Here is a 171201-nt window from a genome sequence, read left to right as displayed (position 1 = left end):
GATAGTGAGACCAATTAAAAATAAGCTTCCGCTCTTGATGACTCAAATGACAGTATTTTTGACCCATTTTGCACCTCCAAAATAGCTAACTTGAACTATAGTGGTGCACTTCAATTTAGAACATAGCGATCCATAATAGGGTCAGGTAACGCTGGGTGTCTGTATATTTTCTTTTATGAAGCCAGTCAGCGGCCTTACATTCGCTTTGTGCCTGTGAAATCACAATCGCAGCAAGCCGTATTATTACTGCACCGGATGAGAGAAAGGTTAATTAAGGCGCGTACCGCATGTCTGAACCAGACCCGGAGTTTTTTGCTTGAATTTGGCATTGAAACACCTAAAAGCTATCGCGCTTTTTACAATCACATTCAGACCTTACTCGACCAACAACAGCAACCGGTTATTCTGTTGCTTATACATGAAACTTGCGCCGAACTGAGAGCCTTTGAACGCCAGTTAAGACAACTCGATTCTCTGTTTCGAGATGCAAACCAACGCAGTCCGGCTGCTGAAATCCTGCAATCCCTGCCAGGTGTAGGCCCTATCATCGCGTCTGCTTTTAGTGCCAGCATAGATAAAGGCCAGGCATTTAATAGTGCCAAAGAGTTAGGTGTTTGGCTAGGGCTCACACCCAGACAATATGCCTCCGCCGATAAAAGCGTTCTGAGCCATATCACCAAACGAGGGGACAGATATCTGCGCAAGCAATTAATCCACGGTGCACGTACTGTGGTCACGCATGTACACAAAAAGGACGATGATTTAAATCGCTGGGTTAGCGCTTTGCGAGAGCGTGTTGGAGTCAATAAAACCATTGTGGCCACTGCCCACCGGCTGGCCAGGTTGATGTGGATATTACTACAGAAAAATGAACCGTATCGGCCACAATATACACAATCGGGGGCGGCACAATGCATCAAAGTTTAGGTTGTCAGGTGAGCTCGGAACAGACAAGGGTCGTTGAACCCGTGTGGGTGTAGTGAGCCACTGACAACCGCTTATCTGTTTGCCAAAATACGATGAAAAAAGGTCCAACCCTGCCTGCGCAAAACCCGACGAAGGCACGGTCGTTACAGACCGAGTGGGTGTATTAACTTTAGGGTGTGCAGGCTCGGAACTCATTAGGGGCGCTGAACAATCAGTTAAGCCCGGATATATGTCAGAGCAACACATTTATAGCGGACTGGACCAAACATCAGGCATGGCAACACGGGTAACATAACGAACGGGATAACGAAAACTCGCTACCCCGCAGGCCTACTCGGCTTGACATAGCTGGAGCGTCCATATATGTCTGTATATTTTCTTTGCAGGCTTTCCTGGGTGTCCGTATATTTTGTATATATTTTTCCGTATATTTTCAGCTTCTATTTCTATGGTTTAAAAAATAAACCTGTGCACCTATGTGCACAGGTTTTTCTAGTCAGACTCTAATCACTCCCAGATCACGTCATCACCACTACCAAATCTATCTCCTTTACCATTAGTCGTACCTGTTTCTCGCATTCGGATCCCGCCAGCAACCTGTGAAGCTTCATCCTTTTTTAGTTGGCGTGAGAATGTGTGGGCTAATACTCTAGGTTTATTATTTTCTTTCATTTTCTTTTTCCTTACTTTTATAATTACTAGTGGTATTCACGACATCGACACATACCAATTTTGGTAAATCTCGCTATCGTAGAATTCATTTAGATCTATTTTATAATGGGCCTCCCCACCCAACCTTCTTAAAATGTAACTTAATAACTTATTGCATACATTAAGCTCAGGAAACTCAACATCCATCCATAGAAAATTTCCTGCTGTATTTAACTCCAAAAAAGTATAAGAACCATCAATGCTCGCAACAATATCAATACAGGCAAACTTCAGATTTAGTTTTTTTAGCAAAGCAAGGCATTTCGCACTCAATGATTCATCAAGTAAATAATGCTCATATTGTAAAGTACTTTCATGACCTCGCCAGTCAACTCTTGACTCCTCTGAACTTGATTTTATTTTCATTGCTACAAGTTCATTCCCGAATACCACTACCCGGAGTTCATAGGCTTTGTCGACAAAATTCTGAAAAATACTCGGTGTAAAAGCTAAACCCTCCGCAAATTCCTCCTGGTATTCAATTCTTGCGGTATGGTTATACTTAAGTGCATCATCAACTGCCCACGAAGTTTGCGTGTAGGCTTTAAATATAACATCTCCATGTTGTTCAAAAAGCGGGCGAGACTCTTGAAGTATACTGGTTACAACTGTCTCAGGAAGTTTGAATCCGATATCCCTGGCAGCTTCTAGTTGAACGAGCTTTCGCTCAGCAAACTCTGTCGCTTCAAAGGTATTTATCCAATTTGAGTATCGAGACGCGATAGTCAAAAAATTGCATAGGTGCTTATAGGACTCTGATTCTGAAAACGCTAAGTCATCTTCATGAACAAAATCATGTAATTTCGGCCTGCTCAGCTTTCTTAGCCATACCAGTCCATACTCAGATAGCATTTTTTCAACACCATTATTTGAACGAATTTTTATTTTTGTTGTCTCTTTTGATGAAAAAACAATAGATGCGTTACAATAATTCGGGTATTTATCACAATACCAAAAATCAACATCAACTCCATTTTTATTAAGATAACTCCCGAACAAAAGTGCGTGAACGTCATTTGTATTTGTAATTATTAATATAGAATTATTTGTCATGAAAACATAACCACAGAAAACCTTTTCATTTTTTATACAGACTTTACGCCGCTATAGGCAATTACTTTCTCAATTCAAATTGTTTCCGATTATTTCACCTGAAATAACTACGCAACAAGTACCGATACAATTCAGAAAAACATTTTTTTAAATAATTTTTTAATATCCCTTCCAGTTAGCTTTTGCTATTTAATAGCAGGAGTAATGTATCTCAGAAACAAAAAATTTCAGTCTTGTAAAGGACGGGAAAGAGCAGTAATTGACGTAAAAGTTGAACACAGCCACGTGTGAAGCCAAGCTCGTATCGGCTGTTCGAGAGTGAGTCATTCATAATCAAGCAAGCAGAAATAGCGTACCTAAAAACACGCAAAATTTTCTTTGAAACACAGGGCTATCTTGCCACAGAGCTGTGTAAGCACCCCAAAAGTACGAATTAGCTGTTCCTAACCGGCAGTTGAACTGTAAAAAACTGTTTTACTTTCTCCAGTACATGCCTATAATTCGAACGAATTTAAAAATGGTGACATGGAGTCAACACAATGAAAATGAAGTTATCCGGAAAGATCCTCCCTCTGATTGCGCTAACCACTCTTGCAGGTTGTATGAGTACTGGTCCACACCTTAAAAGCTCTGTTTCTGAAGGTGTAGCCGGGATTGAAGCACGTCTCCCTTATGCCAATTACAGCAACTACTTTGGCTATGTTGATAAATCTGTTGTGCCAGAGGGTAAATATAAAGGTAAAGACACTTACTACCTGTATGTCTGGGTGCCCGCAGCAGTAGATGAAATTGGCGTTTCAATGATTTCACCTGCCGTTGCTACGCCTGGTGACAAAGACTTTGTCCACGCGAACTTTAAACCAGGTATGGCAAAGGACGCCAACAAGTTTTTCGATACCTATATCGTCTTAGATCGTATGAACATCATAGACAGCGGCAGCATTGCTGACGGCGGGAAAGTACTGCAAAACCTGGGGCGCAATGATGACAGCAGTGAATTGCCAGCAAATCCAAGTGGCGCTAGCTATAACTCATTGTTGCGTAAAACAACTTCGATGAATAACCCGACTGAAGCGCTGGTACGTGGTGTATATCGCATCGGCTTTACGTCATTCCGCTCTTCTGTTGAAGGCTCTTTTGAAGCAACCATAGGTACCAATGTACCTGGTGTGAAAATTGCGGCATCGTTGTCTGAATTAGACGCGTTGGTAAACAATAAGCTGTAATCCAGACAACTTCACAGACCAATTAAGTTATGCCAGCCTTACCCGGGCTGGCATTTTCGTTTTTATCTTGTCTCTTTGGTCATGTTATTTGTGATGATGCGTAATAAAACGGAAACCCTGAACCAAAGCCGTGATAGCAACCGCGCCAAACATCATTGCTGAAAAAGGAACCGTGTTGTTAGCGTGGAGTAAGGCAAGCAAAGGCCCTACTAAAGCCCCGCTACCAAACCTAAGCGTTCCGATCACTGCCGTCGCTGTACCCGAGTTTTTCTCAAACTCCAGCAAAATGAGCGCATCTGCGTTGGCTGCGCTGACCCCCAAGCTCATCATCAAAGGCGCAATACTCAGCACAATATAATACAAAGACAAATCCATCAGGCTAAACATTAATAATGCGGATGCACTGAGCAAACCAAGCAACAGGCCGTAATACAACATTTTACGTGAGCCCACTTTGGGCACTAGCCTTGTATTAATAAAATTTCCCAACATCAGCGCCACAACATTAAAGGCAAACAGCACCCCAAAAAGCTGTTCAGATACTCCAAAGTAATCGAGATAAACAAAGGACACAGAGGTGAGAAAACAAAAGAAGCCAAAAGATACCAGCATGGAACTCAGGATATCGGGCAACGCACTGCGTTTACCCAATACCGTTGCATAGCTATCCAGGAACAAGTGAAAACCGCGCTTGTCACTTTTATAAATAGGCACTTCCACAAGATAGAAGTAAGCGAGGAACATGACCAAAACGGCATAACTTGCCAGCGTAAGAAAAATCCACTGCCAGCTTGCCAACCCCATAATGGCCGACCCTACACTGGGGGCTATCAGGGGCGCGACCATCATGATCATAGAGACATAGGACATACCTTTTGCCGTGTTGGCCTGATAGATATGTCGTATGATCCCAGGCACCACGACAGTTGCCGCTGAGCCAGTAAACGCTTGTGCAGCACGCAAGAACCACAATTGCGAAACATCGCTGCTAAATGCAATTAAAAATGAACTAACGGCAAATCCACCCAGCCCAAACAATGCCAATTTTCGCCTGCCTAATTGATCTGCCAGTGGACCAAATACCATCATACCAATAGCATAACCAGCAAGATAAATACTGAGCGAAACCTGGACCTGAGGCATGTCTGTACCAAGGCTGTCGGCTATCACCAGCATTGCGGGCAGGTACATGTCTATCGCTAAAGGAGTAATTGCCACAATACTTGCTAACAGCGGTAGTATTACACGAATATTAAAATACTTTTCGGTGTCGTCCATTGAGTGCCAAATGAGAGTGTGAAGGGCACGAATTATATCATTTTAGGTATCAATCCGCACGCACACTCAGCCGCAGTTATCGCGCAATACAGCTCTCCCATCGAGAAACAACCGAATAACAGAGTGCTGCCGACAGTACGGCATTTAGGGGGACAATACCAGGCAACAGATGCCCAACCAACACGCCCACAAAGACAGCAACAATCGCGCTCCAACGCACAGTTTGCCATTGCATTTGCTCAAATGCGTGATAACGCTGTTTATTGATTAAATAATCGGCTACCAGTACACCACCAATTGGTGGAATGGCCGCAGACAAAAAGGTAAGCCAACTGACAAAATGATTGTAGAGCCACAGCGCACTGAGTGTGCCAATCAGTCCATTGATCACAGCCAGATTGCGACTGGACCAGCCAGTGATATTCGCAAAGCCAAGTCCTGAGGCATACAGTGCATTGTCATTAGTCGTCCAAATGTTCAGACCTAAAACCACAATGGCGGGAACAAGTAAACCTTGCAGCATCAACACTTGTGCGATGTCAGATTCTCCCATTACCGCACCACCGGCAGCGCCAAAAATGAACATTAAACTGTTACCCAGAAAAAAGGCTATCAGAGTGATCAACACCGCACTTGAGGGTCGGCGAGCAAAACGTACAAAGTCGGCAGTTAACGTACCGGCTGAAATAAACGACCCAACCACCAATGCGATTGCAGCACTCATAGGCATAGGATCTGCTGGTACCAATGACTGTAGCTCACTGATCCCGCCCACTTCTTGCACAGCAAGCCACACGGAGTACCCTCCCAGCAAAGCAATCGCTGGTACAGCAATGACAGACAACGCCATTAATGCGGAAATACCGAAATAAACCGTTGTGGTCATTGCAAGGCCAGCCAACATGATCAGCACATTGGTATCAAACCCTGTTGCCTTATGGACAGGTATGGCAAACATCGCCACCCCAACTCCAAACCAACCGACCTGAGTGCCGCCCAATAGCATGGAAGGCAACCATGATCCCTTCACACCAAATGAAAATCGTGCCAGCAAATGGGTAGACAATCCGGTGGATGCACCTATATAACCCAATGCTGATGTGTATATGCCCAGCAATAAGTTACCGACTAATACTGCCAGAAAAAAATCATCAAATGAAAGCCCCGTCCCCAGGGTGCCTCCGGTCCACATACTGGCGGAGAAAAATGTGAGTCCCAGCATCAGCAGGGATAAAGCAATGCCTCCTTTTCTGGCTGACTCTGGAACGGGCTTGAGTCCATAGTTACTGTCTTCAGTCACATTGTGGCCTTTTTGGTATAACAAAGGTAAAACCTAAGTACAGCACACAACCGTGGAAACATTATGGAGTATATTCGGCGTTTGCTCAGAGAATCGTGACTGCGCGGGGCTTAAGCCTGTACACAGTAATCGGCTTCTGTATCGCATCTGCATCAAACACTTCGCCATTTTCTTCGGCTTTGTGAGCCAGATACCTACGCGATTTTTCCAATGTCAGTTCAAACACTTCAAACCGGCCAGTTGCATAGGCGGTTTTGCCAACCGCCGACATTGGAAATACCATATCACCATCACGCACTTTTACAGTGATTTGCTCTGTGTTATCTACATTCAGTGTCATCCAGCAACCGCGCTTTTTACATACTTTGGTCACAGTGCCTTTCACCGTTACTTCGCTCTGATGATACTGAGGCGCCAGACTAAGTAATTTTGTAGCGTCAATCACATCCGCTCGGTCAGCACCACCGGCGAATTCCAATGGCTGAGCCTGAGCTGGCGATACACACAAAGAAAGCAGCAGAACCAGCGCCGTTCTTATAAACATATTCATCCTCATATTTAGCTTTGGCAATTGGTTGTTAAGGATCTGATATTAATAACAATCTTTTGCCGATTTCGAAGTCCCCAAACAGGTAGTATACAAGCAGGCTACTTAAAAGACACTCTATTTACAAAGCATTACATCCAGTGTTGCAAGTTTAACTGGTTACAATTACCTTAATTGGGTAAACACTATCACAAAGGAAAATAGTATGAATAAGATGATCAAATTTGCTTTGGCACTTACAACAATAACAATGCTGAGCGCAACCGCACAGGCTTCACCACAGCAATGGCAGGGATATTACAAAGGTCAGTGCGAAGTAATCTCCCCTGTTCGCGGAACGCTATACCAGTTTCCAATGTCACTGGAAATTGGCGAATCTGTAGACGACAAGGCTGACTGGATCGTGACCTATGGAGAGGGGGCGAGAAAAAATGTTCGCAACTATAGTTTACTGACAATCAACGAAAACCTGGGCCATTATGCTATTGATGAAAACAATGGTGTTGTGATTGACCAATATCTGCTCAACGATGAGTTCTTAAGCCTGTTTGAAGTCGGTAGCACCAAGCTACAAGTGTCATACAAGCTCGACAGCAACGGAACGATTGACGTCAACATGAATACCTTCAGCTTCGACCCAATCCGCGAGTCAAAAGTTGGACACGTGGTTGTCTCCAATTATCAGGGCAACACCCAGCAAAGGTGTAAACTGTTTAAGTGGTAAGCACACTAAACAAGCGTGCCTGAATCAGGCAGTCATATAACAGTAAAAGCGGGTTTTCACCCGCTTTTACTCATTAAGTTTAGTGATTAACCGCCACCACCACCCGTCACTGTGCCTTCAACCGTCACCATGACATCAACACCTTCCGAACGTATTCTGTACTGGATACTGGTGATCTGCATACGGTCTTGCGACAAAAACAGGTTGATCACCGGCCCATCGTCATCCTGTCCATAATTCACCTGGATACGAGGCTCTTCCAGCTCCGGTCCCGTACGATCGTCAATTCTTGTTATGTCACTTTGCGCGTAAGTGATACCTGTGTCAAAGTCGATGGCACCATCAGAGCCAATCACCACAGTGCCACGTGTATGACCTGTGCCGGTTACTCTGTACTCACCTGCTTTTGCCGTTACCAGATCCAGATTGGTAACTCCTGCAGCGATAAAGGAGCCCAGTAATTGATTTTCCATGGTGAACAGATTGATTTCCTTAATGCCTGTGGCTGTTACAGATACCTTGTACATAAACCCGCCATCGTCTTTGTAGACATATTCAGATCCCTCCATCATCACACCATCAAGCGACATTTCGTCTCCATTGTTCGCGTCCGGATCAGTGTCTATAAACATCATGCCAGAACTTGAGAAAGTAAATTTGACTTTCTGACCGTCGGCATAGCTACTGCCGTTATTCGCTAACATAAACATCAATTCAAATGCCTGGCCTTTGAGTACTTCTGGTAACATCACGTCGTTATTGTCATCACCGGTCAGCGTCCAGGTATAAGTTAAATCAGATGAAACAGTTACCCCCTGAGTGGTCACAGAATAACGCACAGATACCACAATCTCGGTTGCCGAACTGCTCACCAATTCAAAAACCAGATCATTCACTGTCAGATTTTGTTGAACAAACGAATCCTCAATCTGCTTTTTAATGGTTTCAAGATCATTGGGATCTGGCGCAGGTACGTTATTGATAGTGATTTTGGGTATTTCTGTCGTGACACCCGCCACGGTCGAAGTACCAGTAATGGTCAAAGTGTTGCCTTCACCGGTATTGTCACCGCCTGAATCACCTCCTGATCCAGAAGATAAACCGCCAGGCACAAAATCCAGCTCAAGCGAGCCAAGATCCAAGCCTGCAAAAATGTCACCTAACCCTTCAAGCGTTTTCTTGATGTTGTCCAAAGAAAAAGTTGTATTGAGGTCAGCTGTTAACCCTACCTGTTGTGCGTATGCCTGAATGGCACTGGTGTATTCACTGATAAAATTACTGGCGTTGTACAAAGGTGATTCGAACACTTTATCGCCAACCTTTCCGTCAATCGTTAAATCCAGAAAGTCAGCACGCAACGCATCTACAATCGCTAGTGCCGGTGAACTCGACGAATCACCAAGCTGCGCCAAGGCAGCAAGAGAAACAGCATATATGCCCGCCTGATCACTGCTTGCAGTCACACCGCTGTTCGCACCAATTAACTGAGGTGGAGCGGTTATATCGGTCAGAGCCGGAGCCAGAGCAACACGTACCTGCTCGTTAACCAGCTCTATGGCTGCTGTACTTGTAGCCCCTGTATTCAATATGGCTGTTGCGGCAATTTCGGTCAGCGTTGTAACCCCGACTTCAGACTGAAAAGCTCCCAAGACAGCGCGTAGTGTGGCATCTGCCGGCAAAGCCAGAAATGTACCTTTGGCTTCATCAAAATATTCAGCGCTCCCTCCGCCTATCACCTCGACGATAAAAGGTTCATCGATAGCTGATGAAAGGGCTATGGTTGCAACGCCGGACTCTCCGGTGTTACCGGTTGCCCCTTCAATTGGCGTATTATTGGCAAGTAGAACAAGCCTGACTGTAGCATTTCGGATTAGTCCCAAAGCCGGGCTCACTTTGATCTCTGTGGTTTGTGCAGTTGTATCTGGCGTTTTAGTATTGTCGTCGTCATCGTCTCCCAGGCAGGAGGCAAGAATGAAAACTGACAATATAACAAGCCAGTTGCGCAGCTTGTATATCTTCATGGGTAATTCCTGGTTTCGACGGTTACTGATTTTTGCTGTGCACAGAACCTGACAATCGAGTCTCTGTGTCACAGCAATGACAGTTTAGTTTAATGAAATAATTAACGCCTATTTTTTAACCAGAAAAAATCATTTTTTATTTGTCTCCCTCATACGGATACTGATGATGAATTTGGCTGCGACAGGTCATACCAAGGTACTCACAGGTTCTTTGGAACACCTCAACGAAGCACTCTGGCGCAGCCTGTTTAATCGAATTTGAAAGTATTGAAAACTCTTTATTACGCAGCTTTCTCAACTCTGGCTGTAATGCTTCGTCATCCATAAACTCTGTGATACGGTCAAAGAATGCCTTCATTCTGGGCGTCGTTGCATACCAGTAAACTGGTGACGCAAAAACAATATGATCATAGTTCAGTAAGTGACGAAACAAGGTGCGAAAACCATCATCACTATTAGTGTGGTTATAGCAATAGTCATTAATTTCATAATCATCGAGATAAATGCAATCTGCTTGTAATTTTGGTGCCAACTTTTGTACTGAGTGCGCAGTATTCCCGTGTTTTTTTGAACTTGAGTATAAAATGACTGATTTCATAGTGGTTCTCCAATGTATTATTTGCTGTTACTCTAAAACCTCAACCAAGATTCAGGTAAAGCGAAACAATGACGACAAACAATAAACCGGAACGAGACGAGCCGAGACTCAGTGTCGGACAAGTCGCAAAACGTGCCGACGTCGCAGTGTCTGCACTTCACTTCTATGAAAATAAAGGCTTGATCCGCAGTTGGCGTAATACCGGAAATCAAAGACGATACAAAAAAGATGTTTTACGCCGCATTGCCGTTATTAAAGCGGGACAAAAAATGGGGATCACCCTGGCTGAAATCAAAGAAACGCTGTTGGCATTGCCACATAGCGACACTCCGAGCAAACAAGACTGGGCAAATATGTCCAGACAGTGGCAGGCAAAGCTGGACGAAAAAATCGCCTACATGCAGCGTGTCCGTGACATGGTGGATGGCTGCATAGGGTGTGGCTGTTTATCCATGAGCCGCTGTCCTATGTACAACCCGGAAGATGTGATGGCTCAGGCGGGTACAGGTGCTGTGCTCATTGATAGTCCAGAGCAGGCAAAGGTCGTGAAATCTTGTTATGATAAGAAAAACCACATTAAAGGAACAAGCGAATGAAAAAAACGGTGATCAGCCTTTCTCTGGCTGCCATCTTTGCCCTTGCTGGCTGTGTTCAAACTCAAGACCAGTCACGTACACAGACAACTGCTTCAGTAACAGGCCAACAGCAACAAGATGCCGCCTTCAAAACCTTTTCAAATCAATTTATTGAGCAATATTGGCAACAATACCCCGAACTGTCAGTATATCGAGGCTACGGCAAGTACGATGACGTGATCACCATTCCCGATGCCGCTAATCGTGCAGCCAACCTGGCTTTTATTGACGCGCAACTGGCCAGTCTGCAATCATTCGATGCAGAGCAACTCAGTGACAATCTGAAAATTGACTACTATCTGATTGAAAACGAATTAAAAAGTACCCGCTGGGGCCAGGAAAAATTTAAACGCTGGCAGTGGGATCCGAGCAGTTACAACGTGTCATACGGGTTTGCAAATATCCTGAACAGCCGCTTTAAATCGGAAGAACAAAAGCTCCGCCAGGTTCTTAATCGGCTACAATACGTCCCTGACTATTATCGTGCCGCACAGGCCAACATTGATGATCCGACGCAAGAATATACTCAACTAGCGATCCAGCAAAATAAAGGGGCATTTAGCGTACTAACCGATGACTTATTAACCCGTGCTGATGCACTCTCTTCTTTTAGTGCACAGGAAAAAGCGCTGTTTAAACAGCGTTTTGCCAACGCGAAAACCGCAATTAACGGCTACATAGATTTCCTGTCAGAGCTTGAGCAGGAAATGCAGAAAACCGGTCAAGCACGCAGTTTCCGGATTGGAGAAGCGCTCTATGAAGAGAAGTTTGCTTTTGATATTCAATCGGGCTACACCGCTAAACAGATGTATGAAAAAGCACTTGCCGACAAAGCACGGGTCACTGCGGAAATGGTCACGCTGACTACACAGCTCTGGCCGAAATACTTCCCGCAAACCGCGCGCCCTGATGATGACAGTCAAGCCATTGCTACACTGATAAAGCACCTGTCTCAGCGCCATGTCGATAAATCCCAGTTTGTAGATGAAATTAAGCGCCAGATCCCGGAACTGGAACGCTTTGTCATGGAGAAGGACTTGCTAACTTTAGATCCGGAAAAACCTCTGGTTGTTCGACAGACTCCAGACTACATGCGAGGCTTTGCGCTGGCATCCATTTCGGCACCGGGCCCTTATGAGAAAAAAGAAAACACGTATTACAACGTAGAGCCACTCGACGGCCTGACTGATGAGCAAGCCGGTTCTTTATTGCGTGAATACAACCACTGGATATTGCAGATCCTCAACATTCATGAAGCAGTTCCAGGGCACTACACCCAGCTTGTTTATTCCAATACCTCTCCGTCTCTGGTCAAAAGTATCTTCGGTAACGGCGCTATGGTTGAAGGCTGGGCTGTGTATACAGAACGCATGATGCTTGAAGAGGGCTATGGTAATTTCGAGCCAGAAATGTGGCTAATGTACTATAAATGGAACCTTCGTGTGATCTGTAACACCATTTTAGATTACGGCATTCAGGTTAAAGGGATCAGCAAAGAGCAGGGATTAGATCTGCTCATGAATGGGGCTTTCCAGGAGCAGGCAGAAGCAGAAGGTAAGTGGCGACGCGCGACACTGAGTCAGGTGCAGTTAACCAGTTATTACAGTGGATTTCGTGAAATTTACGACCTGCGCGAAGAGCAAAAGACAAAACTGCAGGACGATTTCAACCTCAAAGCATTCCATGAGCAATTTCTGAGCTATGGCAGCGCCCCGGTTAAATTCATACGTCAGCTAATGAACTAAAGACGCTGATTGCACTATGCCGGGTGAATCACCCCGGCATAGCTCTCTGACATTACTCATTATATTTTCCTGTACCAGGTTGATGTGCAAGCACGGCCAATCAAATTAGTAAAATCAATTGACCAAAGGAGCAACAAAAGCTACATTTTATTTTCATTGCAGCAACATGAAAGGTCACAGGAATGAACTCACTAAACGCACTCGCGAGGGTCATCGCACCCTTGTGCATTTCAGCTTGCAGTGTCTCGGCACAGCAGCTAATTGAAGAGCACGATAATGAGGCTGAACTGAACAGTTATCACGAAATCATCGTCAATTGTCACAATAATCCACAGGCGCTCAAGCGTATACTTGATTACCTCCATTCACTATCGCTTGAGATGACCGTTGTGTTTTCGGGGCAATGTGAAGGGCCGATCCTCATTGAGCGAGACGGGTTATCACTAAGCGGCAGCTCGCCGGACAATGCAACCATCTCACTGCACAGTTCGCACCAACAACAAACAGCCATTGTCATCAGTTCGGCTGTATCGTCACTCAGAAACTTCACTATTGATACACCCGATAAGATCCGAGCGCTGCGCATTGAAGCCAATGCCACCGTCACCATTGATGGCCTGAAAACAGCCTATGTATTCAATCCAAAAGCACCGTTTTACCCTTTTGTTGCTGATGATAATAGTACCCTGTTTGCTAAGAACCAAAGCAACTTTCAGCTTCAGGTCTCGGGTAGTTCAGTAGCAAATCTAATGCAAGGAAATCAACAAATTGCGCTTAATATCCTGGATACCTCAATGGCCCGAACAACCAGCAGCAATCAGTTTGATGACGTCGAAGTTTCTGGTAACGGGTATTTTCTGGGCGACAACCAATCCAGCATCACGCTACTCAAGATCTGGAGCAAAGCCGTTGCAGAAGTTGACAATCAAAGTACCGTCAAGGAAATCATGATGGGTGGTCAGACCCTGTTTGCAGCTTACAATCAGTCTTCCATTGCTGGCCCTTACTGGCTTTGGGGCAATGTGGTTTTTGAACTTAAAAACTCCACTGCAAGCGGGTGGCAATCTGTCGATAAACCCAATTCTATTATTTCTGGTCTCAACGCCACGGTAAATGGCACATTTTACCCTGACTGGGACTGGCGCGGACAAGATGGACAGTAACACTCACATTTTGTTGAATTGTATTGTGGTGCGTTCCCAGCCGCCACAATACACCTAAAGGCATGGAGATTTTTCTTCCCACCCGCTTGCCTAAAGTTCACACTGTGTTACCATTCTCTCGCTTTAAAATTAGTCTAAGTGGCTATTTAATATACATATAAAATTGCAATCTCCACCTTCTATTGAAACGCTAAAAGGTCACACTCAGCGTTGTGATTATGCCAGCAGACAGGGACAGATATTCGGAGTAGTAGCAATTTTCGCGATATACGACGAGTAATCAGGGAATCTAATGGAAGTAAAAACGTTGACTTCACGTCAGTTTGTGGGGATCAGTACCCGCACCAATAATCATCATGAACAAACAGAGACAGATGGTAAAATAGCTCAATTATGGCAGAGTTTTTACCACAACTACGCTTCTCTGATAGAGGATAACACGACACTCTATGGTATTTATTCACATTATGAATCAGATCAACATGGTGACTACAACATCACGGTGGCCTGCGATGCACCAGGCCTATCAGAGCGAGTCGATAACGACAACGCACTGCAGATTTACCGTTTTTCTGGCGGACGTTATTTAAGCTTCGCAGCACAAGGCGAAATGCCCCAAACGGCGATTCGGCTTTGGGAGCTAGTCTGGCGTTACTTTGAACAAAGTGACTGCCCGTATCAACGTGCCTTTGGCCAGGACATAGAGATTTATCATCAGAGCAACGAAGTCGAAATCGCGATTTCTATTCTCTAATCATAACACCCAGGCTGTCGGGGACAGGCCTTGCCGCGTGTACAGATAACGCGTACATCGTTGGCAATGCCCCGCTCTATCCAGTTGATATTGAGAATCTTAGCGACACTTTGCAGCTGCTTTTTCAAATGCCACGGCACCACACTTGCCCCCCCTTGTTTAATACACAGTGCCTGTAATTCCTGCACCACTTCATTGGCATCTAACCCCTGCGCTGCAATCGCCGGATTTAAATCAATACCGGCACACAGCACATGTGGATTATCTGCTACATCGTTGACTTTAATGGATTCACAGCAATAGAGTCTGGGCTGATTATTCACATTAAGTACGGAGAGCTGCGCACTCGCCTGCATCGCCTGCTGCTGAAACTTCCTGAACACAGCCCAATGCTGGCAGGGGTCTGCAACACTGCGCATATTGCCCCAGGGCAACGGAATACCATTGCCACGATAAACAGCCTTCAGCTTGCCTGGTAAATATGCGTCAAAGTAATGCCAGTGAGGATATGGCGATGCAACCGTCATCCTGCGCATGGCAACCGAAGGCGAAATTCCAAGCGCCTGATGGATATGTGTTTCGTATCCATAGGAATCCAAAAGCTGCCGATAGGCAACTTTGGGACACAATAAAGCACCAGCAAAAAAGCTGGATTCAAAATCATGCCATGCAGATAGAATATCCTGTGCGTTAGGTGCAGATTCATCGCCATTCGTTCCACCACTGACGCCCCCGGAACCAAGTACGCATTGAAGTCCTTCTCTGTTGTGCAAAACCGCATGACCAAGGTGCACCGCCAGATCGTATTTCAGCCGGGGCTGATTGTGCTGTAACATGCGATTGACATGTACTTCGTTTGGAGGGGCAAAGTATGAGGTGATCACACGTTGAAACATATGACCACTTTCATCAATGACTTCTCTGGGCGCTTCATCAAACCAGTGCACAACGAGGCCCTGCGCCTTTAACATGGATAACAGGCTGTCAGCGTTTAGATAAAGGTCTTTGCCTCCTACCTCCTCAGCTGCTCGTTCTAAATCCGGAAAGTGATTCTGATGGTGTTCCTGGTGCGCACGGATCAATAGGTGCGCAAACTGGCGTCCACTGATCCCCGTTTGAGATAACATTTCAGGAATGGCAATCTGTAATATCTCGTTATCAAACAAAAAATTGGGTTCCAGTGCCATACCACTGATCCCGCCATGACGGCCTTTTTGCGGGGTAATCTCATTCGCTTCAGGTTCGTTATCCAAAAACCAGTCAACCGGTTTCTGAAACACCTCAGCGAGATTCTCCAGCATTTCGCTGCTGGGAGTGCGCTTTCCCCGCTCAATCATTGATAAATACGACACTGAAGGCGCTGAATGCGGATCAACTCGAATGCACCGCGTGGACAGATCCTCGAGTGTTAAGTGATTTCGCTTGCGTAAATTGCGAATTTTGGTGCCCAGAAAGTGTGACTTTCTCATGAGTTCTGAATTTTTTTTCACCGCTTCATTCCTGTTTACGTCTGTGAGGGCTCTAACCTGCGCCTCACTACTATGCCACAACACATGGTCAGACCAGTTTTTGTAAAATTTACACTGTAAAATTCTTTTTGTGAAATTTACCGGCTTTTTTTCATACACTGAATTTGTCAACAGAAGAACCTGCATGCCCACAGGACTGTGCAGGATGTTAATAATAGTAGCGATATTTAGACGTGTGACGACAACCGGTGAATTATGAGCCATTCCGCTCTCACCTCACACTGACAACAGGTATCGGGTAACAATGGTAACTGGGAATACACACATGAAAGCACAAATTCAGCATACAGAACTAGAAAACACCAGCACAGAATGCCAAAAGCTGATCGTCGCAAAGCAGTACCTGGATCAGCACTGCCCTTTGGAGTTCGGATCTCATAAAGATGTGAGCTCTTACGTTGTTTACTACAACCATCTGATGGTGTTTTTCGCCGACGGACAGCACTGTGGGTTGAAAGACTGCAAACAGTTTGTCGCTTTGTGTGGTCACCGCGAGTCGCCCAGTGCGATCTTATTGAAAAAGGCCGATGCTATGCATATTGAACTGAGTTTTGATACCGCATGTGAACCGGGCCGACACGATCGCGCTCATTTAAATGATGTGCAATATGAAACGCCTCTCAGTCCAGTCACGGGTGAAGGGGAACAGGGCAGTCGTATGTGGATGAGCTTTGTGTCTGGCGTACAGCATGCCCTGGTCACACAACAAGACCGTAAGTGCTATCGGGCAAAAAATGGTGAAGATTACAGCCTGTAACTATGTCTGCAAATGCGATACAAGTTCGGTATGAAGCTTGTGCCCGTAATGATACAGGCACAAGCAAATCAAAGGAATTGCGTGAAACCGGTACTGAAAACGTCTGTCAATCACACAACGCGACAACAACCAACTCATCGCTCTTTATGCACTCATTGAGGTGTTGTTGTGAATTGTCTCCCCTCTGACTTGCGCGTGTTTCTGCGGTTTTGGACTACTCACACATGTTAGCTATATCGAGCTTTCTTCATGTAACTTTAATACGCTAATCAGCGTTTTTTTAACAACCTCGCCCCTCGACGTTCTATTTGAGCTATTTGACGGCTCTGTCCACTCTTCGGCCAAAAGCAACCAAATAAATGCCCACTATCTATCATTCCAGCTCAGAACGCAGCCAAACTGGAACCATATACGTGTTAAACAATCCAAATACCAGGTTAAAAAACACTGTTTGCTCGTCATCAGTTGCAAAAGCGACTAGAAAAAGCGGACCGGATTATCAACTTTTCTATAATAATTTAAAACAAAGGTTGATAATTTATTTATTTCTAGTATCTTCTGTTTTGCCCACAATACGTTGGGTGCTAAAAAATCAAAGGATCTAATTATGAAGCTTGTTATCAATAAAAAGAAAATGAAAAACCTGTCTATCAATGCCTCAACTTTGGTAAATGACGCAACACCTCAGGTCGCTGGTGGCCTGCGTTACACAGCTATGGACTACTGTAACACCAGAGCATGTACAGACACTTGTACACCGAGTGTAGGCGCAACATGTGGTACATCTGCAATGTGCTAATCGCTCTACCGGCCAAATTACGAGTGATGTAATTTGGCCACTTAATTCAATCACTTTCCCCCTTCTTTACACTGCATTCAGATTAATTTCAGCTAACCTCAATATAATCTCGCTCTTTTTATTTCGCGCACTGGGATTATGAAGCTAGTTATCGATTGGTTAAAGCGCATCAATTGGATGCTGTGGGCACTGCTGTTAGGTATAGTGTGTGGCCTGGTTTTTGGTGAACGGGTTGCATTTTTAAAACCCCTTGGCGAAGGCTTTGTTAAGCTGATGCAGATCACCATTTTCCCTTATATTGTCGTAAGTCTGGTCGTTGGCCTGGGAAAATTTAATCCGGATCAGGTTAAGTCTATTCTAATTAAGGCAACCACAGTGATGATCAGCCTATGGCTCGTTGGGCTGGCTGTAATCTGGGCTTTTTCCCTTACCTTGCCCAGTCATGATGCCGGTACTTTTTTCTCGCCCGCATTAGTTGCCAGTGCACCAGAGGTCGATTTTGTCAGTCAGTATATTCCTGCCAATCCCTTTGCTTCGATGGCCGAAGGGAATGTACCCGCACTCGTTATTTTCTGTATTGCGCTGGGGCTTTCCCTGATTTCAAATGGTCAAAAGAATAACTTGCTTGATGTGCTGGAAGTAGTCGGTCAGGGTTTATCTCTGATCTCTAAGAAGATTATCAAGCTCTTCCCTATCGGGATCTTCGCCATGACTGCAAGTACCGCAGGCACCATTAGCATGGAGGAGTTAAACAACCTGCAAATTTACCTGGTGTTGGTGACATGTCTGGGCTTTTACCTGATGTTTGCGCTGCTTCCTATGCTGGTTGCAGCACTTACCCCGGTTAAATACCGAGACCTCATCATGGTCATGCGCAATGCCTGGATCACGGCATTCAGTACGGGCAATGTTTTTATCGTATTACCGGTGATAACGGAGGGAATTAAAGCCCACCTGGCAAAAATTAAGCGAAGCGATGAAGAGTCAGACCACATTGCAGAAGTGTTGGTACCCATTGCCTATACTTTCCCAAGCCTCGGAAAACTCACAACGCTGATGTTCGTTACCTTTGCAGCCTGGCTGACTGGTAGCCCGGTCTCACTGGAACAAATGCCAAATGTAACGCTGTCGGCCATGCTGAGCTACTTTGCTAACGTACATATCGCAATCCCTTACTTGCTCGATAGCCTTAAAATCCCCGCAGACAGTTACCAGCTATATCTGTCTATGTCTGTGCTGACGGCTAAAATCGTCTCGCCGACCACTGTGATTTATATTTTCTCGTTCGTGCTGCTGAGTATTTTTTACACTAAGCGCCAACTGCACCTAAAGCGGATCCGCTCGGTTTACTACCTGACTCTGCTCAGCGCCCTCCTCCCGGCTTTTATGCTACTGAGCTATTCTGCGAACAATCACTTGGCCCAGAGCACACAAGCCGCAGATGAAGTCATTGCCAATATGGTTGTATCCGATAAAGTTCCGGCGGAAGTACTCAACCATGTACCTAAAGCCTATCAGAGTGGTGAACTCTCATTGACCAATATTGAAGTGATCAAGAAGCGGGATCTACTCAGAGTTGGCTATCTGGTGGACAACGTGCCATTTAGCTATTTTAACCAAAAAGGGGAACTGGTAGGCTTTGATATCAGCCTGGCACACAAACTGGCTGCGGATCTGGACGTTAAAGTCGAGTTTATCCCGTTTAAAAAAGCGCAGCTGGCCGAGTATCTGAACAAAGGTTTTTTTGACATCGCCATGTCGGGGTTAGAAATCAATATCGCAGATCTCAGCCAGGTCAGATTCAGTGCTCCAGTGCTTGAGTTGCAATTAGCCCTAATAGCCAAAGATCATCGTCTGAAGGATTTTTCGACACGAGAGCAGGTACTGAACCAAACCAACTTGCGTTTGGCACATGTTGAATATACGCCACTGATGCAAGATCTGGCCAAAAAACATAAACATATAGATGTTTCAGCTCTATCAAGCCATCAGACATTTTTCGATGCAGATGAACAATTTGATGCCATGGTCATTAGTGCTGAGGCTGGCTTTGCCTGGAGTATGTTCCACCCAGAGTTTGGCGTTGTCGTACCGAAAGGCGCAGAACTAAAATACCCAGTTGGATTTGCTGTCGCCAAGCGCAACCTGGATATATTGAGTTTTGTCGATGCGTGGTTAACAATTCAACACAGTCAGGGGCAAATAAACAAAAGCTATGACTACTGGATCCTTGGCAAAGGCACACAAAACAAGCAGCATCGCTGGTCTTTAATCGACGAGCTTGACTACGATTTCAAACTAGATCTCAACTAGCATGTAGCGCGTCAGGCAGCAGCCTGACGCGCTACATATACAGCCGTATTAGCATACTTAGCAACCCAACAACCTGAATGAAAAAGAGCATCAGAAGCTTTAAAAGGAATGATAGTTTAGCGGTTTTATGCTTTACAATTTGCATACAGAACAGGGTTGAAATATGCAATGAGCAGGCAGATACCAAGAGTAACTGTCGCTCAGAGATCCGCTCTGTCCCTTGCTTTGATAACTTTTTATCTTTTGCGTAAACACCAAATACAATGGCACTGGCTAGCAGCAGATAAGCAACAATTGACCAGTCAGGTATTGCGGCTGCAATCAGGCACGGAAAGAGCACAAATGTAAGTAGCACGGCGGACAATACCCACAGTACATCGAGTAAAGTATTGACTAAGTATTTTTGATACTGACCTTTTACTTTCGCCATTTTTTTGTTATTTTCGATACGGCCTGTTCAGGCAATTGTAAATCACAAAGGAAATGAAAATGAAATTTACACTAAACAAGAAAAAACTAAAAACCTTATCTTCAAACCAACAGCTGAATGCCAAGGCAACGCCTAATGTAGGCGGCGGTTATGAACCTTCTTACCTTGATTGCGCACCAACTAATCGAAATGATTGTCAGACTGGTGTGATCTCATGCTACAACGGCCGCGATTGTGTTTTCACAAACCGCTGGTACAACTGTGACTAATCACATTTAGTCTTTGTCGCTCGTTTGAACCGGGCGACAAACAAAACACGCATATTGCCCCTGTTGAACTAACTGCTCACTCACATAACACCTGCTCATCGAGCCATTATTTTTGATTTTCCAGTCTGACTTCATTAATCAATATAAATAACTGTGCCGTGGCCTCTGCGTCAGCCATCGCTCTGTGGTGCTGAGTCAACATAATTCCCAGCTCTGCACAGACCTTGTTTAGTGCATAAGATTTCAAACCTGGCAACCATTTTCTGCCCAGCTGCACGGTACATAGTTTTGGCTTTTGAAAAACTTGATCAATTCGGGCAAATTCAGCTTTAACAAACCCCATATCAAAGTTGACATTATGCGCGACAAAAATGGCATCCTGCATAAAGTCTTCGACTTGCTGAGCAACGTCAGAAAAGAGGGGCGCATTCGCCACCATTTCGTTGCTAATGCCGGTTAGCTCTGTGATGTATTTAGGGATCCGCCGCATTGGGTTAATGAGGCTTTGCCAGCGTTTTACCACTTTGCCATCGACGACCCTGACCATCGCTATTTCTGTAATGCGATCAAACTCCTTTTTGCCTCCTGTGGTTTCCACATCAATTACAACATAAGCCTGTTGTGGTGCAATCTGCCAACACACTTGCTGAATGTCGACCTTAAAACCCGATTCAATCAGACGCCTTATTGTCACCAGCTGATTACGCCTAAGACTATCTCCTGGTGCTTTTATCTCAACGAATGACACATCGCTACCATGAATGCATACCAGGTCAGGATAGCCATCTTTAAGCATTTTAAAATCTTTACACATGGCGACCAGGTGTGTTTTTAGGGCCGTAATGGGAATTAATCGAGCCACCATGAATAACAGGTCCAGTGTAGGCCTGTGCCAGAAGACCAGTCGATTCGGTTTACCGAAATGTGCACTGGCCTGACGCAGTAGCCAGTCGAATAAACTTTGATTATCTGTAATTTTTCCAAGGATCTGTTCAATATGATCGCTATGTGCTTCATAAAATTGATTATATTTCAGGCTCCGTGGCGTTAAATCAAACTCATTGCTGGGTGCACCGGTTGTCGATTCGTAAAGCGCTGGCCAAAAAACCAAAACAAATAGCATGCGCCAGAACTGGTTTTCTCCATGGTAGGCTTTACTCCCGTGGCGGTGATACCAGGCAATTGCCCCCATTTCAGGATAACCAACATAGGCTTCGTCCAGTGCGATAGGAGAGCCGCTTTGACGTAGTATGTCTGTCAATACAGAGGTACGCTTGGTGGTGAATTTCAGCGCTGAGAAATCCTCGGCAAATATCAATAACTCTTCGTTTTGTGGGCAAGCCAGCACCTCTTCAAGCTGAGTCAGGCAAGCCTCATGGTCCCCAGCTGCGTACAGAGTACGAATATATTTCTCCTGTGCCTTTGGGTGGTTGCTGATCTTCAGCATCACCGTCGCAAGTGCTGGTTCTTCCCGGTCCAACTGACAAGCCAGTTTATGCGTCAAATCATCACGCTTAGTCTGTGCCATCGGTCCCTCTGCAGCTGGTACTTGTTCTTGATAGATCCGTGTTGCTAGCAACACTTTGTCGTCTAAGCTTAGATTATTCAGGAGTTTATTTTGACTAACATAAAAATAGGCACTTTGCGCCTCAGCCAACTCGGAAAAGTGTGCATTACCCGTTGATACGCCCTGACGTGTTTGCATTACACCCAGATCGCGCAACGAGAACTGCTGCAAAGTGCCGCCCAGTTTACCAAAGAATAAAAACAACCAATATTCAAAGTCTGCTTTGACTGGCGCTGACAAGTGAGCACGAAATACCGAGGTATCTGCCAGCGCAACGTGAGTGCATTGGGCGTAAACAAATTCATTCCATAGTGCTTTTTTTGCAGATTTTGTTGGGGGTGTGGAAGACACTTTGCCTGACGCTATCAGCTCAGACGCTATGGACTGTAACTGCTCCTTAGTCAACTCCCCCAATAGTACATCAGCATCCTTATCTTGCGCTGTTTGAACCAGCCCTTTACTACGCAGCTCATTCAAGGCAGCATCTGTGTCCTTAATTTCTGCGTAGTTTAGCTGTGCTCTGGTGACATACACACGTTTGCGATTGATAATACGCAACAATAAACACAGGCACTCTTCATCAAGAGAACCAAGTTCAGTGAACAGAGCCTGCTGTGATAAAGTAAGAAGATGAAAGCTGGTTTTTGAAACAAATCCCTGCAATTCATGAAAGTGGGTGAGATAATACTTCTCTGGTAACGCTTTTAACATACACACTCTACGCTGAATAATAACGGTGTGGACCCTTTACTACGTTGAGCAGTTCAAATCCAGGTAACAACTATAACAGCTCGCTGAAAACATGCTCAAACTGCTCTCCATTGTTCAACCTTTCCAGGCCGCTGTACATCTTCTTTGGGTTCATCGGTTTAACAGCTATGAACGAAGCCTGATAGTATTTGACATGAGTGTTAGGGAAGTCACGGAGATAAAATACCGACTTAATCTTAGAAACATCCTCATTTGTCACATCTATGTTTTCTAATAGAAATGGTACTCTATGGTCTACTCGGATCCCTGTTCCTTCGATGAACCAGGCTGGTATTTGAGTCAGTTCAGCCATCAAATTTGTTCGGTGCCTGACCTCGGCATGAACAAGCTCATGGGCAACAACGTCCGTATTCAGGCCCTTCGGACCTAGAAATATACATTCTCTAAAAAAACCGGACCTCTGCATGCCTGTCGGGTTGAATCCAAACTTTGCATATTTCGCATCAGCAGTGGCAATAATTCTGGGGTGTGAAGCTGGTGCACCATAGGTATCGGTAACTCTTGTTACGGCAGCCTCAACAGTATTGACGAGGTTAACTTGCTGCAGATGACTCATACTTTGATCAACATATAAGTTTGGCGACACTTCATCAAATTGAGAAGCACCGATCAGTTCGCAAACAATTGCTTCTTTTTGAAAGTAACCAAGGGGAAGCATTAAAAATGCAATCAAAGAAAAGGTATATATTTTAAATCTCTTCATTAATAGTCCAACAGTATATAGTCAACCCAATTAGCATTATGTTCTGGTTGTCGCATTTGCTTGAGCTATGTTATTTAATTATCAAGGCTTCAGCGTAGCCTTGTTTACTCTCTCAAATGCGGCAGTGGGCCGCATATTTTTATTATTCTTCGACTACGATCTGCTCATAGCTTAGGTGCTTTTTCAGGCAGCTCAGCAGCGCCTCAATGGATACTGGTTTGCTCAGATAATCATTCATACCGGCTTCAAGGCATTTTTTCTCATCGCCAACCATGGCATTGGCCGTAAGTGCCACTATGGTAATATCCATATTTGACTTACCCGCCTGCCCTTTTCGAATGGCTTTGGTCGCATGAAAACCGTCCATTTCTGGCATCTGACAATCCATCAATACCAGTGAATACCCCTCCGAATGTTGATATTCTCTCAGGTTACGTAGTGCCTCGTTACCATCACTCACAACATCAACATACTCAATGTCCAGCTTCTGCAACATGCTTACCGTTACTATCTGATTGACCTGATTATCCTCGGCCAACAAAATACGCGGTTTTGGCGCCCACTTCACCCTTGTCGTATCCTGATGGGGATCTTTCATACTCTTAAGGTAATGCGTAGTTACCAGCGGTTTGGCATTTGCCAATGCCTCTCCGTCATCTGCAACCACAGACAGGGCATTGAACAGATCTTCTGTCGTTGCAGGCTTAGGAAAGTACCCAGAGAACCCTAAGTCTGCGAAATAAGACGCATCGCCCTGATGACCGATTGAGGTCATCATAATAAGCTTGACTCCTTTAAAGCGCTTGTCCTCTTTGATGGTTTTGCCCAACTGTGCACCATCCATATTGGGCATCTGCATATCCAGCAACGCAATATCAAACATTTTACGCTGTCCGTCATGAAATCGTTTCTCGCACTCAGCCAATGCAGCTATACCAGATGAAGATTCAAAGACTTGTGCGCCCCAATGCCGCAGCTGCTGCCCAAGAACAGTGCGATTGGTCTGGTTGTCATCTACCACCAATAACTCAAGCTTGGACATATCCAGATCGGGTAGTATCTGCTTTGACTGGGCACTTTTTTCTAGCAACACCCGAAACTTAAACGTGCTCCCTTCGCCCTCAACACTCTCAACCCAGACATCGCCTCCCATTAGCTGGCACAGCTTTCTGACAATCGCAAGACCAAGGCCTGTCCCGCCATATTTGCGCGTTGTTGACGAGTCAACCTGAGAAAAAGAGTCGAATAGAGTTGCACTTTTCGCTTTTGGGATGCCAATCCCGGTATCTGTGATGGCACACTCCAGGCACAGGCCATTATTATCTAATTCGGTCAGCTTGCCCTGAATAATGACTTCACCTTGCTCTGTAAATTTAATTGCATTACCTACCAGGTTGGCGAGAATTTGCCTGATCCGGCTTGGATCACCTTTAGCCATGCTTTGTTCAATGTCAAGTGTATCCAGCACGAGCTCAAGCCCTTTACATTGTGCTTGCAAAGCTGCTGACTCGGCAAAGTCTTCAAACATACCTCGTAAATCAAAGTCGAGCATCTCAAGCTCCAGCTTTCCGGCATCGACTTTTGAAAAGTCCAGTATGTCATTGATCAGATTAAGGAGTGAGTTTGCGCTACTCATGGCCAGTTTAACCCGGTGCGTTTGTTGCTCATCCAATTCGTTGCTCAGCAATAGATTAAGCATACCAAGGACCCCATTCATTGGAGTACGTATCTCATGGCTCATTGATGCCAGGAATTCGCTTTTCGCCCGACTTGCCTGCTCAGCCTGACTTTTGGCATCTGCCAATGCTCTCTCTTGGGCAATTTCCTCAGAGATATCCTGTATAATGCCGACATAAGCAACCAACTCTCCCCGGTCATTACTTACGGGCGCAATATGTAGATTGTTCCAAAAAGATTTGCCCAGCTTCGTATAATTAAGGATCACAGTACGATGTGCTTTACGGTTGTTAATGGCCTCAACCATACTGTCCACCGCTTCCTGTGCCGTATCCTTGCCCTGCAGAAACTTACAGTTGGTCCCCAATACTTCTTCGCCATAACCCGTAACAGTTGTAAAGGCGCTGTTAATGAAGGTCAGCGGCAACCCATGTACTTTGGCATCTGAAATGATAATGCCAACATCACACGATTCTATTGCATATGCCAGCAGGTCGTTGTGTTCCTTTGCCTGGCTTAATGCTTCCTGGTACATTTTCTGATCTGTAATGTCAGTGAGAGAGCCAGACATGCGGATAGCTTTTCCTGACTCATTACGCAGGGCAAGGCCCTTTGAACGAAAATAGCGGTAATCGTTTTGTCGGGTACGCAAACGAAACTCTACGTCGAACCCACCTTTACCATTCAAATGGTCTTGTAGTGCAGAAAACGTCGCACTTCTGTCTTTTGGATGTAAATGATGTTCAAGCACTTCAAAACGGTCAGGAAACCCCTTATGATCAGATGGATTATAGCCCAGCAATTCCCTGTATCTTGGCGAGTAAAATACATCTCCGCTTTCGATATCCCAATCCCAAATACCGTCATGGCTCCCCTCGATGGCCAGCTTGAAGCGCTCTTCGCTTTTTTTAATCCTTTGCTCAGATGTTTGCAAACGTTTAAATGGATTAAGGAGCAATTGACGACCAAAAAACAGCAGCAACAAAAAGGACAATGACAGACCGATAAAAATTGCCTGGCCAAGCTCAACAATAAAAGCAAAGACACTATCATCTATGGTTGACTGACTTATCATCAGGCTGACATGAATATCCGTGCCAGGCATCTGTGTGTTGTGCAATACAACGTACTCCGCATTTGGAGCAGCATTACTGTAATCGACCCACTGTCCGGACAATTCGACCGCCAGAGCCTGATTACTCAGATCCATTGCCAGAAGGTTAGCCAAATCAGCATCAAATTCAGCAACTAACACGCCCTCAGTAAATCCGTTGTACTCTATAGGCACCGCGATAACAAAACTAAACAGCTGAGCATCACGCTGTAAAATCACTGCATGCGATAATCGCCCATCCAACAGCAATTCCAGCCAGTCGTCTTCTTCGCCAGGTACCAATAACACCTGACCACTGCGGTAAACCGGCTCGCCAAGGACATTGTACAGGGACAGTGGTTCCTTTTTCCCGAGGATCCGATATTCCCCCAGGAAATCAGACAAAGAAGCTCGGGAAATATCTGAGCCCATAACCCCATTGGCCAAAACCGGGTATTGCGCCAGATCTTTGAGCAGTACCAGACGGGTACGCAAAAACTGACCGAGGTTGCTAACGCCCAAACGCGCCTCGGTCTGACGCACTTCCGTTTGCACCTGACGAATGGCAGTATCTGCATGGTTACTCAACATCACAAGGCTCAGAGAAACAGACAATATCAGGCTACACAACAAAAATGCGTAGAATGCCTTGTCGGAGCTCATTTTAAATAGCGACTTCTCAGCGTTGTTATTCATTGATTTTTTAGCACCTTGATACTGCCATCAGCGTTATAACTGGCCATACATATGTCTTCCAGACCCAAAGCTTCATGGGCATCGGGTTGCGACTCTGACCAGGGAGAAAACGGTTGCTTGTAGACTTTGATCAACCCCTGGACTGGTTGCTTAAGGTTTTCAAGTGCACGACGCAATGCGGCTCTGTCTTGTTTTACGTTGCCGCTCAGAGAGATTTGATCGAGCGAAGCCAAAAACAGTCGACCTAAGTCATAACCATGGATAAAACCAGCCGGAGACTGTATAAATTGTCCATCAACGATTTTTTCTGGGTAAGCGGTTATTAACTGTTGCCACACCCGGGCTACAAATTCAGCATGTGGCCGTTGCTGAAATGAGAAACAACTTTGCAAAAAGTGTAAATCTATTCCTGCACGCAACTCATCAGCCACCTGAGCGAAAAAGTTACCACCCGTTATGCCCCAGTGACTGATAATAGCAGGGCGCTGAGTGTCAGGCGCCTGTCCAACCGCCTTTACCAACTGTTTGCCCTCCAGTGCATTCCCCACAAAAATCACGCAGTCATGCCCATTACTGGCAATCTCTCGTAGCATGATTTTGGCGGCATTCATTTTCATATTCCAGTTGAACCAGGTCACAGGGGCCTCAGGCTTGTCGAGTGCCTGAGTTATAGTCTGATAATTTGATTTCCCCCAGGGCGTGCGCTCCAGTAGCATATGCGGCGAACGACACTGTTTTTGTCTGGCGAATTCCACCAGCCTCAACCCGGCTTTGGTGTCATCAATAGACAACCTGAACACCCAATTGTTAGCATCCGGGTAACGTGTTATCGGTCCACCGGCTGCCCAGGGTACTAAGAGTAGAATGCCCTGTTGATTAATAAACTCGCGATGTTTTATATAAGGCGGCGAATGTAACCCACCCAACACCAGTAAAGCACGCTCGTCTTGCAAAAAGCGCCGCATGGTCAGTAAACTGCGATTACTGTTGCCTCTGTGGTCCTTTTCAAGGAGCTGCAGCCGAAATCCCTGAACCTCAAAATTACGCTCACTTAACGCGCTATTAAAGCCCATTTTCATGGCTTCGGCCGACTCGCTATGACTGCTATAATCAGAGTCGTGATATATATACAGCACAGGCCGCTCGGCGGCAGTGGCCAGCACACTGAAAGTTACAATGAAAAGAAAAACAGCAAGCAGCGTCCGTTTCATATTCATAAGCGCGTTAAGTACCTGATTATTTAAAGTTAGACTATTTCAAAAAGATTGCTTAGCGCAACACCGTGTTAATCTTTTTTAGTCAGGATAATGATACACCTCGATGGGCTGACTGCGTCCACTGAGTTCAACCATAGCAACACGCTTTAGTTGTGTCAGCTTAGACTGCTGAACGCTTTGCTCACTGACTAAGATAGGATGTTGCAACTCCTTTGTTTTGCTCTCAATGCGCGCTGCCACATTTACCGTGTCACCGATGACGGTATAGTCCATACAGCTGCTGCTTCCTACATTACCAGCGATCGCATCGCCGCTATGAATACCAATCCCAATCTTGATTTCCGGCAGACCATCAGCACTGAACTCTTGATTTAACTGCTTCAGTGCCTTTAACATTTCGCGCGCCGCTTCTATTGCATTTCGCGCATTATTCTCTTCTTTTTGAGGGGTGCCGAACACAGCCATAATGGCATCACCGATAAATTTATCTATCATCCCCTGATGAGAAAAAATAACGCTGCTCATGCGTGAAAAATAACGATTCAGCAATCGTGTTATCACTTCCGGATCATGCTGCTCGCACATTCTGGTGAACCCGCGAATATCGGCCATCAGCACCGTGACATCCCGTTTTTCGCCTCCGGGCTCAATGTCCACCTCCCCTCGTTCGACCGCTTTCACCAACTGCTCAGGCAAGTAACGCAGCAAGCGTTCTCGGTGACGCAATTTGGTATAAGTTCCCGTAATATAGCTCGACAATGACCAGGCAAGAAACCCGGAGCAAACGATAATAACTTGTTCATGGATCTCAATAGCGCGCGCTGTGTGGCTGTGTTCCAGTACCAAAGTTCCAGTTAGCAGGCAGCACAAAGTGGAAAAGTAGATAATTAATTTGCCCTGACGGAACGCACTCATGATGTTGAACAACAGTAACACACTCACCAACATGAGTTCGAATTCGGTTTTGTGAAGATCCTGCAACAGGTGTTTGACCAAATCCAGTGATTCAATTTCAAAAGAAACCGCCAGAATGATCGCATAATCAAATAGGATAGAGACGTACTTAAGCCAGGGTTTATAACTGTCTGACATTGCCCAGCGCATCACCAGCGCACACCACAAGGCAACAATCGCAAGCGTACCCAGGTCAACAGCTATCAGCGTACTATCCCACCCAATACTGTATAAACCAATAACAAGCTCTGTGACAAACAAAGCCATTAGTCCATAAAAACGGAGTTTATTGACATGGAGTTCCATCTCCATTTCACGCCTTTGATAACAATCGGTCAGTAACTTGTCAAAACTGCTATCAATGTCCTTTAACCATTTCATTGTCGCTTCACCAGATTATGGAGTTACCACCAGTTTAGCCTCAAGCTGATCGGTTATTCAGCTTTTGTAGCATTTTTTTGTACATGCCAGTGACAGCATCGGTTCCCTGTACCGGATTATCTATAATCAGATGATTGAACTTAGGCGAAGAATTCAGCTCAATCAGATAAAAACAATCGTCCTGGCCCAGGATAATGTCAAAGCCAACAAACCCAAGATTAGCTAACTCAAAGACAGGTTTAACAAACTCAAACAAGGTTTTGAGCAGGGCCTCATCCTGTTCCAGTGTCGCCACTTCATTCTTTTCCCAGTACCGTACATTAAACGTCTGAGCCATACCTCTTTTGTAGGCCAGTAATGGTTCTCCAAATCCACAAACAAGGCGGTACTCAGCTTTGTTTTTAACATAAGCCTGTGCCAGTGCCAGGTAGTCATAATGCTTCGACTGGGCGTTGAATATTTCATTATAAGCAACACTGAGCGATGCTCTATCGTCACACAAATGCACATTAATCCCCAATGCCCCGCTGTTGCTTTTCACAACCACCGGATAACCAAATTTGGCCTCTGTGGCATCAAGGATTGCATCCATGCTTTGGTATTCCAGGTAATGTCGGTATTCCTGTGGAATATTCGGGTCCAGAAAAGACAGTGTTTCAGGCATAGTCACTGCTTGATTAAAAGCCTGATAAGAGTGCATTTTATCCCTGCATATGCCGTAAATAGATTCGGAGTTAAAGGGAGTTTTGTTTAGTTCAAAATACTCAACCCCGTGATTAAAATAAACCCGCACCAGGTTCTGCTCACGATCAATGCACTCGTGTTTTAGCCCTAACTGTTGGCATGCTTCAATCAAACAGGCAACCTGTCTTTCCATTATGTTTCTCCGTACCGGTGATCTTGAGGGGGTAATACCAATTTGCTTAATTAAGTGTTCTATTTTGAGGCGAGAACATATGTTCGATAACAAGGCAAAAATTTTACTATTTAGTGGTTCTAAATGAGAAATTTTTAACACAGTTAGCTTCAAATTTGCTCCTTCAAATTGAACAGGTATTAAGTGAAATTGGTATCAATGATGGCGGCAAGTATCTATGCGAATTATTGCTTTGGCAAGCCTACGGATACCAGACACATACATTAAAAAAGGAGGCGATGCCTCCTTTGAAGTGATTTACTATTATTTTATCAGGTTGACTCACCACCAGACATCTGGCTCTGGATATAGTTTGGCAGACCCACTAACTTAATAAGCCCCAGATGCTGCTCCAGCCAATAGATGTGATCCATTTCTGTATCATCAAGCAGCGCCTCCAGCATTTCGCGAGATACATAGTCTTGCTCTTCTTCACACACTGCGATGACCTTTTTCAAATGGTCCTTAACTGTGATCTCTGCGGCCAGGTCGTTTTCCAGCATTTCCTGCACATTTTCACCTACTTTGATGGGTGCCCTGGATGCGGTATCTGGTGTGCCCTCTAAAAATAGGATGCGTTCTGTAATGCGTTTTGCATGATCCAGCTCTTCTTCGTATTCATGCGCCAATTTGTGGTGCAACCTTGATAGCCCCCAGTCTTCGTACATTTTTGAATGAGCCAGATACTGATCCATTGACGATAATTCTAAGGTCAGCTGCTTGTTGAGTAAATCGATTACTTTTTGAGAACCTTGCATGTTTTACTCCTCAATTTGCGATTGCAGATAGTTTTCTATGCCGCAGTTTTTGATGAGGAATTGCTGAGTTTCAATCCAGTCAACATACTCTTCCTCATATTCAAGGATATCCTCGAGCAACTCGCGACTGACATAGTCTTGCTCTTTTTCACACAGTTCAATCGCACCGCGTAACACTGGCAGCTGCTCCATTTCAAACGCCATATCGCAACTGAGCATTTCTTCTGTGTGTTCACCAATACGAAGCTTTTCGAGGTGTTGTAGATTTGGCAGGCCTTCCAAAAATAAGATCCGCTCGATTAAGTCATCGGCCTGTTTCATGTCTTTTATTGATTTTTTATAAGCTTTCTCGTTCAGCTCCTCAATGCCCCAGTTTTTCCACATGCGTGCATGCAGAAAATACTGGTTAATGGACGTCAGCTCGAGTGTTAATACCTGATTTAGTGCTGCTATTACTTGCTTGCTACCCTGCATAGGGCCCCCTCAATAAGGAATAGTTAGACGCTTTATAACCCTAGAACAAAATTGCAACTTAGCAAGACCGATTAAAACTAATAAATTTCTTGATATATCCTTTTAAAATAAACAACTTATAAGCTTAGTAAGAACAATTTTCATTGCGAATAACAGTCTTTATTTGAATACTTCATTTTGACAAATCCCGGCTATTGCATCGTGCTCAGGTAAATTGCGACTCTAATTGCATGAACGCAGCAATGGCACTAAATCACCAGCACCTCAGCCTGTTATAATTTAACAAGAAAAGCTGAGCGGCTTAATTGAGCGTTTTCACCGTTTTGATGCCCAAACGTTTTGCAAGGCGCACCAGGTTAGCCCGATCAACGGCTAATTCGCGTGCCGTAGCAGCCCAGTTGAGGTCATTGGCTTTTAGTCTGGCTGTGATCAGTTGCTTCTGAAATGACTCGGTCGCCGCCTTTAACGTTTGCTCTTTGGACAGCTGCAAAGATACTCGCTCATTACTAACGCTATTTGGGTCTGATGCGTCACTCTCCCGTTGTACACCATGCACGACATCAACCAGTACGATATCCTGGTCCCAGGCTGCATGCTTCGCTTTCAACGCAGCCCGGCTCAGCACATGCTCGAGTTCGCGCACATTTCCCGGCCAGTCATGCTGATTAAGTTGGTTCATAAAAGCATCAGACAAAACCAGCTGACGCACACCCAGCTTTTTGCGCAGTTGCTCAACAAAAAAGCCGGCAAGCGACACGATATCCTGCGCCCGCTCTCTTAATGAAGGTACCTGTATTGGAAACACGCTTAAGCGGTGATACAAGTCAGCACGAAAGCGCCCCATCTCAACCTCATGGCGCAAGTTTCGGTTCGTTGCGGCCACAATCCTCACATCAACATACTGCGGCTTGTCTGTACCAACCGGCTGGATTTCACCACTTTGTAACGCCCTGAGTAATTTACTTTGCATACTCAAGGGGAGTTCGCCAATTTCATCGAGAAACAAGGTGCCGCCATGGGCAACCAGAAACTTACCTTCCCGGTGTCTGTCTGCGCCGGTAAACGCCCCTTTTCGATGGCCAAAGAATTCACTCTCAGCCAGGTTTTCGCTCAAAGAGGCACAGTTAACCTGTACAAATGGCCCCTGACAACGCGACGAATGCTCATGAATACGCCGTGCAACCAGCTCCTTACCTGTGCCTGTTTCTCCCTGAATGAGTACGCTTAACTCTGAGTTAGCAACCAAATCGATGTCCTGTTTAAGTCGCTGCATAACGGCACTCTCACCCACCATAGTATAACTTTGATGGCTGATCTCTCTGAGCATTGCCATGCCATGACGAGCCCGCTCAGCTAACGTGGACAGGGTCAGGGCCGTTGCAAAATGTGCAGCCACTAAAGACTGCAACATACCCAACACAGGCACTGCGACTTGCTCAAATGCACTCGGGGTGAGGCTGTCAAAGGTGACCATACCAAGCAAGGAGTCTCCCTGATAAAGTGAAAACCCCATACAGGCATGTACAGGCAAAGTACCGGCTCTGGCCATCAGTAAACCATCATAAGGATCTGGTAGCTGACAATCCGCTGCAAAAATCTGCGGCTGGTTAGCCGCTGCGATTGCAGCCAGCCTTGGATGGTCTTCTATTACAAACCGTCTGCCCATGGCTTCGGGCGCGAGACCTGAGCACGCCAGTGGATAAGCCACGCCTTGCTCACACCGCAACACAGCTGTGGCATCTGCCGTTATGACACTCTGGAGTGCGAGGACCAGCGACTGACTAAACGCCCCCAGATCCCCTTCATCCAGCCTGGGAAGTTGATGGGTCAGTTCAGTACTGATACCGAGTAAATGTGATAGTGTTCTCTGATCCAAGTCAAAATGACCTATAAAAGTTTTTAAGACTTCAGCAGTGTAGGTCATTTTGACTTACCCATACAACGTGAAATACTTATCTTGTTGTTTTTAAATTAAATTAATATTGGCATGTTTTGTGCGCTTATAAGTATCTCTGTATCAGTTAGTTCGATTCACTGAGCTTGTAAGGGTAATTATGAAACACTATCGCCGTGCACTTCCTTATGCCAACCAATGTCTGCTATTGAGCCTGATTGGCTTTATGTTTGCCATTATGGCCAGCTATAGCTTTGACCAATACTTGTCCTTGTCGACACAAATTGCCGCACACATCAGCACCATTATTTTCGCAACAACCCTGAAAGTGAGCTATGTCGTTCGCTGTTTTTGCCAATACAACCTTGGTCAGGAGGTGCGCTGATGAGCTTGCTTAACCTTGAAGAGCCCGTGCAGCAATCAGCAAAATGGTATCAACCAAAACATGCGCCGTTACTCATGCTGGCATTCAGACCGTTATTTTTACTTGGCAGTCTGTGGGCCTGTGCGGCAATGATCGCCTGGTTTGCAATTCTGAGTGGTTATCTGAGTTGGCCAGGCACTTTCCCGGCGACGCTCTGGCACGCCCATGAGATGCTATTCGGCTTTGCCAGTGCAATCGCCATCGGCTTTTTATTTACCGCCGCCAAGAACTGGACCGGAGTCAGCACCCTAAATAGCTGGCCTTTACTTGGGCTATGCGTGGTTTGGGCCAGTGCCAGGGTAGCAGGGATCTGGTCTGCACAACCACTGTTGTGGCTGATAATCTTTCAGGGCTTATTTTGGTTGATCAGTATCTGTCACTTTACCTGGGTTGTCCTGCAGGTTCATAACAGTAAAAACTACTTGTTTGTACCCGTACTTGCACTTTTGGCGACCCTGAACATGGTGTTTATTGTGGTACTGGACCAGCACGCTTATGAACTGGCAGGCTTGCTCAGCCAGATGGCAGTACTCGGCTTTACGTTGCTGATCAGTATACTGGGCGGCCGCGTCGTGCCTTTCTTTCTTTCTCGCGGTCTGGGGCTGTCACATCAACAGCGCACTCCCCGGCTGGACAAGGCACTATTGCTTGTTTCTGTACTTGGGATGTGCGGTTTTTTTGCACACCACTTTCTTCAACAGCCCATGGTCCCCGGATACCTTTTAATACTGGCGGGTTTACTTCATGTGTTGCGGGCAAGTTTTTGGTTTCAGGCACGCATGTTTACCGTGCCCTTATTATGGTCCTTGTATCTAGCTTATCTTTTGATGGCAATGGGTCTGATTGGTTTTGGTGCGGCCTATCTGGGTAGCAGCTGGCAGGCAAAAGACGCACTACATCTGATTACCATAGGTGGTATGGGGATGATGATCCTGGCCATGATGGCACGGGTAGCACTTGGCCATACTGCTCGCCCTTTAACGCCTCATCCGCTCATTTCTGTCGCTTTTATCCTGTGCCTGATCAGCGCCCTGATCAGAAGCCTGTTACCTGCGTATATCGGACCGCATCTGGCCTGGCAAATCAGCGCACTCATTTGGTCTGTCAGCTTCGCACTGTTCGCCTTTATTTATGCGCCCATACTGGTACGAAAACGTCTGGATGGTCGTCGCGGTTAATACCTTAAATTCTCGTGCTTTTCACGCCATCTGGCGTCATTTTTACCGCTCCTGAGTGGAGCGGAACCATTAGGAGTTTTTTATGCTTTCTCAACGAACAATCACCCTGGTTAAACAATCTCTGCCACTACTGGCTGATGCCGGAGTTGAAGTCACTGAGCATTTTTATCAGCGTATGTTCGCTCATAACCCTGAATTACTTGATGTCTTTAATCTCAGTAATCAACGCTCGGGCAAACAGCAGTTCGCCCTGTTCAATGCACTGGCGGCCTACGCAACCTATATCGATCAGCCCGAAGTACTGACCAGTGCAATAGCCCGGATCAATCACAAGCATGCCAGTTTGGGGATTGCGCCACATCACTATCCCATTGTCGGAGAACACCTGCTTGCAACCTTACGAGAAAAGTTCCCTGAACAATTCAATACCGACATAGAAAAAGCCTGGGGTGAGGCCTACGCCTTCCTTGCCGATCTGTTTATTACACAAGAGGAAGGTATCTATCAACAGGCCGAGCAATTGCGGGGCGGCTGGCGGGGTACACGTCGTTTCTATATCAGCAAAATTGTAACGGAATCAGAGCTGGTAAAAAGCTTTTATCTGGCTCCGTGCGATGAGCAGGCTGTAATGCCTTATCAGGCAGGACAATACCTGGCTATTTGTTGTTCCATTCCAGCAGAGCATCATCAACAGATCCGCCAGTATTCCCTGTCTCACGCCTCAAATGGCCGCACTTATCGTATCAGTGTTAAACGAGACAATCTGGTATCAGGTTATCTTCACTCGCTGCCAGAAGGCGCTGAGCTTGACATCATGCCTGTGGCAGGAGATTTCGTCCTTAAACACACCGAGACGCCTAAAGTACTTATCAGTGCAGGGGTGGGTATCACTCCCATGATGGCCATGCTGCACACGCTGGCTGAGCGCAGTTTCTCCGGGGAGCTGCATTTCCTGCATGCTTGTCGCTCACCCTCGCAACTGAGTTTTAGCACAGAACTTACGCAGGCTGCCAGTAGTCTGCCCGCTCTGACAACCTGGACCTGGATTGAAGAAGGGGCTACCGGTGCAATCTCAGAAAAATCCAACACAGGACGCATGTTGTTAGCGCCGCTGAGTACCTCTCTGCCGCTTGGGAATGGTGAGTTCTACCTATGCGGACCGACGCCTTTTATGGCTGACATCAAGCAACAATTGCTCGCTCTGGGGGTAGACGAATCACGTATTTTGTATGAAGTATTCGGGCCTCATGAGACTCTGTAATATCGACCAAAAATCGACTTAAAAAGTCTGATAAGATGAGAGTCTCCTGAGGTTGCTTATATCAGGCAACCCTGACTTACAGCAAAAGGACCCCTCTATGAGTGACTCTCTAATTTTCAGTAAGCCTGCCAAAGTGTTAGTTGTTTGCATGGGCAACATTTGCCGCTCTCCTACCATGGAGGCAGTATTGGCACAGACTGCAGCCCAGCGAGGTCTGAGTCTGGAGGTCGACTCAGCGGGCACCATCGCCTATCATCAGGGCAATCCACCTGACAAACGCAGCGCAGCAGCCGCCCGTAAACGAGGGTATGACCTGTCATCTGTCAAAGCCAGACAGGTGCAGTCACAGGACTTTGAACACTTTGATTTGATCTTGTGCGCTGATGAGCAAAACCTGGCAGATCTTCAGTCCAGATGCCCTGAACAGTACCAGCATAAACTGGCGCTTTTTTTACGCTTTGGCGAGCAGCAACAAGACGAAGTGCCCGATCCATATTACGGCGGTACAGACGGGTTTGAACTGGTGTTAGATCTGGTTGAGCACGCCAGTGACATCATCATCGCTAAACTAAGCAAACAGAATTAAAGCGCTATCAGCAAAGTCCTGTCCTCGGGGACTTTGCTGCTGCCTTTGGCTCGTATCTGACCTAAACTCATAGATTTAAATCAATGATTAGGCACAATTGGTCAGAATCGTGTCTGTTAATACCGACTGCGATATGGGCTTTGCAACCACCCCGTCAAACCCTAACCTGATATACTGGGATATATCGCTCTCAAACACATTCGCAGTCACGGCAATCACGGGAACAACTGGCCATTGTGACCTTATCTCCTGAAATGCCTCAACGCCTCCCATCACAGGCATTTGAATATCCATCAATATTAACTGAATATCTGCGCTCATTTTATCTATTGCTTCCTGGCCGTTCACAGCCAGCGCCGTTTTAGCCCCCTGACTAACCAGCATCTTCTGCAGGATAATCTGGTTTACAGCGTTGTCTTCTACAATCAGAATGGATAAGCCTTGTAACAAAGTGGCATCGTCTGTTTTTTGTGGCTCTGACTCAACCTCTTCGTCAGCCTCCTTCGTGGTTTTTTCAGGCAATGCCAAAGGCAAGGACAGCTCGACACTGGTGCCACTTCCAGATTGACTGGTGATATTAATTGTTCCGTGCATCGCATCGACCAAAGATTTGACGATTGCCAGACCCAATCCAACACCACTGTAAAGCCGGGTTGCAGAAGCATCTCCCTGTTCAAAATGAGTAAACAACTTACTAAGCACCTCTTCTTTGATGCCCGCCCCTGTGTCACTTATAACAATGGCTAGCCACTGTGAATCTGAAGCAGCAGTAAAAGACAGCGAAATACGCCCCCGCTCTGTAAATTTAACGGCATTACTGAGTAGATTGACTAGTACTTGCTTAAGTCGCAACTCGTCGCCCAGTCTCAACGGATGTTCAACGTTAAATGCGCAATTAAACCTGAGCTTTTTCTGCTCACACTCCTGACGAAAAATATGTTCAATAGTTTTGCTCACTCTACGCAAGTCAAATTCACGCACCTCAAGTTGCAACTTACCCTTTTCTATCTGTGTAAAATCTAAAATATCATTCACCAAAGTCGACAGCATCTCGCTACACATAGTTGCCGTATCAAGTAGCGATACGCTTTCGTTCGACTGGGGTTCTTTACGTAGTAATTGCAGTGCGCCATACAGGCCATTGATCGGTGTTCTCAGTTCATGAGACATATTGGCAAGTAACTGGGATTTTGCCTTGCTGGCCTGCTCTAAATCCTTGGAGGTGGCATTCAATTTAGCGATAGAGTCATTGCGTGACTTTAGTAATTCCCCCATATATCTGTCGGCCTGCCTGTTATGGCGGAACAGGTACGCGATAAACGCCATAAATAACAGTGCCAGCCCAAGCAAAGATAAGAGCAAAACATGGGTTTTAAACTCATTTTGCCGGATCATGTTAGTTTCGCTAACTGCTCTGATGTTATCAAGCGCTTTAAACACGGTTGCCTGATACTGAGATTTGAGCGCAAAGTAGGTATCATCCAGCAGAATACGCTGCGCCAGCTCCAATTTACCAGCTCGCGCAAGCGCAAATGCTTTTGATTCAATTTCAATCAGCTTAGTGTTTACCTGAGCCGTTGCAGCGATTGCATCCGCTATGATAGGGTCCAATGCTTCAGCCTCTAACAGCGTCTGATCCAGAGTGTTAGCGATGTTAAGATACCGTCTGGACCATTTTTCTTCCTGGGTGAAGGTAAACATACGTGAAGACATGGTCAGCACTTCATCGTAGTAAATAATATCGCTGGTGATCTTCTTGATAGATTGTATGTGCGAATTTAGCGCATTACGTTCATTTAAGCTGGAAATCACAAACGGCACCAAAGCAGCCAATGCGATGAAAACAATGACTAACAATAACAGTAACTTAACTCTTAGTTGCTTTACCTGCCCCAGTGGATCGGCCATAATTAAGTCTAAAAATTGTGGATACTATAATATATTGAGTATGTGCATTTTTTTACCTGGTTCAAGCCATCCCGACAGATCCCTACTCGCAGTGGCGTGATAATCAGAGGACGATATGAAAACAATCCGGACCACAGTGAGTACCGTGCTGTTTAGCCTGCCACTGTTAAATGGGTGCTTATTTGCTCCTCAAGAGGTGCAGTATTACGATCCTAAGTGCAAAATGATTCTCAAAAAAAAGACGCTCAGCAGCGCACAGATGCAAACAGTCAGTCAGTGTCGGGGAGAGGCTTGTGCACTGATATTGGCCGGTTCAGGTCTGGTCAGTGCAGCCAGTCTGGTCGTATCCGGCACCATTGTGGTTGCCTCCAATACGGTTTCCTGGCTGGAAAGGACCCAAGGCTGCCCGACCCCTCAGTCAAACGGTCGTGAGCGGCAACCTAACCTCAACACATAGCCCTCCCTGCGGCCGATTTTTCAGGTGAATATCACCATGATGTGCTTCAACGATTTCACGGCACAGCGCAAGTCCAAGCCCGGTGCCACTGGATTTAGTGGAGTAAAATGGGATCAAGGCATTTGCCATAATATGCTCGCTCATTCCTTGTCCGGCATCGTTCACACTCAGCAAAACGTGTTTCGCCTGAAAAGTCACTTCAATTTTTATTGCAGCCACGTCACCACCCGACTCATGGGCGTTTTTAAGCAGATTGATCAGCAATTGTTCTAGTTGAGGGGCATCGGCAAGTAGCTGTTTGTGCGCCAGCAATTCACCCGATTGAGTATGGTTAAATTGCCATTGAGTCTGCAGCTGTGCAAGCAGTTCGGACAACACAACTGGCTGTAACCTGGGCGCGGGCAGTTTGGCAAACTTACCATATCCCTGTACAAATTCGGTCAAATGACGGATCCGTTCATCTATGGTCGAAAACACCCGCTCCAGCCGGGTGTCCTCAAGTTTGTTCGCCAAAATTTTACCACTGTGAAGCATAGAGGAAATCGGTCCCAATGAGTTGTTTAGCTCGTGGCTGATGATGCGAATAACTTTTTTCCATACCGCCACTTCCTGGCGGTTCAGCTCTCTGGTCAGTTGTTTGAAAATATACAAACGGTGAAACTGGTTATTGAGCAGAAGTTCCCCATTGGACAAATGCCAGGTCTGCTTGTCTTCTCCTTCACCTGGTAGTTCAAACAATCCATCCATTTCACCTGACAGTGCATTATATAAAGCAGGGCTGGCTTGCTGCGCCAGGCTGTCGAGCTTCATGCCTTCAAGATTGTGCTCACAGTTTAACAACGTTTTTGCGCTGTGATTTGAAAACACCACTATGCCCTTATCATCTGTCAGCAGCAGTGCCTGAGGCGCGCTATGCAGTACCTTATCCAGCATCAGCTCTCGCTGGTAAATCCACTGTTTCTCATCTCTGAGTTGTTGCGCTGCCTCATTATACAAACGACATAACCTGCCCAACTCGTCCTCTTTCTGATAAGCAAGTAAAGTTGAAAAATCGCTGTCTTTAAAGTTGAGTAAACCGCTCTCAAGCGCCTGTAATCCTGCAAATAATTTTCGCGTCAGCATACGCAGTACAATCACGCCGACACACAATGCAGACAGAGCAACCAGTAACCCGGTTTGCCACTGTACAAAGAAAAACACGGGCGCACTCACAGTTGCCACAGCAATAAATAGCGCTAAATGAAGCTTTTGAGCAATCGACAATCCGAGAATTTTCATTTAGTAATCAATACCGTATTTTTGCAACCTTCGATAAAGTGCCTGACGACTCATGCCAAAGTGTCGGGCTACTTTCGCTATGACGCCATGGAACTGCCGCATAGCTGCTTCCAGTTCAGCCTTCTCCGGCTCTTGTCTGTCCTGAGCGGGAGACGACTTTACACCAGACAGTGTGCCCGGTTGAAGACCAAAATCCTCCGCTTCAATCGTGCCAGAAGGATTCAGCACCGCAGCACGCTTACAGGCATTTTCTAATTCGCGCACATTCCCGGGCCAGTCATAGCCTAGTAGTGCATTTTCTGCATTCAAAGCCAGCTCTCTGCCGGGCAGAAAGTGAGAAGTCAAAGGCAAAATATCATCATTACGAGCCTTAAGTGGCGGTAAATTGAGCTCAATCACATTTAGCCGATAGTACAAATCCTGACGAAAACGACCGCACCGAATGTCTTCAGGCAAATCCGCATTGGTGGCTGAAATAACGCGGACATTTACCCGTCTTGTTTCGACTGAACCGAGCCGCTCAAACTCCCCGGTTTGCAGCACCCTCAATAGCTTCATTTGTCCGGATAAAGGTAAATTTCCTATCTCGTCGAGAAACAAAGTACCACCATGGGCTGCTTCAAAGCGTCCAATACGCTGTTTGTTTGCACCAGTATACGCCCCCGCTTCTGCACCAAATAGTTCTGCTTCAATCAGCTCCTGTGGCAATGCACCCGCATTGACCTTTATAAAAGGCGCATCTCTGAGCGGGGAATTTGCCTGAATGATCTCGGCAATTTTTTCTTTGCCACTGCCATTGTCTCCGGTTATTAGCACTGCAACATCCGACCGGGCAACCTGCACAGCCATATCCACGACCCGTTGCATCGCGCCGCTGCGATAAACCAGACCTCGCAGATCAGCGCCAGCGTTCAATGCTTCACGCTGCTGGGCAATGCGCTCATGTTGTTCATTTTGTTGTTTTGCTTGCCCCAGCGCAATCAGGTTGGCGACAGAGGTGAGCAATTTCTGATCGTCCCAGGGTTTGGCCAGATAGTCAGCGGCACCCGCTTTGACCAGCTCAATGGCCATTTCCAGCTCGGTCCAGGCAGTGATCAGGATCACCGGTAAGTGAGGGTTAAGGGTTCGTAACTCCTGGAACAAGGCTTTGCCTTCCTCTCCTGAGGTCGTATCAGCCGTAAAGTTCATGTCCTGAATCACCAACGAAATACGCTGATAACGCACGATCTGCAACGCTTCAAAAGGTGTTAAAGCCGTTTCAACCTGGTAGTCATGGAGTTCCAGCAGCAATGAAAGTGCATCCAGCACAGCCTGGTTATCATCGACAACGAGTATCTTATTCATCATTATTATTATGCTCGTGTTATATGCGGGGGTCTGTCATACCCATTACTTTCGACCTCGTACCTTTGAGTGTAACATGTTTCCCTTAATTATCAGTCGGTAATGGCCATACAAAAAGCGTAATACCTGCTTTCACACAAGTCCCGGCAACAAAATTGCCATTGCCGGGACCTTGGTTGGTCGTATGAAGGCGTGCTTTACACGCTGCGTGTCGCAATACTCGGAGATATATTGGCCGCTCGCAGCGCAGGCATCAGTACCGACAGTAAACTCATCAACAACAGTAATCCGGCAGTCGTCGCAATGAAGTGATAACTCAGTGCAGGCACGGAATACCAATTCATCAGCTTTTGTCCAAGCAGAACCGCCGCTGCCCCGCCCAATACCAATCCAACACTACATATGAGCGCGTTCTCGACTACAAAATAGCGTACAATGGCAGACTTTCTGGCGCCCAGAGCGCGACGCGTACCTATTTGTTTGGTGCGCTTACTGATATTAAAGGTGGATAACCCAAACACACCCAGTGCGGTCACGACAACCAATACCACAATCAGCGTCATCAGCATGCGCATCATCAGTACATCCTTAGCATCATAACGGGCTTTTTTCTGATCCAGGCCAGTCACATCACTAATTACCCGCTCACGGTGGCTGGCAAGCATAAGCTCCTCAATCTGACGCATCACCTGTGCCCTAGCTTGTGGCTCAGTACGAACCAGAAACTTCTGAAAATTACCGACCCTGATCATGGGGATCATCGCCGTTTTTGTACCAAAGCTGCTTTTTGGCCATTGGTTTGCCATAGTGTCAACAATCCCTATGATTGTCAGAGGATCGGCGCCCCAATAGAGCGTCTCTCCCAACCCCTTGCCTTGACCAAACAACTCATCAGATAATGCGCGACTGACAATAATAACGGACGGGCGAGCATCACTTTCGTCAATCACAACAACATCCGCTTCTGTAAAATCGCGCCCTTCAGACACTTTGACACCTAACGTGTTTAGCAAATGTTCGTCACCGGTAACATAGCCCATGTTGACTCTTTTACTTTCTTGCGGCTCAGGTTTGAGCTGCATGCCACCTGAGCTGCCGCTACCAGATAGCACAACGGAGCTCACTGCCGTCGCATCTATGACACCATTAAGGTCGCGCAATGATTGCTCATCCAGCTCAACTTGCTGAAGTAAATCAAGGTTTTTATCAAAGTTCAGCGCATTAAATTTAAAGATCTCAGCTTCCGGGTAGCCTGTGTCTTTATTCAAATAGGTTAACCTGTCCTGGATAATAGAAACGGCATTACTAACAATGGCCAGGGTAATAGCGAGCTGAAGGATCAGCAATACAGCACCCAATTTTGAACGCATCAGCGCGTTAATAGTTGGTTTTAATTCAAACATATGGCGTTCCTTCTATTGCACTTTCAAGTGTGTGGCAGGAGTAGTTCGACAAACGAGCCATGCTGGATAAAGCCCTGCCAAAATACAGGCAGAAATTGCAAGTACTGGTGCACTCAATAGCATCATCCAATCCATATTGGCTAACCCGGCGTAGTAATTGTAAGTCTGACGTACCCCAAGCAGGCCAAGTTGTGCAAACAACACACCCAAACTGCCCCCTAACAAACCCAGTACACCAACCTCGACCAGGTGCTGATAGAATACCTGTCGTTTGCTGGCCCCCAGCGCTCTTCTGACACCCACATCAGGGGCTCGGCGCATAAACTTGGCCAGTAGTAGCCCAAGAATATTGGCGACACACACTGCCAGGAACATAAAGCTCAAGCCAACCAGAATTTTATTGTCTTCACTGATCACATCGTTGTAATTCATCCAGGCGTTGACATCTTGTAGCGAGTACTGAAGTGTTTCTCGGTTAAAACGACCCGGTTTTTGTTGTTGTTGCATGTAGGCCATCAGCATATCGCCATAGACTTGACGCTGTTGTGGCGTGTCGAGCTGCACCCAGAATTGAACCCAAAGCATTTCCGAATTCATTTTATCGTTAAAGTCTCTGGTTTCCTCAAACTTCCAACCATTGGTGTTGCCCCAGGTGTCGACATCATAGGCTTTAACATGGCTAAACGGTGCAAACATTCTCTCGGCCTTGCCAAAGCTACCATTGTTCAAATCATAGAATTTTATTGTGGGGCGCCACTTTTGTGTAACACCTACTACCTCATGACGACGCTCACCAAGGAACACCGACTCCCCTACTACATCGGTCTTACCAAAGAGTTGTTTAGCCATTTCCTCATCGATCACCACAACGGGGGCAGCATCACGCTCTTGCTCTTCAGTCCAGACATTGCCATGTAAAAAAGTCAGATCGAACATAGTAAAAAAGTCACGTCCGGTTACTCGGGTGTTTTCTATAAAAGGCTTACTGGATGCCGTGTTAAGGTGAACCGAAAAGCCAGAGCGCAACATAGGTGCACGAAGGTAATCCCCGGGCAGCGCATCAAGGTTAATGGCATCTGTATAGGTCAGCTGATATGGGATATCATCTGGTGTTCGCCAGGTTTCTCCGTCATCCATCGTTTGTAGTTGTACCGCAAACAAACGTTCACTTTTGTGCGAAATAGGGTCCATAGACATCATGTGGTAAACAGACAAAGTTGTCATCGTCACCCCAATGCCGATGGCAATGGCCAGAATCATCAAAAACGTCACCAAGGGTGTCTGGCGCAGGCTACGCCAGGCTAAGTCAATATAATGTACAAACATATTAACCTCCTGCTGCTAACGGCGTTTCAGCCGAGCGACCCTGATACAAAGTAAAATCGGTAACTCTGCCATCAACAATCTGAATGTTGCGCGGAGCTCGGCGCGCCAATTCAGGATCATGGGTTACCATCACAATGGTTGCACCTTCACGGTTTATCTGCTCCAGCAACTCCATCACCTGACGTGCCATCAGACTATCCAGGTTACCAGTCGGCTCATCCGCCAGTAAAAAGCGCGGACGCCCGGCAAGCGCCCTGGCAATAGCAACGCGCTGTTGCTGGCCCCCTGACAATTGCTGAGGTAAGTGCTTTGCCCGTCCAGCCAGACCGACCAGTTCAAGGCATTCTTCAACCCGACGTTTACGCTCTGCCGACTTAATACCCCGGTAACGTAGCGGAACCTCCACATTCTCATACAAGTTTAAATCCGGAATAAGATTGAACCCCTGGAAAATAAAGCCAATTTTCTGGTTTCTCAGATCGGCTCTGGCGTTGTCGTTAAGCTTGCCAATATCAACCCCATCCAGGCAGTACTGCCCCCCGCTAAATGGCTCCAGCATACCCGCAATATTCAAAAAGGTGGTTTTACCCGAGCCGGAGGGGCCTGTTACAGCCACGAACTCTCCTTCAGCCACATGGAGGTTAAAATCCCGCAGTGCGTGAGTCTGTACCATTTCAGTCTGATAGACTTTACTGATTGCTTTCATATCTAGCATTATCGTTATCCTTTTTATCTCAGTTGCACTAGGGGTGCATTTTCAAATTGTTCATAATTAGACACGATGATCTGATCGCCAGGAGACAAACCATCCAAAATTTCGACTTCGTTGACACTGGATGCGCCCGTACGAATATCCATCCGAGTCGCAACTTCACCCTGTATTCGATAAACCACTGAACCACCGGCGTTCATAAATGAACCGCGTCGAACCTTCAATACGTTCTCTTTTTGATCCAATAAGATACGGGCAGATAAGCGTTGATTTTGTCGAATGCCATCAATATCACTGTGTTCAAAACGTACCCTCGCTGTGACCTCCCGATTGCTGACCTCAGGAGAAATCGCAGAGAGCTTACCATAAAGTTCACCGGCCCCGACCTTCAGTACAACTTGCATACCCAGACCGAGTTCATTGGCGTAACTTTCAGGTACCTGCAACTGTGCTTCATACGCCGATAAATCCACCAGTGTCATCAATGCCTGTTGAGCAACCACTGCAGCCTTAGTTTGCACCATCAGATTGCCAACCAGTCCATTCACAGGCGCATTGATCTCAAGCGCGTTCACCTTGCGCTGTAGTTCATCAACAACTAACTGCTGTCGCTCGACCAGGTTACTCGCAGCGGCCAGCTCAAACGCCAATGTATCTTTACCCAATGCAACTTCTTGCTGAGCGTGGTGATAGTTCAGTTTGGCTCGGGCCAAATCGTCTACCGCTTCTTCCAGGTCTATCTGACTGATCAGGTTTTTCTTGATGGAAAGTTGTGCCCGGCGGTTTTCCCGCTCAGCGGCATCTAGTGTCACCTTGGCCAGCTCCAGGCTGCGGTTAAGTGTCAAAGTTTCTCGTCTGACTTCAAGCTGCTCTCGGGCTAGTCCATCTTGCAAACGGGCGAGCTCAGCTTGTTGTTGCTTAAGTTCATTGGTGAGCGTCGGGCTGACAACTCTCGCAATCACGTCGCCCGCAGCCACTGTGTCTCCCGCCTTAACCAGCAGGTCAACAAACCCGGCTTCGGGGCTGTATACCTGAGGTGCATTTGCCGCAACTATCCGGCCACTGGCAAGAATATCGCGGACAAAATCGCCGCGGGATACAGTTGCAAATTGCAGTGTATCGCGTTCAAAAGAGCGGCCTGTATTGTCGGCCACTGAGAGTGCTTGTGCAGTGATCGCCAACGTGCCACATAAAGCAATCACACCAACCACTTTCTTCCAGTTCAATATCTGTGGCTTAACCTCTGAGTCCTGCTTACTGGTGTCTTTAATCATGAGTACTCCTATCTATTGGATTCCATCTCATTTCTCACTTCATATTGTTTTATCACTATCCCGGCTAACAGCATCAGACAGGGTGAAATGACAAAACCGAAAAACGTCAACATATTGAAGTGTCCTGTTATCTGTTTGACAGAATGAATACCAGACTCGTGCCAACTTTTAAGCCTTTGTTTTATATTGATTTTATTTTTTAACGATAGAGTGAAAAGTGTCCGCGGACAGAAAAAGTGTCCGCTCACCTTGTCGTGCCGGACAGGTTGCACGCGCTTGAACAGTGCTTTTTGTCTTGTGTAACTGATAGTGGTGGCGAGCTGTTGCTTCGAGATAAGTGAGCTAAGGAAATACACCCGGTATCGAGATAGCTTGAATTCCGGGCCAAGTTTAGACACACTGCCGTTTTAAATCATAATGATAACAAACAAAATGAAATCAATTACCCTGATGCTCTTAGCCCTGGTCTCTCTTTCCTCCTATGCATTACCTGAGCGTATTGTGCTGATCCGTCACGCAGAAAAAATGACCGGCCCGGACCCAGAGCTAACCGAGCAAGGACATAAAAGAGCACAACGGCTCGCCACGCTACTTATTCCTTACAAACCAACCGCTTTGTTTTCAACAGACTATAATCGTACTAAGCAGACACTGGCCCCATTGAGCAAAGCAACTTCAATGTCTGTAGAAGTATATGATCCAAGTAAGCTGGCGAGTTTTGCCCAGCAGCTTAAAGGCTATTCCGGTACCTTAGTTGTTGCAGGCCACAGTAATACAACGCCTGAGCTGGTGAAGCACTTAAGCGGGCAGGCAGTCAGCATCAGTGAGAAAGAATTTCACAAGGTGTTTATCGTAAGCTGGCAGGGTCATGGTAAGGCGTCGGTACAAGAACTGGATTCGAACTAAAGCGCACCTGTATATGGGATTTCAGAGTCAGCAGGCCTGCCATCAGGCAGGCCTCAGAGTCGCAAGTTAGTGACCCGTTTCGTATTCTGCCTGAGCAGTATTGGTTCTTTCCCAAGTGCCGTCTTTATAGAGAATTAACGCAGACGCTTTATTGTTTGGCGAGTATGCACGGATCGTCACACCACAACTTGTGCCACCGCTACAGTTGGCAATACCGCTCCAACGCACTTCCTCAACCGGCTTGGTGATATTATTAATGTAGAATCGCCCACTTGTAGAGTTACCAAATGAGAAGTCTATTGCACCGCAATAGGCAGTGCCATTACCCCAGCTTTGACCACCGCTTTTGGGGTAGATATCGCAGACCATTTGCGCAGAAAATGCAGAGCCAGCGAATAGTGTACCGGCTACCAGAGTCAGTGCTTTTAGTGTTTTCATCGTTATAATCCTTATCACTCTTTTCAGAGAAATTTTCAATAAAAGGCCGCATATTAATCTTGTTAAGGTTAAATATGCCGGTGTTTAGTACTTGGCTTTCAAAAGACTTTGACTGCTCACTAGTGACCAGTTTCGTATTCAGCATTTGCTGTGTTCGTCCTTTCCCACGTTCCGTCTTTATAAAGGATCAGCGCAGACGCAGAATTTGTTGTGTAAGCTCTGATTGTGACACTGCAGCTGGTCCCACCTGAGCAATTCGCACCACTCCAGTGAACTTCCTGGATTGGCTTGCTAACATTTTTCAGGTAGAAGCGTCCGCTCGTAGAGCGCCCGAATGAGAAGTCAAAGCCCATACAGTTGGCTGTACCGTTCCCCCAGCTAGAGCCGTTACTTTTGGGATAAACATCACATACCATCTCAGCAGAAAATGCAGATCCCGCGAAAAAAGTGCCCGCGATTAGAGCAAAAGCTTTTAATGTAGTTTTCATCGTTATTATCCTTAAACATACAAAAATGTAAAAAAACCAACAATCAAATGATGCTATCAATGCAACATTTGTTAAATAAACTACCCAGTTAAAAAGTTCAATGTCAACACTAAAGAAATAAAAAAACACAAATAAAAAACCAAAAAGTCACAAATTATTTATTTTATTAGGCATCTTCATTTCGCACAACAGACTGAAAAACATACCAAAAAAACCATAGGAAAAAGCTAACATACTGTAAGAAATAGCAATATTTCGCATCTCAGGATTTTGGATGTTTACTCGGCCTTAGACACCTAAAAAAGAACATTCAGGGTCAAAAATGGTTACAGAAGTGACATAATTATTGCCAACCCTTCGCGCATTTTTTCTTCACTTTGTCCTGCAAAGCCAAGACGAATATGTGTGTAGCGAGATTGCGGAAAACGCCAGAAAGCATCTTCAGTTTGAACGTATACGCCCTGCGCGGCGGCTTGAGCGCTAAGGTCAGATACATCCCTATGCGTGTTAACCCAAAAAGCCATCCCACCATCGGGTACGTTGAATGTCAGATGATGCCCTGCACTCCGATAATGCGCGAGCGCATCTGCCATAGCATCGCAGCGCAAATGATAGCGCTTTGTCATGCGCCTTAGGTGACGCTCAAACTCGCCGGAACCCATCCAGCCGGCCAGCGCTAGTTGCAACACAATGTCATTTTTGTAGTTTATCAGCTGTTTCAGCGCACTCAGCTGAGCAAGCACATCAGCTCTGGCGACCAGATATCCCATCCGGGCACCAGCAAACATGATTTTTGAAAAAGTAGAAACATAGATCACAATACCATGCGGATCACTGGCGGCCATTGGTTGGAGCGCAGGGCAGCGATAGTGAAACTCATGGTCATAATCGTCTTCAACAATAAACACACCATGCTCAGCACACAATTGATATATTGCCATGCGCCGTGCAACAGACAGAGTAACCGTTGTGGGGTACTGATGAAGCGGTGTTAAGTAAAGCAATTTAATATGAGTTCGCTGCAGGCGTTCACGCAGGCTGTCAATGCTCATTCCCTCTTCATCCTGGGCAATACCGTAGAGCGTTGCACCACATGCCTCAAACGCTCGGTGTGCCGGTGGATAACCCAGAGATTCAACGGCAATGCCTTCTCCTGGCCTGATAAACGCTTTGGCGATTAAAAACAATGCTTCCTGAGACCCATTGCACACCAGCAAATCATCACATTCCAGAGCACGGGCGCGGCGCAGATAGCGTTGTAGCTGTTTTTTCAGAGCTGGCTCCCCTGTGCTGTGGCTGTAGTGCAAACTTGGTATATTAACGGTACGGCAGGCCTGGCTGAGATGGCGACGAAACTCATCGTAGGGGAAATCGGACAGGTCTGCCAGTCCACCAGCAAAGCTATATTGATAACTGACAGCTCCCTTAATGTCAGGTTCCGGCAAGGTCAGAGATAACGCAAAGTCTGGCTCGATATGCATGCTATGCTGAGCAGGCAGAGCAACATGCTGACTGGACTCAATTGGCAGTGCCTGATTGACCCGATACCCCCGTCTTTGCTCTGAACATAACCACCCCTGAGCAACCAAATTCTGTAAAGCGGTCATCACTGTATGACGATTTATACCATATAGCTGAGCGAGTTTTCTGGCTGATGGCAGAGGATCATCCGGCTGCAACTGGCCCTGCCTGATGGCTACCCGGATCTGCTCAGCCAATTGTAAATACTTGGGTTTATCCTGCGTCAGAGGCTGTCCGGTCAACATAGTCATACTCCCCACCAGGTATGAGAAATCCCATCTGGTCTAATAAAAAACAACATTCTGGTTGTTTATAACCTACCAGAAAACACTACTCTGATCACACATAGTTAGCAGTGAATAAAGGAAAAGCGGATGTTGAAATTGATAACTCTGTCATCAGAAAAAGTACGTCTGGAACCACTCACACGGGCTCACCTGCCACACTTGCGTAATTTTGGCGAACAAACCGCGCTCTGGACCTGGGTGCTGGATAATTATTGTCAGTCAAATGATAAACTTACACAGTGGTTTGAACAGTCTGCTCAGTTCGATCCCGATGCTCAGTTACCTCTGGTGATTGTCGACAAAGCAACTAACAGTATAGCGGGCAGCACACGTTTATTCAGACTGCACCAGACGAACCTAAGTGCTGAAATTGGCCATACTTTTATTGGCGAACAGTGGCAGCGCAGCCACATAAATACACATACAAAGTACTTACTACTCAAGTATGCTTTTGAAACTCTGGGCCTGGTGCGCGTGCAGCTGCGTACACATGAACACAATCAAAAGTCACGGTCGGCTATCGCCCGTCTGGGTGCGCAATTTGAAGGTTTAATCATGAAGGATCAACGCATTGCAACTGATGCATTTCGCAATACCGCCCAGTTCGTTATCACCGATGACATGTGGCCTCAGGTAAAAAACAAACTGGAGGGTTGGTTATGAGTTATCCACGTACCGCATTTTCTGAACACAACACAGAGCGCCTGTGGCAACTGATAGCGGAGCATCCCCTCGCAACTTTGGTTGTTGGGGAGTCTGACACGCCTTTTGTGCATATGTCTTTAAGCCTGAACAATGAAAAAACCCACCTGCTGGGGCATGCAAACCCGGCGAACCCGCTTACCAGACTGGACAAAACACACTTGCATGTTTTGTTCAGAGGACCGGATGCTTATTTATCCCCCAGTCAGGTAACGGGGTTGCCGCTGCCAACCTGGGATTACGCCACAGTTCATGTCCACGGACAACTCTCGGAAATCACACATCCGGAGGAAAAACGTTCTGCGTTACTGCACCAGCTAAAGCAATTTGAGTCGCCCGTTAATCCCTGGGATATGTCGGTACTCAGTGAAAGTCAGATTGCTAAGCTATTCTCTCAGCTGTTCTTTTTCAAAATAGAGATAGAGTCAATTACAGGCACATTTAAACTTAGCCAGAATAAAAATAGCGACATCCGCCAAGCTATAGCGCACCTGCTTGAAGCTCAGGGCAACCCACTTAGTCGCTATTATTAGCAGCAAAATGCGCGATCAGTGTTTGAGTCAGTGCAATAATCGGTTCATCACACTCATCCTGAGCCCCACAATTGGCGATCAATCCGATCGCCACATCCTGCTCGGCCAGGTAGACACTTTGTGTAATATAGCCAAACTCATTGCCGCCATGATGATACAAGGTACCGTCATCGTGCTTTTCAACCATCACCCCTAAGCCATAATACAGCTCAGCATGCAAAAAGTTCGGCAACCAACGAGCTGTTTGTAAATGTGCATCGCCGACCATATTGTGATAAATGCGCTCATTAACAGGGGGCTTTTTAACAACGATGGCTTTGAGTAACTTTGCCATATCCCGTGCACTGGATGAAACCGGCGCATCGGCAAGTGCCGTATTCACAATCAGCTGTTTTGTGTTGTAGCGCTGACGGTAGGGTAAAACAAAATCAGGTTCCTCAATGTTGAAAAAATAGCCGGATGCCACTTCGTCTGCCGCGACGTCATACCCTTTTACAAAGGTCTCAGTCAAACCCAGCGGCTCAAGGACATGCTCGTGTATTAACTGACCAAGCGGTTGTTTTAACTTGTTTTCTATAACCATGCCCACCAATACATACCCCGAATTTGAATAGGCAAACCCACGGCCTGGTTCAAAATAAGCAGGCTGTCCCAGAACAAACTGCAATGCAAAACGGTTGCCCTTACGGTGCGCCTCGTCTGCCAGTTGTGCTCGAATAAAATCCAGCTCACCCACATCATTGTATTCAACGATCCCGGCGCTGTGATTTAGCAGCTGACGCAATGTCATGGTTTCAAGATTCTGGATGCGGCCCACCATATATTTCGGCACCCAGGGCAATACAGGCTCATCGAGACTCAGCAACTCTTTATCATCCAGTATGGCCCCCAGCAAGCCCACTAGCTTTTTGCCTGCACTGCCATTGGGGATCCGGGTCTGGCTGGTCATGGGAGCCTGAGTCTGGAGGTCGGCATATCCGGCGCTACCATAATAGCGCTCACCTGATGTTTCAATATACACGCTTACACCCGGGATAAAGTCCGATACTAAATCTACCAGTAAGGGATCTATCTGCCTGTGAAGACCGTTTTCAGGCTGCCTGACTTCACTGTATACAGCGCGTTGCGTCCCGCCACAACTGCTGACTAGCCAGATCAGCATGGCAAGCCACACACCTGGTTGCCCCGTTTTAATACCCATCAGTTGATTTCTTTGTCCATTATTGTGCCTACAAACTACTTTAATTTTAGGTACAAATACATACACTAAGCAATATATCTATTTGAATTTTATACGTTGCTGCCAATGTCCACTACTCAGTTAGCTCGTTTAACAATCGCTTTCGTCTGGCTTTATCATGGCCTAGTTCCTAAATTACTACACGTTGCGCCACTAGAGTGGCAGATATCTGCTAGTCTGGGTCTGGAAGACGCTTTAACGCACCTGCTGATACGCTTTGCGGGTATCGGGGAAATAATCTGGGCAATTGTGTTCTTTATCTGGTATCGAACAGCAGCCATTATCTATATGAATATTATTGCATTGGTTGGCTTATTACTGGCGGTAGCCGTATTGCAACCTGTGATTTTGTTTGAAGCATTTAATCCGCTCACCACCAACCTTCCCCTGATAGTGCTAAGCGCTTTATTATTGCCCAAAGTGCCGTTAAAAAAGACAACTTCTCGTGAATAAAAATAATAAACACAATTATGAGATCCGACATGCAAAAACCCAGGACTGTCAAAGCCTGGCTCTATTGGCTGCTCGGGTCTGGCTGGACACTTACGCCAGAGACCAAATTGAGCCTGAATATATCGAGTATGCGAACAACACCTTTACCCCTGATTATTTTCGATCTTTGCTCGAGCGGCCTGACTACCGGCTGCTTGTCAGTGAGCAGGCTGGCGTGTTACAAGGTTTTGTACTACTCAATCTTAGCGCTCACTATCAGACACCAGACAATGGCTATGAAGTCGAAAAACTATACGTAGACAAGCCATTTCAGGGCGCAGGGCTGGGTCGTACTTTGCTAAACCAGGTCGCGCGGCAGTTTGGCCAGCCCATGTGGCTTTACACCTGGACAGAAAATGCAGCCAATCAGTTTTATCGTCGGCTGGGCGCACAGCAAATTGGTACTCTTAGTTTCGAGGCATTCGGCAGTACAATCAATAACAACGTTTATAAAATCTCACTATAAGGAACATATAATGAAGTACATACTCCTGATTTTCTTTTTCGCGCTGCTAAGCGGCTGTCAGGCCACATCATCAGAGCCTGGTATTACAGGCGACGCCGAGTTTACCGCAAGCGACCCTGAGTATGGCTTTGTACCACACAAACCAATCAAACTGGGTGGCTTTTTGCGTGGCTCCAAGTATGAAGGCAGCCATATTGACTACTTTCAGAGCCTGACCGGCCCTAATGGCGAGCCCGTCGAGGTAAAACGACTAGGCAGCTGCTGCCCGTTTGAAGATAAATCTATGCTATTTGGCGGTGGTATGCTGGATCAGTATGAACTTAGCTATGAGGGCCAGAAAAAGCCCGTCACGATTTATGTAAATTTGTATCAATTTGAAGCACCTAAAGCACCACAAGGTTTCACTTTGTTATAGCAAAAAGGAGGGCATAAGCCCTCCTGATACTTTATCGCAAGGATAAGTTAATCCTGATGCGCCACACCGGCACGATAGAATGCAGCCAGGTGTGTTTGTAAACGCTGCATGTTTGACCCATTGCCCAAGGTACCATCCTCCGCATTGGTAAGCGCAACTATGCCCGTCTTCGTGTAGGGGTTGTAGCTCATAATGGTATGGGTGCCAGGATCTCCGCCGTCATGACCCACAAATGGGCCTTGCCAGAACCAGAACAGCCCTTGTGTGTCCATCCAGTAGGTGGGCACATCGGTTTGCACAGACAGCATAGTCGCAATACTTTGCTCACTCAATACGCTGGCATTGTCCAGTGTGCCTCCCTGACTGATGGCAATTAAGAAACGAGCCAGATCGTGCGCGGTGGAATTCAGGTCTCCGTCGAAAAACGTCGGGTAACTGAATTCAGGCACATAATGCGCAACACCTTCGTTATCTATGGTGTATTGAGGTGATTTTGGGTTTTCTTCTGACAACTGTGTATAGTCCCAGTGGGTATTATTCATTCCCAGCGGGGCAAACAGGTTCTGCTGCATATGCTCTACCAAACTGATATTGAGTAGCTTCTCAACGGCATACCCCGCCAGGCCAGCGCCCACATTGCTGTAATTATGAATACTACCTGCTGGTACACTGCCTTCACCTATATATACATCCTCACTATAATACTGACCATCAGGTAATAAATAAGCCTGATAGAACTCTGTCGAATCTGTCAGTGTAGTCTCTTCACAACTTTCATGACCTCCCTGAGCATATAAAGACAAGTTGGTACCGTGAATATAGTAGCTGCAGTTGTATTGCGACGTATCCCGGATGCCTGAGGTATGTGTCACCAAATGTCTCAGCGTGATATCGCGCTCTGAGTTTGGATGGCCTACCTCAAACGGCAAATTCATTTGAGACAGCGGAGTGTCCAAATTGAGTTGACCTTGCTCTATCAACTGCATCAAGCCAGTTCCCATTACCGCTTTACTGGTTGAACCAACATTCATTGGTGCATGGGCTGTCATGGGTTGATTGGTCTCAAGGTTCGACACACCATAACCCTTCTCGAAAATGACCTGGCCATCTTTAATCACAGCCACAGCCACACCCGGAATGTCCATCTCAGTAAGGCTCTGAGTGAAGGTCTGGTCTACGCCGGTAAAGTCAAAGCCGCGACTCGGTGCCACACCCGAGGTTTGCATTGCATAATCAAGCACGTTATCAGACATCCATTCGACTTCTTTTGTCGCATAAACGGGTACAGAGATATCAGGCGTCACACCCGTGACTTCGAGCACCTGGTTGTTAAGGTCTGAATAGGTTTGATGGCTCAATGAACCCGTCCAGCCATTGGGGAGCTTAAAGTCCAGTGCATCTGACACAGCTCCATTAGTCGCACCGCCGATCAAAGTCACATGTGGCAGGGATTTGAGGGTTTGAGTCAGCACTTCACCTGCGCTGTATGCCAGCTCGCCGGTCAGCACGTACACAGGTTTAGTATAAGCCTGGTCGGGCGCCGCTTTGAGCGTTAACGCCTGCTTATCTTGCTGATAATCGGCATTAAGGATCTGCTTGTATGCCACCGTCTGTGCTTTGTCATTAAAGAATCGCGCAATTTCCAATGACACACCATCAAATCCGCCATCATTTACTCGCAGATCAATGATGATCCCATCGCTGTCAGCCAAGTCTTTCATCACTTCGGCCATTAAAGTGCGGGTATCTTCGATATCTTGCTTTGCATGCGGAATAACCGCAAAGAACTCATCAACCTCAGTCTCTTCGTTCGCCAGCATTGCAGCCTCACGGTCTATCCGAATATAACCTAAATTGCCTTCCAGTTTGCCCCACCCCAGCGCATTACTGTCTTTGTATCGGGTCAGCTTTTTATCCAGAAGATACAAGCCAGTCATTCTGGCAAATGCACTCAGCTGTCCGTCATAAGCTTCGTCGATATGATCTTCCCACTCATCGCCATGACGTTGCTGCATAAGCCAGGCTAAATCTTCATACAACTCAGTGCCACCTTCACCTGAGATCTCAAAACGCTTGTCATCTGTGAGTGACACATGCGTGTCGTCAAAATCTTCAAGCATGGCCTCAAACACGTTCGCAAGCTGTTCTGGTGATGTGTCGGCACTGATCTGTGGCCGGTACGCCGTATAGGCTGCCTGCCAGTCAATGTCTCTGAGCTCAAAAAACGCATAATAGTCGTTGAATGTGTGCCAGAAGTACTCAAAGTTTGCCACCGGATCATCACCGCTGAGACGCTGTTTGGGTTTACATTGCTCACGCATGTCAGTTTGTTTTGTAAACACCCAGTCATTGGTCGCATGGGTGGTAAGCGTCAGCGTACTTTTATCGCTTTTAATATACTCATCGAGGTCATCCAGCGCTTTGTAGGGGTGTGTCTCAATCAGCACACATCCAAAACGGTTATACTGAAAACGCCGTAAATTGTCGCTATCAAACTGCCACAAGTTACCCGTGCCCTGTTGCACCCAGATGCCCTTGTGCTTAGTAAGCGCATGATCATCATTGCTGTTACCACACCCGGCCAACAGTAACGCCGCACTTACCAGACTCAGTGGCATCCATCCTGTCACCTTATTACCCATCAAATTAAACATACCTTCGTCCTTTACCATTTTAATTGTCTTCCAGCCCGGCTAATTCAGGCTGGTCCTAATGAGGAGACTTAAGGCTAAATGAACGAGGTGCACAATTCTGTAGAATGCTTAGCTAAGGTTGTTCAACTCTGTAGCTAACTGTCAGCAAGTGTGCCTTATTGTGGTATTTACCGTTTTAAAGTTGGTATTTGATATAAACTTTCTCGCGCTGTTCATTACGCTGTAAAAACCAGACCGATGTCTTGTCGGTGCTATTGAGTAAAACGACTTTTCGTGGTTTACCTTTGACTGGTAGCGCCAGTGGCTGGCTGCGCCGTGACAAACCATTTTTACGCTCACCCAGTGAGAGCATGAGTTTTTGGTCATCATCGAAGAAAATTAAGTCACTGAGCCCATCACCGTTGATATCGGTCACGCTGAATAACCAATCTTGTGACATTTGTTGTAAGTCCAATGCCATATGCAGTGTTTTATTGGCACGGCGCTGTCGTTTAAACTGCCCGTAATATCCTTGTAAATAAAGCGCAAAGTCTAACTCAAGCGTTCTATTGGACATCAGAGACAACACACTGCCAAGTCCCACCGATGCACTGACACTATATAGATCTGTACGCCCGTCACCATTGAAATCTCCATACCCAAAGTGAAGTAGCTCATCGTCCATCTTTAACATCGTGGAGGTTGTATCTGAGACTTGCCAAACTCGGGTTGCCGGATTAAAAAGCCCAGGCAATATCAGCATCCGGTGGGGATCTCCTTCGCCCGACTCTTTTACGAGTAAATCGATAACCCCGTCGCCGGTGGCATCCACCAGAGCGCCAAACTGACGAGATTTATCTTCATCTGCAGTAGCAAATGACCAGCTCAGTAAACTGTCCGAAAATCCGGTCTCAGTGCGCCTGAGCGCAAATATTTGTTCATCGATGGCAAACGTCAGATCCGCCAGCTTATCCTGATTGATATCCAGTAGGGCAAAATGCCCTGGCAACGAAATCGTCAGCGCGTAGTTTTCTGACTGATGTGTACTCAGGGCGTAGGTGTGATCAAGCTTCACCTGCTGCCGCTGAAAACGGCCATCCTGTTGTTGTAGTAACAAAGTTAACTGACCAAAATGCGGCAGGATAAAATCACTCAGGCCGTTTTCATCCAGATCCATACTGAAACGAATATCTCGCAGCGTACTCAGCAACCAGTGAGGACTTTGCTGATATAAATGCGGTGCTTTTACAAGCGGCGTTATGCCGTTTTTTGTATATCGATAGATGCCATCTTCTGCCAGCACCACAGGGACAGGGGCAGATTCACCGGCCAGTACCGCTAAGTCCATCGCCACAGCGCTAACATCGGATGTCCTGAGTGTTTTCACAAACTGGTAGCCTGCTTTGTCATATTGATAGGCTTCAACATCACCCGCTTCCCCTGCTACCCACAAATGCCGAGACTCTCCCTGCTGCCACTGCAACGGCAGTGCACTACCCAGCATGTGTGCCTGTGCCTGGCATGGGAACCCCAGAGCACCTGCAAGCAATAACAACAACCAGTAGAACCAAAGTGGTAAATTCATTTTCATTGTCCTTCTTTGAGTAATCCAATGGGACTGCGGCATAGTTGTTTGCGACTAAGCAAGATACCGCTGGCAGCAATGGCCAGTGCGATGGAGAGCGCTTCCACCAGCATCATCAATATACTGCCCTGATAGGACATCGCCAGATTCTGCCGATAAAATGCATCAACAAAACTGTATATCGCTGCAACAGCACACAAGGTGGGGATCAAAGTGACCGTTAGCCACTCAATCAAAAGGATCCGAAAGCCCTGGCCAGGTGTTAAGCCAAAGCTCAATAACAATCCGTTACGGGTCTTATCTTTTTCCATATGAGTCCGAATGGCCGCTACCATCAGAAGATTACTAAGTAAGGCAATAAACACGCTGTAACTCATGACCAGTGCAATCAGTGCCCTGACCTGACTGCGTATTTTACCCAGTAACGCATCCAGTGTGACAAGACGGAGCTGGGGATGTTCACGCCATAACTCCCCAATCGCCGAAGTGCCCGCAGTATTGAGCTCAATGCTACCCATATGATAAACAGGCCCACTCGACAGAGGTGCTCTGCTTTGTTGCAAGACAAACCAAAAGGTCACCGAGCTTCCACCTGGTTTAAATTGATGCACAGAGTTAATTGTGGCTGAAACCCGCTCACCAGCGACATCGAAATGGACAGTGTCATCAAGCGACAGTGCCAACTCAATGAATACCTCATGATCAACAGAAACACTCGCCTGTGAAGGGGTCGTATCCCAGCTTCCCTCTGTCAGAGTGATGTTTTCAGGCATATCTGCATGCCAGTGCAAATTGATTGGCTGTTCCAGACGGCGCTGTGTATCACTGGGCTGCACATCTCGTTCAGCCACCGCAACGTCGTTAAAGTGGGTCACCTGAGCCAGCTGAAAGGGCTGCATTTCTTTGATACTACCCTGATACCGATCAACAAACGCTTCGAGCGCTGTTTTTTGTTCCTCATTGGCACGACTGACAAACACATTGCCCTGATTCTGATAAAGGTAGAGCTCCAGCATATTGGTCACATCCCGGCCCATATTGATACACAGCAGTAATAAAGTCACACTTAGGCCTAGCGCCGTGATTTGTACCAACTTGACCGACATCCGCTTGCGTAACAGCAACATGCTAAAATGCGCCAATACCCAACGTTTTGGCATCAGATAGCCACTGAATTTCAGCACCAGCCAGGTGACAAACAAGACCAATACCACACACAAACCCAATCCACCCAACAGCATGCCACTGAGTAGCCAGTTGTCGGTATAAATCAGGATCAGTGCAACCAGCAGTCCTGCCGGGCTGCACACCGCTAACCAGCGCATATGCTTTTCCTCAGTGCACTGTTCAATCAGTGAACGAATATCACCTCTGAGCAACACCAGCCACATAGGCAGTGCTATGAAAAAGTACACGGCGGTCGCCAATGCAAGGGCACTAAGCAGATCTTGCCAATGCCAGTTCAGCGCGAACCCATCAACATAAAGTTGCGCCAGATGGCTCACACCATAGCTTGCCAGCAAGGCGAGCAAGAGTGCGGGGACCACACTGAGTATAAGAATGATTGCACCAGCACTGATTGCTAAAGCAGGCAACATACGACGCTCCATACCACAGGCCAGCAGTACAGAGACGCTTTTTTTGAGTGGCTGGATCTGTACCTGGCTGCATAGCCACAGGATCAACACGGTCAAAAGCACAATAAGCAAACTGAGTAACCCAAGAAAGTTCTGAACCCGCTCCCAGACTTTGGCAAGCGGATAATTGTTGAGAGATTTACTGATCACCTGCACGCTAGGTGCGCTAGACTGAAATTGCCTGATGGCAGCTTGCAGCCCGTTGTCATGCAGCATCAGTGCTCTGCTTAGATGCGGCGTCAGTTCGCCATCGGGCAGACTTAACTGAGACACCATAGCACGCATATCACTGCCAAGGCCCTCAAGGATCCTGTCAGGTTCAAGCAGCAGTAGAGCAGAAACACGCAGCGGCACGCCGTTTAGTTCAAGCGAATCTCCCAGCTCTACCGCCAGAGCTGCTGCTAACCTTGGCTCAAGCCAGATTTCCCCCAGTCCCGGGCCTTGCTGCATAAGCCGCGCATCAAGCCCTTTACTATCACTGATATGAATGTCTCCCTGAATCGGATAGCTGCTATCCACGGCCTTTAGAATGGCGCTCTGATGCTGAGCGTGATTGCTGAGCGTCACACGGTACTGAGACTGCATACTGTATTTAGTCGCATGTGTTGTTATCCAGTCCAGCTCCGCCTTTTGCCAAGACCGCCTTACTGTCACCTGCGTGTCTGCACCGAGCGTCGATTGCAGATTTTGCGCTAAAAACCGCTCGACGCCCTGTCCCAGTAAGCTGCTGAGTAGCAAATAAACAAATAAAACACACAGGGCAGCGAGCGTTAGCCAGTATTTACCTTGTACAATCTGCCTCCAGAGCAAGGTGTTGAACACCCTGAGCGCATGTATCGGCGACATTGCCTGGTTGCGAACAGCGGGATCAGATGTCATCGTCTGTGCTAGTGACATGGTGTCAGCCTCCCGTGGCTGAGACGATAAGCTCTGTCCATTCGCCTTGCCAGAGCCATATCATGCGTCACTAAAATTAATGACGCGCCGCTTTGCCTGGCGCCTGCCAGCATGAGCGTGATCACCTGTTCTGCGGTTGTCTCATCCAGATTGCCGGTTGGCTCGTCTGCAAATAGTATTCGCGGCTGGACACACAGAGCGCGGGCAATCGCAACCCTTTGCTGTTCTCCCCCGCTTAACTGAGTCACCCCCTGATCCTGCCGCTTTGCCAGGCCCATCTGCGTTAGCCAATGAGCGGCCTGCTTGGTGGCATCTTTATGGCCTCTTAGCTGTAGCGGTAATGCGACATTATCGAGGGCATTTAGCTCAGGCAACAAATGAAATTGCTGGAACACAAAGCCACACTGGGACAGTATCTCGGAGGCTTTAAAAGTCTGATTTTCAAAGCGGTAGCATACGTGGCCCGATTGCGTTGCTTCCAGACCGGCAAGCAAGGACAACAAAGTTGATTTGCCGCATCCGGAAGCACCAACAATAGCAATATGCTCTGCGGCTTCAACGCGCAGTGACAATGCATTGATCAGTGGTAGCTGAGTACCATTATGTAACTGTATGGTGTGGGTTAGGTCGCTGACCTCGAGTGACAGAGCCATGCCTGAATCCTTGAATCATTAATCGTGGACCCAGCATGCGCCCTCAGGTGTGAAAGGAACGTGAAATAGCAACCGCGCTTTTTTACACGCTCACAGTGCGAAGGTTCATACCCGTTTAGTAGTCACACTCTTTGGAAGACAAGCCTGCCAGTCAGCTGTTTCATCAGCATAATCAAGTGCACCTGTCCCTGTGTGACAGGCAAAATGCGTTGCACGCTTGGATCTATTATCGGTACAATACTTTATCCAACCATAAGCTGAGTGGTTAATTTTTACCTTCCAGTTTGCGATTACAGTTTAATTAAAATACGGTTAATCCTGAATTTCCTTGAGTAATGGACTGAGATCAACTTTCGCCTTGAGTCTCGAGGCTATCAAATATAAGCCAGCCAGCTTGCGATGAATAAACAGGGCATCTACCGGTGGGGTGTGCCACTGCCGGGACTGAGTGCTCAACGCTCTACCCTGTTCACTGATCTGCTTTGCCAGACCACTTGAGGCAAAATCAAAGGGTCCGCTTGCTCTGAGCGGTGAAATAGCCAGCTCAAACAAAGACAACACGGCGTTTTGGTAGTGTGGATCAATGTCATCAGAAAAATAGCCTATCTCACAAGCGGCCTCTTTTAGTTTCTGTCGGTTCTGCGCAGCGCCGGCCTGAAGGAGCTTTTTGTAACCCAGGCACAGTGAGGGAGAAATGGTCCTGGTGGCACCAAAGTCGAGCAGTACAATCTGATCTGTGTCACGGTTGTACTGGTAATTGGCCAGATTAGGGTCTGTCTGGACCATTTTTAACTCAAACAGTTCGGTGAAAAACAAGGCTATCAAGCGATAAGCTAACTGGTCGCGCTTTGCCTGCGGTAAAGACGTCATAGCTTCAAGCGGCTCACCCTGAACAAACTCCATCGTTAACAGGTGTTTTGAACTCAGCGCAGGATAGCTCTTCGGTACCTTAAAATGTGGGTTATGCGCAAGCGCCTGCTCAAATGCACTCAGCGCTTTTGCTTCCTGATGATAGTCGGTCTCCACCAACAGCTGCTGCTTTGCCTCTTCAACCAGCGGCGTTATGTTCAGGGTTTTTGGCAACAAACCTGAGAGCTTGATCAGGCTAACTACATTGTCTACATCACTGTGGATACTGTCGGCGACACCCGGATATTGTACTTTAATCGCCAGCGGCAGGCCCTGCTCAGAAGTGGCCTTATGGACCTGACCTATTGACGCGCGGGCAAAACTATTTAACTCAATATGGCTAAACTTATCCAGCCAGTCGGGGCCCAGCTCTTTTTCCAGGGTTGCAACCAATTGCTTGTGTGGCATCGGGGCCGCATCAGAGCGGAGTCGTTCAAGTAACACAGACAGCTCAGCAGGTAACAGCTCACCGGCATCCATAGACAATAACTGGCCTAATTTCATAGCCGCACCACGCAGGTGAGATAACTTCTCGGCTACCGCATGGATATTGCCTGGCTGTAGCAGTAATTCAGAGCGGCTTGCTTTTTGACCACTTAATGCCTGCTTAGCACCTGCAATCATCACGTTAGAAGCAACTTTACCCGCCAGACCGCCAAAATGTGCGAGCCTGCTTAGCCTGCCCGATGGAACGCGCCGCGATTTGTTATTCAAATTTCCACTCCTGTGTCTTGGTGTAACTCTTTTTACGTACGATACCGACATTTTGTTCAGATGGTACAGCTTAAGAATATATCACTGCAAATTTGCAAGCACTTTACCAGCAAAAGGCATCTTGAAGCCCGATGTCTTGTAAAAGATACAATTGCCACAAAGGCAACATGGCTTTTTTTAACCAATTTTAGAGCTTTTATTCACACTTGCTCTGATGAGGGTTATTATCAGATAAGTCTCTTTGCAAAAACCGCCAGAAAAAGGCCCTGTACAATGACCAATATGAGCACAGTTTCTGAACATACCTTGCTAACCATGAACTTTCAGGCGCTGCAATCTGCCTATGCCCGGGACCCTGCGCCCGACTATGCGCAACGCGTTGCTGTGCTCAAAAAGCTCAAACGTGCACTGGTCTCGCACGAACAACACATCTATCAGGCCTTGTCTCAGGATTATGGTTATCGCAGTCAATTCGATACTTTCTTTGCCGACATAATGCCCACCATTGCAGCCATTAATTATGCCATCAAACATCTGAAAAAATGGATGCAGCCCTCAAAACGCCATGCCGGGCTCATGCTTATGCCGTCGAAGGTGAAAGTACATTATCAGCCCTTAGGAGTGGTTGGCGTTGTAACCCCCTGGAATTTTCCCTTTTATCTTGCTCTGGGGCCAACTATACAGGCGCTGGCCGCCGGCAACCGGGTGATGATTAAGATGAGTGAGTTCACACCTCATGCAAATCAGGCATTAAAAAGCATTCTTGAAGATATCAGCGATCATGTACATTTGGTCGAAGGTGATGCACAAATTGGCGCGGCATTCGCGGCTTTGCCATTCGACCATCTGATTTTTACAGGCTCAACCGAGGTCGGCAAACTGGTTGCCAAATCGGCCGCCGACAACCTGACACCTATTACACTGGAATTAGGAGGTAAATCTCCCACCATCATAGATCAGGATATCGATATGGGCGTTGCAGTCGATGCTTTGATAATGGGTAAGTCTATCAATTCCGGACAAATCTGCGTTGCCCCCGATTATATCTTTGTGCCTGCTACGCGTATAGACGCTTTCATAGACACATTTATTGCACGCTATACCGAGTATCACCTTACGAGCAAAAACAGCAACAAACAGAGCCATATTATCTCCGACCGTCAGCTTACCCGGTTACTACATTTGCTGGATGATGCAAAATCAAAAGGTGCTAAAGTTCATGCCGTTAAATCGCATGACCCAAGTGACAACAAGTGTGTTTATCCGCACCTGCTCACCAACGTCAGCGAAGATATGGCAGTGTTGCAAGAAGAGATTTTTGGCTCGCTACTGCCGGTGATGACCTACGATACACTGGATGAGGTTATTTCCTATATTAACGCCCGACCTCGCCCGCTGGCGCTATATATAATGTCAAATAACCGCTCCCTGACAGAGCGCCTGATAGCCAGCACCCACAGTGGGGGGATCAGTATCAATGATACCACCATGCATGTCGTCGCGGACGATGCGCCATTTGGCGGAATTGGTCACTCTGGTATGGGGCAATACCATGGTTATGAAGGGTTTTTAACTTTTTCAAAGGCCAAAACGGTGCTGTATTCCAGTAGCTGGCTGCCAAAAAATCGATTTGTACTCAAACACCGGGATTGGGTGTTTAAGGTACTACGTAAGTGGTTGCTCAGATAATCTGAGTCACCACCTTCTTCTTTCTTCATACTCGTTGTTAGTCCTTACCTGTAACTTGTTGTAATAGCCAAACGCTCACTCGGTAACTATTCTTTTACACCTCTCTGAGCGCAAGGAAAAAACAATGAGCAAGTTAACTGCAATCGCTACGCTGAGTGCGGCCAGTCTGCTGGTCTTAGTTGGCTGTAGCACCAATCGTCATACCACTCCTGCCGACCCTATCGACATTACCAAAGAACAAGGTGACGTGCCCAAGCGGGTATGGCTGGATCAGGGCTGGAGCGAAAAAGTCCGCGAAGATTTCTGGTTCACCGGCCAGGGGTCACAGATCATTCCCTACACCTGGTTTGTATGGCTGGAACAGGCCGACAGTGAACAGTTGTTTCGCCATGCTGAGCATATGGAATTTCTGCGGTATCTGCCCAGCAAAGCCAGTGAACTGAACCCGGGCGGCTTACCCATTGGCTTTGCCCTGCACAGTAACCAAAAAACCGGCGAGAACTGGGTCGGTATGACCTGTGCTGCCTGCCATACCAGCCAGATCGATTACAACGGCACCAAAATGTTAATCGAAGGTGCTCCCACGCTGGCAAACTTTGTACTGTTTTTCGACCGCCTGGTTGCTGCACTGAACAAAACACTGAATGACGATGCCAAATTCAACCGTTTTGCGCTTAACGTATTGGGGTCAAAATACAGCGACAGTAGCCAAGCGAGCCTAAAACAGCGATTACAACAGGTTGCGTTGCAAACCGCACAACGCCAGGCCGTGAATGCACTGCCTGAGGACTACCCGCAAGACTTTACCAGTTATGCCCGGTTAGATGCGTTTGGCAATATTCAGAACGCCGGTACCGCATTTGCGCTCAATGATCTGACCAATAAAAATACCCCGACTGGACCTGTGTCTTATCCTTTCTTATGGGGAACACACCAGTCAGACGTGGTGCAATGGAATGCTTCAGCCCCGAATACACCGATTGTTGGCCCGCTGGTGCGCAACATAGGAGAAGTCGTTGGGGTGTTTGGCGAATTACAGATAGAAGAAGCGCCTTTCTGGCAACGTGTATGGGGTAAAAAATTCCGCTACAGCTCAACGGTAGACATGATTGGACTGGGTAATCTGGAGTCCTGGGTTAAAACCCTGCGCTCGCCCCAGTGGCCGCTTGAGCACCTTCCTGCCATAGATACGCAAAAAGCAGCCAAAGGGGGATTACTTTATAAACAAGCCTGCGCCAGTTGCCACCAACTGATCCCGCGGGAAAAAGAGCATCTCAATTATATCGCGAACCAAACCCTGGTTTCTGAGCTGGGCACAGATCCGGTAACAGCCAATAACGCCTCCTGTCATATGGCGAAAACACTAATTCTGGAAGGCACCAAAGAACGCATTCTGATCGGCAGTAAGTTTCAGGCCATCGACAATGCTATCGATGTGCCTGTCAATGGTGTGGTTGGCTTAGTTTTAAAAGATTTACCCACAGCCCTGAAGGCAGGCAATATTCCTGAAAGAACAGGCACAGACGGGCAGAAAATCTCGGTCGTCAAAGAGCTGGAAAACCTCATCGTGCAACACCTGAAAGCACGGGGAAAACGTGCCGATGCAGTGGAAACCGATTGTGTTGATGGTGTGCTTGATGGCGCCGTTTACAAGGGCCGTCCGCTCAACGGGATCTGGGCCACTGCGCCTTACCTGCATAATGGCTCAGTACCCAACCTATACGAATTGATGAAAAAGCCCGAAGAGCGCGTCACTGAGTTTTGGGTCGGCAGTCGTGAATTCGACCCGGTCAATGTGGGCTACGTCACCACACAAGGACTGAATAAGTTCAGGGTAAAAGCCAGCAACGGCCAGATTATGCCCGGTAACTCCAATCTGGGCCACAGTTACGGCACTGAGTTTAGTGACGAGGAAAAGTGGCAAATCATCGAGTTTATGAAAACGCTGTAGTGCGGATGGCGGCCTGCGTCGCTATGCAGCAGGCCATTTTATACAAAGTACCAACGATAAGGATCCGATATGTGTACTAACTTCAAAATTAAAACCACCTTTGACGACATCATAGTAGGGCGCAGTCAGGAATTTTCTCAGCTGCTGGGACGTTCGTTGATGTTTAGAAAAGCCGGCCACCAGTATGTTCAAAACCTATTTGATCCAGATGGCAAAGACTGCCTACCGAGCGAATGGGCAAAAGCACACTGCCAGTTTACTTGGGAAGGCGATTATGGCTTTGTAGCCATGCAGTCCCTAGACTTTGATCAGGTCGAGAAAGCGTACGATATTCACATCGCCGACTCAGTAAAAACACCCATCGCCACAGATGGTATTAACACTGAAGGCTTGTATGTGGGCTGTCTGTTACAAAATGCTGCCGATTATCCTGCTGTAACCGATCCTGCCAAAGGTTTAGCAGTCACCAATTTAATCGATTACATTCTGAGTACCTGCCAGACATGTGAGGATGTAAAGGAAAGGCTAGCCCCTGATAACCCAGAGGGCGGCTGCCAACAAAACAAACCGCAGGCACATGTGCAAGTCACAGACTCAACCAGGCATAAACTGTTTCATCAGCACTTTCCTGTCCATGACCGCTTTGGTAACAGCATTGTTGTTGAATTTATTAACGGACAGGTTCAGATCCACGAAAATAACCAGTACGGGGTATTAACCAATGACCCGGATTTTCAGTGGCATATAACGAACCTGAACAACTACGCCAATGTCACGCCGGTCTCTTCGCATCATTCAGAGCCTGGTAACTTAAAAGACATTGAAATAAAAAGCCAGGGCAACGGGTTTTCCTTATTGCCAGGTGGCCCGCTACCAACCCACCGGTTTATCAGAGCTGCAATGATGGTCAACTATGCCAAACCGGTATCCAGCACAGATGAAGCAATTAATCTGGCTGCACATATTTTAAATACCGTGGATATTCCTGTGGGCGTTATCCGAGAAATTCCGGAGGAAAAAACACTCAAGCCAGAACTCGATTACACTCAGTACATCACCTTATCGGACCTGAGCAACCAAAAGTTCTATGTGCGTTTGTATGATTCACCACAAGTGTATTCCGTTGACCTGAGCGAACTGGATCTCGATACGCTCAATGGCAAAACATTTGATATTCCCAGAAACATTCTGTCCACAGATCTGACAGAGCAGATCTCTGCAAGTAAAATCGCCAGCGCGCCGTTTCAAGCGGCCAGTTAACATCTGCCGCTACCAGAGTGGCCAACGGGCCACTCTGGTTGCTGTTTGTCTACGGACGATCCACAAATTCGCGGTTAAATGCCAGAAAATCGGTAAATGAACGAGTTCTGAGGTGTTTAAGGTAATTTTCAGACCCGTTGTTTTATTGCTGAAGGCATTCATTCTTGTTATTGGTTTTACTTTGCTCAGAAAACAAGATATTCGGGCAGGAGAAGTCATCGCCGAACATCAAGTATAGTTCGTATACATGTTCTATGGTCATCACTGAACGACCCGATTCAAAATTACTGATTGTTGACTGATCAACATTGAGCTTGGCGGCCAGCTGAGCCTGCGAGAGCTTGTTCTTATGCCTTAACTGTCGCAAATTACATTGTAACCTGAACATCAGTTTATTGATCCTTTGCTTTCTGCCAAATGCATCATTTTTCATACTCGTATCCTTATCACCTTTCCCCTGCCAGCTGACCCTGCACGGATTTACGCAGTCCAATTTCAACCATGACAACACACATTTTGTTTTGCATGCACGCCAGGCGTCAATAACCGCTTATGTGTATTGCTTGTCCAAAGTGCTGCGTGAGTACTGTCATCCCAATATTTAATTAAAAGCCGCTTAATGTAACCAATCTGTTGACCTTTTTAACGATTGGAAATATCGTGTAACGCACAGTCCCGCACGGCTGTTGCATCGGTATAGGTCGGGTACTCTAACTTAAGCCAGATTGACATGTTCCCTTTTTGTATTAACATTGCGACTTTCTTGTTAAGATTATGTTCATTAGAATGTGGAAAAGTCTCCGCATTACAATAAAAAAGGAAAATAAGGACGTGATTGATGGCGATGATTTAAAGGCAATGAGAAAAAATGCCGGCATATCACAGGAGCTGATGGCCAGAAAGTTGGAGTGCGACCGCAAAACAATCAGTAACTATGAGCAGGGCGTCAGCGACATTAAGTCTAAACAGCTGTTTCGCTGGCTGATGCTATGCAAAATAGATACACGATCTTTACTCAATGAAATCAGGCAAATTAGTGGCAGTTTAAATCGCCATGATGCGTCAAAGTTACAGGATGACGAAAAATGAAAAAGATACGCCCACTCACACTTCTAACTAAATTGGCTTCTCTGGTAAAACTAACTGGTCGGAAAACAAGTCATGATCTGAGTAATGATCGCTTAACTTGTAGACAACAGGAGCTAATAACAGGTGGTTTAGGAGCAAAGAAGCCACCCAGGCTCGCTTTTTCTGAGGCTCAAAAGTCAAACGACAATTCAGAAAAACAACAGCTTAACACTAAGATTTGTGAGCTGGTGGTGGGTGGAGTAGTTGCTAAAAAGCCCCCTAGAGTTGCTAGAGTCAGTACAGATCTAAAACCTGATAATCCTATGGATTGCGTACAAGGATAAGGAATGAAACTATCAAACTTAATCTTGCTCAGCATAGCTTGCTTAGCATTTTTTTATATACACCTTTGGGATGATCGCCTTGTAACTCCCCAGTACCTAATATTTCTTTTCGTTTGCGCATGCTATGGCAAATATAAAAAAGACTCTAATATAACTCATATTTCCGGTTATATATTTATTGTAACCGGAGTCTCATTCGTTGTTTTTGAGAATGGTATGATAAACTACGTAACCCCCTCAGAAAGCCCGCTTCTGCAAGGAACTATTATTTATGGAACACAACTAATATTAAGTCTTGCTACTGTTTTTGTACTGATTTTTAGAGTTCAGCTTTCTAAATTAATTTCAAAGTCACCTCAAATTGAACTGACGAACTTTGATGGCATTTTCCATTGGATATACATATACATGTCGTTAGTGTATTTTTTGGGTATGATCGAGAATATTGCCTGGTCTTACTTCGAATTGAAATCCTGGACATTGATATATGATAATTTTGAAGGATTAATCTATATCGCCTGGGCACTATGTTGTGGCGCATTGCTAACCATGATGATCCTATCCGCAAGAGAAGGAGATGCGCAGGCTTCCCGCGCATCTTAATTGACTTTTAAAATACTATCGTCAAATGCCAGTCAGCAAAACTGACTGGCATTTTTTATGGGCCCCTCTAACTTGCATGCACCCGTTTTATTTCTTCAATTAAAGCCTCAGCTAAGGGCGATGCCGTATTACTTTTTGACGTGATCAGCATCACCGGGATCTGATAGGCGTATATTTCTGGCTGTATGGCTCTGAACATGCCTTTGTCGACCCAGTAGCTGGCGTAATGCTCAGGCAGGTAACCTATAAACTCGCCAGACAGTATTAAGTGGGCAATGCCTTCGTCGTGATAGGCAATGGCACTATTCTGATAGTTAAGGCCATCGTTGCGCACTTCTTTATCGCGCAGGTAGTTACTGGTGATCACCTCGGCCTCGGCAAGTAATGCCTCTAACTCGGCACTGTCTCTATCGAAATTATCCTTCTCGATTTTACTCTGGTCACTTTCCACCAAATCAAACAAAGGGTGACCCTGCGCACAATATAAATAGTTGTACTCATTATGCAGCGGATAATAATCCAAACCGCGCAGCTGATGGCGGCTCACGCCCAGTCCCACCAGAGAGCGGCCATTGACCACTGAGGTTTCGACTTCGCGGGCTTCACACACATGGATATCAAACTGAATATTGCCACCGCGGGCTTTAAGCGCCGAAATGGCGCGCGCTAAACCGCAACGGGGATCGCTGACCATAGTATCTATGGTAGCAATGGTCACTCGCCCCGAGAGTTCGTTTTTAGAGCTGGCCACAGTGCTGGCAAAGGCTTCACACTGTTGCAGCAGCTCCAGCGATGCCTGATAAGTCACCCTGCCCGGCTCTGTCAGCTCAAAGCCGCTGCGCCCGCGTTTGCATAATTTCAGGCCCAGTCGTACTTCCAGATCCGATAAGTGCGAACTAATGGTCGAACGGCCGATGTTCAGGCGCGACTCCGCAGCCGACAGTCCACCACACTCCACAATAGCGACAAAGATCCGCAACAACCTTAAATCAACGTCTTGTACCTGCACGCGTATTTACCTCTTTTGGTTTATGGCTTGTAATGCTCCGGCCTACCCTATTTCTCCCGTCAGATTTAACACCCGAGTTGCCGGCTGGTAGATCCCGCATCAAGTGCGGGATGACCAGAGTGGGTGCGGGATGACCGGAGTGGGTGCGGGATGACCGGAGTTGGATGCGGGATAACAGGATGTACAGACTAATTGCATAGTATAAGTGCAGCCATTTAAATTCATTCACCATCTGAACTAAAGCGAAAGACTCACCCTTTACTTCCCTCTTCCCGGCCATTTATCCTGTCATCCCGGCCTCCTCTTACGTCATCCCGGCCTTCTCTTCCGTCATCCCGGCCCTGAGCCGGGATCTACGCCCAACTCACTCAGCAGTCTGGTTTAACACCCAAGTTGCCGGCTGGTAGATCCCGCATCAAGTGCGGGATGACCGGAGTTGGATGCTTAACAATCGGAGTTGAGCATTTAACAACCGAATTTGAGTGCCTAATAACCGGAGTTGGGTGCTGAATTACCGGAGTTGAGTTCGGGATGACCCAGGTTAAACGTACGCTGTTCAACCAAAACAACACCTCTTACTCGCCCAAACTTTTAGTTCGATACTTTTTAGTTCAGCTTTTTAGTTCGGTAAAACCGGAATGAATTACGATAATTATGCATTTATAAAACAACTACAGCAAGTTAGGATTGCGGGATAAAAGCACCATCTGCTTGTAACAAGATGATATTTAGGAGAATAAAATGACGTTTAGATATGGTATCGATCGTCTGGATCTGGACACAGTCAACGGCATTGCCGACGGCAGCATCAAAGCCGAACTGTGTCAGGAAGCGCTGGAAAAAATCAACGCCAGCCGCAGCAACGTAGACGTGATGGCCGCCTCAGACAAGGCCGTGTACGGTATTAACACTGGTTTTGGTCCGCTGTGCGACACGCAAATCTCTCCAGAAGAAACCAATCTGCTGCAAAAAAACCTGCTTATCACTCATGCTGTTGGGGTTGGCGAGCCAATCGCTAAGCCCATTTCTAAGCTGATGTTAATCACCAAAGTTCACGCGCTGAGCCAGGGCTTCTCAGGTATTCGTCTGGAAACCGTGGAGCGTATGCTGAAGTTTATTGAGCTGGATCTTATTCCTGTTGTGCCGGAGCAAGGCTCTGTGGGTGCATCGGGCGACCTGGCGCCGCTGTCTCACTTATTCCTGCCGCTGCTTGGCGAAGGTGAATTCTGGCAGGGTGACAAAATTGTACCTGCGGCCGAAGCACTAAAAGAACATGGCCTGGAGCCAATGGAGTTGCACGCCAAAGAAGGCCTGGCGCTGATTAATGGCACTCAGTTTATCCTCTCACACGCCATTACCGCGCTGACCAAAATGCGCTACCTGCTCGATTTGGCTGACGTTGCCGGTGCCATGAGTATTGAAGGTATGCAGGGCAGCCAGTCGCCGTTCCGTGAAGAGCTGCACCAAATTCGCGCCTTTGCCGGTAACCTGGAAGTGGCCAAGCGGATGCGTCGTTTATTCAAAGACTCACAAAATATGGCCGATCACGAAGAGTGCGACCGCGTACAGGACCCGTATTCACTGCGTTGTATTCCACAGGTGCATGGTGCGTCTCGTAACGCCTACAACCACCTTAAAGAGCTGGCAGAGATTGAAATGAACTCAGTCACCGACAACCCGATTGTGATCAGCAGCGAAGAAGCCATCTCAGGCGGTAGCTTCCACGGTCAGCCGTTGGCCATGGTGCTGGATTACGCATCGATTGCAGCCGCTGAGCTGGGTAACATTTCAGACCGCCGCTGTTATTTGCTACTGGAAGGTCTGCACGGCCTGCCGCGCCTGTTAACCACTTCTGGCGGTCTGAACTCGGGCATGATGATCCCGCAGTACACCACCGCAGCTTTGGTCACCGAAAACAAATCACTGTGCTTCCCGCCATCGGCTGACAGCGTACCCACCTCCATGGGCCAGGAAGACCACGTGTCTATGGGCAGTATCTCGGGTCGTAAACTGAATCAGATCCTGGGTAACCTGGAAAAAATCTTTGCCATTGAGCTGATGTATGCTGCTCAGGCCATCGAGTTCAGACGTCCTAACACCTGCTCAGACCTGATTGAAGAGAACTTTGCGCTGATCCGCAGCAAAGTCGCCAAACTTGAAGAAGACAGACTGCTTAAGCCTGACATTGATCACATGGTAGCATTGGTTAAGTCACAAGCATTTACGGTTAACTAAGGGGAAAATAACAATGACCACAACACTGAGTTTTCAGGACCAAATTAAGCAAGGGATCCCCAGCGAGTTGCCTGCGCCAAAGGCTTACCCGGCAGGTGCCAACCGCGCCCCTAAGCGTAAAGACATTTTATCAGCCGACGAAAAGCAACTGGCGCTGCGCAATGCGCTACGCTACTTCCCGAAAGAATGGCACCAGGAGCTGGCAGCTGAATTTGCCGAGGAGCTGAAAAACTTCGGCCGTATTTACATGTACCGCTTTAAGCCTAACTACGACCTTAAAGCGCGCTCTGTCAGCGATTATCCTGCTAAGTGTCAGCAAGCCGCAGCCATCATGCTGATGATCGACAATAACCTGGATCCGGCAGTTGCGCAGCACCCGGAAGAGTTGATCACTTACGGCGGTAACGGCGCGGTATTCCAGAACTGGGCGCAGTATCTGCTGGCCATGAAATACCTGAGCGAGATGGAAAACGACCAGACACTACACATTTACTCTGGTCACCCGATGGGCTTGTTCCCGTCAAGCGAAGACGCGCCGCGCGTTGTTGTCACCAATGGTATGATGATCCCGAACTACTCTAAGCCTGATGACTGGGAAAAATTCAACGCGCTGGGCGTGACTCAGTACGGTCAGATGACTGCTGGTTCTTTCATGTACATTGGCCCACAGGGCATTGTTCACGGTACCACCATCACTGTGATGAACGCATTCCGCAAAGTCCTTGAAAAAGGCGACAGCCCGAAAGGCAAAGTATTCCTGACCGCCGGTCTTGGTGGCATGAGTGGTGCACAACCTAAAGCCGGTAACATCGCTAACTGTATTACTGTCTGTGCCGAAGTGAATCCGGCTGCTGCCACTAAACGTCACCAGCAAGGCTGGGTTGATGAGCTTATCGACAACATGGACGAGCTGGTTGCGCGCGTTAAGACCGCGCAGGAGAACGAAGAAGTGGTATCGATTGCCTATATCGGTAACGTGGTTGATGTCTGGGAAACCTTCTATGAGCAGGATATTTTCATTCACCTGGGGTCAGATCAGACGTCGCTGCACAACCCCTGGTCAGGCGGTTACTACCCGGTCGATATCAGTTTTGAAGAGTCTAACCGACTGATCCGCGAAGAGCCGGAAGTCTTCAAAGAAAAAGTCCAGGCCACGCTGAAGCGTCATGCCGATGCGGTGAACAAGCACACTGCCCGTGGCACTTACTTCTTCGACTACGGCAATGCTTTCTTGCTCGAATCATCTCGTGCCGGTGGCGATGTGATGGCTGAAAATGGCATCGACTTTAAATATCCGTCTTACGTACAGGATATTCTTGGCCCAATGTGTTTTGACTACGGCTTTGGCCCATTCCGCTGGGTATGTGCTTCTGGCAATCCGGCTGATCTGGACAAAACCGATGCCATTGCAGCTGAAGTGCTGAATAAGATCATGGCGGAATCGCCGGAAGAGATCCAACAGCAGATGCAGGACAACATCACCTGGATCAAAGATGCCAAGCAAAACAAACTGGTTGTTGGCTCACAAGCTCGTATTCTGTACGCCGATGCACAAGGTCGTATGGAAATCGCCAAGGCCTTTAACGATGCAATTGCTCGTGGCGACATTGGTCCTGTGGTATTGGGCCGTGACCACCACGATGTAAGTGGTACCGATTCACCGTTCCGCGAAACGTCCAATATTTATGATGGCAGTCGCTTTACCGCAGATATGGCCATTCACAACGTGATTGGCGACAGCTTCCGTGGTGCAACCTGGGTGTCTATCCACAACGGCGGTGGTGTTGGCTGGGGTGAAGTGATCAACGGCGGTTTTGGTATGGTACTGGATGGCAGCAGCGACGCTGAGCGTCGTCTTAAGTCTATGCTGTTGTTCGATGTTAACAATGGTATTGCAAGACGCAGCTGGGCCCGTAACGAAGAAGCCAATTTTGCAATCAAACGCGAAATGGCCCGCACGCCTAAGCTGAAAGTAACCCTGCCAAATGGCGTAGACGACGAGATTCTCAATAACCTCTCGCTCTAAACGCTAACAATCGGTATGAAAAAATGGCTGCTCCTGGGTAGCCATTTTTGTCTCTGCGCTACTTTATCTGACAAAGTCGGACAGTGTCACATGACATAACAGGCTGCCCCTTTAAGTGTCTTTAATATGTCATAATTTTGAAGCTTTACTGCCATACACCAAGCGCAAAATAGACCAAGACATTATCCCATTATGTCTTGTATTATCAGACAACGAGCCAGTTTCTGGCTCTTTTTTTGTTGCTAATTTTTTGTTATAGACTAACATATCCTTGTTAAAAAATTTGACAGGGACACCATTTATGACCCGCACTGAAAAACTACTATATCGCTTAATCTTGGCAGAATTACTCAGTTGCCATCCAACCCCATTATCTTTATCAACACTTAGGCTTCAGGGCGTAACAAAGCACCGTGTCAATTGCCAAAAGGTAATAGACATTATGCTTGAGCAGCAAGTTATTGTAATGTCTCATTTGGGCGAAATAACACTGCCCCCTGAAAGTAACCTTATCAAACAGATTGAACATGCTAATGCTCCTGATTTAGCTCAGGTTGAATAGCTTACCCACAGATTTTGTGACTATCTTGTGAGTAACTCAAGGATAAAAGTGGTCCAAGAAAGCAAAGCTGTTTCAAACCGCACATCGGGTTTACCCAAACTCAATCACCGCGCCGCCGGGAATGCCCCCCGGTATCCACATGAGCAATCAGTGGCGCAATGCCGGTAATAAAGACGCGCCCGTTCCGTCGATATCAGACAATAATTCAAGGCCCAGGATCTGCGCTACCACAGGATAAATATCGAGGTTTTTCACCGGGCCAATCTTCACCCCCTGTTTAAACGCCGGGCCCACTGCAACAAAGGTCGCATGCATATCCTGTGTAACGGCAAAGCCATGCGTGCCATAGTGTTTGTCTTTGTCATCGTATGCAAAATAACGTGGTGCCTGAGTTTCAATCACAATATCAGCCGTCGTTGCATCTATCGTCACACCGCGACTTTTGAGTGTTTCTTCACTGAGGATATCATAGCGACCGCGAGCATTGCGTTTCAGCTGTGCCCGAATCTCTTGCAGGTCCATCTCCGTATTGGGTTGTTTATATAACCAGACCTGCGTACCACTGTTCTTTACTATAAAATCACTCAGATCAATGCCCAGATCAGAAAGCTGCAAACTCCGCTCAGGATCCAGCTGGGCCATACCATGGTCTGACACAATGATAAGGTTGACGTCCTGCTCTACTTCGCGCTGTATGCGCCGCGCCAGCTGACCTATCAATTTATCCACCTTTTGCACCGCCTCATAAGTCTGTTGTGCATCAGGACCAAATTCATGGCCCATGGTGTCGACGAGTGAAAAATACCCGGCAACAAAGCGGGGGCGAGTCTGCTCTGGCAACTTCAGCCATTGAATAATTTGATCAATGCGCTGCTGATAATCACTGTGCTTTGAATAGTGGTAAAAATAGCTGGGAGTCATACCATTGAAGCGGGCATCGGATTCGGGCCAGAAATAGGTTGCCGCTTTTAACCCTTGCATTTGCGCCAAATTCCAAAGCGGGATCCCTTTTAACCATGAGCTGTCATCCTGACCATGCCCCATTTTATAACACTGGTTACGGTCTTTGTCGCAAAAGTGGTTGCCCACAATACCATGATTGGACGGCAGCAAACCGGTTACAATAGACAAGTGGTTGGGAAAAGTCTTGGTAGGATATACAGGCTCCAGATACTCGGCCCTCACTCCCTGCGCTGCCAAAGAAGCCAGATTCTTTGCATTATGCTTTTCAATGTAGTCCCAGCGAAAGCCATCCAGTGAGAATATCACCACACTTTGATCAGATGCCTGACCAGGTGACGCCTTAACTGATGCTGCCTTAACAGGTAATGTAAAAGCAGCGCTAAAAACCGTGGTAATAAAAATCAGCAAAGCCGATAGTGCGCGAGTTGTCATCATGCCCATTTGTTCCTAAAACAATAAACCAACGGGCGCACTGTAAAACTAAAAGATGAATAAAATGAAGGACCTTTTGCCGAGACAGGGCCTATTTTCGACTAATCACAGATTTTCAGGACGAGTCACCCCGCCCCGTTTTCAGTTATCGTAGATGCTGAACCAGAGCCCACTGCTCACCTGTGCAACTCACTTCAGCCAGCGCGCCATTGATCATCACCAGATTGGGCGCAATATGAGACACGTCCACTCCCGTCACAACCGGAATCGTCAAATCCTCTAACGCCATTTTGACCGCAGTCTCTCCGTCAAACGCTTTTCCGGCACTCCCCGAAACGGCATTGCGACCAATAAGAATACCGGCAGCATGTTCAAACGCGCCGCGTAACTTGAGACTCTGTAAAGCCCGGTAATAGCCAGTTGGCGACTGCTCAGCATTTTCAAAATAGAAGATAAGCTTGTCATCCGGGTGCCTGTCAAGCAGTCTTTGCGGATCAAAATACTCAGAGCCAAACATCAGCATATGCGTGTCCAGGCATCCTCCCAACAAGCGCCCGCTAAACGACACTGAGCCATCAAGCTGTTCATCATGATTTATTCGCTGCCAGCCACTTTGCTCTGTCAAATTAAATACCGCTTCGCTGTCTTGCGCATAATTGCTGTAGCCTTGTTCAAAAAAAGGCGCGGGAATTTGCGTAAACGAACCGCCTGATGCCGTATACAAGTGCTTAAAAGTGTTAGCGGTCAAGGGATCCGACTGTGCAAGTGAAAGCTGCATAAGGTTAGTGCAATGACACGTAGCCCAGCCCAGTTTACTGGTAAATGCGCTCAGCACGGTGCTGATATCTGAAAACCCCATTAGCCACTTAGGCCGGGCATGTTGCAGTGCCTCCCAGTCGAGCAAGGGCAACAAGTCCATGGCAATTTCACCGCCCCAGGGGGCCATAATGGCATCAACCTGATCGTCCATTAAAAACCGCATAAGCTCTTCAACGCGCTGAGCTACCGGTGCGCTGACATGCAGTTGGTCGTCCCTTAAACACTGACCTTCGAGCACCTTAAACCCACGTAGCACCAGGTCTTGTAACACTCTGTCAAGGCGAGCGTGCAAAGGTGTTGGTACACCACTGGAAAAGGCGGTAACAGCAATAGTACTGCCAGAGGTTAAGGGAGCGGGATAGTACATAAGGCATCCTTTTTACATGCTAAAAATTTAAAACCATTTAATTCATCACGTTAGGCATGTATTAATCACATAATTTCCTCACTTTGTCACCTCGTTTCGCGCCTTTCTCACGCTTTTTGTACTTGTTCAGACAACAATGAGCTCAGCTTTTTACGAAACGGATAAAACAATGAATAAGTTGAACGCACTAAGCTTAACACTCTGTACTTTATATACGGCTTGTGGCGCGGCCCAGCAATCGTCTGAGCACATTCGCCCCTGGCAACAATTTACGCAAAGTGAAACGGCAATCCCCCGCCTGAACAATGCGCCACTCATAGATGGTGAGCTCTCTGCCACGGAGTGGCAAAATGCTCGTGTGATCACGGAGTTTGTTGAATTCCGTCCAACCGTCGGCGGGACCCCCAGATATCCGATCACGGCATATGTTGCCTACGATGAACAATACTTTTATGTTGCAGCAAAAATTACTCAACCCGCCAATACCATTATGGACAGAGTGCTTACCCAGGGTGAGCGGATCTGGAACGAAGACTATTTTGGCCTCATCATAGACACCAATCATGACAAATCAGACGGCTACCTGTTTCATGTTACTCCTTCTGGTGTGCGTGAAGACGGCCTGGTTAATGGTACCGAGTATATCGCCGAGTGGAAAACGCTGTGGTACGCCAAAACTCAGCAACAGGACGACGGCTGGACTGTTGAAATTGCAATCCCCATGCAGTCTATGTCTTTTGACCCGGATGCCAAAAACTGGGGGCTACAGCTACGCCACAAACTATCCAGCCCTTATGTCCAGTCTTTCTGGAATCTCAATAACCCTAACTCGTATGGCTGGCATGCCTCACAAACTGCGCCGATCTCCGGGCTCAACAACTTAGATCAGGGCCTGGGAATCGAAGTCAAACCTGGCCTGGCTTACAAAGAAACACAGACTGAGAGCCGCTTTGAGCCTTCACTGGATGCGACCTATCGGTTTACTCCGAGTCTGACAGGTCAGCTTACACTCAATACAGATTTTTCGGGTACAGACGTTGATGAGATTGAAATGAACATGACACGGTTTGGCCAGTACTACAGTGAAAAACGCGATTTCTTCTTGCAGGATAGTCAGATTTTTCGTTTCGGCGGCATGGACGATGACGATTACAATGGCATGCCCTTTTATTCGCGCCGCATTGGTCAGGGCCCGCAGTCAGGTATACTGGATGTAAATTGGGGGACCAAATTAACCGGCCGGATTGGCAACACAGATCTTGGCATACTGAGCGTCAATCAGGAACGTGACGGCAATCTCGAGGAAACGACCCAGCTTAGTGTAGCCAGAGCCAAGCAACATATTGGCGAGCACCACCAGCTCGGCGCTATTTTCACCCATGGCAGTGCAGATGACAGTCACAACCAGGCACTGACAGGTATTGACTATCGCTTTGATGATTTACTATTTGGTGAAGAGCAGTTTATTGCCAATGCCTTCTATCAGTCTGTGGACGTCCCCAACGAGACCACCGATAGCGATGGTAAATCCTATGGCCTGGCATTCAAATTACCCAATGATAAGTTTTATCTGGATACCAAGTATCGCTATATCGGCAAAGATTTTAATCCGGCGATGGGCTTTGTGAACCGTACCGACCTTAAATACTATCACCTCACCAGTCACTATCGGGTTCGCCCACAATCAGGCTGGCTGGGAGACAATCTCAACCTCTATCAGGTCAGAACCTATTATAAGCGCTGGGAAAATACCGAAGGCGAGAAGAAAGGTCAGCAGCTGTTCTTGCAGCCTTTAGTGGTACAAACCCGGTCTCACGACTATTTCTCCATCAGTTACGATATGTACAACAAAGTGCTCAGAAACCCCTTTGAGTTTCGCGACAATATTCAGTTTGCCGAGGGGGAATATGATTACAATCAATGGAACATTTATTATGAAACAGCCAGCGACCGGCCTGTTTTTGTTAGTGGCCGGCTCGTCAAAGGGGACTTTTTCGATGCCGACCTTGAGCGCTTTAGTCTGACCATTAACACTCGCCCAAACAAGCATTTGTACGTGCAACTTGGCCGTCATATGTACTACTACGAACGCGCCGGCGAAAAGAGCAACATGTACAACACCCGGCTAAAAGTGAATATTGCCTTTAACAGCGAGTGGTCGTGGAACTCACTGTTGCAACACAACACCCAATCCAACAGCTTCTCGCTCTTTAGTCGGTTGCGCTACGAACCTGCACCGGATGAGCTGTACCAGCTAAGTATCAACAAGGGTTATGACCTTGAGGACGGCTGGCACGATAAAAAACGCGTTTTTTCCGAAACAGCCATCAAACTAAACTACACCTATCGCTGGTGATCTAACCCTGAGTAATGGGCGTTGTCAGTTAGCAGCAACGCCCATGCAGTTACCTCGCAACGGTTTTATAGACATCACTTCTGAATGCGGCTTTTCGGCCATAGATCACCTGCGCATCATGCACATCAAACCCCATATATGAGCCGATATCTTGCCTGGATAATGGATGCAAGCCTTCATCGGTGATCTTATACCTGGCCAGCTCATGCCATTCTTTGGTCATCAGGTACACCACGCCTTTTTCCAATTCCAGGTTCGAAAAAGGCTCCAGCTCACCAATTTTTTCACCCTGAGCCTGCTCAAGGCCATTCAAGATGCTGGCGAAAGGAAAGCGATACAGCTCATAGTCCATGTTGGTCAGATAAACATAGTCAGGCGTTGAGGGATCGGTCATCGCTGACATCCAGCCATGAGGCAGCTGTGCAACCTGTTGCATCTGCCGGTTATATATCTGCACGCGCTTAAGTTCGTTTTGTTTCACCGACAAGGCAAACAAGCTATTACTCAACCAGCTCTGACGGTAGATGTAACCATCGAAAAACAACGTATTACCTTGTTGTGCTTCGTTGGTTGGGATCAGCCACATTGCATGGTTGTCGTGATTAATTAGTAGTAACTCATCATCTGGTGACAGCGCCATATCCCTGAGGCGTACATGATCGGGCAGCCTGGGAAGCGGCTTAGCCTGCTCTTGCGGACGCTGATAATACACCTGAGAACTGCCGGAACGATCAGAAATGAAATAGACGCCACTTTCGGTATGCGCCAGACGAGGTGAGCGGTCAAGCCCGCTGCTGTTATCCAGCATAAAACCGGTTTCCAGCCACTGGAGCTCTATGTCTTTATCATATGTGGTAAAGATATAATCCGCACCATTGCTATGACGCGCGAGATTGCAACAGATCTTGTCACTGAGACTACTCAGCAAAGTCTCACTCTTATCATCGAACGACTGATGAACCAACTGAGTGCGAGGGCTGGAGGATGAAAAGACAACTCCTTTGTAAGCATGGTCCCAAATTGCCCCATGCATCAATCCGGTGCGAGAAAGCTGCAAAACCTGTTTATTGGAATCAGGTTCATAGCTCAGCACCCGGCTGTTTCCGTCATTAGTGTGCACTGTCAGTAGCAGTGCCCGAGTATCAGGATGAGCATCCAGGTATGCAAGACGCCAGGATGATTCTAATTTAGTCGGCAATTTACTGATTTCGCCCGAGAAACTCAGCTTGTATAACTCGTTTTTGTGCTCGAAACGGCGCTCGTGTGCCAGCGCGTATATACGGTCTTCTGCCGGGACATAAATACTATCGTGATAAATCAGGTCACAGTTATACAGTGCCTCGGAGGGGGCCTCAAGTTGCCGTGTTGTCAGGTCGAGTCGTGCTTTAAACCAACCACATTGCTCTTTGTAATACCCTTTAAAAATCAAAAACTCACCCTGACCGCCCAGTAGCTGCTGAAGGTGGTAATCTGGTGTTGCAACAATCTGGGGCAAGGTATCATTTTGTGCACCATAACTTGCTACCCACAAACTACGTCCCAGCTCTACGGTAATATTTAAAAATGCAAGGTGTTCATACTCTGGTAATACAACGGGGTACATTTTCCCACCCTTAACCCGGCTCATCGCCTGACTTTCTCCGTACTGCCATGAAGGTTCACCGCCATCATGCCAAATCAGACCTGCCAGCAAACCAAAGAGTAAAACCAGGCCAGGCATAAGAAAACGACGTACAGAAAATTTTGGTTCTGGTTGCTGTGATGAAAAAGCCTCAGGGGCTTCTGCGCCCACCCTGATTGGTGCAATAAAGCGATAACCTTGTTTAGGGACTGTTTGAATATATTGAGGAAGTTTAGGATCGTCACAAAACGCTTTTCTCAGATTAGCGACCAGCTTATTAATGGCGTTATCGGTGACAATAGACCCCTGCCAAATCACATTCTGTAATTCGTCACGTCCAATAATACGATTGGGGTTATCGATGAAGAATTGCAGTAGCGAAAGCTGTCTTGGGTCCAGCGTGACGCTGTGATCACCGTTAATGAGTTCGTTCGTTTGGTGATAGAGGCGAAACTCGCCAATTTGAATAAAATCCATGGACTTCTCGTCAATCATGCCTCTTTTTGTTCTAATCACTATGAATAGAACGCGAATTGGGCAATATCGGGCTGCTTATTATTCTTCTGTTCCGTAACTGTTTCGCGGCAATACTATGCGCGGCACTACTTTCTGGTGCCTCTCACTTCAAGGTCAGCCAGAGCAAAACAAATCATGCCCTAGTCTATAATCATCTCCATGCATTGCAACCCACCAGTAAGATATCATTGCAAAAATCTGCTTCAGCCAATGAATAAGCAGGTGGCATCCTGCCTGTCAGAAGAAAATATGTGTGATACCCCTCTCGATAATGGCTAAGAATTGTACAGATTTTAAATTCACTTTTGCCACTTATAAACTATGCTTACCCTGCTCACAAAACAACCAAAGGAAGTGCGAGTTTATTTCGCTAAACAGAACAGGTGTGTTTATGAAAAGTTTAAAATTGTTGCTGGCAGCGTCTTGCCTGACAGCCCTCATAGCCGGGTGTGGGGGGTCATCGGACAGTGGCCCGTCTCCGAGCCCAAATCCAAACCCCAATCCAACAACTAATCAAGCTCCATCAGTCAGTATTACTGGCGACAGTGAAGCACTGGAACAGACCGCCGTTTCACTCAAGGCCGATGCCACAGACAGTGACGGCAACATTGCCAGCTATAGTTGGAGTATCACTTCCGGACCGACAGCTACACTGAATAACAGCACCACCAGTGATGTCAGTTTTACAACCCCGGAGGTCACACAAGATACCCCTATGGTGCTTTCCGTTACTGTCACTGATGACGACGGCGCCACCGCTACTGCTACAAAAAACTTTACAGTAAAGCGTTTAGTCAGATCGGTTACGCTAACCGGTGTAGTCACCGATGCTCCGATTGCAAACGCCGCATTAACTGTTTACGTGGGTGATGAATCCTTCCCGACAACTGCAGGTAATAATGGTACTTATACTATTCAGCTGGATGTTGATGATTCAGCCGTAAACAAACTCATTCGTATCAAAGCCAATGGTGGACCAGATCAAGAGAATGTCGAGTTTTACTCTCAGTTGGAAAGCTTTGCGTCGGTCACTGAGCAGGCAGGGGGCGACGGGGTCGTCAATAGCACCGAGAACTTCGGGGTTAACATTACCAATGTCACAACTGCTGAATATGCTTTGGTCACACGCGCTGTCGATGGTATTCCACAAACGACCAACGAGCTGAACAATGCACTGGTGGGCGTTGATGCCAATGAAAAGCTCACCCTGTCTGCATTGATCAAGTTGGTTGTCGACGGCAGTGGTGATAAGAAGTTTTCGCTTCCTCAAGGCGTTAGCAATACATTTCAACTGGTTTCCAGCCAGGCTGCCACTACTGAGCTGACCAACACCATCAACGACGATGACCCTACGCTAATTGACAAGACCAAAGAAGAAATCAAAAACGACGATAAGCTGGTAGACAATGGCGAAGGCTCTATCGCGGGATCCTATTTTATTGGCTCAACGCGATACTTCCGCAGCCACTTCACAGAATTGACCTTGAATGAAGATGGAACCGGGACTTTTACTGATCATACCGCCGGGACTATTACCTGGACACAAGCCACGAATGGCGCAGTCAGTGTCGTGTTTGGTGATGGTATCTTCTCGCCAAGACACAGCTGTAAAAATTCCGAAGGCATGAACTTCACCTGTTACTCGCGTTATAAAACCGCCACATTCAGTATTTATGACGACAATAGTTTTGCCAAAGCCATCAGTTTGACGGCCGTACGAGACGAAATTAAAGCCGATGATGATACCGTTCTTAATGCTGATGTCAGTGATACAGAAGATTTCACTCTGGTTGTGCGCGGCAATACGATTAGCCCCACAGCAGCCCAATTGCAGGGGGTTTGGCACTTTGACCAAATGTACTACCTGATGGGCGGTGAAACTGGTAACGAATACTATCAACCACAAACCAGTAAAATGATGTTTAATCAGGATGGAAGTGGTAAATCCACACTACCAGATGGTACTGAACGAGATTTCAGCTGGCAGATCAGTGGCAATAACCTGGTTGTGATGCTCGCCAAGACGGACGCTATGGAAGCGCAAACGCTGACCTACTGGATGTTGAAGTCACTGCAAAACGGCTTTCAGTTTTGGGCACTTACAAACGATGCGGTAGCAACCACACCGGATAAAATGGCCTCCATGACACATCGCCGCCGCACCGGGATTATGATGCCCGAGCAAAGCATCACTTTGAATGACGCCATGGCACAGGGGCGCTTTATTCCATACTTTGGAGCAAACCTGCCACAGAATTATTTCTTTGATAACTTCGTCAATGGCGTCACCTACATGCAACTGAATAAAAATACGCAGGTCTGGGAGACAAATGGCCGCACCTTGTCAATTAATAGCTACTTTGACAGCATGAATGGCAAAAATGTGCACCAATGCCCTGAAGGCGCGACGCCGGAAAGTTGTTCAGTTAACTTTAGCGACAAATATGACGTAATCTCAATGAGTAACGACAGCTGGTACGTGCGTCATAGCTATACCAGCGCCTTTGACCAGGGTCCAGGTAGCACCTACATGATCAAATACATGAAGTCTGCTCCCACATTGTCTCAGTTTGACTATATGTGGATGGACAACCGGACTTTCCACATGCTCAACGACAGTAATCAGGTAGAAAGAAAATACTACTTCCTGAACTATAATGACGATGACACCTTTACACGCGTCATTCGCGATAATAATTTCAGCGAAATCGGTACTTACTCTGTTAAATCGGGCAAGCTACATTCTGATGAATCAGGCTCGGTAACAGTCAGTGACTTCATGGGCTTTGACCGTGATTATGTCAAGGTATGTAACTATCCGCTGGACACCAACTGTGACCAGGGCATGCAAATGACCTACTATCTCAACGGCCAGGCAGCAAACAAAGCCAGCATGGTAAAACCACCCGTGCCGACTTATTCGACTGATATGCTCACGGGTGCCTGGTACGACCCCAACGAGCCTGACTTTGTCGTGGTGATCCGGGATGGCAAATGGGTGCATATGGAGTTGAAGTCGGATGATGCACCTGATGCAATGGCGGGTCTGGAAGTAGGCTATGCTAACTGGGATGAAAGCACCGGCGAGTTTACAGTCGATATGATATTTGACGCCAATGGCTCGTATGGCTTTGACTCCAAGCTCAAGCACATCATAACGATTGACGGCAATACCCTGACGATAGATGTTGAAGGCGAGCCTTCTTTCACCTTAACGCGCCTTGTTGATGCAAACAACCCCTTAGTAGGTGCGTTTGTTGAGTATCCGCTCCATCAAGGTCGGATTTGGGTCACCGCATTCATGCCTGATAACAAGTTTTTTGAAGCCGACTTTGAAAGTGAAGACCCGGCCATGGCCGGCATTAATTATGGTAGCTATAACTACAATGCCAGTACCGGAAAAACAACCCTCACCTTCGAGCTTAATCAGCTTGCCGACAGCGACACTATGTTTGCAATGTTCCTCAACGGTGATGTGATCCAGTGGAAAGATGGTAACGACCTGGGCATAGTCCAGCGTGTTAAACCTATGTCTGGTCAACCCATGTTCGATAGCCATACATTAATGTACGAGCGTTTTGCGCTGATCAACGGCGCACAAACCATGTACGTTGAGCTACATTCTACGAATTCACTGGCTGAGATAGTCACAGACGGGCAAACCCGTGCCTATACCTGGTCTGTTAATCAGGGTCAGCTTATGCTGATGGCTAATACCCCATCTGCAGGACTTAGCGCCGAAGGATATGTAATTTCACCGAGCTCTACGCTCGACGATGGCTGGAAAGTCTCTGTTCTGAAGATGATGGAGCCCGATCCTGTCATTGAGAATGACGCCGTTGACTCATATATGCGCTTTGATGCGGATATGCGCAGATAACTTGGCCTTACTGCGACCCTGTCAACGGCAGGGTCGCATTTATACCCATTTTACTTACACCTCATCCACCTGATGACGCATCAGATTCCTGATGGATCAGCTAAGTGCCCTTTGCTAACCTAGTGAGCTCCGAGATTGCCAGCTCGACATCCGCCTGCTCAGTGCGCCAGTTACTAAAAGCACAGCGGATCGCGGCCCTGCCCTGCCAAACCCCGGGTGTCATAAAGACCTGACCAGCCTCATTTAGTTGCGCCAGTAATGACTGTGTATCATGCTTATTTGAAGCACTTGCTGAAAACAGCACAACATTAAGGTTGCATGGCTTAAGTAGCTCATACTCTGACGATGCAGCAATCCAATTGGCCAACGCACTGGCTTGCGCGATATTGCGTTGGATCTGCGTTTTTATGCCTTGTTTGCCATAGGCAAGTAATGTCGCCCAGACAGGCAATGCTCGAAACCGCCTGGAATTTTCGATACCCAGAGACATAAAAGGGCGTGCTTTATCATCATTGGCCAGGTAGGGCGCATCAACATTATAAGTCTCAAACAGGGTTTGTGGGTGACGCGTAAGAAATACCCCGCAGTCGTATGGCACGTTTAACCATTTGTGGCAATCAAGCGTGATACTGTCTGCCAGTTCAATGCCCTGAGTTCTGCCAGCAGCGCCTGTTAAAAGACGCTCGAAGATGCCAAACGCCCCATCTACGTGCAACCAGGCCTGATGTTCACGGCATAGTTGCGCCACCGTGACCAAATCGTCAAAATCTGTGCCGGTGACTGTGGCTGCGCTCGCAATCACGACCTTTCCCTGGCTTTTGCATTGGCGAAGCTTTAACGCGAGATCCTGAGTATCTATAGCTTCGGTTTCACTTTGGCAAGCTACTTTTACCCAGGTATCCCGACCGAAACCAGCCAGCCCGAGCGCCTTGACCATACTGGCATGTGGCGTCGCTGAGAACACAGTGCAGTCCAAATCTTTACATCCCGCTTTTGCCACATCAATTCCCTGCCGACTTCCCGCATATTGCCGTGCTGCCATCGCCCCAAGCACATTAGCAGCGGTGGCGCCCGTGGTCATCACCCCTTCGAATGCAGCGGGTAATTCAAACAGCGATACTAACCAGTCGATGGCCTGACGTTCAACGTCGCTTGCTATCGAATCACCCCCTTTGGACACATTCTGATTGTATAGCGTGACCAGCCAGTCAGCATAAGTCGCCACAGGGTTTGCGCCTCCGGTAACAAACCCCCAGTAACGCCCTCCGTTACTGGCAGATAATTGAGGCGCGATTTCTGTGCTAAAAATTTGCCCGAACACCTCAAATCCAGCAGGCTCGTCGCTAAGTCCCCTGTGTTTCAGGCGGGCTAACGGATTACTTACCCGCCGTGTATCCAGTGACAGATTGAATGCCTGACATTCAAGCTCAAGTGCACCAAGCATCTGTGCAAATGTCGGTAATGATAGTGACTGCATAATGACTCCTTTTGACTTTACCCGTAAACCTTAACGTGATAGAAAAAAGAGAACAGATACAAAAAAGAGAACTTTTTAGATAACAGATGGGTAAGCAAGCAAAGTACAAAACCCTGGCCGGGCAGTTCATCACCGCCATAGAAGCCGGTGAATATGAGTTCGATCAGCCTCTCCCGTCTTTGCGTCAGCTGAGTGCGCTGTATCAGGTAAGCATGACCACCGCACTTGCCTGCTATCGGTACCTAGAATCTCTGGGTTATATAACGGCCGACCCAAAACGTGGTTTTTTCCCCTGCTTTAACCCACAACACACCTCTGCTATTGAATACGCCCAGTTTAATGCCAAGGCGTGCACTTTGCCCATCCCCCCACCCAGCCGGGTCAGATCAGGCTTTGCAACAGCACAACTTGACCCAACCCTGATAGACTCACAACAACTGCGTGCCTCTCTGGCGAGAACGATGCGAAGCGATCATACATTGTTCAACTATGGCGACCCGCTGGGTGAACAAGCGTTTCGGCAGGCATTATCAGAGCACCTAAAAACACAGGGGTTTATAATACATGCACAGGAGTTAGTCATCACTCAGGGCTGTCTTGATGCCGTTAAAACGGCGTTGGAACTCGTCACCAAAGAACAAGATATCGTTGCTGTGCCATCTCCTTGTTATACAGGCTTGCTTGATATACTCAGCGTAATGGGCAGACAAGTACTTGAGATCCCAAGCAATCAGGATGGTATCGATCTGGTTCAGCTGGAACATGCGATGGCCCGGCATCAGGTTGCTGCCTGCCTGATCAGTGCTAATTTCCAAAACCCAACGGGTCACAGCCTGAGTACACAGCAAAAAGCAGCATTAGCGAACATGGCCAGCCAGTATCGCATTCCCATCATTGAGGACGATGTATATCGCGAGCTGTGTCATACCGGCACCACCCCCTTACCTATCAAACACTTTGATCAGGATGGCTGGGTGATCTGGTGCAGCAGTATTTCTAAAACGCTGGCGCCGGGATTGCGCCTTGGCTGGTGTGCGCCCGGGCGTTTTCACCAGAAGTACAGTGACCTGATCCGCATTCGCTCTTTGGGGTGTAATCGTCCGCTCCAGCTGACCCTGGCCGACTACATAAGTCGGGGACACTATGCTCGGTACCTTAAAAAGCTCAATAGCAAACTTGCGTCGCAATGCAATCAGTACATACAGCTACTAACCAGGTTATTACCTGATAAGGTTAAGGTAAATCGCCCACATGGAGGGCTGGTACTTTGGTTTGAACTGCCAGGAGTCGATACCAAACAGCTGCAGAAGCGACTTAAAGAAGAACAAATATATATCCTGTGTGGTGATGCCTTTTCTACAACCACTCATTATCACAACTATATCCGCCTTAATTTTGGGCAGTGTATCCGTGCAGAGATAGAAACACAGCTTACAAAATTCGCACAAGCCGCCGCGCGTCTTCAGCGTCAGAAATCAGTCAAAAGCGAATCTAAAACTGGTACAAAACTTGTATAATTTTTAAACTACGAATTATGCGGTGGTTACTATCATGGATTTGACACAAGATGAGCTGGACTACATTCATCAGGTCGTTGAAACGTCCCAGTTTGATTTGCTTCAGGCACATTCTAATTTATGCAATGAGCTCGAAGCATTTACCAGTGACTTGTTAGAGGAGCTGGCTCAGCATGAAGCGAGCTACGCCCAAACCGAACGTCGGTTCGATACACATTTACGCGCTGCAAATATTCTTGAGTTTCCCACTCAGCCTGTGCTCCAGTCACTCAGCCGTACCCCAGGTAAATGGCACCCAGACCATCAAACACTGTTATCCATTATTGATGATTTACCCCATATCGTAGAAGGACATGGCATGCCACGCAGCTGGCGGTTTACACCCTACCCACCAGTCAAACTGATGTTAAACTTCCCGCGCGCTTCGTTCCATGTGGACTCGTTGTCTCTGACTGGCGCGTGTATCACGACTTTCCCGCTTAACGCCTCAGCCTATCAAGACTTGTTTGCTGTGCAAGGCGCAAGCCTGATGCTGCCAAATACTCAATTCATTCGTGTTGACATTGCTTCCGTTGCCAGTCGCGGTGACTACCGGCTGGCACTCAAGTTCGACCACTACACAGTCGCCAGCCCGACATTAAAGGTCTTTGTTGTCAGCAACTATGTACGACAACATGGCTGGCAATAAGGGCTAGAAAGTCTGGTAAATAACTCGGGCCGCAAGCAGTAAAAATGCGCAGCCGAGCAGCTTATCAATGATGGCTTGTTTCGCAGTCAGATCAAACCGCTCTCTGGCTGAGGCCGTAACGACAGACACGAAGAAATACCATAGCGCATCGATTACCAGAACCGTCATACACATGATAACCGCCGTCTGCAGTGTGAGTGCTTCCGGGTCGATAAATTGAGAGAACAGCGCCAGGAAAAAAATGGCCAACTTGGGGTTTAAAAAGGCGATGGCAAAGCCATCTTTTGCCGCTGCAAGGTAGCTTTTTGCATCATGCTCTTTAGCGACTTCAATCCCACTGCTTTTACTACTGAGGATCTTATACCCCATATACGCAAGATACGCCGCCCCAGCATACACCAGCCCCTGATAAACCAAGGGAAATTGTTCAATTAAACTGGCCAGGCCAAGCAAAGACAGACTGGCGTAGATCCCCACCCCGAAGCCGTGAGACAAGCTTGCCACTATCCCATGCTGGGCACTGTGATACAGACTATAACGCAACACAACCGCAAGACTTGGTCCGGGAGACATAGCCCCAACACAACATATAAACGCCAGACTTAACCAGGCTGTTAATTCCATCACACTTCCCCGCACATTAAAAAGCGCTCATTCTAACCGAGGACAAAGAGCGGGCCAACGTTTTAAAGTTTCCATGTATCAAATTCAATATCGTCCCGGTCCATCCGTTCATTATCGGTCTTTGGATGTCACTCTGTTATACACTTGCATAACCAGGTCAAAGCTCCCTACTGACACTCCCTGACACACCACCGTGTTTTACTGTCACCAACTTAAACAAGGAGACAAAAACATGAGTACTAACAGCATCGAAATCGCAACATTCAAATTGGCTAACGGCGTTACTGAAGCAGATTTTTTAAAGCAAAATGAAGAATTTATGGCATATGTGCAGAAGCAGCCAGGCCTTTTGTATCGCTCAGTGTCAAAGCATGCACCAAGCGGCACCTATACTGACATCGTATACTGGAATACGCTCGAAGATGCCAAGCGCGTGCAAGAAGCGTTCGAGCACGAGCCGGTTTGTCAGCAGTTTGCCGCACTAATTGACAAAGACAGCTTGTCATTAACTCTGACAGAGGCGGTTGCACAAACCCCTTGCAGTGAGTAACCTGACCAGGCTTTTCAATGCCGGGGCTTCGCCCCGGTTTGTCTTTGGAGATCACCTTGCACAAGTCTGAACGATTATTTCAGCTGGTTAATCTGCTTAAAAGCCGGCGTCTGGCCATCACCGCCAAGCAACTTGCCCATAGGCTCAATGTGTCAGAGCGCACCATCTACCGCGATATCCAGCACCTGCAAAGTTCTGGCGTTCCAATCGAAGGTGAAGCTGGCATTGGTTATCTGATAGCCCAGTGCGATTTGCCTCCCATGATGTTTACCGTTGCGGAGCTGCAATCCCTGCTGTTAGGTACACGTATGGCCAGTGCCTGGACTGATCCAGTCTTATCTGAACACGCCAGCAGTGCCATGGCCAAAATTGAAGCTGCACTGCCCGAACACCTCAAGCAACAGATAGACGACTTTCCCTACTTGGCAGCAAGCTTTGGCCACACAGAAGATCATCAAAGATTTAGCAGTACACTCCGTGAAGCTGTCGTCCAGAAACGCCAGGTCAGGTTACAGTATAAAGATGCAAAAGACGCTTTTAGTGAACGCGATATTGAGCCACTCGGGCTGGTGTACTGGGGTGGCAAGTGGACCATTATCGGCCATTGCCTTTTACGCAACGATTATCGTGAATTCCGACTCGACCGGGTGTGTGATATTACTCTGCTCACTCAGCCTTTTGTGCTCACTGAGCACAAAAACATGCAGCACTACATCGCGCTGGTAAAGGCGAAATATCAGGAACAAAGCGACGAAAGCAATCCTTAGAATCAGTTATTGCGTTGATGCTTATCGCCTTTATACACAGCTATCTGGCTCATCCGAGCTGTGTACTTTTTTTAGTCGATTGTTTTTATTTAATAAATTATCAATAATTCATTCTCAGTGGGTAAACCAGATCAAATAATTCGCCACACAAGCAACAATTATTAAACGCAAATGAGAGTTGTTATCATTTAAAATCACTGTTAGTATGCGCTCCCTCTGCAGTCCCGAAGCCGGGTTCCTTAGTTGTATGGAGTGTAAAATGCAATTCTCTCGCTCAAAGAATTCACCAAATCTATTGGCCAATGCCGTTAAAATCGCCCTGTTAGGTGCCGCTGTGAGCAGCACAGGTGCTGTCGCTGAAAACGCTGATGAAAACATCGAAAAAATTAGTGTATACGGTAAACACAATAAGCTGATCCTGGAATCAGGCACAGCTACCAAGTCAAACATGGCACTGATGCAAACACCTGCTGCCATTGTGGTTGTTGATAAAGAGTTGCTCAAAGCACAAAACGCCACCACGCTACAGGAGGCGCTACGTAATGTCAGTGGCCTGGGACAAGCCGGCAACAACTATGGCATAGGTGATAATCTGACAGTACGTGGTCTGGGTGTGAACTATACCTACGACGGCATGTACGGTGGTGCAGACTTAGGCAACAACTTTAACCCGACCCGCTCTATGACCAATGTCGAAAGCATTGAAGTGCTAAAAGGCCCGGCAACCGGGTTATACGGTATCGGTGCTGCAGGCGGTGTGATCAACCTGGTTGAGAAAAAGCCTCAGCAACAGGAGGCTTTTGAAATCAGCGCCAAAGCAGGTAGCTGGAACAGCTATGGCATTGGGTTTGATGCCACAGGTGGTCTGAATGATCAGTGGGCTTACCGCCTGGTAACGAATCACGAGCGCAGTGATGGTTATCGCGACCTGCAATCAGACAGAGACGAGATTTATGCCAGCCTGAGCTTTGACGTCAATGACAATCACAAGCTAATGCTTTCAACCGCATATATCAATGATGCGCTGCAAGTCGATTCAATTGGTGATCCGGTCAGAATCATGAACTGGGATAGCACCAGTGGCACGCCAGGTATGTTAACAGCAGCAGATTTGCCTAATGACCCTCAAATGGATGAAAAGGGCGAAAACTACTTAGGCGTTCAACTCACAGCGCAGCAACGCGAACAGCTTGCCGCTTCAATCCAGGCTACAGATGGCCTTAAGCCTTACAATCTGGGTGATGGCAACCTGATCTCACCTTTGTCTAAGCCAAACGAAGGTAAAGAACTGCGTATTAAACTGCGCCATGACTGGCATATCAACAATGATTCGACCCTGACGCAACAACTATTGTGGCGCAGCTATGATTCAGAGCTTGCCCGCCAGACTGGTGCATATAACTATGTTTACTGGAACCGCGCAACATCATACAACAAGCAACCAGTAAACATCATCAACCAGGATCCACGCGCCCCGCTAGTCATTGATGATGAGCTTCATCCTTTTGCCGCACGTCGTCAGGAATATCGCCGTCAGATTGCCGAGGAACAAACCTGGCAATACTTTGCCGACTTACAGCTGGGCTGGAGTCTGGGTGGCGTTATGGGTGAGCACCTGGTCAGCGTCAATTATGAAAACCGTGAAATGGCGTTAAAGAGCTGGTCTGTTTACGATGCCGACGGCGGAAATAGTGACAATGCAATCCCGTATATTCTGGATATTCGCAACCCGAACTGGGCAACCGGAGATATCATGGATTATGACCCGTCACTGCGCAGCAACTATGATAAGTCGTTAGATGCTTATGGGATCAGCTTCCAGGAAGTGTTGTATCTTACAGATCAATTAACCGTGCGTGCCGGCCTTGCCTATTCTGCGATTGAGCAGGCTTATCAGCACAAGGGAAGCGACCGTGCAGAAGCCAGTCAAGAGCAAAATTCCGACGACTCAGGCATGACCTATAATCTCGGTATTAACTATCAGGTACACCCGCAGTTGTCAGCGTTTATCAATGTTGCCAAAGGCCGTACAGCGTATAGTATTTTAGGCTCACTAACTGATGAGACAAAAGAAGCTAACCGCCCGGATTCAGAATCACAATCACTGGACTTAGGTATTCGCTTTACTGCGCTGGACGAAGATTTATTAGGTTCAATTGTGTGGTTTGAAACCAGCCGCACTAACCTGCGCTATAACAACCCGCTTTACAATGACACAAATCCAGAAAGCTCTGACTACAACATTAGCGTTCCTCAATATTTTTACGACAACGAAGATGAGTCAAAGGGTGTAGAAGTCGATCTGAACCTGGCACTGGCTGAGTCGGTTGATTTAAACCTGAACGCCACCTGGCAGGATGCTGTTGAGATCCGTAAGGAAAAAGGGACAGAGAACCAGAAAAAAGGCGTTCCAGAAAAAATGGCCAGTGCCTGGGTGAACTACCAGCTGCCAGCCACTGTAATGGACAATCTGACGCTTAGTCTGGGTATTAACTATGTCGACGAGCGTACCGTTAATTCATCCAGCTTCGGCCTTCCGACAGCGACTATTGACAGCTATACACGCTGGGATGCAGCCGCGCGCTACCAAGGTGACAAGTACCAGATCCAGCTGAACATTGAGAACCTGACAGACGAGCGTTATTACAGCAAAGCTCTGTTCCTCGGTGGCTTACCAGGTAACGAGCGTAACGTGAAATTGTCAGTGAATTATCAGTTCTAATACTCTGACCTGCAGTACAAATGCGCACTAAGACAAAAAGCGAATTGAGCCTTGCTCAGTTCGCTTTTTTGTTGCTCACACAATTGCGTAGTACAAGACTAATTTAGGTACGGTCTTTGCTTAATAATCCTGACGTACTTAAAGGAATTGTCTTATGAAAGTTATCCCCTTCACACAACAGTCTGCCACCGGGAACGCCGCACATCCGAAACACAGCCTGATACAATTTGATCAACAACGCCAGTTTACACAGCAGCTGTACAACGCCATGAATTCAGCCGGGCGAACACAATCCAGTGACGTTACGATTTCCACGGATATCGATCCTGCTAATATTTCCGGGCAGGCCAGAACTTTCCACCAGATTGCGAAAGGCAATGCCCAGAAATACGTAGATTTAAGCTTGCCAGAGAAACAACAGCACATCCAACTTTATCAGGAAACCATGCGAGAAATCATGGAGATGCCAATCCAAGTCAGCGTCGAGCCCCATGAAGTTAACGAAGCCTTGCTGTTCAATAATCTTGGCATAGACTTTATGGCTTACAAAGAACTCAAAGTCAGAATTGAAATGCTGGACCTCACAGAGCAGGAAATCAATGCTGATAAGTCTCTTCCCTCTTATGAGAAAGACAAGCTAAAAGACAACATTGATGAACGCAAAGCCAGGCTGGAAATGGCAATCGATGATCTGCTTGGAGATACACAAGACCCACAGTTGACACCCGAATCGGCCAAAACACCCGACAATCTATTCTCCTTGTCTTAAGGGTCCGCGTCTGCAAACAACTCGCAACTCCTTGCCAGCAAACAGTGCAATCGCGCTCAGCATACTATACTGACACTATATTCATTGGCTGATCTTTGCCGACTTCTGCATCGGCCCGATAATAAGGTAGATTGCAATGCACCTGTTACTAAGTTTAGTCGCCTTATATCCACTAGTCGCCTTTAGTGCGGCTTATGATACACCCAATCTGGAGTGGGTAACCGAAGACTACCCGCCTTTTAACTACCATATCAATGGCGAGGTGGAGGGCTTATCCATCCGTATTCTGAATAGCATTTATCGGGATCTGGGTTGGACATTGGACAAAAGAGACATCATGCTGGTGCCCTGGCCCAGAGCCTATCGTATGGCCATGACCTCACCTAACACCTGCATTTTTTCTATAACATACACACGCGAGCGTGCGGAGCTATTTCAATTTATCGGCCCCTCGATTGATAATCAAGTAGCCATTATTGGTCATAAAGAAAATGCTTATCAGGTCGAGGACCTGAGCGACTTAAAGAACTACAAAATTGGAGTGGTGAAGAACGACATTGGCCACCAGCTGTTACGAAAGTCGAACATCGGACAGGATAATCTGGTCTTTCTGGCGTCTGGATTCGAGCTGGTACAAATGCTGAAATTAAAACGCATTGACTTAATTGCATACGGCGATATTATCGCTCGCTTTCAGTTTAAACGGGCAGGCATAAACCCGGCACACTACCGCGTGATATTGCCGCTTTCTCGTTCATATCTGGGCTTTGCCTGTAATAAGCAGGTAGAATCCCAGTGGGTTCAGAGTATGAATCAGGCGCTGCGGCGCTTGCGAAGAAACGAGCCTGCATTGTTTTTACCACAATCCTATTAATGCTTCACAGAGGGTTCAATGGCGCGTCTTGATTCATGGGTAGTCGTAGTCTTAGTCATCACTTTACTTTCCTTTTCGGGGACAGGACAGGCAGAGACTGAAAATACGCATCCTGACCTTGCTTCAGCTCCAATATCCGTATGTTTTGAACGCTGGCGCCCTTTTAGCTTTATTGATCAGGGTGGCATCGCAAGAGGTCAGGAGGTCGACCTGATCAAAGCCGCAGCGCAAGCCTTAAACCGGACAGTTGAGTTCAGCGAATTGCCCTTTAAGCGGTGTGTTGCCAACGTTAAGTTTGGCAGTACAGACTTTTCTTTGCATGTAGACAAAACGGATGGATTAGCCATTTTTTCTGATACCACAACCTTTTGGCAACTCAGTCTCGCAGTGTCTGCTGCCAGGTTTCAAACTCTGGATGATTTTAAAACCATCAGCACGCCCAGGATCATGCTGGCAACTGAGTACCCCTATCCTAAGGCGGTATATCGAAAACTTGAAGCCCTTGACGCTAGGTTGGTCAGGCGCTCTTATTATGAAGAAAACGACGAACACGCTAAAACATTTTTTGAAATCCTGACTACCAAGCGAGTCGATGCGATGTTAGTGGATAAGCAGTGGGCACAGCATATGATCGATAAGTTCGATCTGCCTGTGAATTTGCTGGCTCAGGAGTTTCACCGTGAGCCTCAGTTTATCGGCTACCGGCACAATAATGCGCACCTGGCACAACAACTGGAAGCCGCGCTATCAGCATTACCGGAAGATGTCCGCACTACCATTAAAAACCAGTATAAATACTAGCAATGCGCTATGGTCTGGCCAGTTTAAGTAACCGCTCAACTACATCGTCTGCAACTTGCTGTAAAATTGAAGCATCGTGCTCATTAAACTCTCTGGGTTCACTGTCAATCAGGCACAAAGTCCCCATATTGCAACCGTTGGGATGACGTAAAGGACAACCGGCATAAAAGCGGATCTTGAGCCCATCGGTTACCAGTGGGTTATCAAAAAAGCGCTCGTCTTTTGTCGCATTATCAATAACAAACACGTCTTCCTGACAAATTGCATGACCACAAAACGAAATATCCCGAGAGGTCTGCTCGGCATCAAGTCCTACTCTGGACTTAAACCATTGCCTGTCACTGTCGATCAGACTAATAAGCGCAATAGGGGCATTGAAAACATGGGCTGCAAATTCAGTGAGCCTGTCTAACTCTGCGTCAGGGAGGGTATCCAGCGCTTGCAAGTCGTGTAATGTTTGCAATCGCAGTACTTCATTATCCGGTAGTGGCGGATTTTTCATCCAAATCACCAATTAACAGATGGTTTATACACTATAGTTAAAAATGCGTAAACGTCTATATTAAGGAAAGCACACGTGCGAGTGCATGTCAGAATTGTTCTATGGTTAGCCGTCGTTCTTGCCAGTTTAGTAATGATTGATAGATTCGCTCGTGCCTATTTTTCAGCACATCATCAGGTGGCGGCAGCTCAGGAAAGCTTGCAAAACGTCCTTTATATTCAACAAATAAGCCATGCTATCTTTGCGCTCCAAAAAGAACGCGGCTATACCTTTGGGCTATCGGAGCGCGCCACCGGAGACACCCTGAACCAGCTCAATCAGTACCGTAATGCCAGTAATGCCGCGCTGACCAGTATTGCAACTCAGGGTGCACAAAACCAAAACCTTATCTCGTCCCTTCCTAGTACAGCAGAGTTAATGAATCTCAGGGCGCTGTTTGACCAGCGCTTACTTACGCGGGAACAGGCCATGACTCTGTACACAGCTAAAATTAACGCGCTACTGGATTTGTTCCTGGCCATTGAGCTGAAAATTGCTGCCGATGCACCCAACAGCCATTTATATAGTTTAACGCTTGCCATTGAACAGGCAGGAAAACTCAGGGCACACACTTATGCCCTGCTTTACAACACCATCGACAGCCGGGCTAGCGCTATTTTTGAGCTGTCTACTTTGCACAACACACACCTTGCTCTGCTAAAGAACACCCCCTTTGATAATGAGATTGCGCAACAAGTGAATACCCTGCTGGCACAGCCGCTTAACCAGACACTCGACAACCTTGTGATGCAAATAGAACGCACAGGCCAGAGCCGTTTCAATGCGCAGCAGTGGTGGCAACAGAAAACCCAATTTCTTGAGCAACTGATCACAATAGTTAAAACGCAATTGACTGGCAACAAAAACCGGCTCAGCACAGAGCTGGCATTGCACAACGCAGAAAAATCGGATGCTGTCATGCTGAGCCTGCTTTCGCTTGCTGCTCTGATCGTTTCGAGCATTCTGCTTTGGCGAGCGCTCGGGCGTACAACCAGCCCAAAACGATATCAGACTCCGGTTAAGCTATCCCAGTTACTGCTACTGTTAGGCTTGATAGTCTCTTTTATCATGTCGGAGCACGATATCAGTCAGGGTGAGCTTAGTAACAGCCTCTACACCCGCTCGGCAAATGAACTCAGTAACAACCTGGCCTATTCGGTGATAGCCATCGATAACTTATGGCTAACCCCGCTGACCGAACGCTTGCAAACACTGAGCATCACCAAACAGCCTGTTTTTTCAAATGCGACGGGAACGGAGTACATCGGCAAGTTTACCGTTAAAGATAACGACCTGGTCGGTCTGTTTCCCGCGACTTTACCCGTACAACAGTTGCAACAGACGATCATTAATAGTATTGCCAGACAAGGAGAAAAGTCTCTCTCGCTTGCATTACTCACGGACAGCAAAAAGCAAGCGATTGTCTCTGCAACGTCTGTTCTTGCAAAAAAACTGTCTTTAAAGACAGTCGCAGAAGGCATAGAGCAGGTGGGTGAACTAAACTATTTACGCCAATGCGGTATTGATGTTGCACAGGTTTTTTTATTTGCCAAGCCGTTGGCCACCGAAGCATTATTGAACTGGTTGGTGCACAATCTCGATAAACCTCTATTGGAGTGGGGAGCATGAGTCAAAGCGCGATACTGATTGATGATAATGCCCTGTTTTTAAATCTGCTTAGCAATCAATTAGCGACTCTGGGCGTGAAGGTATTTCAGGCCAGAGATAAGGAAGAGTTACTGGCACACCTTGAGTACGGCTGGTTTGACTGGGCCTTTATCGATGCGCACCTTGAAGACGGTGAGTGCGGGCTGCAACTGGCAAGTATACTGCGAGAACAGCAGTCGCAGCATGAACAGCCCTGCCAGCTGATAGGCATGTCAGGGGATGAAATCTGTGCCAGCCGATACGCTACCGTAGGTATAGATACTTACTTTGTCAAACCCATATCCTTGCATCAGCTCCAGGCACTGCTTGGGGCATCATCTAAACAAAAGTGAAGTATCATACATGCGCTCAGGGAAGCGATAACTATGGTGAGAACTAATCCTGACCAAACTCAGCCCAAGGTCGTTATTGTTTGTGACAAAACAGATGAACTGACGGGGGTTATAGAAATTGTCGGCGCTCATACAAACGCATACCGCACAGTGTTTCAGTGGCAAGAAACGACGGAGCTGATTGTTGACAGCAGTCCGGCCATCGTCATCATGGCTAAGGACACTGTCACCAGCAGTATAGAAACATACACGGAGCTGGCGAAGCAAGGATTACTCAATTATCCTCACAAAAACATCCTGCTGTGTGAAAATAAAGAGTCAGGCATTGCATTTAAATGCTGTATGAAAGACATTTTCAGTGACTATTTTATTCATAAACCCATGTACGAAAACTATCGCTTCAGGATGATTTTACACAACGCACTCAATGAAGTGTCAGGCAGTAAAAAAAGCTCTGAGTTACAGGAAGTTTATTTTGGAAAAATAGACAACAACCTGCGCGCGCTTATTGACGATGTGGCGCAATACCGAACCAGAACAGAGGAAAATTTTGCAAATAATAGAAATAAGATTGCACAACAGCAATGCCATAATCAGGTACAAAAAAAGCTGTTAGAACAGCTTAACCAGCAACATATTAGTCCACTGATAGAGCAACTTGAGCATCAACTTGTTGAGAGTGTCGAGCTGCTAAAATCGCAACTCAAAAGCAAACAGGTCTCAATGGCTGAGTTGTTAGCCGTACTGAATGATAAAGGTGTCCCACGCAGCGTTGCAGCCGCTCAGGCACACCCTGCTCCCAGTCCTGCGGTCACAACGCCTACAGCGTCTGACGCGCCACCCAAAATGCATATTCTGGTCGTCGAAGACAACGAAATATATCGCGAAATGCTCCTCAAGATCCTTCATGAAGAACACCATACCACTGAGTACGCTACCACGGGTCTGGAGGCTATTAAACTATTGAAAAAGCATAAATTTGATATGGTTTTTATGGACTTATTTATGCCTGAGCTGGATGGATACAATACCACGAAAAACATTCGTACCTTTAAGCACTGCAAAAAGCTTCCCATTATTGCCCTGTCGACTAATCGCAATAAGGACCTGATCCGCAAATGGGCAACGCTTGGACTGACTGGCTATATCACCAAACCCTCAACTAAGGTCACCATCCTAAAAGCCATCGACAAAGTGCATAACAGTTACAACCCTGCCCACTGAAATAACAAATAAACAACAACCCCCTTCGCTCTTTCGCCCTACACTTATTATTATGCGTACTGATTTGAATCAGAAGAGGTCGTTATGAGCAAAAATGTCGGGTTCATGTTTCTGTTCAGCTTAGTGCTGATAGCAATCACGGGTGTGATAATGCACTTCTACCCTCACCATGATGAGGTCAGTGCCCGACAGATAGGCGCGATTGCTACACCACAGCCCAATCAGCTGTTGCGCTTTACTCCCCATATTTCAGAGGTTTCCAGACCACAGGATTCATTTAACTTTCCAATAGAGTTAGAAAAAACAGGGCCAACAACAAACCTGTATTCAGGGCCGAATCAGTATCCTTTCTTTTGCATGACCCAGGAGTCTGAGCTTGGGCAACCGCTTGTAGACAATCAACAGGGCCTGGGTATACCCGTTTTTCAGGGAACACAGGTCATCGGCTACAGCAAAGACTGCTCACTGCCCACTCGGTTATTCTACTTCACTTTGACCATGCAAGACGGTGAGTATATTGCCACCAGGCTCGATGAAAACAGCGCCCGCTCACATGACTCATCCCCCTTGTTCAGAGTAGAGCAAGGGACCATTAACCGTTTTATTTATACCCTTGTCATGCCAATTTCCAATGAAGAAGTTGGGGAGCGTAGTAGCCATTCTAAATGGAACCAAAAGCTTATTTATCAGTTTAATGGGGGATCAGGGATTGGCTACCGCCAAGGCCGACAAAAGGCCTCCCGGGTAATGACTCGCCAGGCTCAGCAACTGCTGGACGGGTATGCGGTGATAAGCTCTAGTGGCAACAAAACCAGTTATACCTACAACATGTTGCTTGCAGAAGATACAGCCAGACGTGTCAAGCAGCAGTTTATTAGCCTATATGGTGAACCTCTGTATACCGTGGGCATTGGCGGATCCGGAGGGGGACTGGCGCAGTACCTGATAGGACAAAATAGTAAAGGGATTCTGGACGGGCTTATCCCACTGTACAGCTATCCCGACATGATCACACAAACCACCTATGCACTTGATTGTGATCTGCTCAATAACTACTTCACTTTCCGAGCACAGGACCCAAAAGCCTGGCGGGATTGGGAGCGTAGGCGACAAATTGAGGGTCTCAATGCAATCAATGACTTTCCGCAAAAAGCCGGCTTTTTGCAGCCTCTGAACCAGCTCATGGCAGGGTTCGTTCCGTCATTTCCGGATGGTAACAGCGAGTGCATTAATGGCTATTTTGGCCTGTCAGCATTCATTAATAATCCTCGACAAGGTTTTTTAAGACCTTTTTTTTCTGATGAAGTGATTGCCCAAACTCGCTGGAGCTACTGGCAGGACCTGGTACATATTTTTGGCACAGATGAGCAAGGCTTTGGCAAAAGTACCTGGGATAATGTAGGCGTCCAGTATGGTCTGAACGCTCTGCGTGAGGGTCATATTAGTTTTGAGGAATTCATTCACATCAATCATCATATTGGTGGTTGGAAGCGCCAAGCAGACATGCGTCAGGAGGACATTGCACTGCCACTGGGCACCCGCATCCCTATCTGGCTAACGCTCTGGGGAAACCATAACATAACAAATGCCTCTACAGGGCCTGCACGTCGTCATGAAGGTTCATTAGAGGCCATGGAACAAGCATATCGATCAGGACAAGTATTTATTGGCAAAGTAAATTTGCCGATTATAGATGCGCGGCACTATCTGGAAAATGAGCTAGACATGCATCATATGTCTGCATCATTTTACAGCCGGGTACGCATTGCTAAACATAATGGCCACAGTCAAAACCATGTTATCTGGGTTGCGCATAAAGACCACAACCCCACCACAGCTGCTTTTGCTGCCATGGACGCATGGTTACTCGAAATGAAACGCAACCCACAGCTTGATGCTGCGTTGGCAAGACCAGCCTCTTTACAAGACGCGTGCTTCAATAAAGATGGCAGTATCTATGCAGCGGGTTCAGATGTCTTTGACGGACAGTGGAATAATAAACCACAGGGTAATTGTCAGAGTCGTTTTCCTATGTTCAGTACCAGTCGAATTCAGGCCGGTGGAGACTGGGGCGGAGATATGTTTAAGTGCCCACGGGTCAGTATTAAAACCGCCATCCAAAAAGGCTGGTATCTCCCGTTCGATGCTCGTCCCTACCAGGTATTACTGGAACAAACCTTTCCTGAAGGAGTATGTAACTACCAGAGCAAGGATATTGGGCGTCCGGCTGACCTGTAAACCCGCTTTACGAATGGTCAGGAGTCATTTAGAGTGGGCCAGAAAACAAAAGGAGCTCTAATGGAAGCTTTATTCTCTTATGGCACGTTACAACAAGCGCAAGTACAACTCGACACGTTTGGTCGCCTGCTCAACGGACAGGCTGATGCGTTAGTCGGATATCGTGTTGGCCTGGTTAAGATTACTAACCCTGACGTATTGAAAAGTAGTGGTAAAGAACATCACCCTATTCTTATCTATACTGCCGATGAAGCAGATCAAGTGGAGGGAACTGTTTTTGCCATTTCCGAACAAGAATTACTACGCGCTGACAGCTATGAAGTGGACGACTACGTCAGGCAAAAGGCCGTATTGAAATCAGGTGAATCCTGTTGGATCTATGCAGCCAGTGCAAAGGCTCACATTCTTGATGCGGTTACCATAGAATAACAGCTTGAAAAGGCTGTTATTCTATTTTCAGAAAAATGTTGAGTATCAGCAGGTTTTATTCACACGCTTTGCCACAGTTACCAATGGTGACCTGCTTTTGGCCAAGATAGCTCGGAATACCGTAAACACGGTTATAAGCGATAGCGCCTATAAACTGATTGTTATATAGCAACCCTGGTGTCCAGCTGCTGGTACGCCAGGTCCCGTTTAACGCATATTTACTGATACGGTTAGCACCTGGCGCACTGGCATTAAACTGACCACCCCATGCCGCGGTGATGGTTGGCGCTGTCTGATACACTCCGATATGCGCCTGGTGCTTGCCATAACCATGTGCATCCCGGTTGAGGCTGACGGTTAAATTCATGCCTGTTACCAGATTGCCAATGATATTATCGATGTCTATGTCCAGATAGCGCTCTGCGGCGTCGACATTGCCACGTACCCGACTATCTGACAATATCTCTTGCATACCAAACAATGCGCCAGGCTGTTCCAATGGTGCAAATTGTTGCAGGTTTGCCTTAATCAGATCATCTACCACACCTGTGGCAGCGTCAGATGCAAAGTAGTTTACAAAATGGCTGATCCCCGGAATTGAAAACACGCCACCAGAGCAACTCACATCAACATCTCGGTTGTAATATACATCAATGTCTTCCAGCGCACCTGTATAGTAATTGTATGTCACTGTTGGTCTTAAGTTTTCCAGACGAACAGAAACATTAACGCTTGGACACAATACACTGATACCATCAAATTTTACCTTGGTATACAAGCCGAGGTTCCCAACCGTTAAGCGTACTTTATAATTGTCGGTGCCACTGAAGGTTGCAGAGATATTCTTTGCATCCACATCAATAGCGTAAATCGCTTTCACTGCACTCATACTACCGATATCTCGGCGAATATCTGCCTCGGTCTCCAGTTCAAGCTGCCTCATATCAGAAAACAAATTGTCCGCCAGTGAACCCAGGCTTATCGTACGAAGCTTTTGTGGCGCGTTCGGGTTGCCGGTAGGCTTAGTCAGGTTTAGTGTGGTTGTTCCGGCATGGGCTTGCTGAACAGTCAGCCCTGCAATGGAAAAGAGTGCTAATTTATATGCTTGTTTCATCTACTTTTTCCTTGTTATTTTGGTACTTAGCGGTCGTAAAACTAGACGAATAAAACAACAAACAAGCGTCAATATGGTTAATTTTTTGTTTCAAACATACTCTCTTCTCTTCGCTTTTTAGCTTGCAAAAAGCTACCTGAATTTAACAAAGATGGTGGTTTAACGCACAATAAGTACATGTGGTCTCTAAAAGCTTTTCTAACACAATGGGTTTCGCTACAACTGGTGTAAAAAAGGAATGATAATAATGTTAAAGCACTTAGTCAGTACGCGGTTAACTTCTGCATTGCTTGTCAGTTGTACCGCTTTCACAATACCACTTGCACAGGCAAACAAGTCTCTGTCAGTGTCACAAATTCAACAGCAAGTTGAACTCAAAACCCCGCAAGCCATCGCTCGATATCGTGAACTGCTCAGCCTGCCGAACGATGCCAATTACCCCAACGATATTGAAAAACTGTCGGCCTGGTTAATGCAGGAATTTTCTCGCCGGGCGTTTAACGTACAAAAGCTTAAAATGTCTGGCAGTCCCATCGTTTATGCCGAGCGCCTGGTACCGGGCGCAAGTAAAACAGTGCTGGTTTACTTACAGGCAGATGGTCAGCCGGTCGACAACTCAGCCTGGGATCAGCCTGATCCCTACACGGCAGAGTTAAAACAACTTATTAATGGCCAGTGGGAAACGCGCCCATGGCCCGACTCAGCACAAAAGCTGGATCCTAACTGGCGTATATTTGCACGTTCGGCAGCTGACTCGAAAGGCCCAATCGCACAGTTTATTACGGCACTGGACATATTAGATGGCCAGCAAGCTTCACCCAATTACAATCTTAAGATCATCATGGATACTGAAGAGGAGCAGGGCTCCCCTAATTTACCCGCAGCCATAAAAGCCTACAAAGACAAGCTCAGCGCCGATTTATTGCTCATTTTCGATGGTCCGCCACACCAGACGAATAAACCAACGATCACTATGGGTGCACGCGGCATTGCCACGGTCCAGCTCACAACATATGGCCCCCGTAAGCCTCAGCACAGCGGGCACTATGGCAACTATGCTCCCAATCCAGCGCTTCACCTTGCTCAGATATTGGGCTCAATGAAGTCACAGCAAGGTAAAGTGCTTATTCCAGGCTTTTACGACGGGATCACCCTGTCAGATGAACTCAAAGCACAGCTTGCCACTGTTCCGGATGATGAACAGCAGATCATGAAAAAACTAGGCTTTTCGCAAGCGGATGACGTTGGTGCAAGTTTACAGGAATCTATCCAATATCCCTCGTTAAATATCAGGGGACTAAGCAGTGCCTGGGTTGGTAAACAGGCCAGAACCATAGTGCCAGCCACCGCAACTGCCGCAATGGATATTCGCCTGGTTAAAGAGTCTGACGCCGGCCGATTGATCCAGCTTGTACGTCAGCATATTGAGAAACAGGGCTATTATGTCATCGACAGAGCACCGACTGATGCTGAGCGTGCACAACATCCTTACATAGTGACTATGGCATCGCGCGAGATATATGGTGCGTTTCGCAGTGAACCTGACTCAGCGGCGGGCCAAATGGCAATCAAGGGGGTCACTAAACTGCTGGGCAAATCACCTATAGTGCTGCGCTCCGGTGGTGGTTCAATCCCCATAGCCCCGATAGTGGATACTCTGGATATTCCTGCCGCCATTGTCGCCAGTGTCAACAGCGACAATAACCAGCACAGCCCAAATGAAAATCTGAGGGTTGGGCATTTTATCGAAGGTATCGCAATCATCACTTCCGTGCTCAATGAAAAACTCTGAGCTGGATAACCGAACAGGGCGCACCTAAGTGCGCCCTGTAATTTTTTCACTCACCGCGAAGTTATTCACCTACTGAAATAGTCCGATAGATTTCGTGGTATTCGTAGTGATTATCGACAACGACAAATGTAATCGTATACTCTCCCGCTTGCTCGAAAGTATGCGTCATTTTTTCTGTGCCCAGCGCAAACGGCGCGTCACTACCAAATTGCCAATAGCGCGCGATGATCTCACCATCCGGATCGTAGGAAGCCGACGAGTCAAAATCACATGTTAACCCATTGCATTGATAATCAAACTGAGCCACGGGTGGACGCAGGCCATCGAGTTCCAGGTGCGCTGTTTTTATATCCTGATAACCATGGCTATCTTCAACTTGCAAAGTTAACCGGTAGTTCCCCGCAGAAAAGTACTCTATTTCCACCTGCTGGCCATGATAGGTACCAGAAAAACGTGCGCCTTCAAACGTCCAACGATACGTCAGCCCTTCCCTGTCATCCTGACTCACCGCACCATTAAAGCTACAAACGCCATAACCACACTGGGAGGTGAAATCAGCCACCGGCGCCGCATTGGCCGCACCCGCTGAATTGTCGATGGTAAGAAATTTTGCATATTTGGTGCCCCACTGGCCAGAACTATCCTGTGCACGTAGCGTGAGGGTATATTTTCCATTGCGCCAGCGGCTTGTATCAAGCATATAATCAACGGTCTCGCGTGCAGTGTCGAAAAGGCCATCCGCAGCAGGCAACAGAATTCGTCGCTTAAAGTGTCGACCTTTCTTCCTGATGACCAGTTCCACTTTTTTAATCGCATCGCTCGGTGGTGCCTCTCCGACCAGAGAAGGACCAAAATGATCATCCGCTATAATCGCCTTAATCTGTACAGGCGCGCCCGCTGGTATGGCTTCACGGCCTGCACCTTGTAACCTGAGATCGACAATTTGCGGCCCTCCCGGCAGTTTGTAAGGGCGATTTGCCACTTTTGCTGCATATATCAGTGCATTCAGATTATTAGGGAATATTTCCCCTTCAAAGTTGGCACAGCTTTCAAAGAAAGTGTTGCCCAGCTCAAAAGTAAAGGCAGCTACACCAAGTTGGCCATAAGCATAGCCATCTGCAGACCCGCCTGTTTTAAAGCGTTCTTTAGTCTGAAATGCCAGATAATTATTGTAGGCTGCCAGTCTGTGCCCCATCATGGACAGTTGCGGGTCATTTGGTCCTGGAGTGAGTTCACTAGACCAGGGCCACATAACATAACGGCTGAAGCTATGTAAATCGAGAAACACACCCTGGGTGTTCAGTGGCGCGGGGTCAGTGATCTGATCGCCCCGCCTGTCACGGAACAAAGAATGAAGATATGCCTGAATCGCTTGTGTTTCAGGCTCGGAAGCTGCACTGGGACCATGAAAAGTCGCCGCACATTGGTCATCTGTTGACCCACCGATAGGCGATGCCCAGGCAAAATCGAAATTACGATTAAGATCGACTCCACGCATACTCTCATCAATGGCGCAATAAGCAGAATTGGTATTTTTTCGCCAAGATAATCCTTGCTCGGCCTGAATCCGGCCGTCTGGGTTCGCTATTAACAGAATATGGATCTCTCGCTGGTTCAGTATCCAATTCACATCAGCATTCGTTTCGCGGTTCTCAAGCAAGTACTTAGCAAACTTGATTGTTGTTGCACCCGGTGTATATTCTCTGGCATGCAGAGCGCCCTGCATATATAAAGCAGGGCGTTTGCGCCACTTATTTTTCTGTTTATTTTTTAAAATCAGCACAGTCAGATCATGCCCACCCAGCCCCTGGCTTTTTTCCCAGGATGGACCTATCTGCTTTAGCTCGACAAAATCGGGGTATGTGTCTGCAAGTTGCTGAGCCATTTGATGAGTTTCTGCCAACGTGGGGTAGCAAGGAAAGTTAGGAATGCCGGATTCCTGTTCCATACTGACAGAACGCGTGAATGTGTTGGGTGAAACATGGCCCTGAGCGGCTACATCTGGACGGGAAAAAATCAATGCCCCGGCGTTACGTAACGTATCAAATTCAGTCTGACTTAACGTCAGTAGCAAATATCGCTCTCGAACTTCAACCATAGCATCGTGATATTGGGCAAGATAATCTGCTTTTTGCTCAGCGCTGGTAAACGCCAGTTGATAAATAGATTGCGATTGGTTTGATGGTAAGTATGCAGATGAATGATCAACTTCAGCTCCCTTATGAGCGGTGGCCATTGTGCTGACCGTACTCAACAGGAGCATACTTAATAAGCTTTTTTTCATAGTGTTTCCTTCTCATTAGTGAAAATTGTTCCGGTTCTTCAGCTCTATTTTGTCTAGCAGTGTCTTTTAGTTTCAAAATTAGAGACTGCGAATCAAACATAATCACATCATCCTATGAAAAAGGTCATTATTTACGCTTTTATTACTACCCTTTTTGACCACTAAAACACATTTACTCGCCATTTTCCCTGGATAACTCTTGATTAAAAGGAAAAAAATATGTGCCTGATTGGTATTTTGAACTGGGCCGTTTTGGCTTAGGCTACCCGCCAGGCAGACTCAATGTCGCCGATGATTGGCGTTATTGCTGGGTTTTAGGAAATCGTATTACGAACCTCGCACCTTGTTCTTTGTGCTCATAATGTATGCTGCCTTTTAAAACTTGCGCAACAGAGTTATAGGCAATATTAAGGCCTAAACCCAGTTTTCCTTGTCCAAGTTGACTCGTATAAAACGGGTCAAACATTTGTTGCTGGTCAACTTCACCGATCCCCACACCATTGTCTTCGTAGACCACCATCACGTTTTCCCCCTCATCCTTTACTTCAATAGTAATTTTTCCGAAGGGCTGGTCCACAAACCCATGAACACAGGAATTATTCACCAATTGAGAGATAACCTTGAGCAAAGCTTCAGGATGAGAAACAACCTGACAGGGCGAGCCGTAAACATCCAGCGTGATACTCTGATCAAGGCTTTGCCCTATCAAAGTCCCCCGTTGCTTAAGATAATCCAGTACGTCAAAATTTACTGCATCACTGGTATCTAAGGACGCTGCAACCATTTTATAGCGAGCGATAAGATCGGCTGCCCGGCTAGCGTTTTTTGCTGTCATTGAAAGCATCTCTGATGCATCTTCGAGAAACCCCTTTAACTGTTTAGCACTGAGTTTTTGATCATTAAGCAATGTGCTTATGTCTTTGAGTTTGTCTTCGAGACAAGATGCCGAAGTAACCACCAAACCAAGTGGCGTGTTTAATTATTGATGGGCCATGCCGGAAACCAGCGTGGTCATTGCTGACATTTTCTCGGATTCCAAAAGCTGCTTTTGCGTGGCTTTAAGGTTGCTCAACGTTTCTGTTAACGCCTGATTCTTTGTTCTGATCCTGCGCATAAAGTACAAACTCAGGCAGACTATGATACATGCCGAAACCAGCACTAAGATAAGCTGGTCTCTTGCTGCCTGAGTATGAAGCTGGTAGAGAGTGTTTTCTTGCGTTAACTAAGCAATATCCCGCTCTTTCATCGCCAGGTTCATTTGAGCTGCATAAAATGCCACGCCGGTTTCAGCCTGACGTTGCAAAAAGTCGAATTTACTTTGCATGTATAAATCAGATGCGCTCAGAGCATTTTTCCAGTCCTGTATCTGGTTATAGTAATCAACCAATAATTGATAGGCTTCCACTTTTTCTTGAAACCGCTCATGTTGGCTGCTTAATGAAATCACTTCGTGGATCAAAGGCTCCAGCTCGCGATGACCTTGTTGTTGAAGTTTGAGTCTAATCAACTCTATCTGAGGAGCTATACTGTCCGCTACGGCGTTACTCTGCTTGCGCAACGCCACTGCAGATACCAAATGTTGCTCTGCCAACTCAATATTGCCCAATGCCAGGTAAGTTCTGCCTAAATTATGATGTGACCAGGAACTATGATAGGTGAGCTCATTTTCCTTCCTCAAACTCAGGCTATTGGTATGGAATACCAAGGCTTTTTGGTAGTCCTTCAGACCAAAATAGACCTCGCCAAGGTTATTTAACCCAACTCCCATCTGCTGAGGCAGTTCTCTCTCCTTAGCATCCTCGTAAAACCGTTCGAAATAGACCTTAGCATCCTCATATCGACCGAGTTTTAAATAGACATTACCTATGTTATTTTCGGTTTGGCGCAGATATAGTTCAGTGTCCATTAAGCCTGCTAATCGGTGGCTTTCGAGATAGTTTTCCAGCGCTCTTTCGTACATACTCATGCGAGTTAATGCACCTGCGGTGAGACTGTAGTAACTAAATAATATCGTCGGTTCTGAGATTTCTTTGCTCATCCGTTTGCAAACTGACAGAGTCACAATAGCCCCTTCAATATCGTCCGTCTGGATCTGAAACCAGGCTTTACCGTAAAGTAGTCGGATTTTCTGTCTTGTTGATAATTTCTCACCATGCTCGGTAAGCATATCATCCGTCACACCGATTGCCTTTGACGGTGACTGAGCAGATGTGATGCGAATTTGTGCCCTTAATTGTTCAAATTCCGCTTCAGTATATGGCGTTGCCAGCACAATGCCGGATACCAATGCCCATACCCACATTGCATTACGTATATACATAAAGCCTTAATCCTCAACACCACTGTTACATGTAAAGCATAGCAACAAAACTCACCTTAACACCGGGAGCTGCTCGTGTTATTCCCCTTAATTCAGCAAGATATTCATTGTTTTAAAAACCAGTTTGTTTGTTTTAAAATGTAAAACACCATTTTTTTTTGCGCTGATTCGTGATTAGAATGGAGCCATTAATGACACAGACCTGTAAGGGACAACAATGAATAGTGTAAAACTTTCCGTTTTGGCGTTGGCTTGTTCAGCATTGCTGGCATGCTCCACCGAAACCACTGACTCCGAAAATGTAAAAACGGAGGCTATCTGGTCAAAAATCTACGTGACAACACAAGGGGAAACATCTCGTGTCATTGCTGAGTTAAACATTGATGGCCCGAATGGCAACAATATACGGCTGACTTCCAGTGACAAACTAATCGCAAAAGCAGGCAGTATCAGTCAGATTATGGTCGAAGATGAAGAGCTATTCGACGTGGACTATCGTGCAATCTTCGATGTCACGTCTGGTGGCACAGAGTTTACTGTCGACTTTACCAGAGCGTCTGAAAACCAAACCCTGACATCGACAATGCAATTGCCGAAGCCATTTAATATTATCACGCCGCAAAAAAATCAGTCATTCTCGGTCACTGACACAGTGACGCTGTCATGGACACCGGGTACAGAAGACGATACTGAACTTGAGAGTAAGTTGTCTATTGAATGTAAGAGAAATGATGGCGACCCCATCTTTATTTACGTCAGTAATGACCAGCTTTCAGACGATGGTAGCCTCACTATCGACCTGGATGCTATTGAAGGATTGAAGGATAGCGTGATCAATACCCGCCAGGCTTGCAGTGCTGATTTTTATCTTGCCCGCACTCGCCGAGGTAGTGTCGATCCCAGCTATGCCAGTGGCAGTTCAGCAAAAGCGGTTCAGGAGCGCTACTCTGATAAGTTTGAGATCCGCCTAAGAGATTAGATTATTCACACTGTCGGTACACAGAGACACGCACGCATATTCCCCTTAAAATTAAGCTTGCTCTGTTCAGGCGTCACCTAAGTGGTCTGAGGTGCTGAACTGGATTTTTATTCAGAAACACGGCACACTGCTGGTTTTAAAATGTATGCAGTGTGCCTATGCGTTTTGCGTTCTTGTTCGTCTTTTTGTGTATCCTTGTGCCATTTTTTGGTCACACTGCTGGCATCCGATTCGTTGCAGAAGATCTACCTCCCTATCATTTTCTCGATGAAAACGAAAAACCCACAGGGGCTCTGGTAGAAATAGCGCAACAACTGATGGCTGAAACTGGTTTAGACGGCAGCATAGAAATAATGCCGATGGCTCGTGCACTCCATGAGATGAGAGAACACAATAACACGCTCATGCTCTCTTGGCTCAAAACACCGGAACGAGCCACGCAGTATCGCTTTTTGGGTGTTATGTGTCACGCACAGGCATATTTAATTGGCCTCAAGGAGCGTACTTTTTCATTACACGACTTAAACAGTGCCCGACAGTATAGGGTCAGCACCATTCGCGGCTACTACAGTGAAAGGTTCTTGCGTGCCGCAGGATATTCAGAAGAGCATGAATTAGTCTTGATCTCTCATTATCAGACGCTCTGGCAAATGCTGTTTAAAGGCCGTACCGATTTGGTATTAACTAATGCACAAACCATCAACAAGGAACTCCGCGCACTGGGATTACCTGCAGAGCAGGTAGAACGCAAATTAGCTGTGCCATCATTTCCTTCGGAGCTCCACCTTGCAACCCGGCTGGATTTTGATCAAAAGCAAGCCGAGCAGTTAGAGTCAGCTCTGGTTAAGCTCAAAGACTCAGGAAAGTATCAACAGATCCTGACTCACTGGCAGCTTAAATAACGCTATGAGTATTGAAAACCAGACATTTTAGACTACTATCGTCATCAATATCTGGGAACTCAGGTGGGTTTGGCAACCGAGATTCAAAATGCATTTGCGGCGCTTCTCTTGCCATTTCATCGATCAGAAACTGAGCACTCACGTCAGGTGAGTTGACGCAGGCAAGCACAATCCCCCGAGCAGTGAGCAATTCACCCAAACGCCTCAAAATACGTTGATAATCTTTAGTCAATGCAAAGCTTCCCTTCTGAAAACTGGGTGGGTCAATCACGATCATGTCGTAGGGCCCTAGCTTCTTAACTTTACCCCAGGACTTAAAGAGCTCATGACCCAGAAAAGACACCCTGCTTAAGTCATGGCTATTCAGCTGATGATTGACTTTACCCTGCTTTAACGCGGCTTTTGACATATCGAGATTCACAACATGTTCAGCGCCTCCAGCAATGGCTGCCACAGAAAAACCGCAGGTATAGGAAAACAAATTGAGTATACGTTTACCAGCCGCATGCTTAAGCACCCACTCGCGACCCAGGCGCATATCAAGAAACAAACCCATATTTTGCTTAGCGCCCAAAGACAGACCAAATTTCAGACCATTCTCGTTAACAACAGGCATTGCTTGCAACTCACCACAGACGATATCTAGCGGTGCACCACTGGCATAACGGTGCTGCAACAATATCGCTCGTGTTTTCTGGCCCCATTCGGGGTTTTTCATCAGGTCACACAGGCCAGCTTTAAGGGCCTCAACCCATTGCGGATCATGCTCTTTAAACAAGGAAACCTGAAGCTGTCCCTGAAGCCAATCGACAGTAAGGTGCTCAAGCCCGGGGTAACATCGACCCCGTCCATGGAACAGGCGTTGAATTTCATTGGGCAATGGAAGTTGTTGAGCAAGGTGGTTTAATAAGGTAGATAGTGGCGTAGCAGTCATTTAATTTGGGCGCTTTTCAATATTGGCCTCTATTGTACTTAGGTTTTTCAGTCCGATGCAAATAAGCGGGGGAGCATTTTAGCTCCCCCGTTGCGGTGTGAAAGAAATCAGAATCTCAGGCTAAGCCCGGCTGAAATCTCGCTAATCGCATTTTCACTTAAGTTGTAGTAGCTGTAGCTGAGGTTAATTGCCGTGTTTTCAAATACATCATAGCCAAATGTAATCCCCCCATAGGCACTGGTCCCCTCTTTTTCGTATTGACGTAAATGCTTGCTATCGCGAGTACTGTCTATCTGATATTTCCAGTCAAATGCCCCTAAAAACAGCTCAGCGCTAAAGCTATCACGACGCCATAACTCATAGCCAGTTTGTAGTGTAAACCCTTCCGGAAGCACCGGCGTTGCCCGTGCTACAAGCTCATGAACAGTGTCAGGTGTCAGTGATTGGCCACTAAGCGACAGGCGCCCCTGACCGAGGTCAATAAAGCGTAAGCCAACCTGCCATTTAGGCATAAGCTCATAAAAAGCACCTGCTGACCAGGACTCACTGCTATCATCCACTGCACCAACTGTTAATCCACCAACAGATGCCGGTGCCTGATAATCAGCCTCAGCCTGGCCTACGGTTGCCTGTACCCGCCATTGCTCCGCTAATACGGGGTTAGCCAGTAAACAGCTGGTAGTTAACAGCGTATATGCCGGTAGCTTGCTGTTACGACGGCGCAAAATTAATGCCGACATCATGATCACTAATAGTCCTCCTAAACCACCCGAAGATGAATTTTCCACATTCACAGTCTGATAAGCCGATACTGTTACTTTAGCTATGCCCTGGCTTATCGCGCCTTTACTATCTCTGACCTGGTACACAATCACATCCTCACCAGAGAAACCAACTTTGGGCACATAGGTGAGTGTGCCATCGATGTTCACTGTCGCCTGACCATGTGTCGCGACAGCGCTTATCAGGAACAGTTCATCCCCTTCCGCGTCGGTGTCGTTGGCAAGAACATCAAGCACCAATGTCGTCTGGTCGTTTGTCGAGGCAACATCCAATGTCGTCTTAGGCGCACTATTTACAGTCAAATTGACAATTGCCTGACTGTTTGACGTCCCGCCCTGACCATCTGAAATACTATACTCAATGGTGGCGACACCGACGAAAGTTGCAGGTGGCATATAAACCAGCTTATTGTCCTCAATGCGAACTGTACCAAAGTCAACTGTAGCACCGGTAATCATCAATGGATTACCATCTGCATCAGTGTCATTTTCCAGTACATCTATAACTATCTGTTGCCCCGATGCTACGGTGACCTCATCAGCAACAGCCACAGGTAAGGTATTGTCCGTTCTGGGAACAGCAATACCACCAGGGTCAACGACACTGCGGTTGGCAATGCCGTCGTCGTCGTTAGGACCACCATCAACGATTTGCAACTGCACACACCAATCGCCTTCTGTGATGCCATCAGTCCACTCATTACTGCCCGGAGGTGGACAATACCCGGGTTCACCTGTGGCAGACAATATGGCATTGCCATCGACAACCACGAAATCAACCCAGTCTCCGTTTTTGAATTTACGATATACGGCATTGGCAGGAATGGGTCTGCGCTGCGGGATTACAATCGTATACGTATCGCCAGCCTGTGGTAAGCCGGTTGCAATAAAGTCAAACAGGCCACCGATATTTATCGCGTTGTCATCGCCTGGCAGTTCACTTTCGAGCAACTGCACACCGCCTGTTGAGTTTTGCGCTACCGTCGCACCTTTGCGCAAGCAAACACCAGGTTCGCCTTCAACCAGGAACTGAGCCGATTCCGCTGCTTGCTCCTGCATCACGTTACACTCAGTGATCGCATCCTGGAAGTCAGGTATACCATCGCCATCCGAGTCAACGTAACCTTCTTCATCATCTGGAATTAAGTCACCATCGGTATCAACTTGAGTTAGCGCCTGTAGTTCAGCAACCACCTCAAGATAGATATCTGTTCTGGAAGAAAGGCTAGGCTGGGCGTCATCTGTTGCAGTCACCGTCAACTGGTAAATACCCTCTGCTAGCTCAGAAGTACTAAACACAAACGTATTTTCCTCTGCGCTCTGATCGGTCAATGCATTATCAACAGCATTCCAGGCCAGCGTCACGTTATCCTGCGGATTCGCATCTCTGGCAGTAGCCGTTACCGTGACCAGTTCATCATTGATAGTCAGCAGTGAACGTACTTCACCAGCCTGCTCAACTTTGACAGAGACAGTAGGTGCCACGTTTTCTTCAACAATGGTCACTGTAGTGGACGATTTTGCCCCTCGGTTCAACGAGTCTGCCAATGTAATGACGATATTTTCGTTGCCCTCTATGACCCCATCACCAAATATATTGAAGCTGATTTGAGCTGAGGTACCAGATTCAATCACCACTTGGCCATCCACTAAATCATGGTCGGCAGCGTCAGCTGTACCCGAAACAGTATAAGGAATGGTCACCGGATAACTGGGCGCCGGACCATTCAGGAACACATTTACCGTATGGCTTTGCTCTTCTGCTACTTCACTGTTTTTCTCAAGTGAAACAAGCGGATTTACAAATACATTTTGTGCCGCGATGGACTGTAGCCCCTGGCTATCTGTCGCCTGCCAGTAAACAAAGTGCGTGCCCGGCGCAAACAAGGTAGAGCCATCCACCAAAGACACCGCTAATGTGTTGCCATTTCCGTCTACTGCGGTTGCTGTGCCCAAAGGTACCTTAGTAAATAACCCTGTTGCATTGGCAGTCACGTCGGCAGGTACGGTAATAACAGGTAAAGTCGTCACCGGTGCTGAATTGATTCTAACCTGAGCCGTTGCCTTACTGCGGGCTTTTTGGCTGTCTTCTATCAGGTAGTCGATGACAATTAAGCCCTGGGTATCTGCCTGGGCGACGTAAGACAGGGTGTCATTAACAATAGACACACTACCGACGGATGCTTTGGCACCAACAATCTTCAGTACATCGCCTGCGTCAGCATCAGTGTCGTTTGCTAACACATCAAGACTGTAAGTATTGTTGGCCTGCGGTTCAAAAGTAAAACTGTCATTCACTGCCCGCGGCAAATCATTGACCGCATTAATGGTGATCTTCACTTCACCTGCTGTCGAGTCCAGGCTGCCGTCATTGGCAATATAGCTGAAGCTATCCAGGCCATTAAAGTTGCCAAACGGCGTATATGTGAAAGTGTTACCCTGCAACACCAGTAAACCATTTACTGGCTGGCGCTCAATGGAAACTGTAACGCTATCACCATCTTCGTCCGAAGTATCTGCCACAAAGCTGGTTGTGCCATCCTCGTTAACCACCACGTCCATATTGTTCGCAATTGGCTGGTTGTTCACAAACTGAACCTCAATGTCGAACGGACTCAAGGAGGTCTGTGTAACGCCGTCACTCACACTGATCACAATATCGCTGTAAACACCCTCGTCATCTCTGGCTGGCGTACCCGATAGCGTACCCGTTGCGGTATCAAACTGCGCCCACACAGGCTGATTGGTAATGGCAAACGTCAGAGTGTCTCCATCTGTATCAGAAGCTTGCGGGGTAAAGCTATATTCAGTGTTATGTACCACGGTGGTATCTGGCGTACCGGTAATAACAGGCGCATCATTTACAGCATTAATCGTTAACGAGACAGTTGCTGTATTTGAGTCAAGCACACCGTCATTTGCCATAAAGCTGAAGCTGTCCGAGCCATTAAAATCTGCATTTGGTGTATACAGCCAGGTTGTATCAGACTGTTGTTGCAGTGAGCCCGACGACACCCCTGATACTATGCTGTATGTCAACGTATCAGCATCAGGATCCGTACCACTGAGCGTGATTAGGAGCGTATCGTCTTCGTTGAGTGACAGGACCTGCCCTTCTGCAACTGGTGCATCGTTTATCGGCGTGACACTCAGTGTTACGGTGGCCTCATTCGATACCGCGCCTGCCTGATCTCTCACCGTGTAGGTGAAGCTGTCATTACCAAAGTAGTTTGTATTGGCGGTATAAACAATGGTGCCCTGTGCTGTCACTGTTGTTTGGCCATTCTGAGCTGTATTCACGACGGTGACACTGCTCAAGTCGAAGCTGTCTCCTTCATCTACATCAAAGTCATTGCCCAGCACGTTAACTTCAAACGACCCTTCTTCTTGCAGCTCAACACTGTTGTCAACCGCTACCGGAGCGTCATTCACAGGTGTTAAAGTGACGGTGACTGTCGCCGGTAACGAAGCAAGCCCTTCGCTGTCGGTTAATGTATAGGTAAAGCTGAATGAGCCTGTTTCGTCTTGCTTAGGCGCAATCTCCAAGGTGCCATCAGCCAAGATGGTGACGTCTGCTTTTGCATAGCTACCGGCACCATTGCCTTGATCTTCCAGCGTGACATTCGCACCATTAAAGCCCAGATCTTCTACATCCGAATCGTTGGCAAGAATGTCGAGAACAACGGTGACATCTTCATCTGTGGTTACTGAATCGTCACCGACTACAGGGCGGTCATTGATAGCACCAATATTGACGGTAATGTTGGCTGAAGCCGAGGCCAGCCCGTCACTGTCAGTAATGGTGTAGGTAAAGGTCTCTTCCCCAACCTCATTGTTGTTTGGTGTATAGACTAAAGTACCTGCCTCCTGGTCCAGCGTGACCAGACCAAGACTTGGTGTACTGGTCAGTGTCAGCTCCCCAGTTGGGACACCATCTTCAATGTCGGTCGCTGCTGCGCGTACAGCCAATGCCGCTGACGGGGTATCTTCGTCAGTGCTGATGGTTAAGTTTGCTGCAACCGGTGCATCATTTACAGGCGTGATCGTCACAACAACCGTTGCCTGCTCAGAGGTATTAAGCGCAGTATCAGCAACCGTGTAAGTGAAGCTATCCTGGCCATTCTCGTTGCTGGCTGGCGTGTAAGTTGCTATGCCATTCACAATGGACACAGACCCTTTAGTGGGTGCAGTTACAATAACGGCCGAAGCTGCATTCATATTGCCTTCTGGGTCACTGTCATTGTCCAGCAGGGCTATTTGTACCGCTGTATCTTCATTTGTCGTTGCACTGTCATCAACCGCTGTCGGCGCATCCTCTACCGGGTTAATTGTTAACGACACCGTATGCATTGAAGAGTTTGCATTTTGCGCATCCGTGACCTGGAAGGTAAAGCTGTCGCTGGTACTTTCCGAACCATCATGTTGATAATTAAAGCTGCCATCGGCATTTAAGGTCAGCACACCATGCTGAGGCTGTGACAGCGCACTCACAGACAAGCTGTCGCCGCTATCTAAATCATCGTCATTGGCGTTGCTGAGTAAGCCTAACGTGGTCGTAACGGTCAACAGCTGCCCTTCGTCAAGACCAAAGCTATAGTCTTGAGCTGTCGGTGCGTCATTAGTATTAATGACCTCAATATCAAAGGCACTGAGTGACTGCTGTGCAGTACCGTCTGAAACCGTAATCACGATCTGACTATCTGTACCCACATCTGCATCGCTCGGCGTGCCCGAAAGCGTACCAGTTGAGGTATCAAAGCTTGCCCAGCTGGGTTGATTACTGATAGAGAAGACCAGTACGTCACCTGCATCAACGTCAGAGACAGTCGGTGTAAAGCTATAGCTTGCGTCTTCATTTACACTGGTCGCCGGTGTGCCACTAATTTCTGGCGCATCATTGGTATTAACAACAGTGAGCGAGAACGCAGCCAGAGAAGTCGATGTTGTGCCGTCACTAACTGAAATCACTATGTCGCTTGTAGTACCCACATTGCTGTTGCTGGGTGTGCCTGACAAGGTTCCCGATTGCGCATCAAAGCTTGCCCATGTTGGCTGATTCACAATACTGAAGGTTAAGCTGTCTCCGTCTATATCCGACGCAACAGGTGTAAAGCTGTACGCCGCGTCTTCATTTACAGATGTTTCAGGTGTACCGGAAATAACAGGTGCATCATTGACATTCACAACCGTAATTGCAAATGCATCCAGGCTTGCCGTTTGTGTACCATCAGTGACACTGATCACTATCCCCTGGTAAGTCCCTACGTCACTGTTGGCAGGAGTACCAGTTATCGCCCCCGTTGAGGTAGAGAAACTTGCCCAGGATGGCAGGTTAGTGACACTAAAGGTTAACGTGTCGCCACTATCAACATCTGACGCAGTGGGAACAAAGCTATACCCGGTATCTTCGTTCACGCTGGTCGCTGGCGTTCCTGATATGGCAGGGGCATCATTGGTATTGGTAACGATTAACGAGAAGGCGGCCAATGAGACTGTTTCGGTACCATCACTAACGCTTATCACGATATCCGAGAATGTACCTACATTGTCATTCGTGGGAGTTCCCGAAAGCGTGCCAGTCTGTGTATCAAAGCTTGCCCAGGCAGGTTGATTCGCAATGCTAAAGGTCAAGCTATCACCGGTATCCACATCATTGGCTGTCGGCGTAAAGCTGTACGCAGCATCCTCACTAACGCTGGTCGCTGGTGTGCCTGATATTGTAGGTGCATCGTTGGTATTCACCACTGTGATATCAAATGCCGTCAGACTCGCAGTTTCGGTGCCATCCGTTGCACTGATCACAACTCCCTGATAGCTGCCGACATCGTCGTTGGTCGGCGTACCTGTTAATGCTCCTGTTGAAGTGTCAAAGCTAGCCCACGATGGTATATTCTGAACGCTAAAGGTCAGCGTATCAGCATCCGCATCCGTTGCGGTTGGGGCAAAGCTGTAGGCACTGTCTTCGTTAACTTCAGTTGCAGGCGTACCAGATAGTACTGGTGCATCATTCACCGCGGTTACCGTCATTGTCACTGTCGCTTCGTTCGACACTGCACCGGCGGCATCCGCTACCGTGTAGGTAAAGGTATCTTCACCGGAGAAGTTAGTGTTAGGTGTATAAATGATTGCACCTGCAGTCGTCACTTGGGTTTGACCACTGCTTGGGGCCTGAACCACTGTAACACTGGATGCATCGAAGCTGTCGTTCTCGTCCACATCGGTGTCATTACCCAACACATTGACTTCAAATGAGCCCTCTTCCATGAGCTGTGCAACGTTATCAACAGCAACCGGCGCATCATTGACTGGCGTCAGCGTTACTGTCACTGTTGCTGCATCTGAGCTAAGTCCTTCGCTGTCGGTCAGCGTGTAGGTAAAGCTAAAGGTACCGGTTTCATCTTGTTTCGGTGCAATCTGCAATGTGCCGTCTGTGAGTATACTGACCTCTGCTTTAGCATAGCTACCCGCTCCGCTCCCCTGATCTTCCAGAGTGACATTCGCGCCATTGAAACCCTGATCTTCAACGTCCGAGTCGTTGGCAAGTATGTCCAGTGTCACGCTGACATCTTCATTGGTCGTCACACTGTCATCAACAACAACAGGACGGTCGTTCACTGCACCTATATTCACTGTGACGGAGCCAGACTCAGAAGTACTACCTTCGCTGTCAGTAATTGTATAGGTAAAGGTATCTATACCCGTCTCGTTTGCATTTGGCGTGTACACCAACGTACCGGCTTGCTGATCTATGGCTACGCTGCCTTTTGAAGGTTGTGTGGCCAGTGCAATATCACCTGAAGGCGTGCCGTCCTCAATATCACTGGCACCGGCACGCACAGCAATGGCGTCGCTGGCATTGTCTTCATCTATTGAGACGGTGAAGTTTTGAACTGTCGGTTGGTCGTTAACGGCCGTGATAGTCACGGTCACAGTTGCTTCTGCGGAAGTATTAAGTGCCGCATCTTTAACCGTATAAGTAAATGTATCCTGGCCCGTTTCATTGGCATTTGGCGTATACGTTACCACGCCATTAGCTATGGTCACAGATCCTTTGCCAGGTTGCGTTGCGATGGCAGCTGAAGCCTCGACCAGATCATTTTCCGGATCGCTGTCGTTGGTCAGCAGGTCGAAAATAACCGCGGTGTCTTCATTTGTGGTTGCCGAGTCGTCAACTACCGTTGGCGCATCCGCCACCGGCGTGATAGTCAACGTAACAGTTTGGCTTGCAGACGTTGTATTGTTACTGTCGGTAACCTGGTAAGTAAAGCTATCACTGTGGTTTTCGCTACCATCGTGCTGATAGCTGAAGCTGCCATCTGTGTTCAGGGTTAACTGGCCGTGCTGCGGCTGGCTTACAGCACTCACCGTTAAGGTGTCTCCGCTATCTGTGTCATCATCCGTAGCAGTGCTTAATAAACCGTTCGCTGCAGTGACTGTCAGTGTTGCTTCTTCATCCAATGTGAAGGTGAAGTCCTGTCCAACCGGTGCATCATTGGTATTTACCACCTCAATACTGAATGCTGTCAGCGTTGCCTGATCAGTTCCATCAGACACTGAAATTTGAATATTTGCATGTGTGCCAACATAAGCATCCGTTGGCGTACCCGTGAGGGCACCCGTCGTCGTGCTGAACTCTGCCCAGTCTGGCTTGTTCACTATGCTGTAGGTGTGTGTATCTCCATCATCCGAATCGGTCAATGTCGGAGTAAAGCTATAAGCTTCATCTTCATTTACTGTGGTAGCAGGCGTGCCCGATAGCACCGGAGCAACATTATACTGCTTAGTCACGGTGGCAGTGACACCTTCAGCGGCATTACCTGCGTCATCAGATACAGTCACGGTCAGCGTCAAAGTTCCCTCATCAAGGGTGCTGACATCAACGCCTGTCAACTGCTGACTGCTTGCAGTGATTGTTGTAGCGCTATTACTTGATACAGTATTGGTGCCATCGCTGACTTGATAGGTAAATGTACCAGACCCTTCTAAGCCAGATAAGGTAAAGCTAAGCGCCGATTCATTGTCTCGGTTGATCAGTGTTTGGTCGATCGCGACGGATTGGCCTGATGGTGTAACATTATCAAGTGTAATGCTTTGTGTCGCAGCCGTGGAGATATTGCCTGCTGTATCGGCTTGTGTAGCAGACACCGTCAGCGTGCCGTTGTTCAGGCCACTGACGTCCAATTCGCTACCGCTTAGCGTCCAGTTACCTGAGTTATCGGCGGTCACCGTGCGGCTCACCGAGCTGTTATTGTCGGTGATGGTCACCGTCACGTTATTGCCCGCTTCCGCACCCGAACCTGCGATCAGCACATCGTTATCTTCCGCCGCACTGACGATACCATCGGTTTCAATCGGCGTGGTGATGGTCAGCGCCGAAGGTGCCGCGTTATCCAGGGTAATGGTTTGCGTTGCTGCCGTGGAGGTGTTGCCCGCCGTATCCGCTTGTGTAGCAGACACCGTCAGGGTGCCATTGTTCAGGCCACTGACATCCAGCTCACTGCCGCTCAGCGTCCAGTTACCTGAGCTGTCTGCAGTCACAGTACGACTCACCGAGCTGTTGTTGTCGGTGATGGTCACGGTCACGCTATTGCCCGCTTCCGCACCCGAACCGGCTATTAATACATCGTTATCTTCCGCCGCACTGACAATGCCATCGGTTTCAATCGGGGTAGTGATGGTCACTGCTGACGGTGCCGCGTTATCCAGGGTAATGGTTTGCGTTGCTGCGGTCGAGGTGTTACCCGCCGTATCCGCTTGTGTAGCCGACACCGTCAGGGTGCCATTATTCAGGCCACTGACATCCAGCTCACTGCCGCTCAGCGTCCAGTTACCTGAGTTATCTGCTGTCACCGTGCGGCTCACCGAGCTGTTGTTGTCGGTGATGGTCACCGTCACGCTGTTGCCCGACTCGGCACCGGAACCGGCGATCAGTACATCGTTATCTTCCGCTGCATTGACAATGCCATCGGTTTCAATGGGTGTAGTGATGGTCAGCGCCGAAGGTGCTGCGTTATCCAGCGTAATCGTCTGGGTCGCTGCGGTCGAGGTGTTACCCGCCGTATCCGCCTGCGTCGCCGACACCGTCAGGGTGCCATTATTCAGGCCACTGACATCCAGCTCACTGCCGCTCAGCGTCCAGTTGCCAGAGTTATCTGCTGTCACCGTGCGGCTCACCGAGCTGTTATTGTCGGTGATGGTCACCGTCACACTGTTGCCGGCTTCCGCACCGGAGCCCGCAATGAGTACGTCGTTGTCTTCCGCGGCATTCACAATACCGTCAGTCTCAATCGGCGTAGTGATGGTGACCGCAGATGGTGCCGCGTTATCCAGGGTAATCGTCTGTGTTGCTGCGGTAGAGGTGTTACCCGCCGTATCCGCCTGCGTTGCCGACACCGTCAGGGTGCCATTGTTCAGGCCACTGACATCCAGCTCACTGCCGCTGAGCGTCCAGTTGCCAGAGTTATCGGCGGTCACTGTGCGGCTCACCGAGCTGTTATTGTCGGTGATGGTCACCGTCACACTGTTGCCGGCTTCCGCACCGGAGCCCGCAATGAGTACATCGTTATCTTCCGCGGCATTGACAATACCGTCAGTCTCAATCGGCGTAGTGATGGTGACCGCAGATGGCGCCACATTATCGAGTGTGATGCTTTGTGTCGCAGCCGTGGAGGTGTTACCCGCTGTATCCGCTTGCGTCGCAGACACTGTCAGCGTGCCATTGTTCAGACCACTGATATCCAGCTCACTGCCGCTGAGCGTCCAGTTGCCTGAGCTGTCGGCGGTCACGGTACGGCTGACTGATGAATTGTTATCCGTAATGGTTACCGTCACACTGTTGCCCGACTCGGCACCCGAACCGGCGATCAGTACATCGTTATCTTCCGCCGCATTGACAATGCCATCGGTTTCAATGGGTGTAGTGATGGTGACCGCAGATGGCGCTGCGTTATCCAGCGTAATCGTCTGGGTCGCAGCCGTGGAGGTGTTACCCGCCGTATCCGCCTGGGTGGCCGACACCGTCAGGGTGCCATTGTTCAGGCCACTGACATCCAGCTCACTGCCGCTCAGCGTCCAGTTGCCAGAGTTATCGGCAGTCACAGTACGACTCACCGAGCTGTTATTGTCGGTGATGGTTACCGTCACGCTATTGCCCGCTTCCGCACCCGAACCGGCGATCAGTACATCGTTATCTTCCGCGGCATTGACAATGCCATCGGTTTCAATCGGGGTGGTAATGGTCACTGCTGACGGCGCTGCGTTATCCAGCGTAATCGTCTGGGTCGCAGCCGTGGAGGTGTTGCCCGCCGTATCCGCCTGGGTGGCCGACACCGTCAGGGTGCCATTGTTCAGGCCACTGACATCCAGCTCACTGCCGCTGAGCGTCCAGTTGCCTGAGTTATCGGCGGTCACCGTGCGGCTCACCGAGCTGTTATTGTCGGTGATGGTCACCGTCACGCTATTGCCCGCTTCCGCACCTGAACCTGCGATCAGTACATCGTTATCTTCCGCCGCATTGACAATGCCATCGGTTTCAATCGGGGTGGTGATGGTCACCGCTGACGGCGCTGCGTTATCCAGGGTAATGGTTTGCGTCGCTGCCGTGGAGGTGTTGCCCGCCGTATCCGCCTGCGTCGCCGACACCGTCAGGGTGCCATTATTCAGGCCACTGACATCCAGCTCACTGCCGCTGAGCGTCCAGTTGCCTGAGCTGTCTGCTGTCACAGTACGACTCACCGAGCTGTTATTGTCGGTGATGGTCACCGTCACGCTGTTGCCCGACTCGGCACCCGAACCAGCGATCAGTACGTCGTTATCTTCCGCCGCATTGACAATGCCATCGGTTTCAATCGGGGTGGTGATGGTCACTGCTGACGGTGCTGCGTTATCCAGGGTAATGGTTTGCGTCGCTGCCGTGGAGGTGTTGCCCGCCGTATCCGCTTGCGTCGCCGACACCGTCAGGGTGCCATTGTTCAGGCCACTGACATCCAGCTCACTGCCGCTCAGCGTCCAGTTACCCGAGCTGTCGGCGGTCACAGTACGGCTCACCGAGCTGTTGTTGTCCGTGATGGTTACCGTCACACTATTGCCCGACTCGGCACCCGAACCGGCAATCAGCACATCGTTATCTTCCGCCGCATTCACAATGCCATCGGTTTCAATCGGCGTGGTGATGGTCACGGCAGAAGGTGCTGCATTGTCCAGCGTAATGGTTTGCGTCGCAGCCGTAGAGGTATTACCTGCGGTATCCGCTTGCGTTGCCGATACGGTGAGCGTGCCATTATTCAGGCCGCTAACATCCAGCTCACTGCCGCTCAGCGTCCAGTTGCCTGAGCTGTCGGCGGTCACCGTACGACTGACTGACGAATTGTTATCCGTGATGGTCACCGTCACACTGTTGCCCGACTCGGCACCCGAACCAGCGATCAGCACATCGTTATCTTCCGCCGCATTGACAATGCCATCGGTTTCAATCGGGGTGGTGATGGTCACTGCTGACGGCGCTGCGTTATCCAGCGTAATCGTCTGGGTCGCAGCCGTGGAGGTGTTACCCGCCGTATCCGCTTGGGTGGCCGACACCGTCAGGGTGCCATTATTCAGGCCACTGACATCCAGTTCACTGCCGCTCAGCGTCCAGTTGCCTGAGCTGTCTGCAGTCACAGTACGACTCACCGAGCTGTTGTTGTCGGTGATGGTCACCGTCACACTGTTGCCGGCTTCCGCACCGGAGCCCGCAATGAGTACATCGTTATCTTCCGCGGCATTCACAATGCCATCGGTTTCAATCGGGGTGGTGATGGTCACCGCTGACGGCGCTGCGTTATCCAGCGTAATCGTCTGGGTCGCTGTCGTGGAGGTGTTGCCCGCCGTATCTGCTTGCGTGGCCGACACCGTCAGGGTGCCGTTGTTCAGGCCACTGACATCCAGCTCACTGCCGCTCAGCGTCCAGTTACCTGAGCTGTCGGCGGTCACGGTACGGCTGACTGATGAATTGTTATCCGTGATGGTCACCGTCACACTGTTGCCCGACTCGGCACCCGAACCGGCGATCAGTACATCGTTATCTTCCGCGGCATTGACAATGCCATCGGTTTCAATCGGGGTGGTGATGGTCAGCGTCGAAGGTGCCGCATTATCCAGGGTAATGGTTTGCGTTGCTGCGGTAGAAGTGTTGCCCGCCGTATCCGCTTGCGTTGCCGATACGGTGAGCGTGCCATTGTTCAGGCCACTGACATCCAGTTCACTGCCGCTCAGCGTCCAATTACCCGAGCTGTCAGCGGTCACAGTACGACTCACGGAGCTGTTGTTGTCGGTGATGGTCACCGTCACACTGTTGCCCGACTCGGCGCCTGAACCAGCGATCAGTACATCGTTGTCTTCCGCCGCATTGACAAGGCCGTCAGTTTCAATCGGGGTGGTGATGGTCAGCGTCGAAGGTGCCGCATTATCCAGGGTAATGGTTTGCGTTGCTGCGGTAGAAGTGTTGCCCGCCGTATCCGCCTGGGTGGCCGACACCGTCAGGGTGCCATTGTTCAGGCCACTGACATCCAGCTCACTGCCGCTCAGCGTCCAGTTACCTGAGCTGTCTGCTGTCACAGTACGGCTCACCGAGCTGTTGTTGTCCGTGATGGTTACCGTCACACTATTGCCCGACTCGGCACCCGAACCGGCAATCAGCACATCGTTATCTTCCGCCGCATTCACAATGCCATCGGTTTCAATCGGCGTGGTGATGGTCACGGCAGAAGGTGCTGCATTGTCCAGCGTAATGGTTTGCGTCGCAGCCGTAGAGGTATTACCTGCGGTATCCGCTTGCGTTGCTGATACGGTGAGCGTGCCATTATTCAGGCCGCTAACATCCAGCTCACTGCCGCTCAGCGTCCAGTTGCCTGAGCTGTCGGCGGTCACCGTACGACTGACTGACGAATTGTTATCCGTGATGGTCACCGTCACGCTGTTGCCCGACTCGGCACCCGAACCGGCGATCAGCACATCGTTGTCTTCCGCCGCATTCACGATACCATCGGTTTCAATTGGGGTAGTGATGGTGACCGCAGAAGGAGCTGTATTATCCAGCGTGATACTTTGCGTTGCTGCGCTAGAGGTATTGCCCGCGGTATCAGTTTGAGTCGCCGAGACCGTGAGAGTCCCATTGTTCAGACCACTGACGTCCAGTTCACTGCCGCTGAGCGTCCAGTTACCTGAGCCGTCGGCAGTCACGGTGCGACTGACAGATGAATTGTTATCCGTGATGGTCACCGTCACACTGTTACCCGACTCAGCGCCGGAGCCCGCAATCAACACGTCGTTGTCTTCAGCCGCATTGACGAGCCCATCTACTTCGATAGGCGTGGTAATGCTAACAGCAGCCACACTGGTGTCGACGGTTACAGAGAGACCTGAACCATCGGCAGTATTACCAGCTGTATCCGTTGAGCGAGCTGTCATGGTATGTGTGCCTGCTGATAAAGCAGACGTTGTGATAGTCCAGGTACCCAACGTTGCAGTGCCCGTGCCCACAGTACCATCAATGCTAGAAATCAGCGTGATGTCTCCGCCATTGGGTCCTGAACCGGTAAACGTCGCTGTAGTATCGTTGGTTATATTGTCCGTATTAGATGTACCAGTATCACTGCTTGCATCTAGATCAGGTGTGCCAGGCGCAGAAGGCGCAGTTGTATCTATTGTGACACTTAAACTACTGGATGCCGTACTCTCGTTGCTGCTTGCATCCGTTGCTTTTGCTGTGATGGCGTGCGTTACACCAGCAGTGAGCGCACTGGTAGTAATCTGCCAGTTGCCACCTGTTGCAGTACCAGTTCCTATTACGGTTGTACCACCGCCTTCCTGGTCACTGTACAGTCTAACTGTTGAACCGCTTTCAGCTGTGCCACTGAAGGTTGGTGTGGTGTCGTTGGTGTTGTTGTCACTGTCTGACGAACCCGTGTCCGAGCTGGCGTCGAGGTCAGGAGTCGATGGTGCGTTAGGTGCAACATCATCATTCACAGTGATCGTGAACGCTTCTTGGAATGTTGTTGTAGAATCGCTCGTTTGTATACAAACAACGTAACTTCCAGCCGACAAGGCAGCTTGTGTTTCCAGGTTAGACCCATTGATCTGGAAGCTACCGTTGTTGGTGTCAGCACTACAAGTGCCATTGGCACTAGCGCCACTACTAACAATAGAATAAGTATGACTATCGCTGGTATCGGGATCTGTGGTGCTCAAAGTACCTATATTAGCGCCCGCGCCAGTCGCTGACTGATTGATTGATGCCGTATCCAGGCTAATATCGGTTGGATCATCATTTTGCGCAGTAATGGTAACAGATGCCTGATTAGTACCCGTACTATTTGCTGTGCCATCGTTAAAGGTATAATCGAGCGTTACAGATGCCGGTGGCGCTTCTGAGCTGTTCTGATAAGTAATATTTTGCAGCACAGAATCAACGATTGCAGATGTTGCGCTGGTGTTGAACGTCAACACTAATGTGCCGGATGAGTTAGTGGTAACTGTACCGACCGTCGTCGAGTTGTAAGTAAAGGTACTGCTTTCAGTCAGGGTGCCAAGCAGGCCATTATTACCAAAAACATCCTGCGAGCTGGCACCACCGTTGCGGGCAATAGTCAGGGTTGCGTTGTTGTAGTTACCTGCACCGCTGTCGAGCGCATCCAGCTCAGTGTCTGCAATCAAAACATCTGAATCAATCACCACAGCGGAGCCGTTTTCAATGAACGTTTGCCCACCATTGAGGTTACTAAATACAGGAACATCATTCGGCGTAATAAAGGTGATATCGGTATTTGCGCCATTATCCGCCACCGTAAAATCTAGTGAATTGGCTGGCGCATTTGACAAGCTAATTGCCACTTCAATGGAGCTAAAATCAGTTGCATTGGTATCAACCTGAAGTGTGCTGGTACCATTAAAACGTACATTGCTGGTTGTCAGGCCCGTGACACTATTGATAGTAATAATGTCACCCACACTCAAATCAGTAATGGTGTCGCCATTGAGATCCGATACGTCGCCAACAAAATTATCGTTGCCGGCGTTACCTGTCATCGAGTCTGTACCACCACCCGGGCGAATGGTGTCGGTCCCGCTACCACCTGTAATGGTGTCGTTACCGTCAAAGTCCGTAGCGGTCATATTGATGGTATCGCCACTCAGTGCACTGGCGTTCAGCGTGATAGCGTTACTAAGCGCAAAGCCCACTGCATTAGAGATAGTGACCGAATTACCATTGGAGTCAAAGTTATCTGTCAGTGTAATGGTAAAGATGTTATTGGTACCAATTGCCAGGTTTTCGATTTCGGAAACGCTGGTATTAGTAAAGTTAAACGTGCCCCCGTCCATGAGCTTGAGCGTTTCAGAGCCTGCAGCACCGGTGATCGCCGTAGTAAAGTTATTTGCCACATTTGCCGCATCAATCGCGACAGTTGCACCACTGGCCAGTGACAAGGTGCCAATATTAGTAAAGCCACCACTACTGACATCTGCACCATCTGAGGCACTCACTGTATCACCGGTAGTCGGGTCGCCGACCAACGAGCCATTGAACGCACTGCCCGCTATGTCGAATGTGATTGCATCATTTGACACGGTTGCATCTATGGTGGCCGACGCATTGGTGACCGTAATTGTCCGCGTATTGGTGCTGTCGTCATTTACAGAATAGGTCTCTATGCCTGTCAGCGTTGTAAAATCTCCGTCACCACTGATGGTGATGGTCTCTGAGCCTGCAGCTGTCACGGTGCCGGTAAATGCTGCATTTTGCGCCGGGGTCATGGTCACTGATGCACCACTGGCCAGAGTCAGATTAACGATATTCGAAAGCGTACCGCCGGAGATATTTGCCCCTGAAGACATAGACAAAGTATCTGCCGTTGTGCCATCCCCCGTGAGTGTACCAGTGTAACTCAAGGTGCCGATATCAAAAGTAACCGCGTCTGTGGATGAAGAAGCGGTTACTGAAGTACCTGCAGCTGCAACGGTGACCGTTCTGCTGTTGGTGGATGAATCTCCAACCGAGAAGCTTTCCACATTCGACAGCGTGGTAAAGTTACCATCACCCGAAATGTTGATAGTCTCGGTGCCTGCGGCCGTGATTGTGCCACCAAACAATGCTGGCTGGGAGGCCGTCATCGACACACTTGCCCCACTGGCCAGTGTCAGGTTTTCAAAGTTAGACACGGTTGCACCAGCTATACTGGCGCCCGAACTCATCGAAAGCGTGTCTGTACCACCTGCGGCATTGAGTGTTCCGGTTGCGGTTAAAGCAGCTATGTTTATGGTGTCGTTACCACTGCTTCCCGTCACACTCTGACCAGCTGTGCTAAGCGTAATGCTGTTTGCCGCGCCTAAAACATAAGTTTCGATGGCGCTTGCAGCTGTTAAACCGTCGGTTGCTGCAGAGATAGTTATACTTTCCGTCGCACTGCCATTAATCGTGCTAAAGGCATCATGTTGTGCCTCAGTCATTGTTACCGATGCATTCGCATCCACCGTCAGGGTTTCAAAGCCGCTTACGGTAGCACCGGCAATGCTGGCCCCGTTACTCAATTGCAGTATATCGGTACCGCCGCTACCAGCTAAAGTGCCTGTTGCGGTTACAGAGCCTGTTACAAGGGTGTCAGCCGAGCTGCTGCCCGTCACATTTTGTGCAGCACCACCCAATGTAAAGGTAAACCCAGCACCCAGCACGTAGGTTTCAATGTCAGCATCACCAGAAATCGTCGCATCCCCATCGGCACTGCTGAGTGTAAATTGGTTGGTCCCCGCACCATTAATGGTGGTAAATGACTCATGCTGAGATTCGGTCAGCGTTATAGACGCCCCGCTATCTGGTGTGAGTGTTTCAAAGCCACTCAGAGACGTTAAATTGGCCAGGTTTGTGCTGGTTGGCACCGAGAGAACATCGGTACCGGTTCCACCGCTTGCCGTGGAACCAGTGGTATGGCTGGCATTAGCGATTGTCAGGGTTTCGTCCCCTCCGGCAAAAGTTATGGCTGGCGAGAGGTTGGTGCCGCTGCTTGTGTCAAACCCAGCGGCGCTTGAGCTGGCAGCAGTGACATCTGTCACACTGATAGTAGCAGTGCGCGTTGTACTGTTGGTCGACCCATCATTAATCACTACGGTTACCGAACGCGCAGTTTCATTTGGCGTGCTGGAGGTGTTGTTGTATGTGATCGCCTGTAAAAACGTAGCAACTTCAGCGGCCGTTGCGGTGGCCCCCGTGATAGAAATCGTATCTTGAAGTGTAATGTCCGATGCCCCGGATACGCCTGTTAGCGCGTTTTGCGCAGAGGCACTCACATTCAGACCTTCGGATGCACCATCCTGATCATTGGTCAGTGTAATTGTTATGGTTTTTAGTGTATCACTGTCCGCTTCGGTTACTGACGCGCTGCTGGCGATATTGACCGCGCCACTGCCCTCCGAAAAACTGGCTGTGTTGTCATTGCCACCGGTTCCCGAGTTCAAATCAACCTCAGGCGCTGTATTAGGTGTACTGAAATTAAATGTGGTGTCGTCACTGATCCCTAGGAACGAATTTCCTGCCGAATCCTGCACTGCCGTTGCATCAATGCGGATAGCGTATGTGCGATTACCTGTCAGATCACTGGTTGGATTTAAATAAACTTTGTCGTTGGTGATACTGACACGCCCGGCACCTGGTGAGGTCGTTGTACCATCGCTTTCGCTTGCAACGTCAAATACTTCAAAATCAGTGCTGTCGGTGACATTGCGAATGGTGATATTACCGCTACTCAGCGCAATATTCTCATCAAAGGCAATCTCAATATTGTTGCTCACAGAAACATTAGTTGCATCGTCAGTAGGTGTTGAGCTCGCACTGACAAAAGTAGGCGCGGTTGAGTCAGAGACTGCGGCGTCATCAATCTTGATACTTCTGATAAGATAACGAGAGTCAGACCCTGGACTTCGGGTAAACGCCATAGTCACAGTATCAACGTCCTGCCATGCAGCATCTGTAAAATCTGTACCGCGGGCCAGGGTAAACAGATCCTGTAACCCGGAGTTTGCTTCACCTCCTTTTGGCAGGGTGACAGTTTCTGTCACGGTCTGCGTACCACCCGAAAACCCAGTCAACACAAGTTGATAGGTTTTATCTGAGTCTCTGGCCGACCCCTGCATAAAGGTAATTTCGTCGAAACTGAAGTTAGTGCTGGATTTTTCATAAAAGCGGAAGCCACGATCGTTGAACTCATTAATCATGGTATTTGAATAAACAACACCAGCCACAAACCCGAGATCATTCAGGCCTGTATACGCAGGGCTATCTGAGCTAGTGCCCGCATCTAACACCAAAGATACAGCACCCGCATTGGTCAGGGTAACCGAGGGCATACTCCCTGTAACACCAGTCTCCACCTCACTAAAACTGGAGCCTGACCCATTGGAATAGTTGATCGTCTGTTGTGCTGCCCATACCTCACTAGAGAGCAATGCTGCCGACACCCCTGCTGATGTAACCGCTTTAGCAACCTGACTTAATCTCATTCTTCTCTCCTGACGTTATCTATCCCATTTTTGATGACATCGTCTTTTTGTTTTAATCAACTAAAAATGTACGACTATAATAGTCAAAGAGTTAGCACCAAACAATGCTAACCCTTTGTTTTTTTTGACTAGTTACGCGGTGGAAAAACCCCTTCGGTAGCAATTAACCAATTAACCGGTAATACCGGATTCAAAATATTAAGTGGCGCTGATCCGCCTGTGTTAGTCACAGTAACAGTCCCACCTGCCGACCCACCACCAGATACAGTAAGCCCTTTAATATCTGTCAAAGTGGCTTGCCCGAAAGTAGGCTTAAAGAAAGCAGCATTCGAACTTTGTGCAATATACGAATCGCTGTCTGGCGTTGTTGTATTTGCGGCATTAGTTGCGACCTGCATGGTACCTGATACCGGATTTGCCCCCCCAAGAGGTGTAAAAATGGCAGTATGTGAGTGCGCAGGCATATGAATGATCTCAATACCTACCAGCTCAGTACCTTGTCTTTCACCCTGACGGTAGTCCATACCACCTGGACGTACACCTGAGCCCACAGGGCTGCGGCCACGCAGGTCTGGCAACGCGTATGTAGTACGTGCGTCACCACCATAAATAGTCCCTATCAAAGCAAATAAGGCCTGGTTTTGTGAAATGGCCATAGTCTGACCTAAACACATTGCGAAATTTCTGATTGTAAAAGCACCGCCGAAGGTACCCATTGAGCCAATATACGGGTCAGTAGACATATGAATTCCTCTTTAATTGTAAACATACCCTTTAACGATAAATGCTCAGTACTACTCACCTCACAAAGAGATTTATCAACATGTTGCGAATTACTCGCACCTACTACTTTATTTGTTACGCTGCCGAGACGGCATCAAGCTGTTGTAGAGCTGTCTATGCTCAAGGTTAGTCAGGGTTTCCTTCAGGCAAATGTGCTGTAAACACGGGTGGAATGAAGAATTCAGGCAACTGCACCCTGCGTGCTTCTCCGCTCAAAACTTTATCAAGACAAACAGTGCCGATATCGTTAATACTGATATCCAAAGCTGCATCGGAATCTTCTTTTGGAAAACGCCAGTACAGCTCTGTGGTTTTATAGCGCAGTAGTGCCATCATCTCGTATTGATCGAACTCACTGGGGCTATCGCAAAATCGCTCGTGACAGTCTTCAAGCTTTTGCTCTCCTAAAAACTGTACTAACAAGCTGCCCATCCCAGGGACTTCAAGGATACTGCTCTCTCCTTGCGCAACGACTAATTCGCCCGTTCCCTCTAACTTCGCAATACGCTGTCCTTCACCACTGAGGTTGGCGCCTCCATCATAAGGATAGAGCGCTAAATCATAGCCATAGCGGTTCGTTAGATTGATCTTTATGTTCATATCTATCTCGCTTCTGAGTTTAAGTTCAGAGCATAGTTAGAAATGCAGGATGATAAGTACATCGGCCAGGCCACTCACGAGTCCTTCTCAACTAAGCTACCATTGTAAAATTTAGTACAAAGGTATCGGTTTGCAATTGATATACCTCAACCAAACCACCTATATTTTTGCCGTTACATCCGGCTTTGTTGTGAGGCTGCAACCTCTAATCCCGGTTCAAGCCCGAATAAAATTGCAAAGCGGTACCCGTCGAACACCCCCTGCTCAGTTAACACTGCGTCCAGACGAATGGCGCCATCTATGGTTTTCACCAGTAACCCTTTAGCTCTGTCGAGTTCCAACACTGTGCCAGGCTTAATACCAGTCAATTGGCAATCCATAGTGCTGGCTTGCATAAGCTGGAGTAGTCCTTCACGAAACTTAAAGCGGGCACCACCGAGTTCGGCATTACCAGCGCGCGCCAGATTAACAATTTCGCTTCCTGTGTGGCGTTGCCAGTCAATCGTTAAGTCTTCAATATTTACATGGGAGGCATAACGGGGTTCATACTGCTTCCCGTTTACTTCTATGAACTCTTGCTGAGCATGCCAGGTAAGCGTGCCTGCGGCTTGTTGTTGAGTAAACTGCTCCAGCAGTGCGGGCACCATCTGGGCTATCTTTTGATGAAAACACTGAGAGGTATCAAACGGATGCACGGGCAAATCGATGTGTGTGCCAATCTCTCCGGTATCTAGCTTTTCGGCCACTTTGTGTAACGTTACCCTGATAGTCTCTGCACCATTTTTAAGCTGCCAGAATACAGGCATTGGCCCGCGGTAATCCGGTAAAGCACTCGGGTGAATGTTAAACAAACGACCAGCAAAATAGTCGATTAGTCTGGCGCGTATTTTGTGTTTAAACAGATAAGCCAAACCACTGTTCGCGCCCAGCCTGTCGAGACCGGCAATCAAGTCTTCGTCTGATGCGGTATTATATTGCAACATAGGGATCTGGTGATGATGCAAAAATTGCTGCAACTGAACAAGGTCAGGGTTTGGCTCGGCTTCAATCAAAACCACGCAACTTAACTGGCCTCTTTGCAATAAATACTGTACCGCAGCCAGACACAAGCAACTGCCGCTAAACAAAGCATATTTAGGTTCCATGCTGACCTCCTATACTTTCACAGGTACAAACCCAGGCATACCACTGAGTTGATAATAAAACTGTACAGTATCCCCGCTGTTGGCAACAAAATGTGTATGTTCCAGCTCTTTAGGTTGCGCATCAACATAGAAATTCATGTCAGGCCTGGGGTGGGTAATCCCCGAATCGTATTGGTCTAAGCCTTCATCATCAAACGTATTTATCTGTGCGTATACCGCCAAAATACGGGCCGGCATATCTTCAAAGCCGGTCGGCAAAGTAACCCTGTTAGCAGCAACAACCCTTATGTCGTCTTCCAGCTCAATCTCTTCCATCTTCAACAGCACTGACTTGTCAATGCGCATCAGCTCGCCCAGCTCAATTCGCTCCTGCAAGGCGCTGTTATTGAGATTGTCCGAATGACAGTACTGCGTATCTTTCCACTGCTGATTAAATTCCGTTTCACCATGAACCATCATGCCCTTGATAGATACAGAGCGCGGTATCATCCATCCGTCAAGCGTCAGGAATTTAACCAGATGCTTTGCAATAGCCAGCTGCCCTTCGCGGGTAAAGCCATGTTGCATAGCCTCCAGGACCAGCAAGTCGATGCTCTCTTGGGGTTCATAAACAGTCGCATCTTCTTCAATGATGTCTGCAACAAACTCACCCAACTGCAGATCATTGATGAGCTGTCTGAGCGTCACAATAGCGCCAGGATGTGTATCAACAAATAGCACTTTAATTTGCTCATGATTAAACTCGTTCTGGTCTTTATAGTAGCTCAACAAAGGCAATAGCAAAGGCGCAAACGGACCACAAGCGGGATACAAAATAGTAATAGAGTCCTTATGAGACAGCATGCCACGTATTGCTTTGTCAATGCCCCTTGCATAGCCCTGAATACGGTATATGTCTTTGATTGTATGGCGACAGTTATATGGCGACATGACCAGACCCGTCGGAGAAATATACTGACGGGTTAAAAGCTCTTCGCTTAACTCGGCCATAGACATTGACTGAACAGCCTGATCATACATGGCCTCAAAAGCAGCCGTCAGCTGAGCATGAGTAGCAACCGTGGTGCCGAGGGTTAATGCCATGGCATTTACGAAGCTTTGGGTTAGCGCTTGTTGACGTTGAGCGGTGGTAAGTTTCGCCTTAAGTAAAGACTCAAGTTGGTTACGGACGGTGTGTTTTAATAGTTGATCGACTTTTGGATCTGCATAATCAGCCTTTAGCACATTATGCGTTTGATGTTTTTCCATCGGCGCTACCTAAGTATGATAATTCCATAATTACAAAGGCGTTAAGTGCAACTTTACCGCTGTGCACTTAACCCCGTCAGCGTTCATGAATCAGTTTAGTTGAGTGCAGTCAATTTGCGAGCTTCATGGTTAAAAACCCACTTTCTATCGCCCAGTTGCCCACCCGTGATTACAATCTGCTCTGTACCATCCAGTGTTTTATACATAGGCTGCTTGCCCAAACGGGTTTGACCATATGAATATAAAAACGCACCGTTATTGCCAAATACTTTAACGCTGGAAGTACCTGACTCAAGCACATGCACGCGGCCATCACCGTCAAGCGTCAAACTTTTTGGCCCATTTAACTGTGACACCACTTCAGTACCAAACTCGCCGATTTGGGCAAGTTGTTCACCGAAAAAGTTCGCCACAATAACCTGGTGGTGACCACGCTCAATAAAGTAAAGCAGCTGCTGGTTGGGTTCGACCGCAAAATCGCTCACATTGGAAAACCCCTGAGGCAATTTAATTGTGCCAATAGTGGTGCCAGACAGATCAAAGACCGTTATTTCATTACTCATTTCAAAATAAACATATATAAATGTGTTGTAACGCCTGACAACAGAGGGACGCAAAGTGACCTGAACACTTTCTCCACTTGGTGCTTCCATTGAGACAGAAGGCGCATGGCGAGCTATCTCTTCAAGTAAGTTGCCACTAACACGTTGGGTATTCTGTTCTGAATTTGTAAATGCAATGCTATCTGCAGCAAGTGCACTGACAGGCAGCACACCACTCGCACACAAGTACGAGCTTGCTTTAAGAAAAGTACGACGTTCCATCTTTAACCACCTTAAGCTACCTAAAAACTGGGTCATTATCACAAACTACTGAATAATTGAACATTACACCATATTACACGAAAAACAACATCTACCAATTTAGTACTGGAATACCTTAAAAACATAGGAATTTAGCGCTTATTAACCATGATTTATTCCAATCCTTAGCCAGAAGCAATTGACCCTCTATTGATAATCGGTAAAGATTACCAGCCGAGAACTACAGCATGCTTCAGACTAGTCAGTAATTATTGAAATTATTGAAATTTACTCAAGTGACGAGATAAGTTGCCGATAATCGATACGACCTTCATCTTAGTGAAATCTGTCTGATGTCAAATAAAACGATGCTATTGGCAAGGATGTTGAAAAAACATTGTAATAATCGTAATTCTTAACAATAATTTAGAGCTTAGGTTCGAGCCCTGTTAACAAATTAGATAAAAATAAAAGACTATGCCACTAACTCAATTTTCTGATCCTTACATTCAGGATCGCTTTCAGTCGACGCAATATGAGCTCATCCACAAGATAGGCGAAGGCGGCTTTGGTAAGGTTTACAAAGCGAAGAATAAAAACACGGATCAGGTCGTGGCAATCAAGTTTCTGGCACTTGAGCCTCATCTTGACGAAGCCAAAAAGCATCGATACGTTGAGCGATTCAAACGCGAAACCTCTCTCAGCAGTCAGCTGCAGCACCCGCATATTGTGCGCCTGCTGGATAAAGGTCAGGTAGACGAAAGCCTGCTGTACGGCGTGTTTGAATATGTGGAAGGTCAGTCACTGCGCGAACACCTTATTCAGGAAGGTGCGTTAGACGCAGTAGACGCCACCGACATTATGTTGCAGGTACTGGATGCCCTGATCCATGCACACCAAAAAGGCATAGTCCACCGGGACATTAAACCCGCCAATATCATGCTGACCCAGGCAGGCGCAAAAACCTACGCTAAAATTCTCGATTTTGGTATCGGCACGCTCAGTCAGGAAAGCCGCCATCAGGACTTTGCCACACTGACACTCACCCAGGAAACCCTGGGGACACCTTCTTATAGCGCGCCTGAGCAGTTACGTGGTGAACCCGCCTCAGCCAAAACCGATATCTATGTTTGGGGCCTGGTATTTTTAGAATGTCTGACGGGGTTACCAGCCGTTACCGGCTCCAGCATTGCCTCGATTTACCACAAGCAGTTGAGCGATGTTCATATTCCGCTACCCAGTGCCTTGCTTGGCCACCCGTTATCAGGATTATTGCGTCGTGTGCTACAAAAAAATGCCACAGAGCGGGTGATCTCAGGGGAAGAAGCCTTCACCGAACTGAACTCCATGAATGTGTCTAACCTGGTGGGCGTGCTGGCAGACGTACAGGCACAACATGGTTACGACGATGCCACAGTGGTGCTGCGCACCGATGACCCTAGTCACCCCGGCCAGCAAGATTACACCACGCTGACAGAGCGCAAACAAATCACCGTTATGGCACTGCGCCTCAGCGCCAAAATGCTGGATGAAAACGCCAAAGACCTGGATGTAATCGATACCCTGTTCAAATCACAGCGCAACACTTGTATTGATATTGCAACCCGCTTTGGTGCGTATCATGTGGGCAACCTGGCCGATACTGCGCTGTTCTACTTTGGTTACCCCATTGCCAGCGACAACGACACTCGACTGAGCGCACGTACCGCACTGGATGTGATCAGTGAACTGGGCAAGCGTAATGCACTGATGCAGGAAGCCCACGGCGTGCAGCTCAATGCCCATATTGGCTTGCACTCGGGCATTTTTGTCACCTACGCCAATGCCGTGCCAGAGGGCCATATTGCTAACACAGCCATGCAACTGGCTCGCCATGCTGGCGAACGTCAGATTTTGTGTACCGCAGAGTCACGCGCCATCCTTGAGCCTTACAGTGAGTTCGATTATTTCGACAACATGCAGCTGGGTATGGCGTTTGAACAGCAAGCCATTTATAACCTTAAGGGCGAAAAACGTGTAGAAGCCTTTGGCTTTATGCGTGGTACACGCCATCACCACAAGCTGATTGGCCGCCAGAACGAGCTGGACAAAACACTATCCATCATCAATAACGAACAACAAACCACCCGGGTTGCCCATATTTACGGTGAAGCCGGCATTGGTAAGTCGAGATTACTGCAAGAAATTCGTGCCAACGCCGGTAAATACCAGCACCTGGTTGCCCAGTGTTTACCCGAGCACCAGAACAACGCGCTCTACCCTATTCTGACGCTGGTACGTTACCTGTTTAATACCAGCAACCTCAGCAATACCGAGGTCATCGACCTGTTTGTGTCGCTGCTTAATGAACAGGACAGCACACTCAATACAGAGACCATTTTGCCAATCCTGCTGGTGTGGCTAAACATTGAGTTACCCGAAGACATGCAGCCATCGTCACTGGCGCCGGATGCACAGAAAGAGTTACTGTTTAAAGGCCTGAGTGCCCTGCTGCTGTCGCACAAATTCAGTCTCAGCAACCATAAGCTGTACATCATTGAAGACATTCACTGGGCAGACTCCACTACTTTGGAGTTTATCCACCACTTTGCAGCCAACCTGAGCGATGGCAGCGTGCTGATCAGCACCTCGCGCCAGCCTAAACCAGACAGTCTGCACGATCTGACGTTGCTGGAGCTGGAGCTACACAAGCTCACCGCCAAAGCAACCGAAGACTTCATCGAGCAACTGTTCGAAGGCAAAGCCGTCTCGAAAAACGTACGCGACATACTGGTCAGCCGCACCGACGGCATCCCGCTGTTTATCGAAGAGCTGGTCGATATGCTGAAACAAAAAGCACTGGTCAGCGAGCAAAGCGGCGAAGTCAACTTCGTCAGCCCGGATAAACTCGATCAGGTCCCCAGCAGCCTGCGCGAATCACTACAGCAGAAACTCGACAGCCTGGTACACGCCAAAGAAACCGCACAACTCGCCGCCACCATAGGCCGCGAATTCGAATACGACCTGCTCGTCGCTGCTTCTTCACTCAGCGAAGATCAGATCCAAAACGACCTGAATGAACTGATCGAGAAAGACCTCATCATTCAACAGCGCCGGGTTGAAAATGATAGCTATATCTTTAAACACGCGCTGGTGAGGGATGCGGCTTATGGGAGTATGAACCCCAAAGATAAGATTAGAAATCACGGAAGAATTGGCGATACTTTAAGCGCTGAATATAGTACTTTTAACTTCGATGAACCGCTAGTCATATCCAATCACTACTATAACGCGGAGAGAATCGATGATGCAGTATCATTCCGTACCCAGGCAATAAACAAGCAAGTGAGAAGTTCAGCTCATTCTTCTGCTATTGTAATTGGTGACGAAGCTCTCAGTTGGCTAGAGTGCAATAAAGCACACAAAAGCTCACTTCTGAACGAACTAGATCTTCACAGGGCAATGCTTCCCTCTATTATGACGTTATTTGGTTATGGTGCAGAGAGAGTTTTGAGTTGGGGTAATCGAGTCGCTGATATTGTCCAAAGTCCATGGTTTGATGATAAGCAGCAAGACTCTCTGTTCGACATGTACAAGAAAAGTCAATGGACCTTATTCATGTCGGCACATTATGCTTCACACAGAAGTAAAGCTCGCTCTTTAGGTGAAAGTCTACTAGAGGCAGTAAGGAAAAAAGGGAACCGTCAAGATATTATCGTAGTTTTAGTTCATGTTGCTCAAGCTTATAATATCGATGGTGATCTTTTGTCAGCTAGCGAACTATATGAAGAAGCACTAGAGCTATATAACGATGAACAAGATGCTGAACTAGCACTAGAATATGGAATGAACATTAAAGTTCAAATTCTTTCTCTTGCATCATATAACTATCTCCATCTTGGGTTGCTAAGAAAAGCAAAAAATTGTGCTTATGAGTCCGCACGTTATGCAGAAGATTTAAACTCAATAGGCGAGATTGTATTTGCAAATATTTTTGTTGCGCTATACCACATTTTTCTAAAACAACACAGTAAAGTTGTCGATAATTGGTTACGTTTCCAAGAAATGTACGGTGCGCAAGCTAAAGGCAATGTATTCCATTTACACTTCCTTGAGTGCTACAGCTACTCATCTGCCAAGAATACAAACTTAGCTCGTCAAGCACTCAATAAACAAATTGAAACAGGGCAAACTTTTGCTGCTGGATACTATGTAACTCATCTCGCGGAGGCTTATATAGAAGAATCCTGCTTAGATGAAGCGCTTGACTTAATGACATCATCCTTCGAACGATGTCAACGTCAAGGAGAACTTTCGGTAATGCCTTTTATCAAGAAAACACTCGCTGAGTGTATGTATTTGGAACAAGGGTTTTCCAATCAGGAAATAATTTCTCTGTTGAAATCTTCAATTGATGCAGCAAAAGACCAAAGTGCAAGGTTCTTTGAACTAGAAAGTCGTCTCTATTTATATTCTCTTGAGCAGGATAAAAATAACTTTGAGCTACTAAAAGAAAACTATCACTGGTTTGTGGACAATGACCAGCTAGAAGATAGCCCTGTTTTCACCAAACTTCAAAGACTATTAAACGAGGAAAACTAAAATGTCTGACAATTTTCATAAACTAGGTACTAGATATGGCTTTGGTAGCCATGTAGAAGAGTCCGAGCCAACTCCAGTAGATAATGTATTAGCAATTAGTGCATGGCACTCTGCTCTTAGCCGAATGATCGCATACACATGGAAAAACTGGGATAATGATCAGGAGCTTGACTATATTGTAAAGTTTCCTGAATATTATTTAGCGAAGTTCGGCTTTTTCCCACAAATCCCGGCCTACCAAACGAAAGTTCGGTTTGTAATTCGTAAAGGTGACTCTGTCACTTTCACGCATGGAGACCGAAATGCGGGTGGTACAATATCTGCAACAGTTGCTGGTGAACCAGAAACCCAACAGATCGTTGAACAACTGCAACCATGTCCAGATTACATATCAAATAACCCTGATTTTCAGACAAGCAGTAATATCGAGTCTGTAACAAGCATTTGTGGTGACTGTGAACAGCCGCCGTCAGATGAAGAAATCAAGAATAAGCTTGTAGAAATGCTTGGACTTGACGGTCATACAGATGGTTCTGACCTACCGCCGCTACATAATGGGTGGCAATTCAAAGATATGAGCGAATTAACGGGTTGCTTCATCGTTACTATTCCACCGAAGCCAGACTTATCTCATATTGATAATGAATCTCAAAAATCTATGGTTGAGTCACAAGCGATTAGCGACTTTATGGATATTTGCAGAAGCCAGCCATTTACATCTTGTTAATGTAAAAATAGAAGCAGCTTTGCTGCTTCTTATTCAACTCAAAAGAAGGCCCATATGACACTCATAGACTGTGACAGGCATGTTATGGAGCCGCTGCATTTGTGGCAAGAATATGTCAGACCCGAAATTTTTAAAGAATATCCCGTTCATTTTAGAAACGACAGTTCACTTGAAATAGCCTCTCAAGATAATATTGAAAACCCTGTTAAAACAGCAAAACTCCCCCCAACTTATTACATCGGGAATCACCCTATTCTGAACAATTGGGGAAAGGAAATCCAACAAGAAACAGCTAAGAGACCCAGAAATACTGAGGATCGGAAGCTTGCCAGTAGTGGATTAGGTCAGCTACAAAGTATGCTTGTTGACGGTGTAGACCGTGCAATTATATTTCCTACATTTACAGGGTACATAGTGAATCATCAAGCACTTCCTGCTTCTGTATCAATAGAATATGCCAGAGCATACAATAAGTGGATAATTAACTACTGCGCAGTGAACTACGCAAAAATGATTCCCGTTGCAATGGTTAGTAGACACGATCCGAGCACGCTTGAAAGACAGCTGGAAACCATTATAGAACAAGGGTTCAGCACAATTACGCTGCGACCAGAACCTATTCAGGGATTGCACCTTGGTAGTGAAGAGTATGAACCTTTTTGGCAGCTGTGCGAGCGAAACGACATTACAATCGCATTTCATGGCGGTACTCATTTACACGGTCCGACGGTAGGAGCAGATCGATTTAATTCACGATTTAGTTTACATGCCTGCTCACATGCACTTGAAGCACAACTCGCTTTTCTGAGCTTATTAGAGGGTGGTGTACTTGAGAAATATAAAAAGCTAAAGTTTGCCTTCCTAGAAGCAGGTGCGGCATGGGTCCCATACTGGCTTTGGAGGCTAGACAACATTTGTTATGAAGAGTTTCCAGAATTAATCAAAGAGAAATTACCAAATAAACCCTCACATTACTTCAAACAAAACTGCTGGGTGAGTATTGAACCAGAAGAGCCGTGCCTAAATGAAGTTATTGCGCTCATCGGCAGTGATAAGCTGCTCTTTGGCTCTGATTTCCCTCACCCCGACCATGAGGGTATAAATGTAGATAGTATTTATCGAGAAACATCCCTCACCAAAGAAGTTGTAGATAAGATATTAGAAAGCAATCCCTTAAATTGCTTTGGAGCGTTCCGTGGATAATTACCCTACATCCGGTTTCGCTATTTTCAATAAACAGGTCATTAGTAGTACTTTCCTAGACTCAGCTTGCCAGCAAATTGAAAGCATAATTAGCGGTCACAGTGATACAGGTCTGTCACACTGGGGGCTTGTAAACGGAGTCGACAATAATTCATTGACCCGAATTGCTCAACCTCATTTTTGTAGCCAAGCGTTTTATACACTCTTAACTGAAAGCGAATTTGGGCCATTGATTGCTGACGTTTTGAAATGCCGCAAGTTAAAGGTTTGGGGCAGCCAGCTTTATATTAAGCCACCAGGTCACTCTCCTTCACTCAACGTTGGCTGGCACCGAGATTCTCAGCATATGCCCTTTTTTAAATCAGGCGTTGCAACTTTGTGGATCCCATTTTCTGCGACCTCTTTGGATACGGGCTGTTTGAAATATATTGGCGGTTCACAAAACACAAAAGAGTACGTTCAGCCTTTGGGAGGTCAGGAGCTTAATCTGAAAGCAGAAACTCAACGCCTTTCACACTTTTCAACTGGAAAATACTCAGAAACACCTGTAGAAGTTCCTCTCGGAGGTTTCTCTTTACATCATTGGGATCTAATTCATGGCAGTGATGCAAATACCAGTGATAAAGCTCGAATCGCTTTATCCGTTGGCGTGTATACAGAAGATTTATGTGTAGACAGAAGCACTCCTGACTATGGGTATAGTGACATACTAAATAACCCTCGCTTTTGCCCATCATTAATATGAGAGAAAAAGACTAATGAGCAGTTTTATAATGTGGAACCCTAAGTTTACCGTCATCACGGACAAACAAGGGAATGTATTTCTAACACATTACAGTCAAAATTATGTCTTGGAACACAATCGGTTTCCACTTTTTCAGTACATTGATGGTAAGCACACGAGCCAAGAGATAGCTCTTAAATCTAACGATCCACAAGAATCAGCCTTGTTCTATTATTATCTTGATAACCTGATCCAAGCAGGGCTTGTAATATCACTGCAAGGACCAGAAGAAGTATGGGAACAGGACATAGAGTGCTCCGAGGTTGCGCTTGTTGAAAACCGTGATATCAGGAAAACCGACTTATCTGGTTGTAATTTAGTTATAACAAAAGATATTCTAGAACTATCGGCACAAACGTTTCAGGCACATAATAAATGCCTGGTTATAGTCGAAGACTTCTTCAATCTGCTTGTTATTAGCCCGCCCTTAAAATCAGCAAGTGATTTTGAGTATTATGTAAAACTCAGGGCCAATAACCTGCCCATGAATTCCTATTTTTTACAAAACTCTGATAATGCAACAACACGGTACTATCGCAAATCAAGCAACTTTATTGACAAGGCACTCGCGCTAGTTGTGTCCAAACAGCAGCTGTCCAATGATCAAGTATGCATCGTGTCTGATGACTTAAAGATAGATACTTTTCCATTTAGCTCCTGCCATGAGAATGCAAAGCAATGGTCAACAAAAATTGCACTAGAAAACTGCCCGATAGTTTTTGGTCGTGATGGCGGCTCGAGAAGCATGAAACCAGAGCTAACAAACAGCAAAATATCTCCCTATATCAACCGATGCATTGGCATAATTAATGAGCTTTCAACTCTGAGTGATTCAAAAGCAATAAAAATATACCGTAGCGCATTTTTCAAATGCCCGAATAAAAGCTTACTCACGCTCAATGTCGATGAATTCAATCAAACCTGCCTTGGTAAAGGCGTCACGCACGAACAATCCAAAGCCAGCGCTTTGTGTGAAGCAATAGAGCGCAAGAACGCTCAGTATATTGGTGATGAGCCAAGTCAGGTGGCGCAGGCTCAACAACTTGATGCACGCAGTTATGACTTTGCACAGTTGTTGCCCTACAGCGAGCAGCAATACGCACGTTTCTCAGACCCCGCTGATTCTGAATCTCAGCGTAAACAAGCTGCGTTGCCTTATACTGAGGAAGCCGTCAATTGGACCGCACTGTGGTCGCTCACGCTCGATGAAAAGGTTTACGTGCCTACCGTTTGCTGTTTTGCCAACACGCCGTTTGAGGAAGACCGCTTTGGTAAATGGCATTCTAATGGCTGTGCCGCTGGTAATAATCTGGAAGAGGCCATTTTACAGGCTTTATTTGAGTTGCTTGAGCGTGATGCAACCGCTATCTGGTGGTACAACCGCCTGCCGCGCCCACAGTTTGAGTTAAACGGTCTGGACCCGGATTATCTGGAACCGCTGCACGAAACCATCACCACTGAACACGACTACTGGGTGCTGGACCTCACCGTAGATACCGGCGTCCCCGTCATGGCTGCCATTGGCCGTAACAAAGCAACCCAGGGGTATGTATTTGGATTTGGCTGTCATTTAAAACCAGAAATGGCGGCGCAAAGAGCGCTCACAGAGTTATGCCAGCTTATTCCTATCCGGGACCAAAATGGTGCACCGTTTGATTTTGATGCCATTACAGATGACAGCTTTCTTTTACCAAACGAGCAGGCACCAAGGGGAAGTTATAAACTGACTCAAAGCGGTGACCTGAAAGATGACATTCTGGCCATTGTTGAACATCTACACAGCCTGGATATGGAAACACTGGTACTGGACTATTCCCGCTCGCCCATTCCGCTGAGTACGGCTAAAATCTTTGTCCCTGGTCTTTGCCATATCTGGCCACAACTAGGTAATTCAAGGCTTTACCAGACACCAGTGAAACTAGGTTGGCTGGATGAAGCATTGACCGAGCAGACGATTAATCAGCAGGGGTTGTATATTTAATTCCGTAGGCCCTGGCGGATGGGAATAACTCAAATTGAAACACCCACTGGCCATTGGAAGATACAGGCTCAAGGCCGGTATGACTGTATAGAGTGAGTATATTTGAAGTGAAAAAGGAGCGTGTTTGTAGCGAGAATACTCTGTTTATATAACCCCAGAACCTCGGTTCGACGTACTTCACCCTCGCCAAAAATTCTGTGCCCTACTCACCACAGCTAAAGCCCGCTGGTAGTTCACCTTGCGGGCTTTAGTAATACTTAGTTACCCCTTGGCAAACTTAGCGCGTGCGGCGTGGAGCTTTTTGTAGCTATCGATTAAGCGCAGGTGCTTGTCCAGGCCTTCCAGTTGCATGTTGGTTGCTGTCAGGCCATAGAATTTCACGTCGCCGTTGATTGAGCCAATCACGGCGTCCATAACTTCTTTGCCGAACATGCGGGTAAAGCTGTGGATATAGTCTTCAATTTCCAGCTCTTCGTCTAACGCTACTTCCAGCGTCGCGTGCATTGCCTGGTAGAACAAGCCGCGTTCAACGGTGTTGTCGTTGTATTGCAGGAAGGTTTCGACCAGCTCAATGGCCGCTTCAATGTCGCCCAGCGCCAGATAGATCAGGATCTTCAGCTCTAAGATGGTCAGCTGACCCCAAACCGTGTTTTCATCGAACTCTACGCCGATCAAAGTGATGATGTCGATGTAGTTATCAAGTTGGCTTTCTTCCAGGCGGTTAACCAAATCGGCCAGCGCTTCGTCTTCCAGCGAGTGAATGTTCAGAATGTCTTCGCGGTACTGCAGGGCTTTGTTGGTGTTATCCCAGATTAAGTCTTCGGCCGGGTAAACCTCTGAGTAACCAGGTACCAGAATACGGCACGCTGTGCCCATATCGGTAAACTCAGCAATGTAGGCTTCTTTACCTAAGTCTTTCAAAATGGCGAACAGTTTGTCGCACTCTTCTTCGTTGGTACCCGTGAAGTCCCACTCCACAAACTCATAATCGTGCTTGGCACTGAAGAAGCGCCAGGAGATCACACCAGTAGAATCAATGAAGTGCTCAACAAAGTTCTCCGGCTCAGACACTGCCATGCTGTTAAAGGTCGGTTTTGGTACGTCGTTCAGACCTTCAAAGCTGCGGCCCTGCAACAGCTCGGTCAGGCTGCGCTCCAGCGCAACTTCCAGACTTGGGTGGGCACCAAAAGAGGCAAACACACCGCCGGTTTTCGGGTTCATCAGGGTCACACACATGACCGGGAACTGGCCGCCCAGAGAGGCGTCTTTTACCACAACCGGGAAGCCCTGCTCTTCAAGCCCTTTAATGCCCGCTACAATGCCCGGGAACTTGGCCAGTACGTCTTCAGGTACGTCCGGCAGCACAATTTCCTGTTCTATGATCTGCTTTTTCACTGCACGCTCAAAGATCTCAGACAAACACTGCACTTTGGCTTCAAACAGGTTGTTACCCGCGCTCATGCCGTTACTCAGAAACAGGTTTTCAATCAGGTTGGACGGGAAGTAAACCGTTTCACCATCGCTGTGACGGGTGTAAGGAATAGAGCAAATCCCACGCTCCACGTTGCCCGAGTTAGTGTCTATCAGGTTTGAGCCGCGCAGCTCGCCTTCCGAATCGTAGATTTCGCGCGTGTAGCCGTCGAGGATTTCGCTTGGCAGTTCATCGTTATTACCCGGTTTAAACCACTTTTCATTGGGGTAATGAACAAACTCAGCGCTGGCAATTTCTTCACCAAAGAACTGATCGTTATAGAAAAAGTTACAATTCAAACGCTCAATAAACTCGCCCAGTGCTGAGCACAGCGCGCTTTCTTTAGTGGCACCTTTACCATTGGTAAAGCACATCGGTGATGCTGCATCACGAATGTGTAAAGACCAGACGTTAGGCACAATGTTACGCCACGACGCCACTTCGATTTTCATGCCCAGATCAGACAAAATGCCGGTCATGTTGGCGATGGTTTGCTCCAGTGGCAAGTCTTTACCCAGAATGAAAGTGCTGGCATTTGAATCGGTGTTTACCATCAACATAGCCTGTGCATCATCATCCAGGCTCTCTACCGCTTCAACCTGAAACTCAGGACCGGTCTGGATCACTTTTTTCACAGTACAGCGGTCAATAGAGCGCAAAATGCCCAGACGGTCTTTTTCAGAGATGCTCTCTGGCAGCTCTACCTGAATTTTAAAGATCTGGTTATAACGGTTTTCGGGGTCAACAATGTTGTTCTGTGCCACGCGGATACCGTCGGTCGGAATATCCCGCGCATTACAATACACTTTCACAAAGTAAGCCGCACACAGCGCAGACGAAGCCAGAAAATAGTCGAACGGGCTGGGGGCTGAGCCATCGCCTTTATAGCGAATAGGCTGGTCGGCAATGACAGAAAAATCGTCGAATCTGGCGTCAATTCGAAGATTATCGAGATAATTTACTTTGATTTCCATGGGGAAGGTTCCGGTGTATTGCAATCGAAAACCCACATTGTACTTGAGGTTGCAAGGCGGCGCCAATGCTGATGCAACAAATCTACAAACCGAAGTAAATTAAGTCGCTAAATGCCTGTTATTAGATGCACAGGCATGTTACTTTCTTGGCAATTAAACTCATCCAACAACACACGAGATAACAAGGATTTATTATGCGCAGCTATGTGTGGTTAGCACTTGGTTTAGGGCTGTTCTCAGGCTCAGCTTTGGCATCTAACATGGGCTTTGGCGTCACTCTTTACGGTGGCCAAAACAGCAGTCAGGATTTACATACCAGTCAAAACCAGGTCGTGGATCTGGCTGACGAAATGCATTTTGGTATCAGCTTTGATCGCTATTTGGATAAAAAGCGCTACGGCTTTTTTTACAGTATGGTCGAAACCGAATTCGAGGATTCCCCTATCTACAAGGTGGATATGGAGTATTTGATGTTTCAAAGCGCCATAGATGTGGACATTACGGATAATCTGGACAGCTACATTGGTGCGCAAATTGGTGTGAACAAGGTCACCCCTAACTTCGAAGAGCCCGACCACTTTTTTGCCGCGGGTTTTTATGGCGGTCTTAAATATGATTTGGGTGCCGGGTTCAGCGCTCTGACAGAGTTACGCTGGCTGGCTTCGTCTATCAAAAACTCCTCTAAGGTTAGCTGTAATGGCAGCGACGAGGATGTCTGTGCGTGGCATTTTGACGGCGATGTGCTCAATCAGTTCCAGTTAAACATTGGTCTGACTTACCGCTTTTAACCTATTCGGCCGGCGTTATTTTGTCGGCCAGTTCTGTCACCACGCATGACGTATGTGTGCCTCTGAAAACTGCTCTGGATGCGGTTCTACTGGCCGTCCGCTCCTGAGTTACCTTTCACTGCTAAGTGGTTCCCGGCTCGCTGGCCGGGATGACTGAACAGGCCGGGAATTAAAGCGGTTTAACTTAAAAATCGACGAGTTCTGTTACAAGATAGGATTCACAATCCAGACATGCCCATTCGCAAGCTTTCATGCGTTTCATCTAATCACCTTGCACTTAATACATGAGGCGGGGTCATTTTTGCGCCTGAAAAACGTTCACCTCCACAGTATTACAATGCAGCCTTAAGGTGCTCAATAAACAACCTGGTTTTACGGGGGGTATAGCTGGCCTTGGGGTAATAAGCCCAGAGTTGTTTTACCTCAGAGCGAATATCCGGCAAGATGGGGACCAGTGCCCCGGAGCTTAGTTCCCGTTCAATATAGCTTGGCGCGATAAATAACAGACCTATTCCCTGCACAGCGGCCTTTAAAATGGCATCCAGATGATCGGTCACAAAATTATAATTTGTGAATTCAAACAGCCGGCCATCTTCCAGCACTACCCCACCAATTTTGTGATAATAGCTGCTCAGCAACATTTTGTGCTGTGTCAGATCGTCAACGCTGGCTATCTCATCACAGCGTGCCAGATATTCAGGCGCACCGAATAACTGCATCTGATAGTCAAACAAACGAGTGCCTTTGTGAGACACGGAATCAAATGACTCATTGTACCTGGTGATCACCACATCGTGCTGAAGATCAGGTGGCTCTCCTGGTGCCAGAACATTCAGATGAATCGTGATCTTCGGGTATTGCGCCAGAAACTGCTCTATTTTAGGCATTAACACACTACTGCCCACCGCCTGTGTGGCGGCAATCTTCAGGCTTCCCTGGAGCTCGCATGGTTCAGACTGAGCGCTTTCAACCAGTGCTTCAAATTGCGCCAGCCAATCTCTGGCACGAGGAAAAAAGTGCTGTCCTTGCTCCGTCAGATTAACCTGCCGGGTGGTGCGAATAAACAAACTTTGTCCCAAGTGCCTTTCCAGCCAGTCAATGCGTTTGCTCATAGCAGACGCTGATACACCCTGATGTTCCGCCGCTTTAGTAAAGCTTCCCAGCTCCGCCAGAACGCAAAAACTCCGTGTTGCCGTTAACCAATCCACTTAATTGATTCCTTATAGGAAATAGTATTTTAATTATTACCTTATTTTTAGGACAATGAAAGCGGCGTATAGTGCGCAGGTCTAATCAACCTCAGAATGGAGCGCAAGTGCATCTGTTGACCTACCTTTCGGTATTACTTATGTCCTGCTCGCAGCTGGTCAGTCAGGTCTATATGCCTGTTCTACCCGATATTGCAGATAGCCTGTTGCTATCAAATAGTATGAGTCAGGCCATGATAATCAGTTACTTTATTGCGCTTGGTGCGGCGCAACTGGTTGTCGGTCCGCTTCGCGATAAATACGGTGATCGGCCATTGTTCATAGCCGGGCAAGTGATCTTGCTGACCGGTACGCTGTTATGTGCCGTAGCACCTGACAGCAGTACCTTTTTAATTGGTCGAATATTACAAGGCGCAGGCTCCGCGTCACCGGTGTTGATAAGCCGCACTTTACTGGCCCAGCATCTATCTGGCGCAAAGCTCAAAAGTGCCATGGCGACGGTGGCCATCTCAGCCAGTGTCACAGCCATAGTTGCTCCACTGCTGGGTGGCACATTGAGCAGCTGGCTTGGATGGCAGGGGCTGTCTGTCGTGCTTGCAACTTATTACCTGTTTATTACGGTGTTTGGCCTGAGCCTGCTAAAAGCAAACAAGCCTCAGTCATTGGCTATAAACCCGCTAAGCCTGCTCCGACACTACCAAAGTATGGTCAGGTGTCAGGTGTTTCTCTCTCTGGCCAGCCTAAAATGGGTACCTACCTTTTTGTATTTAACGCTCCAGCTGCATTTGCCGTTCTTACTTCAGGATCGTTTTGGCTTTACCACCGGTCAGACCGGGCAAGCCATGATGCTACCTATGGTCGGCTTGTTATTGGGCGCGATATTCGCGAAGGTTTTGCAGCACCACGTGAGTTATCTCAAGATTGTTTTATGGCTTTGGCCGGCATTATTACTCAGTGCGTTGACTTTTGTGCTGGCCAGCGACAGCGCACTTGCCATACTGCTGGCGTATGCCGCTATCATGCTGGTGTTTGGCGGGTATTTTCCCAGCTACATGCACTTAATCGGCTTGCTCTACCCCAATCAGGCGGGTACGGCAAATGCACTGGTCGGAGCCATCGAATTATTGATTTTTTCTGTGGTAGCCTGGCTGGTTAACCAGTGGCTGACGGACAACACACACACCATCGCCCTGTTGATCGTATTGTGCGCCGCACTGCTGTTAATAAGCTGGCAAACCATACGCACTCAGCGACCTCACTTTGAACACATTTAAGGACGTTATTTTTGGGATCAGTTATGTTCGATAAACTCTACTTTAACACTCCCCGCCTCGAGATCCGCCCGTTACAACAACAAGATCTGCACGCCGTTTACGAGAGCAGACGTAACCCGGATACATCCAGATATATTGGCGAGCCGGCCACATTGGCAGATGCTCAGAGCCGCATTGACCAGGCCAACGCCCCCTGGCAGGCAAAGGAACATGAACGGCTACTGTTGGCCATTATCAGACGCGAAGACAATGTTCTGGTCGGCGAACTCATGTATAAGTTTTTGTGTCACAACGCTAAAACGGCTGAAATAGGGTATCGCCTGAACGAGAAATATATCGGCCAGGGCTATGCCTTTGAGGCTGCAAACGCGCTTATAGAGACTGCCTTTACGCAGTTCGGGTTAAACAAGATCTGTGCATTCTGCGCGGTTGAAAACCAGGCTTCCTGGCGCCTGATGAAAAAACTGGGCATGCAGCAGGAGGCACATTTACGCCAGCACTTTAAGTTCAGCCATGGCTACTGTGATGGCTATATGTATGGTCTGCTGCGCAGTGAGCATAAAATGGCAGCAACGGCGTAATGCCAATTTCACTAAATACCTGTTCAATTTGACGGAGCAAATATTACGCTAACGGCGTTAAAAATTTCTCATTTAGAACCTTTACCTAAGGTATAAGTTCGCAAATTTTTGCCTCGCCTATATGGATGTAGGTGCCTCAGCGGTAGCAGGACGCGGGAGCGGTGTTATCGACAATATTTTCTCGCCCCAAAATAGAACACTTAATTAAGCAAATTGGTATAAGAAACGAAAAAGGCTCCCTTATCAGGAGCCTTGGCTCATGGAAGGATCCATGAAGACTGTTGCGTAAAAAAATACAAAATTGGGAGTGTGCCTGTGTTATGTCAGGCAGTTACAGGCGAAACTCCTGCTTAGACAGTTTGCCATCGCCATTGCTGTCGAGTTTATCGAATTCAGAACTCAATTCCGTTGATACTGCCGCTTCCGACTTACTGATAAATCCATCGTCATTTTTGTCGAATGATGAGAATGTGCTTGCGGCATGTGCACCCAGGCTGGCCATCATCAATACTGCTGTGATCATGAGTTTGTTCATACTTAGCTCCTTAGCGTAAGGTTTTAAGGTGTATTAGGTGAATTTGGGGAAGTAGCGCGAAACGCGCCACTTAATTTATTCTGTTACTGACGAAATTCCTGCTCTGAGAGCTTGCCGTCACCATTGACGTCAAGCTTGTCGAAGATGACTGTTAACGTTTCTGAGCCTGCCGCTTCAGATTTTGAAATAAACCCATCACCATCGGCATCAAAGGATGAAAATGAGCTGCTTGCTGCATGTGCGCCCAGGCTGGCCAGCATCAATACTGTGCTTAACATAAGTTTGTTCATCATAATTTCCTCACTAAATTGGCTTAAAAGTGACTAAATTCTTTGGCGCTCAGCGCACCGTCGCGATTTCTGTCCAGGCGTCTGAACGCCTCAGCTACCTGAGGGACCTGTTTCGCTTCTGACATACTGACCAACCCATCGCTGTTGGCGTCCAGAAGCGCAAAATCTACCTCAGAGGCAAACGCAAATGCGCTGGTGAGCATACCGATTGTCAGTGCAAATACATGTTTTAGCTGCATAATAGCTTCTCCTGTATAAGCATCTATTAGTTATTGAAGCCTGAGAATTCACTTCTGCTCAGCTGACCATCGCCATTGCTATCCAGATCTTTAAACTGTCCCATCAATCTGGGATTTGCTTTTGATTCACTCAGACTGATAGTGCCATCACCATCTGTGTCATACTTTTCGAAGTCGCTGCCTGCAATCGCACCGGTTGCCAGTACAGTCAGACCCAAAGCCGCAATCATTGTCATAGATGTTTTCATGTTACTTTCCTTCTGTTTTTGAATGTTTGCTGTTAATTCAGCTGCCGAGAAACCGCTTGGAGTTTGTTGGCTGCGTTTGACATGACTATTCCAACTTTGGTGCCAATTTAATTTTGTTCATTTATTTCATGAACTTACATTTTTATGGGTAAAAAAGTTCAGGTGGGATTAAGGCGGTTTGTTGCTAAATGGCAACACTGTTTAACCTGCGTTTTTGGCTCAACTATAAAAATCAACAAGTTACGTCTGTTGCTATTTGGCAACAGCGAACCAAAAACGCCCACAATAGCAAAGTCATTTATGCAGCAAGCCAGTTCAGGACAGCGCTCTTCCAAGCCACTCCAACAATTTTTTTCTCAGGCACTTTGGAAGCAGGCACTGATGGCACTGTTGCTGGCCCTGGTCCCTCTGTTATTGCTTACTCTGTGGTTTATTCAGTCGGTCGCCTACCAGCAGCAACAGGTTCAAAATATTTACTCGAATAATCAGAAGGTTATATCGGAGTTCAATGAGCTACGAAATGCCCTTATGGCGCTCGAAAAAGCCCAGCTGAACAATCAGCTGCTACAAAGCGAAAAGCTGCAAAAAAGTATCAACGAAAACTGGCACAAGCGTAAAAATGCGCTCAAAACACTGCTGATCACACTGGAAAAAAGCGCAGCCGTTGCAAATTGGCAACAGGCCCAGGCTCCCGACAGTAAAACCTTGTCAGCCATGGTCGCAGTTCTGGCCCGTGAGTCACAATCGCTACAGCAGGCCCTCGACAAAACGCTCGACGAAGCGCTGGCACAACAAAGTAAGATCCGCCAGCGCTTTTTAATCGGACTGAGCATGCTGTTACCTATCCTGATTGGACTCAGTATCTGGCTGATCAAACGGATCTCCCGCCAGTTATTTCAGCTGGAGAAGGCCATTGCAGTTGTTGGTGACGGTCAATTTGCTACTCCCATTCGATTATCGGGAAGCCATGAGTTCACACAGTTGGGGGAACGTCTTGAACAGGTTCGCAATGAGCTGACCGCCAGCAAGCAACAAAAAGAGACCTTTTTGCGCCATGTATCGCACGAGTTAAAAACCCCGCTGGCCTCCATCAAAGAAGGCACTGAGTTACTCAATACACCTCACTTGGGGCAGCTTAACGACAAGCAGCGGCGCGTAACCGGCATTCTGAGCTCCTCAGTGACAAAGCTCACTCAACTGATTGAAGATCTACTCACATTTAGCGCTGCCAGCCATCCGCATAGTCAACAGGCGCGTTGTAGCGCCCTGGCAATCAAAGAGCAGCTTGAGGAGCACTTTGCACAGCGACTACAAGGCGCAGGTATTCAAATTGACTGGCGCTTTAACCCAGCGCTCACTCAATTGCCCGAAATGCCTGTCAAACTGGCACTGACACACCTGCTTGGCAACGCCATTCAGTATACCAAGACCCAAATCAGCATAGATCTGACAGACACGCCAGACCACTGGCAAATCAGTATCCGTGATGATGGACCCGGGCTCGACCCACAAGAAGCCAATCACCTGTTTAAACCCTTTGTCAGAGGCAAACACAGTGACCCGATTGCAGGCAGCGGACTGGGACTGGCCATTGTCGAGGAATGTGTGAACCAGATTGGTGGCCAGTTAGGGTGGCAAAATACCCACCCGGGCTGTGAATTTAGTTTAACTTTGCCAAAACAAGGAATAAGCAAATGAGAATCCCATTGTTGAGCTTAGTGCTCGTTGTCAGCCTGAGTGGCTGCCAGTTGAGTCCCAATGCACACAAAAGTAGCTTTATCGGGCCAAGCAAAACGGTGAGTCCGGACTATGCACCACTGACAGTTCTGCTCAAACGTTATTTACAGATATGCCAGCAGGCTTTGCCTGCGAAGCATAACAAATCGGAGCGCTATATCGGTCAGGCTGCTATAGAAACCTTTATGTACGACTACTGCAACACAGTGTCGACTACCAGGCAGTTGCGGGCAATTACCGCCATAGAGCAAAGCCAACCCTGGCCACAGCACTATCATCTGTGGTTTAGCACGCTTAAACAACAGTCACAGGTGCTGCGGGGACAAAAAATCCGCCTGCATCGCAGCAACGCAAAACTAACCCAGATCCAATCACAACTGAGCCAAACCAGTCAGGCACTAATGACGCTCAAACAAGAGCTGGTCGACATAGAGCAACAAAGGCTTCAGGACGTGCCCCTGGTTGAGTCCCCTCAAGCACCTAAGGAGCAACAATAATGTCTTATGCAGAAAGTGATATCACGGATCCTCAGCCCGCAACGCGCAGCATCTCCATTTTGCTGGTAGACGACGACCCGGCCCTGAGCGAGTTGCTGGCAATGCGGCTGGAAAGCCATGGTTTTGAGGTTGCACTTGCCAGTAGTGGTCATGCGGCATTGCGACAACTTGCAAATACGTCCATCGATTTGGTGCTCACAGACTTGCGTATGGATAATATGGACGGTCTGGCCCTTAACCAGAAATTACAGGCGAACTACCCGGGCCTGCCCGTGATCATGATGACCGCACATGGCTCCATCCCCGATGCCGTTGATGCCATTCAGCAGGGGATCAGCGCCTTTATCACTAAGCCTATCGACAGTGATGAACTGCTTGCAGCCATCAACAAAGCGCTGCCTGAAAAAAGTACGTTACACGCGCCAGATCCAGATAATTTCCACGGTTTGTACCACCAAAGTGCGAGCATGCGCCAGCTGGTGCAACAAATCAAAGCCATCGCCCCCAGTCAGGCCAACATTCTGATCCAAGGAGAAAGCGGCACGGGTAAAGAAGTGACGGCTCGGGCTATTCATCGCGCGAGCAGCCATGCTGAGGGACCATTTATCGCCATAAACTGTGGCGCCCTGCCCGCGCATCTGCTGGAATCTGAATTATTTGGCCATAAGAAAGGGGCGTTTACCGGTGCAATTACAGATAAACAGGGACTGATCCAGGCCGCCGATCAGGGCACATTATTACTGGATGAAATCGGGGATATGCCGCTCGACTTACAGGTAAAATTGCTGAGAGTCTTGCAAGAAAAAACGGTTCGTCCAATCGGTGGGCAGCATGAGCAAGCCGTTAATGTTCGGATCCTCTCGGCAAGCCATAAAAATATTGCTCGGGCCGTGAGTGAAGGAGCGTTCAGAGAAGACCTTTACTACCGGCTTAACGTTGTGCAGTTGTCTCTGCCAGCACTCAAAGATCGTGTTGAGGACATTCCCTTGCTCGCTAGCCTGTTCTTAAAGCAACTCAGTAAAGCACCCAAGCGCCTCTCGCCGGATGCTGTCACTGCACTGTTAAACTATGCCTGGCCCGGTAACATCCGCCAGTTACACAATGTGATTGAGTATTGTGTGGCAATGACGCCTGGTACTCATATTCCAGAGGACAGCGTGCTCAATGCCTTGCCAGCACAGGATGACCGCCAGGCGTTTGTCGGCCTCAATGATGCCAAACGGCAGTTTGAGCGAGATTATATACTTAAGGTGCTGGCCTTGTGTCAGCATAATGTGCCGCAAGCCGCTAAACTGGCACAACGAAACCGCTCTGACTTTTATAAGCTAATGAAAAAACACGATATTAAATAGTTTAGTAAAAACATTTGATTAATTATTATGCATGCGTTTAAATAGCTATGGAGGACGCAAGGAGCGCCTATACCATTTGATAATGGATTTGCTTGGATGCTGGTTACGCCTGGCAAGCATTATTAGTCAGGGACAGCATCATTTCTATCACTATTTAACAGGGTTACAGCATGAAAATAAAAGTAAAAAAAACGAGTTTGAAGCGCCTGACGCAGTCTCATTCACTGCCACAGCAAGCTACCCCACAAGTTGGTGGTGGCGAAGCAACAGCGTCTTTATCTGGCAAAATCTGTGACATGTTTTCGTTATATCACTATTGTCCCAGGTGATCCGCTAGCATCGTCGCATCAATGTAGAGGTCTGCTTTTAGAGCTCTACATCGATTGTAAAGGGGTCAACCTTTTGCCACTTCTCTCTTGTTCAGCCGCACGAAGTTTGTAATATTAATTCAAAGCCCATAAATTGGGCTAATTCGGAGCAATCTGCTTCGTTCACAACTACACTATTATTACAATAAAAACCGAGGTGGTTGCCCATGAGAATGCGTAAAAAGCTGATTTTAAGCTTTGTAATGACCGTTATCATTCCAATTCTTGCAATATCCATCATGAGTATCTCGCGCACCAAACAAGAGTCACTGGACCGATTCTTAGAGACGTCAGTCAACGAGATACGACAAATAGAAAATGCATTTATCATCTTCTTTGAGCAGATGAAAAGTAATGCCCGATTCTTAGCGCAAAGTAAAACCGTGCAATCCGTCAACAAAGACACAACCACCTATTTTGGTGCAGAGAAAATGATGACGCCGGAGGCCTCAGGTCAGGCAGAAGCAGAAATTTTTGACCTGTACACCACCTTTGGCAAAACTCACCCCGAGTTGCTATTCGTTTATCTGGGTACTCGTGATGGTGGCTTTATTCAGTATCCTGCTGAGCCTTTAGGCAACTATGATCCGCGTAAAAGGCCCTGGTATCAGCAGGTCAGCTCCAATCCATCTCAGGTGGTGATCACTGAGCCTTATCAGGGCGTTACCGGACAGGCAATGGTTTCCGTTGCTACCGGGATCATGAAAAACGGCCAAATGCTCGGCGTTCAATCGCTGGATGTGACCTTGTCGACACTGACCGATATTGTCAGCAACATTAAACTGGGCAACACCGGCTATTTGTTGTTACTCGACAATCAGGGCACTGTGCTGGCAGACCCCAAAAACGCCGAAAATAACTTTAAAAACATTCGTGATTTGAGTGACGCCCGATATCAGGCTATCCGAAACGCGGGGGGTGAACCTTTCATTACACTGGAACACCAGGATAAAACCTTCAATGCCAAGTTTTATCGCTCTGAGGAACTCGGTTGGACCTTTATTGCTATCATTGAAGAAGATGAGATCCTCACCTCGTCTTACAACATGACTTACAGCATCAGCATCATCGCAGTGATAATGCTGGCTTTGTTCGTCGTCATCGCCATTGTGCTGGCCAACAAAATTGTCTACCCCATAGAAATGGTTTCAGATGGCCTCAAAGAAATAGCTCAGGGCGAGGGCAACTTATCTAAACGACTACAGGTGATAGGTAATGATGAGATCAGCGAGCTGGCAACCTGGTTTAATCAATTTCTAAACTCAATAAATGCGCTGGTTAAGGACATCCAGAACAACGCCAGAACACTCAATGGTGAAGCGCAAACTTCTCAGTCACGGATAAACGACATCCGGGACCAGTGCCGCCATCAGGAAAAAACCTCACAAACCGCCACGGATACCACGCAATCCATGGCGAGTATGGCGATGACGGTCAGTGATAACTGTGGCGATGCACTCAACGAAATTTCGACCACAGAACAACACACTCAAACCGGTAACCAAATGATCCAAAGTACAGTGACTCAAGTGGCCAAACTCAATGATTCACTTGGCGATTCGGCCACCGCCATGAGTAAGCTCGAAAACGAAAGTAATAACATCACCAACATTTTGGAGGTGATCCGTACCATTGCCGAGCAAACCAACTTACTTGCTTTGAATGCAGCCATTGAAGCCGCTCGTGCCGGCGAACAAGGCCGTGGTTTTGCTGTCGTGGCCGATGAAGTACGAACACTGGCTCAGCGTTCTCATGATGCAACCCAGGACATTGAACAAGTCCTGACTAAACTGATTGAACAAACCCGCAGTGTTTCTGAGCGCATGACCGCCAGTGTTGATGAGTCTAAGCAAGCCATCGAACAGTCGGAACTGGCTCATCAGGCATTCGACGACATCGCCAGCTCGGTCTCTCGCGTTAAGACCATCATTGCTGATATTTCCCGTCAGGCCAACGCTCAGGGTGAGGCCGCCGAGGAAACTCAGTCTCGTATCCAGGGCGTCAGTCAGTCGGTGCAGCAAGTGGGAGACTCAGCCGATGCTCTGCATGCCGGGGCAACGCAATTAGTTGAACTGGCAAATAACCTTGACCAACTGGTGGACAGATTTGATGTTGACGACTGAGCTGGAGATTTCACATACACCGCCCGCAGCCACTGAGTTCAGCGCGCTGCGCGCCAGTATCGGTTGGCAAAACCCACCTTCTGAGCAAGTTGCAGCCAGTATTGCAGCTTCACTGTACTGGGTGCAGTGTCGCAAGGGGCAGCAACTGGTTGCGTGTGGTCGGGTAGTTGGCGATGGATATATGTACTTTTACATCCAGGACGTCATTGTGCACCCGGATCATCAGGGGTGTGGACTGGGCCATATCGTTATGGATAACATTGAGCAATACTTATCGACACATTGTCACAATGGCGCAACCGCAGCATTGCTGGCGGCACACGGCAAAGAAGCTTTCTACCAGCGCTACGGCTACGCATTGCGTGATGGCCAATCGCTGGGGCTGGGAATGTGTAAGTTTTACTGAGTTCGTAAAACGTATGTATCACTCCCGCAACCCACTGAGCTTGGCAATAGCCTTCGCGAATACCAGAGGTTTTCGCGAAGGCCCGCAAGCATTAACGCGTAAGGATTGTACATTCAGCCGGTACCGCTAAATCACGGCACAGAAATCCCCGGATCTGCCCTTGATTAATGATCAAAAACTCTCTGGCCTGGTCGCTCAATTCGCTCCCCTCAAGAAACAGCCTGATATTTCGCTGACTGCCTGTTGCAGTCAGACTGCTCAGGTTATTGTCTGCAAAATATATCTCTGTGTTTTCCATGCCATCAGGCAGGTGCAGTTCAGTCACCTCAGTATTACTTATATCCAGGTGCTTAAATCGTGCCTCAAGTGCCAGTTGTGATATCGGTGTATGTTTTATCACTAAAGTGTGCAGCTCATTCAAAGACGCAATATCCACTTCCTCCAGCTGCGTGTATGACAAGTCCAGGGTATGTAGCCGAGAATTCAGTCTAACACCAAATTGCGTCAGAGGATTATGTGACAAATCCAGTGAATTCAGGTTCTGGGGACCCAAAGTCTCAAACGTCGACAACTGATTACCCGACAGGCTGAGAATATACAACCACGGATTATCCTCTGGTAAATTGACACTTGCTATCTGATTATCGTCCAGCCACAGACGGCGTAATTTAGCATCATCAGGCACTGTCAGCGAAGTCAGCTGATTCCCCTTGGCACTTAGGTGCTCAACGTGCGATCCATTCAGATCCAGCGTGGTTAAACGTGCGTTATCAATCTCTAACCAATCCAGCGCTGGCATGGTCGTTAACGCTATGCTGGTCAGTTGTGTGCTTGACAAGATAAGCTTTTTCAGCGGCACATTTCGCGCTGAAACAAAGTACTCAAGCGGCGTATGCTGAGCACTCAAGTGATATATTTCACGATTTTCGGTGATATCCAAAGCCGATAGCTGAGTATGGTCGAGTTTGGCGTGAGTTAGTTGAGGAAAACTGCTCAGCTCCAAATGACTCAGAGGCGTGTTGTCCAGCCACAGCTTTTCGACTGGCAAAGTCGCATCCACAAAAGTAATTTCTTCCAGCTGACTGTTGCTTGCCTCGAGCGAGGCCAGGTTTTGTAATCCGCTGAGATCCAACCGACTTATTGCACTGCCAGACAGGTCGAGCCTGGTCAAACTTGTTTGCCCACTCAGTGCCAGACCAGCCGGGCCGCCTTGTGTTATGGACAACGAGGTCAATGCACTCTCTTGTGGCAAGGTGAGTGCTGTAAGCTCAGGCAACGCAAGGCTGAGTTTCTCTAAACCACTCATACCACTTAGGTCCAATTCTGTAATAGCAGTATCACTTAGTGATAACTCATTTATCTGAATCAGAGTATTAAGCTCGGCCAAGGCTGACGGGCTGATCTGTGCCGCATTACGCAGCTGCAAAGAAGTCAGCTGCGAAAACTGCGCCAGACCGGAAATATCCGTCAGTGTCAGATTATCTTGTCCATCGCAGGACAAATGCGTTCTAAACTCGATATGCCTGTCGGGAGCCTCATTGTATTGATCAACACAGGCACCCAGGAGCGGATCGGTCATTTCCAGCCGTGCAGATTGGCTGCCGAGCCAGGGTTCAAACCGTGCGCTGATGTGGCAAGCACTGGCAAGCCCCGGGCCGTAAAAATGCAACACCCGCTCATTTTCATAGTCAAAGGACAGATCACACCCAGATAAAGAGGACAATACCTGATCTTGCTGATATGAGATCTCAACACCTATCCGCCTGCCGTATAAGATGTAAGAACCGGATATGTCGGTTACAACCTCTCCGCCAGGACCCACATCTAATGTCACCTCATAGGCCGGTACCTCGTAGCGAAGAAAGTGCTGATCAGCTACTTGACAGTAATTGCCCCGCGTATAGCGACACACCAAAACCCCTTCGCTTGTGCTCTCTATGATTTCAAGCTGATATTGCTGTGCATCACCAAAAAGCAGTTTACCCTGCTCAATAGCAACCTCAGTGGCACCTTCTCCCTCAATAAACAAATACTGCTTGATGCCCTGTTCATGCTCTCGTTCAAAGAATCGCCAGTAGCGCGTTTGCTGTGCCGTTACTTCATATAAATAATTAGAAGAAGGCGTATCAATACCGACTTCAAGTTCAAGCTCAGCACGGAAAAATTGCGCTTCAAACTGTGTCAAACCGGGGTTGTTATCCAGTTCAAACTGGCGGATCACAGCTTCAGAATTGCTTAAGCTTTCATTGATCAGCACAAATAGCGTATCGTCTTGCTTACTGAGTACGGTGTACGTTTTGTGGTATCCCAATACACACTGAGGGTCATCGATACTGCAAATCGGATCGAACATCTCAAGCTCAGTGTTATACGCGGCAGACACAGATAAAGTCGAACCACTTACAGACGCCCGCTCTGCACCATTAAACTTACTGGTGCGGTATGTACCATCTGTATACAACTCAAAACCATCACTCTGATTCGCAGACTGATAGCGCCACTTACCTGCCAGTTGCGCCAGTTGCAGTGGCTGCGCTTCGCGCTTGATAAGCAAACCGGCACCATGTTGAAACCAGTCATTGTGATATCCCGAGCTGGTCTTCTTAACATCCTCAATCACGAACTGATAGCCCCATTTGGATTGACGAATTAATTTAAACTCGGCTATCAGGGTGCCAGATCGTGCAGACAGTCGCAGTCGGTTTTGCTCTGTCAGCGACCAGTTCAGTTCATGTTGTTGTGCCCAGGGAGTCTGCTCTCCCGCACGTAGCTCACCCGTGTGGTCAGCATTCAGGTTAAATAACAAGTGCTGCTGAGTATGTGTTTGCTGCGACTCGGCATACTCGCCAAAAGTCAGCGCCCATTGTCCTGCCAATACTTGTGGATCGATAGCAAGCGCTTCAAGGTCTTTAGCAAACTGGATCTGAGTCGTAAATACCGTGCGTTTGAACACAGTGTCATGGTGCCAGCTCAGATAAGCACCGTCCGGTTGATACTCAAATGCAAATCCTGTGACAATGTGCGTTTTGCCCTGGCCATCGCGCACAGACACGGTTCGGCCGCCATTCAAACGTGCAACATAGACAGACTCGCTCTGTTGGGTAATCGTAAAATCAACAACGTGTGTTCGGGTTGTCAAAGTGCCTGTGCCATTGCGATGGATATCCATATACCAGCTATGCGGGACATCTCCATTATTCACAAGCACGACATTCCTGCCAACATGTGGCGCGGTGCGCTTAAAGCTGGCGTTAATGGTGCAGCTCTGTTGGGGCTCAGTCACTGAATACAGTAAAGTGCCATTGTCGCTTTCTTTGAGCACGCCCTGGCAACCCGATATCTCGTCAAGCTCAAAGCCTTGCTCTGGTAAAGTCAAGATCTCAAAGCTTTGTTTATAGCGAACCGTATTCACCGAAGGCTGTATGGTCCCCTCACCCGACACCACATACTCAATATCCAGATTTGGGGCTAAAAACTGATAATAAAGTGAATTTGTCTCAGTACAGCTCTGCAGATCCAGATCTTCGCGTAAACACAAAGTGATACCCTGCTGATCTGCATCGGTCAGTGTTAAGTAACGTGTTGTGTTACGGTCAATTGTTTCAAGTTTAATGTCTTCACCGGCCATAGAAGCCCAGTACTTTTGCTCACCTATATAGATTGCCTCTGCACAGTAGGGTTGTGGAGAGAAAGGTTCGCAATGCTGACCTCCCTGCAGATGCACCACGCCTTGTTCAGTCAGGCCATATAAACTGGCTGTGCCAGCAAATGCACCGCTGCTGCTGGCCTTAAAAATGCCATCGGTCAATCGAGGTGTGCTCAGCACATCATCGCTTAACTCGAACACGTACAGATGACGTTTAGACACCTCAGCACTCAACGGATTGCTGGCCGTTGCATACTCCACCGCGATTAGGTCGTCCTGAACGCTTAGCAGACGATACGCGGCGGTTAGTTTGGCTTCGCACTGTAACAAAGATACATCACACCAGGGAGTATCTATACCTGCAAATTCAAAACGTTGCTGCACCAGCCTGCCGTCTTGTTTGTCGCCCCAAACATTGCGGCGCCAGAGGTAATGGTAGTGATTATCTTCATCAATGCTGAACACTTCGCTTTCACCTTGTCTGAAGAGCAGGTTCCAGGTGCGAGTGTAGTTAAGCTCGTCGAAACTGGTTTTTTGATGGCGTACCATCACGCCTGGCACCATGACTTTACCTTGTCCGGCGTCGTACTCAATCAGCAGCTGATACCCTAGGGGAAACTCTCTGAGTATGTACATGCGGTAAGGTGCAGTGTCCAGGGTAAGTTCAAGTTGCGCGCCCTGAAACTGCCAGTGTGTAAAATCAGTCGTAACACCCGACTCAACGCGCGCCGAGCCATCGCTAAACAGGTTTATATCATAGTGGTGTTCCTGGCTTGCAGGGTGAGCAAAACTCATTGACCATTGGCCAAAAAAGTCACTTGCTGAATACGCCGATATATCATCCACGGCTACCAAACGGGTGAACCATGGTGCACTCTGGCTGCCAGGTATACTCACGCTTGCAGCAAGGTTGCCATCCGGGTCTTTGCTCAGTGACAGATGCAATTGTTCAGCAAAATAATCAGGCTGCGCAGCAACCCCGTTACGATAGATGCCGAGTGACTGGCTGAGTGTAAGCAGGATATCTGACTCCACCTGAGACCAGTTAAAAGGTACGCTTGCAGTGGCGTTCAGTACACCGGTTCCGTCCTTATTCAATGTCAGCGACGCAGCAAAGCCATTGAAATAGCTCAGTTCACTCAACAAATAGCGGCCCTCAGGCACCGCTTTGGCAGGCTCGAACAAATTTGGGTTTTGGGCAACCTGATGGCGTACTCTGTCAGCGGCTTCACCATATTCACGCTGGTATTGACGTAACTGACGTTTGGTCGCGCGTAAATTTTTTGCCAGGGCGACAAGATCCGGATAACCATTGGGCAGGTTTAAATTTCGTTCAGACACGCGACTGAAGTCATAAAACAGCCCCGTTAAGGCGCGTTTTTCAGTCGGGTCCAAACTCGCACGCGCTTTACGCAATTGCTGCTGGGTGATTGGTAGCCCCAGGTTGCTTTGCAGTAGCGCAAATTCTGCGGTCGTTGCCGCGTTGATATTGACAGCAAACAACTCCTCTTCTGTCAGGACCTTGTCGTCCCCCCCAAGCGCAATCAGGTGCTTTACTTCCCCCAGCACAGAAGCCGCTGCACGCATGGGGTTATTCTCTTGATGTGCTGTTAATACAATCATGGCATTCGCTTGCGACTCATCCAGATCCAATGTCAGGGCGTAACGCCCTGCTTCATCGACTGCCACAGTCTGCGCAACGTCGTTGACCTGTGCGGTCACTCGGGTATTGCTGACGGGGAGTTCCTTAGCAAATACCTCACCTGAAATGGTCAACACATGCTTGCGCGCCTGAATTGTCAGCTCTGTCTGTGCCTGTACCTGATTACCCAGAGTATCTTTGACCATAAGACTTACTGTAACAGGTAAGTCTTCCTGAATATCAGCACTTTGTAACGTCATTTGCTCGCTAAGATCCCCTTCAGCACTTAGCAAGTCTTTACCGTTATGTGTCCAGGTATAGCTGGCTACCCGGTTATGAGGGTCATAAAGTTGTGCACTCAGGGTGAGAGGTTGCTGCTCTATGAGTGCCTGCGACCCCACGTTTATAGACACCTCTGGTAGGGCACGTACTGTTATATTTGTCTCTGTACGGCTTTGAGCACCGTCATCATCCGTCACGATGACAAATATGTTCAGCTTTGTATCCCGCCTAACGTCCATGTGGCTGAGTACCAATTCAGCCCCCGGATTGTCGCCAATACTGAGTGATACATCACCTTCGTAGCCCCAGTCATAGTGACTAATTACACCGTCAGGATCATTCGCTTGTGCGGTAATAGTCACACTTTGGTTTTCCATCACTTGCACTGGGGACACCAAGGTCACTTCGGGGGCACGATTTGGTAGAGGAAGTAACTTGACCAAATGGGTAGCCTGAGCCGACAGCGCCTGATCATCACTGACCACAAGCGTAAAGGTAACAGTCTGTGGTTCATTTATCTGTGGAACAGTAAAGCTAAGCTCAGGTGTATGAACGTTTGACAATTGCAGTGGCAGGCTGCTATCCGAAGACCATTGGTATTGACTAATCTTCCCATCCGGGTCGCTGGCATTCGCACTGAGTATTACAGTGTCTTGCACACGGGCTTGGTCAGCCCCTTCAATACTGACAATGGGTGCTTTATTTGGCTCGGAGTCTGATGGTCCGGTGCTGTTTGCAGCAAATGTGACAACGTGTGCAAACTGATAAGTACGCCCATGTACATCTTTCACCGAAAGGGTAAAAGTCACAACCACAGGTGAGGACAATGTAGGTGTTGCCACCGTCAACATTGCTGATTCTTGCCCTGAGAGGGTTAGCTCAAGCTCGCTGTCATGTTGCCACTGATAACTGACCACCTCCAGACCGTCAGCCTGCCCTTCAAATGTCACTGTGTCAGCATCTGTGACCTTTTCAGGACCGACTACTGAAACAGTCACCGACTCACCTGCTTTGAATACAATGGTATGACTGGCTTGCACTGTCCTGTCCAACTCATCCGTTACGGTTAACGTAAACACCGCATCGCCATCTGCTTCAATATCCTGGCTGGTTACAGTCAGACTCGACTGCGTCAGGTCCGATACGTCCAGCGCCAGTTCTGATTCATAATGCCATTGATAAGTTACTGCGCCAGAGGAGTTATCAACACTTGAGGTTAAGGTGTGCGAAGTTAATTCTGCGACTTCGTTATTACCTGTGACCTCAACGACCATCGGCTTTAAGGTGGGTTGCTGAGCTTCATTGCTACTGCTGCTACCACCACACGCAACCAGCGTATTTATAGTCAGAATAATAAAAAAGAGACGGGAAAAATAACGGAACGATTCCATGAGCTAAACTTAATCCTTGAAGCATAAGAGGGAAATAAATCCAGCCAATTATACCCTTTTAAGAAACAACTTCAAGATGAAAAGTTTATAAGCCAGTGATTACATTGACTTTTGTATGGTTCCCGATCAATGGTAGAAAATTACCCTGCGACTCTTTTAGTCAAAATACCCAATAACAGGCTTACAGACCATGGCTCATCATTATAAGCTATTCACTTGCCGACTCGTCTATACTCACTCGGCGTCAGCCCCGTTTCCTTTTTAAATGCCTTATAAAATGAAGAGCGGGCGTTAAACCCAACCTCAAGTGCAATATGTAACACTGACTCTGTGCCAGCCAGTAAACGCGCTTTCGCCGCCTCGATGCGCCAGTGATTCACAAAGTCGAAGAAGTTCACTTTCAGTGTTTCGTTTAACACCTGAGACAGGTAGTTGGTTGAAACGCCGCTTGCATCGGAAAGCTTTTGTAGCGTCAGTTCGGCATCCAGATACAGCTTATCATCCTGCATCGCTGAGGTGACTTTTTTGACTATCCGGGCGGAGCGTTCCTTATTCAGAGCCGATTTATGATACTTATTGAGTGTATCCTGTGTACCTGGTGTACCTGGTGTACCTGGTGTACCTGGTGTACCTGGTGTACCCTGAGCATTCCCACTGTTTATCTCATTATCCAGCTCGGGAATAAGCAATGGCGTGGTTTGTTGCATAGCAAAAAAGGTCAGACTCCAGATCAGTATCAATGCAGTCAGTATTTCAGCGCCAAGCGTCAATAAGGCATGTCCAAACAGGCTGGACAGAAAAGCGCAGCTCAGCGCTAACACCCAGATACACATGGATATAAACACAAGCCGTTTTGTCGCGAATATCCTGGAGTCGTCCAGGTTAGAGTAATGGGCTTTTAGTTCAGTCCTGAATACCACCAGACGTTTTGCTATCGCCACTACGGTCAGCCCACATTCAACCAGCCAGGCACATATCAGGGCCAGCATCGCGCCAGCCAATCCCACAGCATGCAGCCCCGCGGGTGTTTCATCGGTGATAAATAGTGCCTGATGCTGATGTGATGGCAAGATAGCAATGATGCTTGCAACCACTATTGCGGGCCATAACAAAACGAACTTTTTTGGATTCAGTTTATACAAAGTCCGGCTTTTGTGTGTCGTGATCCCCTCTATATAAAGGCGTAACGCAGGGCAAAGCACAAAGAGCACAGGAAAACCAATAACCGTATAAGCCTGATACCAGTCAGGTAAAACAACCGGCACGATTGCATTCAAAGCCAGCACGCCACAAGCACTGAGAAATACCACCAGCGGTATTCGATAAGCACGTGTTGACTGTTTGATCAGCAACACAGGTACACTCAAGGCGACTTGCCCAATTAGCATCGCCGTAAGCACCAACACAATAGGTTCAGCCACTTCTCTCCCCTGATAGTTGAAACAAAGTTATCCGTAGTTAATTGTTTTATTTACTTTTAATTTTTCTTTTTTGCAAAACTGTCCGCGCCTTTACGCTGGGACGACGCCTTAGCCCAGAGCAGTTAGTCTGAGTGCTACCTGAATATAACCGGGCAAACCTTTTTACATGGACCCCAATATGAACTAAGGAACCACGTATGACAAACCCAAATTCAACCGCTAGCGAAATACCCGATGGCCGTATTCGCATTAAACTTGCAACGCTTTGGTTGCTGGTGATGCTCAATATGGTTTATGCCGATATCCTGGCCTTTGTCTCGGCTTTTATCACGCCTGGCGTCATTGAGACATTGATGAGTGGCTATTCCGGCACAGTCAAACTATCACAGCCACTGCTACTGGTCAGTGCCATACTCATCGAAATTCCCATTATGATGATTTTTTTATCCCAGTTTCTCGGCTACAGAATAAACCGGTTTTGTAACTTTGTGGCCGTCCCGCTCACCTTTGTGTTTGTACTGGGCGGTGTGGAAACCGATCCTTTTTACCTGTTTCTGGCCACCATTCAACTTAGCTTACTTTTAACCATTGCCTGGACAGCCATCCGTTGGCATGCCCCTGCCGAACACCCAATAGGAGGCCCTGTCAATTAAGCCACAAACCGGCGCGTTCACTGAGCGACATGTTAAAAATCAACACTAGTTATTTTAGATACTTAGAAGGAAACATACACATGAATAACACACGACTGATGCCCCTTGCACTGCTAATT

General features: G+C 47.5%; 126 protein-coding genes (1 of these 126 cut by a window edge). 65 read left to right on the top strand and 61 right to left on the bottom strand.

All coding sequences use genetic code 11. The features are described from left to right. Positions 1–132: 132 nt before the first annotated feature. Positions 133–927 carry an IS110 family transposase gene (locus NH568_RS11825; RefSeq protein ID WP_349288009.1) on the top strand — a complete coding sequence of 265 codons (795 nt, stop codon included), beginning with the start codon at positions 133–135 and terminating at the stop codon, positions 925–927. Positions 928–1434: 507 nt separating this feature from the next. Here NH568_RS11825 and NH568_RS11820 read toward each other — a convergent pair. Both NH568_RS11820 and NH568_RS11815 read right to left on the bottom strand, forming a co-directional pair. Further along, the gene (locus NH568_RS11820; RefSeq protein WP_253047543.1) at positions 1435–1599 is read right to left on the bottom strand and encodes a hypothetical protein; all 165 of its coding nucleotides are present in this window, start codon (positions 1597–1599) and stop codon (positions 1435–1437) included. A gap of 36 nt (positions 1600–1635) precedes the next feature. Then, complete coding sequence (locus NH568_RS11815; RefSeq protein ID WP_253047540.1) at positions 1636–2691, bottom strand: hypothetical protein; 1056 nt, start codon at positions 2689–2691, stop codon at positions 1636–1638. 539 nt (positions 2692–3230) lie between these two features. Here NH568_RS11815 and NH568_RS11810 point away from each other — a divergent pair. After that, positions 3231–3917: a LipL32 family surface lipoprotein gene (locus NH568_RS11810; RefSeq protein WP_253047536.1), complete on the top strand. Its 687-nt coding sequence runs from the start codon at positions 3231–3233 to the stop codon at positions 3915–3917. A gap of 84 nt (positions 3918–4001) precedes the next feature. Here the strand turns inward: NH568_RS11810 and NH568_RS11805 are convergent, their stop codons facing one another. The 3 genes from NH568_RS11805 to NH568_RS11795 form a co-directional block, all read right to left on the bottom strand. Then, a complete protein-coding gene (locus tag NH568_RS11805) occupies positions 4002–5195 on the bottom strand; it encodes a multidrug effflux MFS transporter (RefSeq protein ID WP_253047533.1) in 1194 nt (397 codons plus the stop codon). Positions 5196–5271: 76 nt separating this feature from the next. Then, a complete protein-coding gene (gene codB / locus NH568_RS11800; RefSeq protein ID WP_253047565.1) occupies positions 5272–6495 on the bottom strand; it encodes a cytosine permease in 1224 nt (407 codons plus the stop codon). 85 nt (positions 6496–6580) lie between these two features. Further along, positions 6581–7039, bottom strand: a complete 459-nt coding sequence (locus tag NH568_RS11795; RefSeq protein WP_253047530.1) for a DUF4920 domain-containing protein — start codon at positions 7037–7039, stop codon at positions 6581–6583. A 208-nt stretch (positions 7040–7247) separates the two neighbouring features. On the opposite strand from NH568_RS11795, the gene NH568_RS11790 reads away from it, so the two are divergent. After that, on the top strand, positions 7248–7766 hold the full coding sequence (locus NH568_RS11790) for a hypothetical protein (protein ID WP_253047527.1): 519 nt from the start codon (positions 7248–7250) through the stop codon (positions 7764–7766). Between the two features lie 86 nt (positions 7767–7852). On the opposite strand, the gene NH568_RS11785 is transcribed toward NH568_RS11790, so the two are convergent. Both NH568_RS11785 and NH568_RS11780 read right to left on the bottom strand, forming a co-directional pair. Further along, entirely contained in the window at positions 7853–9787 is a 1935-nt protein-coding gene (locus NH568_RS11785; protein WP_253047524.1) for a hypothetical protein, read from the bottom strand. A gap of 136 nt (positions 9788–9923) precedes the next feature. Next, positions 9924–10385, bottom strand: coding sequence for a flavodoxin family protein (locus NH568_RS11780; RefSeq protein WP_253047520.1), 462 nt, complete (start codon positions 10383–10385; stop codon positions 9924–9926). A 68-nt stretch (positions 10386–10453) separates the two neighbouring features. On the opposite strand from NH568_RS11780, the gene soxR reads away from it, so the two are divergent. The 4 genes from soxR to NH568_RS11760 all read left to right on the top strand — a co-directional run bounded on the left by soxR (position 10454) and on the right by NH568_RS11760 (position 14682). Next, positions 10454–10981, top strand: coding sequence for a redox-sensitive transcriptional activator SoxR (soxR, locus tag NH568_RS11775; protein ID WP_253047517.1), 528 nt, complete (start codon positions 10454–10456; stop codon positions 10979–10981). After that, entirely contained in the window at positions 10978–12765 is a 1788-nt protein-coding gene (locus NH568_RS11770) for a DUF885 domain-containing protein (protein ID WP_253047514.1), read from the top strand. Before soxR ends, NH568_RS11770 begins: the two co-directional genes overlap by 4 nt. A gap of 182 nt (positions 12766–12947) precedes the next feature. Next, complete coding sequence (locus NH568_RS11765; protein WP_253047511.1) at positions 12948–13928, top strand: hypothetical protein; 981 nt, start codon at positions 12948–12950, stop codon at positions 13926–13928. Positions 13929–14220: 292 nt separating this feature from the next. Beyond that, a complete protein-coding gene (locus NH568_RS11760; protein ID WP_253047509.1) occupies positions 14221–14682 on the top strand; it encodes a GyrI-like domain-containing protein in 462 nt (153 codons plus the stop codon). On the opposite strand, the gene NH568_RS11755 is transcribed toward NH568_RS11760, so the two are convergent. After that, a complete protein-coding gene (locus NH568_RS11755; protein WP_253047506.1) occupies positions 14679–16172 on the bottom strand; it encodes a DUF3612 domain-containing protein in 1494 nt (497 codons plus the stop codon). The two genes, NH568_RS11760 and NH568_RS11755, sit on opposite strands and share 4 nt — an antisense overlap. A 304-nt stretch (positions 16173–16476) precedes the next feature. Here NH568_RS11755 and NH568_RS11750 point away from each other — a divergent pair, with 304 nt between their 5' ends. The 3 genes from NH568_RS11750 (at position 16477) to NH568_RS11740 (ending at position 20080) form a co-directional block, all read left to right on the top strand. Continuing rightward, positions 16477–16968 carry a malate synthase gene (locus NH568_RS11750; protein ID WP_253047503.1) on the top strand — a complete coding sequence of 164 codons (492 nt, stop codon included), beginning with the start codon at positions 16477–16479 and terminating at the stop codon, positions 16966–16968. Positions 16969–17575: 607 nt separating this feature from the next. Beyond that, entirely contained in the window at positions 17576–17767 is a 192-nt protein-coding gene (locus NH568_RS11745) for a hypothetical protein (protein WP_054013305.1), read from the top strand. 138 nt (positions 17768–17905) lie between these two features. Next, a complete protein-coding gene (locus NH568_RS11740; protein WP_253047500.1) occupies positions 17906–20080 on the top strand; it encodes a cation:dicarboxylase symporter family transporter in 2175 nt (724 codons plus the stop codon). A 31-nt stretch (positions 20081–20111) separates the two neighbouring features. Here the strand turns inward: NH568_RS11740 and NH568_RS11735 are convergent, their stop codons facing one another. Next, the gene (locus NH568_RS11735) at positions 20112–20510 is read right to left on the bottom strand and encodes a DUF1294 domain-containing protein (protein ID WP_253047497.1); all 399 of its coding nucleotides are present in this window, start codon (positions 20508–20510) and stop codon (positions 20112–20114) included. A gap of 59 nt (positions 20511–20569) precedes the next feature. Here NH568_RS11735 and NH568_RS11730 point away from each other — a divergent pair, with 59 nt between their 5' ends. After that, complete coding sequence (locus NH568_RS11730; RefSeq protein ID WP_054013308.1) at positions 20570–20779, top strand: hypothetical protein; 210 nt, start codon at positions 20570–20572, stop codon at positions 20777–20779. A 106-nt stretch (positions 20780–20885) separates the two neighbouring features. Here the strand turns inward: NH568_RS11730 and NH568_RS11725 are convergent, their stop codons facing one another. From NH568_RS11725 to norR, 9 genes are all read right to left on the bottom strand, one after another. Next, the gene (locus NH568_RS11725; protein WP_253047493.1) at positions 20886–23057 is read right to left on the bottom strand and encodes an exonuclease domain-containing protein; all 2172 of its coding nucleotides are present in this window, start codon (positions 23055–23057) and stop codon (positions 20886–20888) included. Between the two features lie 70 nt (positions 23058–23127). Further along, a complete protein-coding gene (locus tag NH568_RS11720) occupies positions 23128–23820 on the bottom strand; it encodes a hypothetical protein (protein ID WP_253047490.1) in 693 nt (230 codons plus the stop codon). 142 nt (positions 23821–23962) lie between these two features. Further along, complete coding sequence (locus NH568_RS11715; RefSeq protein WP_253047487.1) at positions 23963–27286, bottom strand: response regulator; 3324 nt, start codon at positions 27284–27286, stop codon at positions 23963–23965. Continuing rightward, positions 27283–28503 (bottom strand): ABC transporter substrate-binding protein, encoded by a 1221-nt coding sequence (locus tag NH568_RS11710; protein WP_253047483.1) that lies wholly within the window; start codon positions 28501–28503, stop codon positions 27283–27285. Before NH568_RS11710 ends, NH568_RS11715 begins: the two co-directional genes overlap by 4 nt. A 78-nt stretch (positions 28504–28581) precedes the next feature. Further along, positions 28582–29838, bottom strand: a complete 1257-nt coding sequence (locus NH568_RS11705; protein ID WP_253047480.1) for an adenylate/guanylate cyclase domain-containing protein — start codon at positions 29836–29838, stop codon at positions 28582–28584. Positions 29839–29878: 40 nt separating this feature from the next. After that, entirely contained in the window at positions 29879–30715 is an 837-nt protein-coding gene (locus NH568_RS11700; protein ID WP_253047477.1) for a hypothetical protein, read from the bottom strand. 311 nt (positions 30716–31026) lie between these two features. After that, positions 31027–31512, bottom strand: a complete 486-nt coding sequence (gene bfr / locus NH568_RS11695; RefSeq protein ID WP_253047475.1) for a bacterioferritin — start codon at positions 31510–31512, stop codon at positions 31027–31029. Between the two features lie 3 nt (positions 31513–31515). After that, complete coding sequence (gene bfr / locus NH568_RS11690; RefSeq protein WP_253047473.1) at positions 31516–31986, bottom strand: bacterioferritin; 471 nt, start codon at positions 31984–31986, stop codon at positions 31516–31518. 301 nt (positions 31987–32287) lie between these two features. After that, positions 32288–33862 (bottom strand): nitric oxide reductase transcriptional regulator NorR, encoded by a 1575-nt coding sequence (gene norR, locus NH568_RS11685; protein WP_349288007.1) that lies wholly within the window; start codon positions 33860–33862, stop codon positions 32288–32290. A gap of 178 nt (positions 33863–34040) precedes the next feature. Here norR and NH568_RS11680 point away from each other — a divergent pair, with 178 nt between their 5' ends. The 4 genes from NH568_RS11680 (at position 34041) to NH568_RS11665 (ending at position 37329) form a co-directional block, all read left to right on the top strand. Further along, positions 34041–34265, top strand: a complete 225-nt coding sequence (locus tag NH568_RS11680; RefSeq protein WP_253047469.1) for a hypothetical protein — start codon at positions 34041–34043, stop codon at positions 34263–34265. Then, the gene (locus NH568_RS11675; RefSeq protein ID WP_253047467.1) at positions 34265–35482 is read left to right on the top strand and encodes an NnrS family protein; all 1218 of its coding nucleotides are present in this window, start codon (positions 34265–34267) and stop codon (positions 35480–35482) included. The genes NH568_RS11680 and NH568_RS11675 overlap by 1 nt, the downstream gene beginning before the upstream one ends. An 82-nt stretch (positions 35483–35564) precedes the next feature. Further along, on the top strand, positions 35565–36743 hold the full coding sequence (hmpA, locus tag NH568_RS11670; protein ID WP_253047466.1) for an NO-inducible flavohemoprotein: 1179 nt from the start codon (positions 35565–35567) through the stop codon (positions 36741–36743). A 97-nt stretch (positions 36744–36840) separates the two neighbouring features. Then, on the top strand, positions 36841–37329 hold the full coding sequence (locus NH568_RS11665) for a low molecular weight protein-tyrosine-phosphatase (RefSeq protein WP_253047465.1): 489 nt from the start codon (positions 36841–36843) through the stop codon (positions 37327–37329). Between the two features lie 87 nt (positions 37330–37416). On the opposite strand, the gene NH568_RS11660 is transcribed toward NH568_RS11665, so the two are convergent. After that, complete coding sequence (locus tag NH568_RS11660; RefSeq protein ID WP_253047464.1) at positions 37417–39237, bottom strand: ATP-binding protein; 1821 nt, start codon at positions 39235–39237, stop codon at positions 37417–37419. A gap of 115 nt (positions 39238–39352) precedes the next feature. Between NH568_RS11660 and NH568_RS11655 the strand changes: the two genes are divergently transcribed. After that, positions 39353–39694, top strand: a complete 342-nt coding sequence (locus NH568_RS11655) for a hypothetical protein (RefSeq protein ID WP_253047463.1) — start codon at positions 39353–39355, stop codon at positions 39692–39694. Here NH568_RS11655 and NH568_RS11650 read toward each other — a convergent pair. The 6 genes from NH568_RS11650 to NH568_RS11625 all read right to left on the bottom strand — a co-directional run bounded on the left by NH568_RS11650 (position 39656) and on the right by NH568_RS11625 (position 47031). Further along, the gene (locus NH568_RS11650; protein ID WP_253047462.1) at positions 39656–40972 is read right to left on the bottom strand and encodes an ATP-binding protein; all 1317 of its coding nucleotides are present in this window, start codon (positions 40970–40972) and stop codon (positions 39656–39658) included. The two genes, NH568_RS11655 and NH568_RS11650, sit on opposite strands and share 39 nt — an antisense overlap. After that, the gene (locus tag NH568_RS11645; RefSeq protein WP_253047562.1) at positions 40973–42316 is read right to left on the bottom strand and encodes a sigma-54 dependent transcriptional regulator; all 1344 of its coding nucleotides are present in this window, start codon (positions 42314–42316) and stop codon (positions 40973–40975) included. A gap of 197 nt (positions 42317–42513) precedes the next feature. Then, on the bottom strand, positions 42514–43719 hold the full coding sequence (locus NH568_RS11640; RefSeq protein WP_253047460.1) for an FtsX-like permease family protein: 1206 nt from the start codon (positions 43717–43719) through the stop codon (positions 42514–42516). A gap of 12 nt (positions 43720–43731) precedes the next feature. Continuing rightward, positions 43732–45045 carry an ABC transporter permease gene (locus tag NH568_RS11635; protein WP_253047458.1) on the bottom strand — a complete coding sequence of 438 codons (1314 nt, stop codon included), beginning with the start codon at positions 45043–45045 and terminating at the stop codon, positions 43732–43734. A gap of 1 nt (position 45046) precedes the next feature. Beyond that, positions 45047–45760 carry an ABC transporter ATP-binding protein gene (locus NH568_RS11630; protein WP_253047456.1) on the bottom strand — a complete coding sequence of 238 codons (714 nt, stop codon included), beginning with the start codon at positions 45758–45760 and terminating at the stop codon, positions 45047–45049. Positions 45761–45774: 14 nt separating this feature from the next. Further along, positions 45775–47031, bottom strand: coding sequence for an HlyD family efflux transporter periplasmic adaptor subunit (locus NH568_RS11625; RefSeq protein ID WP_253047454.1), 1257 nt, complete (start codon positions 47029–47031; stop codon positions 45775–45777). A 432-nt stretch (positions 47032–47463) separates the two neighbouring features. On the opposite strand from NH568_RS11625, the gene NH568_RS11620 reads away from it, so the two are divergent. Further along, positions 47464–47937: a phosphoglycerate mutase family protein gene (locus NH568_RS11620; RefSeq protein ID WP_253047452.1), complete on the top strand. Its 474-nt coding sequence runs from the start codon at positions 47464–47466 to the stop codon at positions 47935–47937. A 66-nt stretch (positions 47938–48003) separates the two neighbouring features. Here the strand turns inward: NH568_RS11620 and NH568_RS11615 are convergent, their stop codons facing one another. From NH568_RS11615 to NH568_RS11605, 3 genes are all read right to left on the bottom strand, one after another. Continuing rightward, positions 48004–48375, bottom strand: coding sequence for a hypothetical protein (locus tag NH568_RS11615; RefSeq protein ID WP_253047450.1), 372 nt, complete (start codon positions 48373–48375; stop codon positions 48004–48006). A gap of 119 nt (positions 48376–48494) precedes the next feature. Then, positions 48495–48863, bottom strand: coding sequence for a hypothetical protein (locus tag NH568_RS11610; RefSeq protein WP_138551624.1), 369 nt, complete (start codon positions 48861–48863; stop codon positions 48495–48497). A gap of 326 nt (positions 48864–49189) precedes the next feature. Then, positions 49190–50629, bottom strand: coding sequence for a PLP-dependent aminotransferase family protein (locus NH568_RS11605; RefSeq protein ID WP_253047559.1), 1440 nt, complete (start codon positions 50627–50629; stop codon positions 49190–49192). Between the two features lie 129 nt (positions 50630–50758). Between NH568_RS11605 and NH568_RS11600 the strand changes: the two genes are divergently transcribed. Both NH568_RS11600 and NH568_RS11595 read left to right on the top strand, forming a co-directional pair. Further along, positions 50759–51334, top strand: a complete 576-nt coding sequence (locus NH568_RS11600; protein WP_253047448.1) for a GNAT family protein — start codon at positions 50759–50761, stop codon at positions 51332–51334. Continuing rightward, on the top strand, positions 51331–51906 hold the full coding sequence (locus NH568_RS11595; RefSeq protein ID WP_253047446.1) for an FMN-binding negative transcriptional regulator: 576 nt from the start codon (positions 51331–51333) through the stop codon (positions 51904–51906). The genes NH568_RS11600 and NH568_RS11595 overlap by 4 nt, the downstream gene beginning before the upstream one ends. Here the strand turns inward: NH568_RS11595 and NH568_RS11590 are convergent. Beyond that, positions 51890–53107, bottom strand: coding sequence for a serine hydrolase domain-containing protein (locus NH568_RS11590; RefSeq protein WP_253047444.1), 1218 nt, complete (start codon positions 53105–53107; stop codon positions 51890–51892). The genes NH568_RS11595 and NH568_RS11590 overlap by 17 nt on opposite strands. A gap of 105 nt (positions 53108–53212) precedes the next feature. On the opposite strand from NH568_RS11590, the gene NH568_RS11585 reads away from it, so the two are divergent. Genes NH568_RS11585 through NH568_RS11575 form a run of 3 tightly spaced genes read left to right on the top strand, consistent with a single transcriptional unit; the run spans position 53213 to position 54519 of the window. Then, positions 53213–53599: a DoxX-like family protein gene (locus tag NH568_RS11585; protein ID WP_253047442.1), complete on the top strand. Its 387-nt coding sequence runs from the start codon at positions 53213–53215 to the stop codon at positions 53597–53599. Then, positions 53592–54104: a GNAT family N-acetyltransferase gene (locus tag NH568_RS11580; protein WP_253047440.1), complete on the top strand. Its 513-nt coding sequence runs from the start codon at positions 53592–53594 to the stop codon at positions 54102–54104. Before NH568_RS11585 ends, NH568_RS11580 begins: the two co-directional genes overlap by 8 nt. A 10-nt stretch (positions 54105–54114) precedes the next feature. Further along, complete coding sequence (locus NH568_RS11575) at positions 54115–54519, top strand: hypothetical protein (protein ID WP_253047438.1); 405 nt, start codon at positions 54115–54117, stop codon at positions 54517–54519. 47 nt (positions 54520–54566) lie between these two features. Here the strand turns inward: NH568_RS11575 and NH568_RS11570 are convergent, their stop codons facing one another. From NH568_RS11570 to NH568_RS11550, 5 genes are all read right to left on the bottom strand, one after another. Further along, positions 54567–57173, bottom strand: coding sequence for a serine hydrolase (locus tag NH568_RS11570; RefSeq protein WP_253047436.1), 2607 nt, complete (start codon positions 57171–57173; stop codon positions 54567–54569). 175 nt (positions 57174–57348) lie between these two features. Then, positions 57349–58737 (bottom strand): hypothetical protein, encoded by a 1389-nt coding sequence (locus tag NH568_RS11565; protein WP_253047434.1) that lies wholly within the window; start codon positions 58735–58737, stop codon positions 57349–57351. Positions 58738–58739: 2 nt separating this feature from the next. Beyond that, positions 58740–61271 carry an FtsX-like permease family protein gene (locus tag NH568_RS11560; protein WP_253047432.1) on the bottom strand — a complete coding sequence of 844 codons (2532 nt, stop codon included), beginning with the start codon at positions 61269–61271 and terminating at the stop codon, positions 58740–58742. After that, the gene (locus NH568_RS11555; protein WP_253047430.1) at positions 61262–61924 is read right to left on the bottom strand and encodes an ABC transporter ATP-binding protein; all 663 of its coding nucleotides are present in this window, start codon (positions 61922–61924) and stop codon (positions 61262–61264) included. Before NH568_RS11555 ends, NH568_RS11560 begins: the two co-directional genes overlap by 10 nt. Positions 61925–62236: 312 nt before the next feature. Continuing rightward, entirely contained in the window at positions 62237–63547 is a 1311-nt protein-coding gene (locus NH568_RS11550; RefSeq protein ID WP_253047428.1) for an AarF/ABC1/UbiB kinase family protein, read from the bottom strand. Positions 63548–63829: 282 nt separating this feature from the next. Here NH568_RS11550 and NH568_RS11545 point away from each other — a divergent pair, with 282 nt between their 5' ends. From NH568_RS11545 to NH568_RS11535, 3 genes are all read left to right on the top strand, one after another. Then, positions 63830–65236, top strand: a complete 1407-nt coding sequence (locus tag NH568_RS11545) for a coniferyl aldehyde dehydrogenase (protein WP_253047426.1) — start codon at positions 63830–63832, stop codon at positions 65234–65236. Between the two features lie 124 nt (positions 65237–65360). Continuing rightward, positions 65361–67187, top strand: a complete 1827-nt coding sequence (locus NH568_RS11540; protein ID WP_253047424.1) for a di-heme-cytochrome C peroxidase — start codon at positions 65361–65363, stop codon at positions 67185–67187. A 69-nt stretch (positions 67188–67256) separates the two neighbouring features. Then, positions 67257–68447 carry a linear amide C-N hydrolase gene (locus NH568_RS11535; protein ID WP_253047422.1) on the top strand — a complete coding sequence of 397 codons (1191 nt, stop codon included), beginning with the start codon at positions 67257–67259 and terminating at the stop codon, positions 68445–68447. Positions 68448–68589: 142 nt separating this feature from the next. On the opposite strand, the gene NH568_RS11530 is transcribed toward NH568_RS11535, so the two are convergent. After that, positions 68590–68880 carry a helix-turn-helix transcriptional regulator gene (locus tag NH568_RS11530; protein ID WP_253047420.1) on the bottom strand — a complete coding sequence of 97 codons (291 nt, stop codon included), beginning with the start codon at positions 68878–68880 and terminating at the stop codon, positions 68590–68592. A 353-nt stretch (positions 68881–69233) separates the two neighbouring features. Here NH568_RS11530 and NH568_RS11525 point away from each other — a divergent pair, with 353 nt between their 5' ends. Genes NH568_RS11525 through NH568_RS11515 form a run of 3 tightly spaced genes read left to right on the top strand, consistent with a single transcriptional unit; the run spans position 69234 to position 70462 of the window. Further along, positions 69234–69536, top strand: a complete 303-nt coding sequence (locus tag NH568_RS11525) for a helix-turn-helix transcriptional regulator (RefSeq protein ID WP_253047418.1) — start codon at positions 69234–69236, stop codon at positions 69534–69536. Continuing rightward, positions 69533–69859: a hypothetical protein gene (locus tag NH568_RS11520; RefSeq protein ID WP_253047416.1), complete on the top strand. Its 327-nt coding sequence runs from the start codon at positions 69533–69535 to the stop codon at positions 69857–69859. Before NH568_RS11525 ends, NH568_RS11520 begins: the two co-directional genes overlap by 4 nt. A 3-nt stretch (positions 69860–69862) precedes the next feature. Further along, positions 69863–70462 carry a hypothetical protein gene (locus tag NH568_RS11515; protein WP_253047414.1) on the top strand — a complete coding sequence of 200 codons (600 nt, stop codon included), beginning with the start codon at positions 69863–69865 and terminating at the stop codon, positions 70460–70462. A gap of 67 nt (positions 70463–70529) precedes the next feature. Here NH568_RS11515 and NH568_RS11510 read toward each other — a convergent pair whose 3' ends face one another. Further along, positions 70530–71471, bottom strand: coding sequence for a LysR family transcriptional regulator (locus NH568_RS11510; protein WP_253047412.1), 942 nt, complete (start codon positions 71469–71471; stop codon positions 70530–70532). A 741-nt stretch (positions 71472–72212) separates the two neighbouring features. Between NH568_RS11510 and hutH the strand changes: the two genes are divergently transcribed. The 3 genes from hutH (at position 72213) to NH568_RS11495 (ending at position 76294) form a co-directional block, all read left to right on the top strand. Continuing rightward, a complete protein-coding gene (gene hutH, locus NH568_RS11505; RefSeq protein ID WP_253047410.1) occupies positions 72213–73706 on the top strand; it encodes a histidine ammonia-lyase in 1494 nt (497 codons plus the stop codon). 13 nt (positions 73707–73719) lie between these two features. Then, positions 73720–75732, top strand: coding sequence for a urocanate hydratase (locus NH568_RS11500; RefSeq protein WP_253047408.1), 2013 nt, complete (start codon positions 73720–73722; stop codon positions 75730–75732). Positions 75733–76033: 301 nt separating this feature from the next. After that, complete coding sequence (locus NH568_RS11495) at positions 76034–76294, top strand: hypothetical protein (protein ID WP_253047406.1); 261 nt, start codon at positions 76034–76036, stop codon at positions 76292–76294. 147 nt (positions 76295–76441) lie between these two features. Here NH568_RS11495 and NH568_RS11490 read toward each other — a convergent pair whose 3' ends face one another. Beyond that, positions 76442–77692 carry an alkaline phosphatase family protein gene (locus tag NH568_RS11490; protein WP_253047404.1) on the bottom strand — a complete coding sequence of 417 codons (1251 nt, stop codon included), beginning with the start codon at positions 77690–77692 and terminating at the stop codon, positions 76442–76444. 142 nt (positions 77693–77834) lie between these two features. Continuing rightward, entirely contained in the window at positions 77835–78875 is a 1041-nt protein-coding gene (locus NH568_RS11485; protein WP_253047402.1) for a S66 peptidase family protein, read from the bottom strand. 169 nt (positions 78876–79044) lie between these two features. Between NH568_RS11485 and NH568_RS11480 the strand changes: the two genes are divergently transcribed. Further along, the gene (locus NH568_RS11480; protein WP_253047400.1) at positions 79045–81231 is read left to right on the top strand and encodes a DUF5916 domain-containing protein; all 2187 of its coding nucleotides are present in this window, start codon (positions 79045–79047) and stop codon (positions 81229–81231) included. Positions 81232–81280: 49 nt separating this feature from the next. Here NH568_RS11480 and NH568_RS11475 read toward each other — a convergent pair whose 3' ends face one another. Beyond that, on the bottom strand, positions 81281–83329 hold the full coding sequence (locus tag NH568_RS11475) for a winged helix-turn-helix domain-containing protein (RefSeq protein WP_253047398.1): 2049 nt from the start codon (positions 83327–83329) through the stop codon (positions 81281–81283). A gap of 430 nt (positions 83330–83759) precedes the next feature. Between NH568_RS11475 and NH568_RS11470 the strand changes: the two genes are divergently transcribed. After that, on the top strand, positions 83760–87248 hold the full coding sequence (locus NH568_RS11470) for a cadherin-like domain-containing protein (protein WP_253047396.1): 3489 nt from the start codon (positions 83760–83762) through the stop codon (positions 87246–87248). A gap of 100 nt (positions 87249–87348) precedes the next feature. On the opposite strand, the gene NH568_RS11465 is transcribed toward NH568_RS11470, so the two are convergent. Next, entirely contained in the window at positions 87349–88725 is a 1377-nt protein-coding gene (locus NH568_RS11465) for an aminotransferase class I/II-fold pyridoxal phosphate-dependent enzyme (protein ID WP_253047394.1), read from the bottom strand. A gap of 86 nt (positions 88726–88811) precedes the next feature. On the opposite strand from NH568_RS11465, the gene NH568_RS11460 reads away from it, so the two are divergent. Both NH568_RS11460 and NH568_RS11455 read left to right on the top strand, forming a co-directional pair. Next, complete coding sequence (locus NH568_RS11460; RefSeq protein WP_253047392.1) at positions 88812–90242, top strand: PLP-dependent aminotransferase family protein; 1431 nt, start codon at positions 88812–88814, stop codon at positions 90240–90242. Positions 90243–90276: 34 nt separating this feature from the next. Then, the gene (locus NH568_RS11455; RefSeq protein WP_253047390.1) at positions 90277–90930 is read left to right on the top strand and encodes a hypothetical protein; all 654 of its coding nucleotides are present in this window, start codon (positions 90277–90279) and stop codon (positions 90928–90930) included. Positions 90931–90933: 3 nt separating this feature from the next. Here NH568_RS11455 and NH568_RS11450 read toward each other — a convergent pair whose 3' ends face one another. Continuing rightward, positions 90934–91554 (bottom strand): LysE family translocator, encoded by a 621-nt coding sequence (locus tag NH568_RS11450; RefSeq protein WP_253047388.1) that lies wholly within the window; start codon positions 91552–91554, stop codon positions 90934–90936. A gap of 232 nt (positions 91555–91786) precedes the next feature. On the opposite strand from NH568_RS11450, the gene NH568_RS11445 reads away from it, so the two are divergent. The 6 genes from NH568_RS11445 to NH568_RS11420 all read left to right on the top strand — a co-directional run bounded on the left by NH568_RS11445 (position 91787) and on the right by NH568_RS11420 (position 98037). Then, the gene (locus NH568_RS11445; protein WP_253047386.1) at positions 91787–92104 is read left to right on the top strand and encodes a hypothetical protein; all 318 of its coding nucleotides are present in this window, start codon (positions 91787–91789) and stop codon (positions 92102–92104) included. Positions 92105–92121: 17 nt separating this feature from the next. Beyond that, a complete protein-coding gene (locus tag NH568_RS11440; RefSeq protein WP_253047384.1) occupies positions 92122–92871 on the top strand; it encodes a YafY family protein in 750 nt (249 codons plus the stop codon). 259 nt (positions 92872–93130) lie between these two features. Then, a complete protein-coding gene (locus NH568_RS11435; protein ID WP_253047381.1) occupies positions 93131–95593 on the top strand; it encodes a TonB-dependent receptor in 2463 nt (820 codons plus the stop codon). A gap of 154 nt (positions 95594–95747) precedes the next feature. After that, positions 95748–96362: a hypothetical protein gene (locus NH568_RS11430; protein ID WP_253047378.1), complete on the top strand. Its 615-nt coding sequence runs from the start codon at positions 95748–95750 to the stop codon at positions 96360–96362. 136 nt (positions 96363–96498) lie between these two features. Then, complete coding sequence (locus NH568_RS11425) at positions 96499–97236, top strand: transporter substrate-binding domain-containing protein (RefSeq protein ID WP_253047375.1); 738 nt, start codon at positions 96499–96501, stop codon at positions 97234–97236. Between the two features lie 18 nt (positions 97237–97254). Then, entirely contained in the window at positions 97255–98037 is a 783-nt protein-coding gene (locus NH568_RS11420; protein WP_253047372.1) for a transporter substrate-binding domain-containing protein, read from the top strand. 7 nt (positions 98038–98044) lie between these two features. Here the strand turns inward: NH568_RS11420 and NH568_RS11415 are convergent, their stop codons facing one another. After that, entirely contained in the window at positions 98045–98539 is a 495-nt protein-coding gene (locus NH568_RS11415; protein ID WP_253047369.1) for a GAF domain-containing protein, read from the bottom strand. Between the two features lie 132 nt (positions 98540–98671). Here NH568_RS11415 and NH568_RS11410 point away from each other — a divergent pair, with 132 nt between their 5' ends. The 5 genes from NH568_RS11410 to NH568_RS11390 all read left to right on the top strand — a co-directional run bounded on the left by NH568_RS11410 (position 98672) and on the right by NH568_RS11390 (position 104469). After that, positions 98672–100207 carry a nitrate- and nitrite sensing domain-containing protein gene (locus NH568_RS11410; RefSeq protein WP_253047366.1) on the top strand — a complete coding sequence of 512 codons (1536 nt, stop codon included), beginning with the start codon at positions 98672–98674 and terminating at the stop codon, positions 100205–100207. Further along, positions 100204–100578: a response regulator gene (locus NH568_RS11405; protein ID WP_253047363.1), complete on the top strand. Its 375-nt coding sequence runs from the start codon at positions 100204–100206 to the stop codon at positions 100576–100578. The genes NH568_RS11410 and NH568_RS11405 overlap by 4 nt, the downstream gene beginning before the upstream one ends. Before the next feature lie 33 nt (positions 100579–100611). Further along, complete coding sequence (locus NH568_RS11400) at positions 100612–101802, top strand: response regulator (protein ID WP_253047360.1); 1191 nt, start codon at positions 100612–100614, stop codon at positions 101800–101802. Positions 101803–101886: 84 nt separating this feature from the next. Then, the gene (locus NH568_RS11395; protein WP_253047357.1) at positions 101887–104040 is read left to right on the top strand and encodes a DUF6351 family protein; all 2154 of its coding nucleotides are present in this window, start codon (positions 101887–101889) and stop codon (positions 104038–104040) included. 60 nt (positions 104041–104100) lie between these two features. Beyond that, positions 104101–104469 (top strand): gamma-glutamylcyclotransferase family protein, encoded by a 369-nt coding sequence (locus NH568_RS11390; protein ID WP_253047353.1) that lies wholly within the window; start codon positions 104101–104103, stop codon positions 104467–104469. 55 nt (positions 104470–104524) lie between these two features. Here NH568_RS11390 and NH568_RS11385 read toward each other — a convergent pair whose 3' ends face one another. After that, complete coding sequence (locus NH568_RS11385) at positions 104525–105583, bottom strand: hypothetical protein (protein ID WP_253047350.1); 1059 nt, start codon at positions 105581–105583, stop codon at positions 104525–104527. 247 nt (positions 105584–105830) lie between these two features. Here NH568_RS11385 and NH568_RS11380 point away from each other — a divergent pair, with 247 nt between their 5' ends. After that, complete coding sequence (locus NH568_RS11380) at positions 105831–107375, top strand: M20/M25/M40 family metallo-hydrolase (RefSeq protein WP_253047347.1); 1545 nt, start codon at positions 105831–105833, stop codon at positions 107373–107375. A 61-nt stretch (positions 107376–107436) separates the two neighbouring features. Here NH568_RS11380 and NH568_RS11375 read toward each other — a convergent pair whose 3' ends face one another. The 3 genes from NH568_RS11375 to NH568_RS11365 form a co-directional block, all read right to left on the bottom strand. Further along, entirely contained in the window at positions 107437–109659 is a 2223-nt protein-coding gene (locus tag NH568_RS11375; protein WP_253047344.1) for a M14 family zinc carboxypeptidase, read from the bottom strand. Between the two features lie 301 nt (positions 109660–109960). After that, positions 109961–110494: a HAMP domain-containing sensor histidine kinase gene (locus NH568_RS11370; RefSeq protein ID WP_253047340.1), complete on the bottom strand. Its 534-nt coding sequence runs from the start codon at positions 110492–110494 to the stop codon at positions 109961–109963. A gap of 387 nt (positions 110495–110881) precedes the next feature. Beyond that, a complete protein-coding gene (locus NH568_RS11365) occupies positions 110882–111979 on the bottom strand; it encodes a tetratricopeptide repeat protein (RefSeq protein ID WP_253047337.1) in 1098 nt (365 codons plus the stop codon). A gap of 217 nt (positions 111980–112196) precedes the next feature. On the opposite strand from NH568_RS11365, the gene NH568_RS11360 reads away from it, so the two are divergent. Then, complete coding sequence (locus tag NH568_RS11360) at positions 112197–112958, top strand: hypothetical protein (protein WP_253047334.1); 762 nt, start codon at positions 112197–112199, stop codon at positions 112956–112958. A gap of 158 nt (positions 112959–113116) precedes the next feature. Beyond that, entirely contained in the window at positions 113117–113860 is a 744-nt protein-coding gene (locus tag NH568_RS11355) for a transporter substrate-binding domain-containing protein (protein ID WP_253047331.1), read from the top strand. Here NH568_RS11355 and NH568_RS11350 read toward each other — a convergent pair. The 7 genes from NH568_RS11350 to NH568_RS11320 all read right to left on the bottom strand — a co-directional run bounded on the left by NH568_RS11350 (position 113853) and on the right by NH568_RS11320 (position 138701). Continuing rightward, positions 113853–114794: a class I SAM-dependent methyltransferase gene (locus tag NH568_RS11350; RefSeq protein WP_253047328.1), complete on the bottom strand. Its 942-nt coding sequence runs from the start codon at positions 114792–114794 to the stop codon at positions 113853–113855. The genes NH568_RS11355 and NH568_RS11350 overlap by 8 nt on opposite strands. A gap of 107 nt (positions 114795–114901) precedes the next feature. After that, the gene (locus tag NH568_RS11345; protein WP_253047326.1) at positions 114902–134101 is read right to left on the bottom strand and encodes an Ig-like domain-containing protein; all 19200 of its coding nucleotides are present in this window, start codon (positions 134099–134101) and stop codon (positions 114902–114904) included. A gap of 128 nt (positions 134102–134229) precedes the next feature. Beyond that, positions 134230–134844: a tail fiber protein gene (locus NH568_RS11340; protein WP_253047322.1), complete on the bottom strand. Its 615-nt coding sequence runs from the start codon at positions 134842–134844 to the stop codon at positions 134230–134232. Between the two features lie 166 nt (positions 134845–135010). Beyond that, positions 135011–135484, bottom strand: a complete 474-nt coding sequence (locus tag NH568_RS11335; protein ID WP_253047318.1) for a hypothetical protein — start codon at positions 135482–135484, stop codon at positions 135011–135013. 173 nt (positions 135485–135657) lie between these two features. Further along, complete coding sequence (locus NH568_RS11330) at positions 135658–136629, bottom strand: formyltransferase family protein (protein ID WP_253047315.1); 972 nt, start codon at positions 136627–136629, stop codon at positions 135658–135660. 9 nt (positions 136630–136638) lie between these two features. Next, positions 136639–137877, bottom strand: a complete 1239-nt coding sequence (locus NH568_RS11325) for a hypothetical protein (RefSeq protein WP_253047312.1) — start codon at positions 137875–137877, stop codon at positions 136639–136641. Between the two features lie 95 nt (positions 137878–137972). Then, a complete protein-coding gene (locus NH568_RS11320) occupies positions 137973–138701 on the bottom strand; it encodes a hypothetical protein (protein ID WP_253047309.1) in 729 nt (242 codons plus the stop codon). Positions 138702–139157: 456 nt separating this feature from the next. Between NH568_RS11320 and NH568_RS11315 the strand changes: the two genes are divergently transcribed. From NH568_RS11315 to NH568_RS11295, 5 genes are read left to right on the top strand one after another with little or no spacing between them, the layout of a single operon-like run. Further along, positions 139158–143261, top strand: a complete 4104-nt coding sequence (locus tag NH568_RS11315; RefSeq protein WP_253047306.1) for a TOMM system kinase/cyclase fusion protein — start codon at positions 139158–139160, stop codon at positions 143259–143261. Position 143262: 1 nt separating this feature from the next. Then, on the top strand, positions 143263–143988 hold the full coding sequence (locus tag NH568_RS11310) for a hypothetical protein (RefSeq protein ID WP_125557604.1): 726 nt from the start codon (positions 143263–143265) through the stop codon (positions 143986–143988). A gap of 54 nt (positions 143989–144042) precedes the next feature. After that, positions 144043–145191, top strand: coding sequence for an amidohydrolase family protein (locus tag NH568_RS11305; protein WP_253047303.1), 1149 nt, complete (start codon positions 144043–144045; stop codon positions 145189–145191). Continuing rightward, entirely contained in the window at positions 145184–145936 is a 753-nt protein-coding gene (locus NH568_RS11300) for a phytanoyl-CoA dioxygenase family protein (protein ID WP_253047300.1), read from the top strand. The genes NH568_RS11305 and NH568_RS11300 overlap by 8 nt, the downstream gene beginning before the upstream one ends. Before the next feature lie 13 nt (positions 145937–145949). Beyond that, on the top strand, positions 145950–147956 hold the full coding sequence (locus NH568_RS11295) for a YcaO-like family protein (protein ID WP_253047297.1): 2007 nt from the start codon (positions 145950–145952) through the stop codon (positions 147954–147956). 261 nt (positions 147957–148217) lie between these two features. Here the strand turns inward: NH568_RS11295 and NH568_RS11290 are convergent, their stop codons facing one another. Beyond that, entirely contained in the window at positions 148218–150401 is a 2184-nt protein-coding gene (locus NH568_RS11290; RefSeq protein WP_253047295.1) for an OsmC domain/YcaO domain-containing protein, read from the bottom strand. Positions 150402–150595: 194 nt separating this feature from the next. Between NH568_RS11290 and NH568_RS11285 the strand changes: the two genes are divergently transcribed. Further along, the gene (locus NH568_RS11285; RefSeq protein ID WP_253047289.1) at positions 150596–151189 is read left to right on the top strand and encodes a hypothetical protein; all 594 of its coding nucleotides are present in this window, start codon (positions 150596–150598) and stop codon (positions 151187–151189) included. A 332-nt stretch (positions 151190–151521) separates the two neighbouring features. Here NH568_RS11285 and NH568_RS11280 read toward each other — a convergent pair whose 3' ends face one another. Continuing rightward, positions 151522–152397 (bottom strand): LysR family transcriptional regulator, encoded by an 876-nt coding sequence (locus tag NH568_RS11280; protein WP_253047286.1) that lies wholly within the window; start codon positions 152395–152397, stop codon positions 151522–151524. Positions 152398–152537: 140 nt separating this feature from the next. Between NH568_RS11280 and NH568_RS11275 the strand changes: the two genes are divergently transcribed. Together NH568_RS11275 and NH568_RS11270 are read left to right on the top strand one after the other, a co-directional pair. After that, a complete protein-coding gene (locus NH568_RS11275) occupies positions 152538–153671 on the top strand; it encodes an MFS transporter (protein WP_253047283.1) in 1134 nt (377 codons plus the stop codon). Between the two features lie 23 nt (positions 153672–153694). Next, positions 153695–154252, top strand: a complete 558-nt coding sequence (locus tag NH568_RS11270) for a GNAT family protein (protein WP_253047280.1) — start codon at positions 153695–153697, stop codon at positions 154250–154252. A gap of 331 nt (positions 154253–154583) precedes the next feature. Here the strand turns inward: NH568_RS11270 and NH568_RS11265 are convergent, their stop codons facing one another. The 4 genes from NH568_RS11265 to NH568_RS11250 form a co-directional block, all read right to left on the bottom strand. Beyond that, entirely contained in the window at positions 154584–154787 is a 204-nt protein-coding gene (locus NH568_RS11265) for an EF-hand domain-containing protein (protein ID WP_253047277.1), read from the bottom strand. A gap of 83 nt (positions 154788–154870) precedes the next feature. Further along, on the bottom strand, positions 154871–155077 hold the full coding sequence (locus NH568_RS11260) for an EF-hand domain-containing protein (RefSeq protein ID WP_253047557.1): 207 nt from the start codon (positions 155075–155077) through the stop codon (positions 154871–154873). 23 nt (positions 155078–155100) lie between these two features. After that, positions 155101–155316: an EF-hand domain-containing protein gene (locus tag NH568_RS11255; protein ID WP_253047274.1), complete on the bottom strand. Its 216-nt coding sequence runs from the start codon at positions 155314–155316 to the stop codon at positions 155101–155103. Between the two features lie 26 nt (positions 155317–155342). Beyond that, complete coding sequence (locus tag NH568_RS11250; RefSeq protein ID WP_253047271.1) at positions 155343–155564, bottom strand: EF-hand domain-containing protein; 222 nt, start codon at positions 155562–155564, stop codon at positions 155343–155345. Positions 155565–155708: 144 nt separating this feature from the next. Here NH568_RS11250 and NH568_RS11245 point away from each other — a divergent pair, with 144 nt between their 5' ends. The 6 genes from NH568_RS11245 to NH568_RS11220 all read left to right on the top strand — a co-directional run bounded on the left by NH568_RS11245 (position 155709) and on the right by NH568_RS11220 (position 162047). After that, positions 155709–157262, top strand: coding sequence for a HAMP domain-containing sensor histidine kinase (locus NH568_RS11245; RefSeq protein ID WP_253047268.1), 1554 nt, complete (start codon positions 155709–155711; stop codon positions 157260–157262). Then, the gene (locus NH568_RS11240; RefSeq protein ID WP_253047265.1) at positions 157259–157798 is read left to right on the top strand and encodes a hypothetical protein; all 540 of its coding nucleotides are present in this window, start codon (positions 157259–157261) and stop codon (positions 157796–157798) included. Before NH568_RS11245 ends, NH568_RS11240 begins: the two co-directional genes overlap by 4 nt. After that, complete coding sequence (locus tag NH568_RS11235) at positions 157798–159150, top strand: sigma-54 dependent transcriptional regulator (protein WP_253047262.1); 1353 nt, start codon at positions 157798–157800, stop codon at positions 159148–159150. Before NH568_RS11240 ends, NH568_RS11235 begins: the two co-directional genes overlap by 1 nt. Before the next feature lie 170 nt (positions 159151–159320). Then, positions 159321–159479 (top strand): hypothetical protein, encoded by a 159-nt coding sequence (locus NH568_RS11230; RefSeq protein WP_171045324.1) that lies wholly within the window; start codon positions 159321–159323, stop codon positions 159477–159479. A gap of 206 nt (positions 159480–159685) precedes the next feature. After that, on the top strand, positions 159686–161641 hold the full coding sequence (locus tag NH568_RS11225; protein ID WP_253047260.1) for a methyl-accepting chemotaxis protein: 1956 nt from the start codon (positions 159686–159688) through the stop codon (positions 161639–161641). Continuing rightward, entirely contained in the window at positions 161628–162047 is a 420-nt protein-coding gene (locus tag NH568_RS11220) for a GNAT family N-acetyltransferase (protein WP_253047257.1), read from the top strand. Before NH568_RS11225 ends, NH568_RS11220 begins: the two co-directional genes overlap by 14 nt. Before the next feature lie 91 nt (positions 162048–162138). Here the strand turns inward: NH568_RS11220 and NH568_RS11215 are convergent, their stop codons facing one another. Both NH568_RS11215 and NH568_RS24200 read right to left on the bottom strand, forming a co-directional pair. Beyond that, the gene (locus NH568_RS11215; RefSeq protein ID WP_253047255.1) at positions 162139–169008 is read right to left on the bottom strand and encodes a hypothetical protein; all 6870 of its coding nucleotides are present in this window, start codon (positions 169006–169008) and stop codon (positions 162139–162141) included. A 212-nt stretch (positions 169009–169220) separates the two neighbouring features. Beyond that, entirely contained in the window at positions 169221–170429 is a 1209-nt protein-coding gene (locus NH568_RS24200; protein ID WP_253047252.1) for a helix-turn-helix transcriptional regulator, read from the bottom strand. A gap of 197 nt (positions 170430–170626) precedes the next feature. Between NH568_RS24200 and NH568_RS11205 the strand changes: the two genes are divergently transcribed. Together NH568_RS11205 and NH568_RS11200 are read left to right on the top strand one after the other, a co-directional pair. After that, positions 170627–171082, top strand: a complete 456-nt coding sequence (locus NH568_RS11205) for a DUF6326 family protein (RefSeq protein WP_253047248.1) — start codon at positions 170627–170629, stop codon at positions 171080–171082. Between the two features lie 80 nt (positions 171083–171162). Then, positions 171163–171201: the 5' portion of a hypothetical protein gene (locus tag NH568_RS11200; RefSeq protein ID WP_253047245.1), read on the top strand. Its footprint extends 951 nt past the window's final position; the window shows 39 of its 990 coding nt (coding positions 1–39); it begins with the start codon at positions 171163–171165; the stop codon falls past the right edge of the window.

Source organism: Pseudoalteromonas sp. XMcav2-N (assembly GCF_024124545.1).
Taxonomy (GTDB): domain Bacteria; phylum Pseudomonadota; class Gammaproteobacteria; order Enterobacterales; family Alteromonadaceae; genus Pseudoalteromonas.
The sequence above is the reverse complement of the archived record's forward strand: the minus strand, read 5'-3'. Positions and strand labels throughout refer to the sequence as shown.

What these genes read in the sequence shown, in the direction of transcription:
- NH568_RS11820 (WP_253047543.1), bottom strand. Translation starts at nt 1,599, where the DNA reads ATGAAAGAAAATAATAAACCTAGAGTATTAGCCCACACATTCTCACGC.
- NH568_RS11815 (WP_253047540.1), bottom strand. Translation starts at nt 2,691, where the DNA reads ATGACAAATAATTCTATATTAATAATTACAAATACAAATGACGTTCAC.
- NH568_RS11810 (WP_253047536.1), top strand. Translation starts at nt 3,231, where the DNA reads ATGAAAATGAAGTTATCCGGAAAGATCCTCCCTCTGATTGCGCTAACC.
- NH568_RS11805 (WP_253047533.1), bottom strand. Translation starts at nt 5,195, where the DNA reads ATGGACGACACCGAAAAGTATTTTAATATTCGTGTAATACTACCGCTG.
- NH568_RS11795 (WP_253047530.1), bottom strand. Translation starts at nt 7,039, where the DNA reads ATGTTTATAAGAACGGCGCTGGTTCTGCTGCTTTCTTTGTGTGTATCG.
- NH568_RS11790 (WP_253047527.1), top strand. Translation starts at nt 7,248, where the DNA reads ATGAATAAGATGATCAAATTTGCTTTGGCACTTACAACAATAACAATG.
- NH568_RS11785 (WP_253047524.1), bottom strand. Translation starts at nt 9,787, where the DNA reads ATGAAGATATACAAGCTGCGCAACTGGCTTGTTATATTGTCAGTTTTC.
- NH568_RS11780 (WP_253047520.1), bottom strand. Translation starts at nt 10,385, where the DNA reads ATGAAATCAGTCATTTTATACTCAAGTTCAAAAAAACACGGGAATACT.
- soxR (WP_253047517.1), top strand. Translation starts at nt 10,454, where the DNA reads ATGACGACAAACAATAAACCGGAACGAGACGAGCCGAGACTCAGTGTC.
- NH568_RS11770 (WP_253047514.1), top strand. Translation starts at nt 10,978, where the DNA reads ATGAAAAAAACGGTGATCAGCCTTTCTCTGGCTGCCATCTTTGCCCTT.
- NH568_RS11765 (WP_253047511.1), top strand. Translation starts at nt 12,948, where the DNA reads ATGAACTCACTAAACGCACTCGCGAGGGTCATCGCACCCTTGTGCATT.
- NH568_RS11760 (WP_253047509.1), top strand. Translation starts at nt 14,221, where the DNA reads ATGGAAGTAAAAACGTTGACTTCACGTCAGTTTGTGGGGATCAGTACC.
- NH568_RS11750 (WP_253047503.1), top strand. Translation starts at nt 16,477, where the DNA reads ATGAAAGCACAAATTCAGCATACAGAACTAGAAAACACCAGCACAGAA.
- NH568_RS11745 (WP_054013305.1), top strand. Translation starts at nt 17,576, where the DNA reads ATGAAGCTTGTTATCAATAAAAAGAAAATGAAAAACCTGTCTATCAAT.
- NH568_RS11740 (WP_253047500.1), top strand. Translation starts at nt 17,906, where the DNA reads ATGAAGCTAGTTATCGATTGGTTAAAGCGCATCAATTGGATGCTGTGG.
- NH568_RS11735 (WP_253047497.1), bottom strand. Translation starts at nt 20,510, where the DNA reads ATGGCGAAAGTAAAAGGTCAGTATCAAAAATACTTAGTCAATACTTTA.
- NH568_RS11730 (WP_054013308.1), top strand. Translation starts at nt 20,570, where the DNA reads ATGAAATTTACACTAAACAAGAAAAAACTAAAAACCTTATCTTCAAAC.
- NH568_RS11725 (WP_253047493.1), bottom strand. Translation starts at nt 23,057, where the DNA reads ATGTTAAAAGCGTTACCAGAGAAGTATTATCTCACCCACTTTCATGAA.
- NH568_RS11720 (WP_253047490.1), bottom strand. Translation starts at nt 23,820, where the DNA reads ATGAAGAGATTTAAAATATATACCTTTTCTTTGATTGCATTTTTAATG.
- NH568_RS11715 (WP_253047487.1), bottom strand. Translation starts at nt 27,286, where the DNA reads ATGAATAACAACGCTGAGAAGTCGCTATTTAAAATGAGCTCCGACAAG.
- NH568_RS11710 (WP_253047483.1), bottom strand. Translation starts at nt 28,503, where the DNA reads ATGAATATGAAACGGACGCTGCTTGCTGTTTTTCTTTTCATTGTAACT.
- NH568_RS11705 (WP_253047480.1), bottom strand. Translation starts at nt 29,838, where the DNA reads ATGAAATGGTTAAAGGACATTGATAGCAGTTTTGACAAGTTACTGACC.
- NH568_RS11700 (WP_253047477.1), bottom strand. Translation starts at nt 30,715, where the DNA reads ATGGAAAGACAGGTTGCCTGTTTGATTGAAGCATGCCAACAGTTAGGG.
- bfr (WP_253047475.1), bottom strand. Translation starts at nt 31,512, where the DNA reads ATGCAAGGTTCTCAAAAAGTAATCGATTTACTCAACAAGCAGCTGACC.
- bfr (WP_253047473.1), bottom strand. Translation starts at nt 31,986, where the DNA reads ATGCAGGGTAGCAAGCAAGTAATAGCAGCACTAAATCAGGTATTAACA.
- NH568_RS11680 (WP_253047469.1), top strand. Translation starts at nt 34,041, where the DNA reads ATGAAACACTATCGCCGTGCACTTCCTTATGCCAACCAATGTCTGCTA.
- NH568_RS11675 (WP_253047467.1), top strand. Translation starts at nt 34,265, where the DNA reads ATGAGCTTGCTTAACCTTGAAGAGCCCGTGCAGCAATCAGCAAAATGG.
- hmpA (WP_253047466.1), top strand. Translation starts at nt 35,565, where the DNA reads ATGCTTTCTCAACGAACAATCACCCTGGTTAAACAATCTCTGCCACTA.
- NH568_RS11665 (WP_253047465.1), top strand. Translation starts at nt 36,841, where the DNA reads ATGAGTGACTCTCTAATTTTCAGTAAGCCTGCCAAAGTGTTAGTTGTT.
- NH568_RS11660 (WP_253047464.1), bottom strand. Translation starts at nt 39,237, where the DNA reads ATGGCCGATCCACTGGGGCAGGTAAAGCAACTAAGAGTTAAGTTACTG.
- NH568_RS11655 (WP_253047463.1), top strand. Translation starts at nt 39,353, where the DNA reads ATGAAAACAATCCGGACCACAGTGAGTACCGTGCTGTTTAGCCTGCCA.
- NH568_RS11650 (WP_253047462.1), bottom strand. Translation starts at nt 40,972, where the DNA reads ATGAAAATTCTCGGATTGTCGATTGCTCAAAAGCTTCATTTAGCGCTA.
- NH568_RS11645 (WP_253047562.1), bottom strand. Translation starts at nt 42,316, where the DNA reads ATGAATAAGATACTCGTTGTCGATGATAACCAGGCTGTGCTGGATGCA.
- NH568_RS11640 (WP_253047460.1), bottom strand. Translation starts at nt 43,719, where the DNA reads ATGTTTGAATTAAAACCAACTATTAACGCGCTGATGCGTTCAAAATTG.
- NH568_RS11635 (WP_253047458.1), bottom strand. Translation starts at nt 45,045, where the DNA reads ATGTTTGTACATTATATTGACTTAGCCTGGCGTAGCCTGCGCCAGACA.
- NH568_RS11630 (WP_253047456.1), bottom strand. Translation starts at nt 45,760, where the DNA reads ATGCTAGATATGAAAGCAATCAGTAAAGTCTATCAGACTGAAATGGTA.
- NH568_RS11625 (WP_253047454.1), bottom strand. Translation starts at nt 47,031, where the DNA reads ATGATTAAAGACACCAGTAAGCAGGACTCAGAGGTTAAGCCACAGATA.
- NH568_RS11620 (WP_253047452.1), top strand. Translation starts at nt 47,464, where the DNA reads ATGAAATCAATTACCCTGATGCTCTTAGCCCTGGTCTCTCTTTCCTCC.
- NH568_RS11615 (WP_253047450.1), bottom strand. Translation starts at nt 48,375, where the DNA reads ATGAAAACACTAAAAGCACTGACTCTGGTAGCCGGTACACTATTCGCT.
- NH568_RS11610 (WP_138551624.1), bottom strand. Translation starts at nt 48,863, where the DNA reads ATGAAAACTACATTAAAAGCTTTTGCTCTAATCGCGGGCACTTTTTTC.
- NH568_RS11605 (WP_253047559.1), bottom strand. Translation starts at nt 50,629, where the DNA reads ATGTTGACCGGACAGCCTCTGACGCAGGATAAACCCAAGTATTTACAA.
- NH568_RS11600 (WP_253047448.1), top strand. Translation starts at nt 50,759, where the DNA reads ATGTTGAAATTGATAACTCTGTCATCAGAAAAAGTACGTCTGGAACCA.
- NH568_RS11595 (WP_253047446.1), top strand. Translation starts at nt 51,331, where the DNA reads ATGAGTTATCCACGTACCGCATTTTCTGAACACAACACAGAGCGCCTG.
- NH568_RS11590 (WP_253047444.1), bottom strand. Translation starts at nt 53,107, where the DNA reads ATGGGTATTAAAACGGGGCAACCAGGTGTGTGGCTTGCCATGCTGATC.
- NH568_RS11585 (WP_253047442.1), top strand. Translation starts at nt 53,213, where the DNA reads ATGTCCACTACTCAGTTAGCTCGTTTAACAATCGCTTTCGTCTGGCTT.
- NH568_RS11575 (WP_253047438.1), top strand. Translation starts at nt 54,115, where the DNA reads ATGAAGTACATACTCCTGATTTTCTTTTTCGCGCTGCTAAGCGGCTGT.
- NH568_RS11570 (WP_253047436.1), bottom strand. Translation starts at nt 57,173, where the DNA reads ATGTTTAATTTGATGGGTAATAAGGTGACAGGATGGATGCCACTGAGT.
- NH568_RS11565 (WP_253047434.1), bottom strand. Translation starts at nt 58,737, where the DNA reads ATGAATTTACCACTTTGGTTCTACTGGTTGTTGTTATTGCTTGCAGGT.
- NH568_RS11560 (WP_253047432.1), bottom strand. Translation starts at nt 61,271, where the DNA reads ATGTCACTAGCACAGACGATGACATCTGATCCCGCTGTTCGCAACCAG.
- NH568_RS11555 (WP_253047430.1), bottom strand. Translation starts at nt 61,924, where the DNA reads ATGGCTCTGTCACTCGAGGTCAGCGACCTAACCCACACCATACAGTTA.
- NH568_RS11545 (WP_253047426.1), top strand. Translation starts at nt 63,830, where the DNA reads ATGAGCACAGTTTCTGAACATACCTTGCTAACCATGAACTTTCAGGCG.
- NH568_RS11540 (WP_253047424.1), top strand. Translation starts at nt 65,361, where the DNA reads ATGAGCAAGTTAACTGCAATCGCTACGCTGAGTGCGGCCAGTCTGCTG.
- NH568_RS11535 (WP_253047422.1), top strand. Translation starts at nt 67,257, where the DNA reads ATGTGTACTAACTTCAAAATTAAAACCACCTTTGACGACATCATAGTA.
- NH568_RS11530 (WP_253047420.1), bottom strand. Translation starts at nt 68,880, where the DNA reads ATGAAAAATGATGCATTTGGCAGAAAGCAAAGGATCAATAAACTGATG.
- NH568_RS11525 (WP_253047418.1), top strand. Translation starts at nt 69,234, where the DNA reads ATGTGGAAAAGTCTCCGCATTACAATAAAAAAGGAAAATAAGGACGTG.
- NH568_RS11520 (WP_253047416.1), top strand. Translation starts at nt 69,533, where the DNA reads ATGAAAAAGATACGCCCACTCACACTTCTAACTAAATTGGCTTCTCTG.
- NH568_RS11515 (WP_253047414.1), top strand. Translation starts at nt 69,863, where the DNA reads ATGAAACTATCAAACTTAATCTTGCTCAGCATAGCTTGCTTAGCATTT.
- hutH (WP_253047410.1), top strand. Translation starts at nt 72,213, where the DNA reads ATGACGTTTAGATATGGTATCGATCGTCTGGATCTGGACACAGTCAAC.
- NH568_RS11500 (WP_253047408.1), top strand. Translation starts at nt 73,720, where the DNA reads ATGACCACAACACTGAGTTTTCAGGACCAAATTAAGCAAGGGATCCCC.
- NH568_RS11495 (WP_253047406.1), top strand. Translation starts at nt 76,034, where the DNA reads ATGACCCGCACTGAAAAACTACTATATCGCTTAATCTTGGCAGAATTA.
- NH568_RS11490 (WP_253047404.1), bottom strand. Translation starts at nt 77,692, where the DNA reads ATGATGACAACTCGCGCACTATCGGCTTTGCTGATTTTTATTACCACG.
- NH568_RS11485 (WP_253047402.1), bottom strand. Translation starts at nt 78,875, where the DNA reads ATGTACTATCCCGCTCCCTTAACCTCTGGCAGTACTATTGCTGTTACC.
- NH568_RS11480 (WP_253047400.1), top strand. Translation starts at nt 79,045, where the DNA reads ATGAATAAGTTGAACGCACTAAGCTTAACACTCTGTACTTTATATACG.
- NH568_RS11475 (WP_253047398.1), bottom strand. Translation starts at nt 83,329, where the DNA reads ATGGATTTTATTCAAATTGGCGAGTTTCGCCTCTATCACCAAACGAAC.
- NH568_RS11470 (WP_253047396.1), top strand. Translation starts at nt 83,760, where the DNA reads ATGAAAAGTTTAAAATTGTTGCTGGCAGCGTCTTGCCTGACAGCCCTC.
- NH568_RS11465 (WP_253047394.1), bottom strand. Translation starts at nt 88,725, where the DNA reads ATGCAGTCACTATCATTACCGACATTTGCACAGATGCTTGGTGCACTT.
- NH568_RS11460 (WP_253047392.1), top strand. Translation starts at nt 88,812, where the DNA reads ATGGGTAAGCAAGCAAAGTACAAAACCCTGGCCGGGCAGTTCATCACC.
- NH568_RS11455 (WP_253047390.1), top strand. Translation starts at nt 90,277, where the DNA reads ATGGATTTGACACAAGATGAGCTGGACTACATTCATCAGGTCGTTGAA.
- NH568_RS11450 (WP_253047388.1), bottom strand. Translation starts at nt 91,554, where the DNA reads ATGGAATTAACAGCCTGGTTAAGTCTGGCGTTTATATGTTGTGTTGGG.
- NH568_RS11445 (WP_253047386.1), top strand. Translation starts at nt 91,787, where the DNA reads ATGAGTACTAACAGCATCGAAATCGCAACATTCAAATTGGCTAACGGC.
- NH568_RS11440 (WP_253047384.1), top strand. Translation starts at nt 92,122, where the DNA reads ATGCCGGGGCTTCGCCCCGGTTTGTCTTTGGAGATCACCTTGCACAAG.
- NH568_RS11435 (WP_253047381.1), top strand. Translation starts at nt 93,131, where the DNA reads ATGCAATTCTCTCGCTCAAAGAATTCACCAAATCTATTGGCCAATGCC.
- NH568_RS11430 (WP_253047378.1), top strand. Translation starts at nt 95,748, where the DNA reads ATGAAAGTTATCCCCTTCACACAACAGTCTGCCACCGGGAACGCCGCA.
- NH568_RS11425 (WP_253047375.1), top strand. Translation starts at nt 96,499, where the DNA reads ATGCACCTGTTACTAAGTTTAGTCGCCTTATATCCACTAGTCGCCTTT.
- NH568_RS11420 (WP_253047372.1), top strand. Translation starts at nt 97,255, where the DNA reads ATGGCGCGTCTTGATTCATGGGTAGTCGTAGTCTTAGTCATCACTTTA.
- NH568_RS11415 (WP_253047369.1), bottom strand. Translation starts at nt 98,539, where the DNA reads ATGAAAAATCCGCCACTACCGGATAATGAAGTACTGCGATTGCAAACA.
- NH568_RS11410 (WP_253047366.1), top strand. Translation starts at nt 98,672, where the DNA reads ATGATTGATAGATTCGCTCGTGCCTATTTTTCAGCACATCATCAGGTG.
- NH568_RS11405 (WP_253047363.1), top strand. Translation starts at nt 100,204, where the DNA reads ATGAGTCAAAGCGCGATACTGATTGATGATAATGCCCTGTTTTTAAAT.
- NH568_RS11400 (WP_253047360.1), top strand. Translation starts at nt 100,612, where the DNA reads ATGGTGAGAACTAATCCTGACCAAACTCAGCCCAAGGTCGTTATTGTT.
- NH568_RS11395 (WP_253047357.1), top strand. Translation starts at nt 101,887, where the DNA reads ATGAGCAAAAATGTCGGGTTCATGTTTCTGTTCAGCTTAGTGCTGATA.
- NH568_RS11390 (WP_253047353.1), top strand. Translation starts at nt 104,101, where the DNA reads ATGGAAGCTTTATTCTCTTATGGCACGTTACAACAAGCGCAAGTACAA.
- NH568_RS11385 (WP_253047350.1), bottom strand. Translation starts at nt 105,583, where the DNA reads ATGAAACAAGCATATAAATTAGCACTCTTTTCCATTGCAGGGCTGACT.
- NH568_RS11380 (WP_253047347.1), top strand. Translation starts at nt 105,831, where the DNA reads ATGTTAAAGCACTTAGTCAGTACGCGGTTAACTTCTGCATTGCTTGTC.
- NH568_RS11375 (WP_253047344.1), bottom strand. Translation starts at nt 109,659, where the DNA reads ATGAAAAAAAGCTTATTAAGTATGCTCCTGTTGAGTACGGTCAGCACA.
- NH568_RS11370 (WP_253047340.1), bottom strand. Translation starts at nt 110,494, where the DNA reads ATGACAGCAAAAAACGCTAGCCGGGCAGCCGATCTTATCGCTCGCTAT.
- NH568_RS11365 (WP_253047337.1), bottom strand. Translation starts at nt 111,979, where the DNA reads ATGTATATACGTAATGCAATGTGGGTATGGGCATTGGTATCCGGCATT.
- NH568_RS11360 (WP_253047334.1), top strand. Translation starts at nt 112,197, where the DNA reads ATGAATAGTGTAAAACTTTCCGTTTTGGCGTTGGCTTGTTCAGCATTG.
- NH568_RS11355 (WP_253047331.1), top strand. Translation starts at nt 113,117, where the DNA reads ATGCGTTTTGCGTTCTTGTTCGTCTTTTTGTGTATCCTTGTGCCATTT.
- NH568_RS11350 (WP_253047328.1), bottom strand. Translation starts at nt 114,794, where the DNA reads ATGACTGCTACGCCACTATCTACCTTATTAAACCACCTTGCTCAACAA.
- NH568_RS11345 (WP_253047326.1), bottom strand. Translation starts at nt 134,101, where the DNA reads ATGAGATTAAGTCAGGTTGCTAAAGCGGTTACATCAGCAGGGGTGTCG.
- NH568_RS11340 (WP_253047322.1), bottom strand. Translation starts at nt 134,844, where the DNA reads ATGTCTACTGACCCGTATATTGGCTCAATGGGTACCTTCGGCGGTGCT.
- NH568_RS11335 (WP_253047318.1), bottom strand. Translation starts at nt 135,484, where the DNA reads ATGAACATAAAGATCAATCTAACGAACCGCTATGGCTATGATTTAGCG.
- NH568_RS11330 (WP_253047315.1), bottom strand. Translation starts at nt 136,629, where the DNA reads ATGGAACCTAAATATGCTTTGTTTAGCGGCAGTTGCTTGTGTCTGGCT.
- NH568_RS11325 (WP_253047312.1), bottom strand. Translation starts at nt 137,877, where the DNA reads ATGGAAAAACATCAAACGCATAATGTGCTAAAGGCTGATTATGCAGAT.
- NH568_RS11320 (WP_253047309.1), bottom strand. Translation starts at nt 138,701, where the DNA reads ATGGAACGTCGTACTTTTCTTAAAGCAAGCTCGTACTTGTGTGCGAGT.
- NH568_RS11315 (WP_253047306.1), top strand. Translation starts at nt 139,158, where the DNA reads ATGCCACTAACTCAATTTTCTGATCCTTACATTCAGGATCGCTTTCAG.
- NH568_RS11310 (WP_125557604.1), top strand. Translation starts at nt 143,263, where the DNA reads ATGTCTGACAATTTTCATAAACTAGGTACTAGATATGGCTTTGGTAGC.
- NH568_RS11305 (WP_253047303.1), top strand. Translation starts at nt 144,043, where the DNA reads ATGACACTCATAGACTGTGACAGGCATGTTATGGAGCCGCTGCATTTG.
- NH568_RS11295 (WP_253047297.1), top strand. Translation starts at nt 145,950, where the DNA reads ATGAGCAGTTTTATAATGTGGAACCCTAAGTTTACCGTCATCACGGAC.
- NH568_RS11290 (WP_253047295.1), bottom strand. Translation starts at nt 150,401, where the DNA reads ATGGAAATCAAAGTAAATTATCTCGATAATCTTCGAATTGACGCCAGA.
- NH568_RS11285 (WP_253047289.1), top strand. Translation starts at nt 150,596, where the DNA reads ATGCGCAGCTATGTGTGGTTAGCACTTGGTTTAGGGCTGTTCTCAGGC.
- NH568_RS11275 (WP_253047283.1), top strand. Translation starts at nt 152,538, where the DNA reads ATGTCCTGCTCGCAGCTGGTCAGTCAGGTCTATATGCCTGTTCTACCC.
- NH568_RS11270 (WP_253047280.1), top strand. Translation starts at nt 153,695, where the DNA reads ATGTTCGATAAACTCTACTTTAACACTCCCCGCCTCGAGATCCGCCCG.
- NH568_RS11265 (WP_253047277.1), bottom strand. Translation starts at nt 154,787, where the DNA reads ATGAACAAACTCATGATCACAGCAGTATTGATGATGGCCAGCCTGGGT.
- NH568_RS11260 (WP_253047557.1), bottom strand. Translation starts at nt 155,077, where the DNA reads ATGAACAAACTTATGTTAAGCACAGTATTGATGCTGGCCAGCCTGGGC.
- NH568_RS11255 (WP_253047274.1), bottom strand. Translation starts at nt 155,316, where the DNA reads ATGCAGCTAAAACATGTATTTGCACTGACAATCGGTATGCTCACCAGC.
- NH568_RS11250 (WP_253047271.1), bottom strand. Translation starts at nt 155,564, where the DNA reads ATGAAAACATCTATGACAATGATTGCGGCTTTGGGTCTGACTGTACTG.
- NH568_RS11245 (WP_253047268.1), top strand. Translation starts at nt 155,709, where the DNA reads ATGGGTAAAAAAGTTCAGGTGGGATTAAGGCGGTTTGTTGCTAAATGG.
- NH568_RS11240 (WP_253047265.1), top strand. Translation starts at nt 157,259, where the DNA reads ATGAGAATCCCATTGTTGAGCTTAGTGCTCGTTGTCAGCCTGAGTGGC.
- NH568_RS11235 (WP_253047262.1), top strand. Translation starts at nt 157,798, where the DNA reads ATGTCTTATGCAGAAAGTGATATCACGGATCCTCAGCCCGCAACGCGC.
- NH568_RS11230 (WP_171045324.1), top strand. Translation starts at nt 159,321, where the DNA reads ATGAAAATAAAAGTAAAAAAAACGAGTTTGAAGCGCCTGACGCAGTCT.
- NH568_RS11225 (WP_253047260.1), top strand. Translation starts at nt 159,686, where the DNA reads ATGAGAATGCGTAAAAAGCTGATTTTAAGCTTTGTAATGACCGTTATC.
- NH568_RS11220 (WP_253047257.1), top strand. Translation starts at nt 161,628, where the DNA reads ATGTTGACGACTGAGCTGGAGATTTCACATACACCGCCCGCAGCCACT.
- NH568_RS11215 (WP_253047255.1), bottom strand. Translation starts at nt 169,008, where the DNA reads ATGGAATCGTTCCGTTATTTTTCCCGTCTCTTTTTTATTATTCTGACT.
- NH568_RS11205 (WP_253047248.1), top strand. Translation starts at nt 170,627, where the DNA reads ATGACAAACCCAAATTCAACCGCTAGCGAAATACCCGATGGCCGTATT.